The 165,000-nt window shown below is 66.3% G+C and carries 139 protein-coding genes and 3 pseudogenes (1 of these 142 only partly in view); 81 read left to right on the top strand and 61 right to left on the bottom strand.

Annotation, left to right across the window (positions count from 1 at the left end; translation table 11 throughout):
* From IPM80_04450 to IPM80_04390, 13 genes are all read left to right on the top strand, one after another.
* Positions 1 to 690, top strand: the 3' portion of a protein-coding gene (locus IPM80_04450) for an FAD-dependent oxidoreductase (protein ID MBK8957687.1). It extends 672 nt beyond the left edge of the window; only the last 690 of its 1,362 coding nucleotides appear in the window; the start codon falls outside the window, past its left edge; its stop codon occupies positions 688 to 690.
* On the top strand, positions 687 to 1,472 hold the full coding sequence (locus IPM80_04445) for a DUF1365 domain-containing protein (GenBank protein ID MBK8957686.1): 786 nt from the start codon (positions 687 to 689) through the stop codon (positions 1,470 to 1,472). The genes IPM80_04450 and IPM80_04445 overlap by 4 nt, the downstream gene beginning before the upstream one ends.
* A gap of 10 nt (positions 1,473 to 1,482) precedes the next feature.
* Complete coding sequence (locus tag IPM80_04440; protein ID MBK8957685.1) at positions 1,483 to 2,703, top strand: class I SAM-dependent methyltransferase; 1,221 nt, start codon at positions 1,483 to 1,485, stop codon at positions 2,701 to 2,703.
* On the top strand, positions 2,693 to 3,250 hold the full coding sequence (locus IPM80_04435) for a chalcone isomerase family protein (GenBank protein ID MBK8957684.1): 558 nt from the start codon (positions 2,693 to 2,695) through the stop codon (positions 3,248 to 3,250). Before IPM80_04440 ends, IPM80_04435 begins: the two co-directional genes overlap by 11 nt.
* Complete coding sequence (locus IPM80_04430) at positions 3,247 to 4,551, top strand: MFS transporter (protein MBK8957683.1); 1,305 nt, start codon at positions 3,247 to 3,249, stop codon at positions 4,549 to 4,551. The genes IPM80_04435 and IPM80_04430 overlap by 4 nt, the downstream gene beginning before the upstream one ends.
* An 8-nt stretch (positions 4,552 to 4,559) precedes the next feature.
* Positions 4,560 to 5,330 carry an SDR family NAD(P)-dependent oxidoreductase gene (locus IPM80_04425; protein ID MBK8957682.1) on the top strand — a complete coding sequence of 257 codons (771 nt, stop codon included), beginning with the start codon at positions 4,560 to 4,562 and terminating at the stop codon, positions 5,328 to 5,330.
* On the top strand, positions 5,315 to 5,761 hold the full coding sequence (locus tag IPM80_04420) for a nuclear transport factor 2 family protein (protein ID MBK8957681.1): 447 nt from the start codon (positions 5,315 to 5,317) through the stop codon (positions 5,759 to 5,761). The genes IPM80_04425 and IPM80_04420 overlap by 16 nt, the downstream gene beginning before the upstream one ends.
* A gap of 81 nt (positions 5,762 to 5,842) precedes the next feature.
* On the top strand, positions 5,843 to 6,199 hold the full coding sequence (locus IPM80_04415; protein MBK8957680.1) for a DMT family protein: 357 nt from the start codon (positions 5,843 to 5,845) through the stop codon (positions 6,197 to 6,199).
* A gap of 24 nt (positions 6,200 to 6,223) precedes the next feature.
* Entirely contained in the window at positions 6,224 to 7,003 is a 780-nt protein-coding gene (surE, locus tag IPM80_04410; GenBank protein MBK8957679.1) for a 5'/3'-nucleotidase SurE, read from the top strand.
* A 10-nt stretch (positions 7,004 to 7,013) separates the two neighbouring features.
* A complete protein-coding gene (locus IPM80_04405) occupies positions 7,014 to 7,745 on the top strand; it encodes an HAD family hydrolase (protein MBK8957678.1) in 732 nt (243 codons plus the stop codon).
* A 194-nt stretch (positions 7,746 to 7,939) separates the two neighbouring features.
* On the top strand, positions 7,940 to 8,398 hold the full coding sequence (locus IPM80_04400) for a nuclear transport factor 2 family protein (protein MBK8957677.1): 459 nt from the start codon (positions 7,940 to 7,942) through the stop codon (positions 8,396 to 8,398).
* Positions 8,399 to 8,615: 217 nt separating this feature from the next.
* Entirely contained in the window at positions 8,616 to 10,724 is a 2,109-nt protein-coding gene (locus IPM80_04395; GenBank protein ID MBK8957676.1) for a PQQ-dependent dehydrogenase, methanol/ethanol family, read from the top strand.
* A gap of 67 nt (positions 10,725 to 10,791) precedes the next feature.
* Positions 10,792 to 11,223: a hypothetical protein gene (locus tag IPM80_04390; GenBank protein ID MBK8957675.1), complete on the top strand. Its 432-nt coding sequence runs from the start codon at positions 10,792 to 10,794 to the stop codon at positions 11,221 to 11,223.
* A 3-nt stretch (positions 11,224 to 11,226) separates the two neighbouring features.
* On the opposite strand, the gene IPM80_04385 is transcribed toward IPM80_04390, so the two are convergent.
* From IPM80_04385 to IPM80_04375, 3 genes are read right to left on the bottom strand one after another with little or no spacing between them, the layout of a single operon-like run.
* Positions 11,227 to 13,356 (bottom strand): EAL domain-containing protein, encoded by a 2,130-nt coding sequence (locus tag IPM80_04385; protein ID MBK8957674.1) that lies wholly within the window; start codon positions 13,354 to 13,356, stop codon positions 11,227 to 11,229.
* Entirely contained in the window at positions 13,353 to 16,124 is a 2,772-nt protein-coding gene (locus IPM80_04380) for a response regulator (GenBank protein ID MBK8957673.1), read from the bottom strand. Before IPM80_04380 ends, IPM80_04385 begins: the two co-directional genes overlap by 4 nt.
* A gap of 7 nt (positions 16,125 to 16,131) precedes the next feature.
* Entirely contained in the window at positions 16,132 to 17,040 is a 909-nt protein-coding gene (locus tag IPM80_04375) for an alpha/beta fold hydrolase (protein ID MBK8957672.1), read from the bottom strand.
* A gap of 186 nt (positions 17,041 to 17,226) precedes the next feature.
* Here IPM80_04375 and IPM80_04370 point away from each other — a divergent pair, with 186 nt between their 5' ends.
* From IPM80_04370 to IPM80_04360, 3 genes are all read left to right on the top strand, one after another.
* Positions 17,227 to 17,694 (top strand): BLUF domain-containing protein, encoded by a 468-nt coding sequence (locus tag IPM80_04370; protein MBK8957671.1) that lies wholly within the window; start codon positions 17,227 to 17,229, stop codon positions 17,692 to 17,694.
* A complete protein-coding gene (locus IPM80_04365; GenBank protein MBK8957670.1) occupies positions 17,684 to 18,433 on the top strand; it encodes an EAL domain-containing protein in 750 nt (249 codons plus the stop codon). Before IPM80_04370 ends, IPM80_04365 begins: the two co-directional genes overlap by 11 nt.
* A gap of 113 nt (positions 18,434 to 18,546) precedes the next feature.
* The gene (locus IPM80_04360; protein ID MBK8957669.1) at positions 18,547 to 19,395 is read left to right on the top strand and encodes an LLM class F420-dependent oxidoreductase; all 849 of its coding nucleotides are present in this window, start codon (positions 18,547 to 18,549) and stop codon (positions 19,393 to 19,395) included.
* Between the two features lie 57 nt (positions 19,396 to 19,452).
* Here the strand turns inward: IPM80_04360 and IPM80_04355 are convergent, their stop codons facing one another.
* The 3 genes and pseudogenes from IPM80_04355 to IPM80_04345 form a co-directional block, all read right to left on the bottom strand.
* Positions 19,453 to 20,640: a thiolase family protein gene (locus IPM80_04355; GenBank protein ID MBK8957668.1), complete on the bottom strand. Its 1,188-nt coding sequence runs from the start codon at positions 20,638 to 20,640 to the stop codon at positions 19,453 to 19,455.
* A 50-nt stretch (positions 20,641 to 20,690) separates the two neighbouring features.
* A complete protein-coding gene (locus tag IPM80_04350) occupies positions 20,691 to 21,071 on the bottom strand; it encodes a hypothetical protein (GenBank protein MBK8957667.1) in 381 nt (126 codons plus the stop codon).
* A gap of 74 nt (positions 21,072 to 21,145) precedes the next feature.
* Positions 21,146 to 22,562, bottom strand: a pseudogene (locus tag IPM80_04345) (MATE family efflux transporter).
* Between the two features lie 168 nt (positions 22,563 to 22,730).
* On the opposite strand from IPM80_04345, the gene IPM80_04340 reads away from it, so the two are divergent.
* The 3 genes from IPM80_04340 to IPM80_04330 all read left to right on the top strand — a co-directional run bounded on the left by IPM80_04340 (position 22,731) and on the right by IPM80_04330 (position 29,233).
* Positions 22,731 to 24,371 carry an NAD(P)/FAD-dependent oxidoreductase gene (locus IPM80_04340; GenBank protein ID MBK8957666.1) on the top strand — a complete coding sequence of 547 codons (1,641 nt, stop codon included), beginning with the start codon at positions 22,731 to 22,733 and terminating at the stop codon, positions 24,369 to 24,371.
* Between the two features lie 471 nt (positions 24,372 to 24,842).
* On the top strand, positions 24,843 to 27,956 hold the full coding sequence (locus tag IPM80_04335; GenBank protein ID MBK8957665.1) for an outer membrane lipoprotein-sorting protein: 3,114 nt from the start codon (positions 24,843 to 24,845) through the stop codon (positions 27,954 to 27,956).
* Positions 27,953 to 29,233 (top strand): hypothetical protein, encoded by a 1,281-nt coding sequence (locus IPM80_04330; GenBank protein ID MBK8957664.1) that lies wholly within the window; start codon positions 27,953 to 27,955, stop codon positions 29,231 to 29,233. Before IPM80_04335 ends, IPM80_04330 begins: the two co-directional genes overlap by 4 nt.
* A 14-nt stretch (positions 29,234 to 29,247) precedes the next feature.
* Here the strand turns inward: IPM80_04330 and IPM80_04325 are convergent, their stop codons facing one another.
* Positions 29,248 to 30,003 (bottom strand): glucose 1-dehydrogenase, encoded by a 756-nt coding sequence (locus IPM80_04325; protein MBK8957663.1) that lies wholly within the window; start codon positions 30,001 to 30,003, stop codon positions 29,248 to 29,250.
* Positions 30,004 to 30,236: 233 nt separating this feature from the next.
* Here IPM80_04325 and IPM80_04320 point away from each other — a divergent pair, with 233 nt between their 5' ends.
* Positions 30,237 to 31,001: an SDR family oxidoreductase gene (locus tag IPM80_04320; protein ID MBK8957662.1), complete on the top strand. Its 765-nt coding sequence runs from the start codon at positions 30,237 to 30,239 to the stop codon at positions 30,999 to 31,001.
* A gap of 309 nt (positions 31,002 to 31,310) precedes the next feature.
* Here IPM80_04320 and IPM80_04315 read toward each other — a convergent pair whose 3' ends face one another.
* The 5 genes from IPM80_04315 to IPM80_04295 are packed head-to-tail and all read right to left on the bottom strand — an operon-like array spanning position 31,311 to position 36,380.
* Complete coding sequence (locus tag IPM80_04315) at positions 31,311 to 32,351, bottom strand: phosphotransferase family protein (GenBank protein ID MBK8957661.1); 1,041 nt, start codon at positions 32,349 to 32,351, stop codon at positions 31,311 to 31,313.
* Complete coding sequence (locus IPM80_04310; GenBank protein ID MBK8957660.1) at positions 32,348 to 32,767, bottom strand: hypothetical protein; 420 nt, start codon at positions 32,765 to 32,767, stop codon at positions 32,348 to 32,350. The genes IPM80_04315 and IPM80_04310 overlap by 4 nt, the downstream gene beginning before the upstream one ends.
* Before the next feature lie 21 nt (positions 32,768 to 32,788).
* Positions 32,789 to 34,453, bottom strand: a complete 1,665-nt coding sequence (locus IPM80_04305; GenBank protein MBK8957659.1) for an AMP-binding protein — start codon at positions 34,451 to 34,453, stop codon at positions 32,789 to 32,791.
* Positions 34,454 to 34,487: 34 nt separating this feature from the next.
* On the bottom strand, positions 34,488 to 35,426 hold the full coding sequence (locus IPM80_04300; protein ID MBK8957658.1) for a hypothetical protein: 939 nt from the start codon (positions 35,424 to 35,426) through the stop codon (positions 34,488 to 34,490).
* A 9-nt stretch (positions 35,427 to 35,435) separates the two neighbouring features.
* Positions 35,436 to 36,380, bottom strand: coding sequence for an SMP-30/gluconolactonase/LRE family protein (locus IPM80_04295; protein ID MBK8957657.1), 945 nt, complete (start codon positions 36,378 to 36,380; stop codon positions 35,436 to 35,438).
* A gap of 184 nt (positions 36,381 to 36,564) precedes the next feature.
* On the opposite strand from IPM80_04295, the gene IPM80_04290 reads away from it, so the two are divergent.
* The 6 genes from IPM80_04290 (at position 36,565) to IPM80_04265 (ending at position 41,661) form a co-directional block, all read left to right on the top strand.
* Positions 36,565 to 37,563: a phosphotransferase family protein gene (locus IPM80_04290; GenBank protein ID MBK8957656.1), complete on the top strand. Its 999-nt coding sequence runs from the start codon at positions 36,565 to 36,567 to the stop codon at positions 37,561 to 37,563.
* A 90-nt stretch (positions 37,564 to 37,653) separates the two neighbouring features.
* The gene (locus IPM80_04285) at positions 37,654 to 38,094 is read left to right on the top strand and encodes a hypothetical protein (GenBank protein ID MBK8957655.1); all 441 of its coding nucleotides are present in this window, start codon (positions 37,654 to 37,656) and stop codon (positions 38,092 to 38,094) included.
* Between the two features lie 12 nt (positions 38,095 to 38,106).
* Entirely contained in the window at positions 38,107 to 39,216 is a 1,110-nt protein-coding gene (locus IPM80_04280; GenBank protein ID MBK8957654.1) for a hypothetical protein, read from the top strand.
* A gap of 180 nt (positions 39,217 to 39,396) precedes the next feature.
* The gene (locus IPM80_04275) at positions 39,397 to 40,488 is read left to right on the top strand and encodes a CoA transferase (protein ID MBK8957653.1); all 1,092 of its coding nucleotides are present in this window, start codon (positions 39,397 to 39,399) and stop codon (positions 40,486 to 40,488) included.
* A gap of 91 nt (positions 40,489 to 40,579) precedes the next feature.
* Positions 40,580 to 40,813 (top strand): VOC family protein, encoded by a 234-nt coding sequence (locus IPM80_04270; protein MBK8957652.1) that lies wholly within the window; start codon positions 40,580 to 40,582, stop codon positions 40,811 to 40,813.
* Positions 40,813 to 41,661 carry a VOC family protein gene (locus IPM80_04265; protein ID MBK8957651.1) on the top strand — a complete coding sequence of 283 codons (849 nt, stop codon included), beginning with the start codon at positions 40,813 to 40,815 and terminating at the stop codon, positions 41,659 to 41,661. Before IPM80_04270 ends, IPM80_04265 begins: the two co-directional genes overlap by 1 nt.
* 106 nt (positions 41,662 to 41,767) lie before the next feature.
* Here IPM80_04265 and IPM80_04260 read toward each other — a convergent pair.
* Together IPM80_04260 and IPM80_04255 are read right to left on the bottom strand one after the other, a co-directional pair.
* Positions 41,768 to 43,144: pseudogene (locus tag IPM80_04260) on the bottom strand (DUF1329 domain-containing protein).
* Between the two features lie 378 nt (positions 43,145 to 43,522).
* On the bottom strand, positions 43,523 to 45,235 hold the full coding sequence (locus tag IPM80_04255; protein ID MBK8957650.1) for an amidohydrolase: 1,713 nt from the start codon (positions 45,233 to 45,235) through the stop codon (positions 43,523 to 43,525).
* A gap of 138 nt (positions 45,236 to 45,373) precedes the next feature.
* Here IPM80_04255 and IPM80_04250 point away from each other — a divergent pair, with 138 nt between their 5' ends.
* Entirely contained in the window at positions 45,374 to 46,462 is a 1,089-nt protein-coding gene (locus tag IPM80_04250; GenBank protein ID MBK8957649.1) for an LLM class flavin-dependent oxidoreductase, read from the top strand.
* Between the two features lie 2 nt (positions 46,463 to 46,464).
* Here IPM80_04250 and nei read toward each other — a convergent pair whose 3' ends face one another.
* Complete coding sequence (nei, locus tag IPM80_04245; protein ID MBK8957648.1) at positions 46,465 to 47,340, bottom strand: endonuclease VIII; 876 nt, start codon at positions 47,338 to 47,340, stop codon at positions 46,465 to 46,467.
* Between the two features lie 147 nt (positions 47,341 to 47,487).
* On the opposite strand from nei, the gene IPM80_04240 reads away from it, so the two are divergent.
* Positions 47,488 to 48,282: a class I SAM-dependent methyltransferase gene (locus IPM80_04240; protein ID MBK8957647.1), complete on the top strand. Its 795-nt coding sequence runs from the start codon at positions 47,488 to 47,490 to the stop codon at positions 48,280 to 48,282.
* 60 nt (positions 48,283 to 48,342) lie between these two features.
* Here the strand turns inward: IPM80_04240 and IPM80_04235 are convergent, their stop codons facing one another.
* Positions 48,343 to 49,020: a VPLPA-CTERM sorting domain-containing protein gene (locus IPM80_04235; protein ID MBK8957646.1), complete on the bottom strand. Its 678-nt coding sequence runs from the start codon at positions 49,018 to 49,020 to the stop codon at positions 48,343 to 48,345.
* Between the two features lie 168 nt (positions 49,021 to 49,188).
* On the opposite strand from IPM80_04235, the gene IPM80_04230 reads away from it, so the two are divergent.
* Genes IPM80_04230 through IPM80_04220 form a run of 3 tightly spaced genes read left to right on the top strand, consistent with a single transcriptional unit; the run spans position 49,189 to position 51,824 of the window.
* Entirely contained in the window at positions 49,189 to 50,271 is a 1,083-nt protein-coding gene (locus tag IPM80_04230) for an LLM class flavin-dependent oxidoreductase (GenBank protein ID MBK8957645.1), read from the top strand.
* A 52-nt stretch (positions 50,272 to 50,323) separates the two neighbouring features.
* Complete coding sequence (locus IPM80_04225) at positions 50,324 to 50,779, top strand: hypothetical protein (protein ID MBK8957644.1); 456 nt, start codon at positions 50,324 to 50,326, stop codon at positions 50,777 to 50,779.
* Positions 50,760 to 51,824 (top strand): MBL fold metallo-hydrolase, encoded by a 1,065-nt coding sequence (locus IPM80_04220; GenBank protein MBK8957643.1) that lies wholly within the window; start codon positions 50,760 to 50,762, stop codon positions 51,822 to 51,824. The genes IPM80_04225 and IPM80_04220 overlap by 20 nt, the downstream gene beginning before the upstream one ends.
* Positions 51,825 to 51,896: 72 nt before the next feature.
* Here the strand turns inward: IPM80_04220 and IPM80_04215 are convergent, their stop codons facing one another.
* From IPM80_04215 to IPM80_04195, 5 genes are all read right to left on the bottom strand, one after another.
* Positions 51,897 to 52,616 (bottom strand): hypothetical protein, encoded by a 720-nt coding sequence (locus IPM80_04215; protein MBK8957642.1) that lies wholly within the window; start codon positions 52,614 to 52,616, stop codon positions 51,897 to 51,899.
* Between the two features lie 134 nt (positions 52,617 to 52,750).
* A complete protein-coding gene (locus IPM80_04210) occupies positions 52,751 to 53,656 on the bottom strand; it encodes a hypothetical protein (protein MBK8957641.1) in 906 nt (301 codons plus the stop codon).
* On the bottom strand, positions 53,631 to 55,121 hold the full coding sequence (locus tag IPM80_04205) for an NAD(P)/FAD-dependent oxidoreductase (protein ID MBK8957640.1): 1,491 nt from the start codon (positions 55,119 to 55,121) through the stop codon (positions 53,631 to 53,633). Before IPM80_04205 ends, IPM80_04210 begins: the two co-directional genes overlap by 26 nt.
* Positions 55,122 to 55,144: 23 nt before the next feature.
* Positions 55,145 to 56,983, bottom strand: coding sequence for an NAD(P)/FAD-dependent oxidoreductase (locus IPM80_04200; protein ID MBK8957639.1), 1,839 nt, complete (start codon positions 56,981 to 56,983; stop codon positions 55,145 to 55,147).
* A gap of 123 nt (positions 56,984 to 57,106) precedes the next feature.
* Entirely contained in the window at positions 57,107 to 58,084 is a 978-nt protein-coding gene (locus IPM80_04195) for a hypothetical protein (GenBank protein MBK8957638.1), read from the bottom strand.
* A 135-nt stretch (positions 58,085 to 58,219) separates the two neighbouring features.
* Here IPM80_04195 and IPM80_04190 point away from each other — a divergent pair, with 135 nt between their 5' ends.
* Positions 58,220 to 58,657: a nuclear transport factor 2 family protein gene (locus tag IPM80_04190; protein MBK8957637.1), complete on the top strand. Its 438-nt coding sequence runs from the start codon at positions 58,220 to 58,222 to the stop codon at positions 58,655 to 58,657.
* Between the two features lie 153 nt (positions 58,658 to 58,810).
* Here IPM80_04190 and IPM80_04185 read toward each other — a convergent pair whose 3' ends face one another.
* Entirely contained in the window at positions 58,811 to 59,263 is a 453-nt protein-coding gene (locus tag IPM80_04185; GenBank protein MBK8957636.1) for a cupin domain-containing protein, read from the bottom strand.
* A 160-nt stretch (positions 59,264 to 59,423) separates the two neighbouring features.
* Here IPM80_04185 and IPM80_04180 point away from each other — a divergent pair, with 160 nt between their 5' ends.
* Entirely contained in the window at positions 59,424 to 60,554 is a 1,131-nt protein-coding gene (locus tag IPM80_04180; protein ID MBK8957635.1) for an HD domain-containing protein, read from the top strand.
* 76 nt (positions 60,555 to 60,630) lie between these two features.
* Here the strand turns inward: IPM80_04180 and IPM80_04175 are convergent, their stop codons facing one another.
* From IPM80_04175 to IPM80_04140, 8 genes and pseudogenes are all read right to left on the bottom strand, one after another.
* Positions 60,631 to 61,416: an SDR family oxidoreductase gene (locus IPM80_04175; protein ID MBK8957634.1), complete on the bottom strand. Its 786-nt coding sequence runs from the start codon at positions 61,414 to 61,416 to the stop codon at positions 60,631 to 60,633.
* Between the two features lie 30 nt (positions 61,417 to 61,446).
* On the bottom strand, positions 61,447 to 62,628 hold the full coding sequence (locus tag IPM80_04170) for a thiolase family protein (protein MBK8957633.1): 1,182 nt from the start codon (positions 62,626 to 62,628) through the stop codon (positions 61,447 to 61,449).
* Positions 62,629 to 62,630: 2 nt separating this feature from the next.
* Positions 62,631 to 64,090, bottom strand: a pseudogene (locus tag IPM80_04165) (pyruvate carboxylase).
* A gap of 9 nt (positions 64,091 to 64,099) precedes the next feature.
* Positions 64,100 to 65,467 (bottom strand): acetyl-CoA carboxylase biotin carboxylase subunit, encoded by a 1,368-nt coding sequence (locus tag IPM80_04160; GenBank protein MBK8957632.1) that lies wholly within the window; start codon positions 65,465 to 65,467, stop codon positions 64,100 to 64,102.
* Between the two features lie 22 nt (positions 65,468 to 65,489).
* Positions 65,490 to 65,996 (bottom strand): acetyl-CoA carboxylase biotin carboxyl carrier protein, encoded by a 507-nt coding sequence (gene accB, locus IPM80_04155; GenBank protein ID MBK8957631.1) that lies wholly within the window; start codon positions 65,994 to 65,996, stop codon positions 65,490 to 65,492.
* Positions 65,997 to 66,191: 195 nt separating this feature from the next.
* Positions 66,192 to 67,931, bottom strand: a complete 1,740-nt coding sequence (locus IPM80_04150) for a pyruvate, phosphate dikinase (GenBank protein ID MBK8957630.1) — start codon at positions 67,929 to 67,931, stop codon at positions 66,192 to 66,194.
* Positions 67,932 to 68,061: 130 nt separating this feature from the next.
* Positions 68,062 to 69,300: a thiolase family protein gene (locus IPM80_04145; GenBank protein MBK8957629.1), complete on the bottom strand. Its 1,239-nt coding sequence runs from the start codon at positions 69,298 to 69,300 to the stop codon at positions 68,062 to 68,064.
* Between the two features lie 130 nt (positions 69,301 to 69,430).
* Entirely contained in the window at positions 69,431 to 71,368 is a 1,938-nt protein-coding gene (locus IPM80_04140; GenBank protein ID MBK8957628.1) for a hypothetical protein, read from the bottom strand.
* A 153-nt stretch (positions 71,369 to 71,521) separates the two neighbouring features.
* Between IPM80_04140 and IPM80_04135 the strand changes: the two genes are divergently transcribed.
* From IPM80_04135 to IPM80_04120, 4 genes are all read left to right on the top strand, one after another.
* Entirely contained in the window at positions 71,522 to 72,145 is a 624-nt protein-coding gene (locus IPM80_04135; protein ID MBK8957627.1) for a TetR/AcrR family transcriptional regulator, read from the top strand.
* 49 nt (positions 72,146 to 72,194) lie between these two features.
* Positions 72,195 to 73,349 carry a hypothetical protein gene (locus tag IPM80_04130; GenBank protein ID MBK8957626.1) on the top strand — a complete coding sequence of 385 codons (1,155 nt, stop codon included), beginning with the start codon at positions 72,195 to 72,197 and terminating at the stop codon, positions 73,347 to 73,349.
* 6 nt (positions 73,350 to 73,355) lie between these two features.
* Positions 73,356 to 74,336, top strand: a complete 981-nt coding sequence (locus IPM80_04125) for a phosphotransferase family protein (protein MBK8957625.1) — start codon at positions 73,356 to 73,358, stop codon at positions 74,334 to 74,336.
* A gap of 116 nt (positions 74,337 to 74,452) precedes the next feature.
* Entirely contained in the window at positions 74,453 to 76,012 is a 1,560-nt protein-coding gene (locus tag IPM80_04120) for a DUF853 family protein (GenBank protein MBK8957624.1), read from the top strand.
* Between the two features lie 35 nt (positions 76,013 to 76,047).
* On the opposite strand, the gene IPM80_04115 is transcribed toward IPM80_04120, so the two are convergent.
* Positions 76,048 to 78,051 (bottom strand): DUF2235 domain-containing protein, encoded by a 2,004-nt coding sequence (locus tag IPM80_04115; GenBank protein ID MBK8957623.1) that lies wholly within the window; start codon positions 78,049 to 78,051, stop codon positions 76,048 to 76,050.
* A 143-nt stretch (positions 78,052 to 78,194) separates the two neighbouring features.
* Complete coding sequence (locus IPM80_04110) at positions 78,195 to 78,611, bottom strand: hypothetical protein (GenBank protein MBK8957622.1); 417 nt, start codon at positions 78,609 to 78,611, stop codon at positions 78,195 to 78,197.
* 133 nt (positions 78,612 to 78,744) lie between these two features.
* Between IPM80_04110 and IPM80_04105 the strand changes: the two genes are divergently transcribed.
* The gene (locus tag IPM80_04105; GenBank protein MBK8957621.1) at positions 78,745 to 79,590 is read left to right on the top strand and encodes an MBL fold metallo-hydrolase; all 846 of its coding nucleotides are present in this window, start codon (positions 78,745 to 78,747) and stop codon (positions 79,588 to 79,590) included.
* Between the two features lie 139 nt (positions 79,591 to 79,729).
* Here the strand turns inward: IPM80_04105 and IPM80_04100 are convergent, their stop codons facing one another.
* Positions 79,730 to 81,616, bottom strand: coding sequence for an MFS transporter (locus IPM80_04100; GenBank protein ID MBK8957620.1), 1,887 nt, complete (start codon positions 81,614 to 81,616; stop codon positions 79,730 to 79,732).
* Between the two features lie 124 nt (positions 81,617 to 81,740).
* Between IPM80_04100 and IPM80_04095 the strand changes: the two genes are divergently transcribed.
* Positions 81,741 to 82,283, top strand: coding sequence for a peptide deformylase (locus IPM80_04095; protein MBK8957619.1), 543 nt, complete (start codon positions 81,741 to 81,743; stop codon positions 82,281 to 82,283).
* Between the two features lie 203 nt (positions 82,284 to 82,486).
* The gene (locus tag IPM80_04090; protein ID MBK8957618.1) at positions 82,487 to 83,209 is read left to right on the top strand and encodes a hypothetical protein; all 723 of its coding nucleotides are present in this window, start codon (positions 82,487 to 82,489) and stop codon (positions 83,207 to 83,209) included.
* Positions 83,210 to 83,256: 47 nt separating this feature from the next.
* Here the strand turns inward: IPM80_04090 and IPM80_04085 are convergent, their stop codons facing one another.
* Positions 83,257 to 83,898: a TetR family transcriptional regulator gene (locus IPM80_04085; GenBank protein ID MBK8957617.1), complete on the bottom strand. Its 642-nt coding sequence runs from the start codon at positions 83,896 to 83,898 to the stop codon at positions 83,257 to 83,259.
* Between the two features lie 106 nt (positions 83,899 to 84,004).
* Here IPM80_04085 and IPM80_04080 point away from each other — a divergent pair, with 106 nt between their 5' ends.
* Genes IPM80_04080 through IPM80_04070 form a run of 3 tightly spaced genes read left to right on the top strand, consistent with a single transcriptional unit; the run spans position 84,005 to position 85,964 of the window.
* Entirely contained in the window at positions 84,005 to 85,192 is a 1,188-nt protein-coding gene (locus IPM80_04080) for a ferritin-like domain-containing protein (GenBank protein ID MBK8957616.1), read from the top strand.
* On the top strand, positions 85,189 to 85,677 hold the full coding sequence (locus tag IPM80_04075) for a hypothetical protein (GenBank protein MBK8957615.1): 489 nt from the start codon (positions 85,189 to 85,191) through the stop codon (positions 85,675 to 85,677). Before IPM80_04080 ends, IPM80_04075 begins: the two co-directional genes overlap by 4 nt.
* Before the next feature lie 5 nt (positions 85,678 to 85,682).
* Positions 85,683 to 85,964 carry a 4Fe-4S binding protein gene (locus tag IPM80_04070; protein MBK8957614.1) on the top strand — a complete coding sequence of 94 codons (282 nt, stop codon included), beginning with the start codon at positions 85,683 to 85,685 and terminating at the stop codon, positions 85,962 to 85,964.
* Between the two features lie 68 nt (positions 85,965 to 86,032).
* On the opposite strand, the gene IPM80_04065 is transcribed toward IPM80_04070, so the two are convergent.
* Genes IPM80_04065 through IPM80_04050 form a run of 4 tightly spaced genes read right to left on the bottom strand, consistent with a single transcriptional unit; the run spans position 86,033 to position 90,583 of the window.
* The gene (locus IPM80_04065) at positions 86,033 to 86,968 is read right to left on the bottom strand and encodes a 3-carboxyethylcatechol 2,3-dioxygenase (protein ID MBK8957613.1); all 936 of its coding nucleotides are present in this window, start codon (positions 86,966 to 86,968) and stop codon (positions 86,033 to 86,035) included.
* 9 nt (positions 86,969 to 86,977) lie between these two features.
* Positions 86,978 to 87,856 carry an alpha/beta fold hydrolase gene (locus IPM80_04060; GenBank protein ID MBK8957612.1) on the bottom strand — a complete coding sequence of 293 codons (879 nt, stop codon included), beginning with the start codon at positions 87,854 to 87,856 and terminating at the stop codon, positions 86,978 to 86,980.
* Positions 87,853 to 89,301, bottom strand: coding sequence for a 4-hydroxyphenylacetate 3-monooxygenase (locus tag IPM80_04055; protein MBK8957611.1), 1,449 nt, complete (start codon positions 89,299 to 89,301; stop codon positions 87,853 to 87,855). Before IPM80_04055 ends, IPM80_04060 begins: the two co-directional genes overlap by 4 nt.
* On the bottom strand, positions 89,288 to 90,583 hold the full coding sequence (locus tag IPM80_04050) for an LLM class flavin-dependent oxidoreductase (GenBank protein MBK8957610.1): 1,296 nt from the start codon (positions 90,581 to 90,583) through the stop codon (positions 89,288 to 89,290). The genes IPM80_04055 and IPM80_04050 overlap by 14 nt, the downstream gene beginning before the upstream one ends.
* A gap of 171 nt (positions 90,584 to 90,754) precedes the next feature.
* Between IPM80_04050 and IPM80_04045 the strand changes: the two genes are divergently transcribed.
* The gene (locus IPM80_04045; protein MBK8957609.1) at positions 90,755 to 91,471 is read left to right on the top strand and encodes a GntR family transcriptional regulator; all 717 of its coding nucleotides are present in this window, start codon (positions 90,755 to 90,757) and stop codon (positions 91,469 to 91,471) included.
* Between the two features lie 147 nt (positions 91,472 to 91,618).
* Positions 91,619 to 92,026: a hypothetical protein gene (locus IPM80_04040; protein ID MBK8957608.1), complete on the top strand. Its 408-nt coding sequence runs from the start codon at positions 91,619 to 91,621 to the stop codon at positions 92,024 to 92,026.
* Positions 92,027 to 92,122: 96 nt separating this feature from the next.
* On the opposite strand, the gene IPM80_04035 is transcribed toward IPM80_04040, so the two are convergent.
* Positions 92,123 to 92,935, bottom strand: a complete 813-nt coding sequence (locus IPM80_04035) for a VPLPA-CTERM sorting domain-containing protein (GenBank protein ID MBK8957607.1) — start codon at positions 92,933 to 92,935, stop codon at positions 92,123 to 92,125.
* Between the two features lie 202 nt (positions 92,936 to 93,137).
* Between IPM80_04035 and IPM80_04030 the strand changes: the two genes are divergently transcribed.
* The 5 genes from IPM80_04030 (at position 93,138) to IPM80_04010 (ending at position 98,564) form a co-directional block, all read left to right on the top strand.
* A complete protein-coding gene (locus IPM80_04030; GenBank protein ID MBK8957606.1) occupies positions 93,138 to 93,791 on the top strand; it encodes a DsbA family oxidoreductase in 654 nt (217 codons plus the stop codon).
* 3 nt (positions 93,792 to 93,794) lie between these two features.
* A complete protein-coding gene (locus tag IPM80_04025) occupies positions 93,795 to 94,952 on the top strand; it encodes a hypothetical protein (protein MBK8957605.1) in 1,158 nt (385 codons plus the stop codon).
* Positions 94,953 to 94,986: 34 nt separating this feature from the next.
* Positions 94,987 to 96,282, top strand: coding sequence for a Rieske 2Fe-2S domain-containing protein (locus tag IPM80_04020; GenBank protein ID MBK8957604.1), 1,296 nt, complete (start codon positions 94,987 to 94,989; stop codon positions 96,280 to 96,282).
* Complete coding sequence (locus IPM80_04015) at positions 96,282 to 96,755, top strand: aromatic-ring-hydroxylating dioxygenase subunit beta (GenBank protein ID MBK8957603.1); 474 nt, start codon at positions 96,282 to 96,284, stop codon at positions 96,753 to 96,755. Before IPM80_04020 ends, IPM80_04015 begins: the two co-directional genes overlap by 1 nt.
* A gap of 171 nt (positions 96,756 to 96,926) precedes the next feature.
* Positions 96,927 to 98,564 (top strand): AMP-binding protein, encoded by a 1,638-nt coding sequence (locus IPM80_04010; protein MBK8957602.1) that lies wholly within the window; start codon positions 96,927 to 96,929, stop codon positions 98,562 to 98,564.
* Positions 98,565 to 98,715: 151 nt separating this feature from the next.
* On the opposite strand, the gene IPM80_04005 is transcribed toward IPM80_04010, so the two are convergent.
* Together IPM80_04005 and IPM80_04000 are read right to left on the bottom strand one after the other, a co-directional pair.
* A complete protein-coding gene (locus IPM80_04005; protein ID MBK8957601.1) occupies positions 98,716 to 99,591 on the bottom strand; it encodes an MBL fold metallo-hydrolase in 876 nt (291 codons plus the stop codon).
* A gap of 75 nt (positions 99,592 to 99,666) precedes the next feature.
* On the bottom strand, positions 99,667 to 100,428 hold the full coding sequence (locus IPM80_04000) for an N-acyl homoserine lactonase family protein (GenBank protein ID MBK8957600.1): 762 nt from the start codon (positions 100,426 to 100,428) through the stop codon (positions 99,667 to 99,669).
* Between the two features lie 297 nt (positions 100,429 to 100,725).
* On the opposite strand from IPM80_04000, the gene IPM80_03995 reads away from it, so the two are divergent.
* Positions 100,726 to 101,664 (top strand): calcium-binding protein, encoded by a 939-nt coding sequence (locus IPM80_03995; protein MBK8957599.1) that lies wholly within the window; start codon positions 100,726 to 100,728, stop codon positions 101,662 to 101,664.
* 12 nt (positions 101,665 to 101,676) lie between these two features.
* Here IPM80_03995 and IPM80_03990 read toward each other — a convergent pair whose 3' ends face one another.
* Genes IPM80_03990 through IPM80_03980 form a run of 3 tightly spaced genes read right to left on the bottom strand, consistent with a single transcriptional unit; the run spans position 101,677 to position 104,620 of the window.
* Positions 101,677 to 101,958 carry a MoaD/ThiS family protein gene (locus IPM80_03990; protein ID MBK8957598.1) on the bottom strand — a complete coding sequence of 94 codons (282 nt, stop codon included), beginning with the start codon at positions 101,956 to 101,958 and terminating at the stop codon, positions 101,677 to 101,679.
* An 11-nt stretch (positions 101,959 to 101,969) separates the two neighbouring features.
* Positions 101,970 to 103,931 carry a hypothetical protein gene (locus IPM80_03985; protein ID MBK8957597.1) on the bottom strand — a complete coding sequence of 654 codons (1,962 nt, stop codon included), beginning with the start codon at positions 103,929 to 103,931 and terminating at the stop codon, positions 101,970 to 101,972.
* A gap of 35 nt (positions 103,932 to 103,966) precedes the next feature.
* Complete coding sequence (locus tag IPM80_03980) at positions 103,967 to 104,620, bottom strand: 4Fe-4S dicluster domain-containing protein (protein ID MBK8957596.1); 654 nt, start codon at positions 104,618 to 104,620, stop codon at positions 103,967 to 103,969.
* Positions 104,621 to 104,792: 172 nt separating this feature from the next.
* Here IPM80_03980 and IPM80_03975 point away from each other — a divergent pair, with 172 nt between their 5' ends.
* Positions 104,793 to 105,041, top strand: a complete 249-nt coding sequence (locus IPM80_03975) for a hypothetical protein (protein ID MBK8957595.1) — start codon at positions 104,793 to 104,795, stop codon at positions 105,039 to 105,041.
* A 10-nt stretch (positions 105,042 to 105,051) separates the two neighbouring features.
* Positions 105,052 to 105,492, top strand: a complete 441-nt coding sequence (locus IPM80_03970; GenBank protein ID MBK8957594.1) for a rhodanese-like domain-containing protein — start codon at positions 105,052 to 105,054, stop codon at positions 105,490 to 105,492.
* A 135-nt stretch (positions 105,493 to 105,627) separates the two neighbouring features.
* Here the strand turns inward: IPM80_03970 and IPM80_03965 are convergent, their stop codons facing one another.
* On the bottom strand, positions 105,628 to 105,906 hold the full coding sequence (locus IPM80_03965; protein MBK8957593.1) for a hypothetical protein: 279 nt from the start codon (positions 105,904 to 105,906) through the stop codon (positions 105,628 to 105,630).
* A gap of 172 nt (positions 105,907 to 106,078) precedes the next feature.
* On the opposite strand from IPM80_03965, the gene IPM80_03960 reads away from it, so the two are divergent.
* From IPM80_03960 to IPM80_03950, 3 genes are all read left to right on the top strand, one after another.
* A complete protein-coding gene (locus tag IPM80_03960) occupies positions 106,079 to 106,933 on the top strand; it encodes an LLM class F420-dependent oxidoreductase (GenBank protein ID MBK8957592.1) in 855 nt (284 codons plus the stop codon).
* A gap of 31 nt (positions 106,934 to 106,964) precedes the next feature.
* Positions 106,965 to 108,269: an ACS family MFS transporter gene (locus tag IPM80_03955; protein ID MBK8957591.1), complete on the top strand. Its 1,305-nt coding sequence runs from the start codon at positions 106,965 to 106,967 to the stop codon at positions 108,267 to 108,269.
* Between the two features lie 237 nt (positions 108,270 to 108,506).
* Entirely contained in the window at positions 108,507 to 109,655 is a 1,149-nt protein-coding gene (locus IPM80_03950; protein ID MBK8957590.1) for an acetyl-CoA C-acetyltransferase, read from the top strand.
* A gap of 58 nt (positions 109,656 to 109,713) precedes the next feature.
* Here the strand turns inward: IPM80_03950 and IPM80_03945 are convergent, their stop codons facing one another.
* A complete protein-coding gene (locus tag IPM80_03945) occupies positions 109,714 to 111,726 on the bottom strand; it encodes an acyltransferase (GenBank protein ID MBK8957589.1) in 2,013 nt (670 codons plus the stop codon).
* A gap of 96 nt (positions 111,727 to 111,822) precedes the next feature.
* Here IPM80_03945 and IPM80_03940 point away from each other — a divergent pair, with 96 nt between their 5' ends.
* From IPM80_03940 to IPM80_03915, 6 genes are all read left to right on the top strand, one after another.
* Positions 111,823 to 112,515: a VOC family protein gene (locus IPM80_03940; protein MBK8957588.1), complete on the top strand. Its 693-nt coding sequence runs from the start codon at positions 111,823 to 111,825 to the stop codon at positions 112,513 to 112,515.
* A 117-nt stretch (positions 112,516 to 112,632) separates the two neighbouring features.
* Positions 112,633 to 113,862, top strand: coding sequence for an LLM class flavin-dependent oxidoreductase (locus tag IPM80_03935; GenBank protein MBK8957587.1), 1,230 nt, complete (start codon positions 112,633 to 112,635; stop codon positions 113,860 to 113,862).
* Positions 113,863 to 113,883: 21 nt separating this feature from the next.
* Entirely contained in the window at positions 113,884 to 114,687 is an 804-nt protein-coding gene (locus IPM80_03930) for an alpha/beta hydrolase (GenBank protein ID MBK8957586.1), read from the top strand.
* 97 nt (positions 114,688 to 114,784) lie between these two features.
* Positions 114,785 to 115,252, top strand: a complete 468-nt coding sequence (locus tag IPM80_03925) for an OsmC family protein (protein MBK8957585.1) — start codon at positions 114,785 to 114,787, stop codon at positions 115,250 to 115,252.
* An 80-nt stretch (positions 115,253 to 115,332) separates the two neighbouring features.
* Positions 115,333 to 115,746 carry a DUF2384 domain-containing protein gene (locus tag IPM80_03920; GenBank protein MBK8957584.1) on the top strand — a complete coding sequence of 138 codons (414 nt, stop codon included), beginning with the start codon at positions 115,333 to 115,335 and terminating at the stop codon, positions 115,744 to 115,746.
* The gene (locus IPM80_03915) at positions 115,737 to 116,438 is read left to right on the top strand and encodes an RES family NAD+ phosphorylase (GenBank protein MBK8957583.1); all 702 of its coding nucleotides are present in this window, start codon (positions 115,737 to 115,739) and stop codon (positions 116,436 to 116,438) included. Before IPM80_03920 ends, IPM80_03915 begins: the two co-directional genes overlap by 10 nt.
* A gap of 82 nt (positions 116,439 to 116,520) precedes the next feature.
* Here IPM80_03915 and sfsA read toward each other — a convergent pair whose 3' ends face one another.
* Positions 116,521 to 117,234, bottom strand: a complete 714-nt coding sequence (gene sfsA, locus IPM80_03910) for a DNA/RNA nuclease SfsA (GenBank protein MBK8957582.1) — start codon at positions 117,232 to 117,234, stop codon at positions 116,521 to 116,523.
* A gap of 9 nt (positions 117,235 to 117,243) precedes the next feature.
* Positions 117,244 to 117,651 (bottom strand): PPOX class F420-dependent oxidoreductase, encoded by a 408-nt coding sequence (locus tag IPM80_03905; protein MBK8957581.1) that lies wholly within the window; start codon positions 117,649 to 117,651, stop codon positions 117,244 to 117,246.
* 165 nt (positions 117,652 to 117,816) lie between these two features.
* On the opposite strand from IPM80_03905, the gene IPM80_03900 reads away from it, so the two are divergent.
* Together IPM80_03900 and IPM80_03895 are read left to right on the top strand one after the other, a co-directional pair.
* Positions 117,817 to 118,809, top strand: a complete 993-nt coding sequence (locus tag IPM80_03900; protein MBK8957580.1) for an LLM class flavin-dependent oxidoreductase — start codon at positions 117,817 to 117,819, stop codon at positions 118,807 to 118,809.
* 31 nt (positions 118,810 to 118,840) lie between these two features.
* Complete coding sequence (locus IPM80_03895) at positions 118,841 to 119,650, top strand: coniferyl-alcohol dehydrogenase (GenBank protein MBK8957579.1); 810 nt, start codon at positions 118,841 to 118,843, stop codon at positions 119,648 to 119,650.
* A 96-nt stretch (positions 119,651 to 119,746) separates the two neighbouring features.
* Here IPM80_03895 and IPM80_03890 read toward each other — a convergent pair whose 3' ends face one another.
* A complete protein-coding gene (locus IPM80_03890) occupies positions 119,747 to 120,490 on the bottom strand; it encodes a Sir2 family NAD-dependent protein deacetylase (protein MBK8957578.1) in 744 nt (247 codons plus the stop codon).
* A gap of 125 nt (positions 120,491 to 120,615) precedes the next feature.
* Between IPM80_03890 and IPM80_03885 the strand changes: the two genes are divergently transcribed.
* The 4 genes from IPM80_03885 (at position 120,616) to IPM80_03870 (ending at position 133,704) form a co-directional block, all read left to right on the top strand.
* Positions 120,616 to 121,593: a serine protease gene (locus IPM80_03885; GenBank protein ID MBK8957577.1), complete on the top strand. Its 978-nt coding sequence runs from the start codon at positions 120,616 to 120,618 to the stop codon at positions 121,591 to 121,593.
* Between the two features lie 196 nt (positions 121,594 to 121,789).
* Positions 121,790 to 123,313, top strand: coding sequence for an amidase (locus IPM80_03880; GenBank protein MBK8957576.1), 1,524 nt, complete (start codon positions 121,790 to 121,792; stop codon positions 123,311 to 123,313).
* A gap of 15 nt (positions 123,314 to 123,328) precedes the next feature.
* Entirely contained in the window at positions 123,329 to 124,240 is a 912-nt protein-coding gene (locus IPM80_03875) for a DNA-3-methyladenine glycosylase 2 family protein (protein ID MBK8957575.1), read from the top strand.
* Positions 124,241 to 124,464: 224 nt separating this feature from the next.
* Positions 124,465 to 133,704, top strand: coding sequence for an FG-GAP repeat protein (locus IPM80_03870; protein MBK8957574.1), 9,240 nt, complete (start codon positions 124,465 to 124,467; stop codon positions 133,702 to 133,704).
* Between the two features lie 85 nt (positions 133,705 to 133,789).
* Here the strand turns inward: IPM80_03870 and IPM80_03865 are convergent, their stop codons facing one another.
* From IPM80_03865 to IPM80_03855, 3 genes are all read right to left on the bottom strand, one after another.
* Complete coding sequence (locus IPM80_03865) at positions 133,790 to 135,820, bottom strand: TonB-dependent receptor (protein MBK8957573.1); 2,031 nt, start codon at positions 135,818 to 135,820, stop codon at positions 133,790 to 133,792.
* A gap of 173 nt (positions 135,821 to 135,993) precedes the next feature.
* A complete protein-coding gene (locus IPM80_03860; GenBank protein MBK8957572.1) occupies positions 135,994 to 136,311 on the bottom strand; it encodes a hypothetical protein in 318 nt (105 codons plus the stop codon).
* Positions 136,312 to 136,365: 54 nt separating this feature from the next.
* A complete protein-coding gene (locus IPM80_03855) occupies positions 136,366 to 137,124 on the bottom strand; it encodes a ZIP family metal transporter (protein MBK8957571.1) in 759 nt (252 codons plus the stop codon).
* A gap of 127 nt (positions 137,125 to 137,251) precedes the next feature.
* Between IPM80_03855 and IPM80_03850 the strand changes: the two genes are divergently transcribed.
* Together IPM80_03850 and IPM80_03845 are read left to right on the top strand one after the other, a co-directional pair.
* On the top strand, positions 137,252 to 139,702 hold the full coding sequence (locus IPM80_03850; protein ID MBK8957570.1) for an FAD-dependent oxidoreductase: 2,451 nt from the start codon (positions 137,252 to 137,254) through the stop codon (positions 139,700 to 139,702).
* A 112-nt stretch (positions 139,703 to 139,814) separates the two neighbouring features.
* Entirely contained in the window at positions 139,815 to 140,858 is a 1,044-nt protein-coding gene (locus tag IPM80_03845; protein MBK8957569.1) for a gamma carbonic anhydrase family protein, read from the top strand.
* On the opposite strand, the gene IPM80_03840 is transcribed toward IPM80_03845, so the two are convergent.
* Positions 140,846 to 141,115 carry a hypothetical protein gene (locus IPM80_03840; protein MBK8957568.1) on the bottom strand — a complete coding sequence of 90 codons (270 nt, stop codon included), beginning with the start codon at positions 141,113 to 141,115 and terminating at the stop codon, positions 140,846 to 140,848. The genes IPM80_03845 and IPM80_03840 overlap by 13 nt on opposite strands.
* Here IPM80_03840 and IPM80_03835 point away from each other — a divergent pair.
* From IPM80_03835 to IPM80_03800, 8 genes are all read left to right on the top strand, one after another.
* Positions 141,096 to 141,623, top strand: coding sequence for an ATP-dependent zinc protease (locus tag IPM80_03835; GenBank protein ID MBK8957567.1), 528 nt, complete (start codon positions 141,096 to 141,098; stop codon positions 141,621 to 141,623). The genes IPM80_03840 and IPM80_03835 overlap by 20 nt on opposite strands.
* A gap of 70 nt (positions 141,624 to 141,693) precedes the next feature.
* The gene (locus IPM80_03830) at positions 141,694 to 143,193 is read left to right on the top strand and encodes an inactive transglutaminase family protein (GenBank protein MBK8957566.1); all 1,500 of its coding nucleotides are present in this window, start codon (positions 141,694 to 141,696) and stop codon (positions 143,191 to 143,193) included.
* Positions 143,174 to 144,139, top strand: a complete 966-nt coding sequence (locus IPM80_03825; GenBank protein MBK8957565.1) for an alpha-L-glutamate ligase-like protein — start codon at positions 143,174 to 143,176, stop codon at positions 144,137 to 144,139. Before IPM80_03830 ends, IPM80_03825 begins: the two co-directional genes overlap by 20 nt.
* A gap of 225 nt (positions 144,140 to 144,364) precedes the next feature.
* Positions 144,365 to 145,174 (top strand): ABC transporter ATP-binding protein, encoded by an 810-nt coding sequence (locus tag IPM80_03820; protein MBK8957564.1) that lies wholly within the window; start codon positions 144,365 to 144,367, stop codon positions 145,172 to 145,174.
* Entirely contained in the window at positions 145,167 to 145,967 is an 801-nt protein-coding gene (gene mlaE, locus IPM80_03815; GenBank protein MBK8957563.1) for a lipid asymmetry maintenance ABC transporter permease subunit MlaE, read from the top strand. Before IPM80_03820 ends, mlaE begins: the two co-directional genes overlap by 8 nt.
* A 19-nt stretch (positions 145,968 to 145,986) precedes the next feature.
* Entirely contained in the window at positions 145,987 to 146,454 is a 468-nt protein-coding gene (gene mlaD, locus IPM80_03810; protein ID MBK8957562.1) for an outer membrane lipid asymmetry maintenance protein MlaD, read from the top strand.
* Positions 146,455 to 146,504: 50 nt separating this feature from the next.
* On the top strand, positions 146,505 to 147,083 hold the full coding sequence (locus IPM80_03805) for an ABC transporter substrate-binding protein (protein ID MBK8957561.1): 579 nt from the start codon (positions 146,505 to 146,507) through the stop codon (positions 147,081 to 147,083).
* On the top strand, positions 147,080 to 147,364 hold the full coding sequence (locus IPM80_03800) for an STAS domain-containing protein (GenBank protein MBK8957560.1): 285 nt from the start codon (positions 147,080 to 147,082) through the stop codon (positions 147,362 to 147,364). Before IPM80_03805 ends, IPM80_03800 begins: the two co-directional genes overlap by 4 nt.
* 161 nt (positions 147,365 to 147,525) lie before the next feature.
* Here IPM80_03800 and IPM80_03795 read toward each other — a convergent pair whose 3' ends face one another.
* The 3 genes from IPM80_03795 to IPM80_03785 are packed head-to-tail and all read right to left on the bottom strand — an operon-like array spanning position 147,526 to position 153,160.
* Positions 147,526 to 150,201: an HAD-IC family P-type ATPase gene (locus IPM80_03795; protein ID MBK8957559.1), complete on the bottom strand. Its 2,676-nt coding sequence runs from the start codon at positions 150,199 to 150,201 to the stop codon at positions 147,526 to 147,528.
* Positions 150,202 to 150,232: 31 nt separating this feature from the next.
* Positions 150,233 to 151,360, bottom strand: a complete 1,128-nt coding sequence (locus IPM80_03790) for an AI-2E family transporter (protein ID MBK8957558.1) — start codon at positions 151,358 to 151,360, stop codon at positions 150,233 to 150,235.
* A gap of 57 nt (positions 151,361 to 151,417) precedes the next feature.
* The gene (locus IPM80_03785) at positions 151,418 to 153,160 is read right to left on the bottom strand and encodes a SpoIIE family protein phosphatase (protein ID MBK8957557.1); all 1,743 of its coding nucleotides are present in this window, start codon (positions 153,158 to 153,160) and stop codon (positions 151,418 to 151,420) included.
* A gap of 224 nt (positions 153,161 to 153,384) precedes the next feature.
* Between IPM80_03785 and IPM80_03780 the strand changes: the two genes are divergently transcribed.
* Both IPM80_03780 and IPM80_03775 read left to right on the top strand, forming a co-directional pair.
* The gene (locus IPM80_03780; protein ID MBK8957556.1) at positions 153,385 to 156,945 is read left to right on the top strand and encodes a response regulator; all 3,561 of its coding nucleotides are present in this window, start codon (positions 153,385 to 153,387) and stop codon (positions 156,943 to 156,945) included.
* An 88-nt stretch (positions 156,946 to 157,033) separates the two neighbouring features.
* Entirely contained in the window at positions 157,034 to 158,317 is a 1,284-nt protein-coding gene (locus IPM80_03775; GenBank protein ID MBK8957555.1) for an MgtC/SapB family protein, read from the top strand.
* A gap of 5 nt (positions 158,318 to 158,322) precedes the next feature.
* On the opposite strand, the gene IPM80_03770 is transcribed toward IPM80_03775, so the two are convergent.
* Positions 158,323 to 159,222, bottom strand: coding sequence for a hypothetical protein (locus IPM80_03770; GenBank protein ID MBK8957554.1), 900 nt, complete (start codon positions 159,220 to 159,222; stop codon positions 158,323 to 158,325).
* A 134-nt stretch (positions 159,223 to 159,356) separates the two neighbouring features.
* Positions 159,357 to 160,595 (bottom strand): Na+/H+ antiporter NhaA, encoded by a 1,239-nt coding sequence (nhaA, locus tag IPM80_03765; GenBank protein MBK8957553.1) that lies wholly within the window; start codon positions 160,593 to 160,595, stop codon positions 159,357 to 159,359.
* A 138-nt stretch (positions 160,596 to 160,733) separates the two neighbouring features.
* Here nhaA and IPM80_03760 point away from each other — a divergent pair, with 138 nt between their 5' ends.
* A complete protein-coding gene (locus tag IPM80_03760; protein MBK8957552.1) occupies positions 160,734 to 161,312 on the top strand; it encodes a hypothetical protein in 579 nt (192 codons plus the stop codon).
* A gap of 82 nt (positions 161,313 to 161,394) precedes the next feature.
* Here the strand turns inward: IPM80_03760 and IPM80_03755 are convergent, their stop codons facing one another.
* From IPM80_03755 to IPM80_03745, 3 genes are all read right to left on the bottom strand, one after another.
* Positions 161,395 to 162,684 carry a TolC family protein gene (locus tag IPM80_03755; protein ID MBK8957551.1) on the bottom strand — a complete coding sequence of 430 codons (1,290 nt, stop codon included), beginning with the start codon at positions 162,682 to 162,684 and terminating at the stop codon, positions 161,395 to 161,397.
* Between the two features lie 3 nt (positions 162,685 to 162,687).
* Entirely contained in the window at positions 162,688 to 163,992 is a 1,305-nt protein-coding gene (locus tag IPM80_03750; protein ID MBK8957550.1) for an HlyD family type I secretion periplasmic adaptor subunit, read from the bottom strand.
* A partial coding sequence (locus IPM80_03745) for an ATP-binding cassette domain-containing protein (GenBank protein MBK8957549.1) occupies positions 163,989 to 165,000 on the bottom strand: 1,012 nt, incomplete at its 5' end. The genes IPM80_03745 and IPM80_03750, both read right to left, overlap by 4 nt.

The following is a 165,000-nucleotide window of genomic DNA, read 5'->3' as shown; positions in this document are numbered from 1 at the left end:
CGCCTGCGCGCGCGCTTGCGTGGCACCGTCGTCACCGACGCCGCGGTGCGCAGTGTCGAACGCCTGGCGCAGGGCGTGGCCATCGAGCGCAGTGACGGCCGCGTCGAGCACTTCGACCACGTGGTGCTGGCCACCCACGCCGATGATGCGCTGGCCTTGCTGAACACGCCGAGCATCGATGAAAAGCGGCTGCTGGGCGCCTTCCGCTACGCACGCAACGTCGCCTACCTGCACACCGACGCGAATCTCATGCCGCGTCGTCGTCGCGCCTGGGCGAGCTGGAATTTTCTCGCGCGTGGCGTGGCCGATGATCACGAGGCGCTGTGTGTCACCTACTGGATGAACCGTCTGCAACCGCTGGCGACGCGTCAGCAGTGGTTCGTGACCCTGAACCCGGCCGACGCGCCGGGCGCCCACGCCACGCACTACCGCACCGAGTATCGCCATCCGCAGTTCGACAGCGCGGCGCTGGCGGCGCAGGCCGCGCTGTGGGACATCCAGGGCGTGCAACGCACGTGGTTTTGCGGCAGCTATTGCGGCTACGGCTTTCATGAAGACGGCCTGCAGGCCGGGCTGCTGGTGGCGGAACAACTGGGGGGCGTGCAACGTCCGTGGCCGCAACCGCACCAGGCGAGCCGCGTACCCGTGCCACCCGCCGCCGTGGCGCGGCGCTGGGCCAGCGCCGCATGACGCAGACGCCAGCGCGCGGGCCGGAGCTGTGCGTGGGCGAAGTCGTCCACCATCGCCTGCGCCCGGCCGATCATCACTTCAGCTACAAGGTGTTCTTCCTGCGCATTCCGCTGTCGCGCCTCGACGCCGTGCCGAACCGTTGGCTGGGCCGCGACCGCTTCAACCTGATGTCCTTCCACGTACGCGATTACGGACCGCGCGACGGCTCGGACCTGCTCGCCTGGGCGCGTGCGCAGCTCGCCGCCGCCCAGCTCGGCCACGTCGACGGCGAAGTGGTGCTGCAGACCTTCCCGCGCCTGCTCGGCTACGTGTTCAATCCCATCAGCTTGTGGTACTGCCATGATCGTGGCGGCGCGCTGCGCGCGGTGATCGCCGAGGTCAACAACACTTTCGGCGAACGGCACAACTACGTCTTGAGCCACGATGGAGGCGCGGAGATCACGGCGCGCAGCTGGCTCAGCACTGCGAAACACTTCCACGTCTCGCCGTTTTGCGAGGTGCGCGGCCATTACCGATTCCGCTTCGCGCAGGACAGTGCGCGCAGCGTGGCCCACATCGACTACTGCGACGGGCCGGCGCCCGAAGACAAGTTGATCCTCACCACCATCGCCGGCCGGCCCAAGCCGCTGGATGCGCGCGCGACGCTCGATGCGTTCGTCGCCTATCCGTTGTTCACCCTGGGGGTGATGGCACGCATCCATTGGCAGGCCTTCAAGCTGTGGCGCAAACGCGTGCCGTGGTTTCGCAAGCCCGCGCCGCCCGAATTCGACACTTCCCACTGAACGACAGACCATGGCCATCGAACACCTCTACAAGACCCGTGCCACGCGCTCCCTGCCCGCCAGCGCGCGCAACTTCATTGCGCTGCTGTCGCGGCTCACCCATGGCGAATTGAATTTCACCGCGCCGGACGGTACGCGCACCTGCTTTCGCGGCAGCGAAGCGGGGCCGCAGGCCGATCTCGAGTTCAGCGACTGGGGCGTGGCGGACGCGCTCTTGCGCGCGGCCGACGTCGGCATGGCCGAGTGCTACCGCGATGGCCGGCTCGAGAGCTCCGATGTCACGGCCCTCGTCATGCTGTGCGCGGCCAATGAAGCGGCGTTCGCGCGGCATTTCTACGCGCAGCCGCTGGTGGCGCTGCAGCTCTATTTGAAGCATTGGTGGCGCGCCAACTCGCGCGCGCAGGCCAAGCGCAACATCGCCGCCCACTACGACCTGTCCAATGCGTTCTACGCGTTGTGGCTGGACGAGACCATGACCTATTCCGCCGCCTGCTTCGACGGTGACGCGTCGCGTCCACTGGTCGATGCGCAGCGCGCCAAGTACGAACGCATGCTCGAACTGGTCGACGCACAGCCCGGTCAGCACATCCTCGAAGTCGGCTGTGGCTGGGGCGGCTTCGCCGAATACGCGGTCAAGACGCGCGATGTGCGCGTGACCGGCATCACGCTGTCGGCCGCGCAGCTCGCCTACGCCGAGACACGCATGCGACAGGCGGGCATCGCGGACCGCGTGAAACTGCAACTCATCGACTACCGTGACGTCGGTGGCCGCTACGATCACATCGTGTCGGTGGAAATGTTCGAAGCGGTCGGCGAGCGCTACTGGCGCCGCTACTTCGAAGCGCTCGCGGCGCGCCTCGAGACGGGCGGGCGCGCCGCACTGCAGGCCATCACGATTGCGCCCGAAGTGTTCCCGCGCTACCGGCGCACCAGCGACTTCATTCGCGAATACATCTTCCCCGGCGGCATGCTGGCGCCAGAACGGCGCATGGTGGCCGACGCGGCCCGCGCCGGACTCGCGCTCGAGCAAGCCTCGCGCTTCGGCCATGACTACGCCACCACCCTGACGCTGTGGCGCGAGCGTGTGCAGGCCGCCAGCGCGCCGATACGCGCGCTCGGCTTCGACGAACGCTTCATGCGCCTGTGGCAGTTCTATCTCAGCTATTGCGAAGCCGGCTTTCGCTGCGGACGCACCGATGTCGTGCACCTCGCGTTCCGTCATGCGCATTGAGAAAAGTCTCGCACGTCGGGGCTGCCTGCTGCTGGTGCTGAGCCTCGTGCTGTGCGCGCCGGCACTCGCCAGGGAGTTGCCGGCCGCCCTGCGCGACGAGGCGCCGCCGCTGGCACTGATCGGCAGCGCCGACATGCGCCATTTCGGTTTCAAGGTCTACACCGCGCGCCTGTGGACCACGGAGCGCGCCTTTCACGCCGAAAAGCCGTTCGCCCTCGATCTCGAATACGCGCTCGACATCGACGCCAGCGCGCTGGTCGACACCAGCATCGCCGAGATCCGCCAGCAGGGTTGGCGCGACGAGGCGCAGCTCGCCCGCTGGGCGCGGGACATGCGCGCGGTGTTCCCCGACGTACGCAAGGGCGATCGGCTGATAGGCCTGGCGCTGCCGGGCGAGGAGGCGCGCTTCTATTCCGCGCGCGGCTACCTCGCCAGCATTCGCGACCCCGCGTTCGTCGACGCCTTCTTTGGCATCTGGCTGCGCGTCGACACCAGCGCGCCGCGGCTGCGCGCGCGTCTGCTCGGCGACGGCGCGCGCACGCCGTGACGCGCCTGCCCAACGCACGGCTGCTGGCCTACGGTGCGCTCGCCGTGCCGCTGGCCATGCTCTCGTTGCCGCTTTACGTGCATGTGCCCAAGCTCTACGCGGAGCAGTTCGGGCTCGCGCTCGGTACCCAGGGCCTGCTATTGCTGGCGGCACGCGCGCTCGACGCAGTGCAGGATCCGTGGCTCGGGTTATGGGGCGATCGCGCCCGCGCGCGCGGCATCGGGCGGCGCGCCTGGATAATCGGCGGCGTGCCGCTGCTGGCGCTCGCCACGCTCGGCCTGTTCATGCCGCCGGCCTGGGCCCAGCCGCACATCGGCGCGTGGTTGCTGGCGATGCTGATGCTGGTGCACGCCGCGCTCGCGATGGTGCAGATCAATTACCAGGCCGACGGCGCGGAACTGTCCGAGCAGCTCGAAGAGCGCGCCCGCATCACCGCCATGCGCGAGGCACTCACACTGCTCGGCGTGTTGGCCGGCGTGCTGCTGCCGTCCTACTGCGTGATGATGGCCGGCACGCGCGCCGGCTACGGCGGGTTCGCGGCGCTGCTCGCGGTGCTGTTGTTGCTCGCCGCCATCATCACCGTGCACCTGTCGCCGCCGGCACGCGCGTGGCACGGCCATGCCGCGCAGGGCGGTGACTGGCGAGCCGTGCTGCGGCCACTCGCCAATCGACGCTTCCGCCACCTGCTGGGCGTGTTCGCCTTGAACGGTACGGCCAATGCCATCCCCGCCACGCTGGTGTTGTTCTATGTCGACCAGGTGCTGGGCGAAGCGGCGCTGGCGCCGCTGTTCCTGTGCAGCTATTTCGTCGCCGGCATGCTCGCCATGCCGCTGTGGCCATGGCTGGCGCGACGCCTGGACGTCGAACGTGCGTGGCTGCTCGGCATGTCGACCGGTATCGTGGCGTTCGCCGGCGCGGCGCTGCTCGGCCACGGCGACGTGCTGCCCTACCTCGTGATCTGCGTGGTGTCGGGCTGCGCGCTGGGCGCCGATCTCGCGCTGCCGCCGGTGCTGCTGGCAACCAGCATGGACGAGGATGGAAGCACCGCGCGCGGTAATACGGGCGGCGCCTACTTCGGCCTGTGGGCGCTGGTGACCAAGCTCAGCCTGGCGTTGGCGGCAGGCATCGCGCTGCCGCTGCTCGATGCGCTCGGCGACGGCGCGCGCGTGCGGTTCGCCGATGTCAGCCCGCTCGCCTTGCTCTACGCGCTGCTGCCCTGTGGTCTGAAGGGCGCCGCCTGCCTGCTGCTGATGCGCGGCGCCGCGCGACCATGCAAGATGATTCGGGCCAGGGCCGCCTGAACATGGCCATGAACCACCCAATCCGTGACTGGTCCGCCAAGCGCGTGTGGTTGCTGGGCGCGTCCAGCGGCATCGGCGCAGCCCTCGCCCGCGCGCTGCTGGCGCGCGGCGCACGGGTGGCGCTGTCGGCGCGTCGTGGCGCGCTGCTCGACGCATTGATCGCACCCTACGACGAGCAGCGCGCCTGCGCATTGCCGCTCGACGTCACCGACGCCGAGCGCGTGGCCGCGGCCGAGCAGGCGCTGGTGACGCGCTGGGGCGGATACGACCTGGTGGTGATGCTGGCCGGCGACTACCAGCCCCATGGCATCGCCGAATTCACGCTGGCCGACGCGCGGCGCGTACTCGACACCAATCTCGGCGGCGTCTACAACGTGCTGGCGGCGGTGCTGCCGCGCCTGCGCGCGGTGCGCGCCGGCGGCCTGGTGCTGGTCTCGAGCGTGGCGGGCTATCGCGGCCTGCCGCGCAGTCTCGCCTACGGGCCGAGCAAGGCGGCACTCAACAACCTCGCGGAGGCTTTGTATCTGGAACTCGCCAACGACGATGTGGCGGTGAGCGTGGTCAACCCGGGCTTCGTGCGCACGCCCCTCACCGCCAACAATCCTTTTCCGATGCCGGCCCTCGTCGATGCGTCCGTCGCCGCCGATGCGATCATCGCCGGGCTCGCGCGCGGCGACTTCGAGATCCATTTCCCGCGGCGTTTCACCCAGGTCATGAAGACGCTGGCGCTGCTGCCGGCGCCGCTCTACCTGCCGCTGATGCGATGGCTGACGCGCTGAACTTCGCCGACCCGCGGGTCGAACGCGTGTGTGCGTGGTGGCAGCACCTCACGCGCGATACGCTCGCGACCTTGCCACAGGTCTACGCCGGGCACGTGCACTTCGTCGATCCGTTCAACGACGTGCACGGCGCGGCGGCGCTCACGACGCTGCTCGAGCGCATGTTCGAGCGCCTCGTCGAACCGCGCTTCGTGGTGCTGGAAACGGCCGTGCAGGAACACGGCGCGGTGCTGGTGTGGGACTTCCACTATCGCCTGCGTGACTGGCAACCGGCGCGCCAGCGCCTCATCCACGGCGTCACCCACCTGCGCTTCGGCGACGATGGCCGCGTGGTAGAACACCGCGACTACTGGGATGCCGCCGCGCAGGTCTACGCCGAACTGCCGCTGCTCGGCGCCGTGCTGCGCTGGTTGCGCCGTCGCCTCGGCTGAAGCGCGCCGCCTGGAAATCACCACGTCGCGTGCGAGAATGGCGGCGCCCGTCGCGACGCCATCATCGGAAGCCTGCCCGCCATGCATCCCATTCTCGCCACCATCGGTCTGCTGACCGCCAGCAACGTGTTCATGACCTTTGCCTGGTACGCGCACCTCAAGACCCTCAATCACAAGCCCTGGCTGGTGGCGGCGCTGGTGAGCTGGGGCATCGCGCTGTTCGAATACCTGCTGCAGGTGCCGGCCAATCGCATCGGTCACAGCGCGCTGTCGCTCGGCCAGCTCAAGATCCTGCAGGAAGTGATCACGCTCACGGTGTTCGTGCCCTTCGCCTGGCTGTACATGAAGGAGCCGCCCAAGCTCGATTACCTGTGGGCGGCGCTGTGCCTGCTGGGCGCGGTGTACTTCGTTTTCCGCAGTCGCTGGTTCGGCGGCTGAACTTATCTCGCTATACTCGCGGCCATGAACAAATCCCACCCTCACCATCGCATACTCATCACCAACGACGACGGCATCCACGCTCCCGGCATCAAGCTCCTGGAAGAGATCGCGCGCACCATCACCGACGACGTGTGGGTGGTGGCCCCCGACCAGGAACGCAGCGGCGCGGGTCATTCGATCTCGTTGACCTTGCCGATCCGCATGCAGGCGCTCGGCCCCAAGCGCTTCCAGGTGGCGGGCACACCGACCGACTGCGTGTTGATGGCGCTTTCGCAGTGCATGGCGGACACGCCGCCGACGCTGTTGCTGTCGGGCATCAACAGCGGCGCCAACCTGGCCGAGGATGTCACCTACTCCGGCACCATCGCCGCCGCCATGGAGGGCACGCTGTTCGGCATTCGCTCGATTGCCCTGTCGCAGGTGCGCGCGCCCGGCGCGGTGGCCGACTTCGCGCCGGCCGCGGCCCGTTGCCCGGAGCTGTTGCGCAAGGTTGTCGGCCTCGAGGACTGGCCGGCGGGCTCGTTCATCAACATCAATTTCCCCGACGTGCCGGTGGCCGAGATCAGCGGCGTGCGACTCACCACCCAGGGCCAACGTCCGCCCGGTTCGTTTTCCATCATGCCGCGTGTCGACGCGCGTGCGCAGCCCTATTACTGGGTGAAGATTGCCTATACCAGCGGCAACGAATTCGAGAACACCGATCTGCACGCCATCGCCGACAAGGCGGTGGCGGTGACGCCGATCAAGATGGATTTCACCGACGCGGCCTGGCGTGCCAGGCTGGCCGGTGTGCTGGGCTGAGGAAACACCCATGCAAGGCGTATTTTTCGACCTGGGCGGCACGCTGTTCAGCTATCGCAACGTACCACGCGCGACCGCGCCGCTGCTGGTGGAAGCGGTCACGCGTCTCGGCGTCAAAGCCGGCCGCGACCAGATCCGCGAAGCCTATACCCAGGCTTCGCGCGACATGACCTTCGCCTATGCCGAGCGTGCCTACTACCTGCACGCGGATTTCTTCCACGACACCTTCATGCGTTTCGCCGACCTGTTGGCCGCGCCCCACGACGAAGCGGTGCATGACTGGTATCGCGAAGCGCATCGTGCCGCGATCGTTGACTGCCTGGTGCTGAAGGAGGACTGCGTCGAGACCCTGCGCCACCTGAAGGACGCCGGCCTCTACCTGTCGGTGGTGTCGAACATCGACGACGACATGCTCGAGCCCTTGATCGCGCGCGAAGGCCTGGATCGCTTTCTCGATCACTGGACCAGTTCCGAAGCCGCCCAATCGTGCAAACCCGACCGCCGCTTCTTCGAGGTCGCGCTGGAACGTTCGGGCCTCGCCGCCGGCGACGTGCTGTTCGTCGGCGATTCTCCCGAGCACGACATCATCGGCGCCAACGCGGTCGGCATGCGCACCGCGCTGATCCTCGACGGCGGCCTGCCGCCACCGCTGCAGACCGGCCGCATCAACGTCAGCGCCGATCACAACATCGCCACGCTCGCCGAACTGAAAGACATCCTGGCGGCCGCGCGGGGCGCCTGAGCGCGCTGCGCGACCCGCTTACACGGGATGCGGGTTGATCTACTATTAGGGGGTTGCCGATGCGCACCCACGGGTAAGCAGGTCGAGGCCAGCGACAGTGACGCGTGATGAACGCGTCGGGGGATGTCGTGATCTTCTTCGGCGCGCAGCAGCAGCCCCAACCAACCCATCTTGTCTTACAGGGAGAATCGTTCATGGCGACCAAGAAGAAACCCGCTGCCGCGAAGAAGAAACCGGCTGCGGCCAAGAAGCCCGCGGCCAAGAAAGCGGCACCGGCCAAGAAGCTGAGCACCAAGGACGCCATCAAGGCGGCCAACAAGGTGCTGATGGGCCACCTGGCCGCGGGCAATGCCGCCGCCGTTGCCGCCTGCTACAGCAAGAAGGCCCTGTTGATGCCGCCCGGCGCGCCGGCGCAGAAGGGCGCCAAGAACATCGCCGGCTTCTGGGCCGCGGCCATTGCGCAGGGCGTGAAGTCCGTGGTGCTCAAGACCCAGGAAGTCGACGAGCTCGGCACCACCGCCAACGAGTGTGGCGCCTTTACCTTGAAGGGTGACGGCGGCGCGGTGCTCGGCGCCGGCAAGTACATCGTGGTGTGGAAGAAGGAAGGCGGCGCCTGGAAGCTGCATCGCGACATCTTCAACGCCGACGCTTGATGCTTCGATGAAGGACGGCCGGATCGCAAGGTCCGGCCGTTTTTTTTGCACCCTTGAATGAATGTGCGAATAAATTCGCACCTACAACGGCGCCTGTAGGTGCGAATTTATTCGCACATTCACGGCGTGCCTCCCCATCCGCCCCCGATCCGTTACCATGGCTGCCGCCGGTAAACACCGGCGCGCACACCACATGGCCATCGCTCGGGGAGGAAACATGCGCCCATTGCTCGTCACCATCGCCCTTTTCTTTGCATTCGCTTTCAGCGGCGCGCACGCCGCCGCCACCATCGACGACAAGGCCCTGGCCGACGAGCACGATGGCGCCAACTGGGCCGCCTATGGCCGCACCTATAGCGAGCAGCGCTTCAGCCCGCTCGATCAAATCAACGAGAAGAACGTCGACAAGCTCGGCGTCGCCTGGGTCATGGACCTGCCCAACGATCGCTCCTTGAACGGCACGCCGCTGGTGGTCGACGGCGTGATGTACTTCCCGGGCAGCTACAACGTGGTCTACGCGGTCGAGGCCGCAACCGGCAAGCTCCTGTGGACCTACGATCCGAAGGTCATCGACACCGCCGGTGATCGCTTGCGCATCATGTGGGATTCGAGCCGCGGTCTCGCCTACTGGCAAGGCAAGGTCTACAACGCCACCGTTGACGGCCGTCTGATTGCCATCGACGCCGCGACCGGCAAGGAACTGTGGAACACCATGACCCTCGACCCGCGCAAGGCGCTGTTCGTGACCGGTGCGCCGAAAGTGTTCAAGGGCAAGGTCATCATCGGCAACGGCGGCACCGAATGGGGTCCGGCACGCGGTTACGTGACGGCCTATGATGCCGAAACCGGCAAGCAGGCGTGGCGCTTCTGGGTGGTGCCCGGCAATCCCGCCGACGGTTTCGAAAACAAGACCATGGAAATGGCGGCCAAGACCTGGAACGGCGAGTGGTGGAAGCACGGCGGCGGCGGCACGGTGTGGAACGGCATCACCTACGACCCCGAATTCAACCAGGTGCTGATCGGCACCGGCAACGGCTCACCGTGGAACCAGAAGATCAGGAGCCCGGGCGGCGGCGACAACCTGTTCCTGTGTTCAATCGTCGCGCTCGACGCCGACACCGGCGAATACAAGTGGCATTACCAGACCACGCCCGGCGAAACCTGGGACTACAACTCCAACATGGACATCGTGCTGGCCGACATGAAGTTCGGCGGCCAGACCATCAAGACCCTGTTGCACGCGCCCAAGAACGGCTTCTTCTACATCATCAACCGCGCCAACGGCGAACTACTGTCGGCCGAGAAATTCGGCAAGGTGACATGGGCCGAACGCATCGATCTCAAGACCGGCCGGCCGGTGGAAGTAAAGGGCGCGCGCTACGAGGACGGCGAAGAACTGGTGTGGCCGAGCGCGGTGGGCGTGCACAGCTGGCATGCGATGTCCTATAGCCCCGACACCCAGCTGGTCTACATTCCGTCGCTGGAGATGCCGGGCCTGTTCAACGACAAGGCCATCGCGCTCAAGACCTGGAAGTCGCCCGACTTCGCCTTCGATCCGGCCATCGACACCTTGCGCGGCGATGCCCCGGCCAATGCGGGCAAGGGCATGCTGCGCGCCTGGAATCCCGCCACCCAGAAGCTGGTGTGGGAACAGCCGCTGCCCGGCATCTGGAACGCCGGCACGCTCGCGACCCACGGCAACCTGGTGTTCCAGGGCCGCACCGACGGCCGCTTCGTCGCCTACCGCGCCACCGACGGCAAGGTGCTGTGGAATGCCGAACTCGGTCACGGCATCTCGGCGCCGCCGGTCACCTACACCGTCGACGGCAAGCAATACGTGTCGCTGCTGGTCGGCTGGGGCGGCACCGGTGCGTCGATGGTCGGCTCGATCGCGGCACAGCACGGCTGGGCCTACAAAGCGCAAGTGCGGCGCGTGTTCACCTTCGCGCTGGATGGCAAGATGGCGATCCCGAAACAGAACCCGCCGTTCTTTCCGAAGCCGATCGCGGCGCCGGATTTCAAGGTCGACGACAAGCTCGCCGAGGAAGGCAGCTGGCTGTTCAAGGAATCGTGCTCGATGTGCCACGGCGGCGGCGCGGTATCAGGTGGCTATGCGCCCGATTTGCGCGCTTCGCCGATGCCGCTCGACGCGGCGGCCTTCAAGGAAATTGTCGTCAATGGTCAGCGTCGCTCGCTCGGCATGCCGAATTTCAAGCAACTGGATGACCATAAGTTGGAGACCCTGCGTCACTACATTCGTCGCCAGGCGACGGTGCCGCAGGTGCTGGACGCCAATGCCGCACCGTCCAGTTCGGCGAGTCACTGACAGCGCGGCGCTTGGATGTGCGCGACCTCGAGCGTCGCGCACATCTCATCACAGCGAGGATCGCACCATGCACAAAGCCGTTCACTTCATCGCCGCCGCCGCGCTGCTGGCGGCGGCCGACGGCGCCAGTGCCGCCTGCGCCATCGCCACCGTCACCGGCACCTGGGGTTTCAGCTACGATGCGGTGGATTTCGCCGGCGCGCGCAACTGCGTCGGCGTGGGCTTGATGACGTTCAACTCCGGCACCGGCAGCAGCAACACCGTCAAGATCACGGCCCAGCGCAACAGCTGCGGCGGCGATCCGGTCGCGAGTTTCGCCGCCAGCGGCACCTACACGGTGGCTTCGACTTGCATCGGCAAGTCGACCAACCTCAAGTACAGCGGCAGCAGCAAGGTCTCGACGCTGGACTTCAACATCGTCCAAGCCGGCACGCGCCTGCAGTTCGTACTGGTACAGGGCAATGGCCTGACCCTGCACGGCGAAGCGTTCAAACGCTGACCTTCAGTTCGGGTCGCGCGGCCGCGCCGCGTGCTGTTCGACCCAGGCGGTGATGTCGGCCGCCGGCAGCGGCGGGCTGAACAGGTAACCCTGCAGCTCGTCGCAACCCTGGGTGCGCAGGAATTCGAGCTGCGACGCGAGTTCCACGCCTTCCGCCACCACCTTGAGATTGAGACTGCGCGCCATGCTGATGATGGTGCTGACGATGGCGGCGTCCTCGCCGCCGGTACCGAGTTCGCGCACGAAGGACTGATCGATTTTCAGCACGTCGATGGGCAGGCGCTTGAGATAACTCAAGGACGAATAGCCGGTGCCAAAGTCGTCGACCGCCACGCCGAAGCCGTGGCTCTTCAATTCATGCAAGGTACGGATGGCGGTCTGGCCGTCTTCCATCAGCACGCTTTCGGTCAATTCAAGGTCGATGCGCGATGCATCGAGTCCGGCGTCCGTCACCACCCGTGCCAGGCGTTGATGCAGATCCTTGACGCGGAACTGCATGGCCGACAGGTTGACCGCGCATTTCAGTGGCGCGCGCCCGACGCGGTCCCAGGCCACCAGTTGCCTGGCGGCATTGGACAGCACCCATTCACCGATGGGCACGATGAGGCCGGTCTCCTCGGCGATGGGAATGAACTCGGCCGGTGATACGCGACCGAGCTCGGGATGCATCCAGCGCACCAGCGCTTCGAAACCCACCACCTCGAGATCGCTGGCGCGCAGCTTGGGCTGGAAATAGACCATGAACTGGTCGCGGTCGAGCGCGCGGCGCAGATGCATTTCCACCGTCAGGCGCTTGAACGCGCGCGCGTTGAGCGCCGCCGTGAAGAACTGGTAGCAGTCGCGTCCCTCGCGCTTGGCCTGGGCCAACGCGCTGTCGGCGTGCTTGAGCAGATCGTCGGCGCTCGCACCATCGTCCGGAAACACGCTGATGCCGATGGAAGTGCGCGCGTAGATCTCCTGGTCGGCGATCTCGAACGGCTCGTTCAGGGCGCCGCGCAGCCGCCGCGCGATCACCGCCGCGTCTTCGGCGGTGGCGATGTCGGGCAACAGCGCGATGAACTCGTCGCCGGCGGCACGGCCGACGGTTTCGAGGGTCAAGGTTTCGCTCAACAGCGACACGCTGTCGCCGGCGCGCAGCACGGCGCGAAAGCGCTCGCCGACCGCGCGCAGCAGCTCGTTGCCGCTGGCGAAGCCCAGCGTGTCGTTGATGCGCTGGAAGTGGTCGAGGTCGATGGACAGCACCGCCAGGGAACGCTCGTTACGCTTGGCCAAGGCCAGCGCCTGTACCAGGTGGGCGCGTATCGAGGCGCGATTGGGCAGGCCGGTCACCGCGTCGAAATAGGCGAGCTGATGGATCTGCTGCTCGGCGCGGCGGCGCTCGGTGATGTCCTGCAGCGTACCGATGAAGCGTGCGCCGCCGTCCACCACGTTCTCGGCCAGCGCCACCACGTACAGGTTGCGCACTTCGCCGTCGCTGCCGGCGATGCGGAATTCGAGATTGAAGGAGTTGCCGTGGCGCAGCGCTTCGCCGAAGGCGACGTCCACGCGCTCGCGATCCTCGGCGATGGCGAGACGCGCCAGTTCCGTCAGATCGCCAATCACCACCGAGCGCGGCAGGCCCAGCACTTCGTAGGTTTCGCGCGACCACGGCTCGAACACGCCCTTGGCGTCGGCTTGCCAATGACCGAGGCGCGCGATGCGCTGCGCCAGCGCGAGGCGCGCTTCGCTGGCGCGCAGCGCGTCGGCGGTGCTCTTGGCGCGCAGCATGTAACGCAGGCGATGGCTCAGGAGATCGAAGCTGATGGGCTTGGTGACGAAATCCGTGGCGCCCACTTCGTAGGCATGGTTGATCGACTCGACGTCGTCGAGACCGGTCATCATCAACACCGGCACATGGCTGCCGAGCGGATCGGCGCGCAGCTGTGCGCAGGCCGCGAAGCCGTCCAGGCCGGGCATCAGCACGTCGAGCAGGATCACGTCCGGGCGCAGGCGCCGGAACTCCGCCACCAGCCGCTCGCCGTCGGGGATCTCCTCCACCAGGAAGCCGGCGCCTTCGAGCGCGGCGCGCGTGAGCGCGCGCAGCATCTCGTCATCGTCGACGATCAGGCACAGGGCTGGCGTGGTTGCAGTCATGAGCTGGCTTCCTTGGCGTTGGCGGGCAGTTCAACCTGGGGACGCAGCGCGCGCAATGCCGCTATCACGCCATCGAGTTCGAAATGCAGGACGTCGATGCGCGCCGCCACCGCCGGCAAGGCGCCGTCGCGCGCATGCAGTTCGAGTTCACCGCACAACTTGGCGAGCGCCGTGCCGCCGAGATTGGCGCTGCTGGATTTCAAGGTATGCACCGCGCGCCGCACCAGCGTGGCATCGCCCGCCGTGAGGCCGAATTCGATTTCGCTCAGCAAGCGCGGCACGCTGGCAAAGAACAGGCCGATGAGATGGGCCAGCAGGTCGGGTTTACCGTCGCGCTGCAGGGCGGTGATGCGCTCGATGATCTTGTGGTCCAGCACGGTACTCTGGGTGTCGTTGGTCGTGCACATCGCTACAGGCTCGTTACGGGTGGGGGCGACGGACTGCGGCAGCCAGCGTGCCAGCATGCGTTCCAGCTCGTCGCGCGTGAAAGGCTTGGCCAGGTAATCGTCCATGCCGTGGGCGAGACATCGCTCGCGGTCGCCTTCCAGCGCATGGGCGGTGAGCGCCACGATCGGCAGGCGCGCGTTGCCCTGCTGGCGTTCCCACCGGCGCAGCTCGGCGGTCGCCGCGTAGCCATCCATGACCGGCATCTGGCAATCCATCAACACCAGGTCATAAGGTTCGCGCAAGGCGTCGAGGGGATTCAAGGTCACCGCGTCCAGCGCTTCGCGGCCGTTGGTCGCGACCCGCACCTGGCAACCGAGACTTTCCAGCTGGCTGCGCGCAAGCTCCTGGTTGACCGCGTTGTCTTCCACCAGCAGCACGCGCGCGCTGAAGCGACGACCACCGGCGCGCGCGCCGACGGCGTCGGCGCGCGACAGCTTCGGTGCGCCAGCCAGCAGGGCCGCGTGCAGATCGCGCTGACGTACCGGCTTGGTGACGTAGGCGCTGACGCCGACCGCCAGCAGTTCGCCGGTCGATTCGAGATTGGCGACCGTGGTCAGCATGACCAGGCGCACGTGGCCCAAGCCGCGCTCGCCACGCACGCGGGTGGTGAAATAGCTGGCCGGCATGTCGGCCAGGTCGCGCGGGAAGATCACGGCCGCTGCCGGCGACGCCGTCGCCGCCTGGGCGCGCAGCGCGTCGAGGCCGCGCGCGCCGTCCGGCGCGGTCGTGACTTTCACGCCCCACGCTTCTAGCTGCGCGCACAGCACGGCTCGCGCGCTGTCGGCCGGCCCGATCACGACCACCGACATGCCATGCAGCGCCGCGCCGTCCAAGCCCGCATCGCTGACCTCGGCGCGCGCCGCCTTGCGCAATGGCACTTCGAACCAGAAGGTCGAGCCACGCCCCGCTTCGCTCTCGACGCCGATGGTACCGTGCATGAGTTGCACCAGCTGTTTGCAGATCGCGAGTCCCAGGCCCGTGCCACCGAACTGGCGGGTGGTGGAGCCATCGGCCTGGGTGAACGAATCGAAGATGCGCGCCTGGTGCTGGGCCGGAATGCCGATGCCGGAATCACTGACCGAGAAGCGCAGGCGCGCATGTTCGGCGTCGGCCTTCAGCGTCGCCACGCGCACCACCACCTCGCCCTGCTCGGTGAACTTCAAGGCGTTGCTGACCAGGTTGGTCAGCACCTGGCGAATGCGTTCGACGTCACCGCGATACACCTCGTGCATGTCGGCCGGCATGTCGCACGCCAGTTCCAGGCCGGCGCGATGGGCGGTCTCGGAGAACATTTCGCCGATGTCCTCGATGAACACCCGCAGCGAGAACGGTCGCTCGTCGAGCACCAGCTTGCCGGCCTCGATTTTCGAGAAATCGAGAATGTCGTTGATGATTTTGAGCAGGCTGCGCCCGGAGCGATGGATCATGTCCACCAGGTATTGCTGGCGACGATTGAGCTCGGTGCCCTGCAACAGTTCGGACAGGCCCAGCACGCCGTTCATGGGCGTGCGAATTTCATGGCTCATGTTGGCCAGGAATTCGGACTTGGCCAGCGCCGCGCCCTCGGCCGCGTCGCGTGCCAGGATCAGCGCGCGCTTGTCTTCCTCGTGCTGGACGATGCGCGCGCGCAGTGACTCGTTGAGTTCCTCGGCCTCGTGGCGCGAGGCCAGCAGCTCGTCGACGATGACGGTGTTCTCGAAACGCAGCGCCAGCGCCGTGCCGAGACCACGCGACAAGATTGAAGCATTGCGCAGCGTGATGGCGAGGTAGCAGGCGATCATCGCGCCGACCACCATGTCGACGTGATTGCCGGCCAGCACGTAGAAGGGAATGCACGGCATCAAGGCGGTGCACAGGAAGACTCGCGCGGCCGGCAACACCAGCGCGTAATTCGGCGCGCTGCCGGCCGTGACGCCGGCCAGCACCACCGCCACCAGCGCGCGAGAATCGCTGTCGTGCAGCAGCGGCAGGAACATGCCGAGCGCGCCCCAGCCGAGCCCGGCCGCCATCGTCGCCCACAGAAACGCGTGCAATGGCGGCGCATCGTCGCTCTGCTCCAGGCGCCGCACATCGCGTTGACTGCGCCACGCACGCACCGCGATCGAGATCTCCATGTACGCCAGCCATGACAACAGCAGCGCGTGGGGCAGCTCGTCCCACAACGCCCACACCGCCAACAGGCTGACCACCGCCCCACCGATGTAATTGCCGGTCAGGCCGCGCAGCGCGAGGCGCAGGCGCTCGCGCCGTACGCGCGGGTCGGTGTCGGGATCGACGTGCTCGGCGTCGCCGAGCCCGGCCTTGGCTAGCCGATGACGCACGATGTACTCAGGCCACGGGTCCCAGGTGCTCGGTGAAGAACTCGGCGGCGACGGCGTTCGATTGCGACAGGCCCGGTTCGACGTACAGCCCGGTCTGATCGAAGGGCAGGAACTCGAGACGCTTGGGTTCCAGGGCCCGCGCATGGAGTTCGGCCACCGTCCAGGCCGGATGCACGATGTCGTGCCCGGCGGTGCTGATGATGAGATAGGGGCGCGGCGTGATGCGATGCACGAAAGCCAGCGGACTGAACTCCAGGATCTTTTCTATCGATTCGAGCGTGATGGTGTTGCGCCAGGTCGGAAAGGCGTCGGGCATGACGGCGAAGAACTGCGCTATCTGTTCGTCGCAAGGCAGCGCGCACAGCGTGCCTGTTGGTCCGTACACCGGGATGCGCGCGCCCTTGCCGCCGGCAAAGCGCGTGGCGCGGTCGGCTTCCACCGCCGCGCGCAGCTGGCTGAATTCATGTTCGCTGCGCAATAGCTTGAGCCAGGTGTAACCATCGGTGACCGGCACCACCGCGCAGGCGGCCTTCACGCGTCGGTCCACGGCCGCCACGTAGCTGACCAGGGCGCCGGCGAAGCTCGCGCCCCAGATGCCGATGCGCTGCGGGTCGACATCGGCGCGGCCCTGCATGTAACTGATGGCGTTGCGGAAGTCCTCGGCCTCGTTGAGCGGAAACAACTGCCCGCGCGGACTACCGCCGGAATCGCCGAAGGTGCGGTAATCGATGGCCAATACCGTGAAACCCGCCTCGGCGAGGGCCTGGGCCTGGCCGGCAAGGCAGCCCTTGACCAGCGAAAAACCATGGCCCATGACCACCGCCGGCCCGCGCCGGCCGCGCCGCGCGCCTACCGGCTTGTACAGATCGGCGGCGCATTGCACCCCGGCGCTTTTGAACATCACCGTTTGAACCATGACTCACTCTCCCCTGCTGCCTGTGTGGGCATTGCGACACAGTGCGCAGACCTCTGCAAGCCGCCATCGAAGCGCGCGGCGGCGCTCAAGGTTAGCGGCCTCTCGGCCGCTTAAGCACAGGGCCGCCGCCGCCTCGTCGGCCAGTGCATGAAGGGAGGCCGCGCTGCCCCGCCAAGGTGATCGGAAATGAGCATGATCCACTGCATATACGCCAGTACCGCGAGCCGCGCCTATCGGCCCCAGGAGTTGACGGACATGCTGAACGATGCCCGCGCGCGCAATCTCGCGCGTGGCGTGAGCGGCATCCTGCTCTACATCGACGGCAACTTCTTCCAGGTGCTGGAAGGCGAAGCCTCGGTGGTCGACGCTCTGTATGCTCGCATCGCCCGCGACGAGCGCCATACCCGCGTCACCACCATCATGCGCGAGCCCATCGCGCGCCGCGCGTTCGCCGACTGGAGCATGGGCTTTGCCGAGCTCGACCCGGCCGAGCTCGGCGACACCTTGGGTCTCAACGATTTCTTCGACAGCGGCTCGTGCCTTGCAACGCTGACGCCCGGCCGCGCCAAGAAACTGCTGACCGCCTTTGCCGCCGGCCGCTGGCGCCATGCCGCGCCGCCCGCGCGCGATCTCAAGGTGGCCAATGCACGCTGATTTCGATGCCAGCGGCGTGGCCGGACTGTCCTATGCCTTTCAACCGATAGTCGACATCGCGAGCCGCCTGCCCTACGCCTATGAAGCGCTGCTGCGTGGCGCACGCAACGAGCCGGCGGGCGTGATCCTGGGCGCGCTGGACGAGACATCGATCGAGACCATCGACAAGCTGGCACGTCCGCGCGCCATCGCCCTGGCCGCGCGCCTCGGCATGCGCACGCGGCTGCACCTCAATTTCCAGCCGCGCTCGCTGGCCGCTTCCAATGCCGTCATCGACCAGACCCTGGCGGTGGCCCATCGCCATGGCTTCGACAACGAACGCGTGGTGCTGGAGGTGACCGAGACCCAGGTCATCGATGATCAGCGGCGCTTCGCCGATGCCATCAACGAATTCCGTGCCGAGGGCGTGATGGTCGCCATCGACGATTTCGGCGCCGGCTACTCGGGCCTCAACCTGCTGGCGAATTTCCAGCCGGACCTGGTCAAGCTCGACATGGAACTGGTGCGCGGCATCGCTCACCATGGGCCGCGCCAGGCCATCGTCCGGGCGATCCGCCAGGCCTGCAACGATCTCGGTATCGACGTCATCGCCGAAGGCGTGGAAACGCTGGAAGAATTCCACTGGTTCGAAGACGAAGGGCTGACGCTGTTCCAGGGTTACCTGTTCGCGCGGCCGGGCTTCGAATGCCTGCCGTCGCCGAGCTACCCCAGCGCGCGACCGATGATCCGCGTGCTCTAGCTGCGTAGTCGCCGACGCACGCTGCGTCAGCGCCTGCCGTTCGCCATGCGAGCAAGGCCGGCTTGGTGTACGTTAGACCCTCGACTGTTTCAAATCGAGGGGACCATCGCATCATGGATTTCGGCGTCGTCAGCATGAACACCGAGTACGGCATCCGCCCCGACGTCTGCGCGCGCGCGGCGGAAGAGCGCGGCTTCGAATCGGTGTGGTTTCCCGAACACACGCACATTCCCGCCAGCCGTGACACACCCTATCCGCTGGGCGGCGAGTTGCCGCGCCAGTATTCGCATTTCATGGATCTCTTCGTGTCGATGATGGCCGCCGCCGGCGCCACGCGGCGCATCAAGGTCGGCGCCGGCATCTGCCTGTTGATGGAACACGACCCCATCGTCGCGGCCAAGGCCATCGCCACGCTCGATACCTTGTCCGGCGGCCGCATCCTGTTCGGGGTCGGCGGCGGCTGGAATCGCGAGGAAATGGCCAACCACGGCACGCGCTTCGAAGACCGCTGGAAGATCCTGCGCGAGCGCGTGGCGGCGGTGAAGGCCATCTGGACCAAGGACGAAGCGAGCTATCACGGCGAGTTCGTCAACTTCGAACGCATCTGGTGCTGGCCCAAACCCGTGCAGCGTCCGCACCCGCCGGTGCTGCTCGGCGCGGTCAGCGGCGCGGGCCTGCAACGCGTGGTCGATTACTGCGATGGCTGGCTGCTGGTCGACCCGCGCGGCGGCGCCTTGCAGAAAGCCAAGGCCGAACTCGCCGAGCGCTGCGCGAAGAGCGGTCGTGACGCGGCGTCGATACCGATCACGGTGTTCCTGGCGATGGAGATGACGAACGCAATCCTGGACGAATACCAGGCGGCCGGCGTCACGCGCGTGGTGCAGTTCCTGCCGCCCGATAGCGAGGGCGAAGCGCTCGAGGTGATGGATGCCTGCGCGCGCTTCATCCCGGCTTATCGCTGACAAAAACCTGCGCGCGAATTGTGTGGGTCAGACTGAAGTCTGACCCACAAGGAAGCCTCAGCAGGCCTCGAACAGCCCCGCCGCGCCCATGCCCTTGCCGATGCACATCGACACGATGCCGAGCTTCTTCTGACGGCGCTTGAGCTCGCGGATGACGACGCCGGTCATGCGCGAGCCGGTCATGCCGAAAGGATGGCCGATGGCGATCGAACCGCCGTTGACGTTGTAGATATCGTTGTCGATGTCGAGCTTGTCGCGGCAGTACAGGCACTGCGAGGCGAAGGCTTCGTTGAGCTCGATGAGATCGATGTCCGACAGTTTCAAACCCGCGTATTTCAGCAGCTTCGGAATGGCGAAGATCGGGCCGATGCCCATTTCGTCCGGCTCGCAGCCCGCCACCGCCCAGCCGCGGTAATAGGCGAGCGGGGTCAGGCCGAGCTGCTGCGCGCGGCGCTCGGACATCAACAGCGTCATCGATGCGCCGTCCGACAGCTGCGAGGCATTGCCGGCGGTCACCGTGCCATCCTTCTCGAACGCCGGCGGCAGCGAGGCGAGCCCGGCCAGGGTGGTGTCGGCGCGGTTGCACTCGTCCTTGTCGACGGTGCCCTGCACGACCTTGGTTTCCTTGGTGTCCTTGTTGACGATTTTCAGCCAGTCGACGGTCATCGGCGCGATCTCGTCGGCCACGTAGCCGGCGTTGACCGCCGCCGCGTAACGCTGCTGGCTTTGCAGGGCGTAGGCATCCTGTTGTTCGCGGGTGACCTTGTAACGGCGCGCCACCACTTCGGCGGTGTTGCCCATCGGCATGAAGATCGCGGGCATCTCGGCCACCAGGCGCGGATGCTCGTCGAACTTGGCCGGCGTGCCGCGCTCGAGGCCGGTGATCGATTCCACGCCGCCGGCCATCGCCACTTCCGCGCAGCCGCTCATGATCTGGGTGGCGGCAATCGCGATCGCATTCAGACCCGACGAGCAGGCGCGGCTGATGGTCGCGGCCGACACGCTGATCGGCAGTTTCGACAGCGCCACGCCGTAGCGCGCGACATTGGCCGATTGCTCGCCGATCTGGCGCGCGGCGCCCACCACCACGTCGTCGACCTCGGCGCCGTCCAGCGCCGGGTTGCGCGCCAGCAGGCTGTCGATGCAATGGGCGATCAGGGAATCGGCGCGGGTCAGGTTGAAGGTGCCGCGATGGGCCTTGGCGAGACCGGTGCGGATGTTGTCGACGATGACGACCTGGTTCATGGCTTACCTTGCAGTGACTGTGGAATTCGGGCGCTATGGTAGCGCGTTGTTCAGACGATCTTGCACGGGATCTCGGCGTCCTCGTGGAAATGGTAGACGGCGCACAATCGATGGTAGCCGTCGGCGACGATCACGCGGCCGTGTTCGCCGTCGCGCACCAGCAGGATGGGCGACAGCGCCTTGCCGTCCTCGATTTTCTCGATGTTCTTCTCGACGTGGGAGTTGCTGACGCCGAGCAGCGACAGGCCCGAGGCGCGGAACACGTCCTTGGCCTTGAAGCCCTCGAGCGGCGCGTCGCGCAATTGCTGAACGCGCTGCGAAGCCAGCGCTGGTTCGAAGATCAGCGACAGGTAGGACAGCGCGGCCGGATAGTTATGCGGCTCGGGCTGCGCCAGCCAGTTGATGTCGGGAATCGAATCGTTCTTGCCCATGGCCGCTCCGCGCCGCGAAAAATGCCATTGTAGGTGCGAATTCATTCGCACACTCGAGGAATGCCCGGTGAGTGTCAGCGCACCACCATGCGTTCCCAGGCGCTCGAACGCCAGCGCCCCAGCATCAGCACCCCGACCAGGCTCACGTACACCACCGCCGCCATCCAGGCGCCCGCCGCGCCCAGCCCGTATTGCGGCAGCCAGTCGACAAAGCCATGGCCGGGCGCGAAGGCCAGGCTGTGGGCGAGCGGCACGAACAGCAACCACGAGCTGCCGAGTATCACCACCGCCGGCACCGTGGCGTCACCGGCGCCGCGCAGGCAGAAACTCGCGCCGAGGATCATGCCGTCGAACAGTTGATAGGCGGCAGCCAGCCACATCAGCGCGATGCCGGCGCGTGCGACCTCGGCCGACAATGGGTCGCCGCTGGCCAGGAACAGCGGAATGGTCCAGTCGCTGGCCAGTCCGAGCGCGAGACCGATGCTGCCCATGTAGACCATCGCCAGCGCCACCACCGCGTTGCCCAGGCGTCGCGCCCAGCGTTTGTCGCCCGCGCCTATCGATTGCCCGACCAGCGTGGTGCCGGCCAGGGCAATGCCGATGGCCGGCATGTAGGCTATCGAGGTCAGCATCATGACGATTTGCGAGGCCGCGCCGTCGCTGGGGCTCAACTTCACCACCATCAATTGAAACAGCGCGAAGCCGAACAGGTCGGCGGCCAGACCGATGCCCATCGGCAGGCCGAGACGGAACTGGCGCACCAGGCTGAGGGTGTTGATGCGCCAGGTGAGGCGCGCGCCGTAGCGCGCCAACGCGCCGCCGCCCAGGAACATCGCCAACGCGATCGCGAGCCCCAGCGCGGTGGCGCAGTTGGTGGCCCAGGCCGCACCCGGCACGCCCCACTCCAGTTTGAAGATGAACAGCCACGCGAGCGCGGCATTGACGCCGAGGGTCACGAGGTTGATGACCAGCGTGACGCGCGCGCGACCGATGCCGTTGAAGAAGCCGAGCACCGCCCACAGCGCCACGCCCAACGCCGCGCCCCACATGCGCGGCTGCCAGAATTGCAGCGCCAGCTCCCGCACCTCCTGGTCCAGCGCGAAGGGCGCCAGGATCCAGGCGCCAGCCAGCCCGACCACCACGAACACCGGCGCGGTGAACAGCGACGCCCACAGCGCCGTCCAGGTGGCCTGCGCGGCGCGGTGGTAGCGGCGCGCCATGAGCCTGCGCGACCACGGTCTGCACCGCCATCGCCACGCCGCCCAGCACGCCGATGAACACGATCACCAGCCAGTGCACCGCGCCCATGCCGGCCATCGCCAGCGTCGAAATGTGCCCGATGAACCAGGTGTCGGTGAGATTCATGGCGGCCTGGATGGCGCTGTTGGCAATCAGCGGCCCGGCCAGCGCCAGCACCGCACGCCAGTCGACATGGGCACGGCCGGCGCCGTCGAAGCGCTGCGCCGGCAGGGATGAGGTGGCGGGGTTCATGCGGGGGCTTTCCTGGGTAGGTGCGAATTCATTCGCACATTCATTGTCTGGCGATGTTCCCTCGCCACGCCAGCGGTGTGCGAATGAATTCGCACCTGCGGCGACTTGCAAGGCTGCTGCCGGCCTTCGACAATCCCGTCCACAACGCCCTCACTCCTAGGATCACCCATGAATTACGACGTCATCATTGTCGGCGCCGGCTTTGCCGGCATGTACATGCTGCACAAATTGCGCACGGCCGGTTACTCGGCCCAGGTGCTGGAAGCGGGGGACGGCGTCGGCGGCACCTGGTATTGGAATCGCTACCCGGGCGCGCGCTGCGACGTGCAGAGCATCGACTACTCGTTTTCTTTCGATCCGGACCTCGAGCAGCAATGGCAGTGGAGCGAGAAATACGCGACCCAGCCCGAGATCCTGCGTTACGCCAACCATGTCGCGGACCGATACGACCTGCGCCGCGACATCCGCTTCGGCACCCGCGTGAAGCAGGCGCGTTTCGATGACGGCGCCAATGCCTGGCGCATCGAGAGCGACAGCGGTGAAATATTCACCGCGCAATTTTACGTGATGGCGACAGGTTGCCTGTCGGTGCCGAAGGACATCGACATTCCCGGCGCCGAGCGTTTCGGCGGCCAGACCTATCACACCGCGCACTGGCCGGCGGACGGCGTCGATTTCAGCGGCAAGCGCGTGGCGGTGATCGGCACCGGTTCTTCGGCCGTGCAATCGATACCCTTGATCGCGGCCCAAGCCCGCCAACTGACGGTCTTTCAGCGCACGCCGGCCTTCAGCCTGCCGGCCGCCAACCGGCCGCTGGACCGCTACGAAATTGCGGCCATCAAGGCCAACTATCGCGAGCACCGCGAAGCGGCGCGCCATTCCGCGTTCGGCGTGCCAATGCCCATCATCACCACCTCGGCGCTGGAAGTCAGCGCCGACCAGCGCCAGCGCGCCTACCAGGCCGGCTGGGACAGCGGCACCTTGAACGGCATGCTGCAGAGCTTCGGCGACCTGTTGCTCAACCAGGCCGCCAACGACACCGCCGCCGATTTTATGCGCGACAAGATTCGCGCCATCGTGCGTGACCCGGTCACCGCCGAGACGCTGTGCCCCTACGATTTTCCCTTCGGCACCAAGCGTCCCTGTCTCGACACCGGCTACTACGAGACCTTCAACCTGCCGCACGTCGAACTGGTGGACCTGCGCAAGACGCCGCTCACGGCCATCACCGCCGGCGGCATACGCACCGCTGACCGCGAGCGCGACTTCGACTGCATCGTGTTCGCGACCGGCTTCGACGCCATGACCGGCGCACTGGTGAATGTCGACATCCGCGGCGTCGATGGCTTGAGCCTGAAAGACAAGTGGGCCGACGGTCCGCGCACGCTGCTCGGTCTCGGCATCGCCGGCTTTCCGAACCTGTTCACCATCACCGGCCCCGGCAGCCCGTCGGTGATGAGCAACATGATGGTCTCCATCGAGCAGCACGTGGATTGGATAGCGGCGTGCATGGAGTTCATGCGCGCCCGCGGCCACCGCCGCATCGAGGCCAGCGCGGAGGCCGAGGCGGCGTGGGTCGAGCATGTCAACCAGGTCGCCGACGCCACGCTCTTTCCCAAGGCCAATTCCTGGTACATGGGCGCCAACGTACCGGGCAAGCCGCGCGTGTTCCTGCCCTACATCGGCGGCGTCGGCCCCTATCGGCAGCACTGCGACGAAGTCGCGCGGGCGCCTACACGGGCTTCCGTTTCGCGCCCGCGGCCACGCAGGCGGCCTCGGCCGGCTGAACGCCACACGCTTCCCCGATAGCGCGTGATACGGTCGCCGCGCCGCCGCTATAATCGGCGGCGCTCGGCTTGCCGGCGATCGCACACGACGCGTCGCATCGGTGGACATCGCCACGCAAGGCCGAGCGTCGCCCGGGACCCACACCCGTCCCGCATCGCCAACGGCTAGCGCCGCTGCCCTTGGCCCGGCGAAACGCCCACGCGCGGAGCATTCGCCACGTCGTAAAACAATGACCGTCACCCCGCGGGAGAAGACGGCATCCCTCGCTACCTTCCCGAACGTTGTCGCGGCGTTCGAGGACAACGGCAGCACGCCGGCTGGCGCAATGCCGATCACGCTTGCACTCGAGAGCCGACCCTCGCCCCGGGGATGCGAGCGTCGGCCTGGGCGCGTGATACCGCGGCCGCCCAGGCGCCGAACACGGTGCGGGCCTCTCACCAACAATAAGCAATAAAGAGGTAGTCGCCGATGGTTCGCTTCATTACCTGGGTCGTGACGCACAGACGGACGGTGGTGGGCATGGTGGCGCTGGCCACCGCGCTGCTGTTGCTGCCGCTGCGCCACCTGGAAGTCATCATCGACACCGATCACCTGCTGCCGCAGGCGCATCCCTACGTGATCGCGACCAAGGCCGTCGAGCGGCTGTTCGGCAATCGCTACACGGTGGTGGTGGGCATGAGCGCGCGCGATGGCACGGTGCTGACGCCCCATCGCCTGGAGAAACTGAAAGGGCTGTCCGACGCGCTGGCCACCGTGCCGGGCGCACAGCGCGCCAACCTGCGCAGCCTCGCCTCGCCCAAGATCAAGAACATCGTCGGCAGCGAAGATGGCATCAGCGCGCGCGCCATGCTCGCCAAGCTGCCACACACCCACGCCGAGCTCGAGGCCCTGGCCGCCGCCATCCACAACAACCCGGTGTATGACGGCATCCTCATCTCGCACGATCGCAAGACCGCCGCGGTGATCAGCGAATTCAAGATGAACCCCAAGGGCTTCGGCGCCATCGAACGCGACGTGCGCGCCGCCATCGCGCCCTACGCCGACGACACCGTCGAGCTGATGGTCACCGGCCAGCCGATCTTCCTGTCGGCGCTGGAACGCTTCTCCGATCGCATGGCCTTCCTGCTGCCGATCGCGTTGCTGGTCATCGGCCTGCTGCATTTCGAAGCGTTTCGTACCGTGCAAGGATTGGTGCTGCCGCTGGTGACGGGCCTCGTCGCGATCGTCTGGAGCCTGGGCCTCATGACTTTGCTCGGCCTGCAGCTCGACCCCTTCAGCAATGTCACGCCGATCCTCATCATCGCGGTCGCCGCCGGCCACGCGGTGCAGATCCTGAAGCGCTACTACGAGGCCTACCACGAGCTCGCACCGGCCTACACCGATGCGCGCGCCGCCAGCCGCGAGGCGGTGATACGCGCGGTGTCGGCCATGGGCCCGGTCATGATCGCGGCCGGCGTGATCGCGTCCGCGAGCTTTCTGTCGCTGGTGGTATTCGGCATCCAGTCGATACGCACCTTCGCCTGCTTCGCGGCGCTCGGCATCCTGTCGGCGCTGGTCATCGAACTGACCTTCATCCCCGCCATCCGCGCCATGCTGCCGCCGCCCACGCCGCTCGCCGTGCACCTGGAAAACAAGCAGACGGTGTGGGATCGCATCATCGCCCTGCTCATGCGTACCGTGGCCGGGCCGCGACGTGGCCGCGTGATCGCGGCTGGCGCGGCGCTGGCGCTGTTGGCGCTGGCCGGCACCAGCCTCATCGTCTACGACAATTCGCTGCGCGCCTTCTTCACCGCCGACCAGGCCATGCGCGTCGACGACGCCACCATGAACGAACGGCTGGCCGGCACCAACACGCTGTACATCCTCATCGAAGGCCAGCGCGAAGACGTCATCAAGGAACCGGCGGTGCTGAAGGCCATGCTCGCCACCCAGGCCGAACTCGAAAAGGACGCGCAGGTCGGCGCCACGCTGTCGCTGGCCGATTTCATCGTGCGCATGAACAAGGCCATGCACGGCGACGACGACGCGCAGGCCATCATTCCCGACGACGCCAACCTGGTCGCCCAGTACCTGTTGCTGTACTCGATGTCGGGCGACGAAGGCGATTTCAACAACTACGTCGACGCCGGCTATCGCAACGCGGTGATCCAGGCCTTCGTCAAGACCGACAGCTCGGCGCACGTCGCGCGGCTCGAGCAGCAGCTCATGCCCTTCGTCAGGGCGCATTTCCCGCCGGACGTCACGGTGCGTCTGGCCGGCAGCATCACCACCCCCACGGCAATGAGCGACATGATCGTACGCGGCAAGATAGTGAACCTGTTCCAGATGGGCGCGGCGGTGTTCGTCATCGCCGGTCTCATGTTCCGCTCGGTGCTGGCCGGCCTCTTGCTGCTGGTGCCGCTGGTGATGACGGCGCTCGCCAACTTCGGCCTGATGGGCCTGTTCGGCATACCGCTGCAGATTGCGACCGCCACGGTGGCGGCGCTCGCGGTCGGCGTCGGCGCCGATTACGCCATCTACTTCACCTATCGCCTGCGCGAAGAATTGCGCAGCGGTGACGGTCTCGACATCGCGCTCAAGCGCACCTACGCGACGGCGGGCAAGGCGGTGCTGTACGTCGCCACCGCGGTGGCCGGTGGCTACGCGGTGCTGCTGTTCTCCTATGGTTTCAAAATTCACCTGTGGCTGGGCATCATGATCAGCGTTGCCATGCTGGTCAGTGCGCTGACCGCGCTGACCCTCTACCCGGCCCTGCTGCTGTATTTGAAACCGCGATTCGTCTTCGAGGAGAACCGCCTCGATGCGCAGGGCGCCGGCGCGCTCGGCGTGCTGCTGATCCTGTGCCTGCTGCCTGGCCACGCGGTACAGGCCGCCGAGGACGAGGCCACCGCGCTCATGCAGCGCAGCTTCGACACCACGCTCTACCCGACCACGCGCATGGAGGCGAGCTTCGTGCTGACCGGCAGCGACGGGCAGTCGCGTGAACGCCATGCGCGCGGCTATTCGCGGCTCAACGAAGACGGCATCAACAGCGCACGCCTGACGCGCTTCACGTCGCCGGCCAATATCGCCGGCACCTCCATCCTTTCCATCGAGAACAGCGAGCGCGAAGACGACGTGTGGGTCTACCTGCCGGCGCTGCGCAAGGTGCGACGCCTCGCCGCCGCCGAGAAACGCGATTCCTTTGCCGGCACCGATTTCAGCCACGGTGACGTCATCGGTTACAAGGTCGATGCCTGGCGGCACACGCTGCTGCGCAAGGAAGCCTTGGACGGCGTCGAGTGCGCGGTGGTCGAGAGCGTGCCCGGCAGCGACGAAACCCGGCAGTCGACCGGCTACGGCCGGCGCGTGTCATGGATCCGGCTCGATAACGGCGTGACCGTGCAGGGCGAACTCTACGACGAACACAACGAGCTCATGAAGCGCTACTTCGCGCGCGACTTGAAGGAAGTCGACGCCACCACCCATCACTGGCAGCCGATGGAATTGGAAATGAAGAACGTGCAGAGCGGCCATGCCTCGGTGATCCGCTACGAGAAATTCGAGGTCGGCGTCGAGCTGCCGGCCAAGACCTTCTCCTCGCAAGCGCTCGACAGCGCGCGATGAGGAGTTTTTCCACGCGTGGCGCGGCGCTGCTGCTGCTGGCCGCCATCGCGCAGGGCAGCGCGGCCGCCGGGCCGCTCGACGGCTGGCGCGAACGCGCGGCGAATGCCGGCCTGTCGAGTTCGCTGCGCATGGGCTACTGGCGCTCCAGCCGCAACGTCGACGACCGCCACGACCTGGCGCCCGCCACGCTGTGGCTGAAGGCACAGCACGACAGCGACGGCGGCACGGGATTCCATGCCGAGGGCTGGGTGCAGAGCGAGGACCTGTCCAACGCCGCGGCGCCGGAAGCGGAGCTGCGCGAGATCTACCTCACGCGCAGCGTCGGCGACTTCGATGTGCGCGTCGGCCGCCAGATCGCGGCCTGGGGCCGCGCCGACCGCATCAACCCGACCGACAACCTCACGTCGCGTGACCTGTCGCGCCTGTTTCCCGACGACGACGATCTCAGGCGCGGCAGCGCCATGCTGCGCGTCGACCATGCGCTGGGCGAGAACGCGCAGCTGCAGCTGTACTGGATCCCGGAATTCCGCCCCGAGGTCCATCCGCTGCGCGATCACATCGGGCCCTTCGCCATCGTCGGCGATCGGCGTCCCGACGGCGTCGGCCAGGGCGCCATCAAGATTGACGGCAGCCGCCACGGCGTCGATTGGTCGGTGTCGTATTTCGACGGTCACGATCCGACCGGCGACCTGCGCGCCTCGCGCGACGCGGCGCGGCCTTTCGACCTGGTGCGCGACTACCCGCGTCAACGCACCGTCGGCGCCGACATGGCCACCGTGCAATGGGGTTTGAACCTGCGCGCGGAAGCCGCCTACAGTGACTTCCCCGATCGCGAGCGCAGCGACCTGTCGAAGCGTCCGTTCTTGTTCGCGGTGCTGGGCGGCGATCGCAATTTCGGCGAGAGCATCAATCTCAACCTGCAGTACATCCTGCGGCGCGTGACCAACCATGCGCCGCCGGAGCGCTTTCTGAGCCCCTACCTGCGCGGCATCGCGCTCATCAACGCGGTCGAGTCCGGCCAGCGCGATGACAACCAGAACGGCGCCAGCATGCGTCTCGCCTGGACGCGTCCCGACCAGCTGCTGCGCGCCGAGATCTTCGCCATCCAGGACTTCAGCCACCACGACGGCGTGCTGCGCGCACTGCTGCGCTACGAAGCCAGCGACGAGTGCCGCGTGAGCGTCGGCTACGAATGGAACCACGGCGAGCACGACACGCTGTTCGGCAGCCGCCGCACCAACAACAGCGTGTTCCTCGAAGTGCGCTACGGCTACTGACGGCGCGATGGCGGTCAGCGGCTGATGATGCCGCCGTCGACCGCGAGGTTCTGACGCGTCATCCAGGCGCCATCCGGCCCCACCAGGAACGACACCGCGCCGGCGATGTCGCGGCCCGCGCCGAGACGCGCCAGCGGCGTCATGGCGATCAGCGCCTGCGCGCCATCGTCGGACTCGCCGCTCAACACCTCGCGCAGCATGTCGGTATCGATGAAGCCCGGCGATACCGCATTGATGGTGATGCCGCGTGCCGCCACTTCGCGCGCCGCCACGCGGCAGAACTGTTCGACGGCGGCCTTGGCGCCGAAATAGCAGGCGCCGCCCGGCAGGTTCAGCAAGGTGCCGATGGTCGAAATGCACACGATGCGTCCGCCCTCGCCGAGGTGTTGCAAGGCCTCCTGCAAGCAGAAGAAGGTGCCGCGCGCATTGACGGCATAGGTCCGGTCGAAATCGTCTTCGGTGATGTCCGCGAGCGGTTTGAACACCGCATGGCCGGCATTCGCGACGAAAATATCGAGGCGACCGAATTGCCGCACGGCGGCGGCGAACAGGCGACGAATGTCGTCTCGCCGCGCGATGTCTGCTTGCACGGCAATGGCTTGTCCGCCGGCCGCGACGATGTCCTCGACGCTGGCGGCGGCCGCCGCCGCGTCGCGCGCATAGTTGACCACCACGCGCGCGCCGTCGCTGGCGAGGCGGCGCGCGATGGCGCGACCGATGCCCCGCGAAGCACCGGTCACCAACGCGACCTTGTTGTCGAGTGACGGCATGGGGGGCTCCGCGGAGTGAACGACAGGTGATGGAATTGAAGCGCGAGAGCGTGACGTTCGGCGTCTCGATTCTTGCGCCTGTGCAGGGTCTTCAATGTCCGACTGAAGTCGGACCAACGGCAAACAGGTGCCGTCGGTGGAGCGACGCTTACGAATTGCCACGCAAGTATCGGGAGGTCGCGGCGCCGGCCTGCGCTTACGGTGCTGTCCCCACATCATTCGAGGAGATGGCAATGGGCGCACTGCAGGGCAAGGTCGCGTTGGTCACCGGCGCGAGCTCGGGCATCGGTCGCGCGAGCGCGCGTCTTTTTGCGGCCGAGGGCGCGCGGCTCGTGGTGACGGCGCGACGCGCGCGCGAGCTTGATACGCTGGTGGAAGAAATCGTCGCCGATGGCGGCGAAGCGCTTGCGCTGGCCGGCGATGTGCAGGACGAGGCGCATGCCGAAGCCGCGGTGTCGCTTGCGCGATCGCATTTCGGCGGGCTCGACATTGCATTCAACAACGCCGCCACCACCGGCAACATGACGGCCACGCCGGCGCTCACGCTGGCCGACTGGCAGTCGATCATCGCCACCAACCTCACCAGCGCCTTTCTCGGCGCCAAGCATCAGCTGCCGGCCATGGCCGAACGCGGCGGCGGTTCGTTGATCTTCACCGGCACTTTCGTCGGCTACACGGTCGGCTTCGCCGGCATGGCCGCCTACGCCGCCAGCAAGTCCGGCCTCATCGGCCTCACCCAGGCCTTGGCGGTGGAATACGGAGCGCAGGGCATACGCGTCAACGCGCTGTTACCGGGCGGCGTGGACACGCCCATGGGGCGCGGCTTCGCGCCGAACGAGGAAGCGATGCAGTACGTGCGCGGCCTGCACGCCTTGAAACGCACCGCGCAGCCCGAGGAAATCGCGCAGTCGGCGCTCTACCTGGCGTCGTCCGCCTCGAGCTTCACCACCGGCGCGGTGCTGCTGGCCGATGGCGGGGTGTCGATCAATCGCGGGTGAAGCAGTGAGTACGAGTCGGCGGGCCCATACCTGTCAGGCTGAAGCCTGACCCACAAAGAGTGCCACTTTGCCTGTGGGTCAGGCTTCAGCCTGACATTCCGGTCGCGTGGCGCCGGGCCACCGTCACTTCAATGTGCGAATGAATTCGCACCTACAGGGCACACGGCGAAGCTGGCGGATGGCGGGGTGTCGATCAATCGCGACAGTGGGCTTGGTCTCATCGCTGCGCCCCCCGCCCATTGCAATACACGCCGGCATCGCGACCCCCGCACCACCACCATAATTCGCACCTACGGGGCACACGGCGAATCAGTACCCCAGCTCCGTCGCCGCGCGCTCCAGCACCACCGGCACCGACCACGCGGTGCGCGCCAGGCGGATGTCATCACTGCGGCCGCTGGCATAGAGGCCCGAGGCGCTCATCCAGAACGCCACCGAGCGCATCGCGTACAGCGCGTTGTAGTAACGGCAGCGTTCGATGTCGATGGTGAAACCGGTCTGCGCTTCGTAGTCGCGGAAGAAGGCATCGCGCTCGACCAGGTTGGACAGCAGCGGCGTGCCTTCGCGGTTCAAGTCCGACAGCACGTAGGCAACGTCGTACATCGGGTCGCCCAGCACCTGCAGCTCCCAGTCCAGCACCGCCGAGATGCGGTCATCGTCGATGAGCAGGTTGCCGGTGCGGTAGGCGCCGTGCACCAGGGTCACGTGTTCCGAACTCGGCGCATTGGCTTCCAGCCAGGCGATGAGGTCGGTCAGTATCGGTTCGGGCGCGGCGTCGGACAGCGCGATCAATTCCTTCCACTTGGCGATCTCGCGCAGCGCGAACTCGGGACCGGTGGCCGGCACGCCGAGGAATTCGAGGCCGGCGGCGCGCCAGTCGAGGGTGTGCAAGGTGGCCAGCGTCGAAGTGAAACTCGCCGGCAGGGTGCCGCGCTCGGCGGCGGCCTGGTAATAGGCGCGACCGTCGCGGCCCCACGGGCTCGGACAGCTGCCCGGCACTTTTTCCATGACCAGGAACGGCATGTCGAGGATCGCCAGATCATCTTCGTACCAGTAGACCTTGGGCGTCGGCAGCGCCGTGCCTTCCAGGCATTTCAGCACGCGGTATTGTTCATCGAGACTCGACAGGTGACGCAGCAAGGCATTGCCCGGATCGCGGCGCAGGCACATGCCGCGCGTCACTTCGCGGCCGTCCTCGCGATACTCGAGGTCGAACAGCCAGGTCTCGTGCGACCAGCCGACCGCGATGCGCGAGACATTCGCGAGCGCGAAGTCACGGCCGCCGGGAATGCGGCTCTTCAGGTAGTCGAGGATGCGCGCCTCGAGCTTGGGGTCGTTGGCCGCGCTCATGCCGCGTACACCATGCGACGGTCGATGGATGCACGCAGGTTCTTGCGCACGCGCCCGAGCAGCGCGGTGAACCGTTCTTCGCCCAACTCGGCGCGCGCGCCGTACAGCGCGGTGATGAGCCCGCACAGCGCCTGCTCGTCGCGCTGGGCGGCGAGCGTGGCGACGGCGGCGGTGATGCCGGCCGGCGGCGGCGCCTGTTCCAGCGTCACGCGCAAGTCGTCCAGCAGCGCCAGCGTGTCGGCTTCATCCGCCGCCTTGTGCACGGCGGCGAGCCCGAGCTGACGGCCGAGTTTCTGCAGCACCACGGCCGCCATGAAGGCCTGGGTCTTGGGATATTCGCCCTCGACCGCCGGGCCGATGTCGCGTTTCAAGGTGGTGGCGATGCGTTCCAGCAGCTGGTCGGCGTTCATGGTCAAGGTCAACCTCGTGTTGAATCTTCAGGGCGCGAGCGACATCGGCGTCAGGCTCCTGGCCTGTTCGCGCAGTTTGAATTTCTGGATCTTGCCGCTGGGCGTGCGCGGAAAAGCCGCGATGATCTCGAGCCGCTCCGGCAGGTATTGCTTCATCATGCGGCAGCCGTTGAGATATTCAATCATGCCGCGGAAATCGAGGCTCGCACCGGCGCGCAGGGTGACGAACGCGCAGCCGCGTTCACCGAGGCGCGCATCGGGCATGGCCACCACCGCCGCGTCCTCGATGGCCGGATGGCGATAGAGCAGCGCTTCGACTTCCACCACCGGGATGTTCTCGCCGCCGCGGATGATGATGTCCTTGGAGCGGCCGGTGATGCGGATATAGCCGTCGGCATCCATGCGCGCGTTGTCGCCGGTTTCGATCCAGCCCTCATCGTCGACGCCGTAGGCTTCCGGGCGTTTCAGGTAACCGACAAAGGTCGTCGCGCAACGCGCCTGCAAACGCCCTTCGACCCCATGCGCGACTGGCACACCAGCGTCGTCGAGCACACGCACGGCCTGGTGCGGCAGCGCGCGGCCATCGGTGTCCAGCACTTTCTCCAGCGGGTCGCCGGGATAGGTGGCGGTGGTGATGCCCATCTCGGTCATGCCCCACGCGCTCATCACGTACATGTTGGGATGACTCGCGCGCGCATCTTCCACCAGCACGCGCGGTATCGGCGCGCCGGAACACAGGAACAGGCGCAGGCACGAGGTATCGAAGGCCTTGGCCGCCTCGGTACGCACCAGGTCGCTCAAAAACGGCGTGGCGCCCATGGTGATGGTGCAGTGTTCCTGGCTTATCACGCGCGAAGCCATCACCGGCTCCCACACGTCCTGCATCACGCACGGCGTGCCGTGGTAAATCGAGAAGAGCGCGCCGTACAGGAAGCCGGTCTGGTGCGCGAGCGGCGAGCCCATGAAGATGGCGTCGCTCGCACCGAAGCCGAACAGCTCGCTGGCCAGCAGGCATTTGCACATGAGCGTGTTGGCGGTGTGCATCACGCCCTTGGGCTGGCCGGTGGTGCCCGAGGTGTACATGATCTCGGTGACGTCGTCGGCCTGCATGCGGCGCGCCGCGAACAGCGCCGAGGCGTCGACTTCCGTTTCCCACGCGCGTTCGAGCAGCACGGCCTCGAAACTGCTTGCCGCATCGGCGCCGCCGACCACGAAAACCTTTTCCAGCTTGGGCAGCACGCCGCGCAATGACGCGGCCATGGCCGGGTAATCGAAGCCGCGGAACTCACGCGGCACCACCCACAGCTTGGCTTCGGCAAAGCCCAGCATGTATTCCAGCTCGCGCTCACGGAACACCGGCATCAAGGGATTGATCACTGCGCCGATGCGCACGCAGGCGATGTACAGCGCCGCGTAATGCCACCAGTTCGGCAGCTGCACCGCCACCACGTCGCCGCGTTGCACGCCTTGCGCGGCCAGCGCACAGGCGAGACGCACCGACAGGCGCTGGAGCTCGGCATAGCTCATGCGCGTGGAGGCGCCGGTCATGCTGTTGTGATCGACGATGGCGAGCGCATCGGGCGTGCGCGCCGCCACGTCGTCCAGCGCATCGCTGAACAGGCGGTTCAACCACAGGCCGCGCGCGCTCAAATCCGCGCGGCGCTCCGCGCTCAGTATTGCCTGGTAATCCATGGAAGGGTCTCTGACGGTGTACCGACGCCGAAGATCAAACGCCGCGATCGCGTTTCAGTCGCGCCCAGCGATGCACCGGCCACATGTCCTGGTCTTCGCCATAGGCGACCACGCCATCCAGATCCCAGCGGATGAGGCTGTTGACGTCGATGAAGGTGTGGCGATTGAGGATCACGCGGCTGACCGGCACGCCGACCGCCGTCATCTCGCGGCCCTTGGCGTCGTGGGCCTTGATGGTGATGCGCGTCACCCAATGCTCTTGCGGGCAGCGCTCGAGGATGCGTTCACCGCCGGCCAGGCTCACGGTTACGCCGTCGCGTCGCAAGAAGCCGTAGGCGATGAAATCGCCGTCGGGCTTGACGTTGGTGACGGCCAGGAAACCATGGCCGGCATCGGCGGCGCCGGTCACGTAGGCGGCCTGGCGCGGCCGGTCTTCCGGCCGCCGGCCCCAGGTGCGATCGCGCATGCCGATGCAGTCGATGGCGATGCGCTCACCGTGCAGCACGATTTCGCCATGCACGCGACCGAACTGGTCGAAGTGATGGGCGGAGCCGAAAGTCGAACCGACCGCGGTCAAGGGCTCGGGCGGCATCACGCCGTCGAACACGAGATTGGCCTTGAGACGATCGCCGTCGTCGTAGCCGAGCGCGTAGCGCTGGCAGGGTTCGAGCACCTTGATCGATACGCCGTTGGGCAGACGGCAATCATCGAGATCCTGGTCGCGCGGCAATTGCAGGGCGGTGTAGTTGGCGGTGTAGAGACATTCCCACGGCAGGTGCGCCTTGTCGTCCCACACCCACGCACCGCCGGCCACGGTGCCGATGTTGGGACGGAACATGTTGTAGAACCAGCCGCCGAGCTTGCGCTCGGGATGATGGAAGGAGAACCACGCGGTTTCCGTCGCCCACCAGTCGTCGCCCATCTGATCGAAATGGAAGCGGTCGTCGCGCGGCGTGAAGCTGTGAGCGGTCATGGCGCTACCTCAGAGTTGATGAACGAGCGGCAGGCCGGGCAGCGGGCTGCGTACTTTCACGACGTAGTCGCGGGTCACGCTGCCGATGTAGAGATCGCGCATGTCCGCCCCGCCCCACGACACGTTGGTCGGGCTGTGCATGATCACGCCGCCCGGGTCGGAGAGCATGGTCACCACTTCACCCCGCGGCGTGATGGCGACGACCTTGTTGGCCAACACCAAGGTCACCCACAGGTTGCCTTCGACGTCGAAGCCGCAGCCATCGGTCGGCCCGAGCTGGCTGCGCAGCGCCGGCGTCACCGGACGTTGCGCCTGCACTTCCTTGTGGGTGAGGCCGAGCTTGGGGCCATAGGCTTCGGCCGGCCCCAGCGAACCATCGGCGCGGAGCGCGTAGCGCACCACGCTGCAACTGGTGGTCTGGCACACGTAGAGATGTTGCTCGCCGGCATCGAAGGCCATGCCGTTGGCGAACTGGATGCCTTCGGCGACCACCGTCACGCGTCCGTCGGGATCGAGGCGGAACACCAGGCCATCGTCCTGGCCGTCCCACGCGGCATCCAGCGAACCCCAGGTGGAATGACTGCACCAGATGCGATCCTGGCTGTCGACCAGCGGGTAGTTGCAGCCGAACAGCTTGCGCCCACCGAGTTCACCGACCAGGAGTTCGACTTCGCCGGTGGCGGGGTCGAGGCGTTGCAGCGGCCCGTGTCCGTCTTCCGGTCCGCCGAAGTTGGCGATCAACACGCGACCCTGGCGGTCCATGTTGATGCCATTGGGCGCGCCGCCGGCGCGGCCGACGCGCGTGATGCTGCCATCGGCGTTCAAGCGCGCGCAGGCGCTCGCCTGGTCCGACAGCCACACCGTGCCATCGCGTGCCACCACCACGTCTTCCGGTCGCTTCACGCCGAGTGCGACCTTGCTCGCGCTCGCGAGCGGGATCTCCTGCAATGCCATGACGCTGGCGCTCTCCCCTGTGGTGTTGCGGCGATTATATGTAGCGCGAGGTATTTTGTGGGTCCGACTTCGGTCGGACATGAAGTGGAATGTCAGACTGAAGTCTGACCCACAATGTTCGTGCAGTCGCCCCACCCGATTTCGGCATGAAGCTGCGCGACGCGCGCCCCTATACTGCCCAGCCATGAACGACACGGCGACACCCGACAGCATCGCGCGCGCGCTCGCCACCGTCCTCGCCAATGAATGGCCGGCAGCGAGCGACATCGTCATCACCGATCTACAACGCACCGCCAGCGGCCTGTCGCGCGAGAACTGGGTGTTCGAGGCGCGCTGGCGTGAGCAGGGCGAGGGCCGTGCGCAGCGCATGATCCTGCGCCGCGATCCGGTGGCGAGCCTGCTGTCGACCGACAGGCGCTGGGAATTCCGCGTGCTGCGCGCGCTTGAAGCCACGCCGGTGCCGGCGCCGCCGGTGCGCTGGGTGGACGAAGGCGAGGGCGTGTTCGGCGCGCCCGCCATGATCATGGATCTGATGCCCGGCACCTGTGACTGGCATGTGCTCGCCGGCGAGCGAGCGCTGGCCGAACGCGTCGACCTCGGCCGGCGCTTCGTCGAACTCCTGGCCACCATTCAGAAAGTCGACTGGCGCGCGCTGGCGCTCGGCGACGGGCGCCCCGAGCAGGCCTATGGCGCCCATGCCGAACTCGACTTCTGGCAGGGCGAACTCGAACGCGTCGAGCTCGAGCCTTTGCCGGAAATGCGCCTCGCGCTCGCCTGGCTGCGCGAACACGCGCCGCGCGCACAGGCGGTGGTGCTGGTGCATGGCGACTTCAAGCCCGGCAACGCGCTGCTGGTCGACAACGACATCAGCGCCATGCTCGACTGGGAAACCGCCCATCTCGGCGACCCGCTCGAAGACCTCGGCTGGATCACCAACCCGCCGCGCGCACGTGAGCAGCAGATCGCCGGCCATTGGCAACGCCAGCACATCGTCGCCGCCTTCGAGGCCGCCACGGGGTTTCGCGTCGACCCGGTCGAACTCAACTGGTGGAACGTGTTCTCGTGCTGGAAACTGTCGGTCATCGTGCTGACCGGCGTGGAGGCTTTCGTGGCCGGCAAGATGGAGCGCGTCTATCACAACCCGGTGTGGCTGTTTCAACAGATGTTGTCGATGATGAGATAAGGGCCCTGGCCAAAATTATCTCGTCAACACCGAGGGTGCGGCTGGGTGGTCGCGGCAAGGCGCATTGGCGGCCTGACCAGGGACCTAAGCATGCATCCGAACGTCAGCGAACAACTGGAAGGCATGTGCCGCATTCTCGAAAGCGCGATTGCGCCCGAGCTCGCCAGCGCGCACAGCCAGGAAACGCTGCGCAGCCTGGTCGCCAACGTGCGCATGCTGGGCCGCGCCTGGCACCAGCTGCTGCCCTTCCTGCATTGGGACAACGACGCCATGGGCGCGCTGCTCGGCGACGCGCGCGACGCCGCGGCGGGCGACTTGCGCGCACGACTCGATGCGGCACTGGCCGAGGCGCCAGCCGATGCCGCCGATGCGCTGGCCGCCGACACGCGCAACGAGGCGCTGCGCGCCCTGCTCGGCGACTGCCTGGCCCTGTCGCCAGCCTTGACGGCGCGCATAGGCGCGCACCTCGAGGAGCGTTCACGACGATTTCCGCTGCGCCTGACCGGCGCGGTGCCGAAAACCAAGCGCTGAGGTCCGGCCACCATGTTGACGCCCATGGACGACACGCTGTGGCACCAGATCGCCAGCACCTTCGATCACGTCGGCACCAGCGACCCGCGCTTCTTCGACCGTCACTGGTTCGCGTTCTACGCGCCCGACGGCCACGGCGCCGCGCAGCTCACCATGGGCGCCTATCGCAACATGAACGTGCTGGACGGCGCGGCGGTGGTCATCAATGGCGGGCGCCAGTACAACGCGCGCGCGTCGCAATCCCTGGGCCGCGCCTTCGAACAACGCTGCGGGCCGATACGCATCGAAACCCTGGAACCCTTGCAGTCCTTTCGTCTCGGCATCGAGGCCGGAGAGCATCTGCGCGGTGACATCGAATGGCGCGCCATCGTGCCGCCCCACGAGGAGCAGCCGCATTTCCGCCGCCAGCGCGCGCGGGTGGTGGAGGACTACCAGCGTTTCGATCAGCTGGGTCTCGCCAACGGCTGGCTGGAAACGGCCGGCCAGCGCATCGCGGTCGTGGACTGGTGGGCATGCCGCGATCACTCGTGGGGCGTGCGTCCGCGCATGGGCATACGCGAACCCGTGACCGGCGAGGAGGAAGGCCTGGACGCGCGTGGCTTCAGGCTCGCCTTCCTGTTTTTCTCCACCGACACGCTGGCCGGCCACGTGCAATTGAACGGCCGCGAAGGCGAAGCGCCCTATACCACCGGCATGGTGCGCGATCGCGCCAGCGGTCGCGAATGGGCGGTGGAGGACATCGAACTCGAGGTCGACCTCCATGCCGGCACGCGGCGCTTCCGCCATGCCACGCTCACTACCACGCTCGACGACGGCAGCGCGCTCAGGCTCGACGCCGCCGCGCAAGGTCCGGCCATCGCCATGCAGGGCCTGGGCTACAGCGGCGGCTACGACGATCGCAAGGGACTCGGCGTATGGCGCGGCGCGGAGCGCGTGGAGCTCGATTGCTGGGACGTGTCCGCGCCGGCGCGTATCGACTACGGCAACGGCCACGCCAACGAACATTGGCACCGCATTCAACCGGTAGCGGTTACGGCCACGCACGGTGAAGCGGTGAGCCGGGGCCATGGCAGCATGACCTTGGTGCTGAGCGGGCGCATCGAAAGCCTTGGTCTTGTGTAGGTGCGAATTCATTCGCACATTGCAACCGCACCTTTCATCTCTGGTCGGGCTGAAGCCTGACCCATGTGCGAATGACCGTGGGTCGGCCAGCCTGACTATCAACACGACGAATCAGCCTCCGGGAACAACATCACGCCGACATGACCACGACCCGACGACAAACCTCTCGCCGGCATCCGCGTGGTCGAGTTCTCGCAGATGGTGGCCGCGCCGTCGGCCGCCATGATGCTGGCCGACTACGGCGCCGACGTCGTGAAGATCGAGCCGCCCGAAGGCGACAACGTGCGCAGGCTGCGCTCGGCGGTGGCGCTGGACCTGCCGGTCTCGCCGATCTTCATTGCCTACAATCGCGGCAAGCGCCTCGTCCGGCTGGATCTGCGCGAGGCCGAATCCTTGGCCGTGGCGCGACGCCTGGTCGCCGCCGCCGACGTCATGATCGAAGCCTCGCTGCCGGGCGCGATGGAACGCCTGGGCTTGGGACCCCAAGATGTCCACGCACTCAACCCACGTCTCGTCTACGGCTCGGTATCGGGCTTCGGCTGGAGCGCCGCGGTGCGCGACAAGCGCGGCGTCGATCTGATCGTGCAGGCCGAGAGCGGCATCATGGCCGCCACCGGCCCGCTCGAAACGCCGATGAAAGTGGGCTTCACGGCGGTCGACGCGGCCAGCGGTCATGCCTTCTGTCACGCGCTGCTCGCGGCGCTGTTCAAACGCGAACGCAGCGGGCGCGGCAGCGTGGTGCGCGTCAGTCTCTACGACGTCGCCCTGCATCTGCAGGCCGGGCCGCTGGTCGAATACCTGATGACCGGCACACAGCTACCGCGCAACGGCAACAGCGCGCCGCTCGGCGCACCGGCGGACCTGTTGCGCTGTGGCGAAGGCGCGATCGTGATCGCCGCCTACCTGCCCAAGCACTGGCAAACGCTGCTCGATGAAATCGGCGCTCCACAACTCGCCGACGATCCACGCTTCATGACGCCGTCGGATCGCGTCACCCATCGCCCGGCCTTGATCGCGGCCTTGGAAGCGCATCTCGCGCGCGACAGCGCCAGCGCCTGGGAAGCACGCTTCAGTGCGGCCGGGCTCCTGGTCGGCCAGGTGCGCGATTACGCAGCCGTCACGCAGTCGCCCTACGCCGTGGCGGCCGGCACCATCGCGGCGGCGGGCGATGCTTACGGCGTGCACAACCCGGCGCTGTTCGACGACGCTCCGCGCGGTGCACTCACGCCGCACCGCGAATGCGGCATCGATGACATCGAGTGGCTGAACTGACGGTCGTTGCCGTGTTCCCCGTCCGCAGGTAGTCGCGGCCAGCGGCGCGCCGCTATGCTGAGCGGCACGCATTCGACGCCGAGGGCTCAGCATGGCATCCACATCCACTCGCGACGGCGCCAAGCCGCCGCTCGATCGCCTGGCCCACGGCCTGCGCGGTCACATCAACCGCTTTTCACACACCGTCATCAACGTCTCGGATCTCGCTCGCGCGGTGGAATTCTACGAAGCGACGTTCCCGGTCCGACGCGTCAAGCGCATCAACGGGCCCGCGCAGCGCTATACCGGTCTCGGCATCGAACACGGCCGTTCGAAGGCTGGGTGATGGAGAACCGCAAGGACGCCGCGCCGCCCGGCGACCTGGTGGCGGAATTCCCGGCGCGGCATCTGCACCTGGTCGAATGGAAGACACCGGCGCCGACCGGCCAGCCCTATCGCGAGGCGAATCACGTCGGCATCTATCGCCAGAACTCGCTGGTCGGCAATCTCGACGAGGCCTACGCGAACGTGCTGGCCCACGGTGGCCGCCCCTATGGCGCGCCCAGCGACATCATCCTCGCGCCCGACGGTTTCAAGGTGCGGGTGTTCGGCTTCCGTGATCCCGATGGCTCGACGCTCGAAATGATCGGCGCCGAAGATCCGAACGGCGCCGTCGTCTATCCAGGCATGATGCATCACTGCAATCTCAACGTGCGCTCGCTGGAGCGCAGCTATCGTTTCTATCACGACGTGATGGGTCTCGATCCGCAGGCCTATCTCGAACCGAGCGCCCTGCAGCCGGCCAGCAATGGCTCGCTCGGCGATGCGCTGGCGAACGAAGACGGCTCTGCCTATCTCGGCGGCATGAATTTCGCGGCGACCTTGATGGGCCTGCGCTCCGATTCGCGCAGCCCGCTGGACGTGTTGCAGTGGCACACACCCAAACCCTATGGCGAAGCCTACCCGCTCGCCAATCACCTCGGCATCATTCGCGTGGCCTTCGAAGTGGACGACATCGATGCCGCCCGCGCACGCCTGGTGGCAAGCGGTCAGGCCGGCGTCGGGCCGGTGGAGTGCTGGAACATGGGTGATTTCGGCGAGCGTCGCGTCGTCATCTTCCGCGACCCGGACGGCATCTGGCTGGAGCTGATCGAAGCGCTACCGTACCCGGCGGCACGTCCGCCCTTCGCCTGAAGCGGCGCACGGCGCGGGCGCTATCGTCGCCGACGGTACCGACAAGGCCCCGTGGCTGACAGCAGGGGAGTGTCAGCCACGGGCAAGTTACAAGGAGCGGGCTCGCTCAGGTGCCGAGACGACGCATCGCCGCCTGGGTCATGTAATTGTCGTAGCAGTTGACCAGGTTGTAGTCGGACTTGAAGCCACCGGCGACTTCCGCCGCCTAGTTGAAGCGCGACATGGTGCGGCCCTGGAAGTCATGGCTGTGATACCAGGTCCAGCTCCACGCCGGTTTGCCCTTGTCCAACACCTCGTTCGAAGCGGTCTTGTACTGACCGAAGCCCGGCTCACCGCACTTGAACAGTTCATTGCGGCGGTCGTAGGTCAGCATCTGCGGGAACACGAAGTTACGCGCATCGACATACACGCGCTTCTTGCTGTACGGCGCACGGGTGAATCCGGTCGGCTCGGCTTCGAGGATCACCACTTCCGGAATCAGTTCTTTCGTGATGGTGAAGAAGGTCTTGCCGTCCGGGCCACCGTGGGACTCGGGGCGCCAGTTCGGGAGGTCGCCCATCCAGCCGTTCATCGAACTGCCGAGATAGGGTTGGCGGCCGACAATCTTGTAATTGCCCCAGGTCAGATAGGGGTCGCCCGCGGCCCATGCGTCCGACAGGTAGAAGTTGAGTCCGGCGACGAGCGGTTCGAAACGCTGGTTGGTCGGGAAGCGACGCACGCGTTTGAAGGCCGGCAGGTAACCGAACAAGTCCGGGAAATTGCGCTGGTCATAGGGCCATTCGCTCAAGAACGCGGTGCCCTTGACGTCGTTGGGCTCGGTGAACCAGGTCGACTGGTAACGCAGTTTGCCGGCGTGGTTGCCCGGCAGCGGTCCGCTGGTACGGCCCGACACCTGTTGCTCGGCCCAGACGAGGTTGTAGTTGTAGACCACCTTGCCTTCGGCATCCACGGCGTCGGCGATCACGGCATACATCGACTCATCGTGGCGGCCCCAGGACAAGGTCATGTTGGCGATGACCTGCACGCCGTTGTCGACCTGCGGAAACGGCAGGCCGCCGATCCACTCGGCGCCGTCGGTGGTGCGCACATTGCCGACGTCGTCGAGCGTGGCCTTACCCTGGTTGCTGAGCGTGGCCTCCAGGAATTCATGGGGGAACATCTTGGTGACGTCGGTGGTGGTGCCCGACGGCGAGATCTGGAACTTGCGATCCATCTGCATGACTTCAATCATGAGCGCCGGATCGACCAGGTCCTGGACCAGTTCGATGTTCGATTTGTCGATCCAGTCGCCGTTCTTCACCTTGCCCTTGGTATAGGCCTCGATGCTGAGCAACTCGTCGGGATACGCGCGACCGATTTCCCCTGACTCCGCCATGATCGGCCATAGCGAACCCAGCACACCCGCGGTGCCGATGCCGCGCGCGGTCTTGTCCATGAACACGCGACGACTGTAATCAAAGTCGTATTTCCTGATATGAGCCATGATCTTCTTCTCCCCTTGTCGAAGTACTGTCACCACATCTTTGCGATGGGCGACTCCGCAATGTCCCTGTTACGCGGCACGACTCAATGCTCCCCAGCGATCATTCCTGCGCAACGGTGGACACTGTCTATGAGTGACATTAACGCAAACAACGGTTCACGGCGTAGCGTTTTTTTTTGCCGGGAATTTGCGGTCTTCGGGCGAGTACCGCGAACTAATCACACTCTATAGTAGGGGGTGCCGGCGTGAGGTAACGACGCTTCGTCGTCATTACCTTTTTCATGACCAGATCGGGGGGATGATCGTGCCTCGAACCGCCGAGCATGGCTGAAAAAATAAGAATGAATATTCAACCCATCACATGATGGGTGCCGCCACTCAGGGTTCGCGCGCGTAGACCACGCGCCCTTCGAACACCGTTTTCAACACCTCGGTAGCGCCGATCTCCTGCGGCGCGGTCTCGAACAGGTTTCTGTCGAGCACGATGAAGTCGGCGAACTTGCCGACCTCGAGGCTGCCGCTGTCGGCGCCCATGCGCATCGCATCGGCGCCGTTGCGCGTGAAGATGCGCAGCGCATCGGCAAGCCCGATAGCCTGTGCCGAGCCGAGCGTGACGGAGGAAGGCGAATTCGCGTAAGGATCCTTGCGCGTCACCATCGCCTCGATGCCTGGCCACGGATTGGGCGTCGGCACCACCGACGGCCAATCAGAGCCGTAGATCATGTTGACCTTGGCATCGAGCATCGACCTGATGGGCCAGAACTGCTCGGCGCGTTGACGGCCCATCACCGCCGCCATCATGTCCACCAGCGGGCCGGGATACCACAGGATCGGCGACAGTTCGGCCACCGCATCGAGCTCGCGAAAACGCGGAATGTCGGCGGCGGAAATCAATTCGGCATGGGCAATTTCATGACGCAGACCGGAGGCGCCGTTGGCCTTGCGCGCGGCGGCGATGGCGTCGAGCGCGGCGCGCGCCGAGCCATCGCCGGTGGCATGCATCTTGACCGTCAGACCGAGCTTGTCGAGTTCGACGAGCGCCGCATCGAGATCGGCCTGCGTGTGCTGCGGTTCACCCTTGAAGCCGGCATGATGCTTGGCGTCGGGCAGGTAGGGCTCGAGCATCACCGCGGTGCGTGTGGGCGGAATGCCATCGACAAAAATCTTGGCGAAACCGGTGCGCACGTGAGTGGTCTCGTCATCGCGCCAATGGGCGCGATTGCGCGCCTCGTCCGCGTCGCTCTCGGTCCAGGTGGCGCGCCACGGACGGCTGGTGGCGACGCGCAGGTTGAGCTTGCCGGCGCGATCCAAGGCCGCGTAGGCACGCACTGAATAGCCATCCGCGAGCGCATCCTTCATCGCCACCACGCCGACGCTGTTGAGCTTGGCCACCGCCCATTGCGCGGCGGCCTGGTATTGCGCGTCGCTGCGCACCGGCAAACGCTTCATGGCGAAATAGGCGGCGTTGTCGAACAGGATGCCGGTGGGCTTGCGCGTCGTCGCATCGCGCACGATGGCGCCGCCCTTCGGATCGGCGGTGTTGGCATCGATGCCCAAGGCTTCGAGCGCGCGCGAATTGACCCACGCGTTGTGATAGGTCGAATCGATGAGGAACACCGGGTTGTCGGGCGCCGCCGCGTCGAGCATGGCGAGCGTCGGCGGATTGGGTGTTTCGAGGGTTTCGGCCGCCCATTGACCGCCGCGGATCCATTCACCCTTGGCCTTGTGCGCGGCGCACTCACGAATCTTGCCGACGATGTCGGCGAGCGGCGTGACGAACGCAAACGTGCATTCCACCAATTCCTGGAAGCCACCTTCGACCGGATGCAGATGCATGTCGTGGATGCCGGGCATGACCATGCGGCCGCCGAGTTCGACGACTTCCGTGTGCGGACCGATGTAGCGCGCCACCTCCGCATCGCTGCCAATGCTGACGATGCGACCGTCGCTGATGGCCAGCGACTCGGCCCAGTGATTGGCCGCGTCGACGGTATAGATGCGACCGTGACGATAGACACTGGCGGCCGGTTCGAGCGCATGCGCCGCGACGCATGCCGCAAGGCCGAGAAGGATCATGACTGTCGCGCGCATGGCTTACTCTTGATTCGAGACAAGCGCCAAGCGTAGCCAACTGCCGCGCGCCACGCACGCGGAACGAGGCGGCGCTCGCGTTGCGACCCGCCAGGCGCCGTGCTAGCGTCGGCCCCGACATACAACGCGGAGCTTGCAATGGAAGTCGGAGTTTTCATGATGCCGTCCCACCCGCCGGAGCGCTCATTGCGCGACGGTTTCGAATGGGATCTGGAACACATCACCCTGTGCGACCGCCTGGGTTTTTCCGAAGCGTGGATAGGAGAGCACTTCACCGCGCCGTGGGAGCCCAATCCCGCGCCCGACATCCTGATCGCCCAGGCCCTGCTGCGCACCAAGCGCATCAAGCTCGCGGCCGGCGCCCACCTGTTGCCCTATCACCATCCGGCCGAACTGGCCGGACGTGTGGCCTTCATGGATCACATTGCGCAAGGTCGCCTGATGTTCGGCGTCGGCGCCGGCGGTCTGCCGAGCGACTGGGCGCAGTTCGCCATCGACGGCATGGCGGGCGAGAACCGCGTCATGACGCGCGAAGCGCTGGACATCATCCTCAAGCTCTGGACCTGCGACGAGCCGTTCGAGTACCGCGGCAAGTACTGGAACGTGAACGGCATCGCGCCGATGTTCGACGGCCGCCTGCAGCGCCATCTCAAGCCTTTGCAAAAGCCCTACCCGCCCATCGGCATCGCCGGCCTGTCGCCGCGCTCCGACACCCTGGAGCTGGCCGGTGAGCTGGGCTTCATGCCTTTGAGCCTCAACCTCTCGCAGGAATACCTGCGTGACCATTGGGATTCCGTGGTGCGCGGCGCCGAGCGCGTCGGCCGCGTGGCAAACCGCCAGGATTGGCGCGTGGTACGCGAGGTCTACATCGCCGACACCGATGCCGAGGCACGCAAGCTGGCGCTGAACGGCATGATGGGCCGCGCCTATCGCGAATACCTGTTGCCGCTGTTCGGCCAGTTCCGCCTGCTGTCGGTGTTCAAGCACGATCAAAGCGTGCCCGACTCCGACGTCACGCCCGAATACCTGGTCGATCACAACTGGCTGGTGGGTTCGCCGTCGACGGTGGCGGGCAAGCTCGGCGACATGGTTGCCGAGTCCGGTGGCTTCGGCACGCTGCTCGTGATCAATTTCGACTTCAAGGATGAATACTCGGCGTGGTCCGCCTCGCAGGCGGCGCTCATCGAGGATGTCCTGCCGCAGTTCAAACGCAGCGCGGCCGCCTGACATCAGGCGCAGCGACGGGGCGGTCGGCGTGCCGCCTCGTCGCCAGTCTCGCCTTCCGCGCCACCCTGGCACTGCCTGCACCAGTACAGGCGTCGCGCACCCGCTTCCATGCGCTCGATGCTCGTACCGCACTCGTAGCACGGCTGCCCTTCGCGCGCGAACACCGCGAAACGATATCCGCCACGCTTGACGCCCGCCGCTTTCAATTCGGCCACGCGCCGATGGGGATTGGTGACGCCGCGCGCCTGGTAGGCGCGACGCGTGACATCCAGCGAACAACGCGCCAGACGCGCACGCTGACGCGCGTCGAGATCCAGCGGCCGCGCACTCGGCGGCACGCGCGCGAAGAACAGGATCTCGGAGCGCAGGTAGTTGCCGATGCCGGCCAGGAAAGTTTGATCGAGATACAGCGCGGCGACGCCGCGGCGACGAAAGGCCGGCGCGTCGAGACGCTCGGCGAGCGTGCGCCAGTCGAGTGTGTCGGACAAGACATCGGGCCCGAGGCGACTCAGGAAGGGATGCGCCGCGAGCTCTGGTGGCGCCAGCAGTTCGATGGTCGAGGCGCTGTACAAAAGCGCGCTGCCCTTGGCGCTGTGCAACGCCAGGCGCAGGCTGCGCGTGGTGCGTGGCAGCGCGCCGGGCGCCATCACGTACCAGCGGCCATAGAGTTGATTGTGGGAATACAGGGTGCGCTGGTCGTCGAAGCGGATGAGCATGGCCTTGCCGCGTGTCGTGACCTCGCTCACGCGCTGACCGGCCAAGCTTGCCACGCCGCGCCGTAGCGCCGGCAGCGTGCAGTCGGCGGCAATGATGATCTCACCGTCCAATACCGCGGCGAGCTTGTCGGCTTCGAGTCGGATTTCGGGACCTTCGGGCATGATGTCAACGGCAAGACGGCGATGATGAGTTCATGATACGTTCGCTCCCGCGCGTCGGTACTCCCACCGCGCGATTTCCCTATGGGCGCGAATGCATTCGCACCCACAATGACGGTATCAAGCCGTCGCCAGCGGAGGCCAGCGCCCATGGATCCCATAGCCAAGATGAAAGAGGCCGCGCGCGTTGCGTGGGCAAGCTTTACGCCTTTCGAAATGCTGACCGGGTCGGTGGCGCCGGATCTCGTGCGCTTCGCCGGCGTGAAGAGTGGGCAACGCGTGCTCGACGTCGGTTGCGGCACCGGCGTGGTGGGGCTGACCGCGGCGCGCGCCGGCGCCACGGTCACGGGCGCCGACCTGACGCCGGCGCTGCTCGAAGTCGGGCGCGCCAACGCCACGCTGGCCGGCCTCGACGTCGAATTCGTCGAGGCCGATGTCGAAGCCTTGCCGTTCGACGACGCCCGCTTCGACGTGGTGCTGAGCCAGTTCGGTCACATGTTCGGTCCGCGCCCCGAGGTCACCATCGCCGAGATGCTGCGCGTGCTGAAGCCGGGCGGCACCATTGCGTTCTCGACCTGGCCGCCGGAGCTCTATACCGGCCGCATGTTCGCGCTCACCGGCCGCTACGCGCCGCCCTTACCGGACGGCGCGCGTTCACCGATTGAATGGGGCGACCCGCACATCGTGCGCGAGCGTCTGGCCGATGCGGTGAGCGAGCTGCGTTTCGATCGCGGCTGCATGCGCTTCCCGGCCCTGAGCCCGGCCCACGCGCGCATCTTCATGGAGCGCAACGCGGCGCCGGTGTTGAAAATCGTCGAGTCGCTGGGCGCCGAACCGGACCGGCTTGCGGCCTTTCGCGCCGAGTTCGACGCACTGGCGGGACAATATTTCCACGACAACTTCGTGCGCCAGGATTTCCTCATGTCACGCGCGCTGAAGCGTTGAGTCGCCAGCAACGAAAAGGCGGCCCGTGGGCCGCCTTTTCAGATCCGGCGAGGCCGGACGTCACACCTTGCGACGGCGCCGTGCAGCCAGGGCCACGACACCCGCGCCGAGCAACCAGGCCGGCGCCGGCAGCGGCACCGCGCTCACGCTGAAGTCGACGTTATCGATACCGACGTTGAAGGCCGACGGGCCCCACTGGATGCGGATGCCGGTATTGCTGGCAACGTCGCCGAAATCGAAATGGTTGTGCAGGTTGCCAGGCTGTATGCCGATGGTGATGTCACCCCCCGAACTGGCCAGCAGGTTGCCGTCGCCGTCGAGAATGGTGAAGCTCGTGGTGCGCTGCGTGTCGGGCCATGCGCCGAGGTCGAAGCTGTTCAGCGTGACCACGCCGCCGTTCAAAGGCTTCAGGAAGATCTCGGCGCGCGAGCCACCGTCACCGCCGTCGGTCCACGCGACTCTCACCAGGTCGTTGTAATCAGTGCCCCAAAAGCGCAGTGAGGCGATACCAGGATTGCCGGCCAGGTTGGCGTATTGAACATCGAGTACACCGGCAACGTCGCCGTAACTCTGCGAGATCAGCGAACTGTCACTGCAGGTGCCGCTCGGCTCGCAAACATCACCGTCGAAGGTCAGCACGGCGGCGTTGACGGGTGTCGCAAGCAGCGCCGAGCCCAAGGTGAGGGCACCGGCCAGCGCGGCGAAGATGCGACCGCGCGGGGCGTTCTTAGAATTCATTTCCATTCTCCATGCCGGGGTATAGGGCTGGTTTCGTTTATAGCGTGGCACGCCGCGCCCTCACCGGTACAATCTCCATCCACCGACAGAATTTACATTCGTTTTCATTTCGGGGTCGGCGGTCCGTGTATCGCCCGCCCCACTCAGCTTCCGCAGGAGGACAGCCCCATGAAATTCGGCATCGGCGTCAGCGCCCACATCAAGAACTGGGAATTCATCCAATACGCCGAGAGCCTGGGCTTCGATCGCGCCTGGGTGGGCGATTCGCAGATGATCTGGTCTGACTGCTACGCGGTGCTGGCGCTCGCCGCCCATCACACCAGCCGTATCGAGCTCGGCACCGGCGTCGCCATCACCGGCACGCGCATCGCGCCGGTCACCGCCCATTCGATCGCCAGCATCGCGGAGCTGGCGCCGGGCCGCACTTTCCTCGGCCTCGGCACCGGCCACACCGCGATGCGCGTGATGGGCCAGAACCCGATGCGGGTCAAGGCATTCCGCGAATACCTGCGGGTGACGCGCGCGCTGCTGGACGGCAAGGCGGTGGATTACACCTATGACGGCGAGACCCGCGAGATCCAGTTCCTGCATCGCGAGCGCCGCTTCATCAATCTCGACCAGCGTATTCCGATCTACGTGGCCGCCAACGGGCCCAAGGCGCTGGAGGCGGCGGGCGAATTCAGTGACGGCCTCATCACCGTCGGCGGCGAGCCGGACGTCATGAAGCCCAAGCTCGAAGGCGTGGCGCGCGGCGCGGCCAAGGCCGGCCGCACGCTGCCGGCCGACTTCCATACCGCCTTCATCACCACCAGTTGCGTGCTCGGCAGCGGCGACAAGCTCACGGATGAACGCGTGATCGACGAGACCGGCGCCTGGGTCGGTTGTGAACTGCACTTCTATTACGAAGTGTGGAAGGACAACGGCTGCAACGACGCCATCATTCCCGATCACTTCAAGGCCATCTGGCCGGATTATCTCAAGCGCGTCGAGACCATGAGCCTGCCGGAGAAGGCGCGCTTCCGTCAGATCCACGACGGTCACCTGGTGTACCTGCAGCCTGAAGAACGCAAGTACGTCACGCCGGACGCGATCAAGGCCGGCGCGCTGGTCGGCACGCCGGACGAAATCATCGAGCACATCAAGAAGCTCGAGGCCGGCGGCGTCAAGGAAATCGACCTGTGGCCACCGATGGACGTCGAGCGCAAGGTGTTGGCCGACTTCGCCAAGTACGTGATGCCGGCGTTTCGTTGATGAGACCTGCCCCACACGCGACACGCTCACGCCGGTGCGCCGCGCGCTGTGCATGATGCTGGCCATGCTCACGGGCGGCGGCGCGCTCGCCGCGCCCGAGCGCTTTCAATGTTCGATAGAAGCGGAAGCCGCGGCCAATATCATCGAGCTGCGCGAACGCGGCCAGAGCAAGGACTTCGCGCTGGCGCCGCTGCCGCCGCGCGAAATGGTGTTCAAGCACAAGCGCAGCACCCTGCAGGCACGCCTCGCGGTGCAGATGTATTCCATCGTCGACGACGTCTACGCCCATCCCGACATCACGGCGCCGACCTATCTCGCCTACCGCGCGGCGGCGTGCGCGCGCCGCAACGCTGGCCACAAGGTGCCACAGAACTTCGCCGAAGTGGCGCTGCCGATGCGCGGCTGCCAGCGCAAGCACGGCGCCGCGCCGTCCGTGGCGCTGACCGAGTGCACAGGCGAAGTGCTCGACTACTACCAGAGCGCCACGCATGGCGCACAGCAGGAGTGACATGAACATCGCCAATCAACTGCTCGAACTCGACGCCCTCGACGTGCTGGTGGTGGTCGACAACGAAACCGATACCTTGTCGAGCGTCGCCGAGGGTATTCCGCAGATCCCCGAGGCCATGCAACTGGTCATGCGCCTGCCGGCGGCGCGCGTGCACGAGGGGCACGAATGCAAGGTGGTGTTCGATCACCTGTGCTGCGCCTGTCACGGCCTGTCGGTGCTGTTGACCGGCCGGCGCGGCGACGAGAGCCACACGGTGTTGTTCGACGTCGGCCCCTACCCGCACGTGTGGCTGGAGAACGCACGGCAGATGGCGCTGGACCTCGCGCGCATCGAAGCGCTGTTCCTGTCGCACTGGCATTTCGATCACAGCGGCGGCTTTCCCGAAGTCGTCGCCGCCATCGCCGCCGCGCGCCAGGCGGCGGGCCTGGCCGCGCCGCTGATTGTCGACCTGCATCCCGACCGTCCCACCCAGCGCGGTTTGATGGCCGCCAATGGCAGCCTCATCCTGCTGCCGGAAGAGCCGAGCTTCGAAGCCATCGCCGCCGCCGGCGGGCAGGTGGTGAAAGCCGCCGATGCGCATCTGGTCGCCAATGGTTTTTTCTACGGCAGCGGCGCGATACCGCGCGTCACGCGTTACGAAACAGGCCTGGCCGGCCACCATTCATTCTGGGGCGAGCGCCTCGAAGCCGATCCGCTGATCATGGATGAGCGCTTCCTGGCCGCCCGCGTGCGCGGTCGCGGCGTGTCGCTGATGTCGGCCTGCTCGCATGCCGGCATCGTCAATGCCTGCCTGGCCGTCAAGGAGAACTTTCCGGGCGTGCCGATCGACCTGGTGCTGGGCGGCTACCACCTGGCCGGCAAGGTGATGGAAGAGCGCATCGAGGACACGGTGCGCGACCTCGCGGCGCGGGTCGCGCCGCGCATCGTTGCGCCCGGCCATTGCACGGGTTGGAGAGCCAAGGCCGCCTTGGCGACGGCCTTCGCGCCGGCGCATTACGCGCCGAGCGTGGTGGGGAGTCTGTATCGCCTGGTGGCGCCCTGACGGCCGAGGCCAAGCCCGCTGCGCCCGCGGCAAGCGCCGTGGCGCGCCGACCGTGTCCGCTTTAAACCAGACCTACGCGCGCTTGCGGCGCAGGCCGAAGAGACCGACGAGCGCGGGCGCCAGCATCCAGGCCGCGCCCGGCACCGGCACCGGGGCCAAGCCGTATTGCAGGTGATCGACTTCCCAGTCGGGAGAGCCGTTCAAGCTGGTGATGGTGATGCGCGAAATGCCGCCGTCGAAGATGGCGCCGAAGAAACGATCCTCGGCGGTGCCGCCGTTGACCGCGCCGTCACCGAGGTCGTCGAACAGGATGCCGCCCAGCGAATTACCGTTGGCATCGAAGGCGCGCACCGCGACGCTGTCCACGTTTTGCGGCAGGCCGTTGGGCACCAAGCCGACATCGGTCCACACGATGCCGACGTGGGTCGGTAAAAAGCCGAGGGCCGCGGCGCTGAACGAGAACGACAGCGTGGTTGGAGCAAAGCCGGTGTACCAGGAATGGCCGTCGAGACCGCTGCCGTCGAGACTGCCATCATCACCGTCGACGGAGTCGATGAAGAGTCCGCCACTGACGGCGAAGCCGGCGCTGGCTGTGGCGCCGGGCGTGTTCAAGGAACCGTCCTCGAAGTTCTCGAGAAAGAAATTCGGGTTGCCGGCCGCCAGCGCCGCGAACGGGCTGTCGGAAAACTGTGCGTAGGGGCTGGCGGTGATGAAGGTCGCGGTGGCCGCGTGGGCCGGGCCGATCATGCCGGTGGCCAGCAGGGCGGTGGCGAGCGTCGCTTGGAATTTCATGGCAGGCTTCTCTCCTGTAAGCGCTACGGGAATGGTAGCCGCGAATCACTCCGCGACAGAACCCCGCCGCGCGTGCGAGATACGCGAAACAGTTCGCATTTGCCCGGCCTCGCGACGCGCGCCGGGGTGGCGACTCAGGGTCGCGCCATGCAGGTATTCATGAAGGCCATGGCCTTGGCGCCGGTCATGGCCTGGGCGCGCACCTGGTCCGTGCAGACCTGGTTGCGCAGCATGCGATCCTGGGCGGGATTGCTCGCACTGGTGGCCGGCGCGGGCGCCACGGCCGCCTGGGGCAAGCCGGGGTGGGCGGCCACGCAGCGTTCGATGAAAGCCTGGCGCGCGGCGCCCTGTTGATCGCGGGCGGCGACCACGCAGGCGGCACGCTGGCGCGCGGCGCCGGTGTCACGCAGCTTCGGCACCGTCGCCTGGTTGATGACGCCCGGCGCCACGCTGCCCCGCACGGCGCCGGGCCCACGCCCGTTCATGCATTCATCGATAAAGGCGACGCGCTCTTCCGGCGGCTGCAGACGCGCCTGGCTGGCGCAGCCCGCGCGCCGCTGGGCGCGCTCGGCGACCAGCGCCGGCGCCGCGTTGTCCTGTTTCAGGCATTGCCTCAAGTAGGCTTGGCGCGCCTCGCCCTGCATGCCCTTGCTGGCGGTGGCGCAGGCGAGAATGCGTTCCTGCGGCGGCAGCGCGTCCGGGTCCAGCGGTGCGATAGGTGCCGGCGCCACCGGTGCCACGGCCTGGCCGGGCAGTACCGGTTCAGCGGCGACCGCGGCGGGCGGCGCCACGGCGGCCGTGGCGCGCGCCTTGCGCGCCATGCAATCGGTCATGAAGGCTTCGCGCGGCGCGCCCTTCATGTCGCCGGCGTCACGGATGCAATCGGCCATGCCCATCAGGCGCTCGGTGGCGGTGGGATCGGCGGCGCGGGTCGCGGTCGACAGCAGCGCGAGGCAGGCCCAGGTGAGCGCCGCGCGCAGACCTGGCGCGCGCGCGCGACGCGGCGCGTGGCCGTCAGGCCGCGCTGCGCTGTTCGGCATCACGCGCGCCGCCGGCCTTGGCGAACACCATCACGCCGTCGTCGAGCGGCGCCTCGCGGATGGTCTTCTTGTCGAGCGTGTAGTTCTGGGTATTGCGCCACGGATCACGGTCGCCCTGCTTCGGAAACAGGTGCAGCGCGCGGCGCATGTAGCCGGGCGAGAAGTCCTCGATCATCGGGTGCGGCGTCATGTTGCGATCGGCCGCGCGCAAGCGCGGCGTCGCGCTCACGCAGCCGAGTTCGCCCATGCGATTGATGAGGCGGCACACGTATTCGGCCACCAGTTCCGAACGCAAGGTCCACGAGGCGTTGATGTAGCCGAGCGTGTAGATGAGATTGGGCACGTCGGAAAACATCATGCCCTTGTACGACCAGGTGTCGGGGAAGGACACCGGTGCGCCGTCGACCGCGAAGCTTGCGCCGCCCAGCAGTTCCATGTCGAGGCCGGTGGCGGTGACGATGATGTCGGCGGCGAGGGTCTGGCCCGATTTCAAGCGGATGCCGTCGCGTGTGAAGCACTCGATCTCATCGGTGACGACGTCGGCCGTGCCGGCGCGCAATGCCTTGAACAGGTCTGCATCCGGCACCAGGCACAGGCGCTGATCCCAGGGCATGTAGCTCGGCGTGAAATGCTTCTCGACGTCGAAGTCCGGCCCGAGCTGCTTGCGCACCATGTTGATCAGGCGCGCGCGCATCTTGTGCGGCTGCTTGCGCGTCTGCTGGTAGATGTAACGCTGGAACCACACGTTCTTGGCGCGCGTGAGCCTGTAGGCCAGCTGCTCGGGCAATATCGCGCGCAGCAAGGTCGCTATCGGATCCTTGGCCGGCAGCGACACCACGTAGGTCGGCGAGCGTTGCAGCATGGTGACATTGGCCGCCTCGCGCGCCATGGCCGGCACCAGGGTCATGGCGGTCGCGCCGCTGCCGATGATCACCACGCGCTTGCCGCGATAGTCGAGATCCTGTGGCCAGAGCTGCGGATGCACGATGCGCCCGCCAAAATCCGCGCTGCCGGCGAAGCTCGGCGTGTGGCCGTGGGCGTAGGTGTAGTAGCCGCTGCACATCAAGAGCACGTTGCACGACAGCGTGACTCGCTCGCCGTCACGCTCGCATTCGAGCGTCCAGCGCCCGTCCGCGCTCGACCATGCCGCGTGCTTCATGCGGTGGCCGAATCGAATCCGCTGGTCGATACCGCGTTCGCGCGCCGCCTCCTGCACGTAGGACAGGATCGACGGCCCGTCGGCGATGGCCTTGGGCTCCAGCCACGGCTTGGAGTCGTAGCCCATGGTGTACATGTCGCTGTCGGAGCGGATGCCCGGGTAGCGGAACAGGTCCCAGGTGCCGCCGATGGCGTCGCGCGCCTCGAGCAGGGCGAAGCTCTTGCCCGGACAATGGTCCATGAGTTGACGCGCGGCGCCGATGCCGGACAGGCCGGCACCGACGATGATGACATCGAAATGATCCATGGGCGCTCCCGGGCCGTTGGCCTTCAGCTCAGTTCCAGGCCGTCCATCGCGCCCTGTTCGCGCCACTTCGCGAGCAGTCCGTAGAAGCCGACCGCGCTTTCATACTGCTCCTCGAAGAACCCGCGTGTCTTGCCGTCGCCCACCTTGCCTTCGGCGTTGTAATAGCCGGGCGTGCATTGTGCGAGGTAGTCCGACATGAAGTTGGGCTTGTGAACGGTGTCCAGCCAGTCGCATTCAGCCTTCACCGTAGTTTCCACCACCTGCTTACCGCGGGATCTGGTCTGCTCGATGATGTAGGCCAGATGAGTCGCCTGGCGATCGAGCATGTAGGTGAAATTCGGCGCGAGGCCGGTCTGCGTCAGTCCCATGTGGAAGCAGTTGGGAAAGCCGCGGCTGTGGAAACCATGAAAGGTGCGCATGCCCTCGCGCCAGTAATCCGACAGCGACTGACCGTCGCGGCCGTAGACTTCGAATTCGGCACGGCGCGTGTAAGCGGTGCCGACCTCGAATCCGGTGGCGAAGATCAGGCAGTCGAGTTCGTACTCCACGCCGTCCACCACCACGCCCTTGTCGGTGACGCGATCAACGCCCAGGCCGCGGGTATCGACCAGCGTGACATTGTCGCGGTTGAAGGTCGGCAGGAACTCGTCGTTGAACACCGGACGCTTGCACCACTGCCGATACCAGGGTTTGAGCTTTTCGGCGACCTCCGGCTTGGTGACCGACTTGGCCACCCGCTCACGGATCGCATTCATCTTCTGGTAGTCGGCGATTTCTCCCATCAGGGCAACCTGTTCCGGCGTCATGCCGGTGCCGGCGGCACCGGTCATGAGCTTGGTCAGCGCCTTGAACAGATCCGTCCAGCGGTCGTTGACCATGTCCACGTCCTGCGGAATGCCGTTCAGGATCGAGACGAAATTTTCGTTGCGCTCCTTGTGCCAGCCGGGCTGGAGGGATTTCGCCCAGGCCGGATCGGTCGGCTTGTTGCCACGCTCGTCGATCGCCGACGGGGTGCGCTGAAACACCGTGAGGTGCTTGGCATCACGCGCAAGATAGGAAACGCACTGGATGGCCGTCGCGCCGGTGCCGATGATGCCGACGCGCTTGTCGGCGAGCTTGGTCATGCCGCCCGACGAACTGCCGCCGGTGTAGTCGTAATCCCAGCGACTGGTGTGGAAGGTATGGCCCTTGAACGATTCGATGCCGGGAATGCCCGGCAGCTTGGGCCGGTTGAGCGGACCGCTGGACATGATCACGAAGCGCGCCTTGATCAGATCGCCGCGGTCGGTGGTGACGTGCCAGCGCCTGTCGCTGTCATGCCAGCGCACGGTGTGCACCTGGGTCTGGAAGCAGGTCTTCGGATAGAGATCGAAATGCCGGCCTATGCGCTGCGCATGCGCCAGGATCTCGGGCGCGTAGGAATATTTTTCCTTGGGGATGTAATTGGTTTCTTCCAGCAGCGGCAGGTAGACATAGGCTTCGATGTCGCACTGCGCGCCCGGATAGCGATTCCAATACCAGGTCCCGCCGAAATCGCCGGCCTTCTCGAGAATACGGAAATCGCTGATGCCGGCTTGCTTGAGCCGCGCGGCGGCAAGCTGCCCGCCGAAGCCACCGCCGACGATCAACACCTCGACGGTTTCGCTGATCGGTTCACGCACCAGCGGCTTGTCGATGTAATGGTCGTCGTTGAAGCGCTCCAGCTGCCCCGCGACCTCGAGGTACTGGGCATTGCCTTCGTCACGCAGGCGGCGGTCGCGCTCCTCGGCGTACTTGCGCCGCAGCTCCATCGGATCGAAGCCCAGTTCCTGGGCGGTGGGTATCGTGAAAGCGGCGGCCTGGGCCTGCGGACTGGTGGCCATGCGTGAATCTCCCCTGCGTTACGTGGTGATTGGCTCACGGCACTGTATTACGAGGGCCAAGCGCATTGCCACCCCCGCAGGTGCAGCAAAATGCGTGCACCCGCCGGGGTTTCGCGTGCCTCGTCAGTCGCGCAGGCGCGCCGTCACGCGGATCTCGACCAGCCCGCCGGGCACCGCGAGTTCGGTGATGCCGATGGCGGTCCAGGCCGGGTAGGGCTCCTTGATGTAGTTGTCCTTGACCGCCATGAATGCCGCGAGGTTGGCCTGCAGACCGACGTGGAAAGTGGTCATCTCGGTGATGTCTTCGAAGCTCGCGCCGCCCTCTTCCAGCACCTCGGCCAGGTTCTCGAACGCCTGCGTGAACTGCGCCGCCGGATCGGTCGACACGCTGCCATCGGCCATCTTGATGCCGATGACGCCGGAACAGCGCAGGTGCTTGCCATCGATGACGGCCGGCGCGAAGTGGTAGTTGTCGTAGAAGGATTTCTGCGCTGCGGGAATGACGCGTTTGCTGGTCTTGCTCATGGGGCGGGGCCTCTGTGGGAGCATCTCCTCCCAGCGCGCCTGCCACTGCCCGTCACCGACCAGCATGCCGGCGAGATGCAGGAAGACCTTGTAATGGCCGAGTTCCGAGCCGCGCAGGCTGTTGAAGAAGTCACCGAGTTCGCGGTCCTCGGCGCCGGCCGCCAACAGCGCGAAGCGCTCGCAGGAACGCGCTTCGATCAAGGCCGAGACCAGCAGGCGGTCGAGCAGCTCATGTGCCCCTTGGCCACGTCGCACCAGGCCATGCAGGGCGCTGGCGTAGACGTTGCGATGCACGCGCGGCAGCGTACCGCCGCGCGCGGCCAACAGGCGGCTGACCGCCTGCAGGTGCACCGACTCGTCGCGCGCCACCGCCGCCAGGATGCTGACCCAGCCATCGGGGCACACCGCGCCCGGCCAGCGATTGACCAGTTCCAGCGCATTGGCGGCGGCCTTGCGTTCGAGGTGCGCGTGATCGCCCAACAGCGCCAGGGGCTCGGCCAACACCTCGGCCGCCCAGCTTGCGGGCGTGTGGTAGCGAAGCGGCAGGGCGTCGCCGTCGGTGATGGGCGCGTTCAAGTTCGATTCCAGGGTGCAGGTGCGCGTCAGGATAACGATTCGACATCGCGCGCGCAGCTAACGCCAAAGCGGAATTGTGCAATGGCGCTGGCAGGACATATAAACAGCGACCAGCCACAACGAGAGGAGCGCCCCATGGATCTCGCCGCACTTGAAGCCCGCATCACCCGCCTCGAAGACATCGAAGCGATCAAGAAACTGAAAGCCATCTACTGCGACATCTGCGATGACATGCACAACCCCGATCGCATCGGCGCGCTGTTCGCGCCGGACGGCATCTGGGAGAGCCCCGACTTCGGCAAGGCGGTCGGCCCGCAGGCGGTGCGCGAGCTGTTCCAGAAGTTCAAGGACATGTTCAGCTTCTCGCAGCACAACATCATGAACCCCATCATCGACATCGACGGCAATCGCGCCACCGCGCAGTGGTACATCATGGGGCCGTGGGACCAGACCGAGGGCGACGGCCGCAAGACCTGGATGACGCTGCGCTACAACGACGACTACGTGAAGATCAACGGTGAATGGAAATACCAGCACCTGCGCGTGGTGCTGCGCATGCTGGAGGACCGCTGACGGTTGGGCAAAGGTCCTGCAACCGTAGGTGCGAATTCATTCGCACACTGGATGTCCGCTGCGGTGCGCTGAATCCCGCCTCCAATGTGCGAATGAATTCGCACCTACGGGAGCGCGCCGCCGCCACGGCATTGAGCCATCGATTTCCAGTCGTCAGGCCTCGACCTTCACATCGTGCCGCGCCAGCACGTCGAGCAGCAGCGGAATGTCTTCTGCTTGCGGCGCGCGATGCGCGACTTCGCGGTCGACACCGGCGAACATCTGCGTCGAGCGGCTGCCCTTGCCGGTCATCTCCAGCATGCGCGAGCCGTCCTGCGTGATCTGAAAGCCATGGGGCGTGCCGGCCGGCAGGTGGAACATGGTGCCCGGCATGGCCTTGACGGTCTTGTCCTGGAAGCTGAACTCCACTTCCCCCGACAGCACGAAGAAGCACTCGTCCCAGGGGTGGGAATGGAGCGGCGGTCCGGAGCCCGCGTTGCCCTCCTGCAGGGTGACTTCGTAGCCATTGGTGGCGGCGGCCGAGGCCAGCACGGTGACGTCGACGCCCACCACGCTCAAGGGCTTGGGGTAGGTATCGGGGGTGAGAACGTAGGCGTTTGCGCTCATCGGATCCTCCGCGTCGGGGTGGTTGGAGTTTCATTGTAGGCCGGATTGCGCGGCCGACAGGGCAGCGCCGGCAGGTCGGGCAAAAAGCCCTGGGCTCTTCAAGTCCGCGCCCCGGCGGACGACATACAGGCATGCCCCCGGCTTCCCTTGCGGTGGCGCCATGATGAGCGCCGCGAATTACATCCAGATCCGGCCCGTGGAATTGCCATTGGGCGAGCCCCTGCCCTGGGACCTCGTCGACCGGCGCGGCATCCTGGTACTGCGCCAGGGCACGGTCATCACCCACGAGCAACAGATCGAGCGGCTGCTGGAGCGACGCGTGTGCCGCGAACGCACCGAGGCCGATCTCGAAGCGACGCTGACGCCGGTCAGGCTGTCGGTGTTCGAACAGCTCGCCGCCCTCAGGAGCGACCTGCACGCCGGCCTGCTCGGCCTCGCCGAGGGGCCGGGCGGCAGCGCACTGGACTCGCTGGTGGCCATGGCTGCGCAATGGCGCCTGCTGATCGGCCGCCATCCCGACGCCATGCTCGGTGGCCTGATGCTGGAGCAGGCGGCCTATACCGAGACCCATCCGCTGCTGGTGGCCACCATCAGCGACATGCTGGCGCGCCGCGCGGGGCTGGACGAGACCTTGCGCGACAGCCTGTGCTGCGCGGCACTGACCGGCAATCTCGGCATGCTGGAACTGCAGGACGCGCTGTCCCGGCAACAATCGCCCCTCGACGACGCGCAGCGGCGCGCGGTGCACGACCATCCGCAACAGGGCTTCGAGCTGTTGCGCAGCGCCGGCGTCGACGATCCCTTGTGGCTGGGCATGGTGCTGCATCACCATGCGCGCAGCGATGGCAGCGGCTATCCGTCGGCCCGCCTGTCGCCGCGGCTCGAACAGCTGACCTCGATCATCGCCCTGGCCGACAACTACGCCGCCATGGTCTTGCCGCGTGCCTACCGCGAAGGCTTGCACGCGCAGCAGGCGGTGCGTGAAATCTTCGTGCAGAAGCGCCTGCGCGTGGCGCCGGCGCTCGCCCAGCAGTTCGTCAAGGAACTGGGCATCTACCCGCCCGGCACCTTCGTGACCATGAAGAACGGCGACCTCGGCCTCGTCATCCGCCGCGGCGATCATGCCGCCAACGCGCCGGTGGTGAGCTGCTTTGCCAATGCCGAAGGCGCGCCCTATGCCTCGCCTCTTTTCCACGATACCGGCGAAGCCGGCGCCACCGTCATCGCCGGCGTCGCGGCGTCGTGTGAGCTGCCGATGCCGCTGACGCGGCTGTGGGGCTTGACGCGCTAGCAAGCCTTCGCCGCGAATTCATCACGCACAAAAAAGCCGCCTCCATGGGCGGCTTTTTCGCAGGTGCAATGAGCGATTACTGGCGCGCGGTGGTGCCGCCGTCGATGGGCAGGATCGCGCCGTTCACATAGCTCGCTTCGTCGGAGGCCATGAACAGGCAGCCGTAGGCCATTTCCATCGGCGTGCCGGCGCGCTCCATGGGCGTCAGCCAGTTGGCTTCGTGCTGATCGTCGAAGATGTTCATGACGTCGGCGATCATCGGCGTGTCGGTATAGCCCGGGCACACGGCATTGGCGCGTATGCCCTGGTTGCCATAGGTGTTGGCCATGGCGCGCACCAGGTTGATGACGCCGCCCTTGGCCGCGCAGTAGGTGTGGGCGGTCTTCATGCCGACCATGCCCGAAATGCTGGCAACCATGGTCAGCGAACCTTTCTTGCGCGCCAGCATGTGCGGCAGCACCGCATGGCACAGGTAATAGGCGGCATTCATGTTGATGCCCACCACTTCATGCCACTTGTCCGGCGGCGTGGTGGCAATGTCGTTCATGGAGTTGGGGCTGGTGTGGCTCCAACTCCAGCCGACGCTGGCGCTGTGCACCAGGCAATCGACGCGGCCGTAGGTCTTGATGGTCTCCTCGACCACGCGCGTGGCGTCCTCGTTCTTGGACAGGTCCGCCGACATCACCATGCCCTGGCCGCCGGCCGCCTTGACCTTGGCGAGCTGCTCTTCGAGCTGGCCCAGGCGCCGGCCACAGCCGATGACGGTCGCGCCTTCGCGCGCGAAGAGTTCGAAACAGGCGGCGCCGATACCCGAGCCCGAGCCGGTGATGATGGTGATCTTGTCCTGCATGCGTCCGGCCATGGGCGTTCTCCCCTGCGTGATATGGCGTTGTTAAAGGCGTTCTATGAGCGTGGCGTTGGCCATGCCGCCGCTTTCGCACATGGTGACGAGACCATGACGGCCGTTGCGCGCTTCGAGCGCACGCAACAGGTTGGCGACCAGGCGGCCGCCCGAGGCGCCGACCGGGTGGCCGAGCGCGATGGCGCCGCCGAAGACATTGAGCTTGTCCGGATCGGCGCCGAGATCTTTTTCCCAGGCCAGCGGCACCGAGGCAAACGCTTCGTTGACCTCGTAAGCATCGATGGCGTCGATAGAGAGTCCCGCGCGCTTCAGGAGCTTGCGCGTGGCGGGAATGATGGCGGTCAGCATCATCAAGGGGTCGTCGCCCATCACCGCGAAATGGGTGATGGCGGCACGTGGCTTCAAGCCGAGACTGTGGGCGAGTTGTTCTTCCATGATCAGCATGGCGCTGGCGCCATCGGTGACCTGGCTGGCGTTGCCGGCCGTCACGCTCCAGTTGATCTCGGGATAGCGCGCGGCCATGGCGGCGTCTTCGAAGGCCGGCTTAAGGCTCAGCAATTTCTCGAGCGTGGAATCGGCGCGCACGCCTTCGTCCTTGCTGACGGTCCTGCGGCCGTCGGCGGCGTCGACTTCGAGCGGCAAGATGTCACGTGACGCGCCGCTGTCGGCGGCGGCAAGCTGGTGCGAACGCAGCGAGAAGGCATCCTGCGCCTCGCGCGAGATACCCCAGCGTGCGGCGATGAGTTCGGCCGAGATGCCCTGGCGAATCAGCCCCTCGGGATAGCGCGCATGGAAACGCGACCCCTCGTTGTCCTTGCCCATGCGGTTCACCTTCATGGGCACGAGACTCATCATCTCCACGCCGCCGGCGATCACGCAGTCATAGGCGCCGGCGATCACGCCTTGGGCCGCGAAGTCCATGGCCTGCTGCGCCGAGCCGCATTTCCTGTCGAGCGTGACGGCGGGAATCGATTCCGGCAGTCCTGCGGCCAGCACCGCCTGGCGGCCGATGTTGCCGGACTGTTCGGCGACCTGGATCACGCAGCCGGTGATGCAGTCCTCGATGAGCGCCGGCGGGATGCCGGTACGCTTGACCAGCGCTTCCAGCACCGCCGCGTAGAGGTTGACCGGGTGCAGGCTCGCCAGCGCGCCGGTCTCGCGCGCCCGCCCGAAGGGCGAACGCACCACGTCGACGATGACCGCGCGACGCAGCTTCATGCGTTCTTGCGCAGCGTCAGTTCGAACTCGGCCGCCTTGATCTCGACCAGGGCGAACGTGCGATGTTCATCAGGCGCCGCACCTGGTCGAGCTCCGGCGAGGACAGGTAGGGATAGGTGGTCTTGACCGGTCCCGCCTTCTTCATCTTCTCCAGGCCCTCGCCCGGCACCAGCGCGCGCAGGATCAGTTCGTCGTCGTCATCGGTGCCGTATTCCTTGCGCAGCTCCTCGATGGTCGGCTGCGGCGGCGGGTTGGCCACCACCTGCTTGGCGCGCGGCGAGGACATGATGATGTCCATGATGTTCGGATCGATGGGCGCGGCGGTCTGGCCGTAGAAGCCGGCCGCGTACTGGATGACCTCGTCGGGTATCGAGGCGTAGCGCTTGCCGGTGACGATGTTCAGCACCGCGAGCGTGCCGACCAGCTGCGAGAACGGCGTCGCCATGCCGGGATAGCCGAGTTCCTTGCGCACCTTGGCGGTCTCATTCAGGACTTCCTCGAGCTTGTCGCTCATGCCGTGCTGCACGAGCTGCGCCTTCAGCGTGCCGACCATGCCGCCCGGCACCTGGTGCTGGATCGAGAGCACGTCGTACTCGGCATATTGATTGACGAGGAAACCGGCGGCCTTGCCGACCTTCTCGAAATGCTCGGCGACCGGCGCGAAGAGCTTGGTGTCGAGCGAATGGCTGTGGCCCTTCAACTCGATGTTGCGCACCATCACTTCCGTCGACGGCACCGACGGGCCATTGGCCATCGGTCGGCTGGCGGTATGCAGGATCGATACACCGAGCTCGATGCTGTCGAGATAGGCCTTGGCCGACTGGCCGAGCAGGTTGTTGGAATGGAACTCGATGGGCTTGCCGCGCGACTTGGCCACGATCGCCGGCAGCAGGGTCTGCATGCGTTCCTTTTCCAGCACGCCGGCGGTGTCGTAGAGCAAGAGCGTGTCGATGTCCGGCGAGACCGACAATTCATCCGCCTGCTTGGCGTAGTACTCGTCGGTGTGCACCGGCGACAGCGTGAACATGATCGCGCCCGCGACTTCCGAGCCGAACTCCTTGGCAATCTTGGCCAGGCGCTTGGTCTTGTCGTTGTTGAAAAGGACGTCGTAAATCCAGAAGCTGCGCACGCCGTGCACGTTCAGCTGGCGCATCCAGGCGTCCATCAATGAGTCGGGCGTGACGCCGAAAGTCACCGAGGCGTTGGAGCGCATGCCGCCGCGGATGGGCGTGCGCGGCATGGACTGCACCAGCAGGTCCAGGCCTTCCCAGGGATTCTCGTGGCAATACTTGATGAGACACTCGAACATCGAGGAGCCGGTCAGATCGATGACGCGGAAGCCGGTGCGATCGAGGATGGGCGAGACCGGCAGCGCCATGCCGGCCTGCATGCGCATGCCCCACAGGCTCTGCTGCCCGTCGCGCATGGTTTCGTCCAAAAATTCAATGTGCGCCATGGTGGCTCCTCAAACGTGCTCTTGCTGGAAAGCGGGCAGGACGCTCTGTTCCAGCCACTTGGTGTGAAAACGGTTCTCGGCGAAATCCTGCTGCGCGACGATGTAGCGCAGCAGCGGAATATTGGTGGTCAGGCCTTCCACTTCGAAGTTCGCCAGCGCGCGCTGCAGACGTTCGACACAGGACGGCCGGTCGTCGGCGGTGACGATGAGCTTGGCGATCATCGAGTCGTAGTAAGGCGGCACCAGGTAGCCGTCATGGCAATGGCTGTCGACGCGGATGCCGGCGCCACGCGGCGGCGACCAGCGCGTGATGCGGCCCGGGCTCGGCATGAAGTTCTTCGCCGCGTCCTCGGCGTTGATGCGGCACTCGATGGCGTGACGACCGACCTTGACCTGGTCCTGGCGCGGCAGCGCCGGCTCGCCGCCCGCGATGCGGAACTGGGTCTGCACCAGGTCGAAGCCCGTCACCTGCTCGCTGACCGGATGCTCGACCTGGATGCGCGTGTTCACTTCGATGAAGTAAATCGCCTGCCTGTCGACGTCGTACAGGAACTCGACGGTGCCGGCGTTGAGGTACTTCATCGACGACAGCAGCTTGCAGGCTGCCTCGTGCAACTCGCCGCGCAGCTTGGCCGGCATCAAGGCGCAGGGCGCTTCCTCGATGACTTTCTGGTAGCGGCGCTGCACCGAGCAGTCCCGTTCGCCGAAATGCACCACGCGGCCTTTACCATCGCCGACCGCCTGCACTTCGACGTGGCGCGCGTTCTCGACGTAGCGCTCCATGTAGAGCGTACCGTCGCCGAAGGCTTCCTGGGCCTCGGTGCTGGCGGCATCGAAGGACGCGGTGATGGCGTCGGCATTGCGCGCCACGAACATGCCGCGCCCGCCGCCGCCGGCGGAAGCTTTCATCAGCACCGGGTAGCCGAGTTTCTCGGCGGCCTTGTGCGCGGCGGTGATGGACGCAATCTTGTCGGTGCCCGGCACCAAGGGCACACCGGCTTCGGCGGCGATGGCGCGCGAGCGCAGCTTGTCGCCAAGCGCGCCGATGGTTTCAGCGGCGGGACCAACGAAAGTGATGCCGTTCTCGGCGCAGAGATTGGCAAGCTCCGCGCGCTCGGACAGAAAACCATAACCGGGGTGCAGCGCATCGCAGCCGGTCTGCTTGGCCGCGTGCACGATGAGGCCGGCGTTCAAATAACTCTGCTTGGACGGCGCGGGCCCGATCACGACCACGTGGTCGGCCATGCGCGCCGCTTCGGAATCACGGTCGGCGGCCGACACCACCTGCACCGCTTCGATGCCCAATGCATGGGCGGCGCGGATCACGCGCACGGCTATTTCGCCGCGGTTCGCCACCAGGGTACGCTTGATAGTCACGATGTCAGCCCGATGACGCGGCTCAAGCAGCCGGCTCGATGATGACCAGCACCTGCTCGTATTCGACCATGGTGCCGTCGTTGACCACGATCTGGCGCACCGTGCCCTTGACGCCGGCCTTGACCGGCGTGAAGAGCTTCATGACTTCGATGAGACACACCTCGGTGTCGGCCTCGATGGCCTGGCCGACTTCCACGTAGGGCGCCGCGCCCGGCTTGGGCGCGCGGTAGAAGGTGCCGAGGTTGGGCGCGCGTACCGCGACCATGCCGGCCGGGATGCTGACCTCGGTATGGGCCGCCGCCGCGGGCGCCGCGCCGGACTTGGCCGCCGCAGGCGCCGCACCACTCACGAGCGGGGCCGCCGCTGCTGCGGGCGCCGCCACCACCACCTGCGCCGACGGGCGCCGCGCGTTCGGATCGTTGGACAGGAAGATCTCGAGCGCGTCGGTCTTGAGATGCATCTCGTCCCAGTCGGAACGATTGAACAGCTCAATCAGGTTTTCGATATCGGCGGGTGTCGGGTTGGCCATGTCCAGGGTCCTGAAAAATCGAGGCGAGAGTTTAGCAGGGGAGTTGCAGTGTGTACCCCCTTCGAGGGGGAGACCGAATCAGGCGGGCGATCATCGAGGGTCAGACTTCAGTCTGGCATTGCTGAGTTGACCCAAGTCCAGTGCCCGGCATTCAGAGTCAGACTGAAGTCTGACCCACAGAAGACTTGGCGGCGCTTAGCCCGCCGCCCCATGAATCGCCGCCAGCAATACCGGCAAGGGATGGCGCGCGACGATGGTCTTGACGCCGGCGGCGAGCGCCGCCGCCACGCCTGCATCGCTCTCGATCGCACCGCCGCGCACGACGGTCTTGCCGGCCAGCAGCGCCGGCAGTTTCTCCGCATCTTCGCCGCCCTCGACCTCGGACAGGTCGAAGGCCGCCTCGGCGCCGGCTTCGCCGTCGCGCAGCACGGCGATGGGGCTCGCCGCCACCGCCCAGGCGTGCAGCTTGGCCAGGCGCGGATCGTCCGATTCATCGGGCGTCACCACCGGCAGCAGGCCGGCATAGACGTGGCCGGTATTGGCATCGACCGTCACGCTCTCGCCATGCAGCGCGGCGAGTGTTCCGGCGCCGCAGCCGACGATGCAGGGCACGCCCAGCGCGCGGCTGACCACCGCCGCGTGAGAAGTGGCGCCGCCCTGCTCGGTGATGACGGCATGCGCGGCAATCATGCCGTGCACGTCTTCGGGGCTGGTGGTGGCGCGCGCCAGCACCACGGCTTCGCCGCCCGCGGCACGCTGTTCGGCACTGTCGGAATCGCCGACCACCACGCCGGCGCCGACGCCCTGGCAGGCAGGCTCGCCCTGCGCCAGCACCGTCGCGCCCGCGGTCGCGCCATCGGCGAGACGCGGCTTCAGGAGCGTGCGGATCTGTTCGGCCTGCACGCGCGCGAGGGCCGTGCGCGTGTCGATGCGCCCCTCGTCGACCATGTCGACCGCGAAGCGCACGGCGGCCTGCGGCGCGCGCTTGGCGGAACGGGTCTGCAACAGGAAAAGCTCGCCTTGCTGCACCGTGAACTCGATGTCCTGCACGTCGGCATTTTCTTTCTCGAGCGTGGCGGCGGCCTGCATGAGCTGCGCGTGCACCTCGGGCGCCGAAGCGGCCAGTGCGCTCAAGGGCTCGGGCGTGAACTTGCCGGAGACGACGTCCTCGCCCTGCGCGCGATGCAGGTATTCACCGTAAGGCGCCAGGTCGCCGCTCAGGGGATTGCGGCTGAACAACACGCCGGTGCCGGAGCGCTGATCGAGATTGCCGAACACCATGGCCTGCACCGTGACCGCCGTGCCGAGGCTGTCGGCGATGCCGTGGTGCTGGCGATAGCGCCGCGCGCGGCGCGAGTTCCAGGAATCGAACACCGCGTTGACCGCCGCCAGCAATTGCTCGCGCGGCGAGTCCGGTACGGCCTCGCCCTGGCTCGCGATCTCGGCGCGCAGGCTGGCCGGCTCGTGCGGAACATTTTCGGGCAGCGTCGCCTTCACGACGATGTTGGCGTAGAGCTCGAGGAAACGGCGATGGGTGTCGCGCGCGAAGCCCGCGTCGCCCGACTCGGCGGCCAGCGCCGCCTCGGTGTCGTCGTTGATGCCGAGGTTCAGCACCGTGTCCATCATGCCCGGCATGGAAATCGCCGCGCCCGAACGCACCGACACCAGCAAGGGTTTGGCGCCGCCGAACTGGCGGCCGGTGGCGGTTTCCAGCCACGCGATGGCGGCATCGATTTCGCCGGCCAGCGCCTCGGGCACGCTGCCGGTGTCGAGATAGGCGCGGCAGGCATCGGTGGTGATGACCACCGCCGGCGGCACGCGCAGCCCCAGGCTCAACATGCGCGCCACCGACCACGCCTTGCCGCCGATGAGTTCACGGCTGGGCAGGGCGCTGCCATCGAGGGCAAGCAAGTATTGTCCGAGTGGCTTGGCCATGGGCGGGTCTCCTGTTCTACGCGGGCGCGGCCGCGCATTGTAGGTGCGAATTCATTCGCACACTACGCGTCAGCGGACAGGAATACGCACTCCGAAAGATTAACCACGCATCGCGGGATGTGCCGCTGCCTCAATGACCGACGATGGTCACGCAGGTGATGGCTTCCTCGATGCCGCAGATGCCGCCGCCGTTCTGCGCGATGGCGAGCTTGGCGTCGTCGACCTGGCGCGCGCCCGCTTCGCCGCGCAGCTGGGTGACGAGTTCATAGATCTGCGCGAGCCCGGTGGCGCCGATGGGATGCCCCTTGGATTCGAGACCACCGGACGGATTGACCGGCAGGCGGCCGCCGAGACGGGTTTCGCCGCGCGCGGCGGCCGGGCCACCGTCGCCGAGCTTGCACAGGCCCAAGGCCTCGAGCTCGATGATTTCGCCCATCGCGGTGGCGTCGTGCACCTCGGCAAGAGAGATGTCCTCGGGACCGACGCCGGCCTTTTCATAGGCCTTCAGGGCGGCGAGCTTGCTCGCGTGTTTTTCGAACTCGGTGATGCCGCGATTCGAGCCCGACTGCATGACGGTCGCCAGCACGCGCATGGCGCGCGCCTTGGCGGCATTCAACTTGGCGAGGCCGGCGGCATTGCACACGATGGCGGCGGCGGCGCCGTCGCTGATCGGCGAGCACATCGGCAGGGTCAGGGGATACGTGATGGGCGCGGCCGTCATCACTTCCTCGACCGAGAAAGCCCGCTGGAATTGCGACAGCGGGTTCATGGTCGAGTGCTGGTGGTTCTTGGAGGCGATCACCGCGAGCTGTTCCTGCGTGGTGCCGAACTCGCGCATGTGCATGCGGCAGAAGCCGGCATAGATGTCCATGAACACGCTGTAGGGGCGCGGCGAGGTGGAACCGGGCGGCACTTCCACGCCCTTGGCCATGTCGGCGAAGTCTGCCGTGCTCTTCGCCACTTCATGCACGTCCCAGGCGCCGTCGAAGGCGCTGAACATGCGCGCCTTGTCTTCCGAGAACATCTTCTCGACGCCGATGGCGAGCGCGATATCGCAGGCGCCGGCCTTCACGTAGTTGACCGCCATGTGGAACGCGGTGGTGGCGGTGGCGCAGGCGTTTTCGACGTTCACGACCGGCACGCCTTCGATGCCGTAGGGACGCAGCGCGATCTCGCCGCGCACCATGTCCTGGCCTTCCATGTGGCCCTGTACGCAGTTGCCGAAGAACACCGCCTCGATCATCTTCACGTCGCAGCCGGCGTCCTTCAGCACGCCTTGCAGGGCCTCACCGGCCAGGCTCTTGAGTGTGCGATCGATATGCTTGCCGAAATTCGTCATGCTGACGCCGGCGATGTAGACATCGGACATTGCGGTTCCCCTGCTGCGAGTGACGGATACGATGGAGCGTGCGGCGCATTGCGCGGCACGCGGATGCCGAGCATGGTAGCGCGCGGCCGCCGCGTGCGTCGATGCAAGCGGCGGCCGTTCATGAGATGGATCAGGCGGGAGTGATGTTGAGCGCGGTGCGGCCGTTCAATTCGACCTCGAGCCTCGCCGTGCCGGCATCGTCGGCGCGGAAATCGAGATCCGGCCGGCCGGCCACGCGATAGCTCGCGCCGGGCGCGAGCCGCGCGAGCCCAAGCTTCTGGCGACCATTGCCGCGGCCCGGGTAGAGCACGAGGTCGAGGTCCGCGCCGGTGCTGGTGGCCTTGGCGACCAACACTTCAGGATAGCTGGCCTCGGCCAGCTGCGGCCCCGTGAAGGCGCTCGCGGCCGGGCCCTTGACGAAGGAATTGCGGAAGTCGCCGGTGCGCATGAGCTTGGCTTCCACCGCCCACACGTTGGCCAGGCACGAGGCCTCGCGGTAGCCGACCGCGCCGTTGTCGTCGAAACGGCCGCAATCCTGGTCCATGGAACGCAGCGCGGCCTCGGCCAGTTCGTCGTCGCCGAATTCGCGCGCCGACATCGCGACCGCCGCGTAGGCGAACAGCGCGCCGGGCTTGTAATGACCGGGGTCGATGGTATCCAGCCACGACAGCGCCTCGCGCGGAATGGACAGGCGCGGCTGGCCATTGGCATCGGGCGCGATGCAGAACGCGAGTTCCTTGCGGCCAATCGCCCACAGGCGGCGCGCCAACGCCGGCGAGAAGCAGTTGGCGAAGAACGCGAAGCCCGCTTCGCCGGCATAGAACGGCACTTCGAGACCGGTCCAGTAGGAACGCAGGCCGATGATCGAGCCCTTCTCGTCCATGAATTCCGATTCCAGCATGTCCATCCACTTCGGCAGCGAGTTCTGCGCGTAGGTGGTGCCGAACACCGCGTCATGGGACGCCAGCGAGGCCAGGCCGTACATGTTGCACACCGGGTAGACCCAGTTCGGCTCGCAGGGGAACAGGAAGAAATCCGAATGCTGGTAATTGTCGAGCACCGACTGCGCGAGCGTGTGGGCGCTGTGCGGGAAGGCGGTGGTGTCGTTCAAACGGAAGGTCAGGCTGCCGGGCTCGGCATAGCGGCGGTCGCCGGAGTTCAGCATGTACTGGTTCACATGCATGCCGTACCAGCCGGTCAGCATGATGTTGTCCTTGGCCGCCGGGTCGAAATTGCTGAAATTGAAGTGACCCCACATCGACTCCAGCACCCAGTAGTCCCACACCTTCTTGGAAAGATAAGTGTCGACGAGGTTGCGCTGGGCCTGGCCCAGGTAGCCGCTGAAGTTGGGCGTGTAATGGCCCTGCATCATGCCGAGCGCGAAACCGAGGTGGTTGATCTGGTAGCGCAGCGCGGCGGGCTGGAACTGGTCGATGACGGTATAGCCCTTGAACTGGCCGACCGGCTGCAGGGCGCGGTCCAGCACGTAGCGCGCGGCCGAGAGTTGCTCCATGTCGAGTTCGCGGCTGCCCAAGGCCGGCTCACTCCGCACGCGCTCGACGACCTCGGCGCGCGAGGCGGCGAAGAACTGCTGGCGCATGGCGAAGCGCTCGCGGTCGGCGGCGTGGCGCTGATTGTTCTTGTGCTGGAACCACAGGAAGATGCCGGCCGCCGCCATCGGCGCCAAGGCCATGCCGGGCGCCCAGATGCTGTCGCCGGCGAGGCTGCCGGCGACCAGCGCCGAGCCCAACCACACGGTCAGCGGCGCCACCACCATGCCGCTCCAGAACCACGCCACGCAGGACACCCAGAACAGAGCCAGCACCACCGGCACCATCAACAGCCAGCCACCGCCGAGGGCGAAGAATCCCCCGCCCGGCAGGAACAGGCCGAGGCCGGCGGCCTGCCACGCGGCCGAGGCGTCGAGCCAGGCCGGCGTCAGCGCCGCGACGCACAGGAGCGCGTAGATGACCGCGTTACGGCGGTGACGTGAGGCCGTGACCGGTCCCTTGCCGCCGTGCTGGAATTCCTGCGCCCGACCGAGCGCATCGCTTTCGATGACCGACATATCCGCTCTCCCCTCGCTAAGTGAATCGACCTTGGTCGCGACTATAGGCATGACTGGACACAGTGTCTAGACGCATTGACTAGGCACGACCGCCGGTCTTATCTTCGCGCTTCGCTTGCGCGGCAACGCGCATCCCTGCCACGAGGATAGACCATGGCCAGCGTCACCCGCCGCGCCCGCACCGATGTCGATGCCGCACTCAACATGGAAGAGCGCCTGCAGCTGGCGCTGGAGCGCCTGCTCGACCGCGGCCTGACCATCACCGCCATTTCCATCGACGCGCTGGCGCGCGAGGCCGGCATCGCGCGCGCCACCTTCTACCTGCATTTCCGTGACAAGGGCGAGCTGGTGGCACGCCTCATCGCGCGCGTCGCCGACGAGGTGGTGGGCGCCGGCGGCCTGTGGTTCGTGCATGCCGAGGATGCGCGCTTCGAAGATCTGCGCGCGGCCATGGCGCGCTTCTTCGACGCCTACATGCAGCATCACGCCATCCTCGCCGCCGCCGCCGAGACCGCGCCCTACGACGCGCAGGTCGGTGAGCTGCATAGCCGCATGATCGAGCGCTTCGTGGCCGAGAGCCGCCAGGCCGTGCAACGCATCGCCGACAGCGGCCGCGCCCATGCCGGCTTGCCGACCATGGTGGCCGAAGTGCTGTCGTGGTCGGTCAACCACACCTACGTGCAATACGGCAAAGGCCTCGATGACGCGCGGCGCGAAGCCTTCATCGACACCTGGACCCACGTCGTGTGGCACGCGATCTTCGCGCCCGACAAGTAATCCGCGTTCAACGTCCATCACTGCAAGAGAGGGGAGAATCATGCAAGGCATAGGCAAACTGCTCGACGCCGACGAGCAACTCAATCACCAGATCGCCGACACCTTCGCGACCGTCGCGGAATCGGACCTGTCGTGGACCGAGAAGCTGTGGACGCTGAGTTCGCGCAAGGACGGCACGCTCCAGATCGACTGCGGTCTCGGCCGCTACCAGAACCGCGACGTGATGGATGCCTTCGCCGGCATCTCGCGCGGCAAGGAACAATGGACCATCCGCGCCAGCCGCGAACTGTCGCAGGACCCGCTCGCGACCAAGGTCGGGCCCATCACCTATGAAGTGCTGGAACCACAAAAGAAGATCCGCTGGGCGCTGGACAAGAACGGCGTCATTCCACTGACCTTCGACCTCACCTTCGAAGCCATTCATCCGTGTTTCTTCGAAGACCGCCACATCCAGCGCGACGAGCGCGGCTTTCGCATCGTCTCCAACGTGGTGCGCTATCACCAGGCCGGCGTGCCGAGCGGCTGGGTGGAAATCGACGGCAAGCGTGAAATCATCCGCCCCGAAGACTGGTTCTCCTACCGCGATCATTCCTGGGGTGTGCGCCTCGACGTCGGCGCGCCGCCGACCGATCTGCGCCCGGCGCGTGATTTTGGCGAGCGCAAGTTCGAGGATTCGAAGTTCCTCCTGAACTGGTCACCGCTGCTGCTCGAAAAGCCCGACGGCACCAAGTACGAATACCACTTCTACCTGCAGATCCGCGGCGACGAGGTGTTTTATTTCTCCGGCTACCGCAACAATGCCGACGGCCGCCAGGAGCGCATCGCGCGCGTGCGCCCGGTGCTGCGTTACGACGACGACACCCGTCGCCTGCTGGGCGGGTATCTCTACATCGACATGCTGAACGGCGAAACCAACAAGGTCGACATCGAAGTGATGGGCGAGTCGGGCTTCTATCTCTCGACCGCGCTGTATCTCGGCTTCGACGGCAAGAAGCACGGCAACTGGCGCGGCGAACTGAATCTCGACGGCGAACAGATCCCGGACATGACCGCGCCCGAAGTCCGCAAGCGCCTTGCCACGGCGGTGCGCGACACCATCGTCAAGGTGCGCGAGGGCGATGCCAAGGGCTACGGCCTGTTCGAGCCCATCGTGCTCGGCGAATGGCCGGAGATGGAATTGTCCTCCACCCGTACGCGCGGTTGAGCGGCGATGTCACGCGATCTCGCGCGCATGCTGACAGGCCTGCGCGAATACCTGGGTGTCGGCGCGGCCTTGACCTCGATCACGGCCTTGTCCACCGGTCATTCCAACGAAACCTACAAGCTCGAAGGCATCAATCGCATCCTGCGCATGCCACCGTCCAAGGAAGGCCTGTTGCCGCCCTACGACATGGCCGCGCAGCACGCGGTGTTGGACGCCATGGGCAGGCATGCCGACGGGCCGCCGGTGCCCAAGGTCTACGAGTTGTGTACGGACGCGGCGCTGATCGGCGACCCGTTCTTCATCATGGAATGCCTGGAGGGCGAGGCCTTCGAATACGTCACGCCCGAGTGGCTGAAGGCGCTGCCGGACGCGACGCGGGACGCGATGTGCGCGCAATGGATAGGCGCGGTGGCCAATGTCCATCGCCTGCCGGTATCGGCCATGCCGGCGCCGGCGCGCACGGTCGTCGAGGAAGCGCAGCACTGGCTGGATGTCGCGCGCGGCGCCGAGGCCTCGCCCGATCTGGTCGCGGTGCTGGAGGATCTCGTGGCGCGCCCGCCGCGTCCGTCCGGCCCACCCTGTCCCATCCACGGCGATCCCAAGCACGGCAACACGCTGTGGAACCGCCAAGGTCGCATGCTGGCATTGCTCGATTGGGAGATGGCGGGCGTCAGCGACCCCTTGCTCGATCTCGGCTACGTGCTGCAGTTCTACGACCAGGGCGAAGCGGCGCTGGGCTCGGCGGGCTATGAACTGCCGGGCTGGTGGTCACGCAGCCGCACCATCGACGAATGGCAGGCCATGACCGGCCGCAGCGCCGTCGACATGCATCGCTACGAGGCGATACAGGTGGCCAAGGTCGCCGCCATCATCCAGCTCGGTGTGCATCTTTATGAAACCGGCCGCGCGCCAGACCCGCGCTTCGCGTCGTGGGCGGCGATCGTGCCGCCCTACGTGGCGCTGGCGGTGAAGTTGGCGGCGGGCTAGGTCTCCCCATCACCGTCATTGTGGGTCAGACTTCAGTCTGACATTCCATGCCAGGTCAGCTGGAGGAATGAATGTCAGACTGAAGTCTGGCCCATCGAAAATGCTCGGAGATCTTCATGGCCGACCCCATCCTCGTCGCCCAACGCGATGACGTGCAATGTCATCTGTTGCCCGCCCTCGCCAACCGCCACGGTCTCATCACCGGCGCCACCGGCACCGGCAAGACCATCACCCTGCAAACCCTGGCCGAGAATTTCAGCCGCATCGGCGTGCCGGTGTTCATGGCCGATGTGAAGGGTGACCTCACCGGCATCAGCCAGGCCGGCACGGTCGGCGCCAAGCTCGCCGCCATCCTCGCCGAACGTCATCTCGATGCGCCGACGGCGTTCGCCTGCCCGACCACGCTGTGGGACGTGTTCGGCGCGCAAGGCCACCCGCTGCGTGCCACCGTCAGCGACATGGGGCCGCTGTTGTTGTCGCGCATGCTGGCCTTGAATGAAACTCAAGCAGGCGTCCTGAACCTCGCGTTCAAGATTGCCGATGACAATGGCCTCGCGCTGCTCGATCTCAAGGACCTGCGCGCGATGCTGCAATACGTCGGCGACAACGCGCGCGACTTCACCACCGACTACGGCAACATCAGCGCCGCCAGCGTCGGCGCCATCCAACGCGGCCTCATGCAGATTGAACAGCAGGGCGGCGATCAGTTCTTCGGCGAGCCGATGCTGAACATCGCCGACTTCATGCAGACCGACCAGGGCTTGGGCGTCATCAACATCCTCGCCGCCGACAAGCTGATGGCGGCGCCGCGCCTGTATGCGACTTTCCTGTTGTGGATGCTGTCGGAGCTGTTCGAGACGCTGCCGGAAGTCGGCGACGTGGAAAAACCCAAGCTGGTGTTCTTCTTCGATGAAGCGCACCTGTTGTTCAAGGATGCGCCGGCGGCGCTGGTCGAACGCATCGAGCTGGTGGTGCGCCTGGTGCGCAGCAAGGGCGTCGGCGTGTATTTCGTCACGCAGAATCCGCTCGACATCCCCGACACCATCCTCGGCCAGCTCGGCAACCGCGTGCAACATGCGCTGCGCGCGTTCACGCCGCGCGATCAGAAAGCGGTGAAGGCCGCCGCCACCACCATGCGCGCCAAGCCCGGTCTCGACATCGAGACCGCGATAAGCGAACTCGCGGTCGGCGAGGCGCTGGTCAGCCTGCTCGACGAACAAGGGCGTCCGAGTGTCACCGAGCGCGTCTACATCGTGCCGCCCGGCAGCCAGATCGGGCCCATCAGCGCCGAGCAACGGCAGGCGCTGATCGCCAATTCGCTGGTGGCCGGCGTCTATGACCAGGCCGTCGATCGCGACTCGGCCTACGAAAAACTGAAGGGGCGCGCGGCCGAGACCGCGCCCGCCGCCGATGCGCTGCGCGAACAAGCGGCGCGACCAACGGCGCCGCGAAGCGCCGAAGCGCCGGCCACTGCCAACGACGATGGCGGATTGCTCGGCGGCCTGACCGACGTGCTGTTCGGCGGCACCGGCCCGCGCGGCGGTAAGCGCGACGGCTTGGCCCAGACCATCGCCAAGTCCGCGGCCCGCACTGTTGGCGGGGCGGTCGGGCGCGAGATCATTCGCGGCGTGCTGGGTTCGCTGCTCGGCGGCGGCGGTTCGCGGCGGCGGCGCTGAGCAGGCGCGCCGAACCGCGCCACGCGCGCGGCGTTCTACAGGCCCGGCCCGCGCAGCATCAGCAGTGCCCAGCCCAGCCCCAAGCCGACGCCCAGCAGTGTGACGACCTGCAGCGCGCGCGCCACCCACACCACGAACTTTTCGTTGGCGGGTTGACGCGCTTCGGCCGGTGGCGCGGCGCTGGCGTCACCGAGGTCGCTGATCTCCACTTCGATCGCGCCGGAGTTGTTGCCCGCCGCCATCCACAGGTCGTTGGCGTAGCAGTAGAACGGACCGCTGGCCTTGGCCACGAAGCTCACGTTGGCGCCGAGCGGAAACTGGCGGAACAGCAGCTCACCCGGGTCGCGCACCAGCAGGTAGAACAGCAGCCACAATGGCGAGCGCGTGCGCCTGTCCCAGTGCGTGGGGCGATTGATCATGCCCATCAGTTGGAACCAGCGCGCGTCGGGATAGCGCTTGGCGCCAGCGAACAGGAAGCGCGCCGGCAGGAAATTTCCGGCCCGCAGATTTTCGAACAACGTACGCAGGCTGCCCTTGCCGTTGGCATCCGCCGGGTCGTCGAGGTCGAACCATTTGCCGGTGCACACCGCCTGCCGGGCGGCCGACGTCTCGGTGAGCGCACGCACCCGGTAGCGTCGCCCCTTGATCAACACCATGCCGGTCGGCGACCAGGTGCGTTCGGCATAGACCACGAAGCGCTGAGGCGCGGCATCGGGCACCACCAGCCGCCACTCGACATCGCGCGGATCGGGTTCGGCGCGATTCCACAGCGCCGGCGCATCCTGATCGGGCGCGGTGGCGAGACGTAACAGCCGCGAATGGGCGCCACGGCCACCGTCGGCCTGCTCCGCCGCCAGTCGCGCACCGCGCTCGGTGACGGACTCGTGCCATTCGCCGACGTCTTCGAAATCGTCGGCGGCGGCGCCGAACAGCGTGCGCACCTGCTCGCGCAGCGCCTGTGACAGGGGAAACATGCGCGGCCACAAGCCGGCCAGTGCGTAGGCTTGCGCGCGTGCGACTTCATCGTGCAATGAACCGAGCGAATCGGCTTGCGGCGCGAGGCGGTGGCGCGACTCGAAGCGCAGGCCGGCCGCCTCGGCCTTGTCCATCATCCAATCGAGCGCGATATCCGACAGGCGCGCATCGCGATAGCCACCGCCGACGTCGGCGTGGGCGCCGCGAAACCACTTCTGTTCCAACTTGCCGGTGAAGCCGGCCGGGCGCTTGAGCAGCACCGGCATGAAACTCGAACGGAACTCATCCATTGCCACCGCATGGAAGGCATGCGCGACCGAGGGCACGACGGCGGTGTTGTGATACTGGGTGTTGATACGAAACAGCTCGAAGCTCCAGCCCCACATCGGCAGACCGAGGCCCGCGACCGTGTCCCACACACCGAGGAAGTGGATGCGCAACTGCTCGCGATCGTGGAACAGCGCGAGCTCATCGGCGTCGAGATGGGCGCGCTCCTCGGCGACATCGCCGCGCACGTCTTGCTTGTCACTGCGCGTTGGGCGGAATTTCCGGTACTTGTCGAACGCCGTGCGCGAATAGTTGTGCGCCGAGGATTTCAGCAAGCCGACGGTATGGATGAGACCGCTCAGGCTGCGCACCTGGAACGCACCGCGGCTGAAACCGAACAGGAAGATGCGGTCACCGGGCGCATACACCCGGCACAGCCACACGTAGGCTTCGCGAATGTTCTCGGCGACGCCGAGGCCGGTGGCGCCCTCGATCAGCGGCCCGAGTTTCTCGAGGCCGGGGACTTTCTTGGCCAACTGCCGGCCGACGAACGACAGCAGCTTGCCGGCCAGTCCGAGTTCGGCGCCCACCCCTTCGTCGTACCAGGCCAGTTGCGGGGTATCGAATTCGTCGCGACGGCGATCCACGGCACGAAACAGTTTGTGCACGTTGGTCGGTGCGCTTTCACCTTCGTCCTGCTGCGCGGCGAAATTCCAGGTGCCGTCACAGCAAATGACGATGTTCTTGTTGATGCCGGGTTTGAACTCGTAAGTTGCGACCGCTCCGTCCGTGCCCATGTTCGCTCCCTCCGTGCCGAGGCCCTGGTCTGCGTTTGGCGCGTCGTCGCGCATCTCTCAATCTGCCACGCCCGAAGCGAGGAATCATATGGTAGATGCCATACTGCGCCGGAATCAGTCAAACGCGCGCCGGCGTGAAGCTTTCAGAGCTTCACGCAATGGCCTTCGAAGCCCGCGATCACGCAGTCGAATCCCGCCGGACAATCGGCGCTCACCATGCAGGCGCCGCCGACCTCCTTGCCCGGCAGGTTGTCCTTGATCATTTGATCCGGGTCACCGAGCCAGGCCTTGGCATTTTCGCGGCGCTGACCGGTGACGGGTTGCAGGACCACATCGGGCTCGGCATCGGGTGACGCAGGCTGCTCGGCGGTGGGCGCGGCCGGCGCCGCGCGCGAGCCGCCGTAGCACACGCCGCTGGCGCGCTTCTCGCGCTTGATGCAGGTGCCGCCGACGCCGCAATCGGCATCCTTGTCGCAGGCCAGTACGGTCAACGGAAATGGCGCCAGCAGAGCGAGCAGCAGCATGGCGCGCACGCGCCGCGAGGCGGGGTTGGGATTCACGGCAGGGCTCCTGCGCAGGTCATGGCCATGGCTTCGATTATGGTCCAGCGGCGTTGCGGGCGGCGAGCGTCGCCAGCGCCGACAAGCGCGGGTATGCTTGGCCGTCCGTGAGAATCGACAAGGGGAGACCATCATGCTCAAGTGGAAATTCGGCGATACCACCATCACCCAGCTCATCGAGTTGAAGGACGACAGCGGTTCGGTGCCGGTGCTGCCCGATGCGACGCCGGAAAACCTCGCCACCATTCCCTGGTTGAAGCCGCATTTCGTGACGCCGGACGGCAAGCTCATCCTCAACATCCAGATGATGATCATCGAAACGCCGGACCGCAAGATGGTGGTCGACACCTGCATCGGCAACGACAAGACCCTCGCGCTCGATGCCTGGGCCAACATGCAACGCCCGTTCATCGACAACCTGAAGAAGCTCGGCTACGACCCGGATTCCATCGACACCGTGATCTGCACCCATTTGCATGTCGACCACGTCGGCTGGAACACCAAGAAGGTCAACGGCAAATGGGTGCCGACCTTCAAGAACGCGCGTTACGTGATGGTCGATTCGGAATTCAGCCACTGGCAGAGCCACAAGGATGATTTCGGGCCGGTGTTCCAGGAATCCGTGGAACCGGTATTCGAAGCGGGGCTGGTCGATCTGGTCAAACCCGATCACCAGGTGGGCTCGGGCGTGTGGTTCGAACCGACACCCGGGCACACGCCCGGCCATGTCAGCGTGCACATCGCGTCCAAGGGTGAAGAAGCCATCATCACCGGCGACATGATGCATCACCCCTGTCAGATTGCGCGGCCGGACTGGGTCACGCCGTTCGACAACGACAGCCCGGCCGCCATGAGCACACGCCAGGCCTTCCTCGAGCGCTATGCCGACAAGCCGGTGACGGTGTTCGGCACCCATTTCGCCGACCCGGTGTGCGGCAAGATCGTGAAGGACGGCAAGACCTTCCGCTTCGCCGTTTGATCACGGGCCGTCGCTTTCGACCCTGAATGTCAGACTGAAGTCTGACCCACAAGGGATCTCTTCTTCTGTGGGTCAGGCTTCAGCCTGACATTCGAATTTGCGAATGATTCTGCACCTACAGTGGCGGTGGCGAGTGTCGCTAATGCCACTCCCCGCGCATCGCCGCGACCTTCTCCTGCAGCGCCGCCGGCGATGCCTCGGCCGCCGCCACCGGCGCGTCTATCTCCAACGCAATCTTGCGCAAGGGGCGCAGCCGCCACGGCTTGCTCATGGCCTTACCGTCCTTGCGTGAGAAGAACGAACCCCACAGGCCGCGCAGCGCCATCGGGATCACCGGCACGGGGCTGCGTTCGAGGATGCGCGTGACGCCCGGCTTGAAGGGATAGAGTTCACCGGTGTCGGTAATGCGGCCCTCGGGGAAGATCGCCACCAGGTCGCCCTCGGCCAGCGCCTTCGCCACTTCGTCGAAGGCGCGCGCGGTCATCTTGGGATTCTCGCGCGCCGACGCGATCGGAATCGCGCGGCCGGTGCGAAACACGAAAGAGATGATCGGCATCTTGAAAATGTTGTGATCCATCACGAAGCGTATCGGACGCGGGCAGGCCGCCGCGATCACGAGGGCGTCGACGAAGCTCACATGGTTGCACACGATCAGCGCGGGCCCGTGCTCGGGCAGGTGCTCGACGCCGCGCTTGTCGAGCCGATAGACCGTGTGGATGAGCATCCACACGATGAAACGCATCAGGAACTCCGGCACCAGCAGGTAGATGTACACCGCCACCGCCGCGTTCAGCAGCCCCAGCACCAGGTACAGCTGCGGCAGGCTCAGGCCGGCCTGCAGCATGCCCGCCGCCATGACCGACGCCACCACCATGAACAGTGCATTGAGAATATTGTTGGCCGCGATCACCCGCGCGCGATGCGAGGCCTCGCAACGGCTCTGGATGAGCGCATAGAGCGGCACGCTGTAGAAGCCCGCGAACATCGCCAACAGCAACAAATCCACCATCACGCGCCAATGGTCGCGGTCGGCCAGGAAAGCGGCGGGGCCCAGCAGTGCGTGGGGCGCGAGGTCGTGGCAGGCCAGCCACAGATCGATGGCGAACACCGTCATGCCTATCGAACCGAAAGGCACGAGACCGATCTCGACCTTGTGCCCCGACAGGCGCTCGCACAACAACGAGCCGGCGCCGATGCCGACCGAGAACACTGCCAGCAACAGGGTCACGACGTTCTGGTCGCCGCCCAGATTCTCCTTGGCGAAGCCGGCGAAGGTGGTCAGGAACACCGAACCGAAGAACCACATCCATGAAATGCCGAGCAGCGACAGGAACACCGTGCGATTGCCATGGGCGTGACGCAGGTTGGCGAGGGTTTCGCTGACCGGGTTCCAGTTGATGACCAGGTCCGGCGCCGGCGGCGGCGAGGCCGGCACGAAACCCGCGGCCAGGCGGCCGAGGATGGCGAGCACCATCGACACCGCGGCGACGTAGTGGGCGCCGACCCCGGGAATGGCAATCAGCGCGCCGCCCAGCATGGTGCCGAGCAGGATGGCGACGAAGGTGCCCATCTCGACGATGCCGTTGCCGCCCACCAGTTCATGGTCTTCGAGATGCTGTGGCAGGTAGGCGTACTTGACCGGCCCGAACAGCGCCGAATGCATGCCCATCAGGAACACGCCGACGAACAGCAGCGACGCCATGTGCAAGAGAAAGCCGGCGGCGATGCCGCACATGAACAGGATCTCGAGATTCTTGACGACGCGGATGAGGCGCGCCTTGTCGTACTTGTCGGCGAGCTGGCCGGCGGTGGCGGAAAACAGCAGGAAGGGCAGGATGAAAATGCCACCGATGACCGGCCCGGCGCTGGTCGGCGCGAGACCGCCCCACTCGGCGGCGCTGTAGGTGGCGAGCGCGGTGAAGGCGAACTTGAAGGCGTTGTCGTTGGCGGCGCCACAGAACTGCGTGAGAAAAAACGGCAGGAAGCGACGCTCGGTCAAAAGACCATACTGACTGCTGTCGCTCATGTCTGCGTGCGCTCCGCGCTGTGCTCGAATGGATGGCGACCGCGAGTATGCCTGCGACCTTCGCGATGTTGAATTGCCGCGCGCTGATCTATGCTCTGGCCATCGTGCGACCAGGGACACCGCCGTGATTCGAGACATTCTGCGCATGGGCGATCCGCGCTTGTTGGAGGTAGCCCGCCCGGTCAGTGACCCGCGCGCGGCGGACATCCGCGCGCTGGTCGCCGACATGTTCGACACCATGCACGCCGCCAACGGCGCGGGACTCGCCGCGCCGCAGATCGGCGTCGGTCTGCGCGTGGTGATCTTCGGCTACCGCGACGCCGCCGCGCGCAACCCGCGCTATCCCGATGCCGACCCGGTGCCGGAGACCATCCTCATCAACCCCGAACTCACGCCGCTCGGCGACGAGTTCGAGGACGGCTGGGAAGGTTGCCTGTCGGTGCCCGGTCTGCGCGGCGTGGTGCCGCGTCATGCCCGGCTGCGTTACCGGGGTCTCCAGCTCGACGGCACGCTCATCGAACGTGAAGTCGGCGGCTTCCACGCACGGGTGGTGCAACACGAGTGCGATCACCTGGACGGCATCCTCTATCCGATGCGCGTCACCGACTTCACGAGATTCGGTTATACCGATGTGCTGTTTCCCGGCATGGTCGACGCCGACGATTGAATCGACACTCGCTCCGCCGCTCGTGCCGATGCACCGAGCATCGATGCGCCGCGCCGGTCGGACCATCGCGCGAATTGTGACTGGTTTCGCCACCCTGCCCGCTGCGTGCCGCGTTCAATTCCATTGCAATGATGCTTGATTCACGGAGCGGCGTCGGCGGTGTCGGCCGACCGCCCATGACCAGCAATTCCAGGAGGGTATTCATGGAGAACATTTCGCGCATTTCGTCCCTGGCCGCGATCGTCATGCTCGGCATGGCGGGGACCGCAGCTCACGCCGCGCCGGTGGCCAGCGGGCCGGCACTCGCCACCGACGGCGACGGCCTCAATTCACTGTGGGTGCGCGCCACCACCGCGCCGCACAACATCAGCGACGCGAACGCCGTGCTCGCCAGCGAGAACGAGCGCGTCAGCCTGGTGGTCACCGAGGTCGACTTCTACGATCCGGCCAACGGCGCGAATACCGGTGTCAGCGTCGGGGTCGGCGCGCTCACGCCCTTCGACGCCGCGGCGCCGGAGGTCGACAACCTCTACGCGGTGCGCTACTCGGGCATCCTCAACGTCGCCACCGGCGGCGAATACAGCTTCCAGTTGCATACCGATGATGGCTTCGACTTCCTGCTCGGTGGCGAACGCGTTGCCGCCGTGGACGGCGACCGCGGTCCGGAAAGCTCCTTTGTGACGCTCAATCTCGAGGCTGGCCTGTACAGTCTCGAGATGCTGGGTTGGGAACAGGGTGGCCAGTTCACCAATGAACTCAGCTGGAGGCGCCCGGGCGACGAGACCTACGCCGTGATCGGCACCGAGGCCGGCGGGCGCGCCTTGTTCACCACGCCGAGCGCGGTGCCGGTGCCCGCGGCCCTGCCGCTGCTGGGCTCGGCGCTGCTCGGGCTGGGTCTCACCCGCCGCCGTCGCGCGCGCGGCTGAAGCTCCGCCGTGGTTCGCGCCGCCGCCGCGCGGCGCGAACCCGTCAATCAAGCGCCGTTGGCGGGGCGGAACAGGAAGCCCGCCACCAGCGACTCGATGAAGTGTCGCACCCGCGCGCTGTCGATATTCGCAATCTTCATCTGCGCAATCATGTAGGCAGCGCCAATCAGCAGGCGCGCCGCATCCTCGCTGTCGAGATCCGCTGACAGGCTGCCCTCGCGCTTGCCGCGCTCGGTGGTGGTCACCAGCAGCGTCTGTATACGCTCCTGGAATTCCAGGTACAGCGGCCACACGTCGTCGCGCACCGCCGTGCTCCAGTCCAACCACACACGCGCGTGGTCAGGGTAGCGGTCGATGGAATCGGCGAAGGCCGCCGCCGACTCGCGCAACACTTCGGGCGCTGGCACCTCGTCGCGCTGAATGGGCACCAGCACGTCGTCGTGAATGAAGCGCGCCACCTCGTCCAGCACCGCGCGCACCAGCAGTTCCCGGGTCGGGAAGTACACGAACACCGTCGCCACCGACATGCCGGCGGTGGCCGCGACCTCGGCGTGGCGCGCCGCGCCCAGCCCGCGACGGGCGAACACCTGCATCGCACAGGCCATCAGCTGTGCGCGCCGCGCCGCCGGATTCAGGCGCCGTGCGCCACCGTCTTGCCGCACCGCGGCATTTTTTCGCGCTTTAGCCATTCAAAAATCTACGGAAAATACTTATTGACTGTTTTATTAATAAGAACGACTTTTGGCACATGGCCAAGTCCGGCCACCATCATCATTGCCCAGGGGAGTTCCGATTATGAGCGTACGCGTCCAAGACATGAGCCCGCTGCCGATTGCCGCCAACCTCGACGACGAGGGACTGGCGCAATACGAGGCAACCTACACCAGCCGATTCAAGATCTGGGCGGAAGTCCTGGAGCGTAACGTCGAAAACATCCACCGCGGCAGCTACTCCCTGCACTGGATGAACACCGACAAGGCCAACTGGGGCAAGCGCGCCAAGCCCTCCTCGCGCGGCATGACCTATACCGACATCAACCGCATCCGTGGCTACGGTGACGCGCCGGACAAGGCCGAGTGGTTCAATTTTGCCCCGCGCGGCTGCGTGCGCGAACCCTATCGCCACGAGATGCCGGTCATCGAGGAATACACCGTCGTCGACAAGGGCGAGCTGTGGGCCGACAACATCATCACGCTTTACGAGGAAGCCAAGGCACGCCAGTGGAACGCCACCCGCGACATCGCCTGGGACGAACTGGAGGCGCTGCCGGACGACCTCGAAAAGGCCACCTGCCAGCTCTGCACTTTCCTGACCGAAATCGAATTCGCTGCCGGTGACTTCCCCGCCAAGTGGATGTACCGCATCCCGCAGGACTTCCTCGAGGTGAAGAGCTTCCTCGCCACCCAGATCATGGACGAGGCGCGCCACCAGGAAGTGTTCCGCAAGCGCGCCATCGCCGGCGGCGGCCTGCTGCATGCGGCGCCCGGCTTCGAATGGGCGCTGACCTCGATCCTGAACGCGCCCACCCACACCATGGGCACCTTCCTTCTCAACCTGCTCGGCGAAGGCCTGGTGCTGTCGATCTTCCGCTCCGGTGAAATGATCGCCAAGACCCACGTCGACAAGGAGATCTTCCGTCGCTGCCTGCAGGACGAGGCGCGCCACGTGTCCTACGGCGTGCTGGAATTCAAGAACTACCTCGACACCCATCCCAATCGCGCCGCGGCCGAAGAGCAGATGCACCGCTTCTGCGACATCGGTGAACAGGTGGTGCTGTCGGCATTCGTCGAGCCGGCCCTCATCGAACCCATCGCCGTACTGCTCGGCGGCGGCCTGAAGAAGATCGACGAAGGCATGGGCGGCGTCGCGCACATGTGGCGCATGTTCATCCAGGAATACCTGCAGCGCTGCAAGGCCGCGGGCTTCGACCGCAGCGCACGCTGCACCATCCCGACCGAATTTCCGTGGGGGGCAGCGGCATGAGCGCGGTACGCGAAGAACAACGTGAGACCCTGGCGTTTCCCGACGTCGCATGGTTCGAGGCGCTGGCGCGCCTCATGAACGCCAACCGCGCGCGCCAGGAACAGCTCGGCTACATCGATTGCAGCGTGGTGTTCAGCGTGAGCGACGGCTCGGCCGACCGCTTGCCGCGCCATTTCAAGGTGACGTTCGAAGAGTTCGAAGCGCTGGAAGTGCGCGAAGTCGATGCGGCCGCGGCGGCGCAGGCCGACTTCTGCCTCGAAGCGAGTCTCGCCACCTGGCGCGCCATGATCGAGAGCATCGCCGTCGGTGGCGGTCGACCGGCGCTCGATCAGACCTTGAACTATCTCAGCCACATGGGCACGCCGCTGGCCCTGGTGGCGGCCGATCCGCTGAAGTCGGACCTTTATTACCGCTACAACCAGAGCCTGCAGGAATTCGTCAACGCCTCGTGCGCGTTCAACACCGAGTTCCCTGTGGGCAGGTAGTCAGCATGGCAAAAGCAGACAAGGGCTATTTCTATATCGATCAGACCTGCATAGGCTGCGGTGCCTGCGAGCATGCCTGTCCCGGCAAGGTCGACGCGATTGCACGGGTGGAGGACGACTACCTGGGTCGCTTCATCATCGCCGAGCAGGACTGCATCAACTGTGGCGTGTGCATTCCGCTGTGCCCGGTGCTGTGCATCCACGATGCACGCGCCCATGGCCTGGTGGAAGGCAGCGGCGGCTATCGCGCGATCGCCGACCTGCAGGCCTGGGCGGCAGCCAGGTGACCGGCGATTGATGGCATGCCCGTGGGTGCGGATTCATTCGCACCCACGGCGGCTCCGACGCGTGCCGCTCAGGCGTCGGCAGTCATCACCGCGTAGCCGGCCACCCACGGCGCGATGGCGCGGTAGTACTTGAGATCGAAACGGCGCAGGCCGGCCGCGCGCGCGGCCGCGGCCATGGCTATCCAGGCCCGGATCTCGTGGCCGCCACAGCCGCCCTCGCGGGTGATGCTGTCATCGTCCATGGCGAGGATCGCCGCTTCGTCATCGTTACGCAGATTGTCGAGGAAAGCCTGGTCCCAGGCGGGATTGAGCGGCGTGCGATCGCTCTCGCCGCTGACCTGCAGCGCGGCATCACTCAGCACGCGCTGCTGGCGCGCGGCGCGCGCCTCGGCACTCAAGGCGCCGCCCATGATCAGGCGTTCGCGCACCGGCGCGGGTGCGCCGGCCAGGGTGGGGATGGGCGGGTCGTGGGAGATGCCGCCCGAGGCCGTCAGCAGCACGCGGCAATCGAGCTTGGCAACGAACGCGCCGATGGCGCGGCCGAAAGCCATCACGCGCGCCAGCGGCGGACGCGGCGCCGCCGCGCAATTGACGAACACCGGCACGACGGGCGGCATGGTCGACCAGTCGAACATCTGTTTCATGAGCTGCGTGACGCCGTGATCGACGTCCATGTGGTAGGAAATCGCGACGTCCACGCCGGCCGCATGCACGCTCTCCACGCAGCGTTCGGCGAGCTCCGCCGCCACCGGCAAGGGGCCGGCCGGCGTATTCCAATCGCCCACCGATTCAGCCGCCGTACCGATGCAGAAGCTCGGCATGAGGCGATAGAAAAAGCCGTTGTAGTGATCGGGCCCGCAGGCGATGACGAGCTCGGGCTGGTAGTCGGCCACCCACGCACGCGTCTCGGCCAGGCAGGTCGCCACTTCGCTGGCGACCTCGGGCGCCGGCGCGTGGTAATCCATGAGCGGCGTGTGGGAGGCAAACAAAGCGGCGACCGTCATGCTGACACCTCAGGCTCCAGCGAGCAGGAAATCGATATGCAGGCGATTGAAGGTAGCCGCATCTTCGAACTGCGGCCAGTGACCGCAATCGGCCATCAGCGTGAAGCGCGCGTCGGGAATGAGTGCGGCGATGCGTTCGCCGACGCTGTGGGGCGCGGTGGGGTCGTGGCTGGTCCACACCACCAGGGTCGGCGCGCGGATCGCGCGCCACTCCGCCTCGGCCAGGTTGTTGCGCTGACGGATGTCCGGTTCCTGCAGCACCAGGATGTTGTCCAGCGCGCGCGGAAAATCCGCTTGCTGGTAGATGGCCTGCCGACAGGCGACGAGGTCGTCCGTCACCGAAGCAGGGTCGGCCATCAGCCACGCAAGGCGCGCGTGCACCGCTTCCCAACTCGGGTTGTCGACCGCGGCGCGCGAAGACGCCTTGATCTTCGCCATCACGTCCAGGTTCATGGTCGCGCCACCGGTGGTGTTCAGGCACAGCCTCGCGACACGCTCGGGATATTCGAGCGCGAAACGCGCCGCCACCCAGCCGCCCAGCGATTCACCCGAGACATGCGCGCGCTGGTGGCCGAGCGCGTCGAGCACCGCGCGCAGATGTTCGACGTAGACCGCTATCTCGTAGGGCTTATCGGGTTTGTCACTCCAGCCGTGACCGACCATGTCGATGGCGTAGGTGTCGAAGTGCTCGCCGTGGGCGGCAAGATTGCGCGCATAGCATTCGGCATGACCGCCGGTGCCATGCAGCAGCACCAGCAGCGGCGCGCCCTTGCGGCCGCTGCGCAGGTAACGTGTACGGATGCCGCCCGCGTCGAGATAGCCTTGCTCGAAACTCGCGCCGCGCAGATCTCCCCACAGGCTGCGGTAGCTGGCTTCGGCCGTGTTCATAAGCCGGCCAGGAAGTTGTCGAGGTAATCCAGCCACTCGCCCTTGCGCGCGTACTCGCGCTGTATGCCCGCCATCAGGGCGCTGCGCTCACCGGCATAATTCTGTTCATAGAGTTCATGACGGGCGCCGAACTCGCTGCCGCAGATATCCCAAGCGAGCTTCAACAGCTGGGTCTTGGCGACGCCCGAGATCTCGGCGCCGCGCAGCGCGCGCTCGATGTCGGCGCCCACCGGCGAATCGAACTCGTCCATCGACACCGGCACCTGCACCAGGGCGCCACCGCCCATGCGCCGCAGCATCTGCACGAGATCGGGATAGACCAGCGGCCCGTAGGCGCGGCCGACCTGCAGGGCGGGAAGATCGGGATACAGCACGCCGTTGTCCGGATCGAGGGTTGCCTGCAGTTCGGCCGAGCGCGTGGTGTTGCGGATCATCTCGATACGCACCACCGCTTCGCCGAGCATTTCCATGATCTCGGGGCGCGAGGCCAGGCCCTGCGCCTCGGCCAGGCGTTGCACCAGCGCGTAGACGAAGCCGAGCTTCACTTCGAGGCGCGCATTGGTTTGATGGGCGGTCAGTTCGCGCATGCGCGTTTCGCGGTACATGCGATTCAGGAGCGGCACGTTCTGGTTGACGAACACGCGCTCCCACGGCACCAGCACCCGGTCGAACACCACCGTCGCGTCCATCTCGTCGAAGCGCGATGACAAGGGAAAATCGCGGCGCTTGCCGTGGTTCGAATAGGACACGCGGCAGATGGTCTTCAGTCCCTTGCTGTTCATCGGCACCGCGAACACGTTGGCATAGGCTTCCTCGCCGGCCTGGAAGGTCGGCGGGAACGGCCACACCAAGAGTTCGTCCGCGTAGGGCGCGGCGGTCGCGATGCGCTTGATGCCTGACAGCACCAGGCCGTCGGCATTCTCGTCGACCACGCGCAGGCAGATGCCGGGATCCGATTGCTGGTGACGCAGCTTGCCCTTGTCGAGCTGCGGGTCGAGCAAGGCATGGGTCAGGAAAAGATCGTTCCGCGCGACGTGCTTCCAGTAATTGACCATGGCATCGGCGCCGGCCGGGCTTGCTTCGGCGAAGAAGCCGCGCTTGGCCGCCAGCGCCGCCAGCATCACGTTGAGGAAATCCGGGCTGCGCCCGACCATGCCGCAGTTGGCGCGTGCCCAGATCATGTAGGCCTCGCGTTTAAGACGCAGGTGATCGAGCGTGCGCGGCATCTCGAACGCGCGGCCGGCCGGGCCGATGTCGGGGATGTCGGTCACCAGCACGTCGCGATGGCGCGGGTCGTGCTGCAGGTCGTAGAGATCCGCGATGGACTGGATGGCGGCCTGGAATTCCGGGAACGTGGTGACGTCGTCGACGCGTTTGCCGTCGTACCAGACTTCGCGGCCGTCGCGCAGCCCCGCCAGGAATTGTTGTCCGTTACGCACCGCCATGGCAGACCTCGCTCTGTTCGCGCCAGCCGCGGCCGTCGTATTCGGCGCGCAGCGTGGGCTTTCGTTGTGTCAATTGAATGCCGAGCTTGGGCAGCACTTTCTCCACCAGGAGCTCGTTGCTTTTCAGTAATCCGTCGATGGGCGCCGGTCCTGCTGCCATCCACGGCACGATGAGGTCCGTATTCAGCATCTTGATCATCGCCTCGAGCTGGCGCGCGACCGTGTCCACCGTGCCACACAGCGAATAGCCGCGTTCGCGCATGCTGGCCGGCGTATTGGGAATGACGCCGGCCTCACCGGGGTGGCGCAGCGCCTCGTTGAAATGGAACCAGTCGTGCCAGCGTGTCCAGATGTAGCCGAGGCCACGCTCCTGGATGGCGATGGCCTCGGCGTCGGTGTCGGCCACCACGATTTCGCGGAAATGGCCGAGTCCCCGCCCCCATTCGAGCGCGCGACCGGCGGCGCCCGAGGCCTGCTGGTAGAGATCGATGGCGCCGCGCGCGTGGGCCTCGATGGGCGAGAAGATGATGGGGGTGATGCCTTCCCGCGCCGACCACTCGATGGTCGCCGGGCTCATGGTGAAGGGCATGAAGGTCTCGATGCTGGACGGCACCTGCAGGGTGAGCGGCGCGATGCCGATGCGCGCAAGTTCGCCGCGCTCGTCGACCATGCCCGGCGCCATCGCGCGCGTTGCCGGGTGATCCCAGGCAATACCGCGCGGCGGAATACTCCAGTGCGCGCCCTGGTGGCTGAACATGGGCTCGGCCCAGGCCTTGCGGATGATCTCGTAGTGCTCGTTGAAGAGTTCGCGATTGACCCGATCGTGCTCCGCGAAGTCCGGGTCGTTGGCGGCGGTGTAGGCCGCGTTCATCTTTTGCCCGACTGTCATCACGTGGCGGGCCTGGTAGCCGCGCGCGAAACCGGCGCACATCCGCCCGTTCGACATCTGGTCGAGCATGGCCAGATCCTCGGCGAGCAGGATGGGATTGCGCGCCGGCAGCACGTTGCCCATCTGGCCGATGCGCAGGCGGCGGGTCTGCATGGCCGCCCACAGCCCGAGCAGCACCGGGTTGTTGGAAACCTCCAGGCCTTCGAGGTGGAAGTGATGCTCGGAAAACGCGCAGAAATCGAAACCGAGATCCTCGACCTGGCGCAGCAGCCGCGCGCAATCGGCCAGACCGCGCTGGTAGTAATTGGCATCCTGGCCGGCAAAGCCGCGCTCGAAGTCGGCGGGCGTGGCGCCGGCGCTAGGCAACATGAACGCGCCCAGGCGAATTTTCATGACATATCATCTCCCCGGACGGCAGCCGCACGCGGGCCATCCATGAACTGTCGGTCGAACTGGCAACGACGCGGGCAGCCGCCAAGGTGGTACCGCGTCCGGCGACGGAGTCTAATATATTAGTATGCCAATGCCCATCCTCCTGTCGCCGCGGTCCCGCGGGCCGCGCCCATGAGCAGCCATCCCTACGATCATCAGACCCTCGCCTCGGCGCGCGCCGGCAGCCCGGCCGCGCGCGCCGACGCCGCCTACGACTACATCAAGACGCGCCTCCTGGAAGGGGATTACGACGCCGGGCACAAGCTCTCGGTGGTCGAGCTGACGCGCGAGCTGGCGTGCAGCCGCGTGCCGGTGATGGAAGCCGTCAAGCGCCTGGCCGGCGCCGGCTTCGTACACATCGTGCCGCAGGTCGGCTGTCGGGTGGTGACGCCACGGCCGAATGAAGTGCGCGATTTCTTCGCCTTGTTCGCCGCCGCCGAGGGCACCGTCACCGCATTTGCGGCGGCGCGACGCAGCGGCGCCGAAGTCGAAGAATTCGAACAGCTGTGCGCCTACATCGACGAGGTGACGGCCAAGGCCGGCAAGCCCGGCGATCGCGATCCGACCTATCGGCGCCTCAACCTGCTGTTCCATTCCTTCATCCATCGCCTCGCCCGCTCGCCGGTGACCACCACCATCGCCGCCACCATGTGGGACCGCAGCGACTTCTACATCAAGCTCGCGTTCGGCTCGCTGTACTTCTCACGCCCGGTGCGTGCCGCCCATCAAGCAATACGCGCGGCGCTCATCGCGGGCGATGCACAAGCGGCCCGCGCGGCGGTGGCCGCGCACCTCAACGCGGTGGGCGACGGCGTGGCGACGGCGATGGAGAAACTGGCCGAGGGTTGACGTCCGCGCGCGTGGCGCCGAGCTTGGCGGGCCAGTCACGGCGCTGGCCGCGCGTGACGGCGCAGCGTGCGGCGCTCTGTTATTCTCGATTGCTGGCGATGCGCGGGAGCGCGCGTCGAGTTTCGTCGTCCAGGCCAGGGAATCATCATGCATAAACACCTGCTTCTCTTCGGCGCATTGCTGCTCGGTGGCTGCGCCAGCAATCAACCGGTGATCTACGCCGGACCCAATGGCGGCGATCGCAGCGTCAGCGATGCCGCCGTCGCCGAATGCGCGCGCATGGCCAATGCCGCCGGCGCCAACCAGTACGGCGGGCCCGCCGGCGAAGTCGCCAAGGACACCGTGCGTGGCGCCGCCACCGGCGCGGCGGCCGGCGCCATCGGCGGCGCGATCGCAGGCAATGTCGGGCAGGGCGCGGGCATCGGCGCCGCCACCGGCGCGGCGGTCAACCTGGTGCAGAAACTGTTCGTGCCGGCTGCGCCGAATCCCGCGTATCGCGCCTACGTCGAGCGCTGTCTCGCCGACAAGGGTTATCAGATCGTCGGCTGGCAATAGCGCAGGCGAGAACGCGTTCGCCCGTCGGCGCTCGACGCACGGCCCGTGGGCCAGGCGCAGGTGCGCGACCGCCGTGCAGCGGCCGCGTTCGTCATTTCAGACCGCGCGTTTACGCACCATGCCCAAGGTTGCCATCGCCGCCGACAGCAGCCAGAGGCTGGCCGGCAAGGGCACGACGGCGCCACCTCCCGAGACCGGCCCCAGGCTGCCGGACGTGATCTCTGCGGACACCGTGGCCGAAAAATGCAGCACATCGCCGGCCTGCACACCCAGCGCCACCACCGCGCGTTCGTGGGCATTTTGATTGGCGCTGAAGCCGGCTTGGAAGAGCGACAGCGCATAGGTGTTGTCGCCGCTGGCAAATTGCTCACTGCCCGGTCGATATTTGCTCAAGCGCATGGTCGCGGCACCGGCAGCGCTCAATCCGAAATCGCCGGCCTTGGCATCCGCTATCTCGATTTCCAGATCCGCCACCATGGAGATCACTATCGTGCCGGAGCCGCTGCCGGTGATGGTGAAGTCCGCTGCGCGCGAGCCTTGCGCCACATCCGTCGTGAGCGGCCGCGCACCAGGCTCGGTCAGCGCTTTGGCGATAACGAAGATGACGGCGTTGTTGAGGGTCGTGGACGCGCCACCGTTGGCGGCCCCGCCAAATGTCGTCCAGTCGCTGAGCGTGCGGGTCTGCGAGGGCAAGCCCGTCGAATCTGCATGGGCGGTGCCGAATGCATTGCTGATCTCATAGTCGAGCGTCGGCGAGCCCAACAGCGAGACCTCCAAGGTTCCCCAGGAAAACTGCCCGGCAGCTTCCACGAACGCGGCGTTACTCTGGGCGCAGCTCAACAGTAGGGCGCTCAAAGCGACGAGCCTGGTCAATATCGGCGTGCGGGCGGGTGCAGTGCTGGTGCGCATGGGGCCTCCGTTGTCCATCTGGGCCGGTTGCTGGCATTGAGCAGGCAGCGCGTGGCGCGCTTCGCCGGGATGCTAGGCAGCCCATGACTGCGGTGTCAAACGGCTTTTCACCGCCTCCTCGCAACGCCGGCCCGCCCCCCTCTTTCTTCCAGCGCACGGGCAGGGCGCGCAATAATGGCAGACCTTCAGCAGGAGATCCGCCATGCCCACGCACATGAAAATCGACTTCGTCTCCGATGTCTCCTGCCCGTGGTGCATCATCGGCCTGCGCGCGCTCGAACAGGCCATCGAGCGCATCGGGCCCGAACTCGAAGTGGAACTCGAATTCCAGCCCTTCGAGCTCAATCCGCAGATGCCGCCGGAAGGCCAGGATCTCGATGAGCACATCATGCAGAAGTACGGCATGGGACCGGCCGACACCGCGCGCAACCGCGAGGCTATTCGCGCGCGCGGCGCCGAGCTCGGCTTCGAATTCCGCATGGACAAGCGCGACCGTATCTACAACACCTTCGACGCCCACCGGCTGCTGGCGTGGGCGTTCGGCGAAGGCAAACAGCATGAATTGAAACACGCGCTGTTCGACGCCTACTTCACCCAGGGCTTGAGCCCCGGCGATCACGCCGTGCTGCTGGCCGTCGCCGAGTCCGTCGGTCTCGACGCCCTGCGCGCCGCGGCGGTGCTGGCCAGCGACGAGTACGCCGACGAAGTGCGCGGCCGTGAAGGCTTCTATCACCAGCATGGCATCCACGCGGTGCCTGCCATCATCCTCAACGAGCGTCACCTCCTGCAGGGCGGTCAACCGACCGAAGTGTTCGAGCAGGCTTTGCGCGAGATAGCGGCGAAGGACTCCGCCTAGGCCATGACCGTCGAGGTCCGTTACCTCGGCCACCTCGGCAACAACCTCTTCCAGTACGCCTTGGGTCGCATCCTGGCCGAGGAACTCGGCGGCGCGCTCTGCTGCCGTGCCATGCCCGATGCACGCGGCTGGGGCGTGGTCGAGCAGATGTCGGGCATCGTCGATCGTTTCAGCACGCAAAGCGCGGCGTTCGCCGATGCGCCGCAGTCGCTGCCAGGCGACGCTCGCGACGAAACGCAGCTGCGCTACGTGATCGGCGAGAAGCAGAACTGGTCGGGGCACGGCATCAACCTGCCGTGGCTGCTGCGTCATGCTCACGCGCAGCGCATCGTGCTGCACGGCTATTTCCAGCGCGCCGAATACTACCTGCCCCATCGCGAGCGCATCGCGCGTTGGTTCGCCCTGCCTGCCGCACCGCTGCTGCCGAAGCTCGGCCGGCGCGACGTGCTGGTGCACGTGCGCCAGTCGCTGGACATGAAACTGCTGGACCGCGCCATCGACATGCGCTTCTACGTCGAGACGCTGGCCGACATGGCGCCGACGCGCGTGTTTGTCTGCGGGCTCGGCATCGATGATGCCGTGCGCAGCGCGCTTGCACCGTTCAATCCCGTGTATCTCGAGCTGCCGGCGCTCGATACCTTGAAAGTCATGACCCAGGCGCGGCGCATCATCCTCGCCAACAGCACCTTCAGCTGGTGGGGCGCGTGGTTGTCCGAGGCCGAGGAAATCGTCTACCCGCGCGTGACGCGCAACTTCTGGAGCGCCGATCGCGCCGACATCGCGCTCGAAGTGCCGGAACCGCGCTACCGCTACGTCGACGATGTCGCCATCAGCAACTGGCAGCCGTTCGCCAAGGCGCCCGGTGTCGACTGGCAGCTCGACGGGCACGGCGATGGCCAAGCGCGGCTGCACCTGCGCCACGGCACGGGCGCGCTGGTCATGCAGTTGAGCGCCGACCTCGTGCCGCTCGCGACCTGGCTGGGCACGCGACACACGGCTTTCGGTCTCAACGATATCGAGGTCTGCGAACTGTCACCCGCCGCGCGCCAGGATGCGCCGCGCCTGTTGCTGGCGCTCGCTCGTCATGCCTTCATCGAGGCCGACAAGGACGTGTTGGACGGCATCGCGGCGGTCTTCGGTGAGGTCGGACCCGGCGCTTGACCGTGCGGACAGGCGCTCTTAAGGTGCGTTAACCATTCGTCAGCACGCACAGCAGGAGCACCGCGATGAGCATTCCGGGCGCAGCGGCTACCCTCGACGACTTTCCTGGCCGAGCGCTGACGGCGGCGAGGTGCCCTACGCGGTGTTCACCTCGCAGGCCATCTTCGAGCGCGAACAGGAACGCATCCATCGCGGCCCGACCTGGCACTTCCTCGCGCTCGCCGACGAGCTGCGCAATCCCGGCGACTTCAAATCAACCTTCATCGGCACCACGCCGGTGGTGGTCACGCGCACCCGCGACGGCGACATTGCCGCGTGGGTCAACCGCTGCGCCCATCGCGGCGCGATGGTATGCCGCGAACCGCGCGGCAATGCGCGCGCGCATCGTTGCGTGTATCACCAATGGGCCTACGACGAGCGCGGACGACTGCGCGGCGTGCCGTTTCAAAAAGGCCTCAACGACAAGACCGGCATGCCGGTCGATTTCAACATGGCCGAGCACGGCCTGCCACCGGTGCGCGTCGAGGATCACCGTGGCGTGGTGTTCGGCAGCCTGTCCGACGCGGCGCCGTCGCTGGCGGACTACCTCGGGCCGCGCATGCTGCCGTGGCTGGACCGCATCTTCCACAAGCCGGTTGAATACCTCGGCTGTACGCGCCAGTACGCGAAGTCCAACTGGAAGCTCTATTACGAGAACGTCAAGGACCCCTACCACGCCAGCCTGCTGTACCTGTTCCATACCACCTTCAATATCTATCGCTTTAATATGCGCGGCCGCAGTGTGATGGATGATGGACTCGGCGTGCATTCGATCATCACCACCACGCCGCAGGACGACGACGACACGGCCGGCGATTACCAGAAGCACGACATCGCCACCTACCGCGCGGGATTGAAGCTGGCCGATCCCTCGATGCTGGAAGTGCGCCGCGAGTTCGAAGAGCAGACCAGCAACAACATCCACACCCTGTTTCCGAGCACTGTCATCCAGCAGATCCACAACACCATGGCGGTGCGCCAGGTGCTGCCCAAGAGCGCCGGCGAATTCGAACTGGTGTTCCATTTCTTCGGCTACCAGGATGATGACGCGGCGTTGCGCCGCCTGCGTCTGAAACAGGCCAACCTGGCCGGCCCGGCCGGCTACATCTCCATGGAAGACACCGAGGCGACCGAACTCGTGCAGCGCGCCATCGAATCGTGCGCGGCCGGCGATTCGTCCTACATGGCCATGGGTGGCGAGGATGGCGACGGCGGCACCAGCCTCATCAGCGAGCACATGATTCGCGGCTTCTGGCGAGGCTATCGCACCATGATGGGCTGGGGTGGGTGATGATTGATCGCGAACTTTATTTCCGCATCGAGCGCTTGTTTGCCGAGTACTGCGCGGCGCTCGACGAAGGGGAACTGGAAGCCTGGCCCGGGTTCTTCGTCGAAGACGGCCTGTACCAGATGATCGCGCGTGAGAACCACGCGCATGGTTACCCGATTCCGCTCTTGCTGCTCGACAGCCAGGGCATGATGAAGGACCGCGTCTATTCACTGCGCAACGCCAACATCTACCAGGCCCATCGCTATCGCCACGCGCAGTCCGGCATCCGCATCACCGGCCGCGATGCCGACGGCCTGCGCGTGTCGTCGTCCTACATCGTGGTGCAGACCTTGAACGACGGCGTCAGCAACATCTACCAGGCCGGCAGCTACTACGACCTGCTGGTCGAGACCGCGGCGGGCCTGCGCTTCAAGGAACGCACCTGCGTCTACGACACTTCGCGCATCGCCACGCTGCTCGCGACGCCGGTGTAGGTGCGATTTCAATCGCGCATTCGTGTTTTCCGAGCGCCGTGCCGCGACCTTCAATGTCCGATTAAAATCGGACCTTGAAGGCCCCGTGGCCTTACGTCACCTCGTGCAGGTGCGGATCTGTTCGCACATTCACTTGGCAATAAAACTGCAAATCCCAGGACTTTTTCCATGATGATTCAACGCGGCAAGACCTACGACGAGGTCTACCAATCGTTCCAATGGAACATCCCCGAGTTCTACAACATCGCCGACGATGTGTGTGACCGCTGGGCCGGCGACGCCTCGCGCATCGCGCTGGTCTACGAGGACGAGAACAAGGAGGTCCAGCGCTTCAGCTACGCCGACATCCAGCGCCACGCCAACCGCTTCGCCAACACCCTTGTCGGCCTCGGCCTCACGCGCGGCGATCGCGTGACCCTGCTGCTGGCGCAGGACCCGGAAGCGGCCATCGGCCACGTCGCATGCTGGAAGGCCGGCCTGGTGTCGAATCCAACCTCGGTGCTGTTCGGGCCGGAAGCCATCGGCTATCGCCTGAACGATCTGAAAACCCGCGTGGTGGTGACCGACAGCGCCAACTATCCCAAGATCGCCGAGCTGCGCGCGAGCTGTCCGAGCGTCGAACACGTGTTCGTGGTCGACGGCGAACCGGCCGGCGCCAGGAATTTCTGGACCAGCCTCGAAAGCGCCAGCAGCGACTTCACCAACGTACGCACGCGCGCCGACGAAGCGGCGTGGGTGAGCTATACCTCCGGCACCACCGGCATGCCCAAGGGCTCGGTGCAGCCCCATCGCATGATGCTCGGCCACATGCCGAGCGTGGAATTCATGTACGACTTCTACCCGCAGCCGAATGACGTGCTGTGGTCGCCGGCCGACTGGGCATGGATGGCGGGTCTCATGGACTTGCTGTTCCCCGGCTGGTTCCACGGCGCGACGGTGGTGGCGACGGTGGCCATGAAGGGCTTCCAGCCGGAAGAAGCCTATCGCATCCTCGGCCAGCACCAGGTGACCTGCGCGTTCCCGACGCCCACCGCCTTGAAACTCATGCGCCCGATACCGAACCCGCGCGAACGCTTCAATCTCAAGCTGCGCGTCATCGCCTCGGGCGGCGAAGCGGTCGGCACCGAGATCTTCGAATGGGCCGCGCGCGAGCTCGGCATTCGCATCAACGAGGTCTATGGCCAGACCGAGTGCAATCTCATCCTCGCCAACAACGGCTCCATCATGCCCATCAAGCCCGGCTCCATGGGCCGGCCGACGCCCGGCACCATCACCGCCATCATCGATGATGACGGCAACGTGTGCCCGCCCGGCGTCGAAGGAGAAGTGGCGTGCAAGCGTCCGCACCCCGTGATGCTGCTCGAGTATCTCAACCGCCCCGATGCCACGCAGGAAAAATTCCGCGGCGACTGGCTCCTGACCGGCGATCGCGGCCACATGGACGAGGACGGCTACTTCTGGTTCCACGGCCGCGGTGACGACGTCATCACCAGCTCCGGCTATCGCATCGGCCCCGGTGAAATCGAGGACGCGCTTTTGAAGCACCCGGCCTGCCGCATGGTCGCCGCTATCGGTGTGCCGGACCCGGTGCGAACCGAGATCATCAAGGTCTTCATCATCCTGAACGACGGCTACGCGGGATCGGAAGCACTCATCGCGGAGCTCAAGGAATCGGTGCACACGCGTCTCGCCAAGCACGAGATGCCGCGTCTCATCGAATTCGTGAAGGATCTGCCGATGACCACCACCGGCAAGATCATGCGGCGCGAATTGCGCCAGGCGGAAGCGGAGAAGATGAAGAAGGGCTAGGAGGAGCGAATTCGGTGTGCGAATGAATTCGCACCTACGGGCAGCATCGCCGTACTTGTGGGTCGAACTTAGTTCGACAAAAAAAGGGCGCCAGCGCCTCTTTTCGGCGGAACCGCCGCGACGGTTATGCCCGTCGCGGCGTCCGCTTTCATCACACTTTCAGCTTGCGCCGATCACCGTTGCTGACCACGTGCGCCGCGGTCGGGGTGTTGAAGTGCGCGGCCAGCATCCAGATGTCCTTGTCGGTCAGCTTGTCGAGGATCTTGCGACGCGAGGCGGTCGACATCGCCAAGTCCATGCAGAACGCGCTGTGCCATTCCGGGTAGGCGACCTGGATCGGATGGTGGAAAGAATCACCGGTCAACAGCGCCTGGCCCTTCTGGCCCTTGATGTTGATGCACACGTGGCCCGGCGAGTGGCCGCGGCTCGGTTCCAGCCACACGGTGTCGTCGAGCGCGAAGTCGCTGGCGACGAGATCGGCCTTGCCCGCTTCGTACACCGGCACCACGCTGTCCATGTAGGAACCGTCCACGCCGTGGTTGTCCTGCTGGTTCGCCCAGCCTTCGAACTCGGTCTTGTCGAAGATGTAGCGAGCATTGGGGAAGGTCGGCACCCACTTGCCGTTCTCGAGCTTGGTGTTCCAGCCGACGTGGTCGAAATGCAGGTGCGTGCACATCACGTGGGTGACGTCTTCGGGCTTGACGCCAACGGCGGCGAGCTTGCCGATGTAATCCGAGCTGTAGTCGATCCAGTCCGGCACGGTGCTGCGCTTCTTGTGGTTGCCGACGCAGGTGTCGACCAGGATCAGGTTCTTGCCCGAGCGAACCACGAAGGTATGCAGCGACAGGTGCAGCATCTCTTCGTTGGGCGTGCCCTTGGCCGGCAGGAAGTGCGGCTCCAGCCAGTTGCGCTGGGAATCGAGAATCGCCTGGTCGAAGGTCGGGTAGAAATCCTTCAGTGGCAGGAGCGCACCGTACCAGTCCTGCACGCGGTCGATGGTGACGTTGCCGAAATTGAGTTGCTTCACGAGTTAATCCTCTTCTCTTGGGTCGCAAACGCGGGCCGCTCGCTGGCGGCCCTTCGAATAATGTGGACGAAAGCCTCAGCCGGCCTGGGCCGGCGCCTGCGGCACGGTGCTCCAGAACTCCGGGTCGTGGCCGTACATGATCTTGGCGCCGCGTTTTTGCAGCTCTTTCAGCTTGTGCAGCGAGTTCATCATGGCGTCCTTGTCGGCGACGATGCCGGGCAGGCGCAGTTCGTCGAGCGTGCGGCGCAGGTAGCACGCGTCGCCGCACAGCACGATTTCACCGGACTCGGTCTGCAACTGCAGCGACTGGTGTCCGGGCGTGTGGCCATGGGTTGGAATGCAGCGCACCGAGCCGTCGCCGAACACGTCATGCTCGCCGTCGACGATGACCATCTCGTGGCCATGGTCGTAATCGCGCGGGTCGTAGTAATTGGCCTGGATGAGTTCCGGCACGTGGCCCGCTTCCCATTCCTTCTTCTGCACGATGACGCGCGCATTGGGAATCAACTCGTTGCCGCCGGCGTGATCGAAATGCAGGTGCGAGTTGATCACGAAATCCATGCGCTCGGGATTGCGGCCGATGCTGTCGAGACGCGCGGCAACGTCCTCGCCGGGCTCGAAATGCACGGTGAAGTATGGCTCGAGCGGCCCCAGGGCCTTGTGCTTGTCGCGCTGCACCAGCATCGACATGCCGGAATCGAACAAGGCCACGCCCTTCTTGTGTTCGATGAGATAGGCCGGGATCGGGATCTTGAGCGTGCCTTCGCCGCCTTCGATCAGCATCGGCATCGGCATGGTGAGATAGCCACAGGTCATGGCATAGAGTTTTACGGTCATACGCTTTCGCCTCCTTCTTGCGGGATGTGGCCGCTGGGCGCCGGCCCGGCCGGAACGGTTCGGACCGGGCGGCGGAAACGGCTGCCGCTGCGTAACGATGAAGCGGGATTCTATTGCAATGTTCGGCCGACGTGGCGAGTTTCCCGGACGCGCGGCGCCGGCCAGGACACGATGTTTCACAGCGAGCCGCGCCCTACGGGCCACGAGGCGCTTGGAGCGCGCCGGGGCGCATGCTAGTTTTTGAGATGAGGACACCCATTGGCCGCCTTGGCCAGGGCCCGCAGGGAACACAGCAACATGGCTTCACGCCGCGGTCGCTCCGGCGACGACATCCTTAATGGCACCGCCCAACGCGACCTCTTGTCAGGTCTGAACGGCGACGATCGCCTGTATGGTCGCGACGGCGACGACCGCATGGCCGGCGGCCTCGGCCGTGACTATCTCAACGGCGGCAAGGGCGCCGATGTACTGCGGGGCGATGCCGGTGATGACCGACTCTACGGCGACGTCGGCAGCGACACCCTGTACGGCGGCGCCGATCGCGACGCGCTCTACGGCGGCAGCGGCGCGGACCGCCTGGAAGGCGGGCTGGGGGGCGACAGCCTGCGTGGTGGCGACGGCAACGACATCCTGCTCGGCCAGGCTGGCGATGATCGTCTGTTCGGTGAACGCGGTAACGACGTGCTGGACGGCGGCCTCGGCCGCGACGTGCTGCGCGGCGGCGAGGGCGCCGACCGCCTGGTCTACGACGCCCAGGACATCCTCTTGCATGGCGATGCCGGCCGCGACACGCTGGTGATCGGCGGCAGTGCCGTGACACTCGACTTCAACCAGCTCGCCGCGCCCGGCATCAAGGGCATCGAAGTCATCGACCTGAACGGCAGCGGCGCCAATACCCTCAGGCTCGATGCCGCCGACGTGCTCGAGTTGAACGGCCAGCATAGCCTGTTGGTCATGGGCGGCGCCGACGACGCGGTGATTTCACCCACCGACATCTGGAGCCAGAATTTCGCCGGCGCGGTCGACATCGACGGCCAGCATTACCTCGCCTGGGACGCCGGTGCGGCGCACCTGTTGGTGGATGCCGACATCAGCCTGAACAACTTGACCCAGAACGGCTCACAGTTCGCGCAGTTCTTGAACACGAGCTTCGTCGCCGGCGACAGCTTGGGATTATGGGGTGTGTTCGAGCCGCGCTTGGAACCCGAGCTCGACGCTTCCATTCCGCCGGTCTGAGCCGGCCGGCGCTCAGCCGCCGGCGATGCCCACCATGAAAGAGATGGTCTCGCCGTCGGCGAGGCGGTCTTCCATGGAAATACGCCGGCCCTTGGTGTCGACGAACATGGTGCCCTTCTCGCTCAGCTCGCCGGTCTCGGCATCGATCAGGATGGCGCGCATCTTCTCGCCATAGCGCGCGCTGATACGCTCGGCGAGTTCCGAGACCAAGGGTTCATCGAGCTGGAAGGAATCGCGGCCGGTGGCCGCGAGTTCCTTGAAGTGGCTGTGAAACTCGGTGTGCACCGTGATCATGGTCGCCCGCCTCAGGCCAACGCACCGTCCGCGGCCAGCACGTCGGCCACGTCGTCCATGCCGAGTTCATGCATCTTGGCGCGCGTCTGCAAGCCCGTGTCGCGATCCCAGCCGCGCCACTCGTAGTACTCGTCCAGCACCGGCACGAACATGTCGGCTGCGACCTTGCCCGCGTACATGCCTTCCGGGTTCGGCTCCCACATCCAACGTTCGCAGATGGTGTCGTGCTCGCGGCGCAGGCCGATGCGCGAGTTGATGGCCTTCTCGAGATTGCAGATGCGCTCGCCGTCCTGCATGAGTTCGTCCGGCGTGCGCTCGATGCCGGTGACGGCGGCGAAGGCACGGCCGTAATACTCCTGCGGCATGTAGCCGGCCGGGTCGAGCATCCAGTGGAACAGGCACACGCCGTAGGAATTCAACAACGCCACCTGGTTTTCGACCAGCGCCGTGCACGCGCCTTTCAATACCGGTGTCGACAGGTCGGCGGCCTCGGTACGGCCATTGAAGTATTTCTTGGACAGGTCCTTGCGCTGGAATTTCTCGATGAGGCCGATGCCTTTCAGGTGATCGGCGCCGCGCGAGGCGACCGCCATGTTGTTCATCCAGGTCGGGAAGGGGCGCATCTCCTCGGTGAAGCTGGCGCCGCCCTTGCCGTAGATGGCGTACTTCATGAGGTTCTGGCCCTTCATGGCCGACAGTTTCAGCGCGCCGAAGTAGGGCCCATCGCTGAACATCACGCCGAAGGGATTGCTCTGGAACACCACGCTTTCGATGCAGGCTTCGATGTCTTCCATGTTGCCCCAGCGCAGGGGCTGCGGCCGGCCGAACAGTTCCGCCACATCGCGATCGGACAGCAGCTCACGCTGCTTCAATTCCATGACGAAGCTGATCGAGCAGGACAGGTCCTGGTTGTCGACGCCGTAGTCGTTGGTGATCTTGCCCCAGTGGGCGACCTCGGCCCAGTCGCGCACGTCGAGCATGCCGGCGGCGCTGCCGGTGGTGAGGTATTCCGGACGGCGGAAAGCTTCGCCCTTGTACTTGGCGGCGGCCTCGGTCTCGTTGCCGTCTATCTTGTACTTGCCGTCGCAGGCGATGAAACAGTCGGACGAACAGACTTCCGAGTAGCGGTGATATTTCTTCACCCAGTTGTCCGAGCGCACTTCCTCGCCGCGGAACTGGTTGCCCTGGTTGTTGCGCCACGCGTGGCCGCCGATGTGCTGGTACATCTCGACCGCGCCCAGCGTGCCGCGGCGTTTGAAGCCATAGACCGCTTCGTTGCCGTCGATCTTGCCCTTGAAGTCGTTCGACCACTCGAGCATGTCTTTCGGTCGCGTGACCGGCAGGCCGCCATTGCCCTGCACGGCGATGGCTTTCAAATTCTTCGAGCCCAGCACCGCGCCGCCGCCGCCGCGCGCATGGATACGCAAGGCATCGGCCACCACGCCCGCCACGCCGACCATGTTCTCGCCGGCCTGGCTGATCGACAGCGTGCTGGTCTTCGACGGCCAGGTGCCGTGGGTTTCCTGCAGGATGGCGTGGGTCTCGGTGGTGTTCTTGCCCCACAGGTGCGAGGCATCGAGCAGCGCTACTTCGTCGTTGCAGATATGCAGGTACACCGGCTTCGGCGCGCGGCCGGTGATGGCGATGTACTCGTAGGCGGTGAAGCGCACCATGTAGGGAAACTTGCCGCCGCCGGCCGAGTCGCCAAAGATGCCGTAGGTCGGGCTCTTGAAGGTGATGCGGCCCTTGACGCCGCTGCCGGCGCCGGTGCCGGCCAAGGGCCCCACGCCGAACACGAAGATGTTGTCGGGACTGCGCGGGTCGCAATGGATGTCGTGGGTCAGGAAATGCTCCCACATGATCCAGTTGTTGATGCCCGAGCCTCCCACCCAGCGCTCGAACATCTGGTGCGGTATGACTTCGGTCTTCAACTCACCGGTGGTGAGATTGACACGCAATAAACGGCTTTCCATCGCGATGCTCCCCTGGATGGCTGGCGCTTAGGCGCTCACGCCGAACTGCTGATTTCGCCGCGCTCGAGCATGGCTTGCATCATGCCCACTTCGTCGCGCTTTTCGGCTTTTTGCTTGGTGATACGGTTGAACTCGGCCTGCTCCTCGAAGAACAGCACCGGCAGACGGGTGTACTGTTTGCCGTTGTTGAGCATCTCGGGTCGCGTCGCGCAGGCGCTCACGCACACCGGCTCGCCGCCGCACAGGTCGCATTTCAACAACTCGCCGCTGGGCGCGACGAACACCACGTCGAACGGACAGCCCGGCACGCACTCCATGCACTGGATGCAGTTGTCCTGTTCGATGACGGCGGCGCGGGTCGCTGGGTCGTAATAGAAGGCGTCGGTCGGACACACATCGGCGCAGGGCGGCGGATTGCCACAGTGGTGACAGATCTCGGCAATGAAGCCCAGGCCATCGGGATTGACGCGCGACGGCTTCTCCGGCGCGTGATCGATGCGCAGGCGCGCATACTGCGGGTTGACCGTGCCATCCGGCGAATGGGCCAGCGCGCAGGCCACCTCGCAGACATTGCATTCGGTGCATTGATTGCGCAACGCGTGGAGTTTGCGCGCGACGTTCGGCACTTCCTCACCGGGCGCATAGCGCGCCACGCCGGTCACCATTTCTTTCTGCGCGTTGACGGTCATGGGTGAGCGGTCCGAGCCTGGGGCTTCGATCTAAGCGGCGATGCCGCATGGTGTCAACCGAAGCGCGGGGCATGGCAGCGCGATATACCCAAGCGGGGCTGCGGGAAATAACCCTGTCTCGTGTCGCGGGATTTGCGCACAATAAGACCATACCCACTGATGGCGAACATCGATGACCGAGCCCGCTTACGAAACCCTGGAGCACCCGGAGCTGGGCACGTTGGCGGCGCGGCGCCTGCTCGATTGCGTGTTCGCGCTGACCCCCAAGGGCACCATCGCGCATTTCCACATCGAACAGATGGAAGTCGAAACCCGCGCCGATGAAGTGATCTACCGCCTGACCGCACAGCCCGCCTTGGCCGAGCGCGCGCGCTGCCAGATCATTCCGCCCTTCGTGCCGGCCTTCAAACGCAGAGCCTGAGCGAATACCCATGAGCCACAGCATCGTCACGCCGCTGGAAGTTTCGCTGCGCATTGCCGCCGACGGCGCGGCGACCTACGTCGATGTGCGCACCGTCGCCGAATTCGTGACCGGCCATCCGCGCGGGCGCGTGATCAACGTGCCGATAGAGTTCTATCACCCCAAGACCGAGGCCGCCCACGCCAATGCCAGCTTTGCGCTGGTGATGGAGCACACCCTGCCACTGGATACCCCCCTGATCGTGGGGGCTGACGAGGGCCCACGCGCCGAAGCCGCCGCCGATGCGCTGCGCGCGGCGGGGTATGGGGATGTGAGCGTGATGAGCGCCGGCCTGCCCGGCTGGCGTGCCGCCGGCCTGCCGGTCACCGGCAACAATGCCGATGGCGTGAGCTACGTGTCGCTGCTGACCCCCGCCAAGCGCAAAGGCGCGCCGGCGGCGGAGCATCATTGAACGGTTCGGCTGGTGCGTCTCTTTGTGGGTCAGACTTCAGTCTGACACCTTGGATGACTGCCTACCCCGGAGTGTCAGACTGAAGTCTGACCCACAATCTAGCCTTATCTAGCCTTCCCCAGAGCAACGCGTCCTCTAGAAATTCTTGCCGCGCATCGGCGACACGGTGGCGCCGTGCTTGAGATTGGTCGAGGCCTTGGCGTCGGACTTCAACTGCTTGCCGACCGTCCACGGCGCGGAGGTCGCGTTGCCGGAACCGATGAGCTTGGTGACCGCGGCGTCGGCCGGCACGTCGCCGAGCGGCCGCTGCATGTGCTCGCAGACCTGGCCCCAGGTGGTGAACTTGTCGGCCATGCGATGCACGACCTCCACGATTTCGCCATTGGCTTCGCAGCGGTATTCGTACAGGGGCATGGCAGGCTTCCTCGACAATCATGATGGTGCGGGCCGGCGATTATAGCCGAGCGCGTCGTCGAGTCAGTGCCCGCCGCGCGCACGGCGGTTCAGGACGCGCCCGGGCGCCCTTCCCTTGGACAGGGGCAGCCTCCTAGACTGGCGGCTTGATCAAATCGCAAGGGGAGAGGCGATGGACATCGGGGTCTTCAGTTTCAATACCGCCTACACCATCCGGCCGGACGAGCTGGCGCGCAATCTCGAGCAGCGCGGCTACGAATCGGTGTGGTTCGGCGAACACAGCCATATCCCGGTCGAACGCCGCTCGCCCTACCCGGCCGGCGGCGAGCTGCCCGAGTACTACTGGCACATGCTCGACCCCTTCGTGTCGCTGACCGCGGCGGCGCTGGTCACCACGCGCCTCAAGCTCGCGACCGGCGTGTGCCTCATCATCGAGCGCGACCCGATCATGACCGCCAAGGAAGTGGCGACGCTCGACCTGCTGTCCGACGGCCGCGTGCTGTTCGGCATCGGCGCCGGCTGGAACGCCGAGGAGATGGCCAACCACGGCACCGACTTCAAGACCCGCTTCAAGCTCATGCGCGAGCGGGTCAAGGCCATGAAGACCATCTGGACCGAGGAACAGCCGTCCTTCCACAGCCAGTTCGTGAACTTCGATCCGATCTGGTCCTATCCCAAGCCGGTGCGCAAGCCGCACCCGCCGGTGATCCTCGGCAGCGCCACCGAACAGAGCCGCCAACGGGTGGTGGACTACTGTGAGGGCTGGGCGCCGCTCGACATGCTGGTGGGCGACATCCCGGCCGCCATCGCCGACATCCACCGCCGTTGTGAAGTGGCGGGACGCGACCCGGCCTCCATCGAGCTGTCGATGTTCGCCTGGCAGCCGCCGAGCCGCGCGCGCCTCGATGAATTCCGCGCCTGGGGTATCACCCGCACCATCCTGTTCGCGCCGGTCAAGCCGCGCGACGAGGTATTGCGCTTCCTGGACGAGCATGCAGCGCTTGTCGAACACGGCCGGCCAGGCTGAGCCGCCTCACCTCGTAGCGTAAGGAATCCCCATGAGTACTGCTCCGGAGACGGCGCTCGATGCCGCCGCCCCGCGCGGCTGGCCGCGCCGCTACACCGTCATCGCGCTGTGCGTGGCGGCGTCCTTCGTGTGTTACATCGACCGCGTCAATATCTCGGTCGCGGCCATTTCCATGCAGGAGGCCTTCGGCTGGAGCGACAAGACCAAGGGCCTGGTGCTGTCGTCGTTCTTCTTAGGCTACATGCTGTTCCAGGTGCCGAGCGGCTGGCTGGCGAGCCGCATCGGCGGCAAGCTGGTGCTGGGCGCGGCGGTGGTGTGGTGGTCGCTGTTCACCATCCTGACGCCGCTCGCGGCGGCGCTGTCCCTGCCCGTCCTGATCGCGACGCGCATCGCCATGGGTCTCGGCGAAGCGGCCATGTACCCCGCTGCCTACAACCTCTTCGCGCGCTGGGTGCCAACCCGCGAGCGCTCGCGGGCGCTGGCCCTGTTGGTGAGCGGCATCCCGCTCGGCACCATGATCGGCAGCATGGCGACCGGCTGGATAGTGAAGGCCTGGGGCTGGGAGTCGGTGTTCTACCTGTTCGGCGCGGTCGGCGTGGTGTGGTGCGCGTGGTGGTTCCTGCGCGCCTACGACCGGCCCGAGGACGACCCGCACATGGCACCGGCCGAGCGCGCCCTCATGGCCGAGCATGCCGCGCAGGCGGCCGTCGCCCCCGGCCCGGTCGAGGTGCCGTGGCGCTTCCTGCTCACCCATCGCGCGGTGTGGGCGCTGATCACCAACCATTTCTGCAGCAACTGGGTGCTGTACATGTTGCTCGCCTGGCTGCCGAGCTATTTCCACACCGTGCTGCATTTCGACCTGGTCAAGGCCGGCCTGATGTCGGCCGCGCCATGGCTGTCGATGTTCGTGTGCGGCAACCTGGGTGGCCTGCTGGCCGACCGCTTGATCCAGGGCGGCATGGATCTGACCCGCGTACGCAAAATCATGCAGCTCGCCGGCCTGCTCGGCGCCGCGACCTGCATGCTGTCGGTGCAGAACGTCACCACCCCGGCGCTGGCGGTCGGCCTGATGTGTGGCGCGCTCGGTTTCATCGCCCTGACCTGGTCGGGCTTCATGCCCAACCATCTCGAGATCGCGCCGCGTTACGCCGACGTACTGATGGGCATCACCAACACCGCCGGCACCATCCCCGGCGTGGTCGGCGTGTATGTGACGGGCTGGCTGGTGACCGAAACCGGCAGCTACGCGGCGCCCTTCATGCTGTGCGCGGCGGTCGAAGTACTGGGCGCGGTGGTGTGGCTGTCGTGGGGCACGGCCAAGCGCATTGTCGATTGAGCCCGGATTCTGGATGATTTCGCTTGTGGGTCAGACTTCAGTCTGACGCGGTGTCCGCATCGCGGCTTCAAATGTCAGACTGAAGTCTGACCCACGAAATCGATGGCATCACTCGCTCCGCCCGGCGATCGGGATGACCGTCTTCACACCTCCATGCTACATTCCGGCACCTGATCCATGCCCCGCGCGTCGCTCCCGACAGCGCGCCCCACACGAGAAATCTGAAGGAGAGTCCCCATGGCCGAGGCCTACATCATCGACGCCGTTCGCACCCCCACCGGCAAGCGCAAGGGCAGCCTCATGGACATGCATCCGGCCGACCTCGGCGCCCACGTGATCCGCGCGCTGGTCGAGCGCAACCCGATCCCCGATGAAGACTACGACGACGTGATTTTCGGCTGCCTCGACGCCATTGGCCCCTTGGCCGGCGACATCGCGCGCACCTGCTGGCTGACCGCCGGCTACAGTGAAGCGGTCCCGGGCGTGACCATCGACCGCCAGTGCGGCTCCTCGCAGCAGTCGGTGCATTTCGCCGCGCAGGCGGTGATGTCCGGTGTCAACGACGTGGTGCTCGCCGGTGGCGTGCAGATCATGACCAAGATCCCGATCGGTTCCTCGGCGCAGGTCGGCGGCGCCTTCGGTTTCAAGGATCCGATAGCCGGCTCGCCGGGCTGGACCAGCCGCTACGGCACCACCCCGCCCAGCCAGTTCGCCGGCGCGCAGATGATGTGCGACAAGTGGGGCTTCAGTCGCGAAGACCTCGAAGTCTATGCCCAGGAGTCCCATCGCCGCGCCGCGCAGGCCATCCGCGAAGGCCGCTTCGATCGCGAAATCGCGCCGGTCGGCGACTTCAAGATGGACGAGACGGTGCGTGAATCGACGCTCGAGCAGATGGCGGCGCTGGACACCATCTTTGGTTTGAAATCGATCACCGCGGCGGTCTCCAGCCAGACCTGCGACGCGTCCTCGGCCATGATCATCGCCTCCGAAGCGGCGGTGAAGCGCTACAACCTCAAACCCCGCGCGCGCATCCATCACATGAGCGTGCGTGCCGAAGACCCGATCATGATGCTGTCGGCGCCCATCCTCACCACCCGCTACGCGATGCAGAAGTCGGGCATGAAGATGGAAGACATCGACCTCGTTGAAATCAACGAGGCCTTTGCGCCGGTGCCGCTGGCGTGGTTGAAAGAGATTGGCTACCCGCACGAGAAGACCAACGTCAACGGCGGCGCGATCGCGCTCGGTCACCCGCTCGGCGCGACCGGCACCAAGCTCATGACCACGCTGTTGCACGAGCTCGAGCGCACCGGCGGCCGCTATGGCCTGCAGACCATGTGCGAAGGCGGCGGCCAGGCCAACGTCACCATCATCGAGCGTCTGTAAGTCCACCCCGCAGGGGCGCTACATCTCCGGGGGCCGTCGACGCGAACCGGCGGCGGCCTCACCGCGCCGAGGTCGCCGCCGTGTTGCTGGCTTCGAGCATGGCCCTGAGTTTGGGCTCGATCAGTGACACGCCGTGCGGCGACAGGTGATTGTCGTCGTAATAAAGTGACAGGCCCTCCATCTCGACCCGGCAGCGCGCCTGCGGGCACAACGTATCGCTGACCGGCACTGCGGCAAACATCGGATAATCCGTCGCCGCCCGCGCGAAGATCGCGTGGGTGCCGGCTTGCCTTTGGCGGTAGAACTCGATACTTGGCGCAATTTCGTCGACCGCGCGCCCAAGCACCGCCAACTGGGCCAGCGCGTCGGGTACGCTGACCGCGATCTCGGGGACAGACTCGAGAACCACGATATGTCGACCGTCGCTGCGCATGCGATCCAGACTGCGACGTAGCGCGCGCTCGAATACCTCCTTGTTGTTGCTGGCGGAAGCCGCCGCCTGTTGATCATCCACCAGAAGTGGCGGTGGCGTGGGGGCCGGCGCGATCTCCGTGCCGTCCACGTACCGCGCCCAGCGGGCGACCATGATCACGGTCTTGATGGCGGGCTGGGTCTCGAGTGTGCGACGCACCGCGGCATTGGTGGCCAGGCATTCGTCGCGCCAAGCCTCGGAGCGATTTGCGAGATCCACGTCGAACAGCGGCGGGCATCCCGCGGCACCGAAGAATAGTCCGGCACGGCCGCTGTCCGGCGCATTGCGCATGAAAGACTGCAACAACATCAGGGCATGAGAATCGCCCCACAGGATGAAATCGGGCGGCACGCCCTGCGCACCGATGCGGCATACGTCACCCGCCTCGTAGTCTTTTTGCTTTTTCTGGAAGCAGCGGTCGCGCAGCGGCAGGTATTCGAGCGTGAGCGGTTTCAGGCTCAACGAGTCCGCCGGGAAACGTGCCGGAAAACCGTGTGAGAAATGGCTGGCAAGGCCCAGCGCGACGAAGGCGGCAATCACGGCCGCAGCCCCGGAAAAAAGTCGAAGCCGCGCATCGCGCCAGCGGTTGCCGCGCAGCGGTTGCTCAACGAATCGCCATGACAAGGCCGCCAGGACGAAGGTCACGGCGATGGCCGCGAAGATTGCTGTCGGCGCGGGCGGCAGGACCGTGTAATGCCGTTGCAATACGAACACCGGCCAATGCCAAAGGTACAAGGAATAGGAAATGAGCCCCGTGCCAACGGCGACGCGGGAGCACAGCAGTGCCGACACCCACGTCGGGCCAGCTGCCCCGGCATGGATGATCGCCACCGCACCTAGGCAGGGCAAGAGGGCAGCAAAGCCCGGAAACGGCGTGCCGGCATCGAACGTCATCATCGCAATGGCGATCGCGAGCAAGCCTGCGAATGCCAACCCTTCGCGCAGCACCGAGTGGCGTACCGTCGGCAGCACGTCATAGGCAGCCAGGGCACCGACAAACAATTCCCAGGCACGCAGATGGGGCAGGTAGAAGGCCTGTTCGGGGTGATGGCTGACCATCCAGGCCGAAGCACCGAGCGAAAGGGCCGTCAGCACGCCGAGTCCCGTCACGATCGCACCACGACCGTGACGCGCCAGCCACCACAGGAGTGGCGGGAATACCAGGTAATACTGCTCTTCGACCGCCAGCGACCAGGTGTGCAGCAGCGGCAGGCTTTCCGAGGCGCGCGCGAAGTAGCCCGATTCGAGCCAGAAGAAGATATTGGACGCGAACGCCGACGTGGCCACCACGCTTTGGCCGAATTCGCGCAAGGCCGCGGGGGAAAGCAACCACCAAGCGGCGACAGACGTGGCGGCCACCATGGCAAACAGTGCGGGGAACAGGCGCCTCACCCGGCGCTCGTAGAAGCGCGCGATGGAAAACCGCCCGCTCTCCAGCTCATTGCGCAACAGCCCGGTGATCAGAAAGCCGGAAATGACGAAGAACACGTCAACCCCGACGTAACCGCCGGGAAATATGCCCAGCCCGGAATGGAACAGGATGACCGGCACCACGGCGATGGCGCGCAGGCCATCGATGTCACGGCGATAGCTCAGCACCGGCCGCGGCTTCCGGCGCTGGCGGTCCTTGCCGACACGGGCGCGCTTGAGGCAGCCTGCGACGACGTCAATTCATCGTGTAACGAGGAGCGGGGCATGAGCAATGTAAACGGCATCCATCATCTCGCAATCATGACCTCGGACGTGAAACGCCAGCTGGCCTTCTTCTCCGATGTACTCGGCATGGAACTCAAGGCACTTTACTGGATGCACGGCGTCGAGGGGTATTTCCATGCCTTCATGGCCTTGAACGCGCACAGCTCGATTGCCTTCGTGGCGGCGCCGGCCGTCAAGGACATCCCCACGCAGATGGGCGTCTCCCATGCCGGCAATCCCGGCAGTCCGAGTGCCGCGGGCACCATGCAGCACGTGGCCTTCAACGTCGATGACGACGAACAGCTGCTGGCCATGCGCGATCGCATCCGCTCGCGCGGTGTGCGCGTGCTCGGGCCGCTCGATCATGGTTTTTGCAAATCCATCTACTTCGCCGGCCCGGAAAACCTGGTGCTGGAAGTGTCGACCTCGCGCGCGGCCATCGATGCCGAGGCCTGGATCGACCCGCAGGTGGTGGCCTTGAACGGCATCAGCGCCGAGGAACTCGAACGCTACAAGCATCCCTCCGCCTTCACGCACCAAGGCGGCGCCGTGCCGCAACCGGCGGCCGGCAGCGGCCACCCCGAATACAGCGCGATGACGCCGGCCTTCGCCCATGCCTTCGACCTGCCCGACGAGGTGGTGACGCGCGCCATGAGCGAGTCGACGCCGCCGGTCACGGTGGCGACGCGCTGAGCGCAAGAGCGCGCCGTTACCACGCCTTTTCGATGAATGGGGACGGTGCGCCATTTGATCCATAATCGCGCTGGCCAGTCGCGACCATAACGCGGCGTAACCGGAGGTTCTGACCCCATGAAAATCGCCTGTTTCCACCTCATGCCCTACCGCGATCTCGCGGACGACTTCGAGAAGAAGCATAAGTCGGCATGGTTCTCGCTGCCCTTCAATGAAGTCGCCGACGCCAACAAGGTCGCCGGCTATTTCAACCAGACGCTGGACGAGCTGACCTACGCCGCGCAGATGGGCTTCGATGGCGTGTGCACCAACGAACACCACCAGAATGCCTATGGCTTCATGGTCAATCCGAACATGATGGGCTCGGTGCTGGCGCGCGCCACGCGCGGCACCAACACCGCCATCATCCAGATGGGCGAAACCGCGGTGTTCCTCAATCCGCCGATCCGCGTGGCCGAGGAATACGCGATGCTGGACTGCATCGCCGAAGGGCGCTTGATTGCGGGCTTCCCGGTCGGTCTCGGCGGTGATTATTCCTACAGCTACGGCATGGCGCCTATCGAGCAGCGCGCGCGTTATTACGAAGCGCATGACCTCATCAAGAAAGCCTGGACCTCCGACGAGGTGTTCGCCTTCAACGGCAAGTTCTACCAACTGCCGATGGTCAACATCTGGCCCAAGCCCGTGCAACGGCCGCATCCGCCGATCTGGGTGCCAGGCAATGCCAGCCCCAGCACCTGGGACTTCGTCATCAAGAATGACTACGCCTACTGCTTCCTGACCTACTTCGGCGCCAAGGGCGCCGAGCACATGGTCAAGGGTTTCTGGAATCGCGCCGAGGAGCTCGGCCGCGATCGCAATCCCTACCGCATGGGCTTCCTGGTGCCGGTGGGCGTGTCGGAAACCGATGAACAGGCCGAGGCCGAATACGGCCACGCCGCCGAGTACTTCTATCACAAGGGTCTGCACCTGCCCGAGCAGCTCTTGGCGCCGCCCGGCCACATGACCCACTCGAGCCTCACCCACCTCATCACCAAGCGGCCGTTCCCGCCGTTCGAGGAATTGAAGACGCTGAAATTCCCGCAGTTCAACGATCGCGACTTCGTGGTGTGCGGCAGCGCCAAGACCGTCACCGAGCGCCTGTTGCACATCATCAAGACGCTGCGCGTCGGCCATCTGATGATCCTGCCGCAGTTCGGTTCGCTGTCCCACGAAAAGACCATGCAGAACATCGAGCGCATCTCCAAGAGCGTGCTGCCGCACCTGCGTGGCGTGTGGGACAACGAAGGCTGGGAAGATCACTGGTGGCCGAAGGCCTGCAAGGACGCCAAGCGCGCCGCGGCTTGATGCGAGGAGACGAGAACGAACATGAAGAAACTCACCAAGAAAGTCGTGCCGGTGCTGAACGGCCGCCTCGACATCACCGTCAACATCGCGGGCAAGGGCAAACCGCTGGTCTACCTGCATTCGGCCGGCGGCTTTTACTGGGATGACTACCTCGACGAGCTGGCCAATCACTACAAGGTCTACGTGCCGCACTTCCCCGGCACCGCGCCGGGCCGTCCCAACGACATCGATCTCATCGACAACCTGTGGGACACGGTGCTGGCGTATGACGACCTGCTGGCCGGCTTGAAGCTCAAGAAGGTGCGCCTCATGGGCCATTCCTTCGGCGGCATGCTGGCGGCGGAACTCGCCGCCCAGCGCCGCGAGTCGATCGAAAAGCTGGTGCTGATCGCGCCCATCGGTCTGTATCGCGAGGACGCGCCCTACACCTGCGCAAGCTGGTGCGCGCTGTCGCCGCCCGAGATCATGGAAACGCTGTTCCACGATCCCGCGCATCCGCGCGTGGTGAAACGCATGACGCCGCCGCCCGGCCAGGAAGCGGCGGACCTGTGGACGGTGCACTTCGTATGGACGCTGGGCTGCACGGCCAAGATCATCTGGCCGATTCCGGACAAGGGCCTGGCCAAGCGCATCCACCGCGTGACGGCGCCGAGCCTGGTGGTGTGGGGCGAAAACGATCGTCTCATTCCGCCGGTCTATGCCCAGGAGTTCGGCAGGTCGCTCAACAACAGCGAAGTGTTCATGCTGCCGTCCTGCGGTCACGAGCCGCCGCTCGAGCAGATGGAGATGCTGCGCGATAAGACCCTGGCGTTCATGGCGGCCTGAGGGCCGGCGCGCGAATTGATTCGCACCTGCGGACGGAAGCGATCCTCCCGTAGGTGCGATTTCACTCGCACCTACCATTCAGCCCCGGAGGACATCCATGGCCCAGCACCGCGCATCCATCCACTGGCAGTTCGACGGCGGCGATTTTCGCAAGGGCCGTTATTCGCGCGCCCATACCTGGCGCTTCGACGGCGGCGTGGAAGTGCCGGCCTCGCCGTCCCCGCACGTGGTGCCGGCGCCGTGGTCGGACGCCAGTGCGGTCGATCCGGAGGAGGCCTACGTCGCCGCCATCGCCAGCTGCCACATGATGACCTTCCTGTTCCTGGCCTCGCGCGCCGGCTTCCTGGTCGAGCGCTACGACGATGACGCGGTCGGCACCATGATCAAGAACGAGCACGGGCGCTGGTGGGTGAACGAGGTGGTGCTCAAACCGCGCATCGTGTACGGCGGCGACAAGCTGCCGAGCGCCGCGGATATCGACCACCTGCACCATGCGGCCCACGAGGAATGCTTCATCGCCAACTCGGTGAAGACCGACATCCGGGTGGTGGCGGCGGAGGACTAATGTTTATTAGTCCATTAATGGACTAGAAACATTAATGAGTACTAATATGCACTGAATATCAGCCATAGCGGACCGCCTCCATGGCCAGACGCCTCGCCAAACCCCGAGCGGCCACCGCCGCGCCCATCGCACCCGGCGCCGCGCTGCGCACCTATTTCAACATCGCCAGGGCCTGGGGCCTCAACGAGCAGGAAACCATGACCCTGCTCGGTTTCGACGCCAGTACCCGCAGCACCTATTTCAAATGGAAGAAGGCCCCGGACAGCGCGCGCCTCGGTCGCGACAAGCTCGAGCGGCTGTCCTACGTGTTCGGCATCTACAAGGCGCTGCAGCTGCTGCTGCCCGACCCGGCCGCCGCCGACGGCTGGCTGCGTCGGCCCAACGATGCCGCCCCCTTTGGCGGGAGGCCGGCGCTGCAGCGCCTGTTGTCCGGCAACGTGGCCGACTTGTACGTGGTGCGTGAATACCTGGACACGGCGCGCGGATGGTCGTGACGGCGCCGCTCACGGCGCTGGCCTGGACGCCGGCCTGGCGCCTGGTGGCGAGCCGCTTTCCGCCGGTCGGCCTGTTCGATCGCGTGGCCGCGCCGGCCGATCTCGAGAGCGTGTTCGCCATCGAGAGCCTGACCAACGCGCGCCTGCGGCAGGAGGCCGGCGAGCTCGCGCTGGTGGCCGAGGAGGATCGCGTCAGCGGCCCCGGCACCACGCCCATCATGGCCGCCTTCACGCACCGCAACGGCCAGGGCAGCCGCTTCACCGACGGCAGCTACGGGGTTTACTACGCGGCGCGCGGCATCGACACTGCGATCGTCGAGACCGCCTTCCATCGCGCGCGCTTTCTGGCCGCCACGCGCGAGGCGCCCATGCAAATCGACATGCGCAGCTACGCCGCCGACATCGTCGCCGAATTCCATGACATTCGCGGCGGCGACGCGCGCCATGCCGAACTCTACTCCCCCGATCCCGACGCCTACGGAGCCGCCCAGCGCTTCGCGCGGCGCCTGCGCGACGCCGGCTCCAACGGCATCACCTACGACAGCGTGCGCGACGCCGGCGGCGAATGCGTGGCGGTGTTCAAACCGCGCGTGATAGCGCCGGTGATACAGGGCCCGCATTACTGCTACGTGTGGGATGGAGAGAAGATCGCGGACGTGTACATCAAGAGCGCGTATCAGCGCGAAGGGTGACCGCGACCCAATGTCAGGCTGAAGCCTGGCATTCGAAGGCCGGCGCGGCGGCGCACAACGTCCTGTGCGAATGAATTCGCACCTACAGGGGTGGACAGTGAACGGCGATGCGCTGATGCAGGATCACTTCCTCGGTCGTGACCCGCGCCCGGTAGGCCAGCACCTCGACACCGGCAGCCAGCGCTTCGCGCAGGGTACGGCCGTAGAGCGGATCGATGCCATCCGCCGGGCGCACTTCCTCGACATCACCGCGCTGCACGCAATACACCAGCACCGCGCGCAGGCCTTCGGCCTTGAGACGCATGAGTTCGCGCAGGTGCTTGGCGCCGCGCGCGCTGACGGCGTCGGGAAACAGCGCGATGCCGTCACTCACCGCCGCCGTGACATTCTTCACCTCCACGTAACAGTCGGGCCGCCGTTCGCTTTGCAGCAGGAGATCGATGCGACTGCGCTCGACGCCGAAAGGCACTTCGCCGCGCACGCGCTCATAGCCGCCGAGTTCCGCCAGCACGCCGTTCTCGACGGCTTCGCGCACCAGGCGGTTGGGCAGGCCGGTATTGATCCCGATCTTGAGCTTGCCGACCTGCACCATCTCCCAGGTGTGGCGATACTTGCGCGTCGGCGCATCGCTCTCGGACAGCCACACGCGATTGCCTGGCGTGCAACAGCCGAGCATGGAGCCGGTATTGGGACAGGCCGCGGTCAGGCGTGTGCCGTCGTCGAGTTCACAGTCGGCGAGAAAGCGCTGGTAACGCCGCAGCAAGGTCGCGGCGATGAGCGGCCGGGCGAATTTCATCGCCGCGGTTTACAAAGAGATTTCGATGTAGACCCGCGAGTCGAAGCGGCCGCCGAGTTTCGACAGCGCATCGGCCAGCCACATCTGCACGCCGTACTTGGCGCGCAAGGCACGCAGCGCGGCGGCGCGGCCGGGCGCATCGTCCAGCAGGCGCGCACGGCCCTCGCGCCATGGCCCCGCCACCACGCCACGGTAATTGCAGGCGGCGAGACTGACGCGGCCGTTGGCGCGTATGCGCTTGACCTTGCCGACCTCGGGCGCGCTGAAAACGTAGAACCGCTCACCGGCGCCGGCAATCCACACCGGTGTACGCACCTCGCGCCCGTCGCGGCGGTAGGTGGCGAGACTGACATAGCGTTCACGGGCGGCATCGAGCGGGACGTCGTCATGAGCATCACGGACTCCCCCGGTGCGAATTGCACGGCCCGAGCCACTGCGGCCCCATCGGGGCGTGCCAGGGCGCCATCGCAGGCGACAATGCCCGTCGCACCAACGCCAGCTTTCGAGGAGATCCGCATGGAATTCGGCGTCGCTTTCACTTCGCGCATCGGCGATTACGACCTGGTCGCCCTGGCCGAGTCCTTGGGCTTCGACCAGGCCTGGTTCTTCGATTCGCAGATGATCTACTCCGACGTCTACGCGACCATGGCGGTGGCGGCGCGCGAGACGCGGCGCATCCGTCTCGCGACCGGCGTGGCGGTGCCGACCACGCGCATGGCGCCGGTCATCGCACACAGCATCGCCAGCATCGCCGAACTCGCACCCGGCCGCGTCGAACTCGGCGTCGGCAATGGCAATACGGCGCGCCTCACCATGGGCCTGCAGCCCGTGCCGCTGGGCCGCATGAAACGCGAGATCCGTACCATCCAGGCCTTGCTGCGCGGCGAGACCACGCTGCACGAGGCCGAGGGCCAGAGCCATCTCATTCAACTGCTGCATCGCCACGACGGTTTCATCAATCTCGACCATCACATCCCGGTGACGCTGTCGGCTTTCGGTGACAAGACGCTCGCCTATTGCGGCGCCGAATGCGACGCGCACCTGACCTGGCACCCGAGCGCCGACAGCCTGACGGCCAATCGCAAGATCATCGACGCGGCGGCGCGCAAGGCCGGACGCGACCCGTCGCTCATTCCGAGCAAGGCCATCGCGCCGCTCGAAATCCTGCGCCCGGGCGAAACGGCCGGCAGCGCGCGCGTGCTGGAGAGCGTCGGCCCCTTCATCACCAACCTCCTGCACGTGATGATCGAATGGGACGGCGGTCTCCTGCGCTCCAGCCCGCGCATCGCCGACCTGGTCGAACGCTATCGCGCCTATGTCGAGAGCCTGCCCAAGGATCGCCGCCATCTCATCCTGCATGAAGGGCACCTGGTCTATACGCGACCGGAGGAAAAGTCATACCTGACGGCGGACATCGCCGACACCGCCGCCGTGATCGGCGATCCCGACCAGGTCATCGCGCACATCAAGTCGCTGGAAGCCGCCGGCCTCACCCATTTCGCCTTCCAGGTGACGGGCGACCCGGTCGGCCAGATGCGTGCCTTCGCCGAAACCGTCATGCGTCGCTACGCCTGATCCCAATCGCCACCGCAGCAAGGAACCCGACATGTCCGGCAAACGCATCGTCATCACCGGCGCCGCTTCAGGTATAGGCGCGGCCGCCGTCGCACAGCACCTCGCCGCGGGCGACCAGGTAATCGCGCTCGACGTCAAACCGATCACGGCCAAGGTGCGGCAGGCGCTGCGCTGTGACATGGCCGATCCCGCGTCTATCGATGCCGCGCTCGCCGCCATCGACGGCCCGCTGGACGCGCTGCTCAACATCGCCGGCCTGCCCGGCACCGTCGCGCCGGAACTCATCATGCGCGTCAACACGCTGGGCCTGCGCGCCATCACCCAAGGCCTCATCGATCGCCTGCAACGCGGCGGCGCGATCGTGAACGTGGCGTCGATCGCGGGCTTCAACTGGGCGCGTCATTTGAAGGACATCACCGAACTGCTGGCCACGCCCAGCTACGAAGCCGGCGTCGAGTGGTGCGCCGCCCATCCCATGGACGGCAACACCGCCTATCACTTCAGCAAGGAATGCGTGGTGGTCTACACCATGCAGATGGCGGGCCCGGCGCTGGCGCGCGGCCTGCGCTGCAACAGCGTGAGCCCCGGTCCGGTCGCCACGCCACTGCTGCCGGACTTCAAGGCACAGGCCGGCAGCGGGCAGATCGAATGGGTCATCGACGGCATCGGCCGCGCCGCCGAGCCTGCGGAAATCGCCGAGGTGGTGAAGTATCTCGCGACCGGGCCGTCGAGCTTCGTCAACGGCCGCGATCTCATCGTCGATCGCGGCTTCAGCGCCGGCATCACCACGGGCTGGATAGACAAGAACAGTTCGCCCCTGGTGAAGGCACGAGGTTTTTGACCCCATGTAGGTGCGAATTCATTCGCACATTCGATGGCGGGGCGACGCGCATTGCCAGTCAGCTTAGAATGAGAATGAATTCGCGCCACGGTCAACCTACGCCACCCCCACTGCCTCGCCGAGGGTCGCGCCGATCTCACCACGCACCACGAGATCGGCGCTGTCGTCCTGGTCGGTCTCTTCGCGGTTGATGATCACGAGCCTGGCGCCGCGGCGCTTGGCCAGCGCCGGGAAGCCGGCGGCGGGATACACCACCAGCGATGAACCAAGCACGATGAACAGATCGCAGTGGGTGCTTTCGGCCTGCGCCCGCGCCATCGCCGCCTGCGGCATGGCCTGGCCGAAGGAGATGGTCGCGGATTTCACGATACCGCCGCAGTCGGTGCACACCGGCACCGACTCGTCGCGTTCGAAAGCCGCCATGATCGGAGCCAGTTCGTAACGCACGCCGCACTCGAGACAGGTGGCATAGGTACCGTTGCCATGCAACTCGATGACCTTGTCGGTGGGCACGCCGGACGCCTGGTGCAGGCCGTCGATGTTCTGCGTGATGATGGCGCTCATCGCACCGCGTGCGACGAGCGCCGCCAGCGCGCGGTGTCCGCGATTCGGCGTGGCCTGTTGAAAGTCCCTGTCGATGACCGCCTTGCGCCGCCACGCTTCGCGACGCATATCGATGGAACGCATGAAATCGCGAAAATCGATGGGCTGCATGCGCGACCAGATGCCGCCCGGACTGCGAAAGTCGGGAATGCCCGACTCGGTGCTGATGCCGGCGCCGGTGAAGGCGACGATGCGTCGACTTTGCGCGATGAGGGTCGCGAGCGCGGCGCTCGCCATCGCTGTGTCGGGGTTCGTGGTGTGGTCGTTCATTGTCGCAAGTCCGCAGGGAGAAATGCCGGCAGCGCGCGATTTCGGCGCGTGAATTGGAGTATAACGGCGGTCACCACGACCCGGACGTCCCCATGAGCCAGCAGACCGAACCCAGCATTCCGCCCAATCTGCGTCCGCAGCCGTCCGATTGTGCCTACGACCTCGACCGCGCGCTGGACGCGGTGGTGTCCTTGCGCACGCGTATTCCCGACGATGCCTTCACCGCCAGCATCCTCGGCACCGAGCGCGCCGGTCATGGTGTGCTGATCGGCGAACGTGGCCTGGTGTTGACCATCGGCTATCTCGTCACCGAAGCGAACGACGTGTGGCTGGTGGGTAACAACGGCCGCGCGGTGCGCGGCGACGTGGTCGGTTACGACTACGAAAGCGGCCTGGGCCTGGTGCAGGCCCTGGGCGCGATGGATCTGCCGGCGCTCAGCCTCGGCAGCGTCAAGGACTTGCGCATCCAGCAGGACGTGGTGCTGGCCGGATGCGGCGGTCGTGCCCACGCCTTGAAGGCGCGCGTGGCGGCCAAGCGCGAATTCGCCGGCTACTGGGAATACGTGCTGGACGAAGCCGTCTACACCGCGCCGCCCCATCCCAATTGGGGAGGCGCCGCGTTGCTCGGCGCCGACGGCCGCCTGTGCGCGGTGGGTTCGCTGTATATCGACCAGGTGTTGCCGCAGATGGCGGGCCAGGACGGCAACATGAGCGTGCCGGTCGATCTGCTGGAGCCGATCATGGCGGACCTCATGCGTTATGGCCGCAGCTTGAAACCGGCCCGACCGTGGCTCGGCATGTTCGTGTCGGAGGTCGATGCGCAACTGCTGGTGGCGGGCGTCTACGACGATGCGCCCGCCGCACGCACCGCGCTGCGCAGTGGCGATGTGATCACCGAAGTCGGCGGCCTGCCGGTCAACGGCCTCGCGAGCCTGTTCCGCACCGTGTGGGCGCAAGGCCCGGCCGGCTGCGACGTGCCGCTCACGGTACAACGCGAAGGCCGCAGCTTCGAAGTGCACGTGCCATCGGTCGATCGTCGCGAATTCTGGCGCGCGCCGGATCTGCATTGAGGGCAAGAACCCTCGCGCTTCGAATGTCAGACTGAAGCCTGACCCACAGGGTCTTCGCATTTGAAAAAATTGTGGGTCAGGCTTCAGCCTGACATTTCGCGCTACGCCTAGCCGCCGCGACTAGGAGCCGCACTGGCATTGGGTTATGTTGCGGCATCGCACACGCGCCAGGCGTAACGCACCCCAGGAGAGCCACATGTCGACCCATCCCGCCGTTCCCGCAGTCACTCGTACCGAACTCCGCGCCGCGGCCGACACGCTTGCGATGACGCTGAGCGACGCGGAGCTCGACATGTATGCGAGCTTCATGGCCGGGCTCACGGCCGACTTCAATCTCATCGCCGGCCTCGAGGCGCCGCGCCTGCCGGTGAAATATCCGCGCGGCAACGGCCATCGGCCGAGCGCCGACGAAAATCCCTACAACGCGTGGTATTGGAAGTGTTCGATCAAGGGCGCGCCCGGCGGCAGGCTGGCCGGTAAGCGCGTCATCATCAAGGACAACATCGGCGTGGCCGGGCTGCCGATGATGAACGGTGCGAAAGTGATGGACGGCTTCATGCCCGACGAAGACGCCACCGTCGTCACGCGCGTACTCGATGCCGGCGCCGAAGTGGTGGGCAAGGCGGTGTGCGAGAACTTCTGCTTTTCCGGCGGCAGCCACACCTCGGCCACCGGCCCGGTGCGCAATCCGCGCAATCCGGACTACATGACCGGCGGTTCATCCAGCGGCTGCGCGGCGTTGTTGCTGACCGGCGAAGCGGATCTCGCGATCGGCAGTGACCAGGGCGGCTCGGTGCGCATGCCGGCGTCGTTTTCCGGCATCGTTGGCATCAAGCCGACCTATGGCCTGGTGCCCTACACCGGCGCCGCGCCGATAGAGCAATCGGTCGATCACCTGGGGCCGATGGCGATGAGCAGCGCCGATTGCGCCTTGTTGCTGGAAGTCATTGCCGGTTACGACGACGGCCGCGATCCGCGCCAATTCGCGGGTCTCGCGCCCAAGCCCTACGTCGCCGCGCTGGCGCAGGGCGTGAAAGGCATGCGCTTCGGCCTGGTGCGTGAAGGCTTCGGCGCGCCGGGTGCGGAAGCCGACGTCGACGCGATGGTGCGCGCCGCCGCGCTGCGTTTGCGCGAAGCGGGCGCGACGGTCGAAGAGATCTCGGTGCCCATGCATGCGCAAGGCCCGTCGATCATGTTCACCAGCATCATGGACAACACGCTGTCGACCTTCACCGACCAGGGCGCCAGCGGCCCCAATGTGCGCGGCCATTTTCCGCTCGCCGCCATCGAGTTCTATCGCCGCGCCCATCGTGAACGCGCCGACGACTTCCCGGTGACGGTCAAGACCGTGCTGTTGTTCGGTCTTGCCATGCGGCGGCGCTATGGTCATTACTACTCGGCCAAGGCGCACAACCTGGTACGCAGCCTGCGCGCCGCCTATGACGAAGCGCTCACTCGCTGCGACATCCTGGTCATGCCGACCACGCCGATGAAAGCGCACCGCATTCCGCCGCCCGACGCCGGCCCCGAAGCCATCATGGGCTGCGCGCTCGACATGACCGGCAACACCAGCCCCTTCGATGCCAGCGGCCATCCGTCCATGAGCGTGCCGGCCGGCATGTCGGACGGCCTGCCGGTCGGCATCATGTTCACCGGCCGCCATGGCGAGGACGACGTGGTGCTGCGCGCCGGCCATGCGCTTGAACAGGTGCTCGCTTAAGAGGACGAATCCGCCATGAAGTCCGACGCGTCGAGTGCGCGGCTCCGCTACACGCCGCCACTCGACTGGGCGTTCTTTCTCGACTTTCATCGCGCGCGGGCGCTGCCCGGTGTCGAGCAGGTCGACGGCGAATGGTATCGGCGCACGGTGCGTTGCGGTGCCTACGTGGGGCGCCTCGGTGTCGCGCCCGGTGGCCGCGATGCGCTGCGCATCACCTTGAGCCCGCATGACGACAACGCGCTCGCGCTCCTGGTACCGCGCGTGCGCCGCGCTTTTGATCTCGATGTCGATCTCGCGCCGATAGCCGCGCATCTGCGCCGCGATGCGCATCTCGGCGCGCTGCTCGCACGGCGCCCCGGCGTGCGCGTGGCAGGCAGCGTGGATGGCTTTGAACAAGCGGTGCGCGCCATTCTCGGTCAGCAGATAAGCGTCACTGCCGCGCGCAATCTCGGCGGCCGCCTGGCCGCGCGCTGGGGCAGTCCGTTGCCGGACGTCGCGCACGACAGCGCGGCGCCGCTGCGCTTCGTGTTCCCGACACCGGCCATGCTCGCCGACGCCGACGTCGCCAGCCTCGGCATGCCCGGCAAGCGTGGCCAGGCGGTGGCAATGCTTGCCGCCAGCGTCGCCGCCGATCCGCATTTGCTGGAACGCGCGACGACGCTCGATGACTCCGTTGCCAAGTTGTTGGCCCTGCGCGGGCTCGGTCCGTGGACCGCGCACTACATCGCAATGCGTGTGCTGCGTGAACCCGATGCCTTTCCGGCCAGCGATGTCGGCCTGCTGCGCGCGCTTGGCGACGCACAAGGCCAGCGGCCCACGGCGCGAGAACTCAGCGCGCGCGCCGAAGCGTGGCGCCCGTGGCGCGCCTATGCTGCCCAGCACCTGTGGGCTACCGACGCCATCCCGCCGCCGCCGACGACGCCGTGATCAGATTCGAGACCACGGGAAGCGGCGGGCGAGCGTAGCGCGCATGCTCGCGCGCCGGGTGCCGTACAGCCGCTCACGCAGGGCTTTGTTCGTTATCAATTGTTAACAGTGAAGGCAGCCGCCTTCGCGTTTGTTTTGACTACCTGCGCTTAGCATCGCGAGGCAGGCCATTGCACGCACGTGTCAGTGCGAGCGCGTGCCCCAAATCACACAAGGAATACGGCATGGCCACTCGTCGCGGCAGCTCGGGCAATGACGCCCTGCTCGGCACCTCCGGCACCGATACTCTGCTCGGTCTTGCGGGCAACGATCGTCTGCGTGCCGGCGCCGGTAACGACAGCCTCGATGGCGGGACGGGTAACGATCAACTACTAGGCGAGTCCGGCAACGACAAGCTGCGTGGCGGCGCCAATGACGACCGCTTGGATGGCGGCACGGGCAGTGACCAGCTGCGCGGCGACACCGGCAACGATGTGCTGGTTTTTGATCGCGACGATTCGCTCAGCGACGGCGGCGCCGGCAGCGACACCCTGCTGATCATCGGCGCCGGCACGGCGCTGAACAGTGCCGCGCTGGCCAGGGCGCGTTCCGTCGAAGTACTCGACCTGCGCGGCAGCGGCGCCAACCAGTTGGTCGTCGACGCGGCGCTGGCCAAGCGCCTGTCGGATACCGATACCTTGCGCGTGCGTGCCGGCGCCGACGATCACGTCATCTTCTCGGGCGCTTGGGTGGCGGGCGCCACGACTGTCATTGCCGGCGTGCAATACCGCCAGTTCACCCTCGCCGGCGCGACCTTGCAGGTGGAAGTCGGCGCGCACACGCTCATCAATGGCGCGCTGCCGCTGGCCAGCATGAACAGCGGAGATGGCTATCGCCAGGATGGCAGTCTCGGCTTTGAATTCACCGGCGGCAGCGTGTCCGGCATCGGCGACTTCAATGGCGACGGACTGGACGACTTCGTGGTTGGCGCCTTTGGCGTCGATACCACGCTTGGCGGTAACGTCGGTGCGAGCTACGTGGTGTTCGGCCGCGTCGGCGCGCCGGCGGCGAGTATCGCCCTCGCGAGTCTCGATGGCGGCAATGGTTTTCGTATCGAAGGCGAATTCGCCGATGGCCGCAGCGGCGTCAGCGTGTCCGCCGCCGGCGACGTCAATGGCGACGGCCGCGCCGACCTCATTATCGGCGCGCCGTTCGCGAGTCCCGACGCGGTGAGCTTTGCCGGTGCCAGCTACGTGTTGCTGGGTCAGGCCAGTTCGGCGGCGGTGGTGAGCCTCGCCACTCTCAACGAGAGCCAGGGTTATCGACTCAATGGCGGCAGCGCCTCCGAGCGCAGCGGTTACGCGGTCGCCCACGCCGGCGATGTGAACGGCGACGGCTTCGACGATGTGCTGGTCGGCGCCTACGGCGCCAACTCCGGCGCAGGCGTCGCTTACGTGGTGTTTGGCAAGGGCGAAGCCGTGGCCAGCGCGGTCACGCTCGGCGGTTTCGATGGCAGCACGGGCTTTCAGCTCAGCGGACCGGCAGGCTTCGCGCTGGCCGGCAAAGCGCTGGCCGGCGGCGCGGATGTGAACGGCGATCGCATCGCCGACATCGTCATCGGCGCACCCAGTGAACAGGGCCGCGCTTACGTGGTGTTTGGCCACACCGGCGCTTTCACCGGCAGCCAGGATCTCGCCGCGCTCGATGGCCACAGCGGGTTTCGCCTCGACGGTGTGGTGCTCAATGAGAAACTCGGCACATCCGTCAGCATCGCCGGTGACATCAATGGCGATGGCATTGCCGATCTCATCGTCGGCGCTGACAGCGCCGACCTCGAAGTCACCAGCTACGTGGTGTTTGGCCATCGTGGCGACTTCAACGCCAGCTTGTCGGTCGATGCGCTGGATGGCCGCAATGGCTTTCGTATCGAAGCCGGCGCGGCCAACGACTTCAGCGGCCGCGCGGTGCGCGGCGCCGGCGATGTCAACGGCGATGGCTATGACGATTTGATCATCGGCGCGGTCAGCGCCGATACCAACGGCAACAACAGTGGCGCGAGCTACGTGGTGTTCGGCCACGGCGGCAGCTTTGCCGCCAATCTCGCGCTCGCCGACATCAACGGCAGCAATGGACTGCGTATCGATGGCGCCCAGTTCGGTGACGGCAGCGGCTCCGCCGTGGCGGGCGCCGGCGATATCGATGGCGACGGGTATGCCGATTTGCTGATTGGCGCGGGCAGTCGCAGCGCACCGCAGACCTATACCGGCGCGAGCTATGTGTTGTATGGCCGCGATTTCAGCGGCGCAGTCGCGCGCCAGGGCGGGGCCGGCAATGATGCCTTCACCGGCTCTGCGGCAGCGGAAAGTTTCCTCGGCGGGCGCGGCAACGACACCCTCAGCGGCGGCAGCGGCGCCGATGTGTTGCGCGGCGGCGCCGGCAACGACGTGCTGGTGTGGAACGCGCAAGCGCGCGTGCTCGATGGCGGCAGCGGCAACGACACGCTGCGCGTCGATGCCGGCGGCGTGAATCTGAGCAACGCCGTGCCGGCCATGAGCAGCATCGAGACCATCGATCTGCGTGCAACGGGCGCCAACACCGTGGCGCTCGATGCGCTCGACGTTCTGCGCCTGACCGATGCGCCGCATCTCATGACAATCCGTGGCGACGCCAGTGATCTCGTCAACCTCGGCGGGCAATGGCAGAACGATGGTGTGGTGGTGAGCGGCTTTACGCGCTTCACGAGTGGCGGAGCGAAGCTGGACATCGCCACTGGCGTGCGTGTGATGAGCGACAACAGCATCACGCTCGCGCAGGTCGATGGCGTCGATGGCGTGCATTTCCTGGACCCCGATATCGGCAGCGCGCGAGCGGCCGGTGGCGGCGACATCAACGGCGATGGCTTTGCCGACCTCTTCATCGGCGTTCCCTACAACAGTGCCATCGCCGTGCACGAAGGCGGCCTGGCCTATGTGGTGTTCGGCCACAGCGGCAGCTTCAACGCCAGCGTCAATATCAGCGCGCAGGCGAGCAATGCCGGCACCCGCGTCGATGGCGTGCTGGGCAGCGGCCAGCTTGGCCAGAGCATAAGCGCCGCCGGCGACGTCAACGGCGACGGCCTTGGGGATTTCCTGATCGGTGCGGATTACGGCGGCGCCTATCTGCTGTTTGGCGCCCAGGGTGGATTTCCCGTACCACTCGATCTCGGCAACCTGGGTGTTGGCCAGGGCCAGCATCTGGCGGCTGCCAGCGAGTTCTTTGTGGACGGCACGCCGGTCAGTCGCGCCGGCGATATCAATGGCGATGGCTACGACGACGTTATCGTCGGCAGCAATGGGGGCGGGGCGAAAATCCTGTTCGGCCATGACGACGATACGTTTACCAGCGACCTGTCGCTGGCGACGCTCAACGGTCTCACCGGCTTCACGGCGTCCCTTGCCGGCTACTCCTCCGGTCGCGCTGTCGGAGCTGCCGGCGACGTCAACGGCGACGGTTTTGACGATGTGGTCATTGGCGCCCCGCTGGCCGCGCCCCAGGGTCACACCGATGCGGGCTTGAGCTTCGTGCTGTTCGGCCATGCCGGTGCCTTCAACGCGCCCCTTGAACTCGGCACACTCGATGCCAAGGACGGTTTTCGTCTCGACGGTGTCGCTGACAACGATTTCAGCGGCACCCATGTCAGCGGCGCCGGCGACGTCAACGGCGATGGTTTTGCCGATCTTCTGATCGGCGCCGACGGAGCCGATCCCGGCGCGCGCAACGCCGCCGGTTCGAGCTACGTGGTATTTGGTCGTGGCGGCGCCTTCAACGGCCCCATCGCTTTAAGCGCCCTCGATGGCAGTAACGGCTTCCGCCTCGATGGCGGCGCCGCCAACGACCGCAGCGGCACAGCAGTGAGCGCCGCCGGCGACATCAACGGTGACGGTTATGACGACATTCTGATCGGCGCGACTCAAACGACCCAGGCCGGCAACTATTCCGGCGCGACCTACCTAGTCTTCGGACATGCCGGCGGATTCGATGCGAACCTCAACCTCGCCACCGCCGACAGTGCGCAGGTGCTGCGCCTGCTGGGTCCCGGCGGGTCGTTCACCGGCAGTTCCGTCAGCGCCGTCGGCGACGTCAATGGCGACGGCTTCAAGGATGTTTTCGTCGGTGGCTTGAACAACCAGGGCGGCTTCGTCGTCTTCGGCCGCGACTTCAACGGCGTGGTCACCCGCCAGGGCGGCAGCGGCAATGACACGCTCATCGGCACGCTCGCCGCCGACGCGCTGATCGGCGGGCTCGGCAACGATGTCATCGATGGTCAGGGCGGTGCCGATGCGCTGGCCGGCGGCGCCGGCGACGATACGTTCATCCTGCGCGATGGATTGCGGCGCATCGACGGCGGTGGCGGCAGCGATCGGCTGCGCGTGAGCGGCGCGCAAACACTGCTCGCCTTGCAGGCGACCAGTGCCGCCATGGCGCAAGGCATCGACGTCATCGACTTGAACGGCAGCGGCAACAACGGCCTCGAGGTCGCCTTGCGCGGCGTGACGGCAGTCAGCGACGCCAACGTCGTGCGCGTGGAAGGCGGGGTCGGTGATTTCGTCATCGCCACGCAGGACGACTGGTCACGCGCCGACGGCGCACCGCAAAGCATCAACGGGCAACTCTACGCGCGCTATACCAGCGGCCCGGCGACCTTGCTCATCGACACCGATGTGACGGTCTTTCAGGGCAGTGAACGCGCGCCGCTGACGGTCAGCGCCGGTGCCCAGTTCGGCGGCGCGCTGCGCCTCGGCACCGCGCGCAACGACGTCTTGAACGGCACCGCCGCCGCCAACACCCTGCGCGGCCTGGCCGGCGACGACAAGCTCAACGGCCTGGCCGGCAACGATCTGCTCGAAGGCGGCGTCGGCCGTGACACGCTCATCGGCGGCACCGGCAACGACAAACTCGACGGCGGCGTCGGCCGCGATCTCATGCGCGGCGAGGCCGGCAATGACACCTATGTCATCGACGATGCCGGCGAGATTATCAAGAGCACCCGCGACGACGGGGTCGACACCGTGATCTCGAGCGTGAGCTACATCCTCGGCGCCCAGCAGGAAATCCTCACGCTCGCGAGCGGCAAACTGAATCTCAATGCCACCGGCAACGGTGGCGCGAATATTCTCAATGGCAACAGCGGCGCCAATACGCTGGACGGCGGCGCCGGTCGCGACACGCTGCTGGCGGGCGCCGGCAACGATCGCCTGGTGTTCGATCGCAACGACGTTCGCGAGAGCGGCGGCTCGGGCGTCGATACGCTGAGTGTCAATGGTGCGGGCCTTGCCCTCGGGCATGCGAGTCTCACGCAGGTTGATCAGGTGGAAGTCATCGACCTGCGCGGCAGCGGCGCCAACCGTTTTGCCGTCGATGCCGCGCTCGCCGACCGGCTGTCGGACACCACCACCTTGCGCGTGCGCGCCGACGCCAACGACACGCTGTTCGTGCATGGCGGCTGGAGCGCCGCCGGCACCACCGTCATCGACACCGTCACCTACAGCGTCTTCCAACAGGGCGCGGTGACGCTACAGGTCGAAAGCCTGGCGCAGCGGGTATTGAACGGCAGCCTGTCACTGGCCGCACTCGACGGCACCAATGGCTTTCGTCTCGACGGCGTGGGCCCGAATCACGCCACTGGCCGCGGCGTCAGCGGCGTCGGCGACGTCAATGGCGATGGCTTTGCGGATTTCATGCTCGGCGCGATCCACGCCTCCCCGGGTGCGCTGACCGACGCTGGCACCAGCCACCTCGTGTTCGGGCGCTCTGCCGCGCTCGGCGCAACGGTCGATCTCGGCGATGTCGGCGCCGACGTCAAGCTCGAGTTCAACAGCACGGTGGCGGGCGACCGCAGCGGCTGGGCGCTCAGCGCGGCCGGAGACTTCGATGGTGACGGACTCGGCGACTTCGTGATTGGCGCCTACAGCAACGGCGCCACCGGCTATACCGGCAACGCCTACGTGGTGCTCGGCAAGGCGCTGGCCGGCGCCGGCGTCAGCAATACGCTGGACGGCCTCGACGGCAGCAACGGCTTTCATATCGGCGGCCAGAATGCGCTCGACAGCTTGGGCTTCGCGGTGGCCGGCGCCGGCGACATCAATGGCGATGGCTTTGACGACCTCATCATCAGTGCCTATGGCTTCGATGTCTCGGGGGGCTATTCCGGCGCGACCTACGTGATTTTTGGCCATGCCGGCGCCTCCTTGCCGACGCTTGGGCTGGACACGCTCGATGGTCAGAACGGCTTTCGCATCGAAGGCGCGGGGGCCGGCGATCGCAGCGGCCACGCGGTCGCCAGCGGCGATTTCAACGGTGATGGCTTCGATGACGTGATCATCGGCGGCAATTTTGCCAACGGTAGCGAGCACTATTCCGGCGCGGCCTTCGTGGTGTTCGGTCACGACGGCGACTTCGTCAACGTCGAGTCCCTGGGCGGCAACACGGTGCAACGCATCGACGGCGCGGCGGCGAGCGACTACGCCGGCTTCACCGTCGCCTCTGCCGGTGACGTCAATGGCGATGGCTATGACGACGTGATCGTCGGTGCGACCGGCGTCGATGCCACCGGCAACACCGCCGCCGGCGCGGCCTACGTGGTGTTCGGCCACGCCGAACCTTTCACCACCTTCAATCTCGGCGCGCTCGACGGCAGCAATGGCTTTCGCATCGACGGCGCGCTGGCCGACACACAGCTCGGCCTGGCGGTCAGCGGCGGCGGCGACGTCAACGGCGACGGCTTTGCCGATATCGTGATCGGCGCGCCGCAGGCCGACGACGGCGCCGGCGCAAGCTACGTGCTTTTCGGTCACGCCGGCAGCTTCGCGGCAAGCATCGTCACCAGCGACTTGAACGGCAGCACGGGTCTGCGTCTCGTCGGCGTCACGGGCGGCGACCAGAGCGGCACCGCCGTCAGCATTGCCGGCGATGTCGATGGCGACGGCTACGACGACATGCTGGTCGGCGCGAGTGCCGCCGACAACGGCGCCGGCCCCGACAACGGCAGCGCCTACGTGATCTACGGTCGCGACTTCACCGGGGCGGTGGCCTGGCAGGGCAGCAGCGCCGCCGATGTCCTGAAGGGCAATGGCGGTGACGAGATCCTTATCGGTGGCCTGGGCGACGACAGCCTCGACGGCGACGCCGGGCACGATGCACTGCGCGGCGGCGCTGGCAACGACCTCATGGTGTGGGACCGCGAAGACCGCATGGTCGACGGCGGCGGCGGCAGCGACACCCTGCGCATCGCGCGCGGCGGCGCCAATCTCACCGAAGGCGGTCCGCAACTGCGCGGCATCGAGCGCATTGACCTCGGTGCGACCGGCAGCAACAGTCTCGCCCTCGATGCGACCGCGGTGCGCGCGCTCGGCTCCCAACCGCGCCTCACTGTCGATGGCGACAGCGCTGATTTCGTCAACCTGCATGGCCTGTGGACCAACCAGGGCGAACAGCAGACCGGCTACATGCGCTTCGCCAGCCAGGGTGCGGTGGTCGACATCGACAGCGACATCGCGGTCGTGAATAACGGCCTCATCGCCCTGACCAATCTCGACCCACGCTCAGGCCTTGCTCTCGGCGGTGTCGCGGCGGAAGACTTTGCCGGTATCTCGGTGGCGGGCGCAGGCGACGTGAACGGCGATGGCTTCGCCGATTTCATCATTGGCGCCAGCGGCGCCGACCACAATGCGCGCGACCATAGCGGTACGAGCTACGTGGTGTTCGGCGCGGCGAATGGCCTTGCGCCGGGCACGACGCTGGCCACGCTGAACGGCAGCAACGGCTTTCGTGTCGACGGTGCGAGCGCCAACGACAGCGCCGGGCAGGCAGTCAGCGGCGTGGGTGATGTCAATGGCGATGGCTTTGACGATGTGCTGCTCGGCCATCTGGGCGATGGCGCCCAGCAGCTGCTGTTCGGCCACGGCGGCAGCTTTGCCGCGAGCCTCGACCTGGCGACGCTGCCCGCCGGCAACGGCGTGGTGATGAGCGCGAATGCCATCAGCAGCCTGGCCAAGGCCGGCGACTTCAACGGCGACGGCTTTGACGACGTGGTGTTCGGCTCACGATTTGCCGACCCGCCGGGCAACTACAGCGGTGCGAGCTACCTCGTGTTCGGTGCCAAGGACGCCTTGCCGGCGACGCTTGATTTGACCGCCGTGGAACCGCCCCAGGGCTTGCGCATCAACGGCATCGCGCAAAGCCAGAGCGGGCTCAGCATTGCCGGCGGTGGCGACTTCAACGGCGACGGTTACGATGATCTCTTGATCGGCGCGCCACAGATCCCGGTGGGCGGCGATCATCCCGGCGCGAGCTTCCTGCTGTTCGGACAAGGCGCCGCGCCCGCGGCGCCGCTCGATCTGGCCAATCTCGATAGCGGCCAGGGACTGCGCATCAACGGTGAGAACGCCAACGATCGCAGCGGTCGGGTCCTCAATTTCATCGGCGACATCAACGGCGATGGCCTGGACGATGTGCTGGTCAGTTCATCCGATGCCAGCCCCCATGGCGCCAGTTCAGGCTCGAACTACGTGGTGTTCGGCACCACCGAAGCGCTCGGCGGCGCCTTCAATCTCGCCCTGCTCAATGGCCACAACGGCTTCCGTCTCGATGGCTCCGCCGCCAACGATTACGCCCACAGCGTGGCGGGCGTCGGCGATGTCAACGGTGACGGTTATGACGACCTCTTCATCGGTACCGCCTACGCCGGCAATGGTCGGGGCTACCTGGTGTTCGGCCATGGCGGCGACTTCGAAGCCGTGAGCGAACTCGGCTTTCTCGACGGTCAGCAGGGTCTGCGTTTCGAAGCCGCGGCTGATTTCACCTACGCCGGCTTCAGCGCCAGCGCGGCCGGCGATATCGATGGCGATGGCTACGCCGATTTCCTCATCGGTGCACCGGGTGGCGGGGCGAGCCCCGGCGCTGGCTACGTGATCCGTGGCCGCGATTTCACCGCCAGCGTCACGCAACAAGGTGGCGTTGGCAACGACAGCATCACCGGCAGCAGCGCCGACGAGATTTTTATCGGCGGCCAGGGCCGCGACGTGCTGGACGGCGCGGGCGGCGCCGACGTCCTGATCGGCGGCGCCGGTGACGATGTGCTGGTCTGGCACGGTGGCTTGCACAGCCTCGATGGCGGCAGCGGCAGCGACACCTTGCGTGCAGTCGGCAGCGACGTGGTGCTGGACTTCACGCTGGCCGGCGCCCTGCGCGTCACCGGCATCGACGTCATCGATCTCACCGGCAGCGGCAACAATCTCCTCGAACTCGATGTGCGCGACGTGTTGCACATGAGCGACCACAACCTCTTGCGCATCGATGGCAATGCCGGCGACGTGCTGGTGTCCGGCGGCCAGGGCTGGCAGGCGGGACTCGCGCAGGTGACCGTCGGCAGTCAACAGTACATCCAGTACAGCTTCGGCGGTGCGCGACTGCTGGTGGATACGGATATCACGCAGGTGGTGAGTTAGCGCCTGGGATGTGCGATTGAAATCGCACCTACAGGGGATGGCAATGCGCCTCTGCAGGTGCGAATTCATTCGCACATTGCGTTCGCTACTCGAACGCGACCTCGACACTCAACATCACGCTGCGCCCCGGCATCGGCGCCACCGCCTTCAGCAGGGAAGTGTGATAGCGCACCTCTTCGTCGAGCAGATTGGTACCGCGCGCCGACACGGTGGTCTCGAGCCTGGCGACTTTCAGTGTGCGACTGACGCCGAGGTCGACCAGCGTATAACCCGCGGTGGATGTTTCAAGCCGCGCGTGTTGGCCCTGCGCGGCGCTGCGCCGCACCTCGAAATTCGCCTGCCAGTCGCGCCAGCGGTAGTCGAGGCCGCCGCCGAAACGCCAGGGCGTGATGCGCGGCAGCCTGTCGCCGTCGGTCAAGCGGCCACGCACGTAGTCGGTGAACAGGCGCGCATCGAGTTCGCCGAAATGCGCGTCGCGCAGCAGCATGAGGCCGAGTTCCGCTTCCGCGCCATAGAACACCGCGTTGGCCTGGCTGTAATCGAGCAGCAGAAAACCATCGCCCGGCACAGCCGGCAGGCCATCCTCGTCCACGCGATCGGCAATGCCGTCGCCATTGCCATCGACGCTGCGCTGGTAGATGAAATCCTGCATGTAGTTGACGAACAGGTTGAGCGCCCACTGCCAGCGGCCGTCGTCCTTGTGCAGCGTGATGTCGAGCGCGTTGGCGGTCTCTTCACGCAGGTTCACGTCGCCGCGCTCGAAGGCATCGGTGGCGTCGTGCGGGCCATGGTTGTAGAGCTCTTCGATACCGGGCGCGCGCTGTCCACGGGTGAACGACAGGCCGAGGCCATGGTCCGCCATGAAATGCCATTCGGCGCCGGCCGACACGCTGTAGATGTCGAAGCTGCGCGCCGCATTGGCGGCGTCACGCGGCGTGTTGTCGACGTTCTCGTAGCGCGCACCGAACTGCAGGTGCAGCGTGTCGATGTCGCGCTCCTCCAGCACGAACACGCCCACCGCGCGCGCCACGACCGGCGGCGTCAGTTGCTCTTCACCGACCGCGGCGAAATCACGATGCTGGACCTGCACGCCCACCACGCCTTCGATGCCGGCGATCGGCTCATGGCTGACTTCGACGCGCCCTTCGTACTCGTCATTGAGGAACGTGGTGCCGACCGAACCATCGGCTTCCAATTCCTGGTGCATGTAGTCGTTGTGGCCCATGCGTACCCGCAGTTTGCTGACGCCAGGCAGCGGCGCGCCGACTTCAGCGGCAATGTCGTAGCGGTCCTGGTCGAGCGCGATACTGCGCGCCTCATCGCCGGGGATGCCGTAGGCCGCGTCGTAGTGGTTGATGGAAAACCCCAGGAAGCCACGGTCACCGACATAGGACAACCCGCCCGTGACGCTGCTTGAGTCGGTGTCGCTGCCGCCGAGCACGCCACGACGGGCGCCGGGCGGCGGCGCGAGATCGGCGAATCCCGGAATGTCGTAGTTCGACGTGCTGCGCTTCAAGCCGTCGATGTGCGCCGCAATCGGCCCTTGCGAAGCATCGAGCGCGGCGCCGCCGCCAAAGGCGCTGCTGGCCTCGTCGAAGCTGAAATCGAGTTTGCCGCGCGGGCGTTCGAGCAAGGCCGTGGGAATGCGATCGGTGACGACGTTGACGACGCCACCGATGGCGCCGCTGCCGTAGAGCAAGGTGGCCGGGCCTTTCAAGACTTCGAGCTGGCGCGCCACCAGCGGATCGACGCTGACCGCGTGGTCATCGCTCAGCGACGACGCGTCCATCGCGCCTATGCCATTTTCCAGCACCCGCACCCGCTCGCCGCCGAGGCCGCGAATCAAGGGACGGCTGGCGCCGGCGCCGAAAGACGTCGAACTCATGCCGAGCTCGTGGTTCAAGGTTTCGCCGAGGGTCGCAACCTGCTTGCGGCGCAGTTCATCGTCGGCCAGCACGATGGCCGGCTGCACGAGATGGGATTCGCCGGAGCGCGTCGGCACGGCGGTGACGGTGACGGTATCGACGGCGGCGACGTTGTCCGCGGTGTCGGCGTGACATGGAGACAAGAAGGCACAAAGCAGCAAGGCGCCGGGCAGGCGCGCGAAGGTAATCATGGGCTTCTCCCGAGGCAACGCACGGCACGCGCGTCGCGAACGTGATTTCAGTGGCGCTGTGCCTGGGCGCGTGTATCGGTATGCGAATGGATTCGCACCTACAACGTGCGCGCCAAACCTGTCGGTGCGAATTCATTCGCACACAGGCGTCGGTGCAGCGATGCAATCAGCTATCAGAGCGGGAGCGTGAATGGCGGGGCGCGGGCCTCGAAGGCGGCATGGACATGGGCACGTGCGCCAAGTGTCGGCGCCACGCTGGCATGGAGATGGAGATCGGCTTGCGGCAGCTCGAAGGCGGCCGCGGACAGGCCATGGTCGAGGTGCTGGGCGGCGATGCACAGGCCGCACACCACGTGACTCTGATCGGCATCCTGGATGTAATCGTGACCGACGCCGTGCGCGAACAATGACAGCTGCGCCGCCAGCAGCAAGGCCACCAGGCTCGCGCAGTGGCGACGCGGAAGCAGCAGCGAGGGGGCGAGGCGCAACATGGCGGCGATGCTAGCGCGCTCGCGGCGCGCGCTCAATGACCTGGCGCGGCCGGCTCAGTCGTGCACCAGGAAATTCAAAGCCAGGCCCAACGAGATCAGGCTGACCTGGATGATGGTATCGCGCAGCCCGATCTTGCGATTCAAGGTCGGCATCAGATCCGACACCGCGATGTAGATGAAGCTGGCGGCGGTGAAGGCCAGGAAATAGGGAATGACGCTGCGCACCGCTTCCATCGCGAACCACGCCAGCGTCGCGCCGACGATCATGGTCAGCGAAGTGATGAGATTGAAGGTGAAGGCGCGCTTGGGCGTGTAGCCGCTGTGCAGCAGGATGGCGAAGTCGCCGAGCTCCTGCGGGATCTCGTGGGCGATGATGGCGAGCGAGGTGACCACGCCGAGATGGAAGTCGGCGGTGAAGGACGCCGCGATCAGCACGCCGTCGAGGAAATTGTGGAATGAATCGCCGACCAGGATCAGGGTGCCGGCCGGCGCCTCGTGACAGGCCTCGCCCGAGCCGTGCTCCTGGTGATGGTGATGGCGCCAAACCAGGCCTTTCTCGAGCAGGAAGAACAGCACGATGGCGAGCAGGGCGGTGGCCATCAGGCCCTGGATGTTGTCGCCGCGCTGTTCGAGGGCCTCGGGCAACAGGTGCAGGAAGCCGGCGCCGAGCAGCATGCCGATGGCGAAGCTGACCAGGTAGGTCAAGGTGTGATCGCGCACCCGCTCGGGCAGCAACAGGTAGGTGCCGGCCGCCGCCGCGCTCAACACGCTGCCGCCGAGACTCGCCAGCATGATCCAGAGGAAGGTAGACATCGCGCTCTTGCGGCAGGAATTCTTAAGGCCAACGGCCGTCGATTATAGTATCAAGCCGGGCGTGCGCGGCACGTGCGCGGATCATCCCCGGCAGCCCTTTACGGAATCACTACACAGGCAGGCTTTCATGACTTCCCCATTGCCCTCTCATGCCCGCGCCGTCATCGTTGGCGGCGGCGTCATTGGCTGTTCCACCGCCTATCATCTTGCCCGCCTGGGCTGGAAAGACGTGGTCGTGGTCGAACGCAAACAGGTCAGCTCCGGCACCACCTGGCACGCGGCCGGACTCATCACCACGCTGCGTGACACCGAGGCCCAGACCAAGCTCGCCACCTATTCGCTCAAGCTCTACCAGGACCTCGAAGCCGAGACCGGCCAGGCCACGGGCTTCATTCGCTGTGGCTCGGTACAGCTCGCCATGACCGCGGAAAAAGCCGAGGAAATGCGCCGCGGCTGCGCCATGGCGCGCACCTTCGGCGTCGAGAACCACGAGATAAGCCCGGCCCAGGTGCGCGAACTGTTTCCGCTGGCCTACGTCGACGACCTGGTGGCCGGCTTCCACTTTCCCAACGATGGCCGCGTCAACCCGGCCGACGTCGCCCAGGCCCTGGCCAAGGGCGCGCGCCAGCTCGGCGTGCGCATCATCGAGAACTGCCTGATGACCGGGCTCATCACCGAGCACGGCCGCGCGGTCGGCGTGCACACCGAGCATGGCGACATCCGCGCCGAGGTGGTGGTGCTGTGCCCGGGCATGTGGGGCCGCGAGCTCGGCCTCATGACCGGTATCGACCTACCGCTGCAGGCGGCCGAGCACTATTACCTCATCTCCGAGCCCATCGCCGGCCTGCACAACAAGCTGCCGATACTGCGCGACCCGGGCCGCGCCGCCTATGCGCGCGAGGAAGCCGGCAAGATCATGCTCGGCTTCTTCGAGCCGGTGGCGGCGCCATGGGCGGTGGACGGCATCTCCAAGGATTTTTGCTTCGACGAGATCCAGCCCGACTGGGAACGCATGGAGCCCTATATCGAGAAGGCCATGCAGCGCCTGCCGATACTGTTCGAGACCGGCATCCGCCAGTTCTTCTGCGGACCGGAGTCCTTCACGCCCGATCACAACTACCTGATGGGCCGCGCGCCCTACATCGACGGCCTGTTCGTGGCCTGCGGCTTCAATTCGCTCGGCATCCTGTCGGGCGGCGGCGCCGGTTACGTGATGGCGCAGTGGATCAACGACGGCGTGCAGCCGATGGACATCTGGGATGTCGACGTGCGCCGTATCCAGCCGAGTCACAACAACAAGAACTTCGTGGTCGCGCGCACCTATGAATCACTGGGCATCGGTTACCAGATGCATTGGCCGAATCGTCAGTGGGAGACCGCACGCAACGTCAAGCAGTCGGTGCTGCACGACCGCGTCAAGGCGGCCGGCGCCTGCTTCGGCGAATCGGCCGGCTGGGAACGGCCCAACTGGTATGCACGCCCCGACCAGAAGGCCGAGTACGAGTACAGCTTCGAGCGCCAGAACTGGTTCGACAACAACGCCGCCGAGCATCGCGCGGTGCGTGAAGCGGTGGGCGTGTTCGAGCAATCGTCGTTCGGCAAGATTCTCGTGCAGGGCCGTGACGCCGAGCGCGTCTTGAACCGCATCGCGACGTCGGACATGGCAGTGCCGGTCGGGCGCGTGGTCTATACCCACTTCCTCAACAAGCGCGGCGGCGTGGAAGCGGACCTCACCATCTCGCGCCTCGCCGATGACAAGTACCTCATCCTGACGCCGGCCTTCACCGTCACCCACATCAAGGCCTGGCTGCACGATCACACGCCCGCCGATGCCTGCTGCGTGGTGACCGACGTGAGCGGCGCCTACGCGATGCTCAATGTGCAGGGCCCGCGTGCGCGCGATCTGATGCGCGCCATCTCCAGCGCGAACTTCGATCACCAAGCCTTCCCCTATGCCACCTGGCAGCACGTCGAGATCGGGTTTCAGACCGCGCTGTGCATGCGTGTGTCCTATACCGGCGAAATCGGCTACGAGCTCTACATCCCGACCGAGATGGCGCTGCCGGTGTATGACCAGCTGGTCGCGGCCGGCGCGGATTTCGGCCTTGCCCATTGCGGCTACCACACGCTCAACACCGTGCGCGTGGAAAAGGCCTTCCGCGAGTGGGCGCACGACATGGGGCCGCTCGACAGCCTGCTCGACGCCGGCCTCGGCTTCACCTGCGCGTGGGACAAGCCCGGCGGCTTCGTCGGCCGCGACGCCTTGCTCGCGCAGCGCGACGGCGGGCCCTTGAAACGCCGCCTGGTGCAGTTCCTGCTCGACGATCCGATGCCGGTGCTGGTACACAACGAGCCGATACTGCGCGACGGCGTGCGCGTCGGGCAGACCACCTCGGCGGGCTACGGCCATACGCTCGGCGCGAGCGTCGCGATGGGCTACCTGGAATGTGCCGACGGCGTGACGCCGGAATACGTGGCGGCCGGCAGCTATCGCATCGAGCAGGCCAACCGCGTGTATGGCGCGCGCGCTTCCCTGACGCCGATGTACGACCCCAAGCGCCTGCGCGTCATGTGCTGAGCGCGGCGACGGGCGCGGCGACAACGCTGCGCCCATCGTCCTCGAGCGCTATCATCGCGCCTCGCCGCCATGGCGGCGTCTCACCCACGCTTTTACCCGGAGCCCGCTCTCGATGTTCGTTCTGCCCTATCTCGAATTCCGCCCGCGCATCGCCGCTGACATCGATGCCGCCGCCGACGCCGCCATCATCGGTCGCGCCGAGGTCGGCGCGCGCTGTCATCTCGGCCGACTCGCGACCTTGCGCGCGGACGGCGAGAGCATACGCATCGGCGCGGACTGCTGGTTCAACGATTTCTCCACCGTGCACATCGCCCACGGCTTCCTGCCGGCGACGGTCGGCCACGGCGTGACGGTCGGCGCCTTCGGCCTGGTGCATGCCTGCGATCTCGGTGACGGCTGCGTGGTGGGCGAACATGCCCTGGTGATGGACAACAGCCGCGTCGGGCCGGGCGCGGTGATCGCCGCCGACAGCGTGGTGCCGCCCGGCAAGACCCTGGAAGGCGGCTGGCTGTATGCCGGCATTCCGGCCAAGGCCGTGCGCGCGGTGAGCGCCGAGGAACTGGCGGCGCTGCATGAAGCGCTGCGTAAAGACCGCCGCGGCGACGAGCCGGCCGGCGATGCCGTGCTGCGCGGCGCGCACCCGCCCGCCGCGCCGCGCCTGGCGGCCGGCTTCGGCGTGCCGCACAAGCTCGCGGGCAGCGCCTTTGTCGCGCCCAGCGCCATCATCGAAGGCAACCTGTCGCTGGGCGCCGGCGGCAGCGTGTGGTTCGGCGTCGAAATGGTCGGCGGCGGTGACATCGTCATCGGCGCCGGCAGCAACTTCCAGGACAACAGCCGCATCGTGCTCAAGGCCGGCGAACGGGTCGAGATCGGTGAGCGCGTAACGGTCGGCCACAACGTGCGCATGGCCACTTGCGTGGTCGAGGACGGCGCCATGATCGGCATGGGCTCGGTGGTCGGCGCCGGCACCATCGTGCGCGCCGGTGGCGTCATCGCGGCCGGCGCCGAAACCGCACCGGGCACCGAGGTCGCCGCCGGCGAGATCTGGTCGGGCACACCGGCGCGGCGCTGGAAGCCGGTGCCGGACGATACGCGGGTCAACTTCGCGCGCGGCGCCGAGACCTACATCGAGTACGCGCGCAATTATTCGCGGTGACGGGCAATCACATGCCGGGCGATGCCCGCATTCCAGGTGCTGAATGTCAGGCGGCGGGCCGCGGCTGACGGCCTGCCGTTACACGAAGCACCAAGGACAAATGATTTGGTACCTGCAAAGAAGGCGTATACGCGGCATCTCCATTGATCTCGCCTGCCTTTCGCGGCACTCTTGCCGCTGCTTTTTCGGACCTCACCCATGCCCTTGACTTCATTGCGCCGCGCGGCAGCGGCTTCGATGGCGATGCTGTGGATCACGATCTGTGCCGCATCGGCCGAGGCCGCCACGTCGTCCACGCCGATCTTCGGCTGGGTCGAATGGGCGTACATCGAACCGCATCACGTTCATCTCAAGGCCAAGCTCGATTCCGGCGCCAAGACCTCGTCATTGTCGGCGGTGGACATGGAGCGCTTCACGCGTGACGGCGAGACCTGGATCCGCTTTCATGTGCCGATCTCGGCGTCCGATGGCGGCACCGAGGAAGCGCAGCTCATCGAAATGGAACGCCGCCTCGAAAAGGAAGTGCTGATCAAGCGCCACGGCGGCGCGCCGGCGCGGCGCCCGGTGGTACTCATCGGCGTGTGTCTCGGTGACCAGGCGTTCGTCACGCCGGTGACACTGACCGATCGCAGTCGCTTCAATTATCCCTTGCTGCTCGGCCGTTCGGCGCTGCGCGAGCGCGCGCTGCTCGACGTGTCGCGCACCTACAGCAACGGCGCGGACGCCGAGCGTTGCGCGGCCGACGCGCGCCATATCAAGGAATGAGGATCGTCTCGTGAAGCGTTTGCAAGCCACCATACTCGCGTTGCTGGTGACCGTCGCGGCGCTGGCCCTGATGTACGCCAAGATCACGCGGTTGGGCCTGCCGCTGCTGCCTCACCAGCTCGAACAGGTGTGGTCGGTCGAGGCGAAGATCGAGTTCGAAGCCAGCCGTCACGCGACGGTGGTCGACTTCGACATTCCCGACAAGCTCGGCCAATTCGTGCGTCTCGATGAATATTTCATTTCGCGCGGCTACGGCCTCAATGTCGGCATACGCGATCATGATCGCCGCGCCGAATGGTCGACGCGCCAGGCACGCGGCGCGCAGCGCCTGTATTACCGCCTGGAGGCGGTGCCCCAGAGTGAGGACGACCCGGGCGAACAGTCCCGTCATTTACCGGCGCCGCCCAACACGCCGACCTACGAGGAGCCGCTGGCGTCGGCCATCCAGGACGTGCTCGGCGACGTGCGCGACGAGTCGGCCAATGTCTTCACCTTCGTCAGCCAGACCCTGGTCAAGCTCAATGCCCAGGCGCCCAACGACAACGTGATGATCATCCGCAACAACCTCGAGCGCGGCAGTGAAGCCTGGGTCGACCGCCTGATCTACGTGCTGGCCGGCGCCAACATCACGGCGCGGCGCGTGCGTGGCGTGATCCTCGAGGATCGCGCCGCCAACCAGCACCTGACGCCATGGCTGGAAGTGCACAACGGCACGCGCTGGGAGGGTTTCGATCCGCAGACCGGCAACCGCGGCTACCCGGAAAACTTCCTGCGCTGGTCGGTGAGCGACGAGCCGCTGCTGCGCGCCGAGGGCGGACGCAACGTCAACGTGTCGTTCTCGGTGTCGCGCTACGCCAAGTCGCCGACCATGGTCGCGCGCGCGCGCGGTGTGGCCAACGACACCTTCCTCGCCAGCACCATGCTCTACAACCTGCCGGTCAATTCCCAGAACGTCTACCGGATCTTGTTGATGGTGCCCTTCGGTGCGCTGGTGGTGGCCTTCATGCGCACCATCGTCGGCCTGCCGACGCTCGGCACCTTCATGCCGATCCTGGTTGCCATCGCGTTTCGCGAAACGGAACTCGCGTGGGGCATCGCGCTGTTCGTGCTGATCACCGCCAGCGGCCTGTCGCTGCGTTTCTATCTCGAACGCCTGCAATTGCTGCTGGTGCCAAGATTATGCTCGGTGCTGGTGCTGGTGGTGCTGGTCATGACCATCATCAGCCTGGTGAGCGCCAAGCTCGGCATCGACAAGGGCTTTTCGATAGCGCTGTTCCCGATCGTGATCCTGACCATGGTCATCGAACGCATGTCGGTGATCTGGGAGGAGTCGGGCCCCGGCCAGGCGCTGAAAGAAGGACTGGGCAGCCTGTCGGTGGCGATCCTCGGTTACCTGGTCATGAAGAACGAGCACTTGACCCATCTCGTGTTCCTGTTTCCCGAGTCGCTGCTGATCCTGCTGGCGATGTTCATCCTCATGGGCCGCTATACCGGCTACCGGCTGCTGGAAGTGGCGCGTTTCAAGGACATAGTCGAGGCGCCGTCGTCCGATGCTAAGCCGCATCCGTAAGCTCAAGGCGGCCGGCGTCGTCGGCATCAACAACCGCAATCGCGGTTACATCATGCCGCACAACCCGCGCGCGCTTTATGCGCGGGTCGACGACAAGGTCGAGACCAAGCGCCTCGCCATCGCGGCTGGCATCGCGGTGCCCGAGCTGTATGGCTTGATTCACGCGGTGCGCGAGGCCAAGGACTTCGAGCGCATGGTCGAGGGCCGCAAGGACTTCGTCATCAAGCCCGCCCACGGCAGCGGCGGCAAGGGCATCCTGGTCATCACCGACCGGCGCCGCGACATGTACATCAAGGGCGACGGCCATGCCTTGACCGCCGCCGAAGTGCAGCATCACATCGAAAACGTGCTGGGCGGCGTGTACAGCCTGGGCGGACAACCGGACCAGGCCATCATCGAATACCGCGTGAAATTCGACCGCGTGTTCGAGGCCGTCAGCTACCGCGGCGTGCCGGACATCCGCGTGCTGGTCTATCGCGGCGTGCCAGCCATGGCCATGCTGCGCCTGCCGACGCGCAGTTCCGACGGCCGCGCCAACCTGCACCAGGGCGCGGTCGGCGCCGGCATCGACATGCTGACCGGCGCCACCACGCTGGCGGTGTGCAAGAACCGCCGCATCGTCGAGCACCCCGACTTCGGCACGCCGCTGGGCGGTCTCGAGATCCCCGGCTGGCCGGCGCTGCTGCTGCTGGCGGCACGCTGCCACGAGCTCGCGCCGCTCGGCTATCTCGGCGTCGACATGGTGCTGGACGCCGAGCTCGGGCCCTTGATCCTGGAATTGAATGCGCGCCCCGGGCTCGGCATTCAGATCGCGAACGGCCGCGGCCTGCGCGGCGTGTTGAACCACATCGACGCCGCCGCGCCCCTGCCCACCGATGCCGCCGCGCGGGTGGCGGTGATGCGGGCGTACTACGAGGGACTCAGCGACCCGCCGGTCGACCTGTAGATGCGAATTCGTTCGCGCATTCGCCGCGCTGCGCGGGTCGGGCTTCAATGTCAGACTGAAGTCTGACCCACAATGAAAAGCGAGGCCGGGTCTGTGGGTCAGACTTCAGTCTGACATCCAGGGCTGCCCTGTGCCTCTTCGAATGTGCGAAATTCGGCGCACGCGGCCTTTCGATTTGCGATAATGCCGGCCCACTCAGCGCCGACAACCCCGAATCCCTTTACCGTGTCTTCTCCACCCCTGGTCGAAATCAAGGATCTCAGCTTCGGCTATTCCAGCGCGCGGCAGATCCTTAAGAACATCACGCTGTCGGTACCGCGCGGCAAGGTGGTGGCCTTGATGGGCGGCAGCGGCTGCGGCAAGACCACGCTGCTGCGCCTGATCGGCGGCCAGGTGCGACCGTCCCAGGGCTATGTGAAAGTGGCCGGCGAAATCATCCACGAGCTCGACCAGGCGGGCCTGTACCGCATGCGCCGGCGCATGGGCATGTTGTTCCAGTTCGGCGCCTTGTTCACCGACATGTCGGTGTTCGAGAACATCGCTTTCCAGATGCGTGAACACACCGATCTGCCGGAAGAAAGCATTCGCGACCTGGTGTTGATGAAACTCAACGCCATCGGCCTGCGCGGCGCCGCCGAGTTCATGCCCTCGGAGTTGTCGGGCGGCATGGCGCGGCGCGTGGCGCTGGCGCGCGCCGTGGCGCTGGACCCGATGCTGGTCATGTACGACGAGCCCTTCGCCGGCCTCGATCCGATTTCGCTCGGCGTCATCGGTCAGCTGATCCGGCGCTCCAACGATGCCCTCGGCGCGACCTCGGTGGTGGTCACCCACGACGTGCAGCAATCGCTGCACATCGTCGATTACGTCTACCTCATGGCCGACGGCCGCATCGTCGCGTCGGGGACGCCGGACGAAATGCGCGCCTCGACCGAGCCCACCGTGCACCAGTTCATCCACGGTGAAGCCGATGGCCCGGTGGGCTTCCACTACCCGGCCGCCCCCATCGCCGCCGACCTCGGCCTGTCCCATGCCTAAGGGCTCTACGTCACAAGTCGGCGCGATCGGCGCATTCACACTGGCGGCGATACGACGCCTGGGCCAGGCCACGCTGTTCCTGGTTCAGGTCTTGCGCCACTCCGGCACCAGCCTCGTGCGCCCGGCACTGACGGTGCGCGAGATCTATTTCGCCGGCGCCCTCTCGCTCATCATCATCATGGTGTCGGGCCTGTTCGTCGGCATGGTGCTGGGCCTGCAGGGCTATGAAACCCTGCAGACCTACGGCTCGGAGGAAAAGCTCGGCGTGCTGGTGGCCTTGTCGCTGGTGCGCGAACTCGGGCCGGTGGTGTCGGCGCTGTTGTTCGCGAGCCGCGCGGGCTCGGCCATCACCGCCGAGATTGGCCTCATGAAGGCCACCGAACAAATCGTCGCGATGGACATGATGGCGGTCAATCCGATCGCGCGCGTGGTTGCGCCGCGCTTCTGGGGCGGCGTCATCTCCATGCCGCTGCTGGCGGCGCTGTTCTCGGCGATGGGCATCTTCGGCGCCTACATCGTCGGCGTGCGCCTCATCGGCGTGGACGAAGGCGCGTTCTGGTCGCAGATGCAGGCCGCCGTCGATTTCGATCACGACATCATGAACGGCGTCATCAAGAGCATGGTGTTCGGCGTCGGCATCAGTGCCGTCGCCACCTTCGAAGGTTTCGATGCGCCGCCGACGGCGGAAGGCGTGTCACGCGCCACCACGCGCACCGTGGTGCACTCTTCGCTGCTGGTGCTGGCGCTCGACCTGGTGCTGACCGGTTTCATGATGCGCATGTGGGGTAATTGAATGAATACGGGTTCAAGACATGAATAGCCGCATAGTCGAATTCTGGGTGGGAATGTTCGTGCTGGTGGGCTTCGCCTCCCTGCTGTTCCTGGCGCTCAAGGTGGGCAATCTCGGTTTCGGTGGCGATGCGGGCAGCTATACCGTCAGCGCCAAGTTCAACAACATCGGCAGTCTCAAGGTGCGCGCGCCGGTGCGCGCCGCCGGCGTCACCGTGGGGCGCGTCGATGCGGTGGATTTCGATCCGGCTGGCTACCAGGCCGAGGTCACCATGACCATCACCGGCGTCTACAAATTTCCCACCGATACCAGCGCCTCGATATTGACGTCCGGTGTGCTGGGCGAAAACTACGTCGGCCTGGAAGCCGGGGCCGATGAAACTTTCCTGAAGTCCGGCGACCAGATACAGATAACCCAATCAGCCGTGGTGCTGGAGCAGCTCATCAGCCGCTTCCTGTATGACAAGGCTCAGAGCAACGGAGGAAAATGAACGTGCCAACAACCACTCTCGCGCGCCCGTTACAGGCGCTGTGCCTGCTGATGATGGCCTTCAGCGCCCATGCCGGCATGGCGCCCGACGAACTGGTGAAGACCACCTCGGAAGAAGTGCTCGGTATCGTGCGCAGCGATCCGGACATCGCTGCCGGCGATACCAGCAAGGTCATCGACATCGTCGAGGCCAAGGTGCTCGGGCATTTCGATTTCACGCGCATGACGCGCCTCGCGGTCGGCAAGAACTGGCGCAGCGCCAACGACACTCAGCGCGAGGCGCTGACCAACGGCTTCCGCACGCTGCTGGTGCGCACCTACGCGGTGGCGCTCGCGCAATTCCGCGATCGCAACGTTGAATACCGCGCGCTGGACAAGGCGCCCAATGGCCCCGACGTGATGGTGCACACCATGGTCGCCACGCCACAGGGCAAGCCCATCAACATGGATTACCGCATGGGCGCGGTCGGCGAGGACTGGAAGGTCTACGACGTATTGGTGGACGGCGTGAGCCTGGTCATCAACTACCGCAGCCAGTTCGATGCGACCGTTGCCGAAAAAGGCATCGATGGCCTGGTGGCGATGCTGGAAGAGAAGAACGCCGCGGCGCGCGCCGGCGCCACGCAATGACGATACGCCGCGACGGTCAGCGCCTGCTGCTGGAAGGGCCGGTCACGCTCGCGACCCACGTCGCGCTGCGTGACGCCGCCGCGCCCCTCATGACCGACGCCGCACTCGAAATCGATTGGCAGGGCGTGGAGGCGGTCGACTCCAGCGCCCTCGCCCTCATCCTGCATTGGCGGCGTGAGGCCGCCGCCACCGGCCGCGGCCTCACGCTGCGCAACCTGCCGGCCGGCGTGACCGCGCTGGCGGAGTTGTACGGGGTCAGCGAATTCGTCGCCGCCGTGTAGGTGCGAGTTCATTCGCACATTCCATTGCAATGTCAGGCTGAAGGCTGACCCACAGGCAAATGACCCACACCGGTCGAAGACCAGGCTTCAGCCCGATCCGATTCTTTGTGGGTCAGGCTTCAGCCTGACTCTTCTGCATACGCGTGCCGCGCAGCCGCGTCTCACGACGCAGCCCTGCGCACCGCCCACTTGTAGATTTCCATCACCACCAACAGCACCGACGCCAGGCCCAGCAGCGCCAGCCAGCTTTGCGCCGTCACCGGCTCCAGGCCGAGCATGGTGTTGAGGCCGGGCGTGTAGAGCGCCGCGATGTGCACCGCCTGCGCCGCCAGCGTGCCCCACCACAGCAAGGGATTGTTGAGCGGGTTGGAACTGAACGCCGAGTTGCGCTCGGAGCGCGCCACGAACACCAACAGGTTCTCGCACAGCACCATCAGCAGCAGCGTATGGTTGCGCGCCGCGGCGACCGATTCGCCGGCGCCGAGCAGGCTGTGAAAGAGGCCGAAAGCCAGCAGCGCCATCACCAGTGCGCACAACACCACTCGTTCTACCATGGCGCGATCGAAGACCGCCTCGTCGGGCGCGCGCGGCGGACGCCGCAGTTCATCGCCTTCGCCGGGCTCCCAGGCCAGCGCCACGTCCTGGATGCCATTGGTGATGAGATTGAGCCACAGGATCTGCGCGGGCAGCAGCGGCAGCGGCAGGCCGCTGGCGATGGCCAACGCGAACAGGATGATTTCCGCGACACCGGTCGCCACCAGCAGCAATACCACCTTGCGGATGTTGGCGTAGGCGATGCGCCCTTCCTCGACGCCGGCCAGCAGCGAGCTGAAATTGTCGTCGGTGATGATGAGGTCGGCGCTGTCGCGCGCCACGTCGGTGCCGGCGCGGCCCATGGCGACGCCGACATGCGCGGCGCGCAGCGCCGGGGCATCGTTGACCCCGTCGCCGGTGACGGCCACCACGTGGCCGCGGCGCTGCAGGGCGGTGACGATGGCGAGCTTGTGCTGTGGCTCGACCCGCGCGAAGACGCGGGCATCGGCAACCAGCGCCTCGAGCGCCGCGTCGCCGCGCGCCGCGGCGGCGCGTACCGCGCTGCCGGTCACGACCTGCGCGGCGTCGCTCGCCAGGCCCAGGCGCCGCGCGATGCTGAGCGCGGTGTCGGGATGATCGCCGGTCAACATCGCGACTTCGATGCCGGCGCCGCGACAGCGCGCGATGGCCTCCTCGGCCTCGGGGCGCAGGGGGTCGATCATGCCGACCAGTCCGAGCAGCACCAGATCGCGCAGTTCGTCCTCGCGTATCGCCGCGTCGTGCTGAAGCTGCGCCGGACCTTGCGCCAGTGCCAGCACGCGAAAGCCGTCACGCGCGAGGCTCGCCGCCACGCGCTGCACCAAGCCTGCATCGAGCGCCACGCACGCGTCCTGGGTCATCATCCGCGTGCACATGCCCAGCACCTTTTCGACGGCGCCCTTGACGCTGACCACCAGGCCCTCGGCCAGCGGGTTGACGCCGGCCGCGAACAGGCGCTCGGACTCGAAGGGCAGGCTCGCAAGCTCGGGATGATCGAGCAACAACTCGGGGCGCGTGATGCCGGCCTTGTGGGCCAGCACCAGCAGGGCGACATCGACCGCATCACCGTGATGTATCCATTGGCCGTCGCGCCGGCCCAGAAAAGCTTCATTGGCGAGCGCGGCGGCGTGGCACAGTCGCTGCACGGCCGCCGTCGCCGCCGGCGGATGTTCGATCGCGCCTTCGGCTTGCCAACCGGTGCCGCTCACCGGCCATGGCACGGCGCCCGGGATCCACAGGGTCTGCACGGTCAGTTCGTTGGCGGTCAGGGTACCGGTCTTGTCCGAGGCGATGAACGTGCACGAGCCCAGGGACTCGACCGCCGCCAGGCGCCGCACGATGACGTTGCGCCGCCCCATCGCGCGCATGCTGATGGCGAGCGCGATGGTCAAGGCCACCGGCAATCCTTCCGGCACCGCCGACACCGCCAGCGCCAGCGAGGCGAGGAACACTTCCGCCAACGCCGCGCCGCGCGCGATGGCGATCGCCGACACCACGGTCACTGCCACCATCACCAGCACCGCGACGCGTACGGTGAAGCGTTCCATGCGCGTCAGCAAGGGCGGCTTGGCCACGCGCGGCGCGTCCAGCGCCGCGGCGATGCGGCCGACCTCGGTGGCCATGCCGATGGCCGTCACCAGCGCCACGGCGCGTCCGCGCGTGACCAAGGTGCCGGCAAAGGCCATGTTGATGCGTTCGGCCAGCGCGCAGTCGGTATCGAGCAAGGCGTCGGCGCGCTTGCCGACCGCCGCCGACTCGCCGGTCAACAGCGACTCGTCGATGCTGAGATCATGGCAGGTCAGGATGCGCACGTCGGCCGGCACGCGCGCGCCGGATTCGAGCAACAGCACGTCGCCCGGCACCAGTTCCTCGGCGTCGATTTCGTAAGCCTCGCCGCCGCGCTCGACGCGCGCGCGGGTGCGCACCATGCCCTGCAGCGAATCGACGGTGCGTTGCGCGGCACGCTCCTGGCTGACGCCGATCACGACATCGATGACGATCACGAGCGCGATGAACGCGACGTCGGACCAGTCGCTCAAGACCGTCGCCACCAAGGCCGCGATGGCCAGCACCAGGATCATCGGGTCGCGCAACTGCCGCAGCAGCACCGCCAGCAGGCTCGGCGGCGGGCGACGCGGCAGGCGATTGGGCCCGCATTGCCGCGCGCGCCGCGCGACTTCGGCGAGACCGAGACCATGGTGGCCACTGTCCAGCGCGTGCAAGGCCTGCTCGACGGCAAGCCGGTGCGGGGCGTCGAGATTCACGGCGCGATGAGGCGACTGGCGGCGCGCTGCGTCAAGCAGGAGGTTGCGTACGGCTGGCGTACTGCTCGTGGTAGATGCGCGCAAAGGCCAGCAAGGTCGCGATCACCAGCGGGCCGATCAGCGCGCCGGCCACGCCGTACACCTGGATGCCGCCGAGGATGCCGGGGAACAGCACCAGCAGCGACAGTTGCGTACTGCCGCTGATCAGGAGCGTGCGCACCAGGTTGTCGCTCATGCTGACCGCCACGGCGCCCCAGATCAGGATGCCGATGCCGGCGCTTTGATCTCCGCTGTAGAGCAGGTAAATGCCGACCGGCGCCCATACCAGCGCCGCGCCCGCGAACGGCACCAGGGCCAGCAGCGACGTGGCGAATCCGAGCAGCACCGGAAAGCCCACGCCGGCCACCGCGAAGCCCACGCCGGCCAGCGTGCCCTGCACGGTCGCGGTGATGAAGGCGCTGCGCACGATGGCGTTGAGGGTCTGGTCGAGGCGCGCGATGACCATGTGCTTGTCGCCTTCCTCCATCGGCACCAGGTTGACCACCGCGCGCACCAGCTGCGGTCCGTCGCGGAAAAAGAAGAACACCGCGACCACCAGTACGATCAGATCGAACACCACCAGCACGAAATTCTTCAGCATTTTCGCGCCCAGCGAGGTGAGCGTGTTGCCGACCTGCTGCACGCTCTCGAGGGCAACGGCGCGCAGATCGATATGCCAGGCGCCGAGCCAGGTCTGGATGCGCGTCCACCAGGCGGCCAGCACCTTGGACAGCGCCACGCCGCGCGCATCGACCGTGTCGGCCGGGCGCGCCAGCAGCTCGGTCACGTGCGGCAGCACCTTGCCCGCTTCCGCGAGCAGCAACCAGGCGAGCACCATGAACGGCACGACCACCGTCAGCAGCGCCAGCACGGTGGAAGCGCTGGCGGCGGCATTGACACTGCCCGTTGCCTTCACCAGCCGCGCATGCAGCGGATAGAACACCATGCTCACGATCAAGGCCGCGGTCAACGCGGTGCCGAAGGGCGAGAGTATCAACAGCGACTGGTAGATGAGATAGGCAAACGCGCCGAGGAAGAACAGGCGCGACAGCCATTGGCGATCGCTGGCACTCGGCCGTGTGGAATTTGCGGGCGGCGGTAGGTCGTGTTGCGCTGACATCGCGGTGTCAGGCTTTCACCTGCGCCACGGAGTGTCAAGCGCGCGGCGCGCGCAACGCTAGCGCCAGGGATAATCCACTTTCACCTGCGCGCCCGACGCGTCGTGTTCCATCCCCGCGCACAGCGCGCGCACCAGCGACAAGCCGCGGCCGAAAGGCAGCGGTGTATTGGTGCTGGCCGCATGTTCGCAGGCCAGGTGGTAGGCCGCGACGTCGAAGCCGCCGCCGCTGTCGCTGATCGTGATCTCGATGGCGCCCTTGTGGTCGCCGGGTGGCGCCGACACCGCGATGCTCACCCAGCCGTCATCGAGTTCGGCGAGTCGCCGCGCGCGCTCGTTCATGTAGGCCTCGAAGCCGCTGCTGCCGGTCTTGAGGCCGGAATCGAGCTTGAGCACGCCATGGTCCAGGGCATTGACGAACAACTCCGTCAGCACCGTGAACAAGGCGCTCTGCTGCGCTTCGACACCGGCCAGTTCCTGCAGCTGGTTCATGATCATCGGCACCGGGTCGATGACCGCGAGCTGCGAACCGTGCAAGGTCAGGTGCACCTGCCAACCGTCACGCGCGAGGTCGGCGATGTTCGCCGCGTTGCCGGATTCGGCGGCGCCGGAATCCATGAGACTGGCATCGCACAGGATCTCGATGGCGGTGATGTCATCGGCCTGCGGCGCCGCGCCACAGAAACGCTCGAGCTCATCGAGCACCGCCGGCAGGCCGTGCACGGCGCCGTGCGGAACGCCGCGCATGGCGTTCAACACGCGCTCGGTGCCGAAAGCCGTGCCATCGGGCGCGACCGCTTCGAACAGTCCGTCGGACGCCAGCAGCACGCGGCTGCCGGGCTCGATCGGCAAGGTGCGCGGACCGTCGCGCAGGAACATGTCCTGGGTGATGCCGAGCGCGAGGCTGTGGGCGACGATGTTGGTAACCGCTTGCGCGGGGTCGGGCCCGAACACCAGCAGGTCGGGCATGCCGCAGTTGGCGACGCGCAGGTATTTCAGGCTCGGATCGATGGCGATGAAATGCGCCGCCATGAACATGCCGGTGGGGAACAGCGTGTTCAGTTTGCGGTTGATGCTGCGCAGGATCTGCTCGGGCGCAAAACCCTTGGCGGTCATGGCGCGGAACGCTTCCGACACCGGCAGGGCGCCGATGGCGGCGGCCAGGCCGTGACCGGTGAAATCGCCGAGCAGCACGTAGATCTCGCCCGACGGCGCGCGCGCCACCAGGAACACGTCGCCACTGAAGCGCGCCGCCGGCCGCAGTTCCGCGCAGATGGAGGGATGGGAGAAATTGCCGGCGCCGACCACGCGCGAGAAGAGCTTCTCGGCGATCTGCTCGTCGCGCACCTGTTGCGCATGCATGGAGGTGACGCGGTCCTGCAGCGCCTGGATGCGCTGCAGGGCGCTGACCTTGGCGCGCAGCACCGCCACGCTGTAGGGCTTGGCCAGGATGTCATCACCGCCCGCGTCCAGGCAACGCGCCACCGTGCTTTCGTCCGACAGCGCGGTCAGGAAGATGATCGGCACGAAGCGCTGCTGCTCGCGCGACTTCATGATGCGGGTCGCGGCCACGCCGTCCATGACCGGCATCATGACGTCCATGAACACGATGTCGAAACGCGTTTCGCTGCTGACCGCCACCGCGTCCGCGCCGTTGACGCACTCGGTGATGCGGTAACCGAGGCGACTCAGCAAGCCGCGCAGGATCAGGCGATTGGTCGCCTCGTCATCGACGATCAGCGCGTGGGGGGCGTGCTCGCCTGGATGCTCCGGTTCGAGAGCGGCGGCGCTGGCTGGACTCATGAAATGGGTGCTCACTGTGTTTGGGTTCGCATTTGGCGGGCCGTGCGCACGCTATCGAGTGGGCATGACCGACTTGATGCTAGCGGCCGCGCATCGCCCTCGCTGTAGTGCGGACAGCGGTAAAGACGCGGCGCCCGATGGCCGCTAAGCGCTGCACGGGAGACGCGCTCAGCACCGCTGTCGCGTCACCCACGGCCTCAAGGACATTCATCAGCATCGGTGCCATGGATTCGACCACGCCCCCACCCGACAGTCCGTTCGTGAACACCGTGCACGTCCAGCAACAGGTGCTCGACGTGCTGTCGGAACGCGTGTTCTGGAAAGGCAGCGACGGCCGCTATCTCGGCTGCAACCTGCCGTTCGCGCGCGATGCCGGGCTGTCCTCGGTCGATGACATACGCGGTCTCACCGATGCCGACCTGGCGTGGGCGGCGCAGGCCGAGGTGCTGGCCGCCGACCACGCGCGCATCCTGCAAGGCCGCAGCCTGGCGCTGTCGGTGGAGCGCCGCCTGGTGATCGCCGGCAACGTCGAGATCAACGTGTCCAGCGCCATGTTTCCCTTGCGCGACGAGCACGGCGCCGTGATCGGCCTGTATGGTCGCTACCACGATCTCAGTTCCCAGCAGGCTGCCGAACGCGAGCTCAGCGAAGCGCGCGAGCGCGCCGAACTGGCCTTGAGCACCAACCGCGTCGGCCTGTGGGATTGGCACGTCGACGACAAATACCTCGAAACCAATGCCACCTGGTGGCGCATGCTGGGAGAAGAGTCCAGCCCGGCCCATGTGCCGGACAGCGCCTATTTTGAGCGCGTGCATGCCGATGATCGCGCCCATGTCGCGAACTGCATCGAGCAGTTTCTCGCCCATCGCCTCGACGTCCTCGATTACGAAGCGCGTATCCGCTGCGCCGACGGCAACTATCGCTGGATACGCAGCGTCGGTCGCATCGTCAAGGGCGACGGCGGCATACCGACGCGTCGCATCATTGGCCAGAACATCGATGTCGACGCCGCGCGTCGTCGCGAGAGCGCGCTGCAGGACGTGACGGCGGCGCTCGACGCGGCCTCCGACCAGATCTTCATCATCGAGCCGGACACCCTGCGCCTGGTGTACGTCAATCGCGGCGCCTGCGTCGGTACCGGCTATCGCGCCGAGCAGCTGTTGGCGATGCGCGCCTTCGACATCACGCCGGAGGTCGACGAGCAGCAGGCTCGGACCCTGGTTAGCCGCCTGATCGCGGGCGACTGCGGCACCGTCACGCTGCAAACCACCTTGTGTCGCAGCGACGGCGAAACCATTCCCATCGAAGCCGCCCTGCACCATGTGCCGGGCCAGGGCGGCAGTGGCCACGGCCGCGTGCTGGTGCTGGTGCGCGACGTCAGCGCGTGGCTGGCGCGCGAGCAGGCGCTGCGCGAAATGAACACCGCGATGGATGTCGCCGGCGACGCGATTTTCGTGCGCGACATCGCCACCAATCGCTTCGTGTACACCAACCGCGTGGCCAGCACGATGCTCGGCTACAGCGCCGAGGAACTGGCGGCGATGCCGGCCTTCGCCTTCGATCGCGGCACCGACGAGGTGACCATGGCCAGCATGCGCGCCTCCATCGAGCGCGAGCCGGGCAAACCCTTCGTCATGGAATCGGTGTTCGAGACCGCCGACGGTCGCGACATTCCGGTGGCGGTGTCGATCAACATGGTGCCCGAGATCGGCACGCGCGGCCGCGTCATCACGCTGGCGCGCGACATCACCGCGCAGAAGCTGCGCGAAATCATGCTCAAGCGCGCGCAGAGCCAGGCCGAGGCCGCCAACCGCGCCAAGAGCGATTTTCTCGCCAACATGAGCCATGAGATCCGCACGCCCATGAACGGCGTGCTGGGCATGCTCGACCTGCTCGGCAGCTCGACCCTGGATAGCGAACAACGCGGCTTCGTCAGCACCGCGCGCAACAGTGCGCGGGCACTGCTGACGCTGTTGAACGACATCCTCGATTTCTCGCGCATCGAGGCCGGGCAACTGCATATCGACCGCATCGAATTCGACCTGCATGCGCTGGTCAACGACGTGGCGCGCAGCATGGCGCCGCGCGCGCAGGACAAGGACCTGGAACTGGTGTGCGACGTCGGACCGCAACTGCCGCGCTACCTGGTGGGTGACCCCGGGCGTTTGCGTCAGATCCTGGTCAACCTGTTGGGCAACGCCATCAAGTTCACGCACCGTGGCGAAGTGGTGCTGTCGGTCAGCTGCGTGGCGGAAGGCCAGGGCGAACATTGCCTGCGCTTCAGCGTGCGCGATACCGGCGTCGGCATTCCGCTCGAGAAGCAGTCCTTGCTGTTCAAGAGTTTCTCGCAGGCCGACAGCTCGGTGACGCGCGAATTCGGCGGCAGCGGTCTCGGCCTCGCCATCAGCAAGCAGCTGTGCGAGCTGATGGGCGGCAGCATCGGTTTCACCAGCGCCGCCGGCCGCGGCGCGACATTCTGGTTCGAGCTTGCGTTCGCGCCCGCCGACGCCCCACGCGCCACGCCGCCCATCGCCGATATCCGCAACGCCCACGTGCTGATCGTCGACGACAACCTCACCCATCGCGAAGTGATGGCCGCCTACCTGCGCGTATGGGGCGTGCGCTGCGAAGCGGTGGCGAGCGGCGGCGCGGCGCTCGACTACCTGCGCTTCGCGGCGGTCGCCGGCGAGCATGTGCAGATAGTCATCATCGACTTGAAGTTACCGGGCAACGATGGCCTCTGTGTCGGAGCTGAGATCCGCGCCGCCGCCGGTGAGCACGCGCCGGCGCTGGTGCTGATGAGTTCCAGTGCGCGACGCGGCGATGCACAGGCCGCACGCGAGGCCGGCTTTGCCGCCTACCTGCCCAAACCGACCCACGCCGACGATCTGCACGCCTGCCTGTGCCAGGCACTGGGACTGCACGGGCAGCCGGGTGATGGCAGCGCCGAACTCATCACGCTGCATCGGCTGCGCGAACAGCGCGCCAGCGGCGGCCACCTGCTGGTGGTCGAAGACAACGTGGTCAATCAACAGGTGGCGCGCGGCATGCTGGCGCGCCTCGGCTTTGGCGTCGACATCGCGGTCAACGGCGTGGCGGCGCTGGAAGCGTTGGCGGCGCGCGACTACGCGCTGGTGTTGATGGACTGCCAGATGCCCGAAATGGACGGTTATGCCGCCAGCCGCGCGGTGCGCAGCGGCGACGGCGGCGTGCGCGATCGCGGCATACCGATTATCGCGATGACGGCCAATGCCACCGGCGCCGACAAGGATCGCTGCCTGGCCGCCGGCATGTCCGACTACATCGGCAAGCCGCTGGACGCCGACGAGATGCAGGCCATGCTGAGCCGCTGGCTGCCCGACCTCGGGCCGCGGCTCGAGGCCATTGGCGCCGCGCCCGGCACAATCGCCGGTGTGCACGACACGGTGCTGGACCTCGTTTCCCTGCGCGGCCGCCTCGGCGACGACGACGCCCTGCTGGCGGCGGTCCTCACCAGCTTCCTGCGCGACACGCCCGAACGTCTGACGGCCTTGAACGACGCCATCGCCAACGGCGCCGTCGAGGACATGCAGCGCCACGCCCATCAGTTGCGCGGCGTGGCGGCCAACGTCGGCGCGCGGCAACTCGCCGCGCAGGCCGCGCAGGTCGATGACGCGGCGGGCGTCGGCGACGCCGAATCCCTGCACACCCTGGCCGACGCCATCCAGCGTGCCTTCGAGGACGTGCGGCGGCGGGTGGCGGAACTCGAACACGCCGGCCAGCTACCGCGCCTGTCGGAAGTCTGAGCGCGCCGTCGCGCGCTGACGCAAATCAAGGCAGCGCCGTGGCGCGCTGTTAGTCTCGTGGCTCGCCTGTCGCAAGCGAGCCGCGCCGATGCCCGAGCCCATCGATTCACTCACGCTGTTCTATCGCTTCGGCTCGGCCCTGTTGCTCGGCATGCTGGTCGGCCTGCAGCGCGAATACGCCTCCAAGCGCAGCAGCGACGAGCGGCGCGAGCTGTTCGCCGGCACCCGCACCTACGCCCTGTTCGCGTTGCTCGGCGGCACCGCCGCGCTGGTCAGCTCGCTGGCCAACGCGCCCTTGGTACTGCCGACGCTGCTGCTGGTGGTGGGCGTGATCATCGCCATCGCCTATCGTCATTCGGTCGAGCGCGGACGCCTCGGCATGACCTCGGAGATGGCGGCGTTCGTCACGCTGTTCGCCGGCGCGCTGTGCCTGTGGGGTGAGCTGCGTTTTGCCGCCGCGCTGGCGGTGACCACCACCGTGCTGCTGGCCCTCAAGCTGCACACCAGCAGCCTCGCCAGTCGCCTGACCGACGAAGACGTACGCGCGACCCTGACCTTCGCGGTGCTGACCCTGGTGATCCTGCCGGTGCTGCCGCGCCATGGTTTCGGCCCACCGCCGTTCGATGTGCTGGTGCCGTACAAGATCTGGCTGATGGTGGTGTTGATCTCGGGCCTGAGCTTCTGCGGCTACGTCATGATCCAGGTGGTGGGCCCGTCTCGCGGCGTCGGCCTGACCGGCTTGCTCGGCGGTCTCGCCTCCAGCACCGCGGTGACCTTGAGCTTCTCGGCGCGCAGCCATGATGCCGACGGACTGGCCAAGCCCTTCGCGCTCGCCATCCTCCTGGCCTGGACCATGATGTTCATGCGCGTGCTGGTGGAAGTGTGGGTGGTCAATCGCGCGCTGCTCGCGCAGCTGGCCTTGCCACTGGGCGCGGCGGCGGCGGTCAGCCTGGTGTATTGCGCCTATCTCTATTTTTCCGAAGCGCGCGACGCGAGCCCCGATCCCGAGCGCTTCGAGAATCCCTTCGAACTCGGGCCGGCGCTGGGCTTCGGCGCGCTGTACATGCTCATCCTGCTGCTCGCCAACAGTGCGCGCCTGTATTTCGGCGACGCCGGCCTGTATGTCTCGAGCATCGCCGCCGGGCTTGCCGACGTCGACGCCATCACGCTGTCGATGGCGCAGCTGAGTCGCGCGCCCGACGGCCTTGCCGCCGACAGCGCGGCGCGCGCCATCGTGCTGGCGGCGGCGGCCAATACCCTGGTCAAGGCCGGTATCGTGCTCAGCACCGGCGCGGCGGCTTTGAAACGCGCGATCTGGCCGGGCCTGGTGGCCAGCCTCGGCATTGCACTCGGCGTGGTGCTGGTCCTGTAGCGCGCTCAGCGCGTGGCGACGGGCGCGTCCAGCGGACGCGTATCGTGAAACTTGCTGAAGTCGATTTCGACCTTGCCCTGGTCGGTCTCGTAGACCGTATCGACGTAGGCGTGCCGCCAGCGGATGTCGGTGTGGTGGTAGAAGTGCTGAGCGTGCACCTGCTGGGCATAGTTCTGGTCGTGACCGCTGATGCTGTAGGACAAGCTGACGTCGAGCGCCGCGAGATCCTGCTCGGTGAGACCATGCAGCGGGCTGCGCTCGTCGATGACGTGGTAGACCAGCCACGACAGGATCAGCAGCGGGCTGTCATCGCGCAGCAGCGGCGCACGCATGGTGCGACGGCTGACGACCTTGCCATTGATCACTTCGTTGACCGACACCCAGAACTTGACCGTCACGTCCGACAGGTGGTTGTGGCGCGTGTTGGCGACGCGCGTGACCAGGGTCGGTTTGCCCTCGTGCACGGTGATGATGGGATGGGCGGCGAACACCAGTTCGGCCGTCGGGCGCGTGAAGCGCGCGAAGGTGAGACCGGTCATGAAGGCGTAGCTCGTGATGCCGAGCAGGATCTCCGCCGACGCCAGCGCGTGACCGTAGGCGCTGCTCGGCATGAAGCCGCCGAAGCTGACGGTACCGAACACCTCGACACTGAAGAAGAACAGGTCCCACCAGTCGGGTATGCGCTGGCCGACCACGGCCTTGGCATCGAGCGCGAAGAGGCTCGCGAACAGCGTGTTCACCATCACGAAGAACAAGGCATAGCAGCCCAGCAGGCGCGGCCATGACATCGACATGCACTGGTGGAATACGTCGCGGGACCGACTGCGGGCGAGGCCGGTGCCCGACACGCTGCGGTGTCCGACCTGGATGCTGACCGTCGGTGCACGGCGGGATTGGGTGGGCATGCGGACGTCCTGGGGTGGCCCCACGCAGCCTGCCCTGCCGGCCGCGATTGTGCAAGGTGGCCGATGGACGCGAGTGGGTCAGGGTCGGCGCGGATTCAATCGCACATGGCATCCTTTCTCCCGTGGGTCGGACTTCAGTCCGACGGGGCGCTTGGTGAATGTCGGACTGAAGTCCGACCCACAGGCGGTAGGAGCAGGTAGCCGGCGCCGAGGCCGAGAATTGCCGCCAGCAGCGACGCGCTCATCACCGCGAGCTTGGCTTCGGCCAGCATGGCGGCGGACGGAAAGGCGAGGTTGGCGACGAAGATGGCCATCGTGAAGCCGATGCCGGCGAGCATGCCCAACACCACCAGGCCGCGCCACTCGACGCCCGCCGGCAGTGCGCAACAGCGCACGGCGAGCGCCACGCGCGTGGCGAACAGGATGCCGAGCGGTTTGCCCAGCACCAGGCCCGCAATCACGCCTAGCGACACGCTGCTCGTGAGACTACCGCCGCTGCCGAAATTCACACCGGCATTGGCGAATGCGAACACCGGCATCACGCCGTAGGCCACCCACGGATGCAGCGCCGCTTCAAGGCGCTCGACCGGGCTGCCGGACAGGTCGCGCATCGGCGTCAACAGCCCCAACACCACGCCGGCAATCGCGGGATGGATGTGGGCGCTCAGCATGCCGTACCAGATGATCAGCGCCGGCACGCCGAAATCCATGGGCTTGCGCTGGCCGGTGCGCTGGATGATCAGCACCAGCGCACAGCCGGCCAGCGCGATCGCGACGCCGCGCAGCGCGATGCCATCGGCATAGAAGAACGCGATGATCAGCACCGCGATGATGTCGTCGATGATGGCAATGGCGAGCAGCAGCACGCGCAGCGCGTTGGGCACGCGTTTGCCGAGCAGCGCCAGCACGCCGACCGCGAAGGCGATATCGGTGGCGGTCGGCACCGCCCAGCCACCACGCGCCAGCGGCGCCTGGTTGAAATACATGTAGATGAGGGCTGGCGCGGTCACGCCGCCGATGGCGGCCAGCAAGGGCAGGGTTGCAAGCTTGAGGTTGCACAGCGCGCCGTTGTGCATTTCGCGACGGATCTCGAGGCCGACCACGAAAAAAAAGACGCTCATCAGGCCGTCGTTGATCCACAGCCTGAGCGGCACTGGCCGCGCATGGGCGGTGAGACCGGGCACCGGCACGTAATCCCATAGCGCGAAGTAATGCGCCGCCCACGGCGAGTTGGCCCATGCCAGCGCCAGCGCCGCGGCGCCCAGCAGCACCAAGCCACTTAACGCCTCGACACCGATGAACTGGCGTACGCGCGCGCCCAGCGAAAGGCTGTGGCCTGTTTGGCGTGATTGGTCAGGGTTGGGCGACGACATAGCGGGCTCCCGCATGGCGGCCCGACCCTGCGATAGTCCTGCTGACGCCAATGCTGGCGTTGCACCCCTTGGGTGCAAACATACGAGAAACGCACCGCGACTGTCGAGAGGTGTCGGGCACGACGTTATGATGACGCCATGATGCGCTGTCTCGCCCTGCTGCTCGCATGCCTGTGCGGGCTCGCGCCGCTGCTGGTCGCGGCCGACGACGCGATACCTCAACCCTCCGCCTCACCCGCCACTTCCGCGCCGCTCGCTGGCGAACGCTTCGACTGCGAGAACGCCTTCGATCTGATCGCGCTGATGGTGGTGGCGCGCTGCAGCCTCTACCAGGCGCCGGCCGCGGCGGCGGCGGCCATCGATGCCGCCGCGACGCGCCTGCGCGGTGCCGGGCTTGCGAGTGAGGACGAATTGCGCGCCAGCCATATCGCGTTCTGCCCGCTGGCGGCCGGCACCGGCATGGTGCCCGCGCCCGGCCAGCTCTACCTCGATGACGGCCTGGTGGGCCTCGGCACCGACGGCCTGGCCGAGATCCTCGCCCACGAGCTCGAGCACATCCGCCAGTTCCAGCGCCTCGGTAGGCGTGAATTCAAATGCGAGTACGTGCGCGACATGCTGGCCTGTGGCGGCTGCCAGGATCGCGGTCATGCGCTGGAAGCGGAAGCCTACGAGCGTCAGGACCAGGTGCGGGAGCGCTTGCTGCGGGCGGACCCGTGATCGGTAGGTGCGAATTCATTCGCACACCGCATTGATAATCCTGATGCAGGGTGCAGCCGTCCATGTGCGAATGAATTCGCACCTACGGATGGGCGTTCAAACTCTCGCGCAGCCTGCCCAACAAGGCCAGGATCTGCATCGCGCCGAGCTGCCGCGCATGCAGGTTGTCGATGACGTCGGCCTGGGTGCGCTGGTGTTCATCGCGGATCGCGATCAGGTCCTGCAGGGAGCGACGGCCGGCGTTGAACTGCTGATCGTAGGCGGCCACCACCTTGTCGCTGGCGGCGGCGCGGCTACCGAGGCTGTCGCTGATGTTGCGCGCTTCGCTCCACACGTTCCACAACTGGCTGCTGTTGGTCTCGGCTTCGAGCCGTGCTTCGTCCAGATCGGCCTGGGCCGCCGCCATGCGCGCCGCGGCTTCGCGCTTGGCGCTGAAATTGCCGCCGCCGAGCGGCATTTCGTAATTGAGCGAGACCTGCGCGCTGTCGCGCGATTCCACCACCGGGTCGGGCTTGATGTCGGAGTAGACGCGCTTGCGCAGTTCCAGGTCGACGCGCGGCATGAGGGCACCGCCCGCCACGCCCACTTCCTCGCCGCGCGCGGCGACGCGTGCCTGCGCGGCCCGCACCTTGGGATTGGTGGCCAACACTTGTTCGAGCACGTCGTCCTGGCTGAGCGTCGCCATCGCGTCTTCGTTGCGCGGATCCCGAAGTTCGCCCGGCGGCGTACCGACCAGCAGGCGATAGCCCTGCTCGGCACCGGCCAGCTCGCCGCGTAACTGTCCGACCTGCCATTGCGCTTCGATGTGTCCGACCTTGATCTGTTCGATGTCGGCGGGTGCGGCCTTGCCGGCCGCCACCAGCTTGCCGACGTCGTCCATGAGCTTGGCGGTCTCGCTCACGTAGTTGGCGGCGACCTCGAGACGGCGACGCAGGCGCAGCACGTCGAGATAGGCGGCCGCCACCTGCAGGGCCACACGCTCGTGCGCATCGGCGAGGTCCTCGTCCGCCGCATCGCGATCCGATTTCGCCATGCGCACGCTGTGATAGTCGGCCAGGCCGCGGAACAGGTTCCAGCGCAGGAAGGCATCGGCGTTGCGCGTGCTGCGATCGAGCCGCGATCCGAGCTGGCTGTCGTGGGCCTTGTTGGCCATAGCCTGCATGCCGACGCTCGGGTAGTAATTGGATTTCGCCTGGCGCACGCGCTCGGCGGCGGCGTCGAGCAGCGCGGCGCTGGAGCGCACCGTCGGGTGCTTCGCCACGACATCCTGCACCACGCTGTCCAGGCTCTCGGCGCGCACACCGGCGGCCGATAGCGCGAGCAGCGCGCACAGCCACGCGCAGGTATTCATGGACGAACGCAAGGCACGCATCGCTCAGCGCTCGCGCAGGGCCTTGTCGAAGGTCTTGATCACCGGTTTCAGCATGTACTCCATGAGCGTGCGCTTGCCGGTGTGGATGCTGGCATCAGCCGCCATGCCCGACGAGATCACCAGGCGTTCTTCGGGCTTGCCGAGGTAATTGCGATCGGTCTCCAGCACCACCTCGAAATACAGCGGATTTTCCGACTGCGGCTTGGGATCGGCGATGGCGTCGGCGCCGACCCGCAGCACCTTGCCGTCGAGACGCCCGAATATCGACGAATCGTAGGCGGTGATGCCGATGATGGCGTCCTGGCCGGGGCGGATGAAGGCGATGTCGGACGGTTTCACGCGCGCCGTGACCAGCAAGGTGTCCTGCACCGGCACCAGTTCCATGATGGTTTCGCCGGCCTTGGCCACGCCGCCGACGGTGCTGATCAAGAGGCGATTGACCACGCCGTCCATCGGCGAGCGCAGTTCGCGGCGCGCCACGCGATCGTTGCTGCCGGTGAGCTTGGCGGTGAGGGTCGCCGCCTCGGTGGCGAGCTTGCTGCGTTCGCGACTCGATTCGGCGCGCGCATGGGACAGCACTTCCGCGACCCGCGAGCGGCCTTCGGCGATGGCCGCTTCGAGACGCGGCACCGAGGTGCGCGCGGCATCGAGATCGCCTTCCACGCGCGTCACTTCCTGTTGCGCACGCAGGAAGTCAGCGCGCGCACCGGCGCCCTGGGCGGCGAGCTTCTCCTCCATGGCGAGGCTTTCGCGGCTGCTGGCCAGCAGCGCAGCATAGGACACGATGCGCGCCTGGGCTTCCACCAGTTCCTGTTCACGCTGCGCGAGCTGACGTTGCGCGGTCTCGAGCGCGTCGTGGCGCTCCTTCTCACGCGTCAGCCACAGGCTGCGTTCCTTGGCGACGAGGTCCGGCACGTTGGTCTCGAGTTCGGGCGCGAACACCGGCGTGCGGCCGGCGAGTTCGGCGTCGAGGCGCGTGATGGCGGCCTGCGCCGCCCATAGCTGATGCTGGTCTTCGCCCTGCTCGGCGGTGTACTGCAGGTTTTCGACGTGGGCCAACAGATCGTTCTTTTTCACGCTCTGGCCTTCGCGCACGGCGATCTCGCGCACGATGCCGCCCTCCAGGCTTTGAATGAGCTGGATCTTGGACGACGGCGTGACCTGGCCCATGGCATGCACGGAGATATCCAGTTTCGCAACGCTCATCCACGCCAGCGCCAGCACCAGGAAAACGCTCAACACGGCCACCAGCGCGCGCGCGGCGAGTCGCGGCCCTCTGTCGAGATCGGCGTGCGCCATCGAACTCATGCGTTCACCGCGCGCTCGACCGGCGCCTGCTGCGCGCCGGCCTGCAGGCGCTTCAGCACCTCGTCACGCGGACCGTCCAGCAACACGCGCCCTTGGTCGACCACCACCAGGCGGTCCATCAAGGGCAGCATGGCGGTGCGATGGGTCACCAGCAGCAAGGTCACGTCGCCGAGACGCTTGAGGTTGGCAATCAGCTGCTGCTCGGTGGCCGGGTCCATCATGCTGCTCGGTTCGTCCATGAGGATGAGCCGCGGACGCTGCACCAGCGCACGCGCGATGGCGACCGCCTGGCGCTGCCCGCCCGACAGCCGCTCGCCTCGCTCGCCCACTTCCGTGGCGAGCCCTTGCGGCAATTGCTGCAGGGTTTCCTCGAGACAGGCGAGGCGCACCGCTTCGAGCAATTGCGCGTCATCGACATTGGTCGAGCCGAGCAGGATGTTTTCCTTGATGTCACCGTGGAACAGCGTGACGTCCTGCGGCACGTAGCCCAGCTGACGACGCAGGCTCAAGGGATCCATCTGCCCCACCGGCACGCCGTCGATCATGACCGTGCCCTGCACGGGCGCGTAGATGTTCAGCAGCAGGCGCAGCAAGGTGCTCTTGCCGGAACCGATGCGACCGATGAAACCGACCTTCTCGCCGGGCGCGATGCGCAGGTTGAACCCCTTCAGCAAGGGCGCGTTCTCGGCATAGGCGAAATGCACGTCGCGCAGTTCAATGGCGCCGCGCAGGCCCGGCACGTGCAGATCGCCGGCGCCGCCGTCGGTGGGCGCCGCCATGACCTTGTCCATCGCCGCCAGCGCGACCTTGGTCTGCTCCCAGCGCAACACCAGGCCCGCGATCTGGGCGACCGGACCGATGGCGCGCGACGACAACATGGACACCGCGATCAGTTGGCCCATGGTGAGGGTGTGTTCGGCGACCATGGTCGCGCCGAACATCACGATGAGGATGGTGTTGAGACCAATCAGGGTTGCGACGGTGTAATTGCCGAACGCGCTGATCTCG

The sequence above is a fragment of the Pseudomonadota bacterium genome, from assembly GCA_016719885.1.
In the GTDB taxonomy this organism is placed as follows: Bacteria; Pseudomonadota; Gammaproteobacteria.
Note: the sequence above shows the minus strand (reverse complement) of the source record. Positions and strands in the feature narration are given on the sequence as shown.

Bases quoted from the DNA above. Each gene is read 5' to 3' on its own strand.
- IPM80_04445 (MBK8957686.1), top strand. From the start codon at position 687: ATGACGCAGACGCCAGCGCGCGGGCCGGAGCTGTGCGTGGGCGAAGTC.
- IPM80_04440 (MBK8957685.1), top strand. From the start codon at position 1,483: ATGGCCATCGAACACCTCTACAAGACCCGTGCCACGCGCTCCCTGCCC.
- IPM80_04435 (MBK8957684.1), top strand. From the start codon at position 2,693: ATGCGCATTGAGAAAAGTCTCGCACGTCGGGGCTGCCTGCTGCTGGTG.
- IPM80_04425 (MBK8957682.1), top strand. From the start codon at position 4,560: ATGAACCACCCAATCCGTGACTGGTCCGCCAAGCGCGTGTGGTTGCTG.
- IPM80_04420 (MBK8957681.1), top strand. From the start codon at position 5,315: ATGGCTGACGCGCTGAACTTCGCCGACCCGCGGGTCGAACGCGTGTGT.
- IPM80_04415 (MBK8957680.1), top strand. From the start codon at position 5,843: ATGCATCCCATTCTCGCCACCATCGGTCTGCTGACCGCCAGCAACGTG.
- surE (MBK8957679.1), top strand. From the start codon at position 6,224: ATGAACAAATCCCACCCTCACCATCGCATACTCATCACCAACGACGAC.
- IPM80_04405 (MBK8957678.1), top strand. From the start codon at position 7,014: ATGCAAGGCGTATTTTTCGACCTGGGCGGCACGCTGTTCAGCTATCGC.
- IPM80_04400 (MBK8957677.1), top strand. From the start codon at position 7,940: ATGGCGACCAAGAAGAAACCCGCTGCCGCGAAGAAGAAACCGGCTGCG.
- IPM80_04395 (MBK8957676.1), top strand. From the start codon at position 8,616: ATGCGCCCATTGCTCGTCACCATCGCCCTTTTCTTTGCATTCGCTTTC.
- IPM80_04390 (MBK8957675.1), top strand. From the start codon at position 10,792: ATGCACAAAGCCGTTCACTTCATCGCCGCCGCCGCGCTGCTGGCGGCG.
- IPM80_04385 (MBK8957674.1), bottom strand. From the start codon at position 13,356: ATGACTGCAACCACGCCAGCCCTGTGCCTGATCGTCGACGATGACGAG.
- IPM80_04375 (MBK8957672.1), bottom strand. From the start codon at position 17,040: ATGGTTCAAACGGTGATGTTCAAAAGCGCCGGGGTGCAATGCGCCGCC.
- IPM80_04370 (MBK8957671.1), top strand. From the start codon at position 17,227: ATGAGCATGATCCACTGCATATACGCCAGTACCGCGAGCCGCGCCTAT.
- IPM80_04365 (MBK8957670.1), top strand. From the start codon at position 17,684: ATGCACGCTGATTTCGATGCCAGCGGCGTGGCCGGACTGTCCTATGCC.
- IPM80_04360 (MBK8957669.1), top strand. From the start codon at position 18,547: ATGGATTTCGGCGTCGTCAGCATGAACACCGAGTACGGCATCCGCCCC.
- IPM80_04355 (MBK8957668.1), bottom strand. From the start codon at position 20,640: ATGAACCAGGTCGTCATCGTCGACAACATCCGCACCGGTCTCGCCAAG.
- IPM80_04350 (MBK8957667.1), bottom strand. From the start codon at position 21,071: ATGGGCAAGAACGATTCGATTCCCGACATCAACTGGCTGGCGCAGCCC.
- IPM80_04340 (MBK8957666.1), top strand. From the start codon at position 22,731: ATGAATTACGACGTCATCATTGTCGGCGCCGGCTTTGCCGGCATGTAC.
- IPM80_04330 (MBK8957664.1), top strand. From the start codon at position 27,953: ATGAGGAGTTTTTCCACGCGTGGCGCGGCGCTGCTGCTGCTGGCCGCC.
- IPM80_04325 (MBK8957663.1), bottom strand. From the start codon at position 30,003: ATGCCGTCACTCGACAACAAGGTCGCGTTGGTGACCGGTGCTTCGCGG.
- IPM80_04320 (MBK8957662.1), top strand. From the start codon at position 30,237: ATGGGCGCACTGCAGGGCAAGGTCGCGTTGGTCACCGGCGCGAGCTCG.
- IPM80_04315 (MBK8957661.1), bottom strand. From the start codon at position 32,351: ATGAGCGCGGCCAACGACCCCAAGCTCGAGGCGCGCATCCTCGACTAC.
- IPM80_04305 (MBK8957659.1), bottom strand. From the start codon at position 34,453: ATGGATTACCAGGCAATACTGAGCGCGGAGCGCCGCGCGGATTTGAGC.
- IPM80_04300 (MBK8957658.1), bottom strand. From the start codon at position 35,426: ATGACCGCTCACAGCTTCACGCCGCGCGACGACCGCTTCCATTTCGAT.
- IPM80_04295 (MBK8957657.1), bottom strand. From the start codon at position 36,380: ATGGCATTGCAGGAGATCCCGCTCGCGAGCGCGAGCAAGGTCGCACTC.
- IPM80_04290 (MBK8957656.1), top strand. From the start codon at position 36,565: ATGAACGACACGGCGACACCCGACAGCATCGCGCGCGCGCTCGCCACC.
- IPM80_04285 (MBK8957655.1), top strand. From the start codon at position 37,654: ATGCATCCGAACGTCAGCGAACAACTGGAAGGCATGTGCCGCATTCTC.
- IPM80_04280 (MBK8957654.1), top strand. From the start codon at position 38,107: ATGTTGACGCCCATGGACGACACGCTGTGGCACCAGATCGCCAGCACC.
- IPM80_04270 (MBK8957652.1), top strand. From the start codon at position 40,580: ATGGCATCCACATCCACTCGCGACGGCGCCAAGCCGCCGCTCGATCGC.
- IPM80_04265 (MBK8957651.1), top strand. From the start codon at position 40,813: ATGGAGAACCGCAAGGACGCCGCGCCGCCCGGCGACCTGGTGGCGGAA.
- IPM80_04255 (MBK8957650.1), bottom strand. From the start codon at position 45,235: ATGCGCGCGACAGTCATGATCCTTCTCGGCCTTGCGGCATGCGTCGCG.
- IPM80_04250 (MBK8957649.1), top strand. From the start codon at position 45,374: ATGGAAGTCGGAGTTTTCATGATGCCGTCCCACCCGCCGGAGCGCTCA.
- nei (MBK8957648.1), bottom strand. From the start codon at position 47,340: ATGCCCGAAGGTCCCGAAATCCGACTCGAAGCCGACAAGCTCGCCGCG.
- IPM80_04240 (MBK8957647.1), top strand. From the start codon at position 47,488: ATGGATCCCATAGCCAAGATGAAAGAGGCCGCGCGCGTTGCGTGGGCA.
- IPM80_04235 (MBK8957646.1), bottom strand. From the start codon at position 49,020: ATGAATTCTAAGAACGCCCCGCGCGGTCGCATCTTCGCCGCGCTGGCC.
- IPM80_04230 (MBK8957645.1), top strand. From the start codon at position 49,189: ATGAAATTCGGCATCGGCGTCAGCGCCCACATCAAGAACTGGGAATTC.
- IPM80_04225 (MBK8957644.1), top strand. From the start codon at position 50,324: ATGATGCTGGCCATGCTCACGGGCGGCGGCGCGCTCGCCGCGCCCGAG.
- IPM80_04220 (MBK8957643.1), top strand. From the start codon at position 50,760: ATGGCGCACAGCAGGAGTGACATGAACATCGCCAATCAACTGCTCGAA.
- IPM80_04215 (MBK8957642.1), bottom strand. From the start codon at position 52,616: ATGAAATTCCAAGCGACGCTCGCCACCGCCCTGCTGGCCACCGGCATG.
- IPM80_04210 (MBK8957641.1), bottom strand. From the start codon at position 53,656: ATGCCGAACAGCGCAGCGCGGCCTGACGGCCACGCGCCGCGTCGCGCG.
- IPM80_04205 (MBK8957640.1), bottom strand. From the start codon at position 55,121: ATGGATCATTTCGATGTCATCATCGTCGGTGCCGGCCTGTCCGGCATC.
- IPM80_04200 (MBK8957639.1), bottom strand. From the start codon at position 56,983: ATGGCCACCAGTCCGCAGGCCCAGGCCGCCGCTTTCACGATACCCACC.
- IPM80_04190 (MBK8957637.1), top strand. From the start codon at position 58,220: ATGGATCTCGCCGCACTTGAAGCCCGCATCACCCGCCTCGAAGACATC.
- IPM80_04185 (MBK8957636.1), bottom strand. From the start codon at position 59,263: ATGAGCGCAAACGCCTACGTTCTCACCCCCGATACCTACCCCAAGCCC.
- IPM80_04180 (MBK8957635.1), top strand. From the start codon at position 59,424: ATGATGAGCGCCGCGAATTACATCCAGATCCGGCCCGTGGAATTGCCA.
- IPM80_04175 (MBK8957634.1), bottom strand. From the start codon at position 61,416: ATGGCCGGACGCATGCAGGACAAGATCACCATCATCACCGGCTCGGGC.
- accB (MBK8957631.1), bottom strand. From the start codon at position 65,996: ATGGCCAACCCGACACCCGCCGATATCGAAAACCTGATTGAGCTGTTC.
- IPM80_04150 (MBK8957630.1), bottom strand. From the start codon at position 67,931: ATGGCCAAGCCACTCGGACAATACTTGCTTGCCCTCGATGGCAGCGCC.
- IPM80_04145 (MBK8957629.1), bottom strand. From the start codon at position 69,300: ATGTCCGATGTCTACATCGCCGGCGTCAGCATGACGAATTTCGGCAAG.
- IPM80_04140 (MBK8957628.1), bottom strand. From the start codon at position 71,368: ATGTCGGTCATCGAAAGCGATGCGCTCGGTCGGGCGCAGGAATTCCAG.
- IPM80_04135 (MBK8957627.1), top strand. From the start codon at position 71,522: ATGGCCAGCGTCACCCGCCGCGCCCGCACCGATGTCGATGCCGCACTC.
- IPM80_04125 (MBK8957625.1), top strand. From the start codon at position 73,356: ATGTCACGCGATCTCGCGCGCATGCTGACAGGCCTGCGCGAATACCTG.
- IPM80_04120 (MBK8957624.1), top strand. From the start codon at position 74,453: ATGGCCGACCCCATCCTCGTCGCCCAACGCGATGACGTGCAATGTCAT.
- IPM80_04115 (MBK8957623.1), bottom strand. From the start codon at position 78,051: ATGGGCACGGACGGAGCGGTCGCAACTTACGAGTTCAAACCCGGCATC.
- IPM80_04105 (MBK8957621.1), top strand. From the start codon at position 78,745: ATGCTCAAGTGGAAATTCGGCGATACCACCATCACCCAGCTCATCGAG.
- IPM80_04100 (MBK8957620.1), bottom strand. From the start codon at position 81,616: ATGAGCGACAGCAGTCAGTATGGTCTTTTGACCGAGCGTCGCTTCCTG.
- IPM80_04090 (MBK8957618.1), top strand. From the start codon at position 82,487: ATGGAGAACATTTCGCGCATTTCGTCCCTGGCCGCGATCGTCATGCTC.
- IPM80_04085 (MBK8957617.1), bottom strand. From the start codon at position 83,898: ATGGCTAAAGCGCGAAAAAATGCCGCGGTGCGGCAAGACGGTGGCGCA.
- IPM80_04080 (MBK8957616.1), top strand. From the start codon at position 84,005: ATGAGCGTACGCGTCCAAGACATGAGCCCGCTGCCGATTGCCGCCAAC.
- IPM80_04075 (MBK8957615.1), top strand. From the start codon at position 85,189: ATGAGCGCGGTACGCGAAGAACAACGTGAGACCCTGGCGTTTCCCGAC.
- IPM80_04070 (MBK8957614.1), top strand. From the start codon at position 85,683: ATGGCAAAAGCAGACAAGGGCTATTTCTATATCGATCAGACCTGCATA.
- IPM80_04065 (MBK8957613.1), bottom strand. From the start codon at position 86,968: ATGACGGTCGCCGCTTTGTTTGCCTCCCACACGCCGCTCATGGATTAC.
- IPM80_04060 (MBK8957612.1), bottom strand. From the start codon at position 87,856: ATGAACACGGCCGAAGCCAGCTACCGCAGCCTGTGGGGAGATCTGCGC.
- IPM80_04055 (MBK8957611.1), bottom strand. From the start codon at position 89,301: ATGGCGGTGCGTAACGGACAACAATTCCTGGCGGGGCTGCGCGACGGC.
- IPM80_04050 (MBK8957610.1), bottom strand. From the start codon at position 90,583: ATGAAAATTCGCCTGGGCGCGTTCATGTTGCCTAGCGCCGGCGCCACG.
- IPM80_04045 (MBK8957609.1), top strand. From the start codon at position 90,755: ATGAGCAGCCATCCCTACGATCATCAGACCCTCGCCTCGGCGCGCGCC.
- IPM80_04040 (MBK8957608.1), top strand. From the start codon at position 91,619: ATGCATAAACACCTGCTTCTCTTCGGCGCATTGCTGCTCGGTGGCTGC.
- IPM80_04035 (MBK8957607.1), bottom strand. From the start codon at position 92,935: ATGCGCACCAGCACTGCACCCGCCCGCACGCCGATATTGACCAGGCTC.
- IPM80_04030 (MBK8957606.1), top strand. From the start codon at position 93,138: ATGCCCACGCACATGAAAATCGACTTCGTCTCCGATGTCTCCTGCCCG.
- IPM80_04025 (MBK8957605.1), top strand. From the start codon at position 93,795: ATGACCGTCGAGGTCCGTTACCTCGGCCACCTCGGCAACAACCTCTTC.
- IPM80_04015 (MBK8957603.1), top strand. From the start codon at position 96,282: ATGATTGATCGCGAACTTTATTTCCGCATCGAGCGCTTGTTTGCCGAG.
- IPM80_04010 (MBK8957602.1), top strand. From the start codon at position 96,927: ATGATTCAACGCGGCAAGACCTACGACGAGGTCTACCAATCGTTCCAA.
- IPM80_04000 (MBK8957600.1), bottom strand. From the start codon at position 100,428: ATGACCGTAAAACTCTATGCCATGACCTGTGGCTATCTCACCATGCCG.
- IPM80_03995 (MBK8957599.1), top strand. From the start codon at position 100,726: ATGGCTTCACGCCGCGGTCGCTCCGGCGACGACATCCTTAATGGCACC.
- IPM80_03990 (MBK8957598.1), bottom strand. From the start codon at position 101,958: ATGATCACGGTGCACACCGAGTTTCACAGCCACTTCAAGGAACTCGCG.
- IPM80_03985 (MBK8957597.1), bottom strand. From the start codon at position 103,931: ATGGAAAGCCGTTTATTGCGTGTCAATCTCACCACCGGTGAGTTGAAG.
- IPM80_03980 (MBK8957596.1), bottom strand. From the start codon at position 104,620: ATGACCGTCAACGCGCAGAAAGAAATGGTGACCGGCGTGGCGCGCTAT.
- IPM80_03975 (MBK8957595.1), top strand. From the start codon at position 104,793: ATGACCGAGCCCGCTTACGAAACCCTGGAGCACCCGGAGCTGGGCACG.
- IPM80_03970 (MBK8957594.1), top strand. From the start codon at position 105,052: ATGAGCCACAGCATCGTCACGCCGCTGGAAGTTTCGCTGCGCATTGCC.
- IPM80_03965 (MBK8957593.1), bottom strand. From the start codon at position 105,906: ATGCCCCTGTACGAATACCGCTGCGAAGCCAATGGCGAAATCGTGGAG.
- IPM80_03960 (MBK8957592.1), top strand. From the start codon at position 106,079: ATGGACATCGGGGTCTTCAGTTTCAATACCGCCTACACCATCCGGCCG.
- IPM80_03955 (MBK8957591.1), top strand. From the start codon at position 106,965: ATGAGTACTGCTCCGGAGACGGCGCTCGATGCCGCCGCCCCGCGCGGC.
- IPM80_03950 (MBK8957590.1), top strand. From the start codon at position 108,507: ATGGCCGAGGCCTACATCATCGACGCCGTTCGCACCCCCACCGGCAAG.
- IPM80_03940 (MBK8957588.1), top strand. From the start codon at position 111,823: ATGAGCAATGTAAACGGCATCCATCATCTCGCAATCATGACCTCGGAC.
- IPM80_03935 (MBK8957587.1), top strand. From the start codon at position 112,633: ATGAAAATCGCCTGTTTCCACCTCATGCCCTACCGCGATCTCGCGGAC.
- IPM80_03930 (MBK8957586.1), top strand. From the start codon at position 113,884: ATGAAGAAACTCACCAAGAAAGTCGTGCCGGTGCTGAACGGCCGCCTC.
- IPM80_03925 (MBK8957585.1), top strand. From the start codon at position 114,785: ATGGCCCAGCACCGCGCATCCATCCACTGGCAGTTCGACGGCGGCGAT.
- IPM80_03920 (MBK8957584.1), top strand. From the start codon at position 115,333: ATGGCCAGACGCCTCGCCAAACCCCGAGCGGCCACCGCCGCGCCCATC.
- IPM80_03915 (MBK8957583.1), top strand. From the start codon at position 115,737: ATGGTCGTGACGGCGCCGCTCACGGCGCTGGCCTGGACGCCGGCCTGG.
- sfsA (MBK8957582.1), bottom strand. From the start codon at position 117,234: ATGAAATTCGCCCGGCCGCTCATCGCCGCGACCTTGCTGCGGCGTTAC.
- IPM80_03895 (MBK8957579.1), top strand. From the start codon at position 118,841: ATGTCCGGCAAACGCATCGTCATCACCGGCGCCGCTTCAGGTATAGGC.
- IPM80_03890 (MBK8957578.1), bottom strand. From the start codon at position 120,490: ATGGCGAGCGCCGCGCTCGCGACCCTCATCGCGCAAAGTCGACGCATC.
- IPM80_03885 (MBK8957577.1), top strand. From the start codon at position 120,616: ATGAGCCAGCAGACCGAACCCAGCATTCCGCCCAATCTGCGTCCGCAG.
- IPM80_03880 (MBK8957576.1), top strand. From the start codon at position 121,790: ATGTCGACCCATCCCGCCGTTCCCGCAGTCACTCGTACCGAACTCCGC.
- IPM80_03875 (MBK8957575.1), top strand. From the start codon at position 123,329: ATGAAGTCCGACGCGTCGAGTGCGCGGCTCCGCTACACGCCGCCACTC.
- IPM80_03870 (MBK8957574.1), top strand. From the start codon at position 124,465: ATGGCCACTCGTCGCGGCAGCTCGGGCAATGACGCCCTGCTCGGCACC.
- IPM80_03865 (MBK8957573.1), bottom strand. From the start codon at position 135,820: ATGATTACCTTCGCGCGCCTGCCCGGCGCCTTGCTGCTTTGTGCCTTC.
- IPM80_03860 (MBK8957572.1), bottom strand. From the start codon at position 136,311: ATGTTGCGCCTCGCCCCCTCGCTGCTGCTTCCGCGTCGCCACTGCGCG.
- IPM80_03855 (MBK8957571.1), bottom strand. From the start codon at position 137,124: ATGTCTACCTTCCTCTGGATCATGCTGGCGAGTCTCGGCGGCAGCGTG.
- IPM80_03850 (MBK8957570.1), top strand. From the start codon at position 137,252: ATGACTTCCCCATTGCCCTCTCATGCCCGCGCCGTCATCGTTGGCGGC.
- IPM80_03845 (MBK8957569.1), top strand. From the start codon at position 139,815: ATGTTCGTTCTGCCCTATCTCGAATTCCGCCCGCGCATCGCCGCTGAC.
- IPM80_03835 (MBK8957567.1), top strand. From the start codon at position 141,096: ATGGCGATGCTGTGGATCACGATCTGTGCCGCATCGGCCGAGGCCGCC.
- IPM80_03830 (MBK8957566.1), top strand. From the start codon at position 141,694: ATGTACGCCAAGATCACGCGGTTGGGCCTGCCGCTGCTGCCTCACCAG.
- IPM80_03825 (MBK8957565.1), top strand. From the start codon at position 143,174: ATGCTAAGCCGCATCCGTAAGCTCAAGGCGGCCGGCGTCGTCGGCATC.
- mlaE (MBK8957563.1), top strand. From the start codon at position 145,167: ATGCCTAAGGGCTCTACGTCACAAGTCGGCGCGATCGGCGCATTCACA.
- mlaD (MBK8957562.1), top strand. From the start codon at position 145,987: ATGAATAGCCGCATAGTCGAATTCTGGGTGGGAATGTTCGTGCTGGTG.
- IPM80_03805 (MBK8957561.1), top strand. From the start codon at position 146,505: ATGATGGCCTTCAGCGCCCATGCCGGCATGGCGCCCGACGAACTGGTG.
- IPM80_03800 (MBK8957560.1), top strand. From the start codon at position 147,080: ATGACGATACGCCGCGACGGTCAGCGCCTGCTGCTGGAAGGGCCGGTC.
- IPM80_03790 (MBK8957558.1), bottom strand. From the start codon at position 151,360: ATGTCAGCGCAACACGACCTACCGCCGCCCGCAAATTCCACACGGCCG.
- IPM80_03785 (MBK8957557.1), bottom strand. From the start codon at position 153,160: ATGAGTCCAGCCAGCGCCGCCGCTCTCGAACCGGAGCATCCAGGCGAG.
- IPM80_03780 (MBK8957556.1), top strand. From the start codon at position 153,385: ATGGATTCGACCACGCCCCCACCCGACAGTCCGTTCGTGAACACCGTG.
- IPM80_03775 (MBK8957555.1), top strand. From the start codon at position 157,034: ATGCCCGAGCCCATCGATTCACTCACGCTGTTCTATCGCTTCGGCTCG.
- IPM80_03770 (MBK8957554.1), bottom strand. From the start codon at position 159,222: ATGCCCACCCAATCCCGCCGTGCACCGACGGTCAGCATCCAGGTCGGA.
- nhaA (MBK8957553.1), bottom strand. From the start codon at position 160,595: ATGTCGTCGCCCAACCCTGACCAATCACGCCAAACAGGCCACAGCCTT.
- IPM80_03760 (MBK8957552.1), top strand. From the start codon at position 160,734: ATGATGCGCTGTCTCGCCCTGCTGCTCGCATGCCTGTGCGGGCTCGCG.
- IPM80_03755 (MBK8957551.1), bottom strand. From the start codon at position 162,684: ATGCGTGCCTTGCGTTCGTCCATGAATACCTGCGCGTGGCTGTGCGCG.
- IPM80_03750 (MBK8957550.1), bottom strand. From the start codon at position 163,992: ATGAGTTCGATGGCGCACGCCGATCTCGACAGAGGGCCGCGACTCGCC.